Raw genomic sequence first — 221,107 nt, forward strand, 5'->3', positions numbered from 1 at the left:
CGCCCGGTTACATTCCGAACCCGGAAGCTAAGCCTTTCAGCGCCGATGGTACTGCAGGGGGGACCCTGTGGGAGAGTAGGACACCGCCGAACAATTTTTAGCCTCAACCCCTGGACTCTGTCCGGGGGTTGAGGCATTTTTGCGTTCTGGGGGCGGAGGGGACCCTGTGCGCCCCGGTCGTCGTGGCTGAGGGTAAGGTCGGGGGGCAATGTCGGCACCGTTCCAGCAGGAGGCCCCCGGGTGGAGGTCCAGGAGACCCGTGTTCAGACCGACCGGGTCCTCACCATCCCCAACATTCTCAGCATGGCGCGTCTCCTCGGCGTGCCGCTGTTTCTGTGGTTGATTCTCCGCCCCGAGTTCGGTGGGCCCAACAGCGATGTGTGGGCGCTTGTCGTCCTGGCGCTCAGTGGCGTCAGTGACTACCTCGACGGCAAACTCGCCCGGCGCTGGAACCAGATCAGCAGCCTCGGCCGGCTGCTCGATCCCGCTGCCGACCGGTTGTACATCCTGTCCACTCTCGTGGGGCTCACCTGGCGGGAGATCCTGCCCCTGTGGCTGACCGCCGCTCTCCTCGCCCGCGAGGCGATGCTGCTCGTGATGGTGGGAATCCTCCGCCGGCACGGCTACCCGCCGCCCCAGGTGAACTTCCTCGGGAAAGCGGCGACCTTCAACTTGATGTACGCGTTCCCGCTCCTGCTCCTCAGTGACGGAGATGGTTGGCTGTCGTCACTCGCTGAAGTTTTCGGGTGGGCCTTCGCCGGATGGGGTACAAGTCTGTATTGGTGGGCAGGGATCCTCTACGTGGTCCAGGTCCGCCGACTCGTGAAGGCGGATACCGAGGCCGATTGAGCCCTTCTGTCCCGTGCCGAGCAACGTCGCCGGCAACAACGAGGACGTCTGAGGGCCCCTGTACAGACAGGTGAAGTCGGCCGGACCGTCGTCTCTTCAAGGAGGACGCTTCCGACATGAAGGCCGTCGTGATGGCCGGTGGCGAAGGAACCCGCCTTCGCCCTATGACCTCGAGCATGCCCAAGCCTCTTCTGCCGGTGGTGAACCGGCCGATCATGGAGCACGTCCTACGACTGCTCAAGAGGCACGGTCTCAACGAGACCGTGGTCACCGTGCAGTTTCTCGCCTCCCTCGTCCGGAACTACTTCGGCGACGGAGAAGAGCTCGGCATGGAGCTCACGTATGCCAACGAGGAAAAGCCACTCGGTACAGCGGGAAGTGTGAAGAACGCCGAGGAAGCGTTGAAGGACGACGCTTTCCTCGTCATCTCGGGTGACGCTCTCACCGATTTCGATCTCACCGATCTCATCGCCTTCCACAAGGAGAAGGGCGCTCTTGTCACGGTCTGTCTGACCCGGGTGCCGAATCCGCTGGAATTCGGGATCACGATCGTCGACGAAGAGGGCAAGGTCGAGCGCTTCCTGGAGAAACCCACCTGGGGACAGGTCTTCTCGGACACCGTGAACACCGGGATCTACGTGATGGAGCCCGAGGTCTTCGACTACGTCGATCCGGACGTCCCGGTGGACTGGTCGGGTGACGTCTTCCCTCAGCTCATGAAGGAGGGCAAGCCGATCTACGGCTATGTCGCCGAGGGCTACTGGGAGGACGTGGGCACCCACGAGAGCTATGTGAAGGCGCAGGCGGACGTCCTGGAAGGCAAGGTCCAGGTCGACATCGACGGCTTCGAGATCTCGCCGGGAGTGTGGGTCGCGGAAGGCGCCGAGGTGCATCCCGACGCCGTGCTCCGCGGACCGCTCTACATCGGTGACTACGCCAAGGTCGAGGCCGGCGCCGAGATCCGTGAACACACGGTCGTCGGCTCGAACGTGGTCGTGAAAAGCGGTGCGTTCCTGCACAAGGCCGTCGTCCACGACAACGTCTACATCGGGCCGCAGAGCAATCTGCGGGGCTGTGTGATCGGGAAGAACACCGACATCATGCGGGCCGCCCGGATCGAGGACGGAGCCGTCATCGGGGACGAGTGCCTCGTCGGTGAAGAATCGATCGTGCAGGGGAACGTGCGCGTCTACCCCTTCAAGACGATCGAGGCCGGCGCCTTCGTCAACACCTCCGTCATCTGGGAGTCCCGAGGACAGGCCCACCTCTTCGGGGCGCGAGGCGTCTCCGGCATCCTGAACGTCGAGATCACCCCCGAACTGGCCGTCCGGCTGGCGGGGGCGTACGCGACGACCCTGAAGAAGGGGTCGACCGTCACCACCGCGCGCGATCACTCCCGAGGCGCCCGGGCGCTGAAGCGAGCGGTGATCTCCGCGCTCCAGGCCAGCGCCATCGACGTGCGTGACCTGGAGAACGTGCCCCTGCCGGTGGCGCGGCAGCAGACCGCGCGGGGCAGCGCCGGCGGGATCATGATCAGGACATCGCCCGGCGTGCCGGACTCCGTGGACATCATGTTCTTCGACGAACGCGGGGCGGACCTCTCACAGGCGCAGCAGCGGAAGCTCGACCGGGTGTTCGCGCGCCAGGAGTACCGGCGTGCCTTCCCGGGAGAGATCGGCGACCTCTCCTTCCCGGCGAGCGTCTTCGACTCGTACACCGGCTCGCTGCTGCGGAACGTGGACACCACGGGCATCGCGGAAGCCGGGCTCAAGGTCGTCGTGGACGCCTCCAACGGCAGTGCCGGGCTCGTTCTGCCCAGTCTGCTCGGGCGGCTCCAGGTCGACTCGCTGACGATCAACCCCGGCCTCGACGAGTCCCGGCCCACCGAGTCGGCCGAGAGCCGGAGAGCCGGGCTCGTGCGGCTCGGGGAGATCGTGGCCTCGGCGCGGGCCGCGTTCGGGGTGCGGTTCGACCCCGTCGGCGAGCGGCTCTCGCTCGTGGACGAGCGGGGGCGGATCATCGAGGACGACCGGGCGCTCCTGGTGATGCTCGACCTGGTGGCCGCCGAGCGCCGGTCCGGGCGGGTCGCGCTGCCGGTGACCACCACGCGGATCGCCGAGCAGGTCGCCGCGTACCACGGCACCCAGGTCGAGTGGACGACCACCTCGCCCGACGACCTCACGCGGGTCGGGCGTGAGGAGTCGACGATCTTCGGTGGCGACGGGCGCGGCGGGTTCATCGTGCCCGAGTTCAGCAGCGTCTTCGACGGGGCCGCCGCCTTCGTGCGGTTGATCGGCCTCGTCGCGCGGACGCAGCTCACGCTGAGCCAGATCGACGCCCGGATCCCGCGGGCGCACGTCCTGAAGAGGGACCTCGCGACCCCGTGGGCCGTGAAGGGTCTCGTCATGCGCCGGGTGGTCGAGGCAGCCGGCAACCGCTCCGTGGACACCACCGACGGAGTCCGGGTGGTCGAGGCCGACGGCCGGTGGGTGATGGTGCTGCCGGACCCCGCCGAGGCCGTCACCCATCTGTGGGCGGAGGGCCCCGACGACGCCTCCGCGCAGGCCCTGCTCGACGAGTGGGCCGAGGTGGTCGACAGCGCAGGTCGCTGACGGTCGGGCAGGTGGGAGCCGGGAGGTGTCCGAGGGGCGCCTCCCGGCCCGACGGTGGGGCCATTCGGCGGTAGGCCGTGCGACGTGCGACGATGTGCGGCATGTCGCAGCAGCCCCCTGTTCGGAGCACAGGATCACCGCCGCCGCGTCCGGACGCGTCCATGTCGCTGCTGAACAACGTGATCGACCACGCGCTCGACGACGGCTACGCCGAGGCGACGGCCCGGCGCGCGGCCGAGGGCGGCGGGATGCCCCGTACCGCGCGGGCCAGACTGGGGGTCGCCGCGGGGCTCCTGCTCGCTGCCGCCGTCGTGACCGTGGGCGCGGCCGAGGCGCGGATCTCCGCGCCGGTCGTCGCCAAGGAGCGGCAGGACCTGATCGACCGGATCGAGAAGGAGACGTCGACCGCCGACCAGCTGGAGGCGGACGTCGAACGGATCGGCGGCGAGGTCGGGGAGCGACAGCGGCAGGCTCTGCAGCAGCACGGCGGCGGCCAGGCCGAGCTCGTGGCGCTCATCTCGGGGGCGACGCCCGTGCACGGCCCCGGCGTGAAGCTCGTCGTCGACGACGCCAAGGGCACCGACACCGGTGGCGGCGGACCGAGGGAGAGCGCCGGCTTCTCCGACACGGGCCGGGTCCGCGACCGGGACATGCAGCGGGTCGTCAACGGGCTGTGGGAGTCGGGTGCCGAGGCCGTCGCGATCAACGGGCAGCGGCTGACCTCGCTGTCCGCGATCCGGGCCGCCGGTGACGCCATACTGGTCGACAACAAGCCGCTGGTGCCGCCCTACACCGTCCTCGCGATCGGGGACGGACAGCGGCTGAGCACCGCGTTCCAGGACAGCGCCGACGGGCAGTACCTGCACGCGCTGGTGGAGAACTTCGGGATCAGGAGCAGGATCTCGGCCGAGGGCGATGTGCGCCTGCCGGCCGCGCCGAGCCTGACCGTACGTACCGCAGAGCCGAGGGGGGCCGGGGTGGCGACGCCTTCCGGTCGGGCCACGGCCGACACAGGGAAGGGCACATCGTGATCGCCGTACTGGGCCTGATCGTCGGAGTGGTGGTCGGACTGTTGGTCCGCCCCGAGGTTCCGGCGGTGGTCGAGCCCTATCTTCCGATCGCCGTGGTCGCCGCCCTCGACGCGGTCTTCGGCGGCCTGCGGGCCATGCTCGACGGGATCTTCGTCGACAAGGTCTTCGTGGTCTCGTTCCTCTCCAACGTGGTCGTGGCCGCGCTGATCGTCTTCCTCGGGGACAAGCTGGGCGTGGGCGCGCAGCTGTCGACCGGTGTGGTCGTCGTGCTCGGCATCCGTATCTTCTCCAACGCGGCCGCCATCCGGCGTCACGTGTTCCGGGCGTGAGGCCGATGAGCGAGAACCCCCAGAACGGCGAGAACCCGCAGAACGGCGAGAACCCCGAGAGCCCGGAGCGGCCCGGGGCGGCGAAGCCGGAGGCCGCGCGGCCCGAGGCCGGGAACGCCGCTGTGCCGCGTGAGGACGTCCGCGTGCCGGCCGCGCCCGGGGTGCCCCCCGCGTCCGAGCCGCCGGTCATGGTCCCGCCTCCGGCCGTCGACGAGCCGAGTGGGCGGCGGAGGCTCGCTTCCGCCCTGTGGCCGCCGCGGGTGACGCGGGCCCAGCTCGTCGTCGCGCTCCTGCTGTTCGTCCTCGGTCTCGGCCTGGCCATCCAGGTGTCCTCGACCAGCGAGAACAGCGCGTTGCGCGGAGCCCGCCAGGAGGACCTCGTACGGATCCTCGACGAACTCGACGACCGCACCCAGCGCCTCGAGGACGAGAAGGCCCGGTTGGAGAAGCAGCGCTCCGAGCTGGAGTCCAGCTCGGACCAGGCCGAGGAGGCGCGCAAGCAGACGCAGGAGAAGGAGCGGCAGCTGGGCATCCTGGCCGGCACCGTCGCCGCCGAGGGGCCGGGCATCACCCTCACCGTGGGGGACCCCACGGGGGCGGTCGAGTCGGACATGCTGCTCGACGCCATCCAGGAGCTGCGCGCTGCGGGTGCCGAGGCGATCCAGGTCAACGGGGTGCGGGTGGTGGCGGACAGTTATTTCACCGGTAGTGGTGATGACATGCGGGTCGATGGAACGAAGGTGGCCGCTCCGTACGTCTTCAAGGTCATCGGCAAGCCGGAGGATCTCGAGCCCGCGCTCAACATCCCCGGCGGTGTCGTGCAGACCCTGGAGAAGGAGCAGGCCACAGCCACGGTGGAGCGGTCGGCGAAGATCGTCGTCGACGCCTTGCGACCCGCGAAGCGGCCTGACTACGCTCAGTCGTCCTCCCAGTGAGAGGGGGACGAGGGGGGTCCCGCGACTAGGGCAAGACGTTGCGGGGGGTCGGCGCACCACAACGGTGGTGCGTGGTGGAAACTGTCCGGAGGATACGGACGTTGTGAAGGTGTCCGGGTCGGCAGGTGTGAAGGATCTCGGTTCGTCCTGCCCCACGGGCGGGTCTGTTTCGGTCAAGGGGAATCGCCCGTGAAGTTGTTTGCGAAGTTGTTCGGCAAGAGCGCACGCGAGGACGGCGGCAACGCCAGGCATGCCGCGCCGCGCCACGCCCAGAGCGAGGAGCAGGCCGGCGAGCGCCCGCTCTTCCGCGACGAGGTCGACGGTCGGGGCGGTGACATTCCGGGCACACAGGGCGCGTCTTCTGTTGACCCCGCCGGGGCCGCCCGCATAGGTTTCGGAGAACCATCAACCTCAGGTACGGGTGGAGGGTTTGCGCCCGATCCGTACGCGACACAGACCTCCGCGGGTCAGCCGCGGCAGGAGGATGCGTCCATGCCGGTGTGTACGAGGTGCGGTCACCGCAACGCGGCCGACAGCCGCTTCTGCTCCCACTGCGGTACGCCGCTGCGGGGCGGGGTCGCCGCCGAGCGCCCGTCGGAGACGACGTCGACGATCTCCATCTCGGGGCTCGAGGCGTACGACGCGGAGGTCACCGGCCAGACCCAGCTGCCGTCGCTGTCTCCCGAGGCGCTCGCCGCCGTGGAGGCGCTGCCTTCCGGTTCCGCGCTCCTCGTGGTGCGCCGCGGGCCGAACTCGGGCAGCCGGTTCCTGCTCGACGGCGAGCTGACGACGGCCGGCCGTCACCCGCAGAGCGACATCTTCCTGGACGACTTCACCGTCTCCCGGCGCCATGTCGAGTTCCGGCGGGCGCAGGACGGCAGCTTCACCGTCTCCGACGTCGGCAGCCTCAACGGCACGTACGTCAACCGTGAGCCGATCGACTCGGTCGTTCTGTCGAACGGCGACGAGGTGCAGATCGGCAAGTACCGGCTGGTCTTCTACTCGAGCCAGCGAGGCGTGTGACGCCTCGGGGAAATCCCTTCAGGGAAGGTCCATGCTGCGAACACCGACGGGCGGTGCCGGATCCGGCACCGCCACCGCGGGCGACCGGCTGGTGAGCATCGGCACGGTGCTGAACCAGCTGCGCGACGAATTTCCCGAAGTGACGATCTCCAAGATCCGGTTCCTGGAGGCCGAGGGGCTGGTCGAGCCCCGGCGGACGGCCTCCGGATACCGGAAGTTCAGCGCGCAGGACGTGGAGCGGCTCGCCCGCATCCTGCGGATGCAGCGGGACCACTACCTTCCGCTGAAGGTCATCCGTGAGCATCTCGACGCGCTCGCGAGGGGCGAGCAGATCAAGCTCCCGGCGCCCGGCCGCCGGGGGGACGTGCTCGAAGGGTCCTGGGAGCAGGAAGAGGCGGAGCCGACCGTCGCGCGGCTCGGACGGGCCGAGCTGATCGCCGCCGCCGAGGTGACCGAGGCCGAGCTCGTCGAGTGGGAGTCGTACGGTCTGATCGCCGAGACGGAGGGCGGGGGCTACGACGCCGAGACCGTCACCGTCGCCCGGCTTGTCGCGGATCTGGGGCGATTCGGTCTGGAACCCCGCCATCTGAGGGCCGTCAAGGCGGCCGCCGACCGGGAGGCCGGGCTGATCGAGCAGGTGGTCGCGCCGCTGCGCCGGCACCGTAACCCGCAGACCAGAGCCCATGCGGAGGCCACCGCGAAGGAGCTTGCCGCGCAGTCGGTGCGGCTGCACGCGGCCCTCGTCCAGACCGCGCTGGGGATCCGGCTGCAGTGACCCCGGGAAGGCTCCCGGCAGGGGCCCGGAGCGGTGCCCGGGAGGGGCCCGGAGCGGTGCCCGGGAGGGGCCCCGACTATCCAAACCGGTCGGGCACGTCCTAGGGTTGCTGTGTGAACGAGCTCGACGTTGTGGGTGTCCGGGTGGAAATGCCCTCCAACCAGCCGATCGTGCTCCTGCGTGAAGTGGGAGGCGATCGGTACCTTCCCATCTGGATCGGACCGGGGGAGGCGACCGCGATCGCCTTCGCCCAGCAGGGGATGGCTCCGCCGCGGCCGCTGACGCACGACCTGTTCAAGGACGTGCTGGAGGCCGTGGGGCAGGAGCTCACCGAGGTCCGGATCACGGATCTGCGTGACGGGGTCTTCTACGCCGAGCTGGTCTTCGCCAGCGGCGTCGAGGTGAGCGCGCGGCCGTCGGACGCGATAGCGCTGGCCCTGAGGACCGGGACGCCGATCTTCGGCAGCGACGGTGTGCTGGACGACGCCGGCATCGCGATTCCGGACGAGCAGGAGGACGAGGTGGAGAAGTTCCGCGAGTTCCTCGACCAGATCTCACCGGAGGACTTCGGTACCAACAGTCAGTGAGACGGAGCGGTGCGGCCGGAGGCCGTTCGCGGGGCGTCGTCAGGGCATTCGAGTAGCCCTTCCCCGGAGAGGGGCACGCGAAACCACTCTCAGGGTGATTATCACTCGGCGTGCCGAGTGTGGCGATCGTTGACGCACCCCGAGTGACTGCCTACCTTCGTGTGGGCAGGTCAAGGACGGAGGGTCGGCGTGATGAGCAGCGCGGACGGTACGGCAGGGAGCTCACTCGGACACGCGTCCGGGGCGAGCGTTCCGTATCCGCTTCACGGCAGTGTGGGCGACTTCGGGACGGACACGGACGCCGACGCGGTGATCGGCTACCGCGGACCGACGGCCTGTGCGGCCGCAGGGATCACCTATCGGCAGTTGGACTACTGGGCACGCACCGGACTCGTGGAGCCGAGTGTGCGGCCCGCGTACGGGTCGGGGACCCAGCGGCTGTACAGCTTCCGCGACGTCGTCGTGCTGAAGATCGTGAAGCGGTTCCTCGACACCGGGGTGGCCCTCCAGAACATCCGGGCCGCGGTGCAGCATCTGCGCGCGCGGGGCTTCCGGGACCTGGAGCGGATGACGCTCATGAGCGACGGGGCCACGGTGTACGAGTGCTCCTCGCCCGACGAGGTCGTCGACCTCCTCCAGGGCGGGCAGGGCGTCTTCGGTATCGCCGTCGGCGTGGTGTGGCGCGATGTCGAAGCCGCGCTCTCGCAGCTCCACGGCGAGCGGGTCGACACCGGCGAGACGCTGGTCGGGCACAACCCGGGCGACGAGCTTGCGCGCCGGCGGCGCGACAGGGCGGTCTGAAGGCCCGCGGTCGCAGGTCCCTCGCCCGTCAGGCGGGTCCCGGGAGGGGTTCGCCGGGGCTCGTGGGCGTTCCGCGGGGGCGTTGTCAGTGGCGTAGGGCAGCATCGGACGTGTGAGAGCCGCGCCCACGATCCTGCATCTCGACATGGATGCCTTCTTCGCCGCCGCCGAGCAGGCGTCGAAGCCCAGCCTGCGCGGAAAGCCCGTGGTCGTCGGCGGTCTGGGGCCGCGGGGCGTGGTCGCCACCGCCTCCTACGAGGCCCGTCGCTTCGGGGTGCACTCGGCCATGCCGATGGGCCAGGCGCGGCGGCTCGCGCCGAACGCCGCGTATCTCGTCCCCCGCTTCGCCTTCTACCGCTCGATCAGCGAGCAGGTCATGGAGCTGCTGGGCCGGCTCTCCCCGCTCGTGGAGCCCCTCAGCCTCGACGAGGCCTTCGTGGACCTCGAAGCCGGTGGTGTGGCCGACGACGGAGCGAGCGCGCGGGCCGCCGGGGAACGGCTGCGCGTCGACATCCTCGCGACGACGGGGCTCACCGGGTCCGTCGGACTCGCCGGGTCCAAGATGATCGCGAAGATCGCCTCCGAGGAGGCCAAGCCGGACGGGCTCGTCCTCATCGAGCCCGGGACCGAGCGGGAACTGCTCGGTCCCCGATCGGTGCGGATCCTGCCGGGGGTGGGGCCGGCCACCGGGGAGCACCTGCGGCGCGCCGGGATGACGACCGTCTCCGACCTCGTGGAGGCGGGCGAGGACGAGCTCGTACGGCTCCTGGGGCGGGCGCACGGGGCCTCGCTGTACCGGATGGCCCAGGGGCACGACGACCGGCCCGTGGTGGCCGAGCGGGACGCCAAGTCCGTGTCCGTCGAGGACACCTTCGACGTGGACCTGCACGACCGGGTACGGATCCGGACCGAGGTCGAGCGGCTCGCGGAGCGGTGCGTGGGTCGGCTGAGGGCCTCCGGGCACTCGGGGCGGACGATCGTCCTGAAGGTCCGGCGCTATGACTTCTCGACGCTCACCCGGTCCGAGACGCTGCGGGGGCCGACGGACGATCCCGGCGTCGTCCGGGAGGCCGCGGGGCGGCTCCTGGAGGCGGTGGACACGACGGGGGGCGTCCGACTGCTGGGGGTGGGGGTGAGCGGCCTCGCGGACTACACGCAGGAGGACCTGTTCGCGCAGGCGGTGGCCGGCGCCGCCCCCGCCGATGCCGGGGCGGAGTCGGGGGCCGGTGCCGCGGCCGAGGCGGAGGAGGCCGTCGAGCCCGAGGAGGGGGCGCCCGTGGAGCGGCACTGGGCGCCCGGGCACGACGTACGGCACGAGGTCTACGGTGCCGGGTGGGTCCAGGGCAGCGGGGTGGGGCGGGTCACGGTGCGGTTCGAGGAACCGTGGTCCGGGCCGGGGCGGGTACGGACGTTCTCCGTGGACGACCCGGAGCTGGTGCCGTCGGAGCCCCTGCCGCTGGTGCGGCGGGACACGGCGGCATGACCCGCGCCGCCGCGCGGTGCGGGTCCCCGGCCGCGGGCCGTCCGCCTCGGGGCTCTCAGCTGCCGTCCTGGCCTGCCAGGCGGCCGAAGTCCGTGTCCGGGGCGTCCGGGGGCGGGGGCGGCAGGGCGAGGCTGTAGTGGCGGTAGAGCTGGAGCTCCTGTTCGGGCGAGAGATGGCGGCCCACGCCGAAGTCGGGGGCGTCCTTGATGAGGGCCCGCTCGTACGGGACGTGGAGGCCGTCGTCGAGCAGGGCGCTCGGCTCCAGGGGGACGAAGGCGTCCCGGCTGAACAGGCCGGTGCGGACCGCCGCCCACTCGGGAATGCCGGTCGCGTCGTCCAGGTACACCTCGTCCACGGTTCCGATCTTGTGCCCGCTCCGGTCGAACGCCTTGCGGCCGATCAGGCTGCGCGGATCGATATCGGTCTGCACGGTCCCTCCAACTGGTCGCAACTGCTCTACCCCTACGAAAGTGCACATCTGGGATGTCGGCCACTTGAGCGATGGGAGCCGCAACCTCGCTGGTAGGCTGGTCGTGGCTGTCGACCCTGTGCGGGAGAGTCCCCCGGAGAAACCTTCCGGTGGGCGCCGAAGGAGCAAATCCTCCCCGGAATCTCTCAGGCCCCTGTACCGCGCGGACGAGGTCACTCTGGAAAGCAGAGCGGATGTCCGACGGCATTTCGCTCTCACCGACGGTGAAAGCCGGCGTGCCGCGAGGCGTGCCGGTGAAACTCTCAGGTTGAGATGACAGAGGGGGAGGCCGTCCGGGCACCCGCGCCGTGGTGCCCCTCGCAGGTCGTGACGACCAGGAGGCCTCCGTACATGACCGTCAACCGCACTTCGCTCTCCGAGCTCGAACAGGGCATCCCGTTCGAGCAGCGGCACATCGGGCCCGACGCCGAGGCCCGCGCCAAGATGCTCGCCCAGGTCGGTTACGGCTCGCTCGACGAGCTCACGGCCGCCGCGGTACCGGACGTGATCAAGAACGCCGAGGCCCTGGGCCTGCCGGCCGCGCGCACCGAGGCCGAGGTCCTCGCCGAACTGCGCACGCTCGCCGAGCGCAACCAGGTCCTCGCCCCGATGATCGGCCTCGGTTACTACGGGACCTTCACCCCGCCGGTCATCCTCCGCAACGTGATGGAGAACCCGGCCTGGTACACCGCCTACACGCCGTACCAGCCGGAGATCTCCCAGGGCCGCCTCGAGGCCCTGCTCAACTTCCAGACCATGGTCGCGGACCTGACCGGTCTGCCCACCTCCGGCGCCTCCCTCCTCGACGAGGGCACCGCCGCCGCCGAGGCCATGGCGCTGTCCCGCCGGGTCGGCAAGGTCAAGAACGGCGTCTTCCTCATCGACGCCGACGCCCTGCCGCAGACCATCGCCGTCATCGAGACCCGCGCCGAGCCGACCGGTGTCGAGGTCGTCGTCGCCGACCTGAGCGAGGGCATCCCCGCCGAGATCGCCGAGCGCGGCGTCTTCGGCGTGCTCCTCCAGTACCCGGGCGCCTCCGGCGCCGTCCGCGACATCAAGCCGCTGATCGACGCCGCGCACGAGCTCGGCGCGATCGTCACCGTCGCCGCCGACCTGCTCGCGCTCACCCTGCTCACCTCGCCGGGCGAACTGGGCGCCGACATCGCCGTCGGTACGACGCAGCGGTTCGGCGTGCCCATGGGCTTCGGTGGCCCGCACGCCGGCTACATGGCCGTTCAGGACAAGCACGCCCGCTCCCTTCCCGGCCGTCTCGTGGGTGTCTCCGTCGACGCGGACGGCAACCGCGCCTACCGCCTGGCCCTGCAGACCCGCGAGCAGCACATCCGCCGCGAGAAGGCCACCAGCAACATCTGTACGGCCCAGGTCCTGCTCGCCGTCATGGCCGGCATGTACGCCGTCTACCACGGTCCCGACGGTCTCAAGCAAATCGCCGAGCGCGCCCACCGCTACGCCGCCATCCTCGCCGCGGGTCTCACCGCCGGCGGCGTCGAGGTCGTGCACGGCTCGTACTTCGACACCCTCGCCGTCCGCGTGCCCGGCAAGGCCGACGAGGTCGTCGCCGCCGCCCGTGAGGCCGGGGTGAACCTCTACCGCGCCGACGCCGACCTGGTGTACGTCTCCTGCGACGAGACCACCGGCCGCGCGCAGCTCGCCGCCGTCTGGGCCGCCTTCGGGGTCACCGCCGACGTCGAGGCCCTGGACGCCACCACCGAGGACACCCTCCCGGCCGGTCTGCTGCGCTCCGACGCGTACCTGACCCACCCGGTCTTCCACGCGCACCGCTCCGAGACCTCGATGCTGCGCTACCTGCGCAAGCTCGCGGACCGCGACTACGCGCTCGACCGCGGCATGATCCCGCTCGGCTCCTGCACCATGAAGCTGAACGCGACCACCGAGATGGAGCCGGTGACCTGGCCGGAGTTCGGCCAGATGCACCCCTTCGCCCCGGTCGAGCAGGCGCAGGGCTACGTCACGCTCATCACCGAGCTGGAGGAGCGCCTCGCCGAGGTCACCGGCTACGACAAGGTGTCGATCCAGCCCAACGCCGGATCGCAGGGTGAGCTCGCGGGTCTCCTCGCCGTCCGCGCCTACCACCGTGCCAACGGGGACGAGCAGCGCACCGTGTGCCTCATCCCGTCGTCCGCGCACGGCACCAACGCCGCCTCCGCCGTGATGGCCGGCATGAAGGTCGTCGTCGTCAAGACCGCCGACGACGGCGAGATCGACGTCGAGGACCTGCGCGCCAAGATCGCCCAGTACCGCGACGAGCTGTCCGTGCTGATGATCACCTACCCGTCCACGCACGGCGTGTTCGAGGAGCACGTCGCCGACATCTGCGCCGAGGTCCACGAGGCCGGCGGTCAGGTGTACGTCGACGGCGCCAACCTCAACGCCCTGGTCGGTCTGGCCAAGCCGGGCCACTTCGGCGGCGACGTCTCGCACCTCAACCTGCACAAGACCTTCTGCATCCCGCACGGCGGCGGTGGCCCCGGTGTCGGCCCGGTCGGCGTCCGCGCCCACCTCGCCCCGTACCTGCCGAACCACCCGCTCCAGCCCACCGCGGGCCCGGAGACCGGTGTCGGCCCGATCTCGGCCGCCCCCTGGGGCTCCGCCGGCATCCTGCCGATCTCCTGGTCGTACGTGCGTCTCATGGGCGGCGAGGGACTCAAGCGCGCCACCCAGGTCGCCGTCCTCGCGGCGAACTACATCGCCAAGCGCCTGGAGCCGCACTTCCCGGTCCTCTACACCGGTCCGAACGGGCTGGTCGCGCACGAGTGCATCGTGGACATCCGCCCGCTGGCCAAGGCCACCGGCGTCAGCGTCGACGACATCGCCAAGCGCCTCATCGACTACGGCTTCCACGCGCCGACGATGTCCTTCCCGGTGGCCGGCACGCTGATGATCGAGCCGACCGAGTCCGAGGACCTGACCGAGCTCGACCGCTTCTGCGACACGATGATCGCGATCCGCGGCGAGATCGAGAAGGTCGCCTCGGGCGAGTGGCCCGCCGACGACAACCCGCTGCGCAACGCCCCGCACACCGCGGCCGCGCTGGGCGGCGAGTGGAAGCACGCGTACACCCGTGACGAGGCGGTCTTCCCGGCCGGTGTCTCGGCCGCCGACAAGTACTGGCCGCCGGTGCGCCGCATCGACGGGGCCTTCGGCGACCGGAACCTCGTCTGCTCCTGCCCGCCGCTGGACGAGTACGACAACTGAGCACGAGCCGAGGGCCGGTGCGGAGGTCTCCTCCGCGCCGGCCCTCGGTGTCTTCCCGTACGGCGTCCGCCGCGCCCTCTCAGGCGGCGGTCGTCACCCGCCCCGTCGTCAGCGGCCGGTGCGGGGCGATGATCTGGCCGTCCGGCAGCAGTTCACCGGTGTCCTCGAAGAGCAGGACGCCGTTGCACAGCAGGCTCCAGCCCTGTTCCGGGTGGTGTGCCATCAGTCGGGCCGCCTCCCGGTCGGCGGAGTCGGCGGTCGGACAGGCAGGCTGGTGCTGGCACATGGGTGGGTTCTTTCGCTGCGTCGTGGTGGATGTCCTGCGGCTCTGCGCGCTCATGGCCGCCCCCGTCGGTCGGTTCGGTTCCGGTCCCAGTCTTGCCCCATGGACGGTCTTCCGCAGGTATTTCGCGTCAGCTCGTCCTTTCCTGGGAAGACGCATCACCCGCAGGGGCGGTTCAAGGCAACTGCACCGTCTCTTCGGGTGGTTCGGGGTAGCCCCAGCGGGCTAGTCCGTACGGGCGGGGCGTTCGGACGGCGCGTTCGGGCGCGCGGCGCGGACACGAGTGCGCCCCGTGACCCGGCCGGGCCACGGGGCGGGGACGCGCACGTGGTGGATCAGGCGGGCGCCGGCGACCCCAGGAGGGGCGGCGGCGTGAGACGCGTACTGAGGACGGGCAGGAGGTCGGCGACCTGGTACGGGCGGTGGGCCGCGATCCCCGGGGGTGCGGGGGCCAGCGGCACCATGAGATCACCGGCGGCCGGGGCGGCGGTGGTGTCGTCCGTCTCGGGGCCGGCGTCCAGCCAGAGGGTCAGCATGTAGAGCTCCGGTACGGACAGCAGCCGCGGCCGGAACGCCTCGGGCAGGGCCTCGGCCTGGAGCAGCGCCTGTTCCGTGGCGGAGACGTACGGCCCCTCGAAGAAGTGCGAGAAGGCCCAGCCGTCCGGGGTGAGCATGGTGTCCGCGGCGGCGATCGCCCGGTCCCCGTTCCGGATCAGGAAGCGCCAGCCGGCCAGCCGGGTGCGGGGAGCGAGCCCCGGTGCCCCGGTGACGTCGAGGACGTGCACGGGCAGAGGGCGTTCAGGGCTCAGCGGCCCCTGTGCGGCCCGCAGCGCGGGAGTTCGCGGCTCGCGGACGGCGGTCGGCGAGCCGAGGGCCGCGAGAACACTGCGGAGGGCCGGCGCAGGGGCCGGAGAGGGTCGGAGCATGGTGGGTCGCCTCTCGCTCAGGAGACACGGTGACGCGTGGGCAGGTACGACGGCGCTGTCGGCGACGGGGCCAGAGAGGGGGCCATGCGGCCATGGCCGGGCGCCAACACTCTGCCTCGTCCGCGGAGTTTATACGACACGTGTTCACACAGTGTTTCCGCTAGACCACGCGGATATTCCTGACAAGGCGTCATCAGGACGCAGTTTCGTGGAGTTGAAGCGGAATCAGGAGGACGATACCGCTCCCACCTGCGTCATCCCCGTGAAGGGGGACGGCTGAATTCTGATCCCGGCTCCCGCGACAATACGACTTTGGTATATGTCGCCTGTTCCTTGCCTTCGGGATGTGCCGGTGGAGCGCTCCGTCCAGCCTATCCTCCGACAGACCGGTTCCGCAGGCTTGTCGATCAGCGGGGTGGGCATCATCGTCCGTGACGCGCGGCCGTCATGGCGGCCGCCCACTCGGGGAGGGACGCTTCGATGGGGGAGAAGGTCGTGGCCGACGGGTTCGGCCCGTCCGACCGGCAGCAGTACCGGAGAAAGCTCCAGCAGTGTCTCGCGGGGCTCGCGCGACTCCTCGCGGAGAAGAGGTTCGACCGGCCGCGCAATCTCATGGGCGTGGAGATCGAACTCAATCTCGCGGGCGCCGACGGGCTGCCCAGGATGCTGAACGGCCCGGTTCTCGAAAAGATCGCCAGCACCGATTTCCAGACGGAACTCGGAATGTTCAACCTCGAGGTGAACATCGCGCCCCACCAGCTCGACGGGCGCGTATTCGACCGGCTCGCGGAAGAGATCGGAACCGGCATCGGATATGCCGACCGCAAGGCGGCGGAACTCGACGCGGGCGTCGTCATGATCGGCATACTTCCCACGCTCACCCAGAGCGACCTGGTCCCCGAGAACCTCTCGGACAACGACCGTTACACGCTTCTCAACGACCAGATCCTCGCCGCCCGGGGCGAGGACTTCACCCTCGACATCCACGGCGTCGAACGTCTGCTCTGCACCTCGGAGTCGATCGTGCCCGAGGCGGCCTGCACCTCGGTGCAGCTGCACCTCCAGGTGACACCGGCCCGGTTCGCCGCCGTGTGGAACGCCGCGCAGGCCGTGTCCGGCGTCCAGATCGCGCTCGGCGCCAACGCGCCCTTCGTCTTCGGTCGCGAGCTGTGGCGCGAGTCCCGGCCGCCGCTCTTCCAGCAGGCAACCGACACCCGGCCGCCCGAGCTGCAGTCCCAGGGGGTACGGCCGCGCACCTGGTTCGGGGAGCGGTGGGTGGACTCGGTGTACGACCTCTTCGAGGAGAACGTCCGCTACTTCCCCGCCCTGCTGCCACTCTGCGACGAGGAGGACCCGCTGCTCGTCCTCGACCGGGGCGGGGTCCCGCGCCTCCAGGAACTGGTCCTGCACAACGGCACCGTCTACCGCTGGAACAGGCCGGTGTACGGCTGGGTCGACGGCATCCCGCACCTGCGCGTCGAGAACCGGGTGCTGCCCGCGGGTCCGACCGTCACCGACGTGATCGCGAACGCCGCCTTCTACTACGGGCTCGTCCGCTCCCTCGCCGACGATCCCCGGCCGGTGTGGAAGCGGATGACCTTCCAGGACGCGGAGGCCAACTTCGACACCGCCTGCCGCCATGGCATCGAGGCGGAGCTGCGCTGGCCCCGCTCGGGACGCGCGGGCGGCGTCGCGACCCTCCCGGCCGTACGGCTCGTCCTCGACGAACTGCTGCCGCTCGCCGCGGCGGGGCTCGACGCCTGGCACATCGAGCCGGCGGACCGGGACCTCTACCTCGGCGTCATCGAGCAGCGCTGTCTGCGGCGGGTGAACGGCGCCTCCTGGCAGGCCGACACGTACCACCGGGCCCTGGAGTCGGGACTGGACCGGGAGGCCGCCCTCGCGGCGACCACCCGGCGCTACCGGACGCTCATGCTCGCGGGCGAACCGGTGCACACCTGGCCCGTGGGGATCGACTGACTGCGCCTCCCCCGGGCACCCCGCGCGGCATGGGTGATCATGTCAGGGTGGTCCCGGACGGGCCGGGACCACCGGAACGGCGTGGGCCCGCGATGGGGAAGTGGAGACAGGTGTGGTGTCGGAGCAACGACTGAGGGACGCTTCCCTGCCCCCCGACGGCCTGCCGCGCGGCGTCCTGCGCTCCGAGACGCTCATCGTCCTCGCGCTCTCGCTCGGGGCGAGCGGGGTGTCGGCGCTCATCAGCTTCATCGGCTCCCTGACCAGGCCGGGGGCGCTGAAGGAGCAGGCGGCGACACTCAACGGCTCCTACGCGCCCGGACGGCCCTGGCTCGACCTGTCCTGGCAGCTCTTCGGCATCGCCACGGCGCTCGTGCCGGTCGTCCTCGTCGCGCATCTGCTGCTGCGGGAGGGCGCGGGGCTGCGGGTGATCGGCTTCGACCGGACGCGGCCGTGGTCGGATCTCGGGCGCGGGGTGCTGGTCGCGGCGGGGATCGGAAGCGCAGGACTCGCCTTCTATCTGGCGGCGCGTGCCTCCGGGTTCAACCTGACGGTGGTGCCCGAGTCGCTGCCCGACGTGTGGTGGAAGTACCCCGTCCTCATCCTCTCGGCGGTGCAGAACTCCGTCCTGGAGGAGGTCATCGTCGTCGGCTACCTGCTGCGCCGGCTGGACCAGTTGGGCTGGTCGCCGATGGCCGCCCTGGTGGCGAGTTCGGTGCTGCGCGGCTCGTACCACCTCTACCAGGGGGTCGGCGGCTTCATCGGCAACATGGTGATGGGCGCGGTATTCGTGCTGCTGTACCGCCGCTGGGGGCGGGTCGGGCCGCTGGTCGTGGCGCACGCGCTGCTCGACATCGTGGCCTTCGTCGGGTACGGGCTGCTCGCCGGGAAGGTGGGCTGGCTGCCCACCGTGTGACGGGCACGGGGAGCAGGGGGATGCGCGGCAAGAGCCGTACACCCCCCTGCTCTTGAGCGTCAGGCCCGCAGTTCGCCTTCGATGACCGTGACGGCGTGGCCGTTCAGGAGGGTGCGGTCGCCGTTCAGGCGGGTGCGGACGAGGCCCGTGCGGGCGCCGCCCTGGAAGCCGGTGAGCTCCTCGCGGCCGAACCTGGCCGACCAGTAGGGGGCGAGGGCGGTGTGGGCGCTGCCCGTCACCGGGTCCTCGTCGATGCCGACGGCGGGGAAGAAGCCGCGCGAGACGAAGTCGTAACCGCTGTCGGGGCGTTCGGCGGCGGCGGTGGCGATGACTCCCCGCGAGGAGAGGCTCTTCAGCGCGGGGAAGTCCGGTGTGAGGGAGCGGACGGTGCTCTCGTCGCGCAGCTCGACGACGAGGTCGCCGATGTGGTCGGCGGTGTCGTGGACGGCGACGATCTCGGCGCCGAGCGCCTTCTCCAGGCCCTCGGGGGCGGGGACCGGGGTGAGGGAGGAGGTCGGGAAGTCCATCGTGATCGTGCCGTCGGCCTCGGCGGTGGTGATGAGGAGCCCGCAGCGGGCGGCGAAGCGGACGGTGCCGCTCGCGGTGCCGGTGGTGTGCAGGACGTGCGCCGTGGCCAGGGTGGCGTGGCCGCACATGTCGACCTCGGTGGTGGGGGTGAACCAGCGCAGGGCCCAGTCCGCCTCGCCGCCGGCGGGCAGCGGGTGGGCGAAGGCCGTCTCGGAGAGGTTGACCTCGGAGGCGACCCGCTGGAGCCAGGCGTCCTCGGGGAAGGAGTCGAGGAGCAGGACTCCGGCAGGGTTGCCGGAGAAGGGCTGGTCGGTGAAGGCGTCGACGATTCGGATGCGCATCCGCCGACCGTACCGGGGGCGGAAATCCGCGGACCAAGGCCAATCGCGGAGAACTGGACCGGTCGCGGGGTGCGCCGTTCGGGAGCGTCGTACGTGGATGACCGGGCCGGGGCTTCGGTGACGTCCGGGTGCGGGGGACTGGTGGGCGCCGGGGTCCGGGATCACTCGGGTGGCGCGAGCCGCACGGGCCCGCCGTCGCGGGGACGGCGGGGGCGCGACCGGGGACGGCGGTCCGGCCGGGGTCACAGGGGTGTCAGGACCATGAGGATCTCGTCGCGGTCGTCGCCGGGGGCCAGGCGCAGGCCCTCGGGCCAGCGGCCGATCTCCCGCCAGCCCAGCCTGCCGTAGAAGTCCTCGAGGCCGGTGCCGCCGCGTGCCGCGAGCCGCAGCTGCTCCAGGCCCATGTCGTCCCGGGCGATCGCGCGGGCGCTCCGCACCAGGCCCGCGCCGATGCCCCGCCCGCGTACCCCGAGACGGGTCTGGACGTGGTGCAGGGTCCCCCAGTGCGCGATCAGCGGGTGGGTGTCGCGGCGGAGGCACAGCCAGCCCGCGAGGGCGCCGCCGACCGTGGCGACGAGGAGACGGCTGCTCGCCGGGTCGAGTCCCGTGACGATGCGGTCGACGGCGGCGGCGACCTCGGCCGGGTCGACCGGCGGGAAGGGGAAACCGGCCGCCCCACCCGCGTCGCTCACCTCCGTCCAGCAGTCGGCGAGGGCCTGCGCGAGCCCGTCGGGTATCGACTCGGGGGCGGTGAACTGGGTGAAGAGCGGGGTGTTGTCGCTGGTCATGGCTGGAGTGTGCCAAACGGTCGTGGTGGCGGTTCGTTCCGGGCGGGTTCCAGGGAGAGTTGGGCACCCAGGTCCTCGAAGCCCAGGGCGGCGGCGACCCGCCGGGAGGCCGGGGGACGGGCGCGCCACTGCGGAAGGAGACCGGCGGCGAGGGCGTCGGCGACCGCCGCCGAGGCCGTCGACCGCGCGAGACCGCGGCCTCGTGCCTCCGGGGCCGTCAGCACGCTGATGTGCGCGGTCCGTCGCGGCCACGTCCGATACCCGGCGGCGGCCACCACACGGCCCTCCTCGCGTACCACGAACGCGGGTGAGGTGATCTCGTCCAGGGAGGCCTCCGCGGTGTCGTCCTCACCGGCGGCCTTCTCCAGGGCGCGCAGGGCGGGATGCCCGCCGGGCAGGCGTTCCACCGTCGACGAACCGGTGTCCGGCCGGAAGCCCTCCGGGGAGACGTACGCCAGCGCCGCCGGGCCGAGTACCCCGCCCACCGGCAGTACGGCGCGGAGGGCGGCCGCGTCCACCAGGGCCTCCACCGGCAGATCCGCGAGGGCGGCGCGCACGGTCGCGGCGGTCCACCGGTCCGGCACGGTCACGAGCGCCGATCCTCCGAGAGCGACCACCCCGACCCAGCCGGCCGGGCACAGCCCCGACTCCGGGGACACGATCACGTTCACGCCGCCCGTGGGCGGGAACGACCGCGGTGACCGGGCCAGTTCTTCCCAGAGTCCCCGGGCCGCGAGCAGGAGCGGATGCGTAGACACGGCGTCGATCCTGCCATCCGGAGCCGGCTCACCCACGCGCGCGGAGGTACGCCTCCAGCTCGGCGGCCCCCGCCAGCATCGCGCGCCCGCGGGCCGTCAGCCGGCCGTGCCAGTCGGTCAGCGTCGCTTCCAGCGGCTCCAGTCCACCGGCCGTGCGGACGTGGGCGATCAGCGGGGCGATCCGCTCAAGCGGGTAGCCGCCGCGCCGGAGTTGGTGGGCCAGGCGGGCGTCCCGTACGGCGGACTCGTCGTAGACGCGGTACCCGGTCCGGGGGTCGCGGGTCGGGCGTACGAGACCGGCGTGCTCCCACTTGCGCAGGGTCGCGGGGCGGATGCCGAGCTGCCCGGCCAGGGGGCCGATGAACGTGCCGCCGGGCTGGGGCGCCATGGCGGTCTCCCGGTGCGGGTCCAGGTCGCGGAGGGCGCTCTCCACGGCTCGAAGGGTCCGCCGGTCTTCGAGGAGCTGGGCGTGGCTCTCGTCGATCAGCTGGAACGCCTCGCCGGCCGCGCCCTCGTTCACGGCCCGCATGATCGCCGTCGCCGTCGGGTGGCCGTGGCCGGGCAGCAGGGCCAGGAAGGCGCGCAAGGCCCCGGCGTGCAGCGGGGTGTACGTGCGGTAGCCGTGGGCCGTGCGGCCGGCGGCGGGGAGGATGCCGGCCTCCTCGTAGTTCCTGACCGCCTGCGTGGACAGCCCGTGCGCGCGAGCCAGATCGACCGGCCTCAGCCACCCACCGGTTTGAAGGTTTTTCCCCATGAGTTCGACGATACAGCGGGGTGCTCGCTGAAAAGTCTCCACCGAAAGTTCAACGATAGCGTGGAAGGCATGGCGACTGACATCAAGGACACCGCTCATGCCGTCGACGCTGCCTCCCTCCTGGGACTGCTCCCGGCCCGGCCCCGGCTGCTCGCCCTGGGCGAGCCCACCCACGGCGAGGACGCCCTCCTCGACCTGCGCAACGAGCTCTTCCGGCAGCTCGTCGAGCAGGGGGGCTACCGGACGATCGCTATCGAGACCGACTGCCTGAGGGGCCTGGCCGTGGACGACCACGTCACCTCGGGCACGGGCACCCTCGACGAGGTCATGGAGCAGGGCTTCAGCCACGGCTGGGGTGCCTCCGCGGCCAACCGCGAGCTCGTCCGCTGGATGCGCGGGTACAACGAGGGTCGCCCCGCGTCCGAGCGGCTCCGGTTCGCCGGATTCGACGGCCCGCTGGAGATCACCGGCGCCGAGAGCCCCCGGCAGGCCCTCACCGCGCTCCATCGATACCTCGCGGAACGGGTGGACACGGACCTGCTGCCCTGCGCCGCGGGCACGCTCGACGAGCTGCTCGGCGCCGACGAGCGGTGGACCGAGCCCGCCGCGATGAGGGACCCGGCCCGGTCCGTGGGGCGGTCGTCCGAGGCCGGGCGGCTGCGGCTGCTCGCCGACGAGCTGGTGGCGCTGCTCGACGAGCAGTGGCCGCACCTGATGGGGGTGAGCTCGCCGGACGAGGGGGACCGCGCCCGCCTGTACGGGCGCACCGCGCTCGGCCTGCTGCGCTACCACCACTGGATGGCCGACACCTCGCCGGCCCGCATGGCGCGGCTCGTGGGCGTGCGGGACCAGATGATGTCCCGGAACCTCCTCGCGCTCGCCGACCGGGGCCCGGTGTTCGTCTACTCCCACAACGGCCATCTCCAGCGCGAGAAGAGCTCGATGCGGATGGGCGGGCGACCGCTGGAGTGGTGGAGCGCCGGCGCGCTGGTCGCGGCCGAGCTGGGGGAGGAGTACGCCTTCGTGGCCATGGCCCTGGGCACGATCCGCCACCAGGGCGTGGGCGCGCCGCCGCCGGACACCGTCGAGGGTCTCCTCTACGCCCTCCCGGAGGACCGTTGTCTCGTCGACGCCCGGCGGCTGTCCGCCGCTCTCGGCGACATGCGGCCCGCGCCGCGCGTGTCCCCCTGGTTCGGCTACGCGCCGCTCGACCCGGTGCATCTCGCGGACTGTGACGGCCTCGTGTTCGTCAGGGACGTCTCCCCGTGCGTTCCGTGACCGACCGGTCGGGTCTTGCTCGGTGAACAGTTCCGATATATCGTTGACGCATCGCGACAGTCCGACGATGAATCCCGATGGAAGGAGCCTTGCGATGCGTTCACATGGACACGAGCACGGAAACGGCCACGGTCGTGGAGGCTGCGGCCCCGGGCCTCGAGGGGACTTCGAGGGACGGCGTGCCGCCTTCGGGCCGTTCGGTCCCGGCTTCGGCGGGGGGCCGTTCGGTGGCGGCCCCTTCGGCGGGCGCGGTCGTGGTGGTGGCCGGGGACGGGCGCGGCGCGGGGACGTGCGCGCCTCGATCCTGGCGCTCCTGAAGGACCGCCCGATGCACGGTTACGAGATGATCCGGGAGATCGGCGAGCGCAGTGACGGGGCCTGGAAGCCCAGTCCGGGCTCGGTCTACCCGACCCTCCAGTTGCTGGAGGACGAGGGCCTGATCATCAGCGCGAGCGAGGGCGGCAAGAAGCTGTTCACGCTCACCGACACCGGACGCGCCGAGGCCGAAGAGGGCCCGGACGCGCCGTGGGAGGAGGCCGGGCGCGGGGTCGACTGGGAAGCCGTGAACGAGATCCGGCAGGCCGGCTTCGGCCTGATGGAGGCGTTCGGACAGGTCTGGAAGACCGGTAGTGCCGAGCAGCGGCAGAAGGCCGTCGCCGTCATCAACGAGGCCCGCAAGAAGCTGTACCTGATCCTGGCCGACGAGCACTGATGCCGACAGGAAGGGCCCCGCGACCGTGGTCGCGGGGCCCTTCCTGTCGTACCGGTGCGCGCGGCTCAGGTCACCAGGACCGAGAGCCTGCGCAGGGACTCGGTCAGCGCCGTCGTCGCCGAGTCCTTGAGCCTGCCCGCCATCAGGGAGACCGCCGCGCCGGTGAACGTGCCGTCGATCCGTACCGTCGTGGCGTCCCCCTCCGCCGCCAGCGAGTAGCGCGTGGCGACGACGACCCCCATCGGCCCCTTGCCCCTGATGGCGAACGCCCGCCCGGACTCCAGCTCCTCCACCGTCCACAGGACCTCGGCGGGGAAGCCCATCAGCTTCATGTTCTCCGTGAAGGTGGCGCCCGTCTCCAGGGCGGCCGGGCCGCCGTCCGGGAAGCTGGTGTGGGTGGCGTTCCACTCGCCGTACGAGGAGAAGTCCGTGAGCCGTGCCCAGACCTGCCCGGCGGGCGCCTCGATCCTTGCCTCCGCGCTGACTTCGGCCATGAGACCACCCCTTCACGCGTCAACTGGGTTCCGGTGTCGCGGAACGTAGCGGGGTGGCCGTGAACATTCAATACTGATGAACCGTCAGCTCCGCTGTCGTCGGGCCCGCGCCGTCGCCGATCCACCAGATCTCGGACGCGTCGAAGCTGTCGGAGGCGCGGGGCGCCCCGTCCTCCTCGTGGCAGTGGAAGGCCGCCCAGAACAGATCGGCCGGCAGTGCTTCCCTGGGTGCGTACACCCGGTACACGTACTGCCGCCCGTCGCGCGCGAGCAGAGCCACCATCCAGAACACAACCGGAGGACGTGCGGAGAAGGGTCCACGGTTGCAAGGGGGGCGCGAAGCAAGGTGGCGCGCGCCCCTTGGGGGCGGCGCGCGCGATCTCATCCGTAAGGAGGAGGAATCGCGCGCCCGTGCCCAACTCCGGTGGGATGCGGACATGCTTCTCCCCGGTGATGTTCCGGCCGCCCCGGCCTGGTGAGGTGGGAAGGTGCACCATCCCGTCCGGCGCCCCCAGCCGCTCCCGTCATCCGTCGCCCCGCGCGCGGAGCTCGCGCCCTTCCTGACACCCCCGCTCGCGGCGGTCGTGTCGGGCGCGCGCCGCAGAGCGCTCAGGGACGGTGACCGTCAGATCGACACCGCCCATCTCCTGCACTCGCTCGTCGAGTCCGACCCCGAGGTCGGGTCCGCCTTCGAGGGTGGCCACCAGCTCGCCCGCGTCCTCGGCTACCTCGTCCAGCGGTCCATCGGCTACGGCCTGCGCTGGCAGCGCGCGGAGGAGGGGTCGGCGGCCCGGCGCCTGCTGCCCGCCGCGCGCGGGTCCGAGTCCCCGGGCGCCCGTACCTCCCCCTGGTCGCCCGCCGCGGCCGCCGCCCTGGAAGGCGCCTTCCGGCGGGCCGCCGAGCGGGGCGAGCCGCAGGCCCGCGGTGTCGACCTGCTCGCCGCCGTCGCCGCCGATCCCGAGAGCCGGGCCGTGGAGGTGCTGCGCCGCGCGGGTGTGGATCCGGCCACCCTGACCGCCCGGATCGACGGCCTCCTCGCCGCCCGTGGCGAGGAGCCGTCTCAACAGGTGTAACGGGGGTTACGCCCCTGACGGCGTCCTGCCATGATGGCCCGATGCACGCGTCTCAGGGGAGAAGCGCCGGCCTGGGACTCGCCCTGGCCTCGGCCTTCGCATTCGGTGGTTCAGGAGTGGCGGCCAAGCCGCTCATCGAGGCGGGACTCGACCCGCTGCACGTCGTGTGGCTCCGGGTCGCCGGCGCCGCGCTCGTCATGCTGCCGGTGGCCTGGCGCCACCGGGACCTGCCGCGCCGCAAGCCCGCCCTCCTCGTGGGCTTCGGCCTGCTCGCCGTCGCCGGGGTCCAGGCCTTCTACTTCGCCTCGATCTCCCGCATCCCCGTCGGCGTCGCCCTGCTCATCGAGTACCTCGCCCCCGCCCTCGTCCTCGGCTGGGTCCGCTTCGTCCAGCGGCGGCCCGTCACCCGCGCCGCCGCCCTCGGCGTCGTCCTCGCCGCCGGCGGCCTCGCGTGTGTCGTACAGATCTGGTCCGGCCTGAGCTTCGACCTCGTCGGCCTGCTCCTCGCCCTCGCCGCCGCCTGCTGCCAGGTCGGCTACTTCGTCCTCTCCGACCAGGGCGCCGACGAGGCCGAGCAGACCGAGCGGGCCGATCCGGTGGGCGTCATCGCGTACGGGCTGCTCATCGGCGCGCTCGTCCTGACCGCAGTCGCCCGGCCCTGGGGCATGGACTGGGGCGTCCTCGGCGGGCGTGCCGACATGGACGGGACCAGCGTGCCCGCGTGGCTGCTGCTCGGCTGGATCGTGCTGATCGCCACCGTCCTCGCGTACGTCACCGGGGTCATCTCGGTGCGCCGGCTCTCCCCCCAGGTGGCGGGTGTCGTGGCCTGTCTGGAGGCGGTCGTCGCGACCGTCCTGGCCTGGATCCTGCTCGGCGAGCACCTGGACGCCCCCCAGATCCTCGGCGGTGCGGTGGTCCTGGTCGGGGCATTCATCGCGCAGTCCTCGACGCCGAAGGCGGCTCTGCCGGTTCCGGTCGCCGGTTCCGGCCCCGATTCCGGGGCGGCGGGCGACGGGCGGGACGCGGAGTTGTCGGCCGGCCGGACCGCCCCCTAGGGTGCCGATCATGCAGAAGACCGTGCTTCCGCCTCCCGCCGCCTAGCGCGCGCGGAGACTTTCCTCGACGGAGACCGGGCTCGGCTGGCGACTCCTCGCCGCCGAGCGGTTCGTCGCTGCCCGCGCGCAGCCCGACGACCACCCTCCCCTCCCGTCTTCCACGGAGAACCCACGTGTCGAACTCCTCGGGATCCGCCCTGTCCACCGGGCGGAGCCTCCTCTATCTGATCGTCGCCGGCATCGCCTGGGGCACGGCCGGCGCAGCCGCCTCGCTGATCTTCCGCGTCAGCGACATGGGCCCGCTGGCCCTCTCCTTCTGGCGCTGCGCCGGCGGCCTCGCCCTGCTCCTGGGAGCGCTGGCGCTGCGGCCACGGCGCGCCGCCGCCCGTACCGGGAAGGAATCGCGCGGCCGGCGGGCCGCCCGCATTCTGGGCACAGGGATCGGGCTCACCGTCTTCCAGAGCGCGTACTTCGCCGCCGTCGAGGCCACCGGGCTCGCGGTCGGCACCGTCGTCACCCTGGGCGCGGGACCCGTCCTCATCGCGATCGGCGCCCGGCTCACCATGGGGGAGCGCCTCGGCCGGGGCGGGGTCGCCGCCGTCGTCGGGGCGCTCGCAGGGCTCTTGGTCCTCGTGCTGGGCGGCGGGGCCGCTGAGGTACGGCCGCTCGGCGTCGTCCTCGCGGTGATCTCGGCGGCCGGCTACGCGGCGATCACCCTGCTCACCCGGTGGCTCGGCCGTGACGGCGGTGGTGTGGACGCCCTGGCGACGACCACCTGGGCCTTCGCGATCGGCGTGGTCTGGCTGCTGCCCGCGGCATTCGCGGAAGGGTTCGTCCCGCACACCGACGCGCCGGTGAGCGTGCTCCTGCTCCTCCTGTACGTGGCGGCGGTGCCGACCGCGCTCGCCTACGCGCTGTACTTCGCCGGGGCGGCCGTCGTCCGGGCCGCCACCGTGTCCGTGATCATGCTCCTGGAGCCGGTGAGCGCGGCCCTGATCGCGGTCTCGCTGCTCGGCGAGCGGCTCACCGCCGCGATCGTGCTCGGCACCCTGCTGCTGCTCGCGGCCGTGACGGGCCTGGCCCTGGCGGAGGCGCGGAGCGCGGCGGAGGCGCGCCGGCGGGAGCCCGTGGTGGTGTGAGGGGGGCGGGGGCGGGAGCAGTCGCGGCCCCCACCCGTGTCATCGGTGTGCGCGGCGGCGCAGCTGGTGGGTCCGGGCCTTCAGGTCGCCGGGCCCGGCCCGTTCGGCGAGCCGCTCCGAGACGCGGGCCTGGACCTCCGGCGGCTTGTTGCCCGCGTACTTGAACTTCGCCCGCACGTCGGTCACCTCCAGGCTCAGCCCCCGGAGCCCCGACAGCATGCGGCCGAACGGCGCCGAGCCGGGGGCCACGGGCGCGGTGCCGCCCTCCGGCTGGAAGTGGGCGACCTGATGGTTGAGGAGCGCGGCCTTCTCCTCCGGATCGTCGACCACGCGCGCGGTGCAGCGCAGCTGGACGGCCGCGTAGTACGACGTCGGGGTGCCGTGCTCGGACGGGGTGTCCTCGGGGGCCGTCCAGTGTCCCGGTACGTAGACGTAGTCGTCGACCACGCTCAGGAGCACCACCGGGCTCGACTCCAGGGCGCGCCAGAGCGGGTTGGGCCGGGCCAGATGGGTCAGGGCGCGGCCGTAGGGGCCGGGCTCGGCGTCGTACCGGAAGTGCGTCGGCTGCACCCACGGCGGCTCGCCGGGCAGGCCGTTGACGGCGAGCTGGCCGAAGTCGTGCCGGGAGAGCCAGTCGCGCCACTCGCCCTCGTCGTGGGCGGCGTCCCAGGGGTGGATCAGCATCGTCGTTCCGCCTCTCCCGGCTCAGAGTGCGGCGAGGTAGCCGGGCAGGGCGACGGACGGGTCGAGGTCGTCCGCCGGGACCGGCGCGCCGTACCCGCCCTGTACGGGGATCACCCCGGACCAGTACGGGAGGCCGAGGTCCTCGGGGTCGTCGTTGGGGCCGCCGGTGCGGACCTTCGCCGAGACCTCGTCCAGGTCGAGCCGGATCACGGCGGTGGCGGCGAGCTCCTTGGCGTTCCCGGGGCGCGAGTCGGCGGAACGGCCGGGCACGACCTGGTCGACGAGGGCGTCGAGGGCGGTCCGCAGCTCCTCGGGGTCGGTCACCTGGTGGGCGGTGCCGTGGACGACGACCGAGCGGTAGTTGAGCGAGTGGTGGAAGGCCGAGCGGGCGAGCACGAGGCCGTCGACGTGGGTCACGGTCAGGCAGACGGGCAGGCCGGGGGCCGCCACGCCGTCGCCGGCCGCCCGCAGCGGCCGCGAGCCGGTGGAGCCGTGGACGTAGAGGCGCTCGCCGACCCGGCCGAAGAGCGTGGGGAGGACGACCGGCGCGCCGTCGCGGACGAAGCCGAGGTGGCAGACGTAGGCCTCGTCGAGTATCGCGTGCACCAGGTCCTTGTCGTACGAGGCGCGGTCGCGGGAGCGCGTGGGGACGGTGCGCTCGGTCGCCGCGTACGTCTCCGGGGAGGTCCTCATGGCCATCTCCATTGCACTAGTGCATAATGATGTTTGTGCTAGGAGAATATCGGATCGAAGGTCGCCGTGCATCGGACATCGCCGCCAGCGTCGAGCGGGGGGTGGGCGCGGGCGCGCTGACGCCCGGCCAACTACTCCCGCCCATGCGGGAATTGGCGAGCGCCCTCGGCGTGAACCCGAACACCGTCGCCGCCGCCTACCGCACCCTGCGCGAGCGCGGGGTCATCGAGACGGACGGGCGGCGCGGCAGCCGGGTGCGGCCTCGTCCCGCCACGACCGCGCGCGGCTCGATCCGGGTGGAGGTGCCCGCCGGGGCCAGGGACGTGAGCAACGGGAACCCCGACCCCGCCCTGCTGCCGGCCCTCGGCGAGGCCTTCGCGGAGGTCGCCCGGCGGTACGCCGAACAGCCCGGCATGTACGGAGAGGCCCCCGTCGACGAGGAGTTCGGGCGCCTCGCGCGCGCCGCCTTCGACGCGGACGGCGTGCCCGCCGGGCCCGTCGGCGTCGCCTCCGGCTCCCTCGACGCCGTCGAGCGGGTGCTCGCCGCCCGCCTCAGGCCGGGCGACGCCGTCGCCGTCGAGGACCCGGGCTGGGGCAGCCTCCTCGATCTCGTGCCCGCGCTCGGACTGCGCCCGGTGCCGGTCGCCGTCGACGACGAGGGGCCCGTGCCGGAGGAGGTCGAGCGCGCGATCCGGCAGGACGGTGCGCGGGCGGTGATCGTCACCGACCGGGCGCAGAACCCGACCGGCGCGTGTGTGACCGAGGGCCGGGCGCGGGAGCTGCGGCGGGTTCTCGCCGACCACCCGGATGTGCTCCTGGTGGAGGACGACCACGGGCACGGCATCGTCGCGCAGCCCCTGCACCCGCTGGCCGGCGTCACCGACCACTGGGTCCTGGTGCGTTCGGTCGCCAAGGCCTACGGGCCCGATCTGCGGGTCGCCGCCTTCACCGGGGACGCCGAGACCGTCGACCGAGTGCTCGGGCGGCAGCGGCTCGGCCCCGGTTGGGTCAGCAGGCTGCTCCAGCGGACCGTCGCCCACCTCTGGGCCACGCAGGCGGTGGATCCGGCCTTCGTCGCGCACGCGTACGGGAAGCGGCGTGACGGCCTCGTGCGTGCGCTGGCCCGGCGGGGCGTCGAAGCGCACGGGCGCGGGGGGATGAACGTCTGGGTACCGGTGGCCGACGAGACCGGCGCGGTGGCCCGCCTCCTCTCCGCGGGCTGGGCGGTCGCGCCGGGCGCCCGCTTCCGGATGTCCGCGGGACCGGCCGTCCGGCTCACCGTCTCCGGCCTCGCCGCCACGGACGTCGAGGCCCTGGCCGACGCCGTCGCGGCGGCGTCGGGTCCCGCCCAGGCCCGGAGTTACGGCTAGGGGGGAGGTCCGGGAGGCCCAGCTCGTCGACCTCCACGGGCTTCGGCCCGTCTGTCGGGGCCGCGGCGGCCGCGGCGTGGGCCTCGCGCCCCGCCGTCGTCGCGACCCCTCAGGCTCGGGTCCCCGCACAGGCCCTGGCCGGTGCGGGAGCCGGCTGCGGGGCCTTCACCGGGGGCTTCGTACGGCGGGAGGCGCGGGTCTGGGTGAGGGCCGCGCCCGCCAGGACCACGAGCGCGCCCACCGGGGTGTTCCAGGTGAGCCGCTCGTCGAGCAGGGTGACGCCCGCCGCCGTGGCGATCACCGGGATGAAGTACGTGACCATCGAGGCCGTCGTCGGACCCACCTCCGCGACGACCCCGTACTGGAGCAGCATCGCGTACCCCGTGCCGAGCGCGCCGAGGGCGATCACGGAGAGGAGCGGAAGGAGCTCCACCGACTTCGGGACCGAGGTGAACAGGGGAGTGACCACGGCCAGTTGCAGCGTCGCCAGCCCCAGCTGGGAGCCGGCGAGCGAGAGGTGGGAGGCGCCGGTGCCGGCCAGGGTCCTGCGGACGTAGATCCAGCCGACCGCGTAGCTGAACGAGGCGAGCAGGGCCAGGGCGGTGCCCGTCACGTCGAGGCCGGAGAAGCCCTGCCAGGCGCCGAGCACGGTGAGCACGCCGATGAAGCCGATGCCCAGCCCGGCCGCGCGGACCCGCGTCGGGCGGTCCTCGGAGAGCGCCACGAGCGAGAGCAGCATGCCCCACAGCGGCGTCGTCGCGTTGCAGATGCCCGCCAGGGTGGAGGGGATCGTCAGCTCCGCGTACGCGAAGAGCGAGAACGGCAGCGCGTTGAGGAGGAAGGCCGCCACCGTCAGGTGGCCCCAGACCCGGGCACCGCGCGGCAACCGGTCGCGCTTGAGTACGAGCGTGACGGCGAGCACCGCCGTACCGAACAGGAGCCGCCCGAAGGTGACCTGGAACGGCGCGAAGCCCTCCGTGCCGACCTTGATGAACAGGAAGCTGAAACCCCAGATGAGGGCCAGGGCACCGAAGCGGACGCGCCAGTCGAGAAGGCGGGGAGCGGGGGCGGGGGACGAGGTCATGCACTCAGGGTGACGGGCCCGATGTCTTAGAACAAGCGAGAATTCCTCGACCCCTCCCCTTAGTATCGCTTACATGTTGAACCTGGAGCGCCTCCGCACCCTCGACGCCGTCGCCCGGCACGGTTCCGTGAGCGGCGCGGCCGACGGTCTGCACGTCACCACCTCGGCCGTCTCCCAGCAGCTGGCCAAGCTGGAGCGCGAGGTCGGGCAGCAGCTGCTCGCCAAGCACGGCCGGGGCGTGCGGCTCACCGACGCCGGACTGCTGCTCGCCGAGCACGCCGCCCAGATCCTGTCCCAGGTCCAGATGGCGCAGGCCGACATCGAGGCCCAGCGGGGGCAGGTGGTCGGCGAGGTGCGAGTCGCCGGCTTCCCGACCGCGGCCCGGGGACTCTTCCCGGCCGCGCTCGCCGCGCTGCGCGAGGGGCACCCCGACCTCCGGGTCCGCACGACGGAGCTGGAACCCGAACAGGGTGTGCGCGCCGTGCAGCGCGGGGACGCCGACCTCGCCCTCGTCCTGGACTGGAGCAACAAGCGGGCGCCGGTGCCCGGCGGCCTCGAGCGCGCCCATCTCCTCGACGACTGCGCCGACGTGGCCCTGCCCGCCGGGCACCCGCTGGCAGGGCGGGACGAGGCGGACCTGGTGGACTTCGCCGACGAGGAGTGGGTGTCCTGGCCCGAGGGCGAGTTCTGTCACGACTGGCTGATGTTCACGCTGCGCTCGCAGGGCATCGAGCCGCGCATCGGGCACCTCGCGGGGGAGCATCACACCCAGCTGGCCCTGGTCGCGGCCGGACTCGGAGTGTGCGTCACACCCCGGCTCGGCCGCCCGGTGCCGGACGGTGTCGTCTTCGTTCCCGTACGGCAGAAGGTCCGGCGTCACATCTACGCCACCTGGCGCGCCGACGCGGGCCGCCGCCCGTCGGTGCGGGCGGTCGTCGCCGCACTCCGGGAGGCGGCGGAGCCACTGAGGAGCTGATGTCCCGTCAAGATGTCGTCATCTTGCGGAAATCCCAGGAGGTGACGGCGTCCGGGGTCAGCCGGATCCAGGCGTGCCGGCCGTCGTGCGGCATCGTGTTAAGGCCGAAGTTCTTCGCGCAGAAGAGCTGTTCGGGCACGTCGAGTTCGAGGCAGGGCTCGCCGGCGCGCGGCGCCTCGCCGACGAAGACTGCGGTGCCCGACAGCTCCACGCCGCGCAGCTCCCCGTACTCCTCGCCGTCGTCCACCACGACCGCGATCCTCGGATCGGCGCGCAGCTCGGCCCAGCGCCGGCTGCGGGTGAGGGAGTACAGCCACAGCGAGGAGCCGTCCCAGACGAACCAGAGCGCACTCACGTGCGGGCGGCCGTCGGCGGAGACGGTCGCGACCCGGCAGGTGCGCTGTTCGGCGAGGAAGGAGTCGAGCTCGGTCGGGGTCATCATAATCCGGCGTCCCCGGCGCTGTGCGACGGTCATCGTCCGCACCCTTCTGGATTTCTGATGAGACGTCAGAAAGCATGGAGGGTCAGCCGCCGCGCGTGCAAGGGGAGACCATGGGCCAGAGTCCGAGAGAACGGCTCGGGGAGCGGATCCGCCCGGACCGCGGAGTCGTCCTGCTCACCGTCGAATGCCAGCGGGGGGTCGTCGGTCCCGACAGCGCCCTGCCCGAACTGGCCGCCGCCGCCCGAGCGTCGGGCGCCCTGAGGAACGTCGCCCGGCTCGTCGCCGCCGCCCACGCGGCCGACGTCCAGGTGATCCACGCCGTCGCCGAACGGCGCCCCGACGGGAGGGGCGCCAACTCCAACGCCCCACTGTTCACGGCGGCGGCCCGGCTGCCCGTCCAGCAGCACAGCGGCAGCCGGGCCGTCCGGATCGCCGAACCGATCGAGGCCGCCGAGGAGGACCTGGTGGTGCGGCGCCTCCACGGCCTCTCGCCGCTCGCGGGCACCGACGTCGACGCGCTGCTCCGCAACCTCGGCTGCCGCACGCTGATCGTCACGGGTGTCTCCGCCAACGTGGCCGTGCCCAACGCGGTCTTCGACGCCGTGAACCTCGGCTACACGGTCGTGGTCCCCGGCGACGCCATCGCGGGGGTGCCGGCCGACTACACCCCCGCGGTGATCCGTCACACCCTCGCGCTCGTGGCCACGATCACCACGACCGACGAGGTGCTGGCCTGCTGGGAGGCCCCCGGAAAGGACGGGGCGATCACCCGAGGCTGATCTCCTCGCCCACCACCTGGATCGGCTCGGGCGGCAGCGGAGAGGGCGCCGGGCCGGACTTCACGCTGCCGTCCGAGATGTCGAAGTGGCTCTGGTGGCACGGGCAGACGATGACGCCGTCCTTGACGCTGCTCACGGCGCAGCCCGCGTGGGTGCACTTCGAAAAGAAGGCCCTGAAGTGGTCGCCGTGAAGTGATGGTTCATCCCGGTATGCACGGCGCACTGCCACGCGGGACGAGCGCCCGTGGGCACTCTGCGCGCCCTACCGGTGCCCGTGGGTGACGGAAATGATGAGCGCACCGCACAGGAACCAGGTGATCCGCAGTCCCTCGTCCTTCGGCAGGGCGGACTCGCGGCGGAAGGAGTTCACGGTGTTGCTTCTCATCTCCCCGGACGGTGTCGAGGAAGCCCTCGACTGTGCGAAGGCGGCGGAGCACCTCGACATCGTCGACGTCAAGAAGCCCGACGAGGGCTCTCTCGGCGCCAACTTCCCCTGGGTCATCCGGGAGATCCGTGACGCGGTGCCGGCGGACAAGCCCGTGTCCGCCACCGTGGGCGACGTCCCGTACAAGCCCGGCACGGTGGCGCAGGCCGCGCTCGGCGCGGTCGTCTCCGGCGCCACGTACATCAAAGTGGGACTCTACGGATGCACGACTCCCGAGCAGGGCGTCGAGATCATGAGGGCGGTCGTCCGGGCGGTGAAGGACCACCGTCCCGACGCGCTCGTCGTCGCCTCGGGCTACGCCGATGCCCACCGCGTCGGCTGCGTCAATCCGCTCGCCCTGCCCGACATCGCCGTCCGCGCCGGCGCCGACGCGGCCATGCTGGACACCGCGATCAAGGACGGGACGCGACTCTTCGACCACGTGCCTCCGGAAGCCTGCGCCGAGTTCGTCCGCCGCGCCCACGCCTCCGGTCTGCTCGCCGCCCTCGCGGGCAGTGTCAAGCAGGCCGACGTCGGCCTGCTGACCCGCATCGGCACGGACATCGTGGGCGTACGGGGAGCGGTCTGCGCGGGTGGTGACCGCAATGCCGGAAGGATCCAGCCGCACCTGATCGCCGCCTTCCGGGCGGAGATGGACCGCCAGGCCCGGGAGTGCGCCGTCGGCACCCCGGCCGTGAACTGACGACCGGGATGCCGACACCGGAAGCCGGCCACGCCCCCGGGCGTCGTGCCGCACGCTTCGCCGTCGTCGACCCGGCCACCGGGGAGACCTTCGACGAGGCCCCCGACCAGCAGCCGGGCGAGTTGGACGACGTGGTCGCACGCGCCGAGCGAGCCTGGCACGGCTGGCGCGCCGACCCCGCCGCTCGCACAGCCGCGTTGCGGGCGGCGGCCGACGCCGTGGAGAGGGCCGGCGACGCCCTGGCCCGGTTGCTCACCCGGGAGCAGGGCAAGCCCCTGGCCGAGTCGTACGCGGAGGTCACCCGGACGGCGGCCCGCCTGCGCTACTTCGCCGACCTGGCCCCCGCCACCCGCCGGATCGACGACGGTCGGCCCGTGCGCAGCGAGGTCCGCTGGCGCCCCCTCGGCCCCGTCGCCGCGATCGTGCCGTGGAACTTTCCCCTTCAGCTCGCGGCGGCGAAGTTCGCGCCCGCGCTGGCGGCGGGCAACACCGTGGTCCTCAAGCCGTCACCGTTCACTCCGCTCGCCACCCGGCTGCTCGGCGCCGTCCTCGCCACCGTCCTGCCCGAGGACGTGCTGACGGTCGTCACCGGCCGCGAACCCCTCGGTGCCCGCCTCGCGTCCTACCCGGGCATCCGCCACGTCACCTTCACCGGTTCGGTGCCCACCGGGCGCGCCGTCGCCGGAGCGGCGGCGGCCTCGCTCGCCCGGGTGACCCTGGAGCTGGGCGGCAACGACGCCGCCGTCCTGCTGGACGACGTCGACGTGGACCGGATCGCGGACCGGCTGTTCTGGGCCGCGTTCCGCAACTGCGGACAGGTCTGCATGGCGGTCAAACGCGTCTACGTCCCCGCCCGGCTCCACCCCGAGGTCGTCGAAGCGCTCGCCGAGCGCGCCAAGGCCGTCGCGGTCGGATCCGGACTCGACCCGGACACCCGCATCGGTCCCGTCAACAACGCTCCCCAACTGGTCCGGGTCGAGCGGATCACGCGGCAGGCACTGGCGAACGGCGCCCGGGCCGCGGCCGGCGGCCACCGACTCGACGGAGCGGGCTACTTCTTCGCTCCCACGATCCTCACCGACGTCCCGCCCGACAGCCCGGTGGTGACCGATGAGCAGTTCGGACCGGTCCTGCCGGTCCTGCCGTACCGGAGCCTCGACGAAGCCGTCGACGCGGTCAACGGCACCCGTTTCGGACTGGGCGGATCCGTCTGGGGCACCGACCTCGACCGGGCCGAGGCGGTGGCCGAGCGGCTCGAATGCGGCACGGCCTGGATCAACCACCACGCCGAACTCTCCCTCGCCCAGCCCTTCGCGGGCGTCAAGGACAGCGGCGTCGGTGTCGCGGGAGGACCATGGGGCCTCTACGGCAACCTCCGGCCGTTCGTCGTCCACCGCCCGCAGGAGGCGTGACCGTGAGGTTTCAGGCGGCCGTACTGCGGGGGTACGACGACCCGTTCACGGTCGAGGAAGTGGCGCTGAGCGCGGAGCCCGGTCCCGGCGAGATCCTGGTCGAGATCGCGGGAGCCGGCATGTGCCGTACCGACCTCGCGGTACGGCGATCGGGCGGCCGCAGTCCGCTGCCGGCGGTCCTCGGCCACGAGGGTGCCGGGGTCGTGGTGGCGGCGGGTGCCGGCCCCGGAACCGCGCTCGGCGTCGGCGACCACGTCGTGTTGAGCTTCGACTCCTGCGGACGTTGCCGGAACTGCCTCGGCGCCGCGCCCGCCTACTGCGACTCCTTCGCCTCCCTCAACCTCTTCGGAGGACGCGAGGAGGAACCGTCGCGGTTCACCGACGCGGCCGGAAAGGCGCTGGCTCCCCGCTGGTTCGGCCAGTCCTCGTTCGCGGAGTACGCGCTCGTCCCGGCCCGCAACGCCGTCCGGGTCGACCCAGCACTGCCGCTCGAACTGCTCGGACCCCTCGGCTGCGGCTTCCTCACCGGCGCCGGAGCCGTGCTGAACACCTTCGGCGCAGGCCCCGGCGACACCCTCGCGGTCCTCGGAGCCGGAGCTGTGGGCCTGGCCGCGGTGATGGCGGCCACCGCCGCCGGCGCACTGACCGTGGCCGTCGACCGTCATCCCCGACGACTGGCCCTGGCTGAACGGTTCGGCGCGATTCCCCTGCACGCCGGAACGGCCGGACTGCCCGAACGGATCCGCCGGCTGACTGACGGCGGGGCACAGTACGCCCTGGACACCACGGCCTCGGCCCCGCTCATCAACGACGCGCTCCAGTCACTGCGCCCCACCGGCAGCCTCGGCCTGGTGGCACGCCTCCACACCCCGCTGGCGCTCGAACCGGGCACGCTCGACCGAGGCCGCAGCATCCGCCACATCTGCGAAGGGGACGCCGTACCAGGATTGCTGATCCCCCGGCTGACCGGGCTGTGGCAGGCCGGACGCTTCCCCTTCGACCAGCTGATCCGTAGCTACCCGCTGGCCGACATCAATGAGGCCGAAAGCGACTGCGAGGCGGGCCGCGTGGTCAAACCCGTCCTGCTCCTGGAGAGAACGAGCCGATGAGCGAGGCACACGTCACCGCCGACTCACCGCATGCGACCAGCAGACAGCTCACGCACCCCACTCCTGCCGATGGAGGAATCATGGCCGGCACGGCGCCGCAGCAGACAGACGTGGAAGGCGTGGACGGAGGCGTGGGCCTGACCGCTCTCCTGGTCGCCGCGGCACGGGCGATCGAGACCCACCGCCACGACAGCCTGGCCCAGGACGCCTACGCGGAGCACTTCGTGCGCGCCGCTCCGGCATGCACGGACTGGCCGGTCCGCATCGAGCAGGTCCCGGAGGGGGACGACGACCCGTTGTGGGGGAGGTTCGCCCGGTACTTCGGCCTGCGGACCAGGGTCCTCGACGACTTCCTCCTCCGGTCGGTCCACACGGACGCCCGCCAAGTGGTCCTGCTGGGCGCGGGGCTGGACACGCGCGCCTTCCGGCTGGACTGGCCGTCCGACGTGGAGGTCTTCGAGGTCGACAGGGCGGGCGTGCTGGCCTTCAAGCAGCAGGTGTTGACGGACGTGTCGGCTGCCCCGAGGGTGAAGCGCGTCCTCGTACCGGTCGACCTGTGCGCGGACTGGGTCAGCGCGCTGACCACCGCCGGCTTCGACCCGACCGTGCCGAGCGTCTGGCTGGCCGAGGGACTCCTCTTCTACCTGCCGGGCTCCGCCGAGACGTACCTCATCGACACGGTGGACAGGCTGACGACGGGAGGCAGCGCTCTCGCCTTCGAGGCCAAACTGGAGAAGGACCTGCTCGCGTACCGCGACAGCCCGATCTACACGGCGACGAGAGAACGGATCGGCATCGACCTGCTCGACCTCTTCGACCCGGGCCCACGGCCCGACTCCATGGGGGACCTGACGGCCAAGGGCTGGTCCACCTCGATGCACACGCCCTTCGACTTCACCCGTCGGCACGGACGCGGCCCCCTCCCCGAGCCGAACGACGCGCTGGAGGGGAACCGGTGGGTGTTCGCGCGCAAACCCCGGCCATGACGTCCGCGGCGCTCACGCTGTCCGCGCGCGGGTCGAGGGCGGGCCCTGTCACGGGCCCTGCCCCGCTCCGTAGGATGCGTCCCCCGAGAGGCGGCAGCACGGTTGTCGTGCCGTATCAGCGCCGCCCGCGCCGGGACAGGCCCCCGACGAGCCGTATCAGACGGCCCTGGCGGCCACCAGCTGGTCACCCGGGATCCCGGCCATGTCCGGCGCGTAGTACTCCTCGATGCCGGCGGCCCACGTGGCCACGGTGATGCGGTCCTCGGCGTCCGGGCCGAAGGCGTCGAAGAGTGCGTGGATGTTCGCTTCCTCGAAGCCGATCGCCGTCATCAGCGACACGAAGAGCGGGCGCTCGATCAGGCCGTCCCCGTCGGGGTCGCCGAGTGCGGCGAGCGCCTCGGCGAACTCGGTGATCGTGGGACCGAAGCGCTCGGGGTCGAGCACGAACGGCCGGAACTCGTCCAGGGTGATCACGCCGTCGCCGTTGGCGTCGAGTTCAGTGGCCAGCGTCTTCCACCAGCGGCGGAACGCGGCCCGGATGGCGGCCTTGGCACCGTCGTCCGACGCGGCCGCCGCCTCCAGAACACGGTCCGTCATCAGGTCGAAGTCGTCGGAGTCGATGACTCCGTTGCCGTTGGCGTCGAAGAGGGAGAAGACCAGCTCGACGCGCTTGGCGGCCTCAGTTCGCATGTCCGTCACCTGTTCTCTGCGGCCCGTCGATCCCGGGCCTGGCTCAATGAGTGCCCCTACGTAACCGTGAGGGGAGAGAGGTGTGACGGTGAGGCGGTCTCCTTCACCGGAAGGAGTGAGTCGCTGACAGTCAGCGCCTGTTGCGGACGTGGCTGAAGACGGGGATGTCGTTCGGCGCGTTCGGGATTCGGCCCGGTCGAGCGGCCGCGCCGCCGCGGGAGCGGTCAGTTGTTCACCCTCCCCAGCTTCTCCCCAGGGTTCCGGGACGCCGTCACCCGAGGCTGATCTCCTCGCCCACCACCTGGATCGGCTCGGGCGGCAGCGGAGAGGGCGCCGGGCCGGACTTCACGCTGCCGTCCGAGATGTCGAAGTGGCTCTGGTGGCACGGGCAGACGATGACGCCGTCCTTGACGCTGCTCACGGCGCAGCCCACGTGGGTGCACTTCGAGGAGAAGGCCTTGAACTCGCCGGCCTTCGGCTGGGTGATGACCAGGCCCTTGTCGGCGAGGATCTTCCCGCCGCCCACCGGGATGTCCCCGGTCTTCGCGAGGGCGGTGCCCTCGGGAGCCGCGTTCTTGCCGTCCGCGCCGCCCCCGCAGGCGGCGAGCGCCGCCGCCAGGCCCGCGCTGCCCGCCGCCGCGACCACCGTCCGGCGCGCCACTCCGCTCATGTCTGCCCCTCTTCCCTCGCTCTGCCCGGTGCCCCGGTGCGCCGGCACGGCGCCGGCACGGCGCCGGCACCTGACGGTACAGCCGTTGGCAAGAGTGCGGCGCCGCCGTCGTCGACCAGCCCGTCGTACGGTCCGACGGCTCCACCGGCACCGAGCGTGTGCTCCGCACGGGCTGCGTGGACGGGGTCAGCAACGGCCTCTGCCTGAGGCGGAAGCAGCAGATCGCGGGAGCCACGTGCACCCTGCTGCTCACCCTCGGCGACGACGACCCGGCTCCTGCTCACCCCCGAGCACTCGCTCTCTGTACGGCCGGGTACGGTCGCCTGCCCCGCCCCGGCGGCTCCCACGGGGACGGCCGGCACGCCCTGACCGCGGCCGACCGGTGTTCCGACCGCCCTGTCACTCCGGAGCGTTCCGGATGCCATCCCCCGGGCCCCCGCCGCTACGTTGTCGACGGCGTCCGCCAGACCGACCAGTACGGAGCCCGGGGGAGCACCGATGCCGACGACCGTCACCACCGGCCGATCCGTCGTCGCCGATCGGCCCGGCGCCGGTGTGCTGGGGCAGCGGGAGCGCAGGGTGCTCTCCGCGGTCGGCTGCGGCCTGCGGGACGACGAGATCGCCGCCGTCCTCGCCATCCCCGAGGACGCCGTCGCCTCCGACCTCGCGCGGATCCTCGTGAAGCTCGGGCTCCGCGACCGGGCCGCCGCCATCGTCCACGCCTTCGACACCGGCCTCGCCGTCCCCGGACACGGCCCCCGCACACAGAGGGCGGGCCCGGGGCCGCGGATCTCCACCGGCCGGGCGGCCGGACCGAGGGTGCGGCTCTCCCTGCTCGGCCCCCTGACGGCGCGACAGGACGGCAGGCCCCTGGACCTCGGGCACCTCCGCCAGCAGTCCGTCCTGGCGGCGCTCGCGCTGCGCCCAGGCCGGACGGTCAGCCGGCGGGAACTGCTCGACGGCGTCTGGGGGACGGACACCCCGGTCGCCAACGTCGTGCCGGTGTACGTCTACCGGCTGCGCAAGACCCTGTGCGCCGGAGACGGCGCCGACCCGGTCATCGAGCGGGACCCGCGCGGCTACCGGCTGCTCCCCGGCGCGGTCGACGTGGACGTGACCCGCCTGGAGGACCTGGTCACCGACATCGCGGCGGCGGACCGGGCGGGCGACCCGGCCGAAGCGGTCCGCCTGTGCGCCCAGGCACTTGAACTGTTCCACGGGGAGCCGCTGGCCGGACTGCCCGGCCCCCTCGCCGAACTGGAACGCCTGCGGCTCACCGAGCGCAGGATCGCCCTCGTCCAGCGGAAGGCGGCAGGGCAGCTGTGGCTCGGCCGGCACACCGAGGCGACGGCGGAACTGTCCGCCCTGTCGGCGGCACACCCCCTGAACGAGCCGGTGGCCGCGACGCTGATGCGCGCGCTGTACCGGAGCGGCCGACAGGCCGACGCGCTGGACGTGTACGACCGCGTCCGCCGCCGCCTGGCCGAGGACCTCGGCGTCACGCCGAGCCCGATGCTGCGGCGTACCCACCGGATGATCCTGCGCGGAGACGAAGCAGGCCTCGGCCTCACCGCCGGACCGTAATCCCTTTCCTTCTCCCCTCGTGACAGAAAGGCCCACGATGGCAAGAGAGTTCTTACGCCGTGTGCTCACCCGGCTGGTCGTCCTCGCCGGCGTCGGGGCGCTGGCCGTCGGGCTGACCGCCCCGGTCGCCACCGCCAGGCCCGTGCCGGAGCCGACGCCGGGCAAGGACCGGCACGGCGTCTCCCGGTACTTCGGCGGCCCCGAGGGGTTCGCCATTCCGACCGTGCCCTGTGACCCGGCCGGCCCGTCGGCCACCGACGGCCTCATGGCCGACCAGCTCAACCCGCAGCTGAACGCGAAGATGGCCGGCTATCTCGACGCGTACAAGATGTCCTGCGCGCGGCGGGTGACGCAGGCGGTCAAGGACCGGGGGCTCAATCCGAGGGCCGCGGCGATCGCCATCGCCACGATCATCGTCGAGAGCAGCATGAACAACTACGCCCAGGCCGTCGACTACACCAGCCTCGGGCTGTTCCAGCAGCAGGACTGGTGGGGCAGCCGGGAGGAGCGTCTCGACCCGGTGTACGCCACCAACGCCTTCCTCGACGAGATGGAACGGCAGTACCCGGGCGGCTCCTGGAACGACGAGGCGATCGGCGAGGTGTGCTGGCACGTCCAGCGGCCGCGCGAGGACCTGCGCTACCTGTACGGGGTCGAGGCGGGTGACGCGACGCTCATCGCCAACGCCCTCTGGTCCGGCATGACCTCCGGCCCCCAGCACCCGTACGGCTCCGGCCGGGTGGTGTCCGGGCGGTCCGCCGACGGTCGTCTCGAGGCCTTCGCCGCCGGCGCCGACGGCGTCTGGCACGCCTGGCAGACCGCGGCCAACGGCGGCTGGTCGCAGTGGCGGTTCGAGGGCGGTCCGCGCAAGGCGCAGCTGGCGGTGGCCTCCAACGCGGACGGCCGGCTCGAGCTGTTCGCGCTCTCGGACAGCACGTTCGACCACATGTGGCAGACAGGCCCGAGCGCCGGGTGGTCGGGCTGGGCGAACTTCGGCACCGGCGGCCACCGGCTGGCGGCGGGCAGCAACGCCGACGGCCGTATCGAGGTGTTCGCCTCCAACGCGAACGGCGTGTTCCACCGCTGGCAGACGGCGCCCAGCGGCGGCTGGGCGAACTGGGCGGGTTCCGGCGGCGGTCCGGCCAACGCGCGGCTCGCCATGGAGACCGCGCCGGACGGGCGCCTGGAGGTCTTCGCCCTGTCGGACTCGACCTTCGGGCACCTGTACCAGACCGCCGTCAGCGGTGGCTGGTCCTCCTGGGAGGAGTTCGGCGGCGGCGGGCACGACGTCGCCGCCAGCCACAACCAGGACGGCCGCATTGAGGTGTTCGCCTCCAACGCCGGCGGTGTGTTCCACCGCTGGCAGACGAGCCCCTCCTCCTGGTCGGCGTGGACGGGCACCGGCGGGATCTCCAACGCCGAGCTCTCTGCCTCGCGTTCGGTCGACGGCCGGGTCGAGGTCTTCGCGATCAACTCCGCCACCGCGAGCCACGCCTGGCAGACCGGCCCGAACGCCGCGTACTCCGCGTGGGAGACCTTCGGAGGCGGGGGCACCGAGATCGGGGCGGCCAACAACGCCGACGGCCGTATCGAGGTGTTCGGCACCAGCCACGCCGGCGTCCACCACCGATGGCAGACCGGCTTCACCACCTGGGCGGAATGGGGCTGGCTGAACGACTCCGGCCCCGCCGTCGACTAGTTCGCATCCACACAGGACCGAGGCCGGCCTCCGGGGGAGGCCGACCTCGGTCCTTGCAGGTCAGGAGGCGAAGGCCCTTTCCAGGCGGGGGATCAGGTCACGGAGGTCCTGCTCCCAGCAGCCGGGGCTGTGGCCGCCGTCGCACTGGGAACCCCAGCCCGAACCGTCCCCGTAGTCGACGTAGTAGTACGGCAGGCCCCGGGCGTCCATGCGGGCCTTGACGTTCTTGGACGCGCCCGCGACCCAGAACTCCATGTTCGCCGGCGAACCGCCCCCGTCGCCCGTGTAGATGGAGACCCCCGTCCCGGCGAACCTGTCCACGTGCTGCGACGGGTCGACCTCGTTCCACCGCCAGTCGACGTTGAACACCGGGTAGGGCGAGCCGAACAGGGCGTCACTGTCCACCCCGGGCTTGTACGCGGACTCGTTCGGGTCGCAGTAGCCGGACGACGAGGCACACATCGCGCCCATCGCGTCGGTGACGGAGGCGACGACCGCCAGCCGCAGGTCCATGGAGTTGGCCGACAGGTCGATGTCTCCCGACAGGGACGCGGTCTGGCTGAAGAGGTCGGGCCGGGCCTGGGCGTAGTGGAAGGCACCGAAGCCGCCCATGGAGATGCCGGCTACCGCCCGGGACTTCCTGGTGGCGATCGTCCGCAGGTTGGCGTCGATGAACGGGATCACCTGCTTGAGGTGGAAGTTCTCCCAGTTCTGGGCGCCGAGCACGGTGTTCTGGTTGAGCCAGTTGGCGTACCAGCTCCGGGCGCCGCCGTCCGGGATGACGGTGATCATCTCGTTCGACATGGACAGCGCCGGATAGGTCTGCCGGATCGGGTCGTCGGGGGAGCCGTGCAGGAAGTACAGCACCGGGTAGCGCCGGTTCGGGACGTCGTAGTACCCGCTCGGCAGGATGATCTTGATGTGCTGTTCGCCCGACACCTGCGGTGTGGTGACCGTGAGGTAGAAGTCGTGGGCCGTGCCCGTCGCCGGACCCGACTGCGTCAGGCCGAACCCGTCCGTCATCTTCGGCGGCTCGGTGCCGTCGGCGGCCTGCGCGGAGCCCGCCGGGGCGAGGACGGCGGCGGCGGCGACCAGCCACGCGACCACCGTCCTCCACCAGTTCGGTGTTCTCTTCACAGTGCTTCCCTTCGTGTCAGTCGAGGACCTTGATCCGCAGGGCCGGAGAGGCCGCGATCTGTTCGTCGGTGAACCGCTCGGTCACCCAGCCGCCCGCCGAGAACAACCGGGTCTGATCTGCGTAGTGCGGCGAACTCGGGTCGGCCGACTGGGAGTAGGTCATGACGGAGTACGACTCCGGCGGCCCGTCGGCGGTGAACCGCACCTGCTGGACGAAGCTGGACCCGAAGACGACGTCCATCTTTCCGTCGACCTGGCCCGGGGTGATCACGTTCAGCACGCCCAGTTCGCCGAGCGAGCCGTGGACCGGGATCTGCTCGCCGCCCCGGGTGATCTTCTGGACGTCCGACAGCGGCGCGTTCAGCGGGACGCCGGCCTTGCGCAGGACGAGTACGGCGCGGCCGAGGGCGTCGCGTACGGCGGAGCTCCCGGAGTCCAGCGAGTTGGGCGTGTGGACCGGGTCCTTGGGGTCGAAGGGCACCTTCCACGGCAGCTTCTCGAGCTTCTGGCCGCCCGCCAGGGAGGCCCAGAAGTTCGCGAACAGCCAGGAGCCGCGGCTGTCCGCCGTGAAGTCGTGGCTCTTCCAGGCCGCGAGGACGGGGCACGCCTCGCTGACGTTGACCAGGTTGCCGTCGACCAGGATCAGCCCGAAGGCGACGCTCTGGCACGTCGTCACGGTGGCGTTGAGGGCGAGGTCGGCCGCCCTGCTGTTGTCGGCGAACAACAGCCGCCCCATGGTCTGCGGGGTGAAGCCCCGGCCCGGCAGGCCGTCGGTGCCGTCGATCCGGTTCCGCGCGGTCAGGATCAGCTCCTGGGTGCGCAGCGAGCGGGGCGCCGCCATGTCGCCCATGACCCGGGGGAAGGACAGCGGCTGCTCGGGGTTGGCCAGCCAGGGGCTGTCGTTGGCGTTGCCCACGAAGTCGGTACGGATCAGGCGTGGCTGCTGGTGCGGGTCGAGCAGCCCCGGTGCGGCCGCGTCGGGGTCGTCGGGCCAGTCGCAGGCGCTGCGCTTGCCGTCCAGGATGGAGACGGGCGGCACGTTCGGCTGGGGGAGCCCCTGGTTGAACAGCAGCTTCCCGGTCTCGGTGAGGCAGGCCCGCGCGTGTTCGTCGGTGATGTTCGGGACGGCCTGGATGTCCGCGTACAGGGCGTTGCCCTTGCGGTCGGAGGCGACCGTGTTGAAGAAGGGGACGCCCTGCGTGGTCTCCAGTACGTTCACCACGTCGTGGACGTCCTTGGCCCGGTCCAGGCCGAACCAGGTGTTCAGCGCCCGCAGGTTGTTCATGTTCGGGTCGCGCACGACGTGCGCGCTGACCGCCCAGGGCAGCGGGATGCCCACGATCGAGGTGGTGACCGGGCCGTAGCGGGTGGACCACAGCGTCCGGGAGACCTTTCCCAGGGAGCCGTCCGCGTACCGGACGTCGACCTCGACCCGTTGCGAGGTCATCTGCTCCCAGGCGCCGTCGACCAGGTACATGGTCGGGTTCAGCGGGTCCACCTGCACGTCGAAGAGGCCGAACGGAGCCACGGTGGCCACGGTGTGGCTCCAGGCGACGTCGTCGTTGTGCCCGATGTTCACGGCGGGCAGTCCGAGCAGGCTCGCCCCGGAGACGTTGACCTTGCCCGGGATGGTCAGCTGGCTCTGCCACATGCGGTTCTTGCCCTGCCAGGGGAAGTGCGGATTGGCGAGCAGCATGCTCGTGCCCCCGGAGACGCCCTGCGAGCCGACGGCCAGCGCGTTGCTGCCCATGTTCTGCCGGCGGGTCCTGGCCAGGGCGTCGCTGATCCTCTTCGCGGTCTCCCGTGCTCGCGCGGGTGAGGAGGCGGGCGCCTTCGTGGTGACCGAGGCCCCCGGGGGCACGGCGTTCACCTGGCCGTCGAGCAGCGGGTCGGCGCTGCCCATGATGATCTCGGCGTGGGCGTGCCGGTAGACGTCCAGCTCCGTGATCGGCCGCACCCAGGCCGCGCCGCGACAAGCCGGGTCGGAGAGGTCGGCCACGCCGGTCTCCGCCAGGTACCGGTTGTAACCCTGGACGTAGCCGCGGACGGCCTCCCTGACCTCCGGCTCGGGACCGTCGGGCGCGGGCTGGTTCAGCAGCCGCTCCACCACCGCGTTGTCCTTGAGCCGCTGGAAGTACAGGTCGCTGTTGAGGTTGGTGGTGGTGTTCTGGTTCTGGCCGGGACTCGTCCGCCCGTCGGGCCCCAGGTAGCGGGACCTCCGGGCATCGACCATCAGGTACGTGTCGGCCAGCGTGCAGATGTTGTCCTTGGCCGCCGCGTACCCGTATCCCGTCCCCAGCCCCTCCCAGTCCGAGGCGATGATGTGCGGGATGCCGTACTCGGTGTACCGGATCGTCGGCTTGTCCGGCCCCTGCGCGGCGGCGGATGACGTGGTGGCCGGGGATCCGGTGACCGCCGTCGTCATCGTCACCGCCACCGCGGCCATGACCGCCACCGGCAGCCTCGCTCTGAAGTTCCTCCGTGCCATGGAACCGTCCTTCCCTGGGGTGAGGCCTACGTCCGAACGCGGCCACGCTAGGGAGATGCGATGAAATATCGATGACGCGGCCTGCGCGGTCGAGGTGACGGCCGGATCAGCGCACGGCCGGGGGACGGGGACAACCCGGCAGCCCCGGCCGGTCCTTGGTGCGTACGGCGGGGAGCCAGGCCTCGGGGTACGCGGAGCCGCGCGGCAGCCGGACGCGGAACCAGAGGGTGGACCGCAGGTCCTCCTCGTCGATGACGGGCTGCCCGTCGGGCAGCCGGCAGTCGGCGGTGAGCACGTCGCCGTGCCACACCCGGGTCGGCACGACGTTGCCCGCGGCGTAGGGCCGAAGGGGGTCGATCGCCAGGCCCAGACTGCACTGCCGGTCCCGGTCGGCCCGGCCCTGGCAGCCCCGCTCCGCGTTGAAGACCTTGACCGCTCCCGCCTTCGTGTCGGGGACGGCCGTGTCCTCCCGTACCGCGTCCGACCCCAGGGTCGCGCCGACGGTCCCGCACAGGACAGTGGCGAGGACGGCGGCCCGAACCCGGGCTCGCGGCCGCCGTGGCCGGGCGGCGTGCGGTTCCGTGGCGTGCGGGCCCGTCCCGGGCGCTCTCTCCTCGGCGGCGATGCGGGCGAGCAGGCTCTCGGCCGTGTGCGGGGCGCGCGCCGCGTGTGTCGGGGCCAGGCAGTCGGCGGCGAGCGCGCGCCAGAAGGGCGGCACCGCGTGATCCATGCGCAGCGGCGCACGCCCCTCGCCGTACTCCTGCACGGCGGCGCCCCGCGCGACGGGCGTGGCGCCGGGGAACGGTGAGGCGCCGGAGGCGAACACCTCGTGGATGACGACGCCCAGCGCCCAGATGTCGGCACTCGGCCGGACCTGCACGCCGAGCTCCCCCAGGGGCGCCCGCCAGCGCTCGGGCGGCAGGTAGTCCAGGGTGCCCATGGGCGGCACGTACCCGTGCGTGCCGGTCAGCTCCGTGGCGAGGCCGAAGTCCGAGAGCTTCACCGAACCGTCCCTGCCCAGCAGGACGTTCTCCGGCTTGAGGTCGGCGTGCACCCAGCCCGAGCGGTGGAGATGGGCCAGGCCCTCGCAGATCCCCGCGATGAGCCTGCCGCGTTCGGCACCGGCCACCCCCGCGTCGAGGAGCTCGCGCAGACTGCCGGCGGCCCGCTCCATGACCAGCACGATTGCGCCGTCCACGGCCGGCAGGTCCGGCGCGGCGAGGACGAAGGACTCACGGAGGCCGATCAGCCGGGGATGCCCGGCCCTGCGCCCGAGTTCGACCTCGCGGCGGGCGGATTCCACGATCCTGCGTGCCTGCCGCGGCGCGAGCCCGGCCGTCGGCATGACCTTGAGCGCGACCTCGGTGGGCTCCGGCGCCCGGCCGGCGCGGTCCTCTCGATCCTCCGCGGGCCGCGCCGCGTACACCGTGGACCAGCCCCCGGCCCCGATCAGCTCGGTGACCACCCAGTCGCCCACCCGGTGGCCGGGCGGGAGCAGATCCGTACGGTCGTGTTCCGTGGTGTCGTACGGGCCGTGCTGCGCTGTCATCGCGGCCTCTGTCGCTCCCGCCCGCCGCCCGCCAGGGACGGCAGCAGCGCGAGATGCTCCTCCCGGACCAGTCCGAACCGCAGCGCGAGCCCGACGATCTCCTCCCGCTTGCCGTTGCGGCGGTCGCCCTTGCCCGCCTCCGGGGCGTCGAGGACACCGATGCGCAGCTTCTCCTCCGCGAGGTAGTCGATGTGCGAACTGATCGCCCGCGCCGTCAGCGTGCCGCCCGTGACGTGCCCCCTGAGCCGCTCGACGATCTGGGGCGTGGTGGGGACGGCCACCCGGGACTGGTCGCGCAGCCGGGGTTCGCAGAGCGCGACGAGCACGAGGAAGTACGTCGCCGACTCGTCCAGGGAGTACGCGGTGACCGTGCGGCTGCCCCAGGGGACGCCCATCGCGTCCGGGTCCAGATAGACGTGGTCGGGTGCGAACACCTGGAAGGAGACCGTGCGGTCGCCGCGGGTGGGCAGCACCACGCGGGAGAACTCGAAGGGGACGGGCGCCCCCACGCGTCGCGGCGAGACCCTCAGGTACTCGCCCGCTCCCTCCGGGTTCTCCACGAGATAGCTGTGGGTGGTGCTGTGGTTCGTCAGCTGCCAGTGGTCGTCGGTCGCGCGGATCTCCCCGGCGAGCCGGGAGATCGCCGCGTCGGCGAGTCGCAGCTCGACCGGGGTCGTCGCGGATCCCCGTCCGAAGCGGGCGACCTGGCCGGGGCCGAGCCGCAGCGTGACCGCGTCACCGCGCGGCTCGCCGCCCTCGGCGCCACCGCTGCCCGGCGGCAGATGGACGACTACGCCGCTCACCGCTCCCCCTCTTCGTCCCGTCGCGGTTGTCGGACGAGCGGAACGATACTCACGGGCCGGGGGAGTTCACCGCCGTGCTTCGGCCACTTCGTACGGGGCCGGACGAAGTGGCCCGCCGGGGCGCCCACGCCACCGCCGGGACCGCCCAGGGGCGCTCGCCGGGACGTCCCGGGCCGGCCGCCCCGCGCTGTGACCGGGACCACCTCCGTGCCGTGGAGCCGTGCCGATTTGATGCCGTTTCCGGTCCTCTGCGGCGCCCGTCGGCGGGAGACCGCGCGAGGAGGCCGGGGGAGCGCCCGGCCGGGCCCGCGGCAGCGGTGGGCTCGTCCGCCCGGTCTCCCGCCTCACGCAAGGTGGGAAAGGTCACCGCGTCCGGAGGGGAGTAAGGGCCGATCCGGGAGGTTCGTGCGGTGGCCGAACCTCCGGTTCCCTCCCCGGGTATGGCGCGATCCGTACGGAGCGCTGCCCGACCCGTACTCAGAGTGCGGGACTGCCCGACACGAGGGGCGCGACCGTGCGGTCGCCGAACGCCGTCCACGGTCGCCACCCGCCGCCCGGCCGGTCCTGGACGCGGGCCCGTGCCCGGCCGTCGGTCGTGACGGCGAGCACGTGCAGCCGTCCGGTCCGGTGGCATCGCGCGCGACCGCGGGCGTGACCGCGAGGCGGACGCCGGGCTCGCCGAACTCTCCACCGGCAGCCCGTCCGCCGCCCGGGGCCGTCTGCGGGCAGGACCGCGCGGCCGGCCGAGCCGTACGGGCTCTGCCGGCCGCGCGGCGGGTGGCGGCGGCGGTCGGAGGGGAAGGGGAGGGTCAGTCGAGGGCGGGCCCCGCGCTGCCGTTGACCCAGACCCACGGGGACCAGGTCGCGAAGCCGGTCTGCCAGATGTGGTAGGTGCCGGCGTGGCCGGCGCCGAAGACCTCGATCCGGCCGTCGGCGTTGGAGGCCGCGGTGACCTCGGTGCCGCCGCCGCCGAAGGTCTCCCAAGCGCCGTACGGCGCGTTCACCCCGGTCTGCCAGGTGTGCGCGGCCGTGTCGCCGTTCATGGCGAAGACCTCGACGCGGCCGTCGGCCGTACGCTCGCTGCTCAGCTGGGAGTCGGCGGGTCCGCCGGTCCCTTCCCAGCCCGACCAAGTGCCGTTCGCCGTCTGGTACTTGTGGAAGACGCCGGCCGGGCCGGAGGCGAAGACCTCGATCCGGCCGTCGGCGTTGTGGTCGACGGTGAGGTCACGGCCGCCGCCGCCGAAGTCGTCCCAGGCCGACCAGCCGCCGTTCGGGGCCGTCTGGTACTGGTGCTGGAAGGTGCTGCCGCTGAGGGCGAAGACCTCCAGGCGGCCGTCCGCCGACTTCTCCATCTCGATACGGCTGCCCGCGGGCCCGCCGCCGGTCTGTTCCCACCCGGACCAGCCGCCGTTCGGCGTCAGCTGGTACCTGTGGAACACGCCGACCGGGCCGGAGGCGAACACCTCGATGCGGCCGTCGGCGTTCACGCCGGCCGCGATGTCACGGCCGCCGCCGCCGAAGTCCTCCCAGTCGGACCAGCCGCCCGACGGGGCGAGCTGGTAGCGGTGCCGGAAGGTGTTCCCGTCGATGGCGAACATCTCCAGCCGGCCGTCCGCGTTCGGAGCGATCGCCAGCTCGGCGTTCACCGGTCCGCCGAGCCGTTCCCACTCCGACCAGTCGCGGTTCGCCTCCCGCTGCCAGGCGTGGTGCACCCCGTCGGCGCCCGCGGCGAACACCTCCAGGCGCCCGTCCGCCGAACGCGCCGACACCACCCGGCCCGACTCCGCCGGGTACACCAGGGGCTTGGGGCGCGGACCGCTGCCGGGGACGCAGGGCAGGATCACGCCGCCCTCCGCGAGGTAGACCTCGGGGTCGATGCCGTACGAGAGGGACGGATCCCAGATCCTCAGGTGGAGGTGGGGCCCGGTCGAGTTGCCCTCGGCTCCCATCAGGGCGATCCGCTGGCCCGCCACGACGTGGTCGCCCACCGAGACGTCCCGCTGGTACATGTGCCCGTACTCGGAGGTCCTGCCGTCCGGGTGCCGGACGCGGATCCACTGGCCGTAGTCACTGGCGTAACCGGAGATGGTCACCTCGCCGTCGCCCACGGCGTAGATCGGCGTCCCGACCTGGTTGGCGATGTCGACACCGTTGTGGTGTTCGTGGAAGGGCTGGCTCACCATGCCGGCGGCCGGGCAGGCCGTGGCGGAGCCCGTGGTCCCGGCCGTGGCCGGGGTCGTGGCGACCAGCACCGGCAGCAGGGCGGCCGTCGCCGCGAGGAAGCCGTTCAGCGCGCGTCGGGAAAGTCCGGTCGGCATCCGCTCACGCCTTGCGGAGCCGGTCGATGACGCCGTCGATGTCGCGCTGCATCATGTCGTGGCGGATGAAGTGCCCGCCGGGCAGCTCGTACCACTCGTGGGGGATGCCCGCGTTCCCGAGGAGGGAGCGGAACTCCCGCTGTCCCGCGAGCACCTGGGTCTCGTTGACGGTGTCGAACCAGTTGACGGGGTCGGGGCTGGTGCCGGCGACCAGGAAGACCCGCTTGTCGCGGTAGCTCTCGATCCGCTGCACCGGGTTGTCCGCGCTGACCCGGGCCTCGTCCCAGAACGGCGCCCCGTAGATCGTGCCGCCGTTCAGGTCGAGCGCCGCGGAGCTCGCGTTGGCCCAGTGGCCCACGAGACCGTTGTCCCGGCGGAGGCTGGCCGGGCCGGAGTGGGCGCTCACCGAAGCGAAGTGGCCGTAGTACTTGGCCGCGTACTTCAACGCGCCGAAGCCGCCCATGGAGAAACCGGACACGGCACGGCCGTCGTACTCGGCGAACGTACGGAAGTTCGCGTCGATCCACGGGATCAGCTGCGCGATGTGGAACTGCTCCCAGTTCCGCGGGCCGACGTTGGAGCTCACGGGGTTGGAGTACCAGCCGGCGTGTCCGCCGTCGGGCATCACGACGATGATGGGCCTGCCCGCGGTCCAGGCACGGACGCCCTCGCGGTCGAAGGTGATGAAGTCCTGGTCCGTACCGCCGCCGTGGAAGAGGTAGAGCACGGGGTACGTGCGACCGCTCCAGTGGTAGTCGTCGGGCAGGAGCACGTTGACGCCGGGGTTCCAGCCGATGGCGCTCGTCGAGAACCGGTAGTACCACATGCGCGCGTCGGCCTCGTTGCGGTCCACGATGCGCAGCCCGAAGCCGTCTCCGACGGCGGAGGCCGGCGCCGCAGAGGCCAGGACGCCTCCGCCGCCGAGGGCGATCGCGGCCGAGAGACCTCCGGCGGTCCTGAGGATGTTCCGGCGGGTGGGGTTCTGCGCGCTCAACGTGACCTCCGGGTCGAAGCAGGACGACGGACGGGAACGTAGCAACGGTGGCGCGCCGGGGGACCCCGGAAGATTGCGGACTGACAGTCGGCGGCGCATGGGTTAGAGCGTGGCTTCCGTGTGGGCCGGCCGGATCAGGGCGCGGACGGCGACGGACGGCGACGCCGTGAGGCGCGGCACAAAATGGTTTGAGCTTGAGCGGCGGCACCGACAGGATCGGGGCACACCGATGAGTTCTTCCCGGCGCCGCGGTCCGTCAGTGCGACCCGCCCCCGGGCGGAGGACACTCACATGACGGAAGGCGCCATGCTCGCACCCCACCCAACGCCCGCGCTCTCGCCCGCCCGCGTCACCGCCGTGCTGCGGATTCTCGTGCTGTCCACGTTCGTCGTCCTCCTCAACGAGACGATCATGGTCAACGCGATCCCGCGGCTCATGCGCGAGTTCAAGGTCACCGCGGCGGCCGCGGGCTGGCTGTCCACGGCCTTCATGCTCACCATGGCCGTCGTCATCCCCGTGACGGGGTGGTTCCTCCAGCGCGTGACGACTCGCACCGCCTTCACCCTGGCCATGGCCCTGTTCCTCGGCGGCACGGCGCTGGCCGCGGCCGCGCCCGCCTTCCCCGTCCTGCTGGCCGCCCGTGTCGTCCAGGCCGCCGGCACCGCCGTCATGATGCCGCTCCTCATGACGACGCTGATGACCCTGGTGCCCCCGCACGACCGCGGCCGGGTCATGGGCAACATCACCCTCGTCATCTCCGTCGCGCCCGCCCTCGGCCCCGCGGCCTCGGGTGTGCTGCTGCAGCTGGGGTCATGGCGCCTGCTGTTCCTGGCCGTGCTGCCCATCGCCGGAGCCATGGCCATATTCGGCCGCCGTAACCTGGTCAACATTGGCGAGCCGCAGGCCGGTCCGATCGACTGGGTGTCCGTCCCGCTGGCGGCAGCGGGCTTCGGTGCCCTGGTCTACGGCCTGAGCGGGCTCGGTGCCGGGGAAGCGGCCGAGCCCGCTCTGCCCCCGGTGGCCACCACCCTCGTCGGCGCCGTGCTGGTCGGCCTGTTCGTATGGCGGCAGCTGGCACTGCAGCGCTCGTCCACGCCGCTCCTCGACCTGCGGGCCCTGACGTTCCGTCACTTCTCGGTGGCGCTCGGTCTGATGTGCCTGTCCTTCATGGCACTCATGGGCGCGTTCATCCTGCTGCCGATCTATCTGCAGGAGGTGTGCGGCCTGACCTCACTGCAGACCGGGCTGCTCCTCATCCCCGGCGGTCTGACCATGGGCCTGCTCGGACCCCAGGTCGGCAAGCTCTACGACCGCCTCGGCGCACCCCGCCTGGTCGTACCCGGAGCCGCGCTCACGGCGCTGTGCCTCGCGTTGTTCGCCCTCACGGGCGAACACACCTCGCCGTGGCTGGTGCTCGCCCTTCACGTGGCCCTGAGCGCGGGCATGGCGTTCGTCTTCACCCCCGTCTTCACCTCCGGCCTGTCCGTCCTGCCGCCGCACCTCTATCCGCACGGCTCCGCCATCCTGGGCTCGCTCCAGCAGGTCTCGGCAGCCGCCGGCACCGCCCTGGTCATCGCTGTGATGTCGGGACGCGCCGCCACGGCGGCAGCCGAGGGCGCCGACGCCACCGGCGCCCTCGCCACGGGCATCCGGTGGGGGTTCGGCATCGGTGCCGCGCTCGGCTTCCTGGCCGTGCTGGTCGCGCTGCTGGTCCGCACCCCGCCCGCTCCGCAGCAGCCCGGGGCGTCGGAGGCCCAGGACGAAGACGGCACCTCGACCGACAAGGCCGCCTCCGCACCCAACTGACACGCCGGCCAACCGCTCCGGCGCTCGCCGTGACGAGGAGGGCGGGCCCGGGCCCGCCCTCCTCGTCACGACGTGGCGGGGACGGGGGCGTCCGCCTCGTCGGGGTCCTGTTCCGGCCTCTCGTCGCTGAGCTGCTCCCGCAGGTAGTTCCACATCACCCCGATGAGCGCGGCCAACGGAACGGCCAGCAGACTCCCCACGATGCCGGCCAGGTTGCCACCCAGCGTCACGGCCAGCAGGACGACGGCCGCGTGCAGTCCGAGCCCGCGACTCTGGATCATGGGCTGGAACACGTTCCCCTCCAACTGCTGCACCACGACGATGATCACCAGGACGATCAGCGCGTCGGTGAGGCCGTTCGACACGAGCGCGATGAGAACCGCGACCAAGCCGGCGAACAGGGCGCCCACGATCGGCACGAACGCGGAGACGAAGGTCAGCACGGCGAGGGGGAGGACCAACGGAACCCCGAGAATCCACAGACCCAGGCCGATGAAGACGGCGTCGATGAGTCCGACCAGGGCCTGGCTGCGTACGAACGCTCCCAGGGTGTCCCAGCTCCGCTCCGCCACGACCGGGACGTCGACGGCGAGTCGGCCGGGGAGCTGGCGGGCGAGCCACGGCACGAACCGGGGGCCGTCCTTCAGGAAGAAGAACATCAGGAACAGGGCGAGGAAAGCGGTGACCACGCCGTTGAACACCGTGCCCACGCCGGTCGCGACCGCGGTGACCATGCCGCCGATGCTGTCCTGGACGCGCCCCATCGCCGTGTCGAAAGCGCCGGAGATCTCGTCGTCGCCGATGTTCAGCGGCGGCCCGGCCGCCCACTCGCGCAGTCGCTGAACTCCCTCGACCACGCCCTTGGAGAGCTCCCCGGACTGGGATGCGACCGGCACGGCGATGAGCGCGACGACGCCGGCGACGACCAGTACGAACGCGACGGTGACGACCCCGGCCGCCAACGCGGGTGGCCAGCCGCGTCGCCGCAGGAACCGGGTCAGCGGCCAGGTCAGGGTCGTGAGGAACAGGCCGACGACGAGCGGCCAGACGACCGACCACATGCGGCCCACGATCCAGAGGGCCACCCCGGCCATCAGCAGGACCAGCAACGACTCGGCGGACACGCGAGCCGCTGTGCGCAGAGCGGCGGCGGTCTTGGTGGAACTCAACGTGGCAGACATGGGCCCCACCCTATGGACCCCCGGTCCGGCACTCCGGGGGCGGTGTCGGCGTCGGCGCCCGCCCCATGCCGACGGCTCCCGTCCCGTGGAAACGGGGAGCGGGAGCCGTTCGGGCTGGAGGACGCCGGTGCGCTCAGCGGTTTACGCGTGGCGGTGGGAGCGTCGGTTGCCGGTGATGAGGCGGTACAGGGCGAGCAGGATGACGGAGCCGACGATCGCGGCGATCCAGGTGGAGATCTCGAAGAACCCGTCGACGGAGTCGACGCCGAAGATGACCTTGCCGAGCCAGCCGCCGAGCAGGCCGCCGGCGATGCCGATGAGCATGGTGACGATGATGCCGCCCGGGTCCTTGCCCGGCATCAGTGCCTTGGCGATGGCGCCGGCGATCAGACCGATCAGGATCCACGCGATGATGCCCATGGTGCTCTCCGCTTCGTCGTGTAAAGGCTGTGTTAGCTCAGCGTCTGCACCGATCTCGCCCGAACAAACGTCCCCGGCCCAAAAAATCGCGGGGCCTCCGGGGCGGCGGCGAGACCGCGCCCGCTCCCCGGTCTTCGGCGCGGAAGGGAAGCGGGCGGGCTGAAGCGGGATGGGCCGCGGTCGGCGGCCGGCTTCCGCTACCTCGCGCGATGGGTGGCGGCCAGATGTGACGACCTCGCGTCCGTCTTCTGGGCGCGGTGTGCTTCGTCCTTTACGAGCAGGGAGAGCAGGGAGGCCACGGGCAGGCCCGCTTCCGCCGGGTGGCGAAGCACTCGGTCCGGCTCGATGCGGTACGTGTTGGTGCGTCCGTCGCGGGTGTGGGAGAGGTAGCCGTCCTGTTCGAGGTCGGAGATGATCCGCTGGACGGCCCGTTCCGTCAGTCGGCAGTGGGCGGCGATGTCGCGGATCCGGACGTTCGGGTCATCGGCGATGGCTGCCAGTACGCGTGCGTGGTTGGTGATGAACGTCCAGCCGCTGTGTGGTTCGGGCACTCCAATCATGTACAGCATTCTAAGGACCGTCGTTGCCGGACACCCAATGCATGACATAGTTTTCGTGTAACAGATGGCATGATTCTCCGCGGAAGCCATGAGGAAGGGGCCAGCGATGTCTCTGGACGAGACCGTGACGGCGCGGCGCGAGACCGGCGCCGACGGCAGCGGGGAGGGGATGGTCGGGTGGGCCGGCGTACAGATCGCGGATCTGCCCACGGTTGACCGGTACGAGGCGTACGGCACCTGTGTCGTCATCGCGCGCGGCTCCTACGACATGCAGACGATCGCCCCCCTTGCCGCCGTCCTGGGCGCCGCGGCCCAGGAGCACCGGAAGGTGGTCCTGGACGTCTCCGGCGTCACCTTCGCGGACTCCGCCTTCCTGAACCTGCTGATCCTCACCCACCGGGCGACTGACCTGCGCCTGGCGACGCCGACCCGACCGGTACGGCGGATTCTGGAGATCACCGGTGTCGACGGCGTCCTGAAGGTGCGGGAGACGGTGGAGGACGCCGCCGCGGGGTGACCGCCGTGCCGGTTCGTCCTCTCACGCAGAACGTGAAGTTCCCGGGTGGGGTGTGAGGGAATCGCGACCATTCGGGACAGAGTGTGGAGTCTGAGAGGGTGGGGGCATGGACATCGAGCGCAGGAACAACATCACCGTCACGGGCAATCCCCGTGGGCGGACGGTTGTGCTGGCCCACGGCTTCGGGTGCGACCAGAACATGTGGCGCCTCACGGTGCCCGCCCTGGCCGATGACTACCGGGTGGTGCTGTTCGACTACGTGGGCGCGGGAGGCGCGGATCCCGCCGCCTTCTCCGAGAGCCGTTATGCCTCGCTGGACGGCTACGCCCAGGACGTGGTGGAGGTGTGTGAAGCGCTCGACCTGCGTGACGCCGTGTTCGTGGGTCACTCGGTCAGCGCGATGACCGGCGTGCTGGCGGCCGACGCGGCGCCGGAGCGTATCGGCGCCCTGGTGATGGTCGCGCCCTCGCCGCGGTACGTCGACGACGAGGGGTACCGGGGCGGGTTCAGCGCCGAGGACATCGATGAGCTGCTCGCGTCCCTGGAGTCGAACTATCTCGGCTGGTCGTCGGCGATGGCACCGGTGATCATGGGCAATCCGGAGCGACCCGAACTGGGCGAGGAGCTGACCGACAGCTTCTGTGCCACCGACCCCGACATGGCCCGCGTCTTCGCCCGGACCACCTTCCTGTCGGATTCACGCGACGACCTGAAGAAGGTGAGGGTGCCGACGCTGATTCTGGAGTGCACCCAGGACGTCATCGCCCCGCGCGAGGTCGGCCCCTACGTCCACCGGGCGATCCCCGGCTCGACACTGGTCACCCTCGACGCCACCGGGCACTGCCCCCACCTGTCCGCGCCCGAAGCCACGAATGAAGCGATCACCGACTTCCTGGCGGGTCTGCGGTGATGTGCCGCACCGGGCAGCAGCCCGAGCGGCACGGCGCCGACCACGGGGACGCCTCGACCGCGGCCTTCGCCGCGCTCCTCGAGGACAGTGCCGAGGAGCTGTACGAGAGTGCGCCGTGCGGGTATCTGTCCACGCTGATGGACGGCACCATCGCGAAGATCAACGCGACCCTGCTGGGCTGGCTCGGCCTGGAGCGGGAGGCGGTGGTGGGCCGGATGCGGTTCTCCGACCTGCTCACCGTGGGCGGCAAGCTGTACCACGAGACGCACTTCGCACCGCTGCTGCGGATGCGGGGAGAGATCGGCGGCATCGCCCTGGAGCTGAAGGGGGCGGACGGCCGGCGGATGCCGGTGCTGGTCTCCTCCGTCATCAAACACGGCGACAGCGGCGACGCCCTGCTGATCCGTACCACCGCCTTCGACGCCCGGGACCGCCGCGCCTACGAGGAAGAGCTTCTGCGAGCCCGCAAAGCCGCCGAACAGGCACGCGAGCAGGCGGAGGCCGACCGGGCCCGTCTGCAGGACGCCCTCGCCGTACTCCAGCGGTCACTGCTGCCCGACACCCTGCCGACGATCCCCGGGATGGACACCGCCGCGCACTACCGCACCGCCTCCCCGGACCGGCTGGGCGGAGACTTCTACGACGTCTTCCCCCTCGACGGCAAGCGCTGGGCCTTCTTCCTGGGCGATGTGTGCGGCAAGGGCCCCGAGGCGGCCGCGGTCACCTCGCTGACCCGTTACACCCTGCGCGCCGCCGCCCTGCACGATCCCGATCCCGTGGCCGCTCTGACCACCCTCAACACGGTGATCCACGAGCGCTACACCGCCGGAGACCCCCGCTACTGCACTGTCATCTTCGGCGTCGTCGAACCCGACCCCGAGACCGGACAGGTCGCCGTCCGCCTCGCCTCGGGTGGTCACCCGCCGGCGCTGGTCCTGCGCGCCGACGGCCGGGCCGACTTCCTGCCCACCCCCGGCGGTCTCCTCGTCGGCGTCCTGCCCACCGCACCTTTCGCCGCCGCCTCCACGGTCCTGGCCCCCGGCGACACCCTCCTCCTCTACACCGACGGCCTCACCGAAGCCCGCACCGGTGACGACCGCACCGCGCTCTTCGGCGACGAGGCACTGCGCGCCTTCACCGAGGACCACGCCGGAGAGCCGTCCAGTGCCGTCGTCAAGGCGCTCACCGATCTTCTGGACAGCTTCGGAGACGGCCTGGACGACGACACCGCCCTGCTGGCGCTCGGTGCGGCCGTCCGTCCGGCATCCGGCCCGGCAGCGAACAGCTCCATGCCATGAGCCCGCTGAGAATCACCACCCGGAACGCCGCGACGGGCCCCGTCCTGGAGATCTTCGGCGAACTCGACTACAAGAGCGCTGCTCACCTGCGGGACCTGCTCGCCACGATCACCCTCCGGCCGGGTCAGCGCCTCGTCCTGGACCTGGCCGGCATGGAGTTCTGCGACTCCAGCGGCCTCACCGCCCTGATCGCCGCCCGCAACCAGGCCGAGGCCGCCCGAGCCGACATGGCACTCGCCGCGGTTCCCGACCGCACCCTGCGCGTTCTGCGTCTCGTCGGCCTCGACCAGGTCTTCTCCCTCCACCCCGACAGCGAAGCCGCCACCCGGCCCTGAGCCGCTCGGGACTGGGCCTGGCGGCGGGCTGCGGCTCTGGTCGGCCGCAGTGGGCTGCCTGCCCGGTGCCGAGGTTCATGACCATGGCTGCCCGGGCGCTCGGCCCGCAAGCGGCACGGTGTCTCGCCAGCTTCGCCCCTTCTCGCGGGGGCTCGGGCACTGCTCACCCGCGATCACCCTCGGTTACTATGTTCCCTTCATGCCGGAGGCTGGCAGCAGGGGGCGCGCCACCGTCGGCGGTCTACTGGGGAGCGGGGAGACCGGCCTGCCGGTCGCAACTCCCCGCATCTCCCCAGTGACGCTGACCCGGCGATTCCCGCCTCTCCACCCCGCAGCAGTCGTCCGTGGGTTACAAGGTCGAAGAGATGGGTGGCCTGGGAAAGTGTTGGAAGAGGTCGTAGCGACCCGCTATGTCACGCCCCTGCGTGAAGGCGGCTCGCTCCCCGGGATCGTCGAGGCCGACGATCTCGGCACGTACGTCATGAAATTCACCGGCGCGGGCCAGGGGCGCAAGACCCTGGTCGCCGAGGTCATCTGCGGACAGCTCGCCCGCAAGCTGGGGCTGCGGGTGCCGGAGCTCGTCACCATCCAGCTCGACCCGGTCATCGGGCTCTCCGAGCCTGACCGGGAGGTGCAGGAGCTGCTCAAGACGAGCGGCGGCCTGAACCTGGGCATGGACTTCCTGCCCGGCTCGCTGGGCTTCGACCCGCTCGCGTACGAGGTCGACCCCCGGGAGGCCGGGCGGGTGGTCTGGTTCGACGCGGTGATCAACAACGTCGACCGGTCCTGGCGCAACCCGAACATGCTCGTCTGGCACGGCGACCTGTGGCTCATCGACCACGGCGCCACCATGATCTGGCACCACAACTGGCCGGGCGCCCAGGCCTCCGCCGCGAAGCCGTACGACGCCTCCGACCACGCGCTCGCCCCCTTCGCCCCGGACATCGCCGCCGCGGCCGCCGAGCTCGCGCCGCTCGTCACCCGCGAGCTCCTGGAGGAGGTCGCCGCAGACGTCCCCGACGAGTGGCTCGTCGACGAGCCCGGCTTCGACGACGCGGACGACGTGCGCGCCGCGTACGTCGCGGCGCTGCTGCCACGGGCCGCCACCATCCACGAGCGGATCACGCTCGGCCCGCGCACCGACAGCCGGCCGCAGCAGCCGCCCGGCTGGCTCGCCGAGCGCCTCGCGCCCCGGACCCACTCCACCGAGAAGGACGGCACGCCGTGACCGACCGCGATGTCTTCGAGTACGCGCTGCTGCGCGTGGTGCCCCGGGTGGAGCGCGGCGAGTGCTTCAACGCCGGAGTGGTCGTCTACTGCCGCGCCCGGTCGTTCGTGGCAGCCCGTACGCATCTGGACGAGGTCAAGCTGACGGCGCTCGACCCGGCGGCGGACGTGACCGGCGTACGGGCCGCGCTGCGCGCCGTCGAGGGGGTCTGCCTCGGCGGCGACGCGGCGGGCCAGGCGGCCCGCGACGACGCGGGGCGGCGCTTCCGCTGGCTGATCGCGCCGCGCTCCACGGTCGTGCAGCCGGGGCCCGTCCACACGGGTCTGACCGCCGACCCCGAGGCCGAGGTGGAACGGCTGCTCGACCTTCTCGTCCGGTAGGGGCACAGGGAGTGACCTGGTGCACCCGGTGGGCCGTTGACACCGGGTGCCAGGGCTTCTAGCGTCTCGTCCTGCGGTCGATACTAAGCGGTCGCTCATGTGTGGGACGCAAGAGCGGCGACCGGTCCGGCCGCGACCAGGGACGATCCAAGGGCGAGGAGAACCAAGCATGTCCACCACCGAGCAGCGCGTAGCCGTCGTCACGGGTGCCGCACGGGGTATCGGCGCGGCCACCGCGCTCCGCCTGGCGGCCGAGGGCCGCGCCGTCGCCGTACTCGACCTCGACGAGGCGGCCTGCAAGGACACCGTCGAGAAGATCACCGCCGCGGGCGGCACCGCTCTCGCCGTCGGATGCGACGTCTCGGACAGCGCGCAGGTGGAGGCCGCCGTCGCGCGGATCGCCGCCGAACTGGGCGCGCCGACGATCCTCGTGAACAACGCGGGCGTGCTCCGCGACAACCTGCTCTTCAAGATGTCCGAGTCCGACTGGGACCTCGTCATGAACGTCCACCTCAAGGGCGCCTTCCTGATGGCCAAGGCCGTCCAGAAGCACATGGTGGACGCCGGCTTCGGCCGGATCGTCTCCCTCTCCTCCTCCTCGGCGCTCGGCAACCGCGGCCAGGCCAACTACTCGGCGGTCAAGGCCGGTCTGCAGGGCTTCACCAAGACCCTCGCCAAGGAGCTCGGCAAGTTCGGCGTCACCGCCAACGCCGTCGCTCCGGGCTTCATCGTCACCGAGATGACCGCGCAGACCGCCGAGCGCGTCGGCATGGGCTTCGAGGAGTTCCAGGCCGCCGCCGCCTCGATGATCCCGGTGCAGCGGGTCGGCCGCCCCGAGGACGTCGCCAACGCGATCGCGTTCTTCACGGGCGACGACGCCGGCTTCGTCTCCGGCCAGGTCATGTACGTGGCCGGCGGCCCGCTCAACTGACGACCGGCAGCGAGAGGAAGAGGCAGGCATGAGCGCACAGGAACGGCCGGAGCTGTCCGGCAAGGTCGCCCTCGTCACCGGAGCCAGCCGGGGCATCGGCTACGGCATCGCCGAGGCCCTGGTCGCCCGTGGCGACCGGGTCGTCATCACCGGGCGCGGCGAGGAGGCCCTCAAGGAGGCCGTCGAGCGGCTCGGGGCCGACCGCGCCCTCGGCGTCCCCGGCAAGGCGCACGACGAGGCCCACCAGGCCGCCGCCGTCGAAGCGGCGATGGACGGCTTCGGCCGGCTGGACTTCCTGGTCAACAACGCCGGTACGAACCCCGTCTTCGGACCCATCGCGGACCTGGACCTCGGGGTGGCCCGCAAGGTCTTCGAGACGAACGTGATCTCCGCGCTCGGCTTCGCCCAGCGGAGCTGGCACGCCTGGCAGAAGGAGCACGGCGGGGCGATCGTGAACATCGCCTCGGTCGCCGGCGTCTCCGCCTCGCCTTTCATCGGGGCGTACGGAATGAGCAAGGCCGCGATGATCAATCTCACCCTTCAGCTGGCGCACGAATACGCGCCGGTCGTGCGGGTCAACGCGATCGCCCCGGCCGTCGTGAAGACGAAATTCGCTCAGGCGCTCTACGAGGGCCGCGAGGCGGAGGCGGCCGCCGCGTACCCGCTCGGCCGACTCGGCGAGCCGGCGGACATCGGCGGCGCGGCCGCCTTCCTCACCTCCGCGCAGTCGGAGTGGATCACCGGTCAGACGCTCGTCGTCGACGGCGGTATCTTCCTGAACGCCGGAGTCGGGTGACCGATAACCGGACACTTCCCGGATTTCCTGTCCGGATTGGGCCCGGTTATGCCTTGAATGCCTCAAGTGCCCCGTCAGGCTCGACGATTGACCTGGCGGGGTGCTGCGGTATCGTCGGCCGACCCATGGCTGAACGAGGAGCGTGCACGTGTTCAACCGGACCAGTCTGCAGGCCGCTGCAGCCCTTGTGTCCATATCCCTGGTAACCGGATGCGGTGTCTTCTCGGACAGCGAATCCGCCGGGGATCAGAGGATCGTCGTCGGTACGACGAGTTCTCCCACCACGCTTGATCCGGCGGCCGCCTGGGACAATTCCTGGGAGCTGTTCCGGAATGTCTTCCAGACCCTGGTGAGTTTCCCGACGGGCAGCACCACCCCGCAGTCGGACGCGGCCGACTGCAAGTTCACGGACACCTCCAGCCGGGTCTTCGAGTGCAAGCTCGTGGAGGGCCTCACGTTCTCCAACGGGCACAAGCTGGACGCCGAGGCCGTGCGGTACTCGATCGAGCGCATCCGCACGATCAACCACAAGGGCGGCCCGAACGGGATGCTCGGCTCGCTCGACAAGATCGAGACCACCGGCGACCGCACGATCGTCTTCCGGCTCAACAAGGCGGACGCCACCTTCCCGTTCGTCCTCGCCACCCCGGCGATGTCGCTCGTGGACCCGGCCGAGTACCCGGCCGACCGGCTCCGCAAGGACGGCAAGATCATGGGCTCGGGCCCGTACGTCCTCGACTCGTACACCGAGCGCAAGTCGGCGGAGCTGACGAAGAACCCCACCTACAAGGGCTTCGCCGACCGCAAGAACGGCGGCGTCACGATCCGGTACTTCGACGACTCCGAAGCCATGGTCGCCGCCCTCCGGAAGAACGAGATCGACGCCACCTACCGCGGCCTCACCGCCGCGGAGGTCGTCTCGCTCCAGGAGGACAAGCCGGAGAACAAGGGCCTCCAGATCGTCGAGTCCACCGGCGCCGACATCCGCTACCTGGTCTTCAACGCCCAGGACGAGTCCGTCGCCAAGCTCCCCGTCCGCAAGGCCATCGCCCAGCTCGTCGACCGCGACGAGCTGGTGAGCAAGGTCTACCAGGGCACGGCCGAGCCGCTGTACTCGATGGTGCCCAAGGGCATCGCCGCCCACACCACCAAGTTCTTCGACCGCTTCGGCTCGCCCAGCAAGGAGAAGGCGGAGAGGATCCTCCGCAAGGCGGGCATCACCGAGACCGTCGAGCTGGACTTCTGGTACACCACCGACCGGTACGGCTCCTCGACGGCCGCCGAGTTCGCCGAGCTCAAGCGGCAGCTGGAGGAGTCCGGCCTCTTCAAGGTCACCCTGCACGGCAAGCCCTGGAAGGAGTTCCAGGCGGGTTACCAGAAGGGCGAGTACCCGGCCTTCGGCCGTGGCTGGTTCCCCGACTTCCCGGACCCGGACAACTTCGTCGCGCCCTTCGTGGGCAAGGAGAACGTCCTCGGCACGCCGTACGAGAGCCCCCGGATCACCAACGAGCTGCTGCCGAAGTCCCGCCGCCAGAGCGACCGCGGGACCGTCGCGGACGAGTTCGTGGAGGCCCAGGAGATCCTGGTCCAGGACGTCCGGCTGCTCCCCCTGTGGCAGGGCAAGCTGTACATCGCGGCAGGCGAGAACATCGGCGGCGGCGAGCGCGCCCTCGACCCGCAGACGGTCATGCAGATGTGGGAGCTGAGCCGCCGGGCCAGCTGGTAGCGGACCTGTGGGGGCCACTGTCAGTGGCCCCCGGTAGGTTCTCGGACGGAGCAACAGGAACGTCCACCGGAGGTTGTTGACCGTGACCGACACCAGCATGCTGCCCGAGTCCTGGCGGGGTGTCCTCGGCGAAGAGCTGCAGAAGCCCTACTTCGCCCAGCTCGCCGAGTTCGTCGAGGAGGAGCGCGCCAGGGGACCGGTCTTCCCGCCGAAGGACGAGGTGTTCGCCGCCCTCGACGCCACCCCCTACGACAAGGTGAAGGTCCTGATCCTCGGCCAGGACCCGTACCACGGCGAGGGGCAGGGGCACGGCCTCTGCTTCTCCGTCCGCCCCGGCGTGAAGACCCCGCCCTCCCTGCGGAACATCTACAAGGAGATGCACGAGGAGCTCGGCCACCCGATCCCGGACAACGGCTATCTGATGCCGTGGGCCGAGCAGGGCGTCCTCCTGCTCAACGCCGTGCTGACGGTCCGCTCCGGCGAGGCGAACTCGCACAAGAACAAGGGCTGGGAGAAGTTCACGGACGCGGTGATCACCGCCGTCGCCTCCCGCCCCGATCCCGCCGTCTTCGTCCTGTGGGGCAACTACGCGCAGAAGAAGCTGCCGCTCATCGACGAGGAGCGGCACGTCGTGGTGAAGGGCGCGCACCCCTCGCCGCTGTCGGCGAAGAAGTTCTTCGGGTCGCGGCCCTTCACCCAGATCGACGCGGCCGTCGCCGCCCAGGGGCACGAGCCGATCGACTGGCGCATTCCCGACCTCGGCTGAGCCTCGACGCGATCCGGGCCGGCTGCGGCTAGCGTCGTCACTCCCAGTGGGTGAGCGGGTGGAGGTCGCGGTGGCCGAGCAGCAGCAGGTGTCGGACGACGGGGTCATGACCAGGATCGGGCAGGCCATGATGCTGCTCCACGGCGGCGACCGCGAGGAGGCCCGCAACCGCTTCGGCCTGCTGTGGCAGCAGATCGGCCCGGACGGCGACCCCCTGCACCGCTGCACCCTCGCGCACTACATGGCGGACGCCCAGGACGATCCCGACACCGAGCTGGCCTGGGACCTGCGGGCGCTGAGCGCGGCCGAGGGCCTCGCCGAGGAGCGGCTCGCCGCGCACGATTCGGCGGCCGCCCTCCGGGCGCTGTACCCCTCGCTCCATCTGAACCTGGCAGCGGACTACGTGAAGCTCCGGCGGCCCGATGCCGCGCGGGTCCATCTGGACCGGGCACGCGCGGCATCGGACCACCTCGACGACGACGGCTACGGGAACGGGGTCCGGGCCGCGATCGAGCGCCTGGAGCTACGGCTCGGGGACGCGTGACCGGCCCACGCCCTGCGGAGGAGACTCACCGGCCGAAGCCGCCGCGGCAGATCCTGGCCGGATCGCTGCCGGGCGCCCAGCCCCCGTACCGCTCACCCAGGTCGCAGACATCCGCCCGCGACACGGGAGGGTCCGCCGACAGCCCCCTCAGCTCCGGCGGCCGGGGTAAGGCGGGCCGGGTCGCCGGCCGCGGACGCTCACGCTGCCGGGGTACGGGATCGGGGTGTGGGGCCCCGGGACGCGGGGGCGTCACCGCCGGCCGGTGCTGCCCGGCCGGACGCGTCGCGCGGGGCGCGGCGGACGGCGGGGGAGCGGGGAGCGCCGCTTCGAGGGCCTCCAGGGCCGGGCCCTCCACGATCTGAGGTGCCACGTCCTGGGCGGGGCGTACGGTGCCGGCCGCGGGCGCGGGGGCGACGGTGGGCGCCGTCGGCGGGGCGTCCACCGAGACGCAGCCCGTCAGGGCGGCGACCGCCGCTCCGACCAGGATCTTCGCTGTTGTTCGGGTTCCATGCACCCGCGCCACTCTGCTGGTCCCCACGCGATCTTCGCGCCCCTACCGGCGGGGAATGCCCCGCACGGGTGGCTGTGCGGGGCGCGGTCTTGACCGGTCCGGGCAGGGCGGACCGCCCTGCCCGGTGCGGGGTCAGTCGCCCGTCGCGCCGGCGATCCGCTCGCGGATGAGGTCCGCGTGGCCGTTGTGGCGGGCGTACTCCTCGATCATGTGGAGGTAGATCCACCGCAGGTTGAAGGGGAGGCCGGTGCGGTGCTCGCCCAGGCCCAGGTCGTCGAGGTCACGGCCGGCGGCCAGGGTGCGCGCGTGGGCGATCTCGGCCTGCCAGGTGGCGTAGGCCTCCTCGTAGGTGTCCTCGTCCGTGACGTGGATGTCCCGGTCGTGGTCCTCCTCCGTCGAGTAGATCCACTCCGCCTTCTCGCCGGCCAGGACACGACGGAACCAGCCGCGTTCGACCTCGGCCATGTGACGGACCAGACCCAGCAGGTTGAGGTCCGAGGGCGGGGCGGAAGGGGTGCGCAGCTGGGCGTCGTCGAGCCCCTCGCACTTCATCGCGAGGGTCGCGCGGTGGAAGTCGAGCCACTGCTCCAGCGCCTCGCGCTCACCGGTGGTGGTGCCCGGGTCGACGCGCGGGATGGTTTCGGTGCGTTCGGTGGTCATGGGCCGCATCGTCTCCCATGATCGCGGGCGGCGCCAGCGCTTTCGCGACCGGCCCGCGCGCCGGCGTCAGGGGCGGTCTCCGAGCATGCCGCGCAGCAACTCGTCGAAGCCGGTGCGCAGTTCCGCCCGGCTCGGCACGGCCGCGTGGAAGGAGCCCGCCGCGCAGGAGAACATCAGCCCCTCGCTCCAGGCGATCAGCGAGAGCGCGTGCCGCTCGGGCTCAGGCGAGCCGGCCGCCGCCATCATCTCGATCAGCGGGGTGTGGAAGACCGCGCCCGCCGCGTCGAAGAAGCTCCGGAGCTCCGGACGCCGGGTGGCCTCCAGGGCCAGCTCGTAGCGGGAGACCAGCAGGGAGCGGTGGTCGGTGAGATAGCGGTGCAGGGCGAGGGCGAGCGCTTCGACGAGGGCGTCGCCACCGCTCTCCGGGCCCGGCATCTCGTGCGGGGTGAGGACCTCGGCCTCGCGCTGGACCTGACGGCGCACGGCCGTCTCCAGGAGGGCCTGGCGGGTGCGGGCGTGATTGGACGTGGAGCCCTGCGGCAGCCCCGCCCGCTCGTCCACGGCGCGGTGGGTCAGGCCCCGCATCCCCCGCTCGGCGAGGAGGGCGAGAGCGGCGTCGCCGATCCGCTCGGCGCGGGAGACGGGGAGCTCCGGGGCCGGGGTCCCGGCGGTGGCTGAGGTCATGGGGACAACCTACTACCGGCACGACTACAGCTGTAGTACGGTCAGGATGTCGGGTCACTACACCTGTAGTTGCCCGTCGATCCGCCGTCCCGAGCCGAGGAGCAGCCATGGAACAGCACCGTGCCGTCGTCATCGGAGCCGGCATCGGCGGTCTCACGGCCGCCGTCGCCCTGAGCCGGCGCGGCTGGCAGGTGACCGTCCTCGAACGCGCCGCGGACCTCGCCCCTGTCGGCGCCGGCATCGGCCTCGCCCCCAACGCACAGCGCGCCCTCGACGTCATCGGCCTCGGCGACCGGGTCCGCGCGCTCTCCGCCTGGCAGGGCGACGGCGGCATCCGCACCCCCGGCGGCCGCTGGCTCGCCCGCACCGACGCCACGGCCGCCGCCGACCGGTTCGGCGGCCCCCTCGTCCTCCTCCACCGCGCCGCCCTCGTCGACCTCCTCACCTCGGCACTCCCCGAGGGCACGGTCCGCACCGGCGTGACGGCCACGGTCACCGACCCCGGCGACGACCACCGCCCGGCCCGCGTGACCGTCTACGAGGCGGGGACCGCGGCCGGAACCGACGCCGGTGACGACCGGCGCCCGGCCGACGTGTCCGGTCCGGCGGGCGGGACCACCTCCGTGACCGAACCCGGCGACGACCACGGCCCGCTCCGCCTGACCGGTCCGGACGCCGGGGCCGCGGCCGGGGACGTGCTCGAGGCCGAGCTCGTTCTCGGTGCCGACGGCATCCGCTCGGGCACCCGAGGGGCGCTCTTCCCCGAGCACCCCGGCCCCCGGTACTCCCGCAGCACCAGCTGGCGTCTCGTCGTCCCCGCACCCGCCCGGCCCTTCGCCCCGCACGAGACCTGGGGTGCCGGCCGGCTGTGGGGGAGCCAGCCCCTCAAGGACGGCCGGGTCTACGCGTACGCCATGGCCGTCGCCCCCGCAGGAGCCCACGCGCCCGACGACGAGCGGGCCGAACTGCTCCGGCTCTTCGGCGACTGGCACCACCCCGTCCCCGAACTCCTCGCCGGCGTCGCCCCCGACCGGATCCTGCGGCACGACGTCCACCACCTGCCCGACCCGCTGCCCGCCTTCCACCGGGGCAGGGTCGCCCTCCTCGGCGACGCCGCGCACGCGATGATGCCGAGCCTCGGTCAGGGCGGGAACCAGGCCGTCGAGGACGCCGTCGTCCTCGCCCACCACGCCCGCACGGCCCTCGGTTTCCTGCCGAGCCGCGCGCTGGCCGCGTACACCGCCGACCGGCTGCCCCGCACCACCGGCCTCGTCCGCACGGCCGCCCGCACCGGCGCGATCACCATGCTCTCCGCCCGCCCCGCGGTCGCCCTGCGCGACGCGGCCGTCCGTGCCGTCTCCCGCTTCGGCCCCGGCCTCGTCCTGCGCGGCTTCGACGGCATCTGCGACTGGCACCCGCCCGTCGACCCCGCCCTTCCCGCCGAGCACGTGATCCGGCCCGCGTAAGCTGACCGGCGCGAACGGCCCTCACGGCCAGGGCCGGCGGACGACGACTAGGGAGACCCCGTGAAGGTTGGCTGCATCGGACTCGGAGACATCGCGCAGAAGGCCTACCTTCCCGTCCTCGGCACCCTCCCCGGCGTCGACCTCCACCTCCAGACCCGCACCCCGGCGACCCTGAAGCGGGTGGCCGACACCCTGCACCTGCCCGCCGACCGGCGCCACCGCGACCTCGACTCGCTGCTCTCCGCCGGGCTCGACGCGGCCTTCGTCCACGCGTCGACCGCCGCACACGCCGAGATCGCCGGCCGGCTCCTCGAGGCCGGCGTCCCCACGTACGTCGACAAGCCCCTCGCCTACGAGTACGCCGAATCCGAGCGGATCGTGGAGCTCGCCGAGAAGCGCTCCGTCAGCCTCGCCGTCGGCTTCAACCGGCGCCTCGCGCCCGGTTACGCCCAGTGCCTCGACCACCCGCGCGAGCTGATCCTGCTGCAGAAGAACCGGATCGGCCTGCCCGAGGACCCCCGCACCCTCGTCCTCGACGACTTCATCCACGTCGTCGACACCCTGCGCTTCCTGGTGCCCGGCGAGGTCGAGCACATCGACGTGCGGGCCCGGATCCGCGAAGGGCTCATGCACCACGTCGTCCTCCAGCTCTCCGGAGACGGCTTCACCGCCATCGGCATGATGAACCGGATGAACGGCTCCACCGAGGAGATCCTGGAGGTGTCGGGCCAGGACACCAAGCGCCAGGTCCTCAACCTCGCCGAGGTCGTCGACCACAAGGGCCAGCCGACCGTGCGCCGCCGCGGCGACTGGGTGCCTGTGGCCCGGCAGCGCGGCATCGAGCAGGCGGTCCACGCCTTCCTCGACTCGGTACGGGAGGGGCGGGTGCTCAGCGCCCGGGACGCGCTGCTCACCCACGAGCTGTGCGAGCGCGTCGTCCGCGAGGCGCTCGCCCAGGCGTCCTGACCGCACGTCAGGTCCGGCGCCAGCGTTCGTCGACGACGACCGAGGCGAGCCGCCAGCCGTCGGCGGTGCGGCGCGCCCCGAAGGCGTAGCGCCCGCCGCAGAGGAAGTCCTCGCCGGAGGCGAACCGCATCGGGTTGACGTAGTCGGCACCGATGTCCGCCCGGTCCCCGGTCTCCGGGTAGCCGCCCGGCTCCCGGAACCGCACGCGCCGGTTCACGATGAGGTGCTGGCGTACGGGAAAGAGGTGCATGGTCGCGGCGAGCCACTCCGCGACCTCCGGCGCAGCCCCCTCCATCCCGCCCGAGCCGCGGTAGTCGGCCCTGCCGTCCGGGGTGAAGAGATCGCGGTAGGCGCTCCAGTCGCCCTCGTCCACGGCCGCCGCGTACCCGGTGATCAGGTCGTCGAGGGCGATTCGGTCCATCACGGTCGCGAGGTCCACGCGCTGCGTCATCGGCTCAGTGTCGGTCAGCGGAAGCCCGGGGCCAAGGGCCGTGCGGCCCCGGCGTGAGTAGGGGGGCGGACCGGCCGCCGGGCCCGAGGGGCCCGCGGGCCCGTCCGGGGTGCCGGTCATACTGGCCGCCATGCGCGTGAACATCGATCCCGAACTGACCGACCGCACCTCCTTCTACCGGCTGCTGACCGCCACCGTCGTCCCCCGCCCCATCGCCTGGGTCTCCACGACCTCGGCCGACGGAACGGACAACCTCGCCCCGCACTCCTTCTTCACGATCTCCTCGGTCGCACCGCCCGTCGTGCAGTTCACCTCGGTCGGGCGCAAGGACTCGCTGCGGAACGTCGAGGAGACGGGGCAGTTCGTGGTGAACCTCGCCCCCGAGGGGCTCTTCGAGCGGATCAACGCCACGGCGACGGACTTCCCGCGCGGGGTGAGCGAGTTCGACGCGTGCGGCGTCGAGCGGGAGCCGAGCCTGCGGGTCAAGGCACCGCGCGTCGCCCAGTCGCCGGTGGCGCTGGAGTGCGAGCTGCACAGCACGCTGCGGATCGGTGACTCGACGGTCGTCTTCGGCCGGGTCGTGCACGCGGCGGTCGACGAGTCGGTGATGGTCGACGGCCACCCCGAGATGACCCTGATGCGCCCGCTGACCCGGCTCGGGAAGAACGAGTGGGGCACCCTGGGCGGCATCGAGGAGATCGCCAGGGTGCCCTACGCGGGCTGAGGCCTCAGCCCGCGGACTCGCCGGCGTGCGGGCTCAGCACGCCGGCCGAGACCAGCACGATGAGCAGGATGCCGAGCAGGATGCGGTAGATCACGAACGGCATGAACGACTTCGTGGTGATGAACTTCATGAACCACGCGATCACCGCGTAGCCGACGGCGAAGGCGATGACCGTGGCGAAGAGCGTCGGGCCCCACGAGATGTGGCCGCTCTCGCCCGCGTCCTTGAGCTCGAACACACCGGAGGCGAGCACAGCCGGGACGGCGAGGAGGAACGAGTAACGGGCCGCCGCCTCCCGCGTGTAGCCCATGAACAGACCGCCGGAGATCGTCGCGCCGGAGCGGGAGACGCCGGGGACGAGCGCCATCGCCTGGCAGACGCCGTAGATCAGGCCGTCCCTCACCCCGAGGTCCTTGAGGGTCTTGCGCTCGCGCGTCGCGCGGTGCCGGCCGCCGATCTCGTCCCGGGCCGCCAGCCGGTCGGCGACGCCGAGGACGACGCCCATCACGATGAGGGTGGTCGCCGTGATCCGCAGATCGCGGAAGGGGCCCTCGATCTGGTCCTTGAGCGTGACGCCGAGGACGCCGATCGGGATCGAGCCGACGATCACCAGCCAGCCCATCTGGGCGTCGTGGTCGGAGCGCATCGCCTTGTTCGTGAGGGAGCGGAACCAGGCCGAGACGATCCGCGCGATGTCCTCGCGGAAGTAGATCAGGACCGCCGTCTCCGTGCCGATCTGGGTGATCGCGGTGAACGCCGCTCCCGGGTCGTGCCAGCCGGCGAAGGCGGCGGTGAGCCGGAGATGCGCGCTGGAGGAGATGGGAAGGAACTCCGTCAGCCCCTGGACGAGTCCGAGGATGAACGATTCGAACCAACTCATGGGGCTAGGGCCGTCCCGTTATGTACGTGTGCGGTCAGAAGGTCGTGCGCAGCGTACAGGTCCAAGATGACGGGCCCATGGCGAGGCCCGATGCTGCTCCGGGGCCCTATGGGAGCGCCGGCTCAGGCTTCCGCTCGGGCTCCCGGGCCGCGGCCGGAGCGGCGGCCCGCAGCGTGTGCCGCTTGCGCCAGGCCACCACCGCGGCGCCGAGGCCCGACAGGACGATGAACCCCGCCGAGAGGAGGAACGCGGGCGAGCCCGGCGAACCTGCCTGGGCGCCCGCCACCACGTAGGCGGCCGTGTTCGGCAGGGAGCCGAGCGCCGTCGCCAGGAGGAACGGCACGTATCCCATACGGGAGACGGCGGCGCAGTAGTTGGCCGCCGCGAACGGCACCCCCGGGAACAGCCGGACCGCCAGCATCGAGCGGAACCCGTGCCGGCTCAGCTGCCCGTCCGCCGCCGTCAGCCAGCGGCCCCGCACCAGTGGCCGCAGCGCGTCCCGCCCCAGGAACCGGCCGAGGGTGAACGCGATCCCCGCACCGAGCACCGTCCCCGCGATCGCCCCCGTCAGACCGGCCGCGGAACCGAAGAGCGCGCCCGCCGCCAGGTTCAGCACCGGACGCGGGACGAACGCCGCGGCGCACACCCCGTACGCGAGGCCGAAGAGCAGCACCGCCCCGGCGCCGCTCGTGTGCGGCGGCCAGCCCGAGGCGAGCATCCGCTGCGGCTCGTAGAGCACCACCAGGGTGGCCGCCGTGAGCAGCAGCAGGGCGAGCAGCGAGAGCCGGGAGCGGGGGGCCAGCAGGGCCCGGGAGCAGCGGACGGCGAGGGAGCCCGGCGGCCCGGGCACGGGAGCGAGCATTCGGGGAGAGTAACGGACGCCTCTGTAGGAGCGCCGTAATGTGCGTCATGTCCGTCCGGGCGCGCGCCCGGAGCGCGCCGTCACCGAGGGGGCCTCATGACCGACACCGCGCCACCCGCCAGCGCCCTCGCCGACACCGTCCTGGAGCGGCTCACCACGGTCTACCCCGCCGCGGGGAACCCCTTCAGGGCCCAGGAGATGGTCGCGTACATGAAGGGAGCGGCCCCCTTCCTCGGCATCCGCACACCCGAGCGCCGCGCCCTGTCCCGTACGGTCCTCACCGGCACCCCGCGCCCCGACGAGACCGACTGCGCCGCGATCGCCCTGCGCTGCTTCGCGCTCCCCGAGCGCGAGTACCACTATTTCGCCGTCGACTACCTGCGCCGGCACGTGCGGCGCTGCTCCTCCGGCTTCCTGCCCGTCGCGCGCCGGCTCGTCACCACCGACTCCTGGTGGGACACCGTCGATCACCTCGCCGCCCACGTCGTCGGCGGACTGGTGGCGGCCGACCCCGCCCTCGCCGGCGTGATGGACGCGTGGATCGACGACGACGACCTGTGGGTCGCCCGCACCGCCCTCCTCCACCAGCTCCGCTTCAAGGACGCCACCGACGCCGACAGGCTCTTCGCCTACTGCCTGCGCCGCTCGGCCCACCCCGACTTCTTCATCCGCAAGGCCATCGGCTGGAGCCTGCGCGAGTACGGGAAGACGGCCCCCGCCGAGGTCCGGGCCTTCGTCGCCGCCCACGGCTCCCGCCTCTCCCCCCTCTCCGTCCGCGAGGCACTGAAGAACCTCTGACCCCACCCCCGGCCGGGGCAACTGCTGGGCCAGACTCGGCACATGACACAGACGGAAGAGCGGGCGGGGCGGCGGACGGCACTGGTCCTGGGGGCCGGCGGGCTCGTCGGGGCGGGCTGGGAGGCCGGGGTGCTGCGGGGGCTCCGCGACGCCGGAGTCGATCTGACCACGGCCGACCTCATCGTCGGCACCTCCGCCGGCGCGGTCGTCGGCGCGCGGCTCGCCGCCGGACGGGGCGGGCTCGACGCCCTGTACGAGCAGCAGCTCGACGGGAAGGCCACCGAGGCCGCCGTACGGCTGGGGCTCCCGACGATCCTCCGGTACGCCGTCGCCGTCCTTCGGTCCCGCACACCCGAGGAGTACGGGCGCAGGCTCGGCCGGCTCGCCCTCGCGGCCCCCGCCGTGCCCGGGACGGAGCGCCGCGCGGCAGTCGCACGGAGGCTCGGCCCGGTCACCGAGTGGCCCGTTCGGCCCCTGCTGATCACCGCGGTCGACGCAGAGACAGGCGAACTCACGGCCTACGACGAGGACAGCGGGGTCGCGCTGACCGACGCCGTCACCGCGAGCTGCGCCATCCCCGGTGTCTGGCCCCCGGCGAGCATCGGCGGTCGCCGCTGGATCGACGGCGGCATCCACTCCACGGCCAACGCCCACCTCGCCGCCGGTCACGACCGGATCGTCGTCATCGCCCCCAGCGCCCGGGGCAGCAAGGCCCTGCTCTCCCCGGCGCGGCAGGGCGCCGACCTTGCCGCCGCCAGGGCGCGCGTCGAGGTGATCACCCCCGACGCCGCCTCCCGCAAGGCCATCGGCCGCAACGCGCTCGACCCGGCGCACCGGGCCGCCGCGGCCCGTGCCGGGCGCGCCCAGGCGGCGACCCACGCCGACGCCGTCGCCGACGTCTGGACGGGCTGACGCTCCGGCAGGGCGTCAGCGGGCGGGTGCGGGGCCTCGTGGGCGTCGTGCGACCGCCGGCCGGGCCCGCCACCCGGGACGCGGCGATGGGGCACGGCGGCGGTGGCGGCACAATGAGGGCGTGAACGAGCACATCCCCGTCATCCGCCAGGTCGACCAGGGCACCGCGCGCCTCATGCCCGATGTGGACCGGGAGCGGGCCTGGCTCCTCACCGTCGACGGCGCGCCCCAGTCGTACGTCGACCTCGACGATCCGGCCTACCTGGAGTTCGAATACGCGCGGCGCCTCGCCCATGTCGTCGACGGCGCCGCCGAGCCCGGCGCGCCCCTCGACGTCCTGCACCTGGGCGGCGGGGCGCTCTCGCTGCCCCGGTACGTCGCCGTCACCCGGCCCGGTTCGCGCCAGGACGTCGTCGAGGCCGACCTGGGGCTGCTCGCCCTGGTCGAGGAGCACCTGCCGCTGCCCGAGGGCTCGGGGACCACCGTGCACGGGGCGGACGCCCGTGCCTGGCTGGAGGCGGCACCGGACGCCTCGGCCGATCTGATCGTGGGCGATGTCTTCGGCGGCTCGCGCGTGCCCGCCCACCTCACCTCCGTCGAGTACGCGCGCGAGGTCCGGCGCGTCCTGCGGCCCGGCGGGCTCTACGCCGCCAACCTGGCCGACGGAGCGCCCTTCCCCTTCCTCCGCTCCCAGCTCGCCACCTTCGCCGCCGTCTTCCCCGAGCTGGCGCTCGTCGCGGAGCCCGCTGTGCTGCGCGGCCGCCGCTTCGGGAACGCGGTCCTGGTCGCCTCCGGCCGCGCGATCGGCATCGCCCACCTCGCCCGGCGTACGGCGGCGGACGCCTTCCCCGCGCGCGTGGAGCACGGGGAGGCGCTCGACCGGTTCACCGGCGGCGCGGAACCGGTCCTGGACGCCGGGGCCGTACCGTCACCCGTTCCCCCGGAGGGCGCCTTCGGCATCGGCTGAGGAGCCTGGGGCGTGGGAGCCCGCGACCTCCTTGCCGAGCGGGCGCCGCGTCAGGTTCCGCACGTCCGGCACGAGAAGGACGAGCGCGGTGACCAGCACCATCAGGGCCGCCGCGCCCCACAGCGCCTCGCTCCGGCCGAACGCGCTCTCCGCCGGGCCCGCGAGGGCCGTGGACAGCGGCAGCAGCGCCGTCGAGCCGAACCAGTCGTACGCCGAGACCCGGGACAGCTTCTCCTCCGGGATCTCCTGGTGCATGGTCGTCATCCACGAGACGCCGAAGACCTCGATGGCCACCCCGCTGACGAACATCGCCGCCGTCAGACCCGCCGCGTCCAGCGGCACGGCGAGCGCGGCCGACGGCAGCGCGATCGGGAAGACGCACAGGGTCCCGACGAAGAGCATCCGGCGCGGTTTCCACCGGGTCATCAGGACGGCGCCCGCGACCGTACCCGCCCCGTACGCGGCGAGCGCGATGCCCCAGGGCCGCGAGCCGCCCAGCTCGTCCCGGGCGACCAGCGGCCCGTACACCGACTCGACCGCGCCGATCAGTCCCACCACCACCGAGAACTGGGCGACGATCGACCACAGCCAGGGCCGGCCGACGAACTCCCGCCAGCCCTCCCGCAGATCCGCGAAGAGCCCGCCGCCGGGAGCGCGCGCCGGGATGCCGCTCACGTCGAGGAAGGCCCGCAGTCCGCCCGCGACGGCGAAGGCGAGCGCGTCGATCGCGAGGACCCAGCCCGGTCCGACGAAGGCGACGAGCGCCCCGCCGAGCGCGGCACCGCCGATGGCCGCGCCGTGCATCGCCATGCGGAAGACGGCGAAGGCGCGGCTCGCCTGCTCCCCGCTGACGCTGGACATGAGCATGCCCTCGGCCGCCGGGTTGAAGAAGGCCTGGCCGGTGCCGCAGAGCGCGGTGAGCACCATCATCTGCCAGATGCGGGCCTCGCCGGAGAGCACGAGCACGGCGAAGGCGGCCTGTGAGACGCAGTTGAGGGCGTTGGCCGCGACCATCACCCGGTGCCGCGGCACCCGGTCGGCGACCGCGCCGCCGATGAGCAGGAAGAGGACGAGCGGCAGGAACCTCGCCATGGCCACGAGGCCGACGTCCCCGGCGTCGCCGTCGGCCTCGAAGACCGCCCAGGTCGTGGCGATCAGCGCGCCGTGCGTGCCGAGGTTCGTCACGATCGTGGCGGCGGTGAGGAGGAGGTAGTTGCGGCCGGCCCACTCGGGGCGGCGGGTGCGGCGCGGGGCTGTGCGGGGGGAGGCGGCGGGTGAGGTCACCCCGGGACTATCCCTGGCTCCTCCCCGTACTGCCAACCCGATATCCGGACGGCCCGTCAGGTCGCCCGGCCCCACCGGGACCGGCGCGCGGAAGGTTCCGGGGCCCGAGGCCGGCCACCGGGACCGGCGCGCGGCCGGGCCCGGTGGTCCGAGGAGAGAGCGGTCAGGCGGAGGGGGCGAGCCGGACCGTGGAGAGGATCTGCCGGATCGTCGCGTCGGGCAGCTCGTCCTTGACGCCGTCGGCCCCGTAGAGCACCCAGGTCGAGAAGTCGCCGGCGCCGTTCTTGAAGGTGAAGGCGTAGGACTTGCCGTCCGTCTCGCACTTGTTGCGCTTCTTGACGCCCGGCGCCGTGGCGGTCGCCAGGCTGCCCTTGAGACCGGACTTCGTCGTGTACGGGACGGGCTTGGTGATCTTGATCGTGCTCTGCGGCATGTGCTGCGCGTAGCCACCCCACACCCAGGTACCGGCCTCGCCGCGGGCGGCGGACCCGGTGTCCTTGGCGCCCTGGCCGCCCTTGGTGCCGGCGGTGGCCAGGCTCCAGGTCTCCTCGGTGCCGTTCTTGTCGGTGTCGTACGCGCACCACTTGCTCTTGAGGCTCGTGGGACTGGACATCGTGACCAGCGGCAGGCCGCCGCCCTTCTTCTCGTCCTCGAAGGCGGTGATGGAGCCCGGCTTGTACACCTCCCACTCGGGCGGTACGTCGAAGAGGGTGCCGTACTTCGGGTTGTAGACGACCTTCCAGCCGGGGATCGTCGGCTGCTGCGCCGCGCCGTCGCGCGGGTTGGCGATCCCGGACGACTGGCTCGGCGCGGGCGCCGGGTCGGAGGAGGGGTCCGCGGAGGCGGTGGACGTCACGGACGGCTTGGGGTCCTCGGCGACGTTTTTCTTGTCGTCGTCCTCGCCGAGCACCAGGAACCCGGTGACCCCGGCGGCGACGACCACGGCGGTGGCGGCGACGATCGCCACGAGCGTCGTCTTCTTCTTCCCGCCGTCGGGCCCGCCGGGCTGTCCGGGGCCGGGCACCGCGTACTGCTGCGGCACCGTCGGCTGCTGGTACGGGGCCGGGTACCCCGGCTGCTGCCCGTACCCCTGCTGCGGGTAACCGGGCTGCGCGGGCGGCTGCTGCGGATAGCCCGGCTGCGCGGGCGGCTGCTGCGGGTAACCGGGCTGTGTCGGCGGCTGCTGCGGGTACCCGGGCTGGGCAGGCGGCTGCTGATACGGGTTCGGCTGCTGGTACCCCGACTGCTGGTAGGGGTTCTGACTCTGGTCCTGCGGGTTCTGCTCGCCCCCGGGCGGCTGCTGTCCTGGCCACATGGCCAGTAACCATAGAGGTGCGGGCGCCGGTCGACCACGCCCGCCCCCGCCGCGGGGGTGGGGGAGGGGATGGCCAAGGCTGCTACTCATGGGTAACATCGGCGTCCATGAGCGCAGACCAGATGTCCGTCGGCGAGATGCTCGCCGCCACGGTCCCCATGGCCGGAACCCTCAACCTGGAGTTCCTGGAGACCACCGCCGAGCGCGCCGTCGTGCGCCTCCCGGACCAGCCCGCCTACCACAACCACGTCGGCGGCCCCCACGCCGGAGCGATGTTCACCCTGGCCGAGTCCGCCAGCGGCGCCATCGTGCTCGCCGCCTTCGGCGACCAGCTGGGCCGCGCCGTCCCGCTCGCCGTCAGCGCCGAGATCGGCTACAAGAAGCTGGCCATGGGCGTCGTCACCGCCACCGCCACCCTCGGTCGCCCCGCCGCCGAGGTCGTCGCGGAACTCGACGCCGGACAGCGCCCGGAGTTCCCGGTGCGGATCGACATCACCCGCGAGGACGGCGCCGTGACCGGCGAGATGACCGTCGTGTGGACCCTGCGCCCGAACGCCTGATCTCCGGTCGTCGCGTGCGACGCCCCCGCAACCTTCCAGGGTGCGGGGGCGTCCGTATGGGGGGCGGCGCTCGTCGAGGGCCGCGTCCCCCTCGTCCGGGTAGGCTTCCACGGCGTGCCCGTCGAGGTCCGTCCGGGCAATCGACCAGCTGAGCAGCCGACACGGGAGGAACCGCGTTGCACGTCCAGGAGTGGCTGGAGACGATCCCCGCGGTCGCGGTCTACGGCCTCGTGGGAGTGGTGATCGGCCTTGAGAGCCTGGGCATCCCGCTTCCCGGCGAGATCGTGCTTGTGAGTTCGGCGCTGCTCGCCTCGCAGCACGGCGACATCAATCCGTACGTCCTCGGCGCCTGCGCCACCGCCGGCGCGATCATCGGCGACTCGATCGGTTACGCCATCGGCCGCAAGGGCGGACGGCCGCTCCTCGCCTGGCTGGGCGGGAAGTTCCCCAAGCACTTCAGTGAGGCCAACATCGGGCTCGCCGAGAGCTCCTTCCAGAAGTGGGGCATGTGGGCGGTCTTCTTCGGCCGCTTCATCGCCCTCCTCCGCATCTTCGCGGGGCCGCTCGCCGGTGTGCTGCACATGCCGTACTGGAAGTTCCTCATCGCCAACGTCCTCGGCGGCATCCTGTGGGCCGGCGGCACCACGGCCGTCATCTACTCGGTCGGCATCGTCGCCGAGGCCTGGCTCAAGCGCTTCTCCTGGCTGGGCCTCGTCCTCGCCGTACTGATCGGCATCGCCTCGATGCTGGTCGTCAGGAACCGCGCCAGGAAGGCGGCGGCGCAGCGGGCCGAGGCCGCCGAGCCGGAGCCGGTCCCGGCGGACTGAACACGCAGCGCACGCGCACGCGGCGGAGGGCGGCACCCGGCCACGGGCGCCGCCCTCCTCGCGTACCGGCGCCACGGGCGGTACGGCGGTGTGCGGCCCCGCGGATCGATCGCCGTGCGGATCAGTCCTCGAAGGCCTCGGCGTGCCCCTTGGCGAGCAGCAGGTACATCTCGGCATTCAGCTGGATCCCCGCCTTCTCCTCGTCGGTCAGCGGGCGGCGCACCTTGGCGGGGACGCCGGCGACCAGCGAGCCCGGCGGGATCTCCATCCCCTGCGGGACGAGCGCCTGGGCGGCGACGAGCGAGCCCGCGCCGATCCGGGCGCCGTTGAGGACCGTCGCGCCCATGCCGACGAGCACGTCGTCCTCGATCACACAGCCGTGCACGGTCGCGTTGTGGCCGACGGTCACCCGGTCCCCGATCGAGACGGGGAAGCCGGGGTCGACATGGACCGTGCAGTTGTCCTGGATGTTGGAATCGGCGCCGACGGCGATCGGACCGCAGTCCGCCCGCAGCACCGCGTGGTACCAGATGCTGGCGCGGGGGCCGAGCGTGACCTCGCCGAGCACCACGGAGGTCGGGGCGGTGAAGGCGGTCGGGTCGATCCGCGGCTCCTTGCCGCCCACTCCCTTGATCAACGCCTCTGTCATGGTTCGCTCCTGATCGTCGGATCCTGGGATCTCAGCCGTCGTGTCACGCCCGGGGGTGCCCCGGGGCGCAGCCTATGCCGTGCTCATGACCGACATCACAGCGCACCTCACTGATCAGGTACGACGTCGCCGACTACGGTGGCCGGGTGCCCAGGAACAGAAACACGTTCTCATCCCTCGCCGCCTGGCGGCGCCGGGTCCTCGCCCGTGCCGTGCAGGGCGGCTGGCGCTGGGTGCAGCAGGCCGGCTCCGTCACCGCCGAACACCCCGGAAAGCTGCGGTTCCGCCGTCTCGGCGCGGGCACCCGGCTCGCCTTCCCGCAGGGCACGGTCTTCGGCGAGCCGTGGATCGAGATCGGCGAGTGCTGCATCATCGCCGAGCAGGTCACGCTGACGGCGGGCATGCTGCCGGACCTCGACCTCGGGACGGACACGGTCCTGACCCTGGGGGACGGGGTCGTCCTCGGGCGGGGCAGCCACGTCATCGCCGACGCGAAGGTGACGATCGGCTCGGACACGTACTGCGGTCCGTACGTCTACATCACCTCGACCAATCACAGTTACGACGACCCCGACGAGCCCGTCGGCCGCCAGTGGCCCCGCTCGGCACCCGTCTCCATCGGCCCCGGCTGCTGGCTCGGCACGGGTGCGGTGATCCTGCCCGGCGCGCGTCTCGGCCGGAACGTCGTCGTCGCGGCGGGCGCGGTGGTACGCGGGGAGGTCCCCGACCACTCGGTCGTGGCGGGCGCTCCCGCGAAGGTCGTGCGCGGCTGGACCCCGGAGGCGGGCTGGCAGCCCCCGCTCCGTACCCCCGCGCCGACCCCGATCCCGGAACACGTCACCCCGGAACAGCTGGCGGTGCTGGCGGTCTGGGAGGCGCAGCGCACGGGCAGCTCCGAGTCCGTACCCTCGTGACCCGCCCGGGACCTGGCTCCTGAACCGTCAGCCCGTCAGCCCGTCAGCCCGTCGCAAGCAGCACCGTGCCCACCAGGGCGAGGCCCGCGCCCGCCGCCTGAACGGCGCGGAGGCGTTCCTTGAGGACGCCGCGGGCCGCGAGGGCCGTGACGACCGGGTACAGACTGGCGAGGACGGCGGCGACGGTGACCGGGCCCTGCTGGGCGGCGATCGCGTAGGTGCCGTTGGCGGCGACGTCCGCGAGGCCCACGAAGGCGAGGGCCGGGAGCGCGGCGCGGACGACCCGGGGACCGCCCTCGGGGAGGGCGCGCCCGCCGCGTCTCACGGAGACGTACAGGGCACCGCCGCCGACCAGGACGTTGGTGACGCGCTGGACGAACAGCGCGAGGAACAGGCCGGTGACGGTCGTGGACGCCTCGGCGATGAGCGCCATCACCGAACCGAAGCCGAAGGCCGCGACCAGGGTCAGCAGGACCGCCTGGCGCTGGACCGGCGCCCCGCGCAGCTCCGGTCCGCCGGCGAGCACCACGCCCAGGATCGCCACCGCGATCCCGGCGAACTGGAGCAGCCCCGGCCGGTCGCCGACGAGGAGGCCCACGGAGACCGGGACGACGACGCCGAGGGAGCCGAGCGGGGAGACCACGCCCATGGGGCCGAGCGCGAGCGCCTTGTAGAAGGCGAGCATGGCGGCGGGACCGACGACGCCCGCCCCGACGGCGTACCAGAGCTGGGGTCCCGCCTCGGTCCAGGCGCCGGTCGCGAGGACGATCGTGCCGAGGACGACGACCGCGAGGGCCTGGGAGACCACGACGACGGTGAGGGCCGGGATCCGGCGGGTCAGGAGCCCGCCCCCGAAGTCGGCGAGGCCCCACAGAAGGCTCGTGGCCAGGGCGAACAGGGCGGTCATCGATCCTCGCAGGGGGCGTGCGGCAGTACAGTGCAGTGAACCATCGGGTGCACCCCACCGTAGTTCAGTGTGTTGAACTCTGTCATCCAGAATATTGGACGGAATGTGTCGGACCTCGACCAGCTCACGCAGTCGCTCGCCCGGAACCTGAAGCGCTGGCGCAAGGAGCGGGGACTCACCCTGGACGCGCTCGCCACACGGGCGGGTGTCAGCCGAGGCATGATCATCCAGATCGAACAGGCCCGGACCAACCCCAGCGTCGGCACCACCGTGAAGCTGGCCGACGCCCTCGGCGTCTCCCTCACGACCCTCCTCGACCACGAGCAGGGCCCCCAGGTCCGGCTCGTCCCGCCCGACCAGACCGTCCGCATGTGGTCCACCTCCACGGGCAGCCACACCACCCTCCTCGTCGGCACCGAGGCCCGCGGCCCCCTGGAGCTCTGGTCCTGGACCCTCATGCCGGGCGACGGCAGCGCCTCCGACCCGCACCCGGAGGGCACGGTCGAGCTGCTCCACGTCACCGCCGGGACGCTCACCCTGGTCGTGGACGGCGAGGACCACCCGATCCCCGCCGGCACCTCCGCCGTCTTCGAGGCCGACGTCGCGCACGCCTACCGCAACGACGGCGACGAGCCGGCCGAGATGACGATGGCCGTCTCCATCCCGCCCGTCCGCTGAGACAAACGCCCCCGCGGCGAAAGGCGGTCGTCCGCGGGAGGGCGTGCGCGCTCCCCTCAGCCCAGGCGCGGGATCTCTATCGCGGGGCAGCGGTCCATGACCATGTCGAGGCCCGCCGCCCGGGTGCGGGCGAAGGCCTCGTCGTCGATGACGCCCAGCTGGAACCAGACGGCCTTGGCGCCGATCGCGACGGCCTCGTCGGCGACGGCGCCCGCCAGATCGCTGTTCACGAAGACGTCGACGACGTCGACCGGGAACGGAATGTCGGCCAGCGAGGCGTACCCCGGCTCGCCGTGGACCGTCTCCGCCTTCGGGTGCACCGGAACGATCCGCTTGCCGAAGCGCTGGAGGACGGCCGCCACCCCGTACGCGGCACGGGCCTGGTTCGAGGAGAGGCCGACCACCGCCCAGGTGTCGCCCGCGGACGTCAGAATCCGCCGCACCGTCTCCGCCGTGGAGGAGGCGGTGGAGGCCGTGGTCGTGCTGTCTGCGCTCATCGCTTCTGCTGCCCTTCGTCGTCTCGGACCGTCCACCAGAGGAACGGCCCGCGCGGACCCGGGATTCCCCTCCGGGCGATCACCCGACCCCCAGATGTCCCCTAAGGGGCCCGGCCCTCCCGCCCACCGCCGCGGAGCGCCGGCCCGGCGGAACGTACGCTGGTCGGATGCAGGAGCAGTACCGCACCCTGGCCCGTGAGGGCGTGCACGAGACCGAGATCAACCGCTCGCGCTTCCTCTGCGCGCTCGCGCCCGTCGCCGACGAGCGGGAGGCGCAGGAGTTCGTCGCGCGGGTCCGCAGGGAGCACCCGGCCGCCAGCCACCACTGCTTCGCGTACGTCCTCGGCGCCGATGCCTCCGTGCAGAAGGCGAGCGACGACGGCGAGCCCGGCGGCACGGCCGGGGTCCCCATGCTCCAGATGCTGCTGCGCCGCGAGATGCGGTACGTCGTCGCCGTCGTCACCCGCTACTACGGCGGCGTGAAGCTCGGCGCGGGCGGCCTGATCCGCGCGTACGGCGGGGTGGTCGGCGAGGCGCTCGACGCGCTCGGCACCGTCACCCGGCAGCGATTCCGGCTCGCCACCGTCACCGTCGACCACCAGCGGGCGGGCAGGCTGGAGAACGACCTGCGTGCCACCGGCCGTGCCGTCCGCGACGTGCGGTACGCCGACGCCGTCACGATCGAGATCGGCCTCCCGGACACGGACGTCCCCGCCTTCCGCGGCTGGCTCGCCGACGCCACCGCGGGGACGGCCTCCTTCGAACTCGGCGGCGAGGCGTACGGGGACGCGTGAGACGTCACACGTGACGCGCCTCACATGACGAGCCGTCAGTGACGCCCCGGGCGGCCGGGTCCGAGCGGGCGGGCCCCGGCACCCGCCCGCGCCGCCCGCCTCCGCGACCGGCCCCACCCACGCCCCGCCCGGGATAGCGTGGTGGCCGCACACGAACGGGAACCGGCGGCGAGGAGCGGCGCACATGTGGGGTGGGACGGCATCGTGAGGCTCCTGCACACCTCGGACTGGCATCTCGGCCGGTCCTTCCACCGCGTCGGCCTGCTCGACGCCCAGGCCGCCTTCCTCGACCACCTCGTGGCGACCGTCCACGCCCACGAGGTGGACGCCGTCCTCGTCGCCGGGGACGTCTACGACCGGGCCGTACCCCCGCTGCCCGCCGTCGAGCTCTTCGACACCGCGCTGCACCGCCTCGCCGAGGCCGGCGTGCCCACCGTCATGATCTCGGGCAACCACGACTCCGCCCGACGGCTCGGCGTCGGCGCCGGACTCATCGAACGGGCCGGCATCCACCTCCGTACCGACCCGGACGGCATCGGCACCCCCGTCGTCCTCTCCGACACGCACGGCGAGGTCGCCCTCTACGGCCTGCCGTACCTCGAGCCCGCCCTCGTCCGCGAGCGGCTCGGCGCCGAGAAGACCGGCCACGAGGCCGTCCTCGCCGCCGCCATGGACCGGGTCCGCGCCGACCTCGCCCGCCGGCCCGCCGGCACCCGCTCCGTCGTCCTCGCCCACGCCTTCGTCGCCGGCGGCGCGCCCAGCGACAGCGAGCGGGACATCACGGTCGGCGGCGTCGCCGCCGTCCCCGCCGGGGTCTTCGACGGCGTCGACTACGTCGCCCTCGGCCACCTCCACGGCAGCCAGACCCTCACCCCGCGCGTCCGCTACTCCGGCTCCCCCCTCGCCTACTCCTTCTCCGAGGCCGGCCACCGCAAGACCATGTGGCTGATCGACCTGGGCGAGGACGGGTCGATCACCGGCGACGTACGGATCGACTGCCCCGTCCCGCGACCCCTCGCCCGCATCCGGGGGCGGCTCGACGACCTCCTCGCCGACCCCGCGCACGCCCCGCACGAGCAGTCCTGGGTCGAGGCCACCCTCACCGACCCCGTGCGCCCCCCCGAGCCCATGGCCCGGCTCACCGAACGCTTCCCCCACACCCTCAACCTGGTCTTCGACCCCGAGCGGACCGGGGACGACCCCGGCGCCTCCTACGCCCAGCGGCTGCGGGACCGCAGCGACCAGCAGATCGCGGAGGACTTCGTGGCCCACGTGCGCGGCGGTGCCCTCGACGGTGCCGAACGGGCGGTCCTGTACGGCGCCTTCGACGATGTCCGCGTCGACACGGCCGAGCGCGAGGTGGGCCGGTGAGGCTGCACCGGCTGGAGATCACCGCGTTCGGCCCCTTCGGCACCACGCAGAAGATCGACTTCGACGCCCTGTCCTCCGCCGGACTCTTCCTCCTCCACGGGCCGACCGGCGCCGGCAAGACCTCCGTCCTCGACGCCGTCTGCTTCGCCCTGTACGGGGGCGTCCCCGGCGTCCGCCAGAACCCCGGGACGTCCCTGCGCAGCGACCACGCCCCCGTCGGCACGTACACCGAGGTGCTCCTCGAACTGACCGTGGGCGACCGGCGCCTGGAGATCACCCGCCGCCCGGCCCAGCAGCGGCCCAAGAAGCGCGGCGGCGGGTTCACCACCGAGAAGGCCCAGACCTGGCTCCGCGAGTACGACTCCGCCACCGGCGAGTGGGCCGGCCTCAGCCGCTCCCACCAGGAGGCCGGAGAGGAGATCACCCAGCTCGTCGGCATGAGCCGCGAGCAGTTCTGCCAGGTCGTCCTCCTCCCGCAGGGCGACTTCGCCCGCTTCCTGCGCGCCGACGCCGAGGTCCGGGGCAGGCTCCTCGGCCGCCTCTTCGACACCCGCCGCTTCGCCGCCGTCGAGGAACGCCTCGCCGAACTGCGCCGCGCCGGCAAGGAGCGGGTCGAGGAGGGGGACGCGCGGCTGCTCGCCCTCGCCCACCGCATGGCCCAGGCCGCCGGCGGCCTCGACAGCGCCCGCACCCCGGTCGAGGGCCGGCCGGGCGACCCCGGGCTCGCCGAGTCCGTCCTCACCTGGGCCGCCGTCGCCCGTACGGAGGCCCGGGAGGCGCTCGACATCGCGGGCGTGCGCCTCGCCGCCGCCGAGGACGCGCAGGCCGCCGCCCGCACCGCCCTCGACGCCGAGAACGACCTCGCCGCCCGCCAGGCCCGGCACGCCGACGCCCTCCGTCGCCGTGAGCGGCTCACCGAACAGACCCCGGAGCGCGACCGCCTCCAGGGCCGCCTCGACCGCGGCCTCAAGGCCGACCGGGTGGCCCCCGCGCTCGGACTGCGCGAGGACGCCGAGCGCGAGCACGCCGCCGCGCACGCCGCCCTGGAACGCGCCCGCGCCCAGCTGCCCCCCGACCTCGCCGACGCCGGCGCCGCACACCTCTCCGCCCTCGAACACCGGCTGCGCGAGGAACTCGGCGGACTCGACGCGGCCCGCCGCGCCGAGCGCCGCGCGGCCGCCGTCGCCGAGGAACGCGCCGTACTCGCCCGGGAGGCGCGTGCCGACGAGGACGCCCTCCAGGACGCGGCCGACTGGCTCGACGGCTGGGAACCGCGCCGCGCCGCCCTCGCCGAGCGCGTCGAGGCCGCCCGCGACGCGGCCGCCCGCGCCGAACGGCTCGCCGGCCGCCTGGAGCCCGCCCGCCGCCGGCTCGCCGCGGCCCGCCGCCGTGACGCCCTCGCCGACGACACCCGCGCCGCCGAGACGCGCCTCGCCGAGGCACGCGAGCGGCGCAACGCCGCCCACGAGCACTGGCTCGACGTCAAGTCCCGCCGCCTGGACGGCATCGCCGCCGAACTCGCGGCCACCCTCACGCCGGGCGACCCCTGCCAGGTCTGCGGCTCCGCCACCCACCCGGCCCCCGCCCGCACCACCGCCGGCCACGTCGACCGCGCCACGGAGGACGCGGCCTACGTGGCCTACACCCGCGCCGAGGAGACCCGCACGGCCGCCGAACGCGAACTGGCCGTGACCCGCGAGTCCTGGTCCGCGGCGCGTACGGAGGCCCTGACGGGCATCGAGTCCGGCGAGGCGGAGCCCAGGGTTACTGAACTCTCCGACGCGGTCGAGGAGTTGAGCCGCCTTCACGCCGAGGCGCACGCCCTCGCCGGACAGACCCACAACGCGCGCGAGGCCCTCGCGAGCGCCGAGCGGGAGTACGAGGAGCGGATGGGCGCGCGGCGTGAGGCCGAGCGGCGGGTCGCCGCGCGGACCTCGCGGCGAGAGGCGCTGGAACGGGAGCAGTCCGCGCTCGACGAGGAACTCGCCCGGGGACGCGGCGCGTTCGCCAGCGTGGCCGAACACGCCACCCGCCTGGAGCGGCGGATCGCCCTCCTGGTCGACGCCGCCGGAACCGTACGCACCGCCGAACTCGCCGCCCAGCGCCTCAAGGAGGCCGACGACCGGCTCGCCGACGCCGCGTACCGGGCCGGCTTCGCCACCCCGGCCGAGGCCGCCGGCGCCCTGCTCGGCGAGCGCGAGCGCCGTGACCTCCAGCAGCGCGTGGACGTCTGGCAGGCGGAGGCCGCGGCCGTCGCGGACCGGCTCTCCGAGCCCGGCACGGCCGAGGCCGCCGCCCTGCCCCCCGCCGACCCGGCCGCCGCTGCGGCCGCGCACACGGCGGCGGAACGCGCGCTCCGCGAGGCCGGCTCCGCCCTGGCCGCCGCCCGCGAGCGGGCCACCGGCCTCGCCGCACTCTCCCGGCAGGCCGACGCCGAGGTCCGCCGCCTGGGACCGCTGCGCGAGGAGCACGACCGGGTGGCACGGCTCGCCGGCCTCACCGCCGGCACCTCCGCCGAGAACGAGCGCCGGATGCGCCTGGAGTCGTACGTGCTCGCCGCCCGGCTCGAACAGGTCGCGGCGGCCGCGTCCGCCCGCCTCCAGCGCATGTCCTCGGGCCGCTACACCCTCGTCCACTCCGACGCGCGCTCCGGCGGCAAGCGGTCCGGACTCGGCCTGCACGTCGTCGACGCCTGGACCGGCAACGAGCGGGACACGGCCACGCTCTCCGGCGGCGAGACCTTCTTCGCCTCCCTCGCGCTCGCCCTCGGCCTCGCCGACGTCGTCACCGACGAGGCCGGCGGGGTCCGGCTCGACACCCTCTTCATCGACGAGGGCTTCGGGAGCCTCGACGAGCAGACGCTCGACGAGGTCCTCGACGTCCTCGACTCGCTGCGCGAGCGGGACCGCAGCGTCGGCATCGTCAGCCACGTCGGCGACCTGCGCCGCCGGATCCCGGCCCAGCTGGAGGTCGTCAAGGCGCGGCAGGGCTCGGCGGTGCGGCTGCGCACCGGAGGGGACGCGCTCAGCGGCTGAGGGAACGCCGGGGCAGCGGCGAGGAGTAGACGACGCTCGTGGTCACCGCGCCGAGGGTGGCGATCTTCCCCGTGATCGACTCCAGGTGCTTCATGGAGCGGGCGGCGACCTTGAGGACGAAGCAGTCGTCGCCGGTCACGTGGTGGGCTTCGAGGACCTCGGGCGTGGTCTCGAGCAGGTCGTGGAACGGCTTGTAGTTGCCGTGCGGGTAGCGCAGCCGTACGAAGGCGAGGATGGGCAGGCCGAGCCGGTCCTGGTCGACGACCGCCGTGTACCCGGTGATCACCCCGGCGTCCTCGAGGCGCCGCACCCGCTCGGTCACCGCCGACGGCGACATGGAGACGGCGCGGGCGAGTTCGGCGAAACTGGCGCGGCCATCGGACTGCAGGGCCTGGAGGATGCGCCAGTCGGTGGCGTCCGGGGTGTAGTCACTGCTCATCAGGAGAGACTGCACGGGAATCCCCGGTCGATCAAGCGATCGACCGGGGATTCCCGGCGGGGGAGACGCTCAGAGGCGGGAGATCTCGTCCACCAGGTCGTCCAGGCCCAGCGGGCCCTGGGAGAGGGCCGCCATGTGCCAGGCCTTCGCGTCGAACGCCTCGCCGTGCGCGGCCCGCGCGTTGGCCCGGCCGAGCAGCCACGCGCGCTCGCCCAGCTTGTAGCCGATCGCCTGGCCGGGCATCGACAGGTAGCGGGTCATCTCGCTCTCCACGAAGGACGGCGGGCGGCTGCTGTGCAGCTGGAAGAACTCCTGGGCGAGCTCCGGCGTCCACCGCTCGCCCGGATGGAAGGGCGAGTCCGCGGGGATCTCCAGACCGAGGTGCATGCCGATGTCCACGATCACCCGGCACGCGCGCATCATCTGGCCGTCGAGGTAGCCGAGGCGCCGCTCCGCGTCGGGCAGGAAGCCCAGTTCGTCCATGAGGCGCTCCGCGTACAGCGCCCAGCCCTCCACGTTGGCGCTGACCTTGCCGATGGTCGCCTGGTAGCGGGAGAGCCGGTCGGCGACGTGCACCCACTGCGCGATCTGCAGATGATGGCCGGGCACGCCCTCGTGGTACCACGTCGACACCAGGTCGTACACCGGGAAGCGGGTCGTGCCGTCCACCGGCAGCCAGGTGCGGCCGGGGCGCGTGAAGTCCTCGGACGGGCCGGTGTAGTACGGGGCGGCGGCGCCGCCCGGCGGAGCGATGCGTGACTCCACCCGCCGTACGCGCCCCGCGAGTTCGAAATGGGTGCCGTCGAGCGCCTCGATGGCCTCGTCCATGAGCTGCTGGAGCCAGATCCGCACCTCCTCGACGCCCTCGATGTGGGTGCCGTGCTCGTCGAGGTGGGCGAGTGCCTCCCAGGGGCCCGCGCCCGGCAGGATCCGCTCGGCCTCGGTCCGCATCTCGCCCAGGAGCCGGTGGTACTCGGTCCAGCCGTAGGCGTACGCCTGGTCGAGGTCCAGGTCGGTGCCGTTGAAGAAGCGGGTCCAGCGCTGGTAGCGCTCGCGGCCCACCGTGTCCGGCGCGTCGGCGACGGCCGGCGCGTACACGTCCCGCATCCAGTCCCGCAGCGTCTCGACGGCCGCGGTGGCGCCCTTCGCGGCAGCGGCCAGCTCGGCCCTCAGCTCCGTCGGGAGCGTGGCGGGGCCGGCGGCGGCGAACTCCTCGAACCAGCCGGGCTTCCCGCTCTCCCCGCCCGCCCACTCGGTGAGCTGCTCGATGAAGGTGGCGGTGGGGCGCGGCCCGCCGAAGAGCTTGCGCTCCAGGCCCAGTGCGAGCGCGGACCGGTAGCCGTCGAGCGCGCCCGGGACCGCGCGCAGCCGGGATGCGACCGCCGCCCAGTCCTCCTCGGTCTCCGTCGGCATCACGGTGAACACGATGCGGACGCTGTGCGCGGGCGAGCGCATGTTGCTGACCGTACGGAGGTTCTCCTCGGCCTCGTGCATGGCGAGCTCCGCCGTCAGCCGCTCCCGCAGCAGCCGGGCGCACCGGCGCTCGGCGTCGCTGTCCGCGCCCGGCGCCCGCTCGGCCTCGTCGAGCCTGGCGAGGGTGCGGCGGGCGAGGTCGGCCACCGCCCGCTGCCCGGCGGGTGAGAAGTCCGGCAGCCGTCCGGCGCTCTCCTTGACTCCCAGGTACGTACCGGTGATCGGGTCGAGGGCGATGAGTGCGTCGACGTGGTCGTCGGCGACCTGGCGGGGCAGCTGGCTGCTGGAAGTGTCTGGCATGGGGGCCATCCTGGCGTCTCCGGCGGGCCCGCGTCACCCTCGTCCGGCCTCAGTCGGCTGACAAGGAAGGGCCGGGGGAGGGCGGCAGAAGAGGCCCGCACTCCCATTCCTGGAAGATCAGCCGGGTCTCGACGCGGGCCACCTCGCGGCGCGAGGTGAACTCGTCGAGGACGAGACGCTGCAGGTCGGCGGGGTCCGCCACCGCCACGTGCACCAGGTAGTCGTCGGGGCCCGTGAGGTGGAACAGCGCCCGCGACTCGGGAAGGGCCCGGATCCGGTCGACGAACGGACCGATCAGTTCACGCCGGTGGGGGCGGACCTGGACGAGAAGCAGCGCTTCCAGCCCCCGCCCGAGTTTGGCCGGATCCACTCGTAGCTGGTGTCCGAGGATCACGCCTGTGCGGCGCAGCCGCGCCACCCGGTCGAGGCAGGTGGAGGGTGCGACGCCGACCTCGGCGGCGAGTTCGCGGTAGGTGCTCCGGGCGTCGTTCTGCAGGAGGCGAAGAATGTGCAGATCGACCGCGTCCAGTACGACAGAATCGGCCATTCGGCGAACGTAGCACGGCGATTTCCCGCTACTTCCCGGTATCCGTTCACAGTGCGGCCATGGACGTCATGGACCACGGCCCCTCGGCCACCCCGAGGGCCCTCGCCACCGAAGCCGTGCACGCCGGCCGCGAAGACCTCGCCGGACTCGGGCTGCACGCCCCGCCGCTCGACCTGTCCACCACCTACCCCTCGTACGACGCCCGGGCCGAGGCCGCCCGGATCGACGAGTTCGCCACCACCGGCGCCCGGCTCGACGGGCCGCCCGTCTACGCGCGGCTCGACAACCCGACCGTGGCCCGGTTCGAGGAGGCCCTCGCCCGCCTGGAGGGCGCCGAGGCCGCCGTCGCCTTCGCCAGTGGCATGGCCGCCCTGACCGCCGTGCTCCTCGCCCGGGCGAGCCAGGGCCTGCGGCATGTCGTCGCGGTCCGCCCGCTGTACGGCTGCAGCGACCACCTCCTCGACGGCGGGCTGCTCGGCACCGAGGTGACCTGGACCGACCCGGCGGGCATCGCCGACGCCATCCGGCCCGACACCGGCCTCGTCATGGTCGAGTCGCCCGCCAACCCGACCCTCGCCGAGGCGGACATCCGGGCCATCGCCCACTCCTGCGGTTCCGTCCCGCTGCTCGTCGACAACACCTTCGCCACGCCGGTGCTCCAGCGCCCCGTCGAGCAGGGCGCGCGCATCGTGCTGCACAGCGCGACCAAGTACCTGGGCGGTCACGGCGACGTCATGGGCGGGGTCGTCGCCTGCGACGAGGAGTTCGCCCGTACGCTCCGGCAGGTCCGCTTCGCCACCGGCGGGGTGCTCCACCCGCTCGCCGGCTACCTGCTGCTGCGCGGTCTCTCCACCCTCCCGGTACGGGTCAGGGCGGCGTCCTCGACGGCCGCGGAACTGGTCCGGCGACTCGCCACCGACCCCCGGATCGCCCGCGTCCACTACCCGCGGATCGGCGGCGCGATGATCGCCTTCGAGGTGTACGGCGATCCGCACGACGTGATCGCCGGGGTACGGCTCATCACCCCGGCGGTCAGCCTCGGCAGCGTCGACACCCTCATCCAGCACCCGGCCTCCATCAGCCACCGGATCGTGGCTGAGGGAGACCGGCGCTCCGCGGGCGTCAGCGACCGGCTGCTCCGGATGTCGGTCGGTCTGGAGGACGTCGAGGACCTCTGGCGCGATCTCACCCAGGCGCTCAGCGCTCCGCCCGCCGGGCCCCTTCGTGCGGCTGCTCCTGCCGCGCCCGGGCGTCCGGTCGCGGTGCCGAGGCCAGCCGGGCTGTGATCACCAGGGTGCCTTCCTCGATCTGGTAGTCCAGAGGGAGGTTCAGCGCCCGCATCGCGGCCACCATCCCGGTGTTGGAGGACTGCGTCACGGCGTACACGCTGTCGCAGCCGGTCTCCTCGGCCATCGCCACGAGGCGGCCGAGGAGCTCGGAGCCGATGCCGCGCCGCTGCCAGTCGTCCTCGACGAGGAGGGCGACCTCCGTCTCGTCGCCGTCCCACAGCAGGTGGCCGAGGGCGACGAGACGGCCGGAGGTCGTCTGCACGGCGAGGGTCCGGCCGAAGCGGGGGCTGAGCAGGTGGTCGAGGTAGCGGTCGGCGTCGCCGACCGGCCCGTGGTAGCGCAGGCCCAGGGTGCGGGCCGAGCAGCGGTCGTGCATGGCGCGCGCGGCGGCCAGGTCGCGCTGGTCGGCGCGGCGGACGGTGATCTCGTTGCCCTCGGGCAGGGTCAGCACGTCCTGGCTGCGCGGGACGCGGGGGCCGAGCCGGGCGTCGAGCTCGACCAGGGCGCGGGCGCGGGCGAACTCGGTGGGGGTGAAGGGCAGATGGGGCCGCTCGATGATGAGCGTGCCGCCGCGCGGGTCGCGCAGCCGCATCACCGTCTCCTCCAGGACGCCCTCGACCGGGGCCTGTTCGCCGGTGGGGCGGCCGGTGAGCGAGACGGCGGGCACGGAATGGAGGGTGCAGCGGCCGAGGAGCTGGCGCAGCGCCAGGGGGAGTTCGGCCGCGTCGAGCGCGGTACGGGTGGCGAGGCCGAGGACCCGCGTGGGGGTGTCGACCAGGTCATGGGCGTCGGCCCGCTCGGTCCAGGTGTCGCGGCCGCCGGCCGCCGCCGTCTCGCGGGCGAGGGCCTGGGCGGAGAGCTCGGCGGGAGCGCGCAGCAGGAATTCGTCGACCGTGCCGTCGGCGAGCGGATGGGTCTGGAGGGTGAGGATGTCCACGCCCAGGCGGGCGAGGGCCGTGCACAGCGCGGCGAGACTGCCCGGCGTGTCCGCGACCGTGGTCCGCATCCGCCAGAGCGTCGTCTCGGCGGGCGGAGCGGACTCCTCCTCGGCCTCGCTCCGCGCGGGTGCGGTCTCGGGCGCCGGCTCCTTGGTGGGGCGCCCGCCGGTGTCACCGGCGGGCGGGGCATGGCCGGCATGACTGTGCCTCCGCGCCCACCAGGTGTGGAACGCGGCGGTGGCGACCAGCGCGATCGCGGAGAAGACCAGCAGGTGGGGACCGTCGGGGCCCTTGACGACGGTCTTGGCGATCGTGTCGGCCACCACCACGGCGGTGAACAGGGCGGCGAGCTCGATCAGGTCGTGCCGCCAGTGGTGCGGGCGGCGGGCACTCTTCGAAGACGTCACATCGGTCATGGCTTCACTGTGACCCAGCGGTGTTGCGCGATCACGAACGCTTTGTGACTGACGGGTTAAGTGCCGATCTGGAGGCTTAAAGGCCGATTCGGACCGGTTTTGTCAAAGACCGATCGGTCCTCTGGCGCACTGAGCTCAGAAGGCGTCCGGCCTGCACCACGGCGCTACTGCCCGACCATGCCAGGCTGGAGCACCCTGCTGAACAGTACCGTCCCGCCCTCGGCCCGCAGCCGTACCGTCAGCTCCCCGCTGTGGCCGTCGATGTCGACCTCACCGAAGTACTGCGGGCTCTCCATCGGCGACAGGTTGGCCCGCTCCGGTGCCCGCACGAAGACCCGCTCCGGACCGAACGTGGCGTCGAGCGCGCTCGCCGGGAAACCGCCCGCCGCCAGCGGACCGGACACGAACTCCCAGAAGGGCGCGAAGTCCTGGAAGGCCGCCCGCTCCGGCGCGTAGTGCTGCGCCGAGGTGTGGTGGACGTCCGCCGTCAGCCACACCGTGCCGGTGATCCGCCGGTGCTTCACGAACCGCAGCAGTTCCGCGATCTGGAGTTCCCGGCCCAGCGGCGCCCCCGGGTCGCCCTGCGCGATCGCCTCGAAGTTCGCCGCGCCGTCCGGGACGACCAGACCGATCGGCATGTCCGCCGCGAGCACCTTCCACACGGCCCTGGACGCGGCGAGCTCCCGCTTGAGCCACGCCAGCTGCCCGGCGCCGAGGATGCCGGTGGAGTCGTCGGTCTGCCGGCCGGGCGAGTTGGCGTTCCGGTACGAGCGCATGTCGAGCACGAACACGTCGAGCAGCGGCCCGTACCGCACCACCCGGTGCATCCGCCCCTCGCGCCCGTCACCGCGCGCGTGCAGCGAGGAGACGGGGAAGTACTCGCCGAACGCCCGGGAGGCGCGGGCCGCGAGGACGTCCACGTCCTTCTCCGTGTAGCGGGGATCGTCCAGGATCTGCCCCGGGTACCAGTTGTTCCGCACCTCGTGGTCGTCCCACTGCACCACCGACGGCACCTGCGCGTTGAAGGCCCGCACGTTGTGGTCGAGGAGGTTGTACCGGAAGTTCCCCCGGTACTCGTCGAGGGTCTCGGCGACCTTGGCCTTCTCCGGCGTCGTGACGTTCCGCCAGATCCGCCCGTCCGGCAGGGTCACGCTGGGCTGGATCACCCCGTCGGCGTAGATCGTGTCACCGCTGCACAGGAAGAAGTCCGGGTCGAGCCGCCGCATCTCCTCGTACGCGCGGAAGCCCCCGATGTCGGGGTTGATGCCCCAGCCCTGCCCCGCGATGTCGCCGGACCACAGGAAGCGGACCCCGTCGCGCCGCCGGTCCGGAGCCGTGCGGAAGGTGCCGAGGACGGGCTCGCCCGCCCGGCGCGGATCGTCCGGGTCGACGAGAGTGACCCGGTAGTGGATCTGCTCGCCCGCCGGCAGACCGCGCAGGGCGGTCGTACCGGTGAAGTCCGTGCCCGCGCCGATCAGCGGCCCGAAGTGGCGGCGCGCGTGCCGGAACGACTCGGTCGCCGAGGTCTCCACGACCATCCGCGCCGGCCGGTCCGCACGCACCCACACCAGACCGGAGGAGGCCGTGACGTCACCCGCCTGCACACCCCACTCGGCCCGGGGGCGGCCCGAGAGCGCGAACGCCGGGGCGGCGAGGCCGGTGCCGCCGAGGGTGAGCGCCGCCGACGCGGCCAGCGAGCCGCGCAGGACGGTGCGCCGGGCGGGGGAGGGGGCGGGGGACGGGGAAGGACCGAGCGCGGGAAGGGACATGAAAGGGCCTCCGGGGGTCTTCGTTGGTCGTTTCCGGTCGTTTCCGGTCGCGGGCGGGGCGGGACGGTGGCCGCCCATGCCGACGGCCGGAAGCGCCGACCCATGCCTAACGGCCGGGGGCGGCGCCCACACGAACCCCGCGTGAACAGATCACCCTTCGACCGACCGCGCGGCCCGGGTCACTCCCGGCCGAACGCCTCCGCCACGAGCCGGATCCCCGTCGTCACCGCCGTGGCGGGCAGGTGCGCGTACCCGATGACGAGCCGTACGTCCCCGTCCCCGGGCCGGGCGGTGCCGTACTCCTCCAGCGCCCGCACCGCCACCCCGGCCTCCGCCGCCCGCGCCAGGAACCGCTCCGGAGGCCCGAACCGCGCCGGTACCCGCGCGATGACGTGCAGTCCGGCCGCGATCCCGCTCACCCGGGTGCCCGGCAGGTGCTCCGCGAGCGCGGCGAGCAGCGCGTCCCGCCGCTCCCGGTAGGCGCGCTGACAGCGGCGCAGCTGCCGGTCGTACCCGCCCCCGGTCACGAACTCCGCGAGGACCGCCTGGTCGAGTACGGGATTGCCGAGGTCCATCGTCCGCTTGCGTTCGACGACCTCGTCGAGCAGGGCCTCCGGGACGAGCATCCAGCCGAGCCGCAGTCCCGGGGCGAGCGACTTGCTGACCGATCCGGCGTAGACGACCCGCTCGGGGTCGAGTCCCTGGAGCGCGCCGACGGGGGCGCGGTCGTAGCGGAAGTCGCCGTCGTAGTCGTCCTCCAGGACGTATCCGTCCACCGCGCGCGCCCAGTCGAGGAGCGCGGCCCGGCGCTCCGCCGACCAGCTGATGCCGGACGGGAACTGGTGCGAGGGCGTCACGACCACCGCCCGTATCCCCGAGTCGGCGAGCGGCCCCGGCCGGAGCCCCTCCTCGTCCAGCGGCAGCCAGACGGTCTCCATGCCGGTCGCGGCGAACAGCCGCCCGTGCTCCGGGCTGCCGGGGTCCTCGATCCCGACCTGGCGCAGGCCCCGCGCGCGCAGGACGAAACCGAGGAGCGTCGACGCCTGCGCCACGCCCGAACAGACCACGAGCCGCTCCGGATCGGCCACCACACCCCGCCGCCGCGCCAGCATCGCGGCCAGCGCCTCGCGCAGTCCCGGGAGCCCGCGCGGATCGGGATAGCCGAGCGACGGGTGGGGGAGCCGCGCGAGCACGGACCTCTGCGCCGCCGCCCACGCGCTCCTCGGGAACAGCGACAGGTCCGGGGTCCCCGGCCGGAAGTCCACCCGCACCCCGGGCGACCCGGCGGCCAGGTCACGGGCCCCGCGCACGGCCGCCCGGGCCGCCCCGCCCACCCAGGTCCCCGCCCCCCGGTCGCTGCGCAGGTACCCCTCGGCCGTCAGCTGTTCGTACGCCTCGGTGACGAGCCCCCGCGAGACGCCGAGGTCGGCCGCGAGCGCGCGGGTCGACGGCAGTCGCGTCCCGGCCGCGAGCCGGCCCGAGCGCACCGCCTCCCGCAGCGCCTCCTGCAGCGCCCGCCCCCGCCGCCGCGCCGGAGCACCGGCGGCCGGCAACAGCAGCTCCCAGGCCGCCTGCCCCTCGCTCCTCATGTCACGTGACCCCTCTCGCCGCCCCGCCCGGGGTTTCCCGGCCCGTCCCGACCGAGCCCCGTGGCCCATGATCCTGGCCCCGTCGGGGGCGCACGTCACTCAGTTCCGCACCTCCAGGGAAAGGTGCGCCGACAGCGCGCGCAGGAAGTCGGGCGCGTCGAACATCTCACCGGCCGAGGCGACGCCGGTCGTCCGGGTCCGGCCGGTGAGGATCCGGTCGACGGCCTCCACCGCGAGCGGCGCGGTGACGGCGTAGATGTCCTGGCCTGCGGCGACGGCCCGGCGCTCCGCGCCCCCGGAGCGCACCACGACGTCCACGAGGAAGGTCTGCGCGGACCGGCCGCGCTCGTCGACCGCCGCCGGTGCCGACGGGTCGGGCGCCGACAGGTCCTGTGCGGCGTCGACAGCCATGTACGTGCGTACCTCGGGGACCTTCAGATGGCTGGGGACGGTCACCACGTCGGCCATCGTGAACTCGCCGATGACGGGCCGGGTGCCCATGGGCGCGGGGAAGGGCCACTCCAGGACGGAGAACGCGTCGTCGTGGTACTCCAGCCGTCCGCCGCTGTAGCGGACGTGCCGGCCGTCGCGCCGCTCCCGGGAGACCTTGCCCGCCGCGAGGGTTCCCGCCGTGGGGTGCCAGCTGCTCAGCCCGTACGCGACGTGCACCTCGTCGGCCGCCGTCCAGTCGCCCATCGCCGTGGTGGCGAGCAGGTCGCCGAGCCCGCCGTAGAAGGCCATCGCGGGGACGACCACCGTCCCCGCGGCGCGGGCCCGGTCGGCGAAGCGGGCGAAGGTGTCGGCGCTGGCCTCGATCTCGGCCGCCACGTCCACGTACGGGATCCCGGCGCGCAGGGCGGCCTCGATCACCGGCCCGCCGGTGACGGCGAAGGGCCCGGCGCAGTTGACGACGGCCGCCGCGCCGGCCAGCGCGCGGTCGAGGGAGGCCGGGTCGTCGACCGACGCCGGTCGGACGTCGAGCCCCTCGTGGGACGCGGCGAGCGTCCGCAGCTTGCCGGCGTCGCGGCCGGAGAGCACCGGGACGAACCCCCGCTCGAGCAGCTCCGCCACCACGAAGCGCCCCGTGTGACCGTAGGCGCCGAACACCACGACCGTCTGACCGGATTCCATGACGTCTCCCGCTGTCTCAGTAATCGAAAGTTCAACTAACCCCATCCTGACGATGGATGGCTGCGGCCGCGAGTGTCCGGAACGACATGGCACGTACAATTCCGGACATGGGTACGCTCGCGCTGGCCGTCACCGAGGGAATGCTGCACTTCGAACTCTCCCTCGCGTACGAGGTGTTCGGTTCGCGCCCGGACGCCGTCACCGTCCCCTGGTACGACATGACCGTCTGCGGACCCGGCCCCGTGCCGGTCGAGCGGTTCCGCCTGGAGCCCGACCACGGGCTCGACCGGCTTCCGTACGCGGACACGGTGATCGTCCCCGGCTGGGCCGACGTCGACGTGGAACCGCCGGCCGACCTGGTGGACGCGGTGCGCGCGGCCCACGACGCCGGCGCGCGCGTGGCCTCGCTGTGCACGGGCGCGTTCGTCCTGGCCGCCGCCGGCCTGCTCGACGGCCGGCGGGCCACGACGCACTGGGCGCACACCGAGGCCCTGGCCCGGCGCCATCCGCGGGTGGAGGTCGATCCGGACGTGCTGTACGTGGACGACGGCCGGGTGCTCACCTCCGCCGGCAAGGCCGCCGCGATGGACCTCTGCCTGCACCTCGTCCGCCTCGACCACGGCTCGGCGATCGCCAACACCGTCGCCCGCCGCCTGGTCGTGCCCCCGCACCGGGACGGCGGCCAGGCGCAGTTCGTCACCGCCCCCGTGCCCACCCGGGAGGACCACCCGCTCACCGACCTGCTGCCGTGGGCCGTCGAACGTCTCGGTGAGCCGCTGACCGTGGAGGATCTGGCCCGCCAGGCGCGCATGAGCTCGCGCCACCTGGGCCGCCACTTCCGGGCGGCGACCGGCACCACCCCGCTGCAATGGCTGCTCACCCAGCGGATCCGCCGCGCCCAGGAGCTCCTGGAGGCAGGCGACGACAGCATCGACGCCATCGCGGAGGCGACCGGCATGGGCACCGCCACGACGCTCCGCCGGCACTTCAACCGCACCGTCGGCGTGCCCCCGGACACATACCGCCGCACCTTCCGCTCCCGGACCGGCGGAGAGCCGGGCCACCGGGAAGTGGTCCCCGATGGCGCGACGGAAGTGGACCTCAACGGGGGCCGCGCGGGCTCCTAGCGTCGGAGGCATGAACGCGAACGCCCTGCGCGGGGTCCTCCTCGTGACCCTCGCCTACGCCCTCGTCGGCGCCTCCTTCACCGCCAACAGTCTGCTCGGCGCCTACCCGTACGCGGGTGGGCAGGCGCTCCGCTACGGAGCCGCCTGCCTGCTCCTCCTTCCACTGCTCGGCCGTGGCGGCCTCACCCCGCTGCGGCTCCTGACCACCCGTCACTGGCTGCGGCTGGCCGCCCTCGCGGCCGTCGGCATGGTCGGCTTCAACCTCGCGATCCTCGCCGCCGAACGGACCGCCGAGCCCGCCGTCCCCGGAGTCCTGGTCGGCTGCGCCCCGGTCGTCGTCGCCGTCCTGGTCCCGCTGACCGAGGGCCGCAGGCCCGCCCCCGCCGTGCTGTACGGGGCGCTGCTCGTCGCCGCCGGCGCCTTCACCGTGCAGGGCTGGGGGCGTACGGACCTGGCGGGGATCGGCTGGTCGGCGGCTGCGCTCGGGGGCGAGGTGGGCTTCACGGTCCTCGCCGTGCCGGTGCTGCGCCTGCTCGGGCCGAAGCTCCTGACGGCCACCGTGTGCGGAATCGGCGCGGCCGAGGCGGCGCTCATCGGCCTGGTCGTGGACGGCGCCGGGTTCGTACGGGTGCCCACGGCGGTGGAGACGGGGGCGCTGGTCTGGCAGGCGGCTCTGGCCACGGTCGTGGGTTTCGTCCTCTTCTACATGGGCGTCCAGCGGGTCGGTATGGAGAGGGCCACTCTCTATACCGGGGCCATCCCGATCGCCGCGGCTCTGAGCGCGGCCCTGGTCGGAGGTGCCGTGTTCGGCCTCCCGCAGGCGGCCGGCAGCCTCCTCGTGGGCGCCGGCGCCGCCCTGGGCACCGGCCTGTTCGCACGGCCGGCCCGGCCGGCCCCGCCCGTGCGAGCACCCCGGACCGGCTCAGCGGCTGCCGTCCAGGATGACGCGCGCGACCAGAGCCGGGTCGTCGTTCATCGGCACATGGCCGCAGCCGGGCAGCCGGATCAGGCGCGCGGCGGGCAGGGTCTGCTTGGCGCGGACGCCCTGGCGGCGCAGCAGCAGCCGGTCGCGGCTGCCCCAGGCGATGGTGACGGGCACCGAGGGGATGTCGTCGCGGAAGAGGGCGGTCCGGCCCGCGGCCAGGGTCTGGTGGAAGCCGGTGGCCGCGCGCAGCGCGAGCGTCTCGGCGACGACGGCCTCGGGTGACCGGCGGCCCGGCCGCGCGTAGATGGTGCTGGTCAGCGCGGTGCGCCCGGCGGCCGTGCGGGAGAGGCGCTCGATCACGGGCCGGGGCAACGACAGAGCGGCGCCCCGCATGGCCTGCAGCGTGCCGAACGCGTACCGCCGCTCGCCCTCCGACCAGAAGCCGGCGGGGGAGAGGGCGGTGACCGAGCGGACCAGCTTCTCCCGGCCGAGTTCCAGGGCGAGCAGCCCGCCCAGGGAGTTCCCCGCCACGTGCGGCCGGTCGAAGCCGACCGCCTCGCAGAAGGCGTCGAGCACGTGGACGACGGTGGGGATGCCGTAGGGGACGCCGTCCGGCAGCCCCTCGGAGGCCCCGAAACCGGGCAGGTCGGCGGCGATCACGTCCCGCTCGGCGGCGAGGATGTCCAGGACGGGTTCCCAGGCCTGCCAATGGTGCCCGATGCCGTGGAGCAGCAGCAGGGGCTCGCCCGCGCCCCGCCGCTCGTACGTCAGGGACGTCGTGCGGGGGCCCGCCGGGGTCTCGATCGTGAACGCGATCCGTGCGGGCATGCGAGCTCCTCGCTTCCTCGTGAACCCCGGCAGGGGCAGAACCCCGGCAAGGGTCAGGACACCGGCGGACGTCACCTTTTAGACGTCCCGTCAGTAAGAATTACCGCTCAGTAGCCGGGAGTTCAAGACGGAAGCCGGAAACTGGACAGGGCCGGTGGCGTGGGCTGGGATGGAGGGGTGCCCACCGACACCGACACCCTCACCGAACTCTTCGAGGAGCACCGTCCGATGCTCCTCGGCGTCGCCTACCGGATGCTCGGCCGCACCGCCGACGCCGAGGACGTCGTCCAGGAGGCCTGGCTGCGCTGGACCGCCGCGGACCGGGAGGCCGTCCGCGAGCCGCGCGCCTTCCTCGTACGGATCACCGCGCGGCTCGCCATCGACCGGCTCCGCCAGGCGCAGACGCGACGCGAGTCCTATGTCGGGCCCTGGCTCCCCGAGCCCCTCGTCACCGACTTCGGACCCGCGGCCCCCGACAGCGCCGAGCGGGCGCTGCTCGCCGACTCCGTCTCGCTCGCGGTCCTCGTCGTGCTCGAATCCCTCTCCCCGCTGGAGCGGGCCGTCTTCGTGCTGCGCGAGGCCTTCGGCTTCCCGTACGGGGAGATCGCCACCGCCCTCGACCGCTCCGAGGCGGCCGTACGCCAGCTCGCCGGGCGGGCCCGGCGCCACGTCGACGAGCGCAGGCCGCGCTACGACGTCGACCCGGCCGAGCGGCGGGACCTCACCGAGCGCTTCCTCTCCGCCGCCGCCGGCGGCGATCTCGGGCAACTCCTCGCGCTCCTCGCCCCGGACGTGCGGCTCGTCGGCGACAGCGGCGGCAAGTCCAAGGCGCCGCTGCGGATCATCGAGAGCGCCGACAAGGTCGGCCGCTTCCTCGCCGCCGTCGCCCGGGACTCGTGGGCCGGGTACGAGGTGCGCTTCCTGGAGCTCAACGGCGCTCCGGCCGTCCTCGTCCTCGCCGACGGGCAGCCCGAGACGGTCTTCCAGATCGAGGTGCGCGACGGTCTGGTCCAGTGCGTCCACATCATCCGCAACCCCGACAAGCTCCAGGGCCTCGCCGACCTCGCCGACGCCTGACCGCGATCGCACCCCTCCGCCGGAACCCGCCCCGCCTTCCCTCCCAGGAGGCGGGGCGTTTTGCTGCGCGGGTCTCACCAGGGCGCGAACGTCCTGTGAACGATCTAGGTCAGAGGGTCACATTCGGGAGCGTCCGACGGAGGATTGGTCTTGACCAAGGGGGTGGCTCGCCTTATCGTCGCAGAGTTAGTGCAGGAACCTTTAATAAACAAGGGCGCGGAAAAACCGCCGCGGGACACGGCGAATTGCGGAGGATCAGGGTGGGGACCACGCAGCTGGCATCGGTACCGGAGCCGAAGTACCAGCACCTCAAGACAGTGATCGGCGAAGCGCTCGACACGGACTTCGCCGTCGGGGAGATCCTTCCCAACGAGCGCGAGCTCGCGGCACGCTTCGGCGTCGCCCGTGCCACACTCCGCCAGGCCCTGGAGCAGCTGGAGCTGGAAGGGCGCCTGCAGCGCCGCCGCGGCGTCGGCACCACCGTCGCCCCGCCGCGTGTCGGCGTCGACGTCTCCACCAGCCAGCAGGCCTGGCCGGGTGTCGGGGACGACGCCTGGCAGCCCCAGGACTCCACGGCCGGCGTGGCCCCGGCCGCCGTCGCCCGCGTCCTGGAGACCGGCACCGACGAGCAGGTGCACATCGTCCGCCGTCTGCGGATCAGCCAGGGCCAGCCGGTCGCGGCCGAGCTGCTCTACGTGCCGGCCGCTTCCGTCCCGGACCTCACGGCCATCGACGCGCCCGCCGGCCCCGCCCGCGCCCGCGCCGTACTCCGGGAGCTCCAGCACCTCGCCCTCGACGGCCAGGACCGCGCCGTGGAACTCGGCTCCGCCCGCGCCGACGACGCCAAGGAGCTCGACCGGCTGCCGGGCGCGCCGGTCCTCGTCGTGACGACCCGTTACCTCTCCGGCGGTCGTACCGCCGCCGTCTCCGTGGCCACCTACCGCGCCGACACCTGCCGCCTCACCTTCGGCGACTCGGTCGACCTGGTCATGGCCTCGTAGAGCCCCGTACCCCGCACAGCAGGAGGCGGCCCGTCGCGACTCCTAGCGGCGGGCCGTGACCGTGGCCTCGACGGCGAAGAGCTGTTCCTCGACGTGGTCCAGGGCGAGCCGCAGGGCGCCCGTGCCCACCGCGGCCTCGCCGAGCAGGGACAGCACCACCCGGGGCGGGCGCAGGCAGAACCGCGCCAGTTCCTCGCGGAGCGGCTGGAGCACCCCGTCGAGTCCGGCCGCCCAGCCGCCGACGACCACCAGCTCGGGATCGATGGCGAGGACCAGGGCCGCCACGTCGTGCACGAGCCGCTGGATGAAGCGCTCCACCGCCGCCTGCGCGCCTGCCTCGCCCTTGCGGGCCAGCGCGAAGACCTCGGCGACCGCCTGCTCGTCCAGCGGGTGCAGCGGCTCGTCCGTGGTCGACAGGAGATGTTCGGGCGTGACGCCCCGCCCGAGCAGGTGCAGGGCGCCGATCTCCCCGGCCGCCCCGCCGAAGCCGCGGTGGAGCCGGCCGCCGATCAGCGAACCGGCGCCGGGGCTCAGACCGGCGAGGACGAAGACGATGTCGTCGGAATCGGTCGCGGCGCCCTTCCAGTGCTCGGCGACGGCCGCCGCGTTGGCGTCGTTCTCCACGATCACCGGGCAGCGGAAGGAGCGGCGCAGCCGCTCGCCGAGCGCGAGGCCCGTCCAGCCGGGCAGCGCCGTGCCCAGGCGCACGGTGCCGTCGGCCTCCACGATGCCGGGCGTGCCGACGCCGACGGCCCGCAGATTCGACCGGGCCACCCCGGCCCTGCGCAGCACGTCGGCCACGACCGTACGCACCCGGTCCAGGCGCTCGTCCTCGGGCGCCGTCTCCGACACCTCGCGGGACCCGGCGCCGATGATCCGCCCGTCCAGACCGGAGAGCAGGGCGGCCACGCGGTGCGGGCCGATCTCGATGCCGAGCAGATGACCGGCCTCCGCGCGGAAGCGGAACCTCCGTGCCGGACGTCCCTGCCGCCGTGCCTCGCCCTCCTCGGGCGCCGCCTCGACGACGAGACCGGCCTCCATGAGGCCCTCGACGACCCCCTCGACCGTGGGCCGTGACAGGCCCGTGATCCGGGTCAGATCCGTGAGCGTGGGCGCGTCGGCGCCCCGCAGCGCATGGAGTACCACCGCGGAGTTGATCCGCCGCAGCAGAGACGGATCCCCGCCGGTCAGCCGCCCCACAGTGTGTCCTCCCCGCTCGTGCACCTCTCCGGCGGATGGTACTCAATGGGTCCGGCCGCGGCGAGCGCCGCCCCCACGCGGACCTGGGCCGATCGCTCCCGGCCGCCTGACGGAACGCCAACTGTCGGTGCCGGCCGCTTTACTGGTCCCATGACCACGGCACGGCACCTGGCGACCATCGACTTACTCCGCACCCGGGCCTTCCCGGCGCGACCGGAGCGGACCGGACCCGTCGACAGCGGTCCGGGCTTCCATGTCGGGGAGCTCGCGACGAGCGAGGACTTCTGGGAGGACGACGGCAGCCGCGCCCCGCTCGTCGAGGAGCAGTACGAGGCGGAGCGCGACGGGCTCGCCGCCCTGCTCACCACCCGCTGGGGCCCGCCCGAGGAGGTGAGCCTCTGGTCCCTCCTGGAGCGGAGCATGGACGGCGAGGAGATACCCGAGCCGTGGTCCACCCTCAGCTGTCACACCACGGACCTGAGACTGTGGCGGGCCGACGGCCGCTGGGTGGGCCTCGGTGTCTCCCAGTGGGACAAGGAGCTGCCGTACCAGCTCCTCGCCGTGATCACCGAGGTCGACCCGCCGGACACGCCCTAAGCGTGCTGGGCGGCTTCCCGCAGCCGGGCGAACTCCTCGGCCATCGTCGCCGCCGTCCAGTGGGCGTTGAGACCGCTCGGGTTGGGCAGCGCCCAGATCCGGGTGGATCCGATCGTGCGGTCCTGCGGCCCGATCACGGCCTTCGGCTCCCCGAAGGCCGTGCGGTACGCCGTGACGCCGACGACCGCGAGCCAGCGCGGTGCGAGCCGCTCCACCTTCGCCGCGAGGAGCCGCCCGCCCTCGCGGTACTCCTCGCGGCTCAGCTCATCGGCCCGCGCGGTCGCCCGCGCCACCACGTTCGTGATCCCGAGCCCGTACGCCAGGAGCTCCTCCTGCTCGTCCGGCCGCAGCCGCCTCGGGGTGAAGCCGGACAGGTGCAGCACCGGCCAGAAGCGGTTGCCGGGGCGGGCGAAGTGGTGACCCGTCGCCGCCGACATCAGACCCGGATTGATCCCGCAGAAGAGGACGGAAAGGCCGCCCGCCACCACGTCGGGAACGACGCGGTCGCGAGCGGCCTCCAGCTCCCGCTGGGTGAACCGGGGAGTCCGGGTCAGAGGATCGCCCCGGGGGTGTAGGCGGCGGCCTCCGGGTGCTGCTTGAGGATCTCCTCGATGCGGGAGACCACCGACGCGACCTGGTCGGCGGCGGCGCCCGTGAAGGACAGCTTGTCCGCCATCAGCTCGTCGAGCTGCGCCCGGTCCAGCGGGATCCGCTCGTCGGCGGCCAGCTTGTCGAGGAGCTCGTTGCGCTCGGCGCCCTGCTCGCGCATGGCGAGGGCGGAGGCGACGGCGTTCTCCTTGATGGCCTCGTGGGCGACCTCGCGGCCCACCCCGGCGCGCACGGCCCCCATGAGGACCTTCGTGGTCGCGAGGAAGGGCAGGTAGCGGTCGAGCTCGCGGGCGACGACGGCCGGGAAGGCGCCGAACTCGTCGAGCACGGTGAGGAAGGTCTCCAGGAGGCCGTCCAGGGCGAAGAAGGCGTCGGGCAGTGCGACCCGGCGGACCACGGAGCAGGACACGTCGCCCTCGTTCCACTGGTCGCCCGCCAGCTCGCCGGTCATCGAGGCGTAGCCGCGCAGGATGACCATGAGGCCGTTGACGCGCTCGCAGGAGCGGGTGTTCATCTTGTGCGGCATCGCCGAGGAGCCGACCTGGCCGGGCTTGAAGCCCTCGGTGACCAGCTCGTGGCCGGCCATCAGGCGGATCGTCTTGGCGATCGACGACGGCGCAGCGGCCAGCTGCACGAGGGAGGTGACCACGTCGTAGTCGAGCGAGCGCGGGTAGACCTGGCCGACCGAGGTGAAGGCGTGCGCGAAGCCGAGGTGGCCGGCGATCCGGCGCTCCAGGTCCGCCAGCTTGCCGGCGTCGCCGCCGAGCAGGTCCAGCATGTCCTGCGCGGTGCCCACCGGGCCCTTGATGCCGCGCAGCGGGTAACGGCCGAGCAGCTCCTCCAGGCGGCCGTAGGCCACGAGCAGCTCGTCCGCCGCCGTCGCGAAACGCTTGCCGAGGGTGGTCGCCTGGGCGGCGACGTTGTGCGAGCGGCCGGCCATGACCAGCTCCGCGTACTCGGCGGAGAGCTTGCCGAGACGGGCGAGGACGGCGACCGTGCGGTCCCGCATCAGCTCCAGGGAGAGCCGGATCTGCAGCTGCTCGACGTTCTCGGTGAGATCGCGCGAGGTCATGCCCTTGTGGACGTGCTCGTGGCCGGCGAGGGCGTTGAACTCCTCGATGCGGGCCTTCACGTCGTGCCGGGTGACCTTCTCGCGCTCGGCGATGGAGCCGAGGTCGACCTGGTCGAGAACGCGCTCGTAGTCGGCGAGGGCGGCCTCCGGAACCTCGATCCCGAGGTCCTTCTGCGCACGCAGCACGGCGAGCCACAGCTGACGCTCCAGCTTCACCTTCTGCTCGGGGGACCAGAGGACGGCGAGCTCCGCGGAGGCGTAGCGGCCGGCCAGAACGTTGGGGATGCGGGGCTTCGCAGTCACAGCAGTCACGTGGACAGAGTTTACTGGTGGTTTCTGCAGGCCAGCGCCACGGTCCGGTGTGGAGCTTGCTACGAGACGCAGCTCACGCGCGCGCGGGGGGTGCCGGCGCTACGGGCCGGCCGGGGGCTCGTACGGCAACAGCTCGGGGCGCTTGGGCGCGCGGCCGTCCCCCGAGGAACGGCCGGTCAGACGCCGTCCGATCCAGGGGCCCAGGTGCTCCCTGGCGAAGCGCGCGTCCGCGACCCGGCGGCTCGCCCAGCCGGGCGGTGCGGTCGGCGGCAGCGGCGTGCGCCAGTCCTCCTCGGGCGCCAGGCCGAGCGCCTGCCACACGGCCTCGGCGACCCGCCGGTGCCCGTCGGCGGTCAGATGGAGCCGGTCCACGTCCCAGAGCCGGGGGTCGCCGAGCGACGGCGCCCCGTACAGGTCGACGACCAGGGCGCCGTGGGTGGCGGCGAGGGTGTCGATGTGGGCGAAGAGCTCCTCCATGCGGGGACGGAAGCGCTCCATGACCGGGCCGTTGCGGCCGGGGCTGCGCATGAGGACGAGCTGCCCGCAGGAGGGTGTGAGGCGTTCCACTGCCTCGGTGAGCAGGTCCCGCACCCGCACCATGTCGACCTTGGGGCGCAGGGTGTCGTTGAGCCCGCCGACCAGGGTCACCACATCGGCCTTCATGCCTGCGGCCAGGTCGACTTGCTCGTCGACGATCTGGCGGATGAGCTTGCCGCGCACCGCGAGGTTGGCGTAGCGGAAGCCGGGGGAGCGGGCGGCGAGACGGCCCGCGAGGACGTCGGCCCAGCCCCGGTAGGAGCCGTCGGGCTTCAGGTCCGACATACCCTCGGTGAAGCTGTCCCCGACGGCGACGAGACTGTTGTACGTGGCATTGATCTCCATGGCGGAGCGATCATACCGTGCGGTATGCGCGGGGTGCCGTGGAGAACCCGGGAGGGGAAACCCGATGAGCGACGCGCTCCTGAGCACGCTGGCCGAAGCCCTGGCCGAGCTGGTGACGGCCGTCGAGACCTCCGACGACGAGGCTCTCGATCCGGACACGGCCGTGAAGTGGCTGGAGAACACCGGGCACACCCTGGGCGGACTCGGCGCCGCCGACCGTCGCGCCCTCGACCGGCTGTTCCGCGAGGCCGCGCTGCGGCAGCCGGCTGGCCCGTGGCGCGAGGAGCTCCTCAAGGTCTCCGAGGGCTTCGGCCTCGGCGAGGACACCCACGCCGCGGCGTGCGACGCGGCCCTGGAGGCCGCCCTGCGCTTCGCCGCGACCGTCCGCGACGCCGACCCCACGACCTCCGTCCCCACCTGCCCCGGCTGGACCCTCGCGGACCTCACCCGGCACCTCGGCACGATGCACCGCTGGGCCGAACACCTCGTACGGACCCGGGCCACCGCCCGGGTGCTCGCCCGCGACGTCCCCCTCGACCCGCCGGCCGACCCCGCCGCGTACCCCGACTGGCTCGCCGCGGGCGCCGAGCGGTTCGCCGCGACCGCGCGCGACACCGACCCGGACGCCCCGGTCTGGTCGCCCGGCGCCGACCCGCACGTCCGCCACTACCCGCGCCATGTGCTCGTCGAGACCGTGGTCCACCTCGCCGACGCCGAACTCGCCGTCGCCGGGACGGCGGGGCCCGTCGACCCCGGCACGGCGGCGGACGCCGTCGACCACTTCCTCGGGAACGCCCCGTACATCCCCTGGATCGCCGAACCGCTCGCCCACCTCGGCCGCGACGGCGCCGTCCTCCGCCTCACCGCCCGCGACACCGGCGCCGTCTGGAGCCTCACCCTCGGCGGGGGCGGTTTCACCTGGAGCCGCGCGAGCGACGCGAGCCGGGCGAGCGCGCCGACCGCCGGCGTCGTCGCCGACGCCGGGGAGCTGCTGCTCCTGCTGCACCGCCGGTACGGGGCCGACGACCCGCGCTTCACCGTCACCGGCGACCGGGACCTGCTCGACGACTGGCTCGCCGCCACCGCGCTCTGACGCGCCGAGGGCCCCCGGGATCGCTCCCGGGGGCCCTCGGTTCACGCGGTGGTCACGGCGCCGCGGGGCGTCCGACCAGCTCGCGCAGTACGTCCTCCATCGTGACGAGGCCGGCCGGCTTGCCGTCCTCGTCGAGTACGGCCGCCAGGTGCGTACGGCTGCGGCGCATCGCCGTGAGGACGTCGTCCAGCGGCGTCGCCGCCCGGACCCGGGCGATCGGCCGCACCGCCGTCACCGGGAAGGGCAGATCGCGCGGGGCGGCGTCCAGGGCGTCCTTGACGTGCAGATAGCCCAGGATGCGGCGCTCGGAGTCGACCACCGGGAAGCGGGAGAACCCGGTCCGCGCCGCCAGCGCCTCCAGCTCCTCAGGAGTGGTGCCGACCTGTGCGTACACCACCTTCTCCGCCGGCATCACGACGTCCCGCACGGGGCGCCGGCCCAGCTCCAGGGCGTCGTGCAGCCGCTCGGCGGCCCGGTCGTCCAGGAGCCCCGCGTCGCCCGCGTCGGTGACCATCCGGGCCAGCTCGTCGTCCGAGAACGTCGCCGACACCTCGTCCTTGGCGTCCACGCGCAACAGCTTGAGCAGGACGTTCGCGAAGGCGTTGATCGCGAAGATCACCGGCCGCAGCGCCCGCGCGAGCGTCACCAGGGGCGGCCCGAGGAGCAGCGCGGTGCGCGTCGGCTCGGCGAGCGCGATGTTCTTCGGGACCATCTCGCCGAGCAGCATGTGCAGGTACGTCGCGACCGACAGCGCGATCACGAACGAGATCGGGTGCACGAGGCCGTGCGGGACACCGACCGCGTCGAAGACCGGTTCGAGCAGGTGCGCGATGGCCGGCTCGGCGACGATGCCGAGGACCAGGGTGCAGAGCGTGATGCCGAGCTGCGCCGCCGCGAGCATCGCGGAGACGTGCTCCAGGCCCCAGATGACGCTGCGCGCCCGCCGGTCCCCGGAGTCGGCCAGGGGTTCGATCTGACTGCGGCGGACCGAGATCAGGGCGAACTCGGCGCCGACGAAGAAGGCGTTGACGACCAGGGTCAGCAGGCCGACCAGCAACTGGATCGCGGTCATCGGCCGGCCTCCCCGGACTCGTGGGTGTCGTGCGAGGCGGCGTCCGCGGGGGCGTGCAGCAGCACGCGCGCGGCGCGCCGGCCCGCCGCGTCGACGACGTCGAGCCGCCAGCCGGCCAGCTCCACGGTGTCGCCGGCGGCGGGGATGCGTCCGAGTTCCGTCGCGAGGACGCCCGCGAGCGTCTCGTACGGGCCGTCCGGCACCCGCAGGCCGATCGTGGCCAGCTGGTCCGTGCGGGCGGCGCCGTCGGCGGACCACAGCTCCCGGCCGTCCGCGTCCTCGCCCGCCCGTACCAGGTCCGGCGTCTCGTGCGGGTCGTGCTCGTCCCGTACCTCGCCGACGACCTCCTCGACGATGTCCTCCAGGGTGACGACCCCGGCCGTGCCGCCGTACTCGTCGATGACGACCGCCATCGTCTGCCTGCCCGACAGGCGGTCGAGCAGGCGGTCCACGGTGAGCGTCTCGGGGACGAGCAGCGGCTCGCGCAGCATCTCGCCGATGCGGCGGCGGGGCCGCTCCTCGGCCGGTATGGCGAGCACGTCCTTGATGTGGGCGATGCCGACGACGGCGTCGAGGCTGCCCCGGTAGACGGGGAAGCGGGACAGGCCGGTCGCGCGCGTGGCGTTGGCGACGTCCTCGGCGGTGGCCTGCACCTCCAGGGCGGTGACCTGGACGCGGGGCGTCATCACGTTCTCCGCGGTCAGCTCGGCCAGGTTGAGGGTACGGACGAACAGCTCGGCCGTGTCCGCCTCGAGCGCGCCCTCCTTCGCGGAGTGCCGGGCGAGCGCCACCAGCTCCTGCGGGGAGCGCGCGGAGGCCAGCTCCTCGGTCGGCTCCATGCCGAGGCGGCGCAGGATCCGGTTGGCCGTGTTGTTGAGATGGCTGATCAGCGGCTTGAAGGCGGCCGTGAACACGCGCTGCGGGGTGGCCACCACCTTCGCGACGGCGAGCGGCGAGGAGATCGCCCAGTTCTTGGGGACCAGCTCGCCGACGACCATCAGGACGACGGTCGACAGGGCGGTGCCGATGACGAGGGCGACCGAGGAGGCCACCGACGGGGAGAGCCCGAGGGCCTCGACGGGGCCGCGGATCAGCGCGGCGATGGAGGGCTCGGAGAGCATGCCCACGACCAGGTTGGTCACGGTGATGCCGAGCTGGGCGCCGGAGAGCTGGAAGGTGAGCGAGCGGACGGCCTTGAGCGCGCCCGCCGCCCCCCGCTCGCCGCGCTTGACGGCGGCTTCGAGCTCGCCGCGCTCGACGGTGGTCAGCGAGAACTCGGCCGCGACGAACGCGCCGCACGCGAGCGCGAGCAGGAGCGCCACCACGAGCAGAAGCACTTCGGTCATCGGTTCACCTCCGTCCCATGATCAGCCGGTGGAAGAGGGATCGCTCGATGTCGAGGGTCGGAACCAGTGCTACTGGGGGGCTCGCCCATGGGCGGACGCTCACACCTTTCGGTCGTCGGGAGGAGACACCATGGTAAAGGATCGGCAAAGCGGAGTGATGGTGTTCTCGGGTGCCGCATGCCCTGGTCACGCCGGGCTCACACGGTGAAGGGCTTCACCCAGCGGCGCCACTGCTCCTGCCGCTCGTACCCCGCGGCCCCCCACGCGGCGTGTGCCGTCTCGTTCTCCACCAGGACCATCGCGTCCGCACGGCGTCCGCCGAGCGCGGCGAAACGGTCCTCCGCGGCGCGCAGGAGCGCGGTCGAGATGCCCTGCCTGCGGTGCGAGGGCAGCACCGCGAGCCGGTAGAGCGAGGCCCGCCAGCCGTCCCAGCCGGCGATCACGGACCCCACGATCCTGCCGTCGGGCAGCGTGGCCAGGATCAGCGCCTCGGGGTCGCGCTCCAGAAGCCGGGTCACCCCGCGCACGTCGTCCGAGATGGACGTGCCCTCGGCGGACTCCCGCCAGAAGGCCAGGACCGCTTCCGCCTCGTCGGTCGCGGCGGCACGAATCTTCACATCGATCATGACCCGATCCCATCACGCGGCGCGGCCGCACTGCCAGGGTTCACCGCCGGGCCGTGCCCAGGACGCAGGGTGAGGAGGGCAGTCGGGGGCCCTGCTCCGGGACGTCGAAGGAGCGGTACGCGACGAGGCCGAAGCCCGCCGCCTCGATGGCCGCCAGCGGGGTGCGGGACGTGTGGCAGCCGCCGAAGAGCAGGGGCCAGACCGTGCGGTCGAGGCCCCGCTGCACCCGCGCGAGCCCCGGCGTGTCCGCCGCCCCGTGCTCGAAGAACCGCAGCTCCCCGCCCGGACGCAGGACCCGGCGCACCTCGGCGAGGGCCGCCGGCACGTCCCGTACGGTGCACAGCACCAGCGAGGCCACCGCCGCGTCGAAGGCGCCGTCCGGCCCCGGCAGCGCCTCGGCCGTGCCGGACAGCACGGTCACCGGGACGGCGGCCCGGCGCGCGGCGTCCTCGGCGAGCCGGCGCAGATGGAGCTCGGGTTCGACGGCGACGACCTCGGTGACCCCGGCGGGGTAGTGCGCGAAGTTCAGGCCGTTCCCCGCCCCGATCTCGACGACCCGGCCCGAGAGCCCGGCGAGCAGCTCCGTCCGCAGGGCGCCGAGCCCGCCGCGCGTGTCGGCCGACACGCTGAGCCGGGCGTAGAAACGGGCGAACAGCGGATGGTGGACGCGAGGAGCACGGGGGTCGGGGAGCGCCATGGGAGCCGCCTCAGCCCGTCACGAAGCAGAACTCGTTGCCCTCCGGGTCCCGCATGACCTGGAAGGATCCCTGCTCGTCGGTGACGAGCCCGCCGACCGTGACCGCCCCCAGCGGCAGCGCCTCCTCGGCCGCCCGCGCCGGATCCGGCACCTCCAGGTCGAGATGGACCCGGTTCTTCGCGCCCTTGCCCTCCGGCACCCGCTGGAAGGCGATCCGTACGAACTCCGGCGGGTCCACGTACGACCAGTCGGCGCTCCGGTCGACGGGTTCACCGCCGAGGAGCCCGGCCCAGAAGCGGACGAGGGCCGCCGGAGCGGCGCAGTCGAAGACGATCTCCTGAACGTGTGCGCGCATACCGTCAGCGTACGGAGACCGGCGCCGCCTGCGCCTCCGCGAACGCCTTCGCGTCCCACGTGCCGCCGAGCTCCGGCCCCAGCCAGCCGCCCGCCGCCGCCCTGAACTCCGCCGGGTCGAGCGCCCCCGAGCCCTCCGGTACGGCTCCGAGCAGCGGAGCACCCGTCGACTCCGGCAGGTCCGCGAGGTTGCAGCGCGCCGCGAGGTCAGGCGTGGCCGGCCAGCTGCCGACGACCACGCCGAGCTGCTCGATCCCGCGCGCCCGCAGCGCCTCGGCCGTCAGGGTCGCCGAGTTGAGCGTCCCCAGACCGGCCGGGGCCACCACCAGGACCGGCGCGCCGAGCAGCGCGGCGGCGTCGGCGAGCGTGCCGCCCTCCTCGTCGAAGCGGACGAGGAGCCCGCCCGCCCCCTCCACGAGCACCAGGTCGTGGTCGGCGGCCAGTTTCCGGGCGGCCTCGGCGACCTCCCGGGGGCCGACGGGGGCGAGTCCTGCCCGGCGGGCGGCCGTCCCGGGGGCCAGCGGTTCGGGGAAGCGGCCGAGTTCGGCGGAGGCGGCGGCGCCGGAGAGGCGTACGACCTCGTCGGCGTCGCCCCGCTCGTCGGGCCCGACGCCCGTCTGAGCGGGCTTCAGGACGGCGACGGAGCGGCCGGCGGCCGTGGCGACGGCGGCGACGGCGGCCGTGACGATCGTCTTGCCGATCTCGGTGCCGGTGCCGCTGATGACGATGACGCTCATGAAGATGTCCTCTCTAGCTTCTGGGGGAGGGGCCGGTCGGCGGGGGACGGCTCCCACAGGGCGCCGTCCCCCGGCTCAGCCCGCCGCCGCTGCCGCGCGCACCGCCGCGCAGACGCGGGCCACGTCCTCGTCGCCGGTCACGTACGGCGGCATCGTGTAGATCAGGTCGCGGAACGGGCGCAGCCACACGCCCTCCCGGACCGCCGCGCGCGTGGCGGCCGCCACGTCGACCTCGTGGTCGAGCTGGACGACGCCGATCGCGCCGAGCACCCGCACCTCGCGGACGCCCGGCAGTCCGGCCGCCGGGGCGAGCCCGTCCCGCAGGCCCGCTTCGATCCGCTTGACCTCGACCTGCCAGTCCTGCGAGAGCAGCAGGTCGATGGAGGCGAGGGCGACCGCAGAGGCGAGGGGGTTCCCCATGAACGTCGGTCCGTGCGCCAGGACCGGGACCTCACCGCGCGAGATCCCGTCGGCGACACGGCTCGTGCAGAGCGTCGCCGCCATCGACAGATACCCGCCGGTCAGCGCCTTGCCCACGCACATCACATCGGGGGAGACCCCGGCCTGGTCGGCGGCGAAGAGCGTGCCCGTCCGCCCGAACCCGGTCGCGATCTCGTCGAACACGAGCAGCACGTCGTGCGCGTCGCAGGCCTCGCGCAGCACCCGCAGATACGCCGGGTCGTGGAAGCGCATGCCCCCCGCACCCTGCACGACCGGTTCCACGACCACCGCGGCCAGCTCGTGCGCGTGCTCGGCGATCCGGGCCCGCAGCCGCTCCGCGTACGACTCCTCGTACGAGGCCGGCGGCGCGTCCGCGAACACCTGCCGCTGGAGCACCCCCGTCCACAGCTCGTGCATCCCGCCCTGCGGGTCGCAGACGGACATCGGCTGCCAGGTGTCGCCGTGGTAGCCGCCGCGCCAGGTGAAGAGCCGCTGCTTCTCGGGCCGGCCGAGGGAGCGCCAGTACTGCAGGCACATCTTGGCCGCCACCTCGACGGAGACGGAGCCCGAGTCGCTGAGGAAGACGTGCCGCAGCGGCTCCGGGGTGATCTCCACGAGCCGGGCGGCGAGCCGGACGGCCGGCTCATGGGTGAGCCCGCCGAACATGACGTGGCTCATCTTCTCCAGCTGGCCGCGCACCGCCTCGTTGAGCACGGGGTGGTTGTAGCCGTGGACGGCCGACCACCACGAGGACATCCCGTCGACCAACTCCGCCTGGCCCTCGACGGGTTCGGCGAGCCGCAGCCGCACGCCGGACGCGGACGCGACGACCAGCGGCTCCGCGCGGCCCGGCATGGGGCCGTACGGATGCCAGACGTGCGCCCGGTCCAGGGCGAGGAGTTCGTCGTTACGCATTCGGCGCCAGGTCCGTGCCGGCGCCCCGGCGGCGGACGGCCACCAGGTCGGTGCGGGCTTCGTCGGCGGTGCGCACGGGAGCCGCGGAGGGCGCCGCGTGACCGCCGCACGGACCGCAGCCGCCGGCCTCCTCCCCGTGCGAGCCACAGCCTGCCGAGGCCTCCGCGCCACAGCCCGCCGAGGCCTCCGCGCCACAGCCGCCCGCCGCACCGGCCGCCGCGAGGGCGTCCGCGCGGTGCTTCGGGAGCGTGGTCGTGCCCGCGCCCTCCACCTCGAAGCCCGCGTCCGCGATCATGTCCAGGTCGGCCTGGCCGGCCTGGCCCTCGCTGGTCAGGTAGTCGCCGAGGAAGATCGAGTTCGCGATGTTCAGCGCCAGCGGCTGCATCGACCGCAGGTGGACCTCACGCCCGCCGGCGATCCGCACCTCGACGTCGGGGCAGACGAACCGGACCATCGCGAGGATCCGCAGGCAGCGCTGCGGCGTGAGGTTCCACTCCTTGGCGAGCGGGGTGCCCTCGAAGGGGATGAGGAAGTTGACCGGCACCGAGTCGGAGTCGAGCTCCCGCAGCGCGTAGACGACGTCGACCAGGTCCTCGTCGCTCTCGCCCATGCCCGCGATCAGACCCGAGCAGGCCGACAGACCGGCCGCGTGCGCCTTCTGCACGGTGTCCACGCGGTCCGCGTAGGTGTGGGTCTTGGTGATCTCCCCGTACGTCGCCTCGGACGTGTTGAGGTTGTGGTTGTACGCGTCGGCGCCGGCCTCCCGCAGCCGCTCCGCCTGGCCGTCCGAGAGCAGACCGAGGCAGGCGCACACCTCGACGCCCTCGTTCTGCTCCTTGATCGCCTCGATCGTCTTCCCGACGCGCTCCACGTCCCGGTCCGTCGGGCCGCGGCCGCTGGCCACCAGACAGACCCGCTTGGCGCCGCCCGCGACACCGGCCGCCGCGGCCTGCGAGGCCTCGTCCGGCTTCAGCCACGTGTACTTGAGGATCTCGGCCTTGGAGCCGAGCCGCTGCGAGCAGTAGGAGCAGTCCTCGGGACAGAGACCGGACTTCAGGTTGACCAGGTAGTTGAGCTTCACCCGGCGCCCGAACCACTGACGGCGCACCTTGCCGGCCGCCGCCACCACGTCGAGCAGTTCGTCGTCGGTCGTCGCCAGGACGGCGAGCGCTTCTTCACGGGTCGGCAGCTCGCGCCGCAGCCCCTTCTCCACCAGCGTGTTCAGGAGGTCCATAACCGCAGATCCTTGCCTACCGCCCACCTCCGGGCCAAGGAGGATCCGAACAAACGCCGCCGATCGAGGTGTGTGGATGACCACATCCCGACCTCGGCATCCTCCGGTTAGGGTCTGTGCGCTGCCTACAAAAGGATCGCCGCATGCCACGGGACGAGGACGCACGCGCCGCGGGCGCCGACGACGCACGGCCCGGGGGCCCGCGCCGCACCGCCTTCGACTGGACCGACGCCGAGGCGCGCCGCCGGGCCGAGGCCGGTCTCGTCCGTACGCTGCGGCCCCGGGCGGCCGAGTCGGACCTCCTCGACCTGGCGGGCAACGACTATCTCGGCCTCACCCGCCGGCCCGAGGTCACCGAGGCGGCGGCCGAGGCGGCCAGGCGCTGGGGCGCCGGCTCCACCGGCTCGCGGCTCGTCACCGGGACCACCCGGCTGCACACCCGCCTGGAGCGCGAACTCGCCGGGTTCTGCGGTTTCGAGGCGGCCCTCGTCTTCTCCTCCGGCTACACCGCCAACCTCGCCGCGCTCACCGCGCTCGGCGGCCGGGACTCCCTGATCGTCTCCGACGCCTCCAACCACGCCTCCATCGTGGACGGCTGCCGCCTCGCCCGCGCCGAGGCCGCCGTCGTCCCGCACACCGACCCCGAGGCCGTCGCCAAGACTCTGGACGCGCACCCGGGGCGCCGGGCCCTGGTGGTGAGCGACTCCGTCTTCTCCGTCGACGGCGACAAGGCCCCGCTCCCCGCGCTCGCCGGGGCCTGCCGCGCGCACGGCGCCGGTCTCGTCGTCGACGACGCCCACGGCTTCGGCGTCCTCGGCGACGGCGGCCGGGGCGCCGTGCACGAGGCCGGGCTCGCGGGCGACGAGGACGTCGTCGCCACCCTGACCCTCTCCAAGTCCCTCGGCAGCCAGGGCGGCGCCGTCCTCGGACCGGCCCGGGTCATCGAACACCTGGTGAACGCGGCCCGCACCTTCATCTTCGACACCGGGCTCGCCCCGGCCGCCGCGGGCGGTGCGCTCGCGAGCCTGCGTCTGATCGCGGCCGAACCGGGCCTCGCGGAGCGGGCCCGTACCGTCGCCACCACCCTGCACCGGCTGCTCACGGAGGCCGGGCTCACCTCGGCCCGGCCCGACGCTGCCGTCGTCTCGGTCCACGCGCCCTCCCCGGAGGCGGCGCTGCGCTGGGCGGCGGACTGCCGCGAACAGGGCCTGGCGGTGGGCTGCTTCCGGCCGCCGTCCGTCCCCGACGGCATCTCGCGGCTGCGCCTCACGGCCCGGGCCGATCTGACGGACGCGGAGATCGGGCGTGCGGTGGAGACGATCCTGCGGACCGCACCGCCGGCCTGACGAACCCGTCGGGAGGTCCAAGGGCGTTCTACGGCAGCAGAGTTCACCGCTTCGGGCGACAGATGGGGACATATCTTGGTGGAACGCCTGCCGGGGCGGCACGATCGGTGGGACTCTGACGCGTAGCGCGATCCGGGGCCCGGGCCCCGGCGGGAAAGGGACAGCGTCGCCATGGCAGACCACCAGGAAGCATCCGTCACGCTGCCGAGCGATCCCGCGTCGGTCCCGACGGCCCGGCGGTACGTCGCGGAGGTCCTCGACGGGTGGGGACTCGACGGAGCCGACGACCTGGCGGACGCGGTCCGCCTGATGGTCTCGGAGCTGGCCACCAACGCCGTGCTGCACACCTTCGGCCAGTCGCCCACCTTCACGGTCGACGTCCGGCTGGAGCGCGAGGAGCGTCTCCACATCGGCGTCACCGACAGCCACCCGCGCTGGCCCCGCCGTCTCCCGGCGGCGGTCCAGCAGGACAACGGGCGGGGGATGGTCATCATCCGCTCGCTGGCGGCGGAGGCGGGCGGCCGCCTCTCGGTCACTCCGACCGAGGAGGGCGGCAAGACGGTCTGGATCACCCTGCCGTGGACCCCGGCGGCCGCCTCGTACGCGTAGGGGCCCGTCGGCCGTCTCGTACGTCCAGGAGCCCGGCGCAGGGGTGTGGCGGCGCCACCGCACCCCTGCGCCCCGGCTGCCCGGTCGTCAGCGGACGCGGCCGTAGTAGACCTTCGACGTCCAGATCCTGTCGAGCTTCACCCAGGAGCCCGTCTTGGGCGAGTGCCAGATCTTGCCGCTGCCGGCGTAGATGCCCACGTGGTAGACGCTTCCGCCGGAGTGGAAGAAGACCAGGTCCCCCTTCTGCCTTCCGGCCGCCGAGATGTGCCGGGTCTTGTTGTACTGCTGCTGCGCGGTGCGGGGCAGCGACTTGCCCGCCTTCTTGTACGCGTAGAGCGTCAGACCGGAGCAGTCGAACCGGGAGGGTCCCGCGCTCCCGTGCCGGTACGGGGCTCCCTTCTTGGACGCGGCGACGCTCAGTGCCTTGTTCGCGTAGGTGGTCGCTGCCTGGGCCTCGGGTGCCGCACCCGGTGCGAGCATCGTGCCGCCGACGGCGGCGAGGGTGAGAGCCGAGACGGCTCCGGCCCGGGACAGCAGGGACGGGACGTGCATCTGCGCAGTCATGCGCAACCCTTCGTCAGCCGCCTGAGAAGGATGACCTGTCGGGTTCGGGCAGGCGAAGATGCCCGGCCGCGGCTGCGGCTTCACCCCAAGGGACGGCCCCGCTGCGAGAAACAGCGCGTACGTCCCGTACTGCTCGGGTCCTCCACTCCTGCCGATCCACTCCTGTCGACCAGACATCCGGGACAGCGGCAGGACTCGGCGTCCGCCCGGACCGCCCCGCCTCGGATGGCGGGGGCTTGTCGTCGACAGGGATCTTGACCCACGCCGGGGGCGAAATCCGAGTGGAAACGGCTATATGTGAGGCTCCTCACGACTGATCCGTTCGGGTGGACAAGCCGCTTACGCGATCTTCGGAGGTTTGTCTCACGAGCCCCACACCAGGGGTGGAACACCCCATTCCGCCAGATGTGTACACCTGTTGCGCAACTCGCCCCGCACATAAGTCGACTCGTCGACTACGCCGAACGGGGGAGCGATTCTGCGTTCGATGTCGGCCGTACGGACCTCGACACGACACGACGGAATGTCAACTCTCCGGTGTTCGAGGGAGAGTGACGCGGCCGGTGCGGCGCTCGCCGTCCAACACCCGTAGGGCGCGCGCCAGAGTCTCCGCGTGCACCTCGCTCTCGCCCCGTACATGCATGAGCGTCAGAGCCTCGCGCAGTGCCTTCGCGCGTCCCACCAGCGCCTGTGCGGCGCGCAGTGCTCCATACGTATGCGAGCCCCTGGATGGATTGATCCTCCCTACGAGATCGACGACTTCGAGGTAGGCGTCGACCAACTCGCTCTCGGCGCGCGTCAGTGCGGGCAGCGGCGGCAGTTCGGGCACCACGGCCGGCTCACCGCGCCGCGCCGGTGTCGCGCCGGCTCGAGATCACGTGGTCGACCAGGCCGTACGCGACGGCCGCCGGGGCGTCAAGGACGGTGAGGCGGTCGAGGTCGGCGTCGATCCGCTCTGGACTCCGCCCGGTGTACTCGGTGAGCATCCGGGCCACCAGGGCGCGCTGACGGAGCAGCTCGCGCGCGTGGATGTCGAGGTCGCTCGGCTGTCCCTGCAGGGGCTCGTCCATGGCCGGCTGCCGGAGGGTGATCCGGGCGCCGGGGAGGACATGCCGCTTGCCGGGGGTGCCTGCGGCGAGGAGGACGGCGGCGCTGGACGCGGCCTGGCCGAGGCAGGTGGTCTCCACGTCGCAGGAGAGCGTCCGCATCGTGTCGTGGATCGCGGTCATGGCGCTGATCGAGCCGCCGGGGGAGTTGATGTAGAGCGCGATGTCCTGGCCGGGGGCGGCGTAGTCGAGGTGCAGGAACTGGGCGATGACGTCGTTCGCCGAGGTCTCGTCGAGGGGTGTGCCGAGGAAGACGATGCGGGCTTCGAGGAGCTTCGAGTACGGGTCGAGGGTTCGGGTTCCGAAGCTGGTCCGCTCCGTGAACTCGGGCAGGACATGGCGGGCGTCCATGGCTGAGCACCTCCAGCTGTCTGTAAAAAATGTACAGGACGTACAGGCCGTAAGATGGGGAGCATGACCTACGAGATCCCGGTGACGCAAGCGCGGGCTGAGCTCGCCGACCTCATCAACCGCGTCGTGTACGGCGGCGAGCGCGTCGTCGTCACCCGCCACGGGAAGCCCCTGGTCGCCCTGGTCTCCGCGGCTGACCTGGAAGAACTCGAGGCCGCCGAGAAGCCCGCCGACGAGCAGGTGGTCAGCTCGCTCTCCGGCCTCCACCCGGTCGACTCAGCTCCCGGCGAACAGCGCCGCTTCGGCATCGCCGCCCACCACCGCGAGCCCGGCGCCTCCTGACGGCCGCCCGCGCCGCACCCACGGAAGGGGCATGCGTGGCCGGATGCAGACGCCCGGGCCCCGGGGGGCGCCCGGCCGGGTCGATGATCATGAGAACGCAAAGCCGGAGTTAACGAGCCGGAAAAACTTCCGCCCTAACGTGCAATGTCTTGCCGCGCACCGCGTCTCCGCAGTTCAACAGTGTGTTGACGGTCGGTAGGGTCCGCAGCTGTCCGGGTCCCGTCCCGGTCGACGACTGTGAGGTGGAAGAGTGCAGCTCAGCCCGCACGAGCAGGAACGCCTGCTCATCCATGTGGCGGCCGACGTGGCCGAGAAGCGCCGGGCCCGCGGCGTGCGGCTCAACCACCCCGAGGCCGTCGCGCTCATCACGTCCCACATCCTGGAAGGCGCCCGGGACGGCCGGACGGTCGCCGAGCTGATGGCCTCCGGACGCAAGGTGCTCACCCGTGACGAGGTCATGGAGGGCATCCCGGAGATGATCCACGACGTGCAGGTCGAGGCCACCTTCCCGGACGGCACCAAGCTCGTCACCGTCCACGACCCCATCGTCTAGCGGGCGGCCGCGATGATCCCCGGAGAGATCCTGTACGCGGACGAGCCCGTCGTCCTCAACGAGGGGCGCCCCGTCACCCGCCTCACCGTGCTCAACGCCGCCGACCGGCCCGTCCAGGTCGGCTCCCACTACCACTTCGCCGAGGTCAACCCCGGCCTGGACTTCGACCGCGCCGCCGCGCGCGGCCGGCGGCTCCACATCGCCGCCGGGACCGCCGTCCGCTTCGAGCCCGGCATCCCCGTCGAGGTCGAACTGGTCCCGATCGCCGGCCGCCGCATCGTGCCCGGCCTTCGTGGCGAGACCGCCGGGCCCCTCGACACCGACGCGACCGCGGGCCCTCTCGACATCACCGAAGCCGCCGGCCCTCTCGACGCCACGGGGACCGCCGGCCCTCTCGACGCCACCGACCATGACAAGGACGGCGACCGTGCCTGACCTCCACCGCGCCGTCTATGCCGACCTGTTCGGCCCCACCACCGGCGACCGCGTCCGCCTCGCCGACACCGACCTCCTCGTCGAGATCGAGGAAGACCGCTGCGGCGGCCCCGGCCGGGCCGGCGAGGAAGCCGTCTTCGGCGGCGGCAAGGTCGTCCGGGAGTCCATGGGGCAGGCCCGCACCACCCGCGCCGAGGGCGCGCCCGACACCGTCATCACCGGCGCCGTGGTCATCGACCACTGGGGCGTCGTCAAGGCGGACATCGGCATCCGGGACGGCCGGATCACCGCCCTCGGCAAGGCCGGCAACCCCGACACCATGGACGGCGTCCACCCCGACCTCGTCATCGGCCCCGAGACCGAGATCATCGTCGGCAACGGCCGGATCGTCACGGCCGGCGCCGTCGACACCCACGTCCACTTCATCTCGCCGACCGTCGTCGAGCAGGCCCTCGCCACCGGCGTCACGACCCTCGTCGGTGGCGGCACCGGACCGGCCGAGGGCACCAAGGCGACCACGATCACACCGGGCCCCTGGCACATGGCCCGGATGTTCGAGGCCCTGGACACCTTCCCCGTCAACATCGGTCTGCTCGGCAAGGGCAACACGATGTCCCGCGAGGCGATGCACTCCCAGCTGCGCGGCGGCGCCCTCGGCTTCAAGATCCACGAGGACTGGGGCGCCACCCCCGCCGTCATCGACGCCTGTCTGAGCGTCTGCGAGGAGACCGGCGCCCAGCTCGCCATCCACACCGACACCCTGAACGAGGCGGGCTTCGTCGGCGACACCCTCGCCGCCATCGCCGGACGCACGATCCACGCGTACCACACCGAGGGAGCCGGCGGCGGGCACGCCCCCGACATCATCACGGTCGTCTCCGAGCCGCACGTCCTGCCCAGCTCGACCAACCCGACCCGGCCGCACACCGTCAACACCATCGAGGAACACCTCGACATGCTGATGGTCTGCCACCACCTCAACCCGGCCGTCCCCGAGGACCTCGCCTTCGCCGAGTCCCGCATCCGGCCCTCCACCATCGCCGCCGAGGACGTCCTGCACGACCTGGGCGCCATCTCGATCATCTCCTCCGACTCCCAGGCCATGGGCCGGATCGGCGAGGTGATCATGCGGACCTGGCAGACCGCCCACGTCATGAAGAAGCGCCGCGGCGCCCTGCCCGGGGACGGGCGCGCCGACAACCACCGGGCCCGCCGCTACGTCGCCAAGTACACGATCAACCCGGCCGTCGCCCAGGGCATGGACCACCTCATCGGCTCGGTCGAACCCGGGAAGCTCGCCGACCTGGTCCTCTGGGAGCCCGCCTTCTTCGGCGTGAAGCCGCTCGTCGTCGTCAAGGGCGGCCAGATCGCCTACGCGCAGATGGGCGACGCCAACGCCTCCATCCCCACCCCCCAACCGGTCCTGCCCCGCCCGATGTTCGGCGCGCTCGGCCGGGCCGCCGCGGCCGGTTCGGTCAACTTCGTCGCACAGGCGGCGATCGAGGACGACCTGCCCCGGAGGCTCGCCCTGCACAAGGAGTTCACCGCCATCGGCTCCACCCGGCGGGTGACCAAGGCCGACATGCGCGAGAACGACGCCCTGCCCCGGGTCGAGGTCGACGCCGACACGTTCTCCGTGACCATCGACGGCGAGGCGGTCGAACCGGCGCCCGCCGCCGAACTGCCCATGGCCCAGCGTTACTTCCTCTTCTGATGTCGCGCTCCGCTCTGCTCGTCCTCGCCGACGGGCGCTTCCCCGCCGGCGGGCACGCCCACTCCGGCGGCGCCGAAGCCGCCGTCAAGGCCGGCCGCATCACGGACGCCGCCGACCTGGAGTCCTTCTGCCGCGGCCGCCTGCACACGACCGGCCTCACCTCGGCGGCGCTCGCCGCCGCGGCCGCGCACGGGCTCGACCCGCACGAGCTCGACGCCGCGGCCGACGCCCGCACGCCCTCGGCGGCCCTGCGCGCCGCCGCCCGCCGACTCGGCCGCCAGCTGATGCGGGCCGCCCGCGCCACCTGGCCGAGCGCCGAACTCGACGCGCTGGCCGCCGCATTCCCGCGCGGCGCCCACCAGCCCGTCGTCCTCGGCACCGCCGCGCGGGCCGCCGGACTCGGCCCCGAGGACGCGGCGCACTGCGTCGCGTACGAGACGGTCGGCGGCCCGGCGACCGCGGCCGTCCGCCTCCTCAGCCTCGACCCCTACCAGGCCACCGCCGTCCTGGCCCGTCTCGCACCCGAGATGGACCAGGTCGCCGCCCGCGCCACCGCGGCCGCCCGGCAGGGCGTCGACGCCCTGCCCGCCGCCTCCGCGCCGCTGCTCGACCTCACCGCCGAACAGCACGCGGCCTGGCCCGTCCGCCTCTTCGCCTCCTGAGCACCCTGGAGTCCACCCATGCACCTCGGCCACGACCACACCCACCACGGCGCCGTCTCCGCCGACGCCCACCGCCCCGACGGCACCCGTCGCGCCCTGCGCATCGGACTCGGCGGACCGGTCGGCTCCGGAAAGACCGCCACCGTCGCCGCCCTCTGCCGGGAGCTGCGCGACACCCTCTCCCTCGCCGTCGTCACCAACGACATCTACACCCGCGAGGACGCCGAGTTCCTGCTCCGCAACGCCGTCCTGCCGCCCGAGCGCATCCAGGCCGTGGAGACCGGCGCCTGCCCGCACACCGCCATCCGCGACGACATCTCCGCCAACCTCGAGGCCGTCGAGGACCTGGAGGACACGGCGGGACCGCTCGACCTCATCCTCGTCGAGTCCGGCGGCGACAACCTCACCGCCACCTTCTCCAAGGGGCTCGTCGACGCCCAGATCTTCGTCATCGACGTGGCCGGCGGCGACGACATCCCCCGCAAGGGCGGTCCCGGCGTCACCACCGCCGACCTCCTCGTCATCAACAAGACCGACCTCGCCCCCCACGTCGGCTCCGACCTGGAGCGGATGGCCCGCGACGCGAAGGAGCAGCGCGGCGAACTGCCCGTCGCCCTCACCTCGCTGCGCGGCGAGAACGGCGTCGCGCCCGTCGCCGACTGGGTCCGGGCACAGCTCGCGGCGTGGACCGCGTGAGCCTGCGCGCCACCGCCCGGATCACCGCGGACGCCGACGGCGGACTGCCGCTCCTGGTGAGCGACGGCCCGCTCGCCCTGCGCCGCACCCGGGCCGCCGGACCGTACAGCAGGGTCACCGTCGTCGGGGCGATGAGCGCCCCGCTCGGCGGCGACCGGCTCGCGATCGAGACCGAGGTACGGGACGGGGCCCGGCTGCTTGTCGACTCGGCCGCCGCCACCCTGGCGCTGCCCGGCCGGAGCGCCGATCCCGCCACGTACGACGTCCGGATCGCCGTCGGCGACGAGGGGACGCTCCGCTGGCTGCCCGAGCAGCTCGTCTCGGTCGGGGGCTCGCGGCTGCGGATGCGCACCACCGTCGACCTCGCGCCCACGGCCCGGCTCGTCCTCCGCGAGGAACAGGTCCTCGGCCGGCACGGCGAACCGCCCGGCACCCTCACCACCCGCCTGACGGTCCGCCACGCCGGCCGACCCCTGTTCGACCAGGAGCTGGCCTTCGGCCCCGGCGCGCCCGGCGGCTGGGACGGCGGCGCGGTCCTCGGCGGGCACCGGGCCATCGGCCAACTCCTCGTCGTCGACCCGGCATACGCGGACAAACCGGTGGAAGCGCGGCTTTACGGGGAGAACGTGGCGATCAGTCCGCTCGCCGGCCCCGCCGCCCTCGCCACCGCGGTCGCCCCGGACGCCCTGGCACTGCGCCGGTTCCTGGACGCGGCCCTCGCCGAACTCGCCCCGTTCTGAACGGCTCCAGGGGTTCACCGCTCAGCGGTACACCAGTCACCGGTTATTGGTTCGGCAAAGAAACACCTGTACGCCCTTACATCGTGAGCCCCAGGGACGAAAGGATCCCCCGGACAGACAGACTCCTTCTGGGGGAGGACCATTGAGACGCACAGCAGTGCTCGGTTCGGCCGGCACTCTGATAGCGGGCACGCTCATGGCGACCGCACTCGCGGCGCCGACGGCCGGTGCCGTCACCGGGCACGACCGGGACGACGAGGCGCGCGGCGCGGCCGTCGCCGCCGCCCGGGCCGCCAAGGCCGGCATCGACTGGCAGGACTGCCCGGCCGACTGGGGCTTCGCCAAGCCCATCCAGTGCGGCTGGGTCACCGTCCCGGTCGACTACGCCAAGCCCGACGGCAAGAAGATCAAGATCGCCGTGGACCGCGCCAAGTCCACCGGCACCGCCGGCGAGCGCCAGGGCGCACTGCTCTACAACCCGGGCGGCCCCGGCGGCTCCGGCCTGCGCTTCCCGCGCCGGGTCACCACCAACAGCCCGCTCTGGGTGAACACCGCGAAGGCGTACGACTTCGTGGGCTTCGACCCGCGCGGCGTCGGCCACTCGGCGCCCATCTCCTGCGTCGACCCGACCGAGTTCGTCAAGGGCCCGAAGGCGGACCCGGTGCCGGACAGCGAGGCGGACAAGCTCGCCCAGCGCAAGCTGGCCGCCGAGTACGCCAAGGGCTGCGCCGAGAAGAGCGGCGACATGCTGCCCTACATGACGACGCGCAACACCGCCCGTGACCTCGACGTCATCCGGGCCGCGCTCGGCGAGAAGAAGCTCAACTTCATCGGTGTCTCGTACGGCACCTACCTGGGCGCCGTCTACGGCACGCTGTACCCCGACCACGTGCGCCGCATGATCGTCGACAGCGTGGTCAACCCGGCGAAGAGCAACATCTGGTACCAGGCCAACCTGGAGCAGGACATCGCCTTCGAGGGTCGCCTCGAGGACTGGATGAACTGGGTCGCCCAGAACGACGCCACCTACCACCTCGGCGACACCCTGGCGGAGGTCCAGCAGCAGTGGGTGACCCTGCGCGCCGCCGCCAAGAAGGAGCCTCTGGGCGGCAAGGTCGGACCGGCCGAACTCATCGGCTTCTTCCAGAGCGCCCCGTACTACGACTCCTCGTGGGCCCCGGTCGCGGAGGCCTGGAGCGCGTACGCCGCGGGTGACCCGCAGCCGCTCATCGACGGGGCCGCCGCGGACCTCACCGACACCGCCGGCAACATCGCGTCGGAGAACGGCAACGCCGTCTACACCGCCGTCGAGTGCGCCGACGCGCCCTGGCCGACGAACTGGAACAAGTGGGACCGGGACAACTCCCGTCTCCACGAGCAGTACCCGTTCATGACCTGGGCGAACGCCTGGATGAACCTGCCGTGCGCCACCTGGTCCGCGCCGCGGCAGAAGCCGACCCAGGTCAAGACCGGCAAGGGCCTGCCGCCGGTGCTCATCGTCCAGTCCGAGCGGGACGCGGCCACGCCGTACGCCGGCGCGGTCGAGCTGCACAAGCGCTTCAAGGGCTCGCGTCTCATCACCGAGAAGAACGCGGGTTCGCACGGCGTCACCGGTCTGGTGAACCCGTGCATCAACCCGAAGGTCGAGACGTACCTGCTCACCGGCAAGGTGGACAGCCACGACGTGACGTGCGAGCCGCACGCCACGCCTCAGCCGTAACACCAGCACGGTAGGGGGGGCGGTCGCCACATGGCGGCCGCCCCTCCCGTGCGTCGGCGCGCGTGTCAACGCGAGGCGAGCCAGGCGTCCTCCGCCGCGTAGTCGAAGAAGTCCACCCCGTACTTCGCGAGACCGGGGAAGGCCTCCCGCCACTCCCGGCCCTTCAGCTGTCCGGTGAGCCACTCGACCGTCTCCGGCAGCGACTCCGCGTACGACACCACCGGCCGGTATCCCAACTCCCGCGCGGCCGCCGTCATGTCGTAGACGATGGGATGCGGCGCCGTCCACGGAGTGAGCCCCACGAGGTCCTCCGGCGGCGCTCCCTCGATCAGGACCGTCTCGCTCTCCACACCCAGGACGGCGTCGATCGCCGCCCCGATCTCCGCCACCGTCGGCGCCTCCGGGTCCGCGCCGTTCAGCACCCGGCTGCCCGGGTTCGACGCCGCGAGCCGGACGAGCTCCGCGAGGTTGTCCACGTGCGCCGGGTGGAACCGTGACCTTCCGCCGTACGAGAGCAGGCGCACCGGCCGCCCGTCGAGGGCCCGCTTCACGAACCACAGCTCCCGTGGCCCCGGGCAGTACGGCCCGTGGATCGCGCCCGCCCGCAGCAGCGTCGTCGGCAGCGCGTCGCCCGCCGCGAGCAACTCCCTCTCCAGGGCGATCTTCCGCGTGCCGTACGTGCTGTCGCCGGGCGCGACCGTCGGCCAGTCCTCCGCCACCGACACCGGGAAGGCGGGGAAGCCGTCCGGCCGGTCCTGGGTGTCGAAGCTGCGGCCCCGCTCGTCCTCGTAGACCGCGCCGCTCGACACCACCACCGCCGAACCGATCCGGCCGGCCAGGCCCGTCAGCTGCCGTCCGTGCCCGGCGTCGTACGCGACGATGTCCACGAGCACGTCGCAGCCGTCGCCGAGCCCGGCCGCGAGCGCCCCCTCCTCGTTCCGGTCGAGCCGCACCGAGCGGACCTCGTCCGGCCACCTCTCGTCCCTGGCACCGCCCCGCGAGGCGGCCGTCACCTCCCAGCCGTCCGCGACGAGCGCCCGCACGGCCGCCCGCCCCACTTGTCCCGTCCCGCCCAGCACGAACGCGTTTCCCTTGGTCATGAAGGGGACGCTACGGGTGCCCCGGGCGGCGGCCCAGGGGATTGCGCCGTGCGCGGATCCGCCCTCAGCGTTCCCCGCGGGGGAACTTTTCCGAGGGAGCGTCAGCCCCCGGCTCCGCCGCCTTCACCACCGCCGCGTACTCGTCCACGTACTCCTGACCCGACAGGCGCAGGATCTCGTACATGATCTCGTCCGTCACGGCGCGGACCACCGCCTTCTCACCGGCCGCCCCGGCGAACCGGGAGAAGTCCATCGGCGCCCCGAACCGGATGGTGACCCGGCGGATCCTCGGCACGACCTTCCCCGGCGGCTGGATCTCGAAGGTCCCCACCATCGCGCAGGGCACCACCGGGACCCCCGCGGTCAGGGCCATCACCGCGACACCCACCTTGCCCTTGTACAGCCGGCCGTCGGGCGATCGCGTCCCCTCCGGGTAGATCCCGAGCAGCTCCCCGCGCCCGAGCACCCCGAGACCCTCCCGGATCGCGGCCTTCCCGGCCTCCTTCCCCGACCGGTCCACCGGGATCTGCCCGGCGGCCCGGAAGAAGGCGGCCGTGAGCCGGCCCTTGAGGCCCGGTCCCGTGAAGTACTCCTGCTTCGCGAGGAAGGTGATGCGCCGGTCCAGGACGGCCGGCATCAGGAAGTGGTCGGAGAAGGAGAGGTGATTGCCCGCGACGATCGCGGCCCCCTCCTCGGGGACGTGTTCGAGCCCCTCGATCCGTGGCCGGAACAGCAGCCTGAGGAGCGGTCCGAGCAGGACGTACTTCATCAGCTGGTAGAACACCCGCGACCCCCGTTCGTCGTCCGTCACGCCCGTTGTATCCCCCCACGGGCCCGTGGTCCACTGGTGGGGGAGCGTCATATGTCGGGCGAGCGCGGGATCAGGCGCCCCGGCCGCGTCCTCACCGCGCTGCTCTGCGCGCTGACGGCGGCCGGGCTGTACGGCTGCTCCGACCCGGGCCCGCCGCATACCGGCCGCACGCAGACCACCGCGCCCGCCACCCCGACCGACGGTCTCTCACCCTTCACGGGTCTTCCCGCGCGCCCCGCTCCCGTCCTGGCCGTGAAGCTCGACAACGTGCCCGCGGCCCGCCCCCACACCGGACTCGGCGCCGCCGACCTCGTCTACGTCGAACAGGTCGAGGGCGGAGTGACCAGACTCCTGGCCGTCTACTCCTCCAGCCTCCCCGACCTCACCGGCCCCGTCCGCAGCGCCCGCGAATCCGACATCGCCCTGCTCGGCGACTTCGGCCGCCCGGCCCTCGCCTACTCCGGCGCCCAGTCCGCCCTGAACCCGCTCCTCAGGGCCGCGCCCCTCGACCTCGTCACGGAGAGCACCGCACCCCACGCCTTCCGGCGCTCACCGGACCGGCCCGCCCCGCACAACCTCTACCTGCGCCCCGGCCGAGCCCTCGCCGCCGCCCCCGGGGCCGAGGACGCCCGCGACATCGGCTTCCGCTTCGGGCCCGCGCCGCCCGGCGGCACCCCGACCGCCACCTCGACGGTCCGCTACCCGGCGGCCCGCTACACCTTCACCTGGTCCGCCGCCGACCGCGCCTGGCACGTGGCCATGGACGGCCGCGAGGCCCGCGCCACCGACACGGGCCCGCTCACCCCGTCCACGGTCGTGGTCCAGCGCGTCACGGTCCGCCCCTCCCGCTTCCACGACCGGTTCGGCTCGGTCTCCCCGTACAGCGAGACCGTCGGCAGCGGCACCGCGCTCGTCCTGCGCGACGGACGCGCCCACGAGGCCCGCTGGTCCCGCCCCTCGGTCACCTCCGGCACCACCTTCACCACCCCGGCCGGAGCGCCCCTGCCCTTCGCGCCGGGCCAGATCTGGATCGTCCTGGCCCCGCGCGGATAGCCCCCGCGGCAGCGGTCAGGACGTGGAGCCCGGCGGGCGGGAGCGCGGAGCGGGTGGTACGGAGCTGTCCGCCGCCGCCATCCCGATCGTCGCCACGACCAGCACCACCACGCCGAACCAGAGCCAGCCGCTGCTGCCGAGCGCCACCGTGTAGGCCGTCGTCAGCACCAGTGCCGTGCAGGTCAGCACCGTCATCGTCTTCGTGGGACCGGACATCAGCCCGTCCTCCTCCCGACCGAGGCCGCGGAAGCCGTCCAGCCCATCGTGACCCCCCGAGAGGGGCGCGCGCTACTCCCCGGACGCTCCGGCGTGCGCGGGGACACGAAGCCGGGTCCGGCGCCGGGTCGGGCACCGGACCCGGGAGGGGCCGTGGATCCAACATCCCGGATCCAACATCCCGGATCCAACATCCCGGATCCAAGATCCAAGATCCAACATCCCGGATCCAAGATCCGACATCCTGGATCCTGGATCCTGGATCCAAGCGTCAGCGGCTGCGCGCCCGCAGCGAGGCCAGATACGCGTTGTACTCCGCCAGCTCCTTGTCGCCGTCCCGGTCGGCGGCCCGGTCCTTGCGGACGGCGTGCCGCTGCTCGGAGTGGTACCACTGGTAGACCAGTGCGATGAGGACCAGCACGGACGGGATCTCGCTGAACGCCCAGGCGATGCCGCCCGCCGCGTTCTGATCGGCGAGGGCGTCGATCCCGAGCGAGGCCGGCGGGTTCTTGTACGCCTCCACCAGCGGCTCCGTCGCCATCATCATCGCGATGCCGAAGAACGCGTGGAACGGCATGCCCGCGAACAGCTCCAGCATCCGCATCACGTACCCCGGCCGGTGCGGGCCCGGGTCCACGCCCATGATCGGCCAGAAGAAGACCAGGCCCACCAGCAGGAAGTGCACCATCATCCCGATGTGCCCGGTCTTCGACCCCATGAGGAAGTCGAAGAGCGGCGAGAAGTACAGCGCGTACAGGCTCGCGATGAAGAGCGAGATCGTGAACGCCGGGTGCGTGATCACCCGCAGGTACCGGCTGTGCAGCAGCTTCAGGAGCAGCTCGCGCGGTCCCGTCGAGCCCCGGCCCGCCACCGGCAGCGCCCGCAGCGCGAGGGTCACCGGCGCGCCGAGCAGCAGCAGGATCGGCGACAGCATGGAGATCACCATGTGCTGCACCATGTGCACGCTGAACATGACCATGCCGTAGTCGTTGAGCTTGGTGCACATGACGAGGGCGACGCTCAGCACGCCGACCGTGAAGAGCACCGTCCGGCTCACCGGCCACGTGTCACCGCGCCGCCGCAGCCGCGCCACGCCCCAGCCGTACAGACCGAGCCCCGCCAGGCATCCGATCAGGAAGAACAGGTCGGGAGAGAACTCCAGGCCCCGTCCCAGCGTGAACGGCGGCAGATCCGTGGTCATGCCGTGCCCGCTGTGATCCATCCGTACACTCCTGGAGCCCGATTCGCGCTTGTTGTCCGCACCAGACTAGAACCGCCCCCGGCCGCGACGGCGACCGGGGGCGGATGTCACGTACGGTCAGCCGTCAGAGCACGCACTCCGCCTCGGCGTACCGGTCGGCCGGGACCGTCTTGAGGGTCTCCACGGCCTGGGCCAGCGGGACCATCGTGATCTCCGTGCCGCGCAGCGCGGTCAGCATGCCGAACTCGCCGCGGTGCGCCGCCTCGACGGCGTGCCAGCCGAAGCGGGTCGCGAGGACGCGGTCGTACGCGGTGGGGGTCCCGCCGCGCTGGACGTGGCCGAGGATGACCGGGCGGGCCTCCTTGCCCAGGCGCCGCTCCAGCTCGGCGGAGAGCTGGTTGGCGATGCCGGTGAACCGCTCGTGGCCGTAGATGTCGGTCCCGGCGGTCTTGAAGTCCATCGAGCCCTCGCGCGGCTTCGCGCCCTCGGCGACGACCACGATCGCGAACCGCTTGCCGGCCTCGAAGCGCTCGCCGACCCGCCGGGTCAGCTCGTCGATGTCGAAGGGGCGCTCGGGGACGACCACGGCGTGCGCGCCGGCGGCCATGCCGGAGTGCAGCGCTATCCATCCGGTGTGACGGCCCATGACCTCGACGACGAGGACCCGCTGGTGCGACTCGGCGGTGGTCTTCAGCCGGTCGAGGGCCTCGGTGGCGACGGTCACGGCCGTGTCGAAGCCGAAGGTGACGTCGGTGGAGGCGATGTCGTTGTCGATCGTCTTCGGGACGCCGACGATCGGGAGACCCGCCTCGGAGAGCAGGTTCGCCGCCTTGAGGGTGCCCTCGCCGCCGATCGGGATGATGGCGTCGAGACCGAGGTCGGCGACATGGCCCTTGGCGCGCTCGACGCCGCCGACCAGGTGCGCGGGCTGCACCCGCGAGGAGCCGAGGATGGTGCCGCCCCGGGCCAGGATTCCGCCCACCGCGTCGAGATCGAGCTTGCGGTAGTCGCACTCCAGGAGACCCTTCCACCCGTCGTGGAAGCCGATGACCTCGTCGCCGTGGTCGACGACGGCGCGGTGCACGACGGACCGGATGACAGCGTTCAGACCGGGGCAGTCTCCGCCGGAGGTGAGCACGCCAATGCGCATAGCCCAAATACCTTTGCAACGTGGGCCGACTCCCGGACCACGTCGTCCGGCTGGATCCCCGCCACCCTATCGCCGCAGGGTGGCGGGGCCGAACCGGATGTCCGAACAGTGGACAACGTACGTTCGTACGAGAGCCCGGCGGCGGCGCGCCGGCTGGCTCAGGCGGGCTGCGTCGCCGCCGCGATGCGCTCGGCGCGCAGCGCCTCGTACCAGCGGTCGTCGGTCGGCGGCAGCGCGTTCACGTCGAGGGCCAGCTTCAGGAGCAGGTCCGCGATCTGCGGGTTCCGCGCCATGACGGGGCCGTGCATGTACGTACCGAAGACGGTGTCGTTGTACGCGCCCTCGGTGCCGTCGCCGGTCCCGTTGCCGTTCCCGAAGACGGTCCGGGCGAACGGCCGGGCCGTGGGGCCGAGATGGGTGATGCCCTGGTGGTTCTCGAAACCGGTCAGCTGGGGGAGGCCCAGGCGCGGGTCGATGTCCGCGAGGACGTCGCCGACGCAGCGGGCGCCCTCGCCGCGGGTCGAGATCACGTCGATGAGCCCGAGGCCGGCCTCGCGCTCGCCGAGGTCGTTGATGAACTCGTGGCCCAGGATCTGGTATCCGGCGCAGACCGAGAAGATGATCGCGCCGTTGGAGGCGGCCCGGCTGAGGCCGCCGTCCCGCCGCAGCCGCTCGGCCGCGAGCCGCTGCGGGCGGTCCTCGCCGCCGCCGATCAGGTAGATGTCACCCGAGGTGGGGACCGGCTGGTCGCTGCGGACGTCGACGCGCTCGACGTGGAGGCGGCGCTGTTCGGCGCGGCGCTGGACGACGAGGACGTTGCCCTGGTCGCCGTAGGTGCTGAGCAGGTCCGGGTAGACCCAGACCAGGCGCAGGCTGCTGTCACTCATGCTGCAAGTCCTTTACGGGTCAGTTGCCGACGCGGCGGCGGACGTCCTGGAAGGCGGTGTAGTTGGCGATCAGCTCGATCTGCCCGGGCGGGGCCATCGCGACGGCCTCGTCCAGCGTCTCGCAGACGCGGAACTCCACGCCCGCGACCTCGAGGCGGACCGCCAGGTCCAGCTTCCGGTCGCCGATCACCATGATCGGGTGGCCGGCGAGCCGGCCGTAGTCCACGTCCCACAGCCAGGAGGTGTCCGTGCCGTCGGCGCCCCGCGCGTTGACCGAGAGGATCACCGGGGCGGGCGGCCCGTCGATGAGGGAAAACGTTTCGAGCCAGCCGGCCGGGTTCTTCGCGAGGAGCAGACGCAGGTCGCGGTTCTGGAAGGAGACCACGTCATAGCGCCCGGCGACGGCCTGCACCTGGTACATGCGCTCCAGGGCCACCTGCGGCGGCACGCCGAAGACCGCGGCGACGGCGGCCGAGGTGGTGGCGTTCGCCTTGTTGGCGCGGCCCGGCAGCTGGAGGCGGATCGGCCAGGCCGAACCGTGCGGGTCGAGCACGTGGTCGCCGCTGAGCGCCCAGCTCGGCGCGGGGCGGCGGAAGCCGCACTCGCCGCAGAACCAGTCGTCGCCCGGACGCTGCATCACACCGCCGCAGGCGGGGCAGGACCAGGCGTCGTCCTTCCATTCCTGGCCGGCGGCGACCCACACCACGTTGGGGGAGGAGGAGGCGGCCCACACGATGAGCGGGTCGTCCGCGTTGGCGATGACCACGGCCTTGGTGCCGTTGAGACCCTCGCGCCACTTCTCGGCGAGCATCCGGGTCTCGGCCGCGCGGTCGAGCTGGTCGCGGGAGAGGTTGAGCAACGCGATCGCCTTGGGCGTGGTGTCCCTGGCGACGCCGGCGAGGTACTTCTCGTCGACCTCGATGACACCGAACTTGGAGTCCGAGCCGCCGGCCAGCGCCGAGGTGATGCCGGCGGGCATGTTGGCGCCCAGGGCGTTCGAGACGACGGGGCCGGCGGCGCGCAGGGCCTCCGCGATCAGCCGGGTCGTCGTCGTCTTGCCGTTCGTCGCCGACACCAGGACGACGTCCAGATGCTGCGCGAGCCGACCGAGCAGGTCCGGGTCGAGCTTCAGCGCCACCCGGCCGCCGATCACCGATCCGCTGCCGCGCCCCGCCGCACGCGACACCGCGGCCGCGGCCTTGCCCGCCGTCACGGCCAGCTTGGCGCGCGGCGACAGCGGCTCTGGATTACCGGGGTGTCCTGACATCGTTCTTGTTCCTCCTTGCGTCGGTCCGGGCTCAGCCTATCGAGATCCGGCCAGCAGCCCGAACAGCCCCACCGCCGAGCGGGCGCACGAAACAGGGAGGTCACAGTGACCGTACCCTTACGGCCATGCGAAACCGCCCCATCCCCGGCAGTTCCGGCCTCGTCCGAGCGATGACGCTCCTCGGCGAGCCCGTGCTGCACGCCCCCTGCGCGCCCGTCACCGACTTCGGCCCCGAACTGGCCCGGCTCGTCGAGGACATGTTCGCCACGATGTACGCGGCGCACGGCGTGGGCCTGGCGGCGAACCAGGTCGGCGTGGGCCTGCGGGTCTTCGTGTACGACTGCCCCGACGACGAGGAGAACCGCCACCTGGGCCATGTGGTGAACCCGCGTCTGGTGGAGGCGGACGGTGACGTGGTCCGGGGCCCCGAGGGCTGCCTCTCCCTGCCGGGTCTGGAGGCGCCGACGCCCCGCTTCGACCGCGCGGTGGTGGAGGGGGTACGGGTGGACGGCACTCCGGTACGCATCGAGGGCACCGGCTTCTTCGCGCGCTGCCTCCAGCACGAGGCGGACCACCTGGAGGGCGGGGTCTACGCGGACCACGTCACGGGGTGGCGCAAGTCACGCCTGCTGCGCGCGATCCGCAAGGAGCCGTGGGGGAGCGGTGCGTCCCTCCTGGAGGCCTGAGGTTCGCTGGAACCTAGAAACCCGGCCCGCCGGGCAGGTCGTCGGCCGCGGCCAGGCGGCCCCACAGCAGGTCGGCCAGACTCTTGACCAGGTCCGCGCGGGAGCAGGGGCGCTCGCCGAGCCACCAGTCGCCGGCCGCGTGCATCATGCCGACGATGCCGTGGCCCCAGATCCGGGCCTGGGCCTCGGCGGCCGGACCCAGGTCGACGCGCTCGGCGATGACCTGGCCGAGCTCCTCGCCCATGCGGCGGAGCAGCGGGGCCGAGTGGCGGCCGACGTCGAAGCCCTGCTCGGTCTGGTGCGACTCCTCCGCCGGGTGCATGAGGAAGCGGTAGACCTGGGGCATCGCCTCGATGGACGCCAGGTAGGTGTCGAGGGTGGCCTCGACGCGGCTGCGCCGGTCGGCGGGCGCGTCGAGCGAGGCGCGGAGCGAGGCGAGGAGCGCGTCCGTGTGCCGGGTGGCGAGGGCGCGGTAGAGACCGCCCTTGTCGCCGAAGTGGCGGTAGAGGATGGGCTTCGTGATGCCGGCCTCGGCCGCGATCGCGTTCATGGACGCCTTGGGACCGTCCCGGAGCACCACGCGGTCCGCCGCCTCCAGCAGCTCGCGGCGCCGCTGCTCGGCGGACGTCTGCTGGTCGGTGGCCCGGTGTGCGATGTCCATGTGCGTATCTCCCCGCCCGTGCGATTCGTGAGGCTGTCGCAACGTAACACCCGCCCGGGATCCGGTGTCGGCCGGGCCGAACCGCTTCACCGCAGGTTGACAGCCTCTACCGACCGGTAACAGACTGCTGTTACCGCAAGTAACGTGATGCTGGAGGGAACATGGGCGAGTTCACGCTCGAACTCAACGAGGACCAGAAGCAGGTCCGCGACTGGCTCCACGGCTTCGCCGCCGATGTGATGCGCCCCGCGGCCGCCGAGTGGGACGAGCGTGAGGAGACTCCCTGGCCGATCATCCAGGAAGCGGCCAAGCTCGGCATCTACTCCCTCGATTTCTACGCCCAGCAGTTCTTCGACCCGACCGGTCTCGGCATTCCGATGGTGATGGAGGAGCTGTTCTGGGGGGACGCCGGCATCGCCCTCTCCATCGTCGGCACCGGCCTCGCCGCCGTCGGCGTCCTCGCCAACGGCACCGAGGAGCAGATCGGCACCTGGGTCCCGCAGATGTACGGCGACGCGACCGACGTCAAGGTCGCCGCCTTCTGCTCCTCCGAGCCCGACGCCGGCTCGGACGTCGCCTCCATGCGCACCCGCGCCGTGTACGACGAGGCCAAGGACGAGTGGGTGCTCAACGGCACCAAGACCTGGGCGACCAACGGCGGCATCGCCAACGTCCACGTCGTCGTCGCCGTCGTCGACGCCGAACTCGGCTCCAAGGGCCACGCCTCCTTCATCGTGCCGCCGAACACCCCCGGCCTCTCGCAGGGCCAGAAGTTCCAGAAGCACGGCATCCGCGCCTCCCACACCGCCGAGGTCGTCCTGGAGGACGTCCGTGTCCCCGGCTCCTGCCTGCTCGGCGGCAAGGACAAGCTGGACGAGCGGCTCGCCCGCGCCCGGGAGAAGGCCAGGGCGGGCGGCGAGCGTGTGAAGAACGCGGCCATGGCCACCTTCGAGGCCTCCCGCCCGGCGGTCGGCGCCATGGCCGTCGGCACCGCCCGCGCCGCGTACGAGGTAGCCCTCGACTACGCCAGGACCCGCGTCCAGTTCGGCCGCCCGATCATCGAGAACCAGGGCGTCGCCTTCCAGCTCGCCGACATGGCCACCCAGATCGACGCCGCCCGTCTCCTTGTCTGGCGCGCCTCCTGGATGGCGACCGCAGGCAAGCCCTTCACCGCTGCCGAGGGCTCCATGTCCAAGCTGTACGCGAGCGAGGTCGCGAAGAAGGTCACCGCCCAGGCCATCCAGATCCTCGGGGGCAACGGCTACACCCGTGAGTACCCGGTGGAGCGCATGCACCGCGACGCCGCCATCTACACGATCTTCGAGGGCACGAGCGAGATCCAGCGCATGGTCATCAGCCGGGCCATCGCGAAGTAGCCGACCGCGGAGCGACGGGCCGTGAGGCGCGGGGTGGCGGTGACACTCGCCACGCACCTCGCGGCGGCCGTGTCCTTCGCCACAGCTTCGTGGCGGCCGTGACACTCGCCACGCGACGTGTGGCGGGGCGTGCCCTTCGCCACAGTCTCGTGGCAGCCGTGACACTCGCCACGATCTCGTGGCGGCCGTGGCTCAGGCGGCGAGTTCCTGCCCCGTCTGGACCGCCTCGGTCCAGGCGGCCACGAGCACCTGGTAGATCCGCTGCTCGTCCGCCGTCAGCGGGCGTCGCTCCTCTCCGGCGCGTACCCACAGGGTGCGGATCGCGTCGTTCAGAGCGGTGGGGCCGGGGGTTCCTCTGTGCGGATGGGTCTCGGACATGAGGTCCACCCTAGGCGCTGGATCCGACAGACCCGGCCTCTGACGGACGTGGGGTCCGCCACGCCGCTCCGACGGCGGTCACACGACGCAGAACTCGTTGCCCTCCGGGTCCTGGAGCACCACCGCGTAATAGTCCATGCCGTTCGGCTCGTCCATCGCGTACAGGACGGTCGCGCCGAGCGCCGTCAGCCGGGCCACCTCGCCGTCCACCCGCTCGCGGCGGACGGCGAGGGGCGCCTCACGGCCGCCGCCGACCTTGAGGTCGAGATGGACACGGTTCTTGACGGTCTTGGGCTCCGGGACGCGCTGGAACCAGATCCGGGGGCCCACGCCCTTCGGATCGACGATGGACTCCGGGAGCTCCCCGGCGTCCTCGCCGAGCTCGTCCTCCGGCACCCCGATCGCCTCCCAGTACGCCCGCCAGGTGGCGTGGCCGGCCGGTGGCGGGTCGGGCACGTAGCGCAGGGCGTCCAGCCAGAACGGCACCAGGCGCTGGGGGTCGGCGCAGTCGATGGTCAGTTGCAGCGTCAGCTCGGGTCGCTCCATGGCACGAGCCTCCCAGACACCACTGACAGTGGCTCTTTCGAGCCAACCGGCCAGATCCGGTCCGCTGTTCGGCCATCCCTACCGGTGAGTCACCGCCTGCGGGAGAATCAGCCCGCACGTGACGATCGAGGGGGAACCGTTCATGGCCATCACCACAGGTACCGAAGCGCCCGAACTCGCGGGACTTCCGCTGCTCGGCTCCATGTTCGACCTCAAGAGCGACTCGCTGGGCACCTTCCTGCGCGCTCAGCGCGAGCACGGCGACGTCGTGAAGATCACCGCCGGGCCGCCCGGGATCCGCGCCACCGTCTACGGCGTCTTCTCCGCCGAGGGCGCCCAGCAGGTCCTCGCCGGGGAGTCGGCCAACTTCCGCAAGGACAACGCCTTCTACCGGGAGATCCGCGAGTCCTTCGGCAACGGCCTGCTCACCAGCCAGGACGAGGACTACCTGCGCCAGCGCCGGCTCGTCCAGCCCCTCTTCACCAAGCGCCGCGTCGACGGCTACGCCTCGGCCGTCGCCGCCGAGGTCACCACCCTCACCGGCGAGTGGCAGGACGGCGGCGCCCGGACCGTCGACGTCCACCAGGAGATGACCCGCCTCGCCCTGCGCGCGGTCGCCCGCATCCTCTTCGGCACCGATGTCGACACGGCCGTCGAGATCGTGGAGCGCAGCTTCCCCGAACTCGGCGCGTACGTGCTGCGCCGCGGCTACTCCCCGCTGAAGGTCCCGCGCGACTGGCCCACCCCCGGCAACCGCAAGGCCGCAGCCGTCCACCAGGCGCTGTACGAGGTGTGCGACCGGATCATCGCCGAGCGGCGCGGCTCCGGCCGGGGCTCCACCGGGGGCGACGACCTCCTCACCCTGCTCGTCGAGGCCGAGAGCGCCGAGGACGGCAGCTTCGACGCCACCGAGCTGCGGGAGCAGGTCCTCGTCTTCCTGCTCGCCGGGCACGAGACCACCGCCACCTCCCTCGGCTTCGCCCTCCACCTCCTCGGCCGCCACCCCGAGGTGCTGAAGCGGGCCCACGAGGAGGTGGACCGGGTCCTCGGCGGCCGTACGCCCGGCGCCGCCGACCTCGACGCGCTGCCGTACGTCACCCAGGTCCTCAAGGAGGCCATGCGCCTCTTCCCCGCGGCCCCCGTCATCGGGCGGCGCGCCGTCGCCGCCACCGAGGTGGGCGGCGTGACCATCCCGGCGGGCGCGGACGTCATCGTCGCCCCCTGGGTGACCCACCGGCATCCCGCCTACTGGGAGGACGCGGAGCGCTTCGACCCGGACCGCTTCACGCCCGAGGCGGAGGCGGCCCGGCCCCGGTACGCCTGGTTCCCCTTCGGCGGCGGCCCCCGCGCCTGCATCGGCCAGCACTTCTCGATGCTGGAGTCGGTGATCGCGCTCGCGATGATCCTCCAGAAGTACGGCTTCGAAGCCGTCGACACCGAGGTCCCCGTCGGCTCCGCGATCACCCTCCAGGTGGCGGGCCCGGCCCGCTGCCGCCTGCTGCCGCGCTGACGAGGAGCGGGGTGGCCCGGCCGGGCCACCCCGCGTCTCCTACGGCCGGGTCGCGACGACGATCGTCGCCCACCACTCATCGGAGGTGACGACCCGCGGGCTCAGGCCGGCCGCGGACATCACCGCGAGGGCCGACTCCGCCTGCCGCTCGCTCGTCTCCACCAGCACATGGCCGCCCGGCGCCAGCCACTCCGGGGCCTCGCCGGCGACCAGCCGCAGCACGTCGAGTCCGTCCGCGCCGCCGTCGAGCGTGACGAGCGGCTCGTGGTCGCGGGCCTCGGGCGGCAGCAGCCCGATCTCCTCGGTCGGTACGTACGGCACGTTGGCGACGAGCACCCCGACCCGGCCCCGCAGTTCCCGCGGCAGCGGCGCGAAGAGGTCCCCCTCGTACACCCGGCCGCCGCGCGGCTCGACGTTCCGCCGGGCGCAGCGCACCGCCGCCGGCTCGATGTCCGAGGCGTGCACCTCCGCCCCCTCGACCTCGGCGAGGAGCACGGCGGCCGCCGCGCCGGAGCCGCAGCACAGGTCGACACAGACGGCGCCCGGCCGGGCCAGCTCCACCGCCTGGCCGACGAGGAACTCCGTACGCCGCCGGGGCACGAAGACCCCGCCGTCGACCTCGATCCGCAGCCCGGCGAACCCGGCCCAGCCCACGACGTGCTCCAGCGGCAGGCCCGAGGCCCGCCGCTCGACCATCACGTCCAGCTCGGCGGGCCCGGCGGCGGTCGCGAGCAGCATCTCCGCCTCCTCCTCGGCGAAGACGCACCCGGCGGCCCTCAGCCGTTCGACCACTCCCGGGTCAGACAAGCTGCGCCTCGATCGCGGCCACGACCTCGGGGGCGTCCGGCTCGGTGCGCGGACGGAAGCGGGTGACGCGGCCGTCGCGGCCGATGAGGAACTTCTCGAAGTTCCACTGCACGTCACCCGCCTCGCCCTCGGCGTCGGCGACCTTCACCAGCTCCGCGTAGAGAGGGTGGCGGCCGTCGCCGTTGACGTCCGTCTTCTCCAGGAGCGGGAAGGACACCCCGTACGTCGCCGAACAGAAGGTCGCGATCTCCTCCGCGCTGCCCGGCTCCTGCCCCGCGAACTGGTTGCAGGGCACCCCGAGCACGGTGAATCCCCGCTCCCCGTACTCCTTCTGCAACCGCTCCAGACCCGCGTACTGCGGGGTGAGCCCGCACTTGGAGGCCACGTTCACCACCAGGACGGCCCGGTCGCGGTAGTCGGCCAGGGAGACCGGCTCGCCGGTCAGGCTCTTCAGCGGAATGTCGTACAGGCTCATGGACTGCTCCTCGTCGGAATAGGGTTTGATCTCAGCATGGGAGACGAACCACTGGCAATCGCGATCGATTCCACGGCGGAGGCAGGACCGCGCCGGGTGCTCTGCCGCCTCTGCGGCCGCCCCCTGACCGGCGCCGGCTCCCGCCGCACGGGCCTGGGCCCCACCTGCGACGCCAAACTGCACCCCTCGCCCCCGGCCATCCGCACCCGCCGCCACGAGGTCACCCAGGACACCCTCCCGGGCATGGACGACGAGTCGTAGGCCCCGAGCCGGGCGACGCTACCAGGCGGCAAATCGATCGCCCACGGGAATTCGGGTCGGCCACAGTGGGCCGCGATGAGACCGAAACCCGAGCCAGCGGAGTCCTGAACCATGTCCACCCTGCGTGTCACCGCCGAAGTCCTCACCGTCCATCCCCATCCGAACGCCGACGCCCTGGAGCTCGCCCAGGTCGGTCTCTATCGGGCCGTCGTCGCCAAGGGGGCCTACAAGACGGGCGACGCCGCCGTCTACGTCCCCGAGCAGGCCGTGCTGCCGCTCGCGCTCGTCGAGGAGCTGGGGCTGACCGGCCGGCTCGCCGGAGGGAACTCGGACCGGGTCAAGGCCGTGCGCCTGCGCGGGGAGCTGTCCCAGGGGATCGTGTGCCGGCCCGCCGCGCTCGCCGGTGTGGACCTGGCGCGCGCGGCGGCCGAGGGGGCCGACTTCGCGGAGACGCTCGGGATCGTCAAGTGGGTGCCGCCGATACCGCCGACGATGAACGGGGACGTGGAGGCCGCGCCCGACCTGCTGCCCTGGGTCGACATCGAGAACCTCCAGCGCTACCCGGACGTGTTCGAGCCCGGCGAGTCCGTCGTCCTGACGGAGAAGCTCCACGGCACGGCCTGCCTGCTGACGTACCACGCCGGGGAGGGGCGCGTGCAGGTGTCGTCCAAGGGCTTCGGCGCGAAGGGGCTCGCCCTCCGGGAGGACCCGCGCAACCTGTACTGGCGCGCCGTCCACGGACATGGGCTCGCCGCCGTCGCCGAGCGGCTCGCCGAGCGCCTCGGCGCCCGCCGGGTGGGACTCTTCGGCGAGGTGTACGGCTCCGGGGTGCAGGACCTCGCCTACGGTGCCGACGCCCGCTCCGAGACCGTCGGCTACGCCCTCTTCGACGTGTCCGCCGAGATCGACGGCCAGGTCCGCTGGCTCGACCCGGAGGAGGTCCTGGAGGACGGTGAAGCTCCGCTCGTACCGCGGCTGTACTCCGGGCCGTACGACCTCGACACCGTCCTCGCGCACGCCAGCGGCCGGGAGAGCGTCTCCGGCCGGCAGACGCACCTGCGGGAGGGCGTCGTCATCCGGCCCGCGACCGAGCGGTACAGCCCCGTCACCGGCGGTCGGGCCATCGCCAAGGCGGTCAGCCCGGCCTACCTCACCCGCAAGGGCGGCACCGAGTACGAGTGACCCAGGAGGTCAGAGCTTCCTGAACAGGCCCTCCTGGACCACCGACACCAGCAGCCTGCCCTCGCGGTCGTAGATCCGGCCCCGCGCGAGTCCCCGGCCGCCCGTGGCGATCGGCGACTCCTGGTCGTACAGGAACCACTCGTCCGCCCGGAACGGCCGGTGGAACCACATCGCGTGGTCCAGGGACGCCATGTCGAAACCCCGCGGGCCCCACAGCGGCTCGACCGGGATCCGCACCGCGTCCAGGAGCGTCATGTCCGAGGCGTAGGTCAGGGCGCAGGTGTGGACCAGCGGGTCGTCGCCCAGCGGCCCCACGGCACGCATCCACACCGCGGACCGCGGGTCCGCGCCCTTGACCTCCTCCGTGGTCCAGCGCAGCCGGTCCACGTACCGGATGTCGAAGGGCTGCCGGCGGGCCATCCGCTCCAGCGCCTCCGGCAGCGCCCCGAGGTGGTCGCGGATCTCGTCCGCGAGCCTCGGCAGGCTCTCCGGGTCCGTCATGTGCCGCGGCGGCAACTGGTGCTCGAACCCGGCCTCCTCCGGCTTGTGGAAGGAAGCCGTCAGATTGAAGATCGTCCGCCCCTGCTGCACCGCCGTGACCCGGCGGGTCGTGAACGAGCGCCCGTCCCGGACCCGCTCCACCTCGTACACGATCGGCACCCCCGGCCGGCCCGGGCGCAGGAAGTACGCGTGCAGCGAGTGCACCGGCCGGTCGCCCTCCGTGGTGCGGCCGGCCGCCACCAGGGCCTGCCCGGCGACCTGACCGCCGAAGACCCGTTGCAGCGACTCCTGCGGGCTGCGCCCGCGGAAGATGTTGACCTCGATCTGCTCCAGGTCGAGCAGATCCACGAGCCTCTCGGCGGGACTGGTCACCACTGAACTCCTCTACAGCTGTCCGACGGACGTCACACGCACCACCGCGCGGCCCTCCTCGTCGGAGGCCGCGAGGTCCACCTCCGCGCTGATGCCCCAGTCATGGTCGCCGTTCGGGTCGGCGAAGGTCTGCCGGACGCGCCACAGGCCGTGCGCCGCGTCCTCCTCGATCGCGAGCAGCTTCGGACCGCGCGCGTCCGGACCCGTGCCCAGGTCGTCGTACTCGTCCCAGTACGCGTCCATCGCCTCGCCCCACGCGTCGGCGTCCCAGCCGGACTCGGCGTCGAGCTCGCCCAGCGCGTCCACGTTGTCGAGCGCGGCCAGCTCCACCCGCCGGAACATGGCGTTGCGCACCAGGACCCGGAAGGCGCGGGCGTTCGCCGTGACCGGCTTGACCAGGTCGGCCTTCTCCTGGGCCTCCTCGGCCGTCTGGACCTCCGGGTTCGCCAGCTGCTCCCACTCGTCGAGCAGCGAGGAGTCCACCTGGCGCACCATCTCGCCCAGCCAGGCGATCAGGTCCTCCAGGTCCTCGGTCTTCAGGTCGTCCGGGATCGTGTGGTCCAGCGCCTTGTACGCGCTCGCCAGGTACCGCAGGACGATGCCCTCGGTCCGCGCCAGCTCGTACCAGGAGGTGAACTCGGTGAACGTCAGGGCCCGTTCGTACATGTCACGGATGATCGACTTCGGCGACACCGGGTGGTCGCCGACCCAGGGGTGCGACTTCCGGTACACGTCGTACGCGTGCCAGAGCAGCTCCTCGAGCGGCTTCGGGTACGAGATGTCCTGGAGCCGCTCCATCCGCTCCTCGTACTCGACGCCGTCCGCCTTCATCTGCCCGACGGCCTCCCCGCGCGCCTTGTTCTGCATGGCGGCGAGGATCTGGCGCGGGTCGTCGAGCGTCGACTCGACGACGGACACCATGTCCAGGGCGTACGAGGGGGACTCGGGGTCCAGCAGGTCGAAGGCGGCGAGCGCGAACGTCGACAGCGGCTGATTGAGCGCGAAGTCCTGCTGGAGGTCGACCGTCAGCCGGATCGTGCGGCCCTCGGCGTCCGGGGTGTCCAGCTGCTCCACCACGCCGCCGTCGAGCAGCGAGCGGTAGATCGCGATGGCCCGGCGGATGTGCCGCAGCTGCGCCTTGCGGGGCTCGTGGTTGTCCTCCAGGAGCTTGCGCATCGCCTCGAAGGCGTTGCCCGGGCGGGCGATCACCGAGAGCAGCATGATGTTGGTGACCTTGAAGCGGGAGGTCAGCGGCTCCGGATCGGCGGCGATCAGCTTCTCGAAGGTCGTGTCGCTCCAGGCGACGAAGCCCTCGGGGGCCTTCTTGCGGACCACCTTGCGGCGCTTCTTCGGGTCGTCGCCGGCCTTCGCGAGCGCCTTCTCGTTCTCGATGACGTGCTCGGGGGCCTGCGCCACCACGAGGCCGGCCGTGTCGAAGCCGGCCCGGCCCGCCCGGCCCGCGATCTGGTGGAACTCACGGGCGCGCAGGGTGCGCACCCGGTTGCCGTCGTACTTGGTGAGGGCGGTGAAGAGCACCGTGCGGATCGGCACGTTCACGCCGACACCGAGGGTGTCGGTCCCGCAGATCACCTTCAGGAGACCGGCCTGGGCCAGCTTCTCCACGAGCCGCCGGTACTTCGGCAGCATGCCCGCGTGGTGCACGCCGATGCCGTGGCGGACATACCGCGAGAGGTTCTGGCCGAACTTGGTGGTGAAGCGGAAGTTGCCGATCAGCTCGGCGATCTTGTCCTTCTCCTCGCGCGTGCACATGTTGATGCTCATCAGCGACTGCGCGCGCTCGACGGCCTGCGCCTGCGTGAAGTGCACGATGTAGACGGGCGCCTGCTTGGTCTCCAGGAGCTCGGTCAGGGTGTCCGTGATGGGGGTCAGCCGGTACTCGTACGACAGCGGCACCGGCCGGGTCGCCGAGCGGACCACCGAGGTCGGCCGCCCGGTCCGCCGGGTCAGGTCCTTCTCGAACATCGACACGTCGCCGAGCGTCGCCGACATGAGGACGAACTGCGCCTGGGGGAGTTCGAGCAGCGGGATCTGCCAGGCCCAGCCCCGGTCCTGCTCGGCGTAGAAGTGGAACTCGTCCATGACGACCTGGCCGATGTCGGCGTACTTGCCGTCACGCAGCGCGATCGAGGCGAGGACCTCCGCAGTGCAGCAGATCACCGGGGCGTCCGCGTTCACGGAGGCGTCTCCGGTCAGCATGCCGACGTTCTCGGTGCCGAAGAGCTTGCACAGGTCGAAGAACTTCTCCGACACCAGCGCCTTGATCGGCGCGGTGTAGAAGGTCACCTGGTCGTTGGCGAGAGCGGTGAAGTGGGCCGCCGCCGCGACCAGAGACTTTCCGGAGCCGGTGGGCGTGGACAAGATCACGTTGGCCCCGGAGACGACCTCGATCAGCGCCTCTTCCTGAGCCGGGTAGAGCGTGATGCCCCGGTCCTCGGCCCAGGAGGAGAAGGCCTCGAAGAGGGCGTCGGGGTCGGCGGTCGGCGGCAGCTGATCGATAAGGGTCACGCCCCCATCTTGCCCGCATTCCGCTCGGATGAGGGAACCGGCCATCAGCAGTCATGATCACGGGCGATAGGCTCGTCCGTCGACCGGTCGTCAACTGAGCGCCGGCAGGGGAGAAACGGGGCGGGCCAACGATGATGGGACCGGCGCACTCGCTGTCCGGAGCTGCGGCCTGGCTGGGGGTGGGAGCGGCCGCGGCCGCCTTCGACCGGCCCATGCCCTGGCCGGTTCTCGTCGTCGGCGCGCTCATCTGCGCGGGCGCCGCCCTCGCGCCGGACCTCGACCACAAGTCGGCGACCATCTCGCGCGCCTTCGGGCCGATCTCCCGGGGCCTCTGCGAGATCGTCGACAAGCTGTCGTACGCCGTCTACAAGGCGACCCGCTCCCCCGCCGACCCCCGCAGGTCCGGCGGCCACCGGACGCTCACCCACACCTGGCTCTGGGCGGTCCTGACCGGCGCCGGGGCCTCCTTCGCGGCGGTCACCGGCGGCCGCTGGGCCGTGCTCGCGATCCTCTTCGTGCACCTGGTCCTCGCCGTGGAAGGACTGCTGTGGCGGGCCGCCCGGATGTCCAGCGACGTCCTGGTCTGGCTGCTCGGCGCCACCAGCGCGTGGATCCTCGCCGGCGTCCTGGACCAGCCCGGGAACGGGTCGGACTGGTTCTTCACCGAGCCCGGCCAGGAGTACCTGTGGCTGGGCCTGCCCATCGTCCTCGGCGCCCTCGTGCACGACATCGGCGACGCGCTGACCGTCTCCGGCTGCCCGATCCTCTGGCCCATCCCCGTCGGCCGCAAGCGCTGGTACCCGGTCGGCCCGCCCAAGGGCCTGCGCTTCCGGGCCGGCAGCTGGGTCGAGCTCAAGGTCCTCATGCCCGCCTTCATGCTCCTCGGCGGCGTCGGCGGAGCCTCGGCACTCGGCTTCATCTAGGCCTAGGACGGGTTCCGGTGGGACCGATCAGCCGTGCCAGGACCGCCACAGCGCCGCGTACGCGCCGTCCGCCGCGACCAGCTCGTCGTGGCTGCCGAGCTCGGTGATCCGGCCCGCCTCGACGACCGCGATCAGGTCGGCGTCGTGCGCCGTGTGCAGCCGGTGCGCGATGGCCACGACCGTACGGCCGTCCAGGACCCGGCCCAGCGAGCGCTCCAGGTGCCGGGCCGCGCGCGGGTCGAGCAGTGAGGTCGCCTCGTCGAGGACCAGGGTGTGCGGGTCCGCGAGGACGAGGCGGGCCAGGGCGATCTGCTGGGCCTGTGCGGGGGTCGGCGAACGGCCGCCCGAGCCGACCTCGGTGTCCAGGCCCTCGTCGAGGCCACGGGCCCACTCCTCCGCGTCCACCGCGGCGAGCGCGGCCCACAGCTCGGGGTCGGTGGCCCCGGTCCTGGCCAGGAGCAGGTTGTCGCGGAGGGAACCCACGAACACGTGGTGCTCCTGGTTGACCAGCGCCACGTGCTCGCGGACCCGCTCGGCGGGCATGCGCGCCAGCTCGGCCGAGCCCAGGGTGACCGAGCCCGTCCTCGGGGCGTAGATCCCCGCGAGCAGCCGGCCCAGGGTGGACTTGCCCGCGCCGGACGGGCCGACCAGGGCGAGCCGGGTGCCGGGTGCCACCCTCAGGGACACCTCGTGCAGCACGTCCACGCCCTCGCGGTAACCGAACCGGACCTCGTCCGCCCGCAACGCCCGGCCCTCGGGCCGCACCTCCCGGTCGCCCGCCTCCGGCTCGATGTCCCGGACGCCGACCAGCCGGGCCAGCGACACCTGCGCCACCTGGAGTTCGTCGTACCAGCGGAGCACGATCCCGATCGGGTCCACCAGCATCTGCGACAGGAGCGCCCCGGTCGTCAGCTGCCCCACGTCGATCCAGCCCCGGAGCGCGAACACCCCGCCCAGCAGCAGGACCGCGCACAGCACCGTCGTATGGGTGAGGTTGATGACGGGGAAGAGCACCGAGCGCAGGAACAGTGTGTACCGCTCCCATGCCACCCACTCCGAGATCCGCCGGTCCGAGAGCGCGATCCGGCGCGCGCCCAGGCGGTGCGCCTCGACCGTGCGGCCCGCGTCGACCGTCTCGGCGAGCGCGCCGGCCACCGCCGCGTACCCCGCGGACTCCGAGCGGTACGCGGACGGCGCGCGCTTGAAGTACCACCGGGTGCCGACGACGAGCAGCGGGGCGGCGAGCAGCGCGGCGAGCGCGAGCGGCGGCGCGGTGACCGCCAGGCCGCCGAGCAGCAGCCCCGCCCAGACGACGCCGATGGCCAGCTGGGGCACGGCCTCGCGCATCGCGTTGGCGAGCCGGTCGACGTCCGTGGTGATCCGGGAGAGCAGGTCGCCCGTCCCGGCCCGCTCCAGCACGCCCGGCGGCAGGCCCACCGCGCGGACGAGGAAGTCCTCGCGCAGGTCCGCGAGCATCTCCTCGCCGAGCATCGCGCCGCGCAGCCGGACGAGCCGCACGAAGACGGTCTGGACGAGCAGCGAGACGGCGAACAGCGCGACCGTACGCTCCAGATGGAGGTCGCGGGCCCCCTCCGCGAGGCCGTCCACCACCGAACCGAGCAGGTAGGGGCCGGCCATCGAGGCGATCACGGCGACCGCGTTCACCCCGATGAGCAGCGCGAACGCCCGGCGGTGGCGGCTCAGCAGCTCGCGGACGTAGGAGCGGACGGTGGAGGTCCCGGCGACGGGCAGCGTCGTCGCCGTCGTCGGGGCGGCCGGGTCGTACTCCGGCGGCGCCAGGCCGATCATGCCGATTCCCCTTCCAGTGCTTCGAGTTCGCCGACGAGGCCGGCGGCCGTGGTGAGCTCCTCGTCGGTCTCCCGGGTGACGACCGCGCGGTAGCGGGGCTCCCCGGTGAGCAGCTCGCGGTGGGTGCCGACGGCGACCGCCTGGCCCTCGTGGACCAGGACGACCCGGTCGGCCCGGTCCAGGAGGAGCGGGGAGGAGGCGAGGACCACGGTGGTCCTGTTCTCCCGCAGCTCCCGGATCCCGGTGGCGACGGCGGCCTCGGTGTGCGCGTCGACCGCGGACGTCGGCTCGTCGAGGACGAGGACGTCCGGGTCGGCGACCAGGGACCGGGCGAGCGCGAGCCGCTGGCGCTGGCCGCCGGAGAGCGAACGGCCCCGTTCGGTGATGCGGGTGCGCATCGGATCGCCGCCGGTGCCGACCGAGGCCTGCGCGAGCGCGTCGAGGACGTCGTCGCACCGGGCGGCGGCGAGCGCCTCCTCCGCGCGGACGGCGCCCGAGGCGGGCACGTCGAGCAGCTCGCGGAGGGTGCCCGAGAGCAGGACCGGGTCCTTGTCCTGGACGAGGACGAGGGTACGAGCGGTCTCCAGCGGCAGTTCGTCGAGCGGCACTCCGCCGAGGAGCACCGAGGTGTGGCCGGCGTCCGGTTCGGCCGGGTGGCCGCCGAGCCGGTCCGCGAGCCGCCCGGCCACGTCGGGATCGCCGCAGACCACGGCCGTGAACAGCCCGGCGGGAGCCCGCAGCCCGGTCAGCGGGTCGTACAGATCGCCGCCGGGCTCGATCTCCCGGGCCTCGGCGACCGTGGTCGTCGTGCGGGCCAGGGCGAGGACCCGGGCGGCCCGCTTCGCGGACGGCCGTGAGAAGGAGTACGCCATCGCGATCTCCTCGAAGTTCCGCAGAGCGTGATGGGTGAGGGCCACGGCGCTGTAGACCGTGACCAGCTCGCCGACCTCGATCCGCCCGTCGAGCGCCAGCCGCGTGCCGTACGCCACCACGGCGATCAGCAGCAGACCCGGCAGCGCGACCTGGATCGCGGCGATCAGCGCCCACATCCGCGCGCTGTGCACGGCGGCCCCGCGGACCTCCTGGGAGGCGGCGCGGTAGCGGCCGAGGAACAGCTCCTCGCCGCCGATGCCGCGCAGCACCCGGAGGCCGGCGACCGTGTCGGAGGCGAGCTCGGTGGCCTTTCCCGCCTTCTCGCGCTGGACGTCGGCCCGCCGGGTCGCGCGGGGGAGGAGCGGCAGTACGGCGAGGGCGAGGACCGGGACGCCGACGGCCACCACGACGCCGAGCGCCGGCTGGTAGACGACGAGGCCCACGCAGATGATCACCAGGGTGACGGCGGCCGCGGCGAACCGGGACAGCGCCTCGACGAACCAGCCGATCTTCTCGACGTCGCCGGTGGAGACGGCGACGACCTCGCCCGCGGCGACCCGCCGGGTCAGGACCGAACCCAGCTCGGCGGTCTTGCGGGAGAGGAGCTGCTGCACGCGGGCGGCCGCGGTGATCCAGTTGGTGACGGCGGTGCGGTGGAGCATCACGTCACCGGCCGCGATCGCGGCCCCGAGGGCCACGAGCAGCACCCCGGCGAGCGCGAGCCGTCCGCCGTCGCGGTCCACGACCGCCTGGACGGCGAGGCCGACGGCCAGCGGCAGACCGGCGATGCCCAGGTGGTGCAGCAGCCCCCAGAGCAGGGACTTCACCTGACCGCCGAGCTGTTGGCGACCGAGCCACAGGAGGAACCGGGTGCCCGAGCGGACATCGGGCACCCCCGGGTCGGCGTAGGGAAGGTCTCGAATCTGCATGGCGTCCCAGGATCTCCGGGTCTGTCTGGGGGATCGCGCGCCGGAGGTGTGCGACGGCGGTGTGGAAACCGTGCAAGCCTCGCTTTCCCCGCCAGGAAGCGGCAATCGATTTTCCGCAAGGGGGGAACAGATCGCGCCATGTCCGCTCATCGTCCTCTGGACCGCGCCCGAGGACCGCGCTTCACTTCCGCCCCATGAGATCACTCAAGATCACGAGCGTGATCGGCGGTCTGGTGCTCGCCGCCGGAGCGCTGTTCACCGCCCACCCGGCCGCCGCCGACGGTCCGAACGGCCCGACGCCCTCCGCCGAGTTCACCAGCGACTGGCACGATCCGATCACCGCAGCCCCGCCCGTCGACACCCCCGGCACCCGTAGCTGCGAGGTCACCCTCGCCACCGCCCGGTTCCGCGACTTCACGCCCTACCAAGGGAGTTACTCCCCGCCGAAGCAGTGCGGCACCCGCTGGAACAAGGTCGTCCTGCGCCTGGAAGGAAAGGTGAAGGGCCGTCAGTACGACCGGCTCGGCCACCTCTCCGTCGGCGGCGTCGAGATCTTCCGCACCTCCACGCCCCAGCCCTCGCCCGACGGCATCGCCTGGTCGGTCGAGAAGGACGTCACCCGCTACCGCGACACCCTCAGCCGGCCGCAGCCCGTCGAGATGCTCATCGGCAATGTCGTGAACGAGACGTACACCGGTGTCATCGACGTCCGGGTCACCCTCACCTTCCACACCGCCGAGGGCCGGGTGAAGCCCGCCGCCGGCACCCCCGACCGGGTCGTCCCCCTCACCGGCGCCACCCTCACCACCCCGCGCAACACCGAACGCGTCCTCGCCGAGGTGTACGCCACCGGCTCGGGCGGCGGCTGCGAGGAGTACTGGTACCTCTCCGTCCCGGACACCGCCCCCTACTCCTGCCGGGCGACCGACGGGCCCCACCGCGAGGTACGCGTCTCCGTCGACGGCCGGCTCGCGGGCATCGCCGCGCCCTTCCCCACCGTCTGGACGGGTGGCTGGTCCAACCCGTTCCTCTGGTACGTCACCCCCGGGCCGCGCGCCTTCGACGTCCAGCCGATCGTCTACGACCTGACGCCGTTCGCCGCCCTCCTCAACGACGGGAACGCCCACCGCGTGGAGGTCACCGTCGCCGGGGTGCCCGCCGGGCTCGCCGGCTGGTCCACCCCGGCCAACGTGCTGCTGTGGCAGGACGGGGGAAGCCGGGTCGTCACCGGCGGCCTCGACCGCCACGAGGAGGGCGCCTCGCGCAACTCCTCGGTGTACACGGCGGGTTCGCCGCAGCGGGTCGACACGGAGGCGAGCCACCGGCTCACCGTCGCCGGCCACCTGAACACCTCGCACGGCCGGGTCGACACCACCGTCAGCCGTACGGTCACCAGCGCGTCCGTCCACCGCTGGGGCCAGGACGAGAACCCGGACGCGCTCACCGCGCGCTGGACCGACCGGGAGACCGTGACCAGCGGCCGGACCGTCACCCGCGCCGACCGCTCGTACACCATGGACGGCGAGACGACGATCGGTGCCGGTGACCGGCTGCGCACCGTCCTCACGCTCGGGGACCGCGCCGACACGGTCGTCCTCCGAGACGGGCGGCGGCTGTCCTGGTCGCGTCTCGACGACACGTACGCCGGGGACGCCACGTACACCACCGGTGTCCCGCGCGACCAGCGGCACGCGGTCGGCACCACGAACGAGCGTTACCGGCTGTACGGCTCCGCCGGCTGCTACGACCGGAGCCTGATGGCCGTCCAGGGCACGGTCACCCAGGACCTGCGGCGCTGCTGAACCGGCCGGGCCCGGCCCGCTCGGAAGAGCCGGGCCGGGCACCGTGCCCGAGAGATCAGGCGGGCTTCACCGAGTCCACGCCCGAGCGGGCCGTGCGCCATTCGCCGCGCGTGAAGTCGGGGATCTCCTGCGGAGCCCCGTTCGCCTTGATCGAGGCGTGGCTCAGCGGCACCGGAGCCGTCCAGGTGGCGGCGTCGTACACGTCGAAGTCCGGCGGAAGACCGCGCTGGAGGCACTGCATCAGGCGGTAGACCATGATGTAGTCCATGCCGCCGTGGCCGCCCGGCGGGTTGGCGTGCTCCTTCCACAGCCAGTGGTCGAACTCGGCCGCGTACGCGGAGAAGTCCCCCCACTGGTCGTCCTTGTGGTCCGGCTCCAGGTAGATCCGGGCCGGGTAGTCCTCGAAGACGCCCCGCGTCCCGCCCAGGCTGTTGATCCTGCTGTACGGGTGCGGGGTGGAGACGTCGTGCTCCAGGCGGATCAGCCGGCCCTTGGCCGTCTTGACCATGCTGATCGTCCGGTCGCTCTCGACGTACGTCTCCTTCCAGCTCGGGTCGCCCGGCGGCATGTGCGCCGCGCGGTACTCGGCGAGCCCGAGCGCCGGAGTGCCGAAACTGCTGATGCTGACCACCCGGTCGCCGCGGTTGACGTCCATGTAGTTGGCGACCGGTCCGAAACCGTGGTTCGGGTAGAGGTCCCCGCGCAGGCGCGTGTGCCACAGCCGGCGCCAGGGCCCCTCGTAGTACGTCGGCGAGAACATCAGGCCGCGCAGGTCGTGGTTGTACGCCCCCGCGCCGTGCAGCAGCTCCCCGAACCTGCCGGCGTGCGCCATGCGCAGCACCCGCATCTCGTTCCGCCCGTAGCAGCAGTTCTCCAGCTGCATGCAGTGGCGGCGGGTCTGCTCCGACAGGTCGACCAGCTCCCACAGCTCGGCGAGCTCCATCGCGACCGGACACTCCACGCCGACGTGCTTGCCGTTCAGCATCACCGACCTGGCGATCGCGAAGTGGGTCTCCCAGGGGGTCGCCACGTACACGAAGTCGAGGTCGGTGCGGGTACCGAGGTTCTCGTAGTCGTCCTCGCCGTGGGTGTACAGGGCGGGAGCCGGCTGTCCGGCGGCGACGACGGCCGCCGCGGCCCGTTCGGCCTTCTCGCGCACCGGGTCGCAGAGGGCGACCACCCGGACCCAGGGGAGGGAGAGGAAGTTGCCGATCATGCTCGCGCCGCGGTTGCCCAGGCCGACGATGCCGATCCGGACCGTGGAACGGCCTTCGAAGGGGACTCCGGCCATGGTGGCGCCCCGGCGCTTGGGCACGGCCGCGGCCGCCGCCTCCGGCGCGGCGGCGGAAGCGGATCCGGTGGCGGCCCGCGCGGTCTGCCCGGCGCCCGCGGCGGCGATGCCGAGCCCTGCTCCGGCCGCTCCCGCGGTTGTCCGGAGGACCTTGCGGCGGCTGGGGGTGCGCGGTGTCTGCTCGTTCATGGAACCTCCCGGAGCGGTGTGCACGGTTGTTTCATGGAGCCCGCACAGGACCCTGGCCCCGGTGGCCGATGGTGCGCAAGGGCGCCGATAGGACTCTTGCGACGGGTGGTTGGACTTTACTGTTCCGCTTTCCCCGTCGAGCGGCACCGCCCGCCGGTGATCACTCGAACATATGAAGGACCCCTCACCGCACGGGGTGAGGGGTCCTTTCCGCCCGGGAACGCGGCGGCTGACACGCTGTCAGGGTCGCGTGGCACGCTCCAGGGCGAGGAGCACCGATCCATAGCTCCGGCCCGTCGCCCGGTCCATCCCGATCTCGCACATCCGGTTGGCCGAGAGGTGCGCGTCGAACGGCCGGGCCGTCACCTCGGCCGCCTCACGGGCCGTCGCCGAGGCCGTCAGCTCGGGGTGCAGCATGCCCCGGTCGCCGGCGAAGGCGCAGCAGCCCGCGTCGGCGGGGACGACGACCTCCTCCGCGCAGGCCCCGGCGAGCACCGTGAGCTTCTCCTCGTCGCCCAGGTGCCGCATCGAACAGGTCGGGTGGACCACGGCCGAGGCGACGCGGCGCCGCACCTCCAACCGGGGGAGCAGCTCGTCCGCCGCCCACACCGGAGAGTCCACCACCGTCAGTTCCGCGTGCAGGGCCCGGTTCTCCTCCGTCAGGTACGGCACGACCTCGTGCGCGATCCCGAGGGCGCACGAGGAGGCGTCCACCACCAGTGGCAGCTTCCCGCCCGCCGTCCACCCCCAGGCGGCCTCGACGATCCGGTTCGCCATCACCTCGTTGCCCCGCTCGTACCCCTTGGAGTGCCAGATCGTCGCGCAGCACGTTCCGGCCACGTCGTCCGGGATCCACACCGGGCGCCCGGCCCGCGCGGACACCGTGACCACGGCCTCCGGGAGCGAGGGCCCGTGCCCACCGTCCGGACCGCCGAAGATCCGGTTCACACAGGCCGGGTAGTAGACGGCGACCGCCGCCGGACGGTGGGTGCGCGGAAGCCACCGCGCCGCCGCACCGGGGAGCTCCGGCAGCCACTCCGGTACGAGCTCGGGGCGGACGGCTTTGCGGGCGAGGCCCGTCAGCGGTTCCAGGACCCGGCCGCCGATCCGGTCGGCGGCGGCGACCGCGAGCCGCGCGGAGGTCTCCACGGCGCGGAAGTTCTTCGCGGTCAGCGCGGCGATCCGCTCCTCCCGCGTCGAGTGCCGCTCGTGCCGGAACTCCCTCATGAGCGCCCCCGTGTCGATCCCGACCGGGCAGGCCAGCTTGCAGGTGGAGTCGCCGGCGCAGGTGTCGACGGCGTCGTAGCCGTACGACTCCAGGAGCCGGGCCTCGACGGGCGAGCCGTCGGGCTGGCGCATCATCTCCCGGCGCAGCACGATCCGCTGGCGCGGAGTGGTCGTCAGGTCATGGCTGGGGCAGGTCGGTTCACAGAAGCCGCACTCGATGCAGGGGTCGGCGATCCGCTCCACGGACGGGATCGTCTTCAGGCCCCGCAGATGGGCCTGCGGGTCGCGGTCCAGGACGATCCGGGGGGCGAGCACGCCGGCAGGGTCGACGGCCTCCTTGACCCGCCACATCAGATCGGTCGCCCGCGTCCCCCACTCAAGCTCCAGGAAGGGGGCGATGTTCCGGCCGGTGGCGTGCTCCGCCTTCAGCGAGCCGTCGAAGCGCTCCACGGTGAGCTTGCAGAACTCGTCCATGAAGGCCGCGTACCGCTCGAGGTCCGAGGGGTCGGCCGCGTCGAAGGCGAGCAGGAAGTGGAGGTTCCCGTGAGCCGCGTGGCCCGCCACGGCCGCGTCGAAGCCGTGCCGGGCCTGGAGGTCGAGCAGCGCCTCGCAGGCCTCCGCGAGCCGGGCCGGCGGCACCGCGAAGTCCTCGGTGATCAGGGTCGTACCGGAGGGGCGGGAGGCGCCGACCGCCGCCACGAAGGCCTTGCGGGCCCTCCAGTAGCCGGAGATCCGCCGGGGGTCGCGGGTGAAGGCGTTCTCCACGGAGGCCACCGGGGCGACCAGGTCCAGGCCGGCGAGCACCGCCGCCGCCGCCCGCTCGTACGCATCGAGGGCCGGTGTGTCCGGGGCCCGGAACTCGACCAGGAGCGCCGCCGCCTCCCTCGGCAGCTCCGCCCAGTCGGCGGGCACGCCCGCCACGCTCACCGAGGCCCGCAGTGTGTTGCCGTCCATCAGCTCGACGGCGAGCGCCCCGGCCCCGTCGAACAGCGGCACGGCCGCGGCGGCGGCCGGCAGCGAGGGGAAGAAGAGCAGGGCCGTGGACACCTCGCGGTCCAGTGGCAGGGTGTCGAAGACGACCTCGGAGAGGAAACCGAGGGTGCCCTCGGAGCCGACCATCAGACCGCGCAGGATCCGCACCGGGGTGTCGCCGTCGAGGAAGGCGTCGAGCCGGTAGCCGTTGGTGTTCTTGATGGCGTGCTTGGCGCGGATCCGGGCGGTCAGCTCGGCGTCCGCCTCGATCTCCGCCTTCAGGCCCATCAGCTCCGCGCACAGCCTCGGCTCGGCGCGCGCGAGCTCCTCGTCGGCGTCCGGGGCGGCCGTGTCGACCACGGTCCCGCTCGGCAGCACCACGGTGAGGGAGGAGACGGTCCGGTAGGAGTTACGGGTCGTGCCGGCCGTCATGCCCGAGGCGTTGTTGGCGACCACCCCGCCGACCGTGCAGGCGATCGCGCTGGCCGGATCGGGCCCCAGGACCCGGCCGTGCGGAGCGAGCGCGGCGTTGGCCCGCACCACGGTGGTGCCGGGCCGGATCCGCGCGCGGGCTCCCCCGTCCAGGACCTCGACGCCCACCCAGTGGCGGCGCACGTCGACGAGGATGTCCTCGCCCTGCGCCTGTCCGTTGAGACTGGTCCCCGCGGCCCGGAAGACGACCTCGCGGCCCTTGCCGTGGGCGTACGACAGGACGGCGGAGATGTCGTCGATGTCCTCGGCGACCACGACGACCTGCGGGACGAAGCGGTACGGGCTCGCGTCCGAGGCGTACCGCACCAGGTCGGAGATCTTCGACAAAACCTTCCCGGGCCCGAGGAGCTCGGTGAGCTCCTCGCGCAGCCGGCGCGGAGTGCCCCGGGCCCGGAGCTCCGGCACGCGGTCCGGGGCGGGGGTCCGCTTCGCACCGGAACGGAGGGCCCGCGGGTTCGGCTCGAACAACGGCATGTCACGGCTCCCCTTCGGCGCGTCCCCGCGCCCGGGGGGTCAGCAGCCGCGCTCCGGGCCGCGGTCGACCAGGGCGGACAGCAGACCTTCGAGCACCTCGCGCTGTTCGACGGTCAATGGAGCAAGGATGTCCTCCGCGGCGGCCCTGCGCGCGCTGCGCAGCTCGCGCAGCGTGGCGCGGCCCGCGTCGGTGAGCTCGATCCGCACCACCCGGCGGTTGCTCGGATCGGGCACCCGGCGCACCCGGTCGCCCGCCTCCAGGCCGTCGACGAGACTGGTCACGGCCCTCGGGACGACCTCCAGGCGGGCCGCCAGGTCGGCCATCCGGGGCGGCTCGCCGAAGTGCGCGACCGTCCGCAGGAGCCGGGACTGCGCCGGTGTGATGCCGACCGGCTCCAGATGGTGCTTCTGGATGCGGTGCAGGCGACGGGTGAGCCGCAGCAGCTGCTCGGCGAGGAGCCCGTCGCTGTCGGTCCCGCGCGGACGGTCGGGGGTGTTCATGCGGGAACAATATCAGGACCATGTTCATTGTGAGTATAGGTAACAGTGAGCTATGCTCCGATGGATCGTCCACTCTCGAAGGAGCTCATGCGCCCCCACGACCAGTCCGACTGGACGCCTCCGCCCCGCGACTCCACGCAGCCCAAGGAGCCTGCTCAGGTGCGGCGGATCCTGCGGCTCTTCCACCCGTACCGCGCGCGCCTCGCTCTCGTCGGCCTCCTGGTCGGCGCCGCCTCGCTCGTCTCGGTCGCCTCGCCGTTCCTCCTGCGGGAGGTCCTGGACACCGCGATCCCCCAGGGCCGCACCGGGCTGCTCAGCCTGCTCGCCCTCGGCATGATCGCCACCGCCGTCCTCACCAGCGTCTTCGGCGTGCTCCAGACCCTCATCTCGACCACCGTCGGCCAGCGCGTCATGCACGACCTGCGCACCGGGGTCTACGAGCAGCTCCAGCGGATGCCCCTCGCCTTCTTCACGCGCACGCGTACGGGCGAGGTCCAGTCCCGCATCGCCAACGACATCGGCGGCATGCAGGCCACCGTGACCTCCACGGCGACCTCCCTCGTCTCCAACGTCACCGCCGTCGTCGCGACCATCGTCGCCATGCTCGCGCTCGACTGGCGCCTCACCCTCGTCTCGCTGCTCCTGCTGCCGGTCTTCGTCTGGATCAGCCGGCGCGTCGGCCGCGAGCGCAAGAAGATCACCACCCAGCGCCAGAAGCAGATGGCCGCCATGGCCGCGACCGTCACCGAGTCCCTCTCGGTCAGCGGCATCCTGCTCGGCCGCACCATGGGCCGTGCCGACTCGCTGACCAAGTCCTTCGCCGAGGAGTCCGAGCGCCTCGTCGACCTCGAAGTGCGCTCCTCCATGGCCGGACGGTGGCGCATGTCCACCATCGGCATCGTCATGGCCGCCATGCCCGCCCTGATCTACTGGGCCGCCGGCATCGCCCTCGGCTCGGGCGGCGCGGAGATCTCGCTGGGCACGCTCGTCGCCTTCGTCTCGCTCCAGCAGGGCCTCTTCCGGCCCGCCGTCAGCCTGCTCTCCACCGGGGTGCAGGTGCAGACGTCCCTCGCGCTCTTCCAGCGCATCTTCGAGTACCTCGACCTGCCCGTCGACATCACCGAACCCGACGAGCCGGTCCGGCTGACGGAGATCCGCGGCGAGGTCTCCTTCGAGAAGGTCGAGTTCCACTACGACCCCGAAGGGCAGGCCCGCCCGACCCTGGACGGGATCGACCTGACGGTCCCCGCCGGCGGCAGCCTGGCCGTCGTCGGCCCCACAGGCTCCGGCAAGTCCACCCTCAGCTACCTCGTGCCCCGGCTGTACGACGTGACGGGGGGCCGCGTCACCCTCGACGGGGTCGACGTGCGTGACCTGGACTTCGACACCCTCGCCCGCGCGGTCGGCGTCGTCTCCCAGGAGACGTACCTCTTCCACGCCTCCGTCGCCGACAACCTCCGCTTCGCCAAGCCGGACGCCACCGACGAGGAGATCGAGGCCGCCGCGCGCGCCGCCCAGATCCACGAGCACATCGCCTCGCTCCCCGAGGGGTACGACACCCTCGTCGGCGAGCGCGGCTACCGGTTCTCCGGCGGTGAGAAGCAGCGCCTCGCCATCGCCCGCACCATCCTGCGCGACCCGCCCGTCCTGATCCTCGACGAGGCCACCAGCGCCCTCGACACCCGGACCGAGCACGCCGTGCAGCAGGCCATCGACGCCCTCTCGGCAGGCCGCACCACCCTCACCATCGCCCACCGGCTCTCCACCGTCCGCGACGCCGACCAGATCGTCGTCCTGGAGGCGGGCCGGATCACGGAGAGCGGGACGCACGAGGAGCTGCTCGCCCGCGACGGGCGGTACGCGGCGCTGGTCCGCCGCGACGCCCGCACCGAACAGGCGAACGCGGGAGCGGTTGTTCCCCAGAACGTGTGATCGTGCCGGGATTCGTTGCCCCACTCCCTTACGGCATCGGATGATTACGGAGTGCGAGCGACGGGCTGCAGACCGCGACCGCACACGTCCCACTGATGTACCTGTACGAGGAGAAGCACCACCATGAACGTCATCACCAACCTGCTCGCCGGCGTCCTCCACTTCCTGGGATGGCTCGTCTGACGATCGCAGTGCCCGGCGCCGTCGGCCCCCCGTCCCAGGGGTCCGGCGGCGCCGCCTCGTGCGCGGTTCCCCGGATTCCCGCGCGGACCGGGTTAGCGTGCGGGCATGACGTACCGGTCGCCGTCCCCGTACGCACCCCCGCGCCGCCCTCTCCGTCCGCGCCGCCCCTCCTTGCCCCGGCCTCCCCGCCGCGGCCGACTCACCCGGCGCGGCCGTCTCGCGCTGCTCCTCGGAGCCGTCCTCGTCGTGGCCGTCGGCGTCGCCGTCCCCCTGCTGCTCATCCGCGACGAACCGGCCGTCGAACAGCCCCGCAGCCTGCTCGTCCCGGAGGGCCGACGGGCCGGACAGATCTACACGGCCGTCGACCGGGCCCTCCACCTGCCCGACGGGACCGCGCGGAAGACCGCGACCACCCCCGGCGTCCTCCCGCTGCCCGCCGAGGCCGGCGGCAACCCCGAGGGCTACCTCTTCCCCGCGACGTACCCGGTGCTCTCCTCCACCACCCCGGAAGAGCTCCTGCGCTTCATGGTGGACACCGCCCGCAAGCGCTACGGCACGGGTCGGATCGCCGAGGGAGCGCGGGCGCACGGACTCAGCGTGTACGAGACGGTGATCGCGGCCAGCATCGTGCAGGCCGAGGCCGACAACCCGGAGGACATGGCGAAGGTGGCCCGCGTCGTCCACAACCGGCTCGCGGGGGGCATGGCGCTCCAGATGGACTCGACCCTCAACTACGCGCTCGGCCGCAGCACGGTCGACACGAGCGTCGAGGACACCAGGTCCGAGAGTCCGTACAACACCTACGCGCGCAAGGGCCTGCCTCCGACGCCCATCGGCAACCCGGGGGACCAGGCCGTGGACGCGGTGATCCGCCCGGCGGACGGCGACTGGCTCTACTTCGTCACCGTGGCCCCCGGGGACACCCGCTTCACCGCCGACTACGCCGCCCACCAGGCGAACGTGGCCGAGTTCAACGCGAACAGGAGCGCCGGAAAGCCCTGACCATGCAGGTCACGCGCTCGGCGCGGTGACCCGCTCGCGGCGCAGGAGGCGGCGGATGTCGGAGACGGCGGCGCGTCCGGCCCGGTTGGCGCCGATCGTCGAGGCCGACGGGCCGTAACCGACGAGGTGGACGCGTTCGTCCCGTACCGCGCGGGTGCCTTCCACCCGGATGCCGCCTCCCGGCTCCCGCAGCCGCAGCGGCGCCAGATGGTCGATCGCCGGCCGGAAGCCGGTCGCCCACAGGATGACGTCCACGTCGACGGTCCGGCCGTCGTCCCAGGCAACCCCGGTCGGGGTGATCCGGTCGAACATGGGAAGGCGGTCCAGGATCCCGCGCGCGCGTGCCGCACGGATCGCGTCGTTGAGGGGGAGACCGGTGACCGAGACGACGCTCTGCGGCGGCAGCCCGCGCCGTACCCGGTCCTCGACCAGGGCGACCGCCGCGCGACCCTCCGCCTCGCCGAAGGGACCCTCGCGGTAGACGGGCTCGCGCCGGGTCACCCAGAACGTCTCCGCGGCGACGTCCGCGATCTCCATGAGGTGCTGGGTGCCGGAGGCCCCGCCGCCCACGACGAGCACCCGCCGGCCGGCGAACTCCTCGGGACCCGGGTATCCGGCGGTGTGCAGCTGGCGGCCCCGGAAGGTCTCCTGGCCGGGGTAGCGCGGCCAGAACGGACGGTCCCAGGTGCCGGTGGCGTTGATCAGGGTCCGCGTCGCGTACACCCCCTCCGAGGTCTCCACCCGGAGCCGGCCGTCCTCGCCGTCCCGGACGGCCGTGACGTCGACGGGCCGGTGGACCCGCAGGTCGAAGGTCCGCTCGTACGCGTCGAAGTACGCGCCGATCACCTCCGAGGAGGGCCGGGCGGGATCCGCTCCGGTCAGCTCCATGCCGGGCAGCGCGTGCATCCCGTGGACCTTGCCGTACGTGAGGGACGGCCAGCGGAACTGCCAGGCGCCACCCGGCTCGGGGGCGTGGTCCAGCACGACGAAGTCCCGGTCCGGCTCCAGACCGGTGCGCCGCAGGTGGAAGGCGGCCGAGAGCCCCGCCTGTCCGGCGCCGATGACGACGACGTCCACCGACCTGACCTCTTCGAGCCCGAAATCGTTCACGCTTCCACCAACCGGGCTGGGGGCGAGGTTTCTTCCCGGCTTCGGGGCCCGCCCCTCTCCCGCAGGACCGGGCTCCCGGCCGCCTCTCTCCCCTGAGCCCGGGGGCGGCGCGGCGGACTTCGTGCCGCCGACCTCCTACCGCCCCCGGCACCAGCGGCGTCTCCGTGAGGGGTCACCGCCCGCCCGGCACCAGCAGCGGCGCGCCGCCCGGGGCCGAGGCCGGGCGGCCGTTCGCCGCCGGGACGCCGAGCAGCGGGGAGACCGGGGCCGACGGCAGCAGCCCGCGCGCCGCGAGCTCGGGCGTCACGCCCTCGCCGAACCAGTACGCCTCCTCCAGATGCGGGTACCCGGACAGGACGAAGTGCTCCACCCCCAGGGCGTGGTACTCCTCGATCCGGTCCGCCACATCGGCGTGGCTGCCGACCAGAGCGGTCCCCGCCCCGCCCCGTACCAGACCGACGCCCGCCCACAGGTTGGGCGAGATCTCCAGCCGGTCGCGGTCGAGCGAGCCCCCGCCGTGCAGCGCCAGCATCCGCTGCTGGCCGACCGACTCGCTCCGGCCGAGCAGCTCCTGCGCCGCGGCCACGGTCTCCGCGTCGAGATCGGAGAGCAACCGGTCGGCCGTCGCCCAGGCCTCGCGCGCCGAGTCCCGCGAGATCGTGTGCAGCCGGATCCCGAACCGGACCGTCCGGCCGCGCTCCTCCGCGAGCCGCCGGATCCAGTCGATCTTCTCCTTCACCTGCCACGGAGGCTCACCCCACGTCAGGTACACATCCGCGTGCTCCGCCGCGACCGGACCGGCCGCCGCGGAGGAGCCCCCGAAGAAGATCTCCGGCAGCGGGTCCGGTGGAAGGGCGGTCAGCCCGCCGTCGATCCGGAAGTGCTCCCCGTCGAAGTCGAACGGCCGCCCGCCCCACACGCCCCGCACCACCGAGAGGAACTCCGCCGTGCGCGCGTACCGCCGGTCGTGGTCGAGATGGTCGCCGAAGCGGCGCTGCTCGGCCGAGTCGCCGCCGGTCACCACGTTGAGCAGCAGCCGGCCCCGGGTGATCCGCTGGTACGTGGCCGCCATCTGGGCCGCGAGCACCGGCGAGATCACTCCCGGCCGGAACGCCACCAGGAACTTCAGGCGCTCGGTGTGCTGGGCCAGCGCGACCGTCGTCAGCCAGGCGTCCTCGCACCACGTGCCGGTCGGGGTCAGCACGGCCTCGAAGCCCAGCTGCTCGGCCGCCTTGGCGATCTGGACCAGATAGTCGATGTCGGGGGCGCGGACCCCGGACACGGTCCGGTCCCGGGTGATCCCGCCGTCCGTGTACGCGTGCCGGTCGACGAGGGTCCGGCCGTCGCCGCCGGTCGGCAGGAACCAGTGCAGATGGACGGTCATCAGGAGGCCTTTCCGTAGCTGCGCGCCGGGGTGGTGGACGGCGGCAGGTCCTTGTCGAAGCGGGTGTCGACGTAGTCGGCGAAGCGGAACGTGCGGGGGATCAGCCCGAGCGCGGCGAAGGTGTCGGCGATCTCCTGCTCGGAGGCGATCGCCGCGTCGTCGAGGGCCACGGGGATACGGGTCCCGTTGGAGCGCTTCACGGCGGCGAGGGCCACCTCGTAGGGCAGCCCGGTCTCCTTCGCCCAGACCTTCGCCCACTCCTCGGGATGGTCGAACACCCAGCCCTGGGCGCGGCGCAGCCGCTCGACGAAGTCGCCGATCGCCTTCGCCTTCTCCTTGTCGGCCAGCGCCGACGGCGCGGCGACCTGGAAGCCGAGGCCGTTGACGAGGCCGCGGCCGTCGGTCAGCACCCGGCCCTTGCCGCCCAGCAGGACCTGGGAGGTGTACGGGTCCCAGACCGCCCAGGCGTCGACCTTGCCGCTGGTGAACGCGGCCAGGGCGTCGGCCGGCTGCAACAGGCTGACCCGCACGTCGTCCAGGCCGAGCCCGGCCCTCCGGAGCGAGGTGATCAGCTGGAAGTGGGCGGAGCTGCCCTGGGCGACCGCGACCCTCTTCCCCTTCAGGTCCCGCGCGGTGCGCAGTGGCGAGTCCTTCGGGACGAGGATCGCCTCGCCCGCGGAGTCGCCGTGCGTCGCGGCGACCACGGTGATCTTCGAGTCGGCGCCGGCCGCGAAGACGGGCGGGGTGTTGCCGACGGAGCCGAAGTCGACGGCTCTGGCGTTCACCGCTTCGAGGAGCGGTGGACCGGAAGTGAACGTCGACCACTTCACCCGGTACGGGAGGTCGTCGAGCTCACCGGCGGCGCGCAGCAGCGCCTCGGCGCCGCCCTTCTGGTCGCCGACGTTCAGGACGAGGGAGCCCTTGCCGTCGGAGTTCGAGGCGTCGCCGGCGGCGGAGGCGCCGGAGCAGGCGGAGGCGAGCAGGGCGAGCGGCACGAGCAGCGCCGCGGCGGACAGGCGGAAGGACTTCACGGTTGTCTCCTCGGGGGGACGGGGGTGCATCGGTTCAGGCCGTGGCGGGTGCGGCGAACTCGCCGTCCGCAACGCCGAGTTCGGCGAGCAGCCGGGTACGGAGGGCGGCGAGCGCGGGATCGCCGGGGGAGCGGGGCCGGTCGAGGCCGACGGCGGTGTCATACGCGATCACGCCGTCCCGCATCACCAGCGCGCGGTCCGCGAGCAGCAGTGCCTCGTCGACGTCGTGCGTGACGAGCAGAACCGTGCAGCCGCGCCGCTGCCACAGCTCGGCCACGAGCCGCTGGGCCTTGATCCGCGTCAGCGCGTCCAGCGCGCCGAACGGCTCGTCGAGCAGCAGCAGATCCGGGTCCCGTACCAACGCCCTTGCGAGGGAGGCGCGTTGGGCCTCGCCGCCCGACAGGGTCTTCGGCCAGGCGCCCGAGCGGTGGTCGAGCCCCACCTCCGCGAGTGCCTTCTCCGCCACCGCCCGGCCCGGCTTCCCCGGCAGCCCGAGCAGCACGTTCCGCCAGACCTTCTTCCAGGGCATGAGGCGTGGCGCCTGGAAGGCGACCGCGCGGCGGCGCGGCACGAGGACCGTGCCGGAGATCTCCCGGTCGAGCCCCGCGAGGATCCGCAGAAGGGTCGACTTGCCGCAGCCGCTGTGCCCGAGCAGCGCGGTGAACTGCCCGGTGCGCAGCGTCAGATCGAGGCCGTCGACGACGGGACGCCCGTCGAAGGAGCGGGTGAGACCCTGGACGGTCACTGCCCCGTGAAGGTCGGTCGCCATTGCAGCAGCAGCCTTTCGAGAGTACGGACGAGGGCGTCGGCGAGCAGGCCGAGGAAGGCGTAGACGACCAAGCAGACGACGATCACGTCCGTGCGGAAGAACTCCCGCGCCTGGTTCATGAGGAAGCCGATCCCGGCGTCGGCGTTGATCGACTCGCCGAAGACGAGGGCGAGCCAGGCCGTGGCCAGGGAGTAGCGCAGTCCGGTCATCGCCCCGGGCAGCGCACCCGGCAGGACGACGTGCCGGACCAGGCCCCACCGCCCGAGCCCCAGCGCCTCGCCCGCCTCGACGAGTTGGGCGTCGACGCCCCGGATGCCGGCGTACACGTTGAGATAGAGGTGGAAGGCGACGCCGAGGGCGATCAGCGCCACCTTGGGCGCCTCCCCGATGCCCAGCCAGATGATGAACAGCGGGATGAGCCCGACCCACGGCACCGTCCGCAGCATCTGCACGGGAGCGTCGACGAGATCCTCTCCGAGCCGCGAGAGCCCGGACACCAGGGCGAGCGCGAGCCCCGCCACCCCGCCGAGCAGCAGCCCCGCCGCCACCCGCCGCAGCGAGACCCCCATCGCGGTCGGCAGCGTCCCGTCCCGGACCAGCTCGCCGGCGGCCCGGGCGATGGTCCCCGGTGAGGCCAGCACGTCCGCCGGCAGTACCCCCGCCGTACTGGACGCCTGCCAGAGGGCGAGCAGGAGGACCGGGCCGACGGCCCGGCGCAGCCAGCGCGGAACGGACGGGCCGCGACCGGGCCTTCCTGTCGGAGTCAGGGGTTCGACGTCCGGCAAAGGCGATATGTCGGGCAGGGATGAGGGTGGGGCATGGTCGACCGTCATGACGGACTCCGGGGGAGGGGGAGACGGGGGTACGCGTCATCGCCCGTGGGCGCGGAAGGGACACGCGCGCACGGCGATCAGGGCGTCAGAGAGGTGTGGTGCGGGTGAAAGGGCGTCAGCGGCCGCGGCGACACGCGGCGGAGGCCACCCGCAGCAGGTCGATGTGACCGCGCGTGGTGAGCAGGGCTGTACGCAACATGGCGCGAACGTAGCGGCCGACGCACGCCGGGTCAACGGCGTCTCGTCCCCTGGACGCACGCTCGGCCTCGCCGCCTCGCCGCCTCGCCGCCTCGCCGCCTCGCCGCCTCGCCGCCTCGCCGCCACGGCGCTCCGGCTCTCCCGGCGGGGCGCGCCGGACCCGGCGGCCTAAGCTGCCGTACGGCACAGGTCCCGACCCAGGAGCGCCCCTCATGAACGACCGCGACCGGCAGCACCCCTACCCCGACGCGTTCCGGGCGGACGAGGCGCCCGCGCCGCATCCGCTGCTCGCCCCGGTGGCCGGGCTGCTCGGGACCTGGTCCGGCCGGGGGCGGGGCGGTTATCCGTCCCTCGCCGAGGAGTTCACGTACGAGCAGGAGGTCACCTTCAGCCACGACGGGCGCCCCTTCCTGCACTACGAGGCGCGGGCCTGGCTGGTCGACGAGACCGGCACCCCGCTGCGGCCCTCCGCCCGGGAGAGCGGCTGGTGGCGGCTCCAGCCGGACGGCCGGGTCGAGGCGCTGATCACCCAGCCCACCGGCATCGCCGAGATCGCCGTCGGTCACGCGGACGGCAATACCGTGGACCTCACCACCCACGAGGTCGCCCTCACCCCCACCGCCAAGCAGGTCGACGCCACCCGCCGCCGCTACACCCTCACCGGCGAGGACACCCTCGACTTCTCGCACGACCTCGCCGCCGTCGGCCGTCCGCTCCAGCACCACCTCGCGGTACGGCTCCACCGCGAGCACCGGAGCTGAACGGAACTCGCGGGGCCTGCACAATACGGGGGTGAGCGATGACGACCCGTACCTGTGGCTGGAAGAGATCTCCGGCGAGGCCGCCCTCGCGTGGGTGGCCGAGCGGAACGCCGAGACGGCGGACGTGCTGGCCGCCGACGCCGGGTTCGCCCCGCTGAAGGCACGCCTGCGCGAGGTGCTCGACGCCTCGGACCGCATCCCGTACACCGTGCGGCGCGGCGCGTACCTCTACAACTTCTGGCGCGACGCCCGGCACGTGCGCGGAGTGTGGCGGCGCACCACCCTGGAGCAGTACCGCAAGGACGAACCCGAGTGGGAGGTGCTCCTCGACGTCGACGCGCTGGCCGCCGCGGAGGACGAGAAGTGGGTGTGGGACGGGGCGCAGGTGCGCCGTCCCGCGTACGACCGGGCCCTGGTGCGCCTTTCACGGGACGGCGGGGACGCCGTCGTCGTCCGTGAATTCGACCTCGCCACGCGGGAGTTCGTCGCGGACGGCTTCACGGTTCCGGAGGCAAAGACCCAGATCGACTGGATCGACGCCGACACCGTCTTCGTCGGCACGGACACCGGGCCGGGCTCACTGACCGCGTCCGGCTACCCGCGCACGGTCCGCAGATGGCGGCGCGGCACGCCGATCGAGGAGTCCGAGCTGGTCTACGAGGCCGAGGACGGCGACGTGTCGGCCTGGGGATACCACGACGACACCCCCGGCTTCGAGCGGGACCTCGTCGGCCGATCGCTGGACTTCTTCCGCAGCGAGACGTACCTCCTGGAGCCCGACGGCACGACCGTACGCCTCGACGTCCCCGACGACGCCCTGGTCGAGGCCCATCGCCGCCACCTGCTCGTCACCCTGAAGTCCGACTGGCTCGGGCAGCCCACCGGCTCCCTCCTCGCCTTCGACCTCGACGCCTTCCTCGCGGGCGACCGCACCCACGAGGTGCTGTTCACCCCCGACGAGCGGACGGCCCTCGCCGGGTACTCCTGGACCCGGCACCATCTGATCCTGGAGACGATGCGGGACGTCAGCGCCCACATCGAGGTCCTCACCCCGGGCCCCGGCGGCGCCGCCTGGACGCGCACCCCGCTCGTCGGCGTCCCGGCGCTGTCCGCCGTCGGCGTCGTGGACACCGACCCGGACGTCTCCGACGAGTACTTCCTCGACGTGTCCGGCTTCCTCCAGCCCTCCAGCCTTCACCGCGGGCACATCGGCGGCGACACGGAGGTCCTCAAGCAGGCCCCGGACCGTTTCGGCACCGCCGGGCTCACCGTCGAGCAGTACTTCGCGACCTCACCGGACGGCACCCGCGTGCCGTACTTCGTCATCGGCCCCGACCACGCCACCACCGGTCCCGGCCCCACGCTGCTCTACGGCTACGGCGGCTTCGAGGTCTCCCTGACCCCCCACTACGGCGCCGTCACCGGCCGCGCGTGGCTGGAGGGCGGCGGCACGTACGTCATCGCGAACATCCGCGGCGGCGGCGAGTACGGCCCCGACTGGCACCAGGCGGCGCTCGGCGCCCAACGGCCGCGGGCCTTCGAGGACTTCGCGGCCGTCGCCGAGGACCTCGTCGCCCGGGGCATCACCACCCCGGACCGGCTCGGTGCGGAGGGCGGCAGCAACGGCGGCCTGCTCATGGGCGCGATGCTCACCCGCTGTCCCGAGCTGTTCGGCGCGATCGTCGCGCAGGTCCCGCTGCTCGACATGACCCGCTTCCACAAGCTCCTCGCGGGCGCGTCCTGGATCGCCGAGTACGGCGACCCCGACGACGAGACCGACCTCGCCCACCTGCGCGAGCTCTCCCCGTACCACCGCCTCACGGCCGACCGGACCTACCCGCCGGTGCTCCTCATGACGTCCACCCGCGACGACCGCGTCCACCCCGGCCACGCGCGCAAGACGGCGGCGCGGCTGCGGGAACTCGGACATCCCGTCCTGTTCCACGAGAACACCGGCGGCGGCCACGCGGGCGCAGGGGACAACGAACAGGCCGCCCACAACAGCGCCCTCGTCTACACCTTCCTCCGGCGGCACCTGACCTGAGGGCCTCGGGGGTGTCTCGTCGATCATGCCGGGCTCGCGGCTCCCTGATCCGGCCCGATCGACAAGACACCCCCTAGAGCCACCCCTGGCGCTGCGCCTGCAGCGCCATCTGGAAGCGGCTCGTGGCGCCGAGCCGGGCCATGAGGACCTGGATCCGGCGGAACAGCGTGCGGCGGCTGACACCGATCTCCCGGGCGATGACGTCGTCGCTCGCGCCGCCCGCGAGCAGCCACAGCAGCCGGCGGTCGGCGGGCAGGAGCCCGGCGGGCAGGACACCCGCCGGGCGGCCCGTGCGGCCGTGGAACGGCAGGGCGGTCTGCCAGGTCTGCTCGAACAGCGCGACGAGCGCGGAGAGGAGCCCGCAGGGCTGCACGACCAGCATCGTGTTGTGCACGTCGGCCTCCCTGATCGACAGCGACACGAGCGCGTACGCCTCGTCGATGATCAGGAGCTTGACCGGCACCGACGGCAGCACCCTGGCCTGCTCTCCGGCCTCGACGCACGGCTCGATGACCGTCCGCATCTTGTCCGGGTGCTCCAGCGAGGCCTGGGAGTAGATGACGCGCTGCGTCACCCCCCGGGCCAGTGTCGCCAGCGCGTCCTCGGTGGCGCCCGCGATGGGGGTGTACGGAGGGGAGTCGAACTGCCGGATCTGCTCGCGGGCGCTGGCCCAGGCCTGCCGGCTCCGCAGGCCGATGGCGTCGCCGGTGACGACCTCCACGAGATCGTCGTTGTACGCGGCGAGCCGCTGCCGCCGGAACGACTCGAAGGCGCCCCCGATCGTGATCCGCGACTCGTCGAGCTCGGCCGCCCGGTGCCGCCCCAGGATCTCCAGGCCCGCGGCGGGAGGCACCGGGGCCACCAGGTCCGGGCCCTGCGCGGCCGGACTCGCGAGGCCCGCGTCGACCAGCTCTCCGTACGCCGCCGACAGCTCCGCACCGTCGAGACCGGCCGCGGAACCGATGTCGCTCAGTGGCGCGGGACCGAGGTCCAGGAGCCGGATGTAGACCCGGCGGGCCTCGTCGCCGATCCCGAGGAGCCGGAGCGCCTCACTGAGCTTCTCGTTCGTCATGGACCGCATTATCGACCCGCTCCGGCCGCTATCACCGGCCGGGTGTGGCCGATCCGTGCCACTGGCTGATCCGGGCACCCGGCGGCCCCGCGGGGGAGTAGCGTCCGGATGCCGCCGACGACCGGCGGCCGAGAACGTACCCGGAAGAAGGTGCAGGACGTGGCGAAGGGTCGCAAGAACGGCCTCTATGGAGGCGTCTCCGAGGAGCTTTCCGCTCTGATGAGGACGGGGTGGGCGGACACCGAGCGGCAGGACCTCGAACCGGCCGAGCAGGCCCCGTACGCGGCCCGCCGCCGCGACGCGCTCTCCGCGCTCTTCCCCGGCGAGCGCCTGATCGTCCCTTCGGGCAACCTCAAGTACCGCTCCAACGACGACACCTACCCGTTCCGCCCGTACTCCGGCTATGTCCACATGACCGGCGACCAGGCCCGTGACGGCGCGCTCGTCCTCGAACCCCGCGCCGACGGCGGCCACGACGCCTACTGCTACCAGCTGCCCCGCGACAGCCGGGACGACGACGAGTTCTGGATCGGCTACACGGCCGAGCTGTGGATGGGCCGCCGCCGCTCCCTCGCCGAGGCCGAGACCGTCCTCGGACTGCCCTGCCGCGACGTCCGCACCCTCACCGAGGACCTGGCGGCCGGCTCCGGCCTGCCGACCCGGATCGTCCGGGGCATCGACCCGGCCCTCGAAGCGGCCGTCACCACCGACGAGGAGCGCGACGCCGAACTGGAGGGCGCGCTCAGCGACCTCCGCCTCGTCAAGGACGAATGGGAGCTCGGCGAGATGCGCAAGGCGGTGGACTCCACCGTGCGCGGCTTCACCGACTGCGTCGCCGAACTCTCCCGCGCGATCGCCTCGTCCGAGCGGTGGATCGAGGGCACCTTCTTCCGCCGGGCCCGCCTTGAGGGCAACCACGTCGGCTACGGCTCCATCTGCGCCGCCGGCGACCACGCCACGATCATGCACTGGACGGGCAACGACGGCCCGGTGCGCCCCGGCGAACTGCTCCTCCTCGACGCCGGCGTGGAGACGCACTCCCTGTACACCGCCGACGTCACCCGCACCCTCCCCATCAGCGGCACGTTCACCCCGGTCCAGCGCCAGGTGTACGACGCGGTGTACGAGGCCCAGGAGGCGGGCATGGCCGCGGTGAAGCCGGGCGCTCCGTACCGCGACTTCCACGAGGCGTCCCAGCGCCACCTGACGGCGCGCCTCGTCGAGTGGGGCTTCATCGAGGGCCCCGTCGACCGCGCGTACGAGCTCGGCCTCCAGCGCCGCTTCACCATGGCCGGCACCGGTCACATGCTCGGCCTGGACGTTCACGACTGCGCGCAGGCCCGCACGGAGGAGTACGTCGACGGCGTCCTCGCACCGGGCATGGTGCTCACGGTCGAGCCCGGCCTGTACTTCCAGCCGGACGACCTGACCGTGCCCGAGGAATGGCGCGGCATCGGCGTCCGGATCGAGGACGACCTGGTCGTCACCGAGGAGGGCCACGAGAACCTGTCGGCCGGTCTCCCGCGCTCCTCGGCCGAGGTCGAGGCCTGGATGGCCCGCTACGCGGGCTGAGCACCCGCACCGCCGCACGAGGTGCCGACCGCACGCGGGTGTGCGGTCGGCCCCTCGTCGTTCCGGGAACCACGGGCCGCCATCGCGTGCTCGACGTCCGGAAGGATCCGGTCGAGGTCCGCCTCGACCGTGAGACGGCGCGGGCCTCGGGGCTCCCCGTGGCCGCTCGCGCCCCGCCACGGCCTGGCGGCACGCGCGCGCAGGGGCTACCGCTCCGCACACAGATCCGGGTCACGCGTGCGCGAACGAGAGAAGGGCGGCCGGATGTTCACCGATTCAGGTGATAGCGGTCGAGGCGAAACGTCCCTCCCCGCAGCGGTGCGGCCACGCTCGACGTGACACATGGAGCCACCCTGTGGAGCGTCCGATGCAGCTGATCCCCCGTCATGACCCGTACCTCGACGTCCGCTCGACCGGCGGCCACACGGTCGCCGCCCTCCGTGGCGAGCTCGACCTCGTCCTGGTGCGGCACCTGCGGCCCGAGCTCGACGCCCTCACCCGGGAGGCCGAGGCCCTGACCGTCGACATCCGGCGCCTCACCTTCTGCGACGCCACCGGACTCGGGCTCCTCGCCCACTGCGCAGGCCGCGTGAGCCGGCGCGGTGCGCCCTGGCGGCTCTTCTGCGACCAGCCGTGGATCCTGCGGCTCATCCGGATGACCGCGCTGACCGAGGTCCTCCGCCCGGAGCCCGGCCCACCGGACTCCGGGGACCAGCCCGCTCCGACCGCCCCCGAGGTCCGTTCCCGTCCGGGCCCGGGGTGACGGGCACACGAACGGGGCGAGGCCACTCCGTACGAGGTGGGGGTGGGGGCCGCCCGGACGGGGGCCCCGTTCTGGTCCATGCCGCACGCGCAGGTGTACCCCCAGTGCGAGCGGCTCCTGGAGGCGGGGCTCACCCGAGCCCTTCGGCGGGGCGAGGGCGGAGCGTCTCAGGGGCGACCGATCTTCAGGGGCGGCCGGGCTTCCACTCGTGGGCGTGGAGACCGAGCACCACCTCGTCGAGGAACTCGCCCAGCACCCGGGCCGACGAGCGCAGCACGCCCTCACGGACGAAGCCGTTGCGCTTGCCCGGCTGTCCGGAGCCGGCGCCTGCCGCAGGGCCTCTCCTCGGCCCCGGCAGGCCCGCCGCCACCCTCCGTACACCGTGCGCCGCCCGCACATCCGCAGAACCGCGGAATCCGGCGGGCGAGGGCCCCGGGCGGTGCCGAACGGCCGCACTGCGCAGCGCCCGCCGTCGGCTCCTCGGCTAGGGTGATTCGGTAGGGATTGCGCCCCCTGGGGCCGGGCCGATGCGTAGGGCGATGCGTTGGAGACTCATCAGTCGTCGAGCAGGGTTCCGCAGCCGCCGCGGGCGGCCGTCGGGGACGCGGGCGTGCTCCGCGAGCTGCTGCCGATCGCCCTCTGGCGGGAGGACGCCGAGGGCCACATCGTCGAATGGTCGCTCGCCGCGCAGGACCTCCTCGGTCACCGGCCCGAACACGTCCTCGGGAGGCTCGCGACCCCGCTGCTCGTCCCCGACGCGAACCGGGAACTCGCCGACCGGCTCACCGACCGCGTGCAGGCGGGCGAGACCATGGTCGGCACGCTGCCCGTCCGCCACCGCGACGGCCACACGGTCGCCATGGAGATGTGGATCGTCCCGGCCGCCGACCCGGAGGGGCGTCCGGGGGCGATGCTCATCGCGGTGGAGACCTCCGAGGTCCTGCGGATGCGGGAGAACCTGGCGGCGATGGAGAGCCTCTTCACCCAGTCACCCATCGGGCTCGCCCTGCTCGGCCCCGATCTCCGCTTCCTCCGCGTCAACGACGCGCTCGCCGCCATGAACGGCGTGCCGGCCGCACGGCACGTGGGCCGCCGGCTCACCGAGGTCGTGCCCGGCGTCAACGCCGCCTCGCTCGAATCCCTGATGCGGCAGGTCCTCGAGAGCGGTACGGCCGTGGTGGACGCCCGCAGGGTCGGCCGTACGCCCGCAGACCCCGACCGGGACCACATCTGGTCCTGCTCGTACGCCCCGCTCGTCGACCGCGCCGAGCGGCGACCGCTCGGGATCATCGCCTCCCTCGTCGACATCACGGAGAGCCAGGAGGCGCACATCGAGGTCGAGCGCGCCCGTCACCGTTTCGCCCTGCTCGCCGAGGCGGGCGCCCGGATCGGCACCACCCTGGACCTGAAGCAGACGGCCGAGGAGGCCGTCCGCTTCCTCGTGCCCCAGCTCGCCGACTCGGCCGACGTACAGATGCTGGAGTCCGTACTCGAACCCGACGATCCGGCCGCCTCCACCCGGGGCGTGCTGCGGCGGCTCGCGGCACAGTTCCCCGACCCGACCGCCCCCACGGCCCTGCTCGCCCCGGGCCAGACCTTCCAGCTCCCCCTCGACTCCGTGTACGAGCAGGTGGTCGTCCACGGACGGCCCACGAACCTCTACACGTCCGACATCCCGAAGCTCTTCACCGACCCCCGCACCGAAGCGCTCCGCACCTACTTCGCCACCCGCATCGGCTCGGCCCGGCTCGTCCCGCTGGTGGCCCGGGGGCAGGTGCTCGGGGCGGTCACGGTGACCCGGCTGCGGACCCGCGAGCCCTTCGACGCGCAGGACTGCGTCCTCATCGACGAGGTCGTCGCCCGCGCCGCCCTCAACATCGACAACGCCCGCCTCTACACCACGCAGCGCGAGGCCGCCCTCACCCTCCAGCGCAGCCTCACCAACAACGCCCTCCCCGACGTCACCGGCCTCGAACTCACCGGCCGCTACCTTCCCGCGAGTTCCCACGACGTCGGCGGCGACTGGTTCGACGTCATCGCGCTGCCCGGCGGCAGGACGGGACTCGTCATCGGCGACGTCATGGGCCACGGCATCCACGCGGCGGCCGTCATGGGCCAACTCCGCACCGCCGTACGTACCCTGGCCCGCCACGACATCGCTCCGGACCGCATGCTCAGCTCCCTGGACGCCGTCGTGGCCGACCTCGGCGAGGACGAGATGGCGACCTGCGTCTACGCGGTCCACGACCCGGCCACCGGCGGCTGGGTCATCGCCCGCGCGGGGCATCCGCCGCCGGCCGTCGCCCACCCCGACGGCACCATCACCTTCCTCGACGGACCGCCCGGGACGCCGCTGGGCACCGGAGCCCATGACTTCGGCACGGAGGAGGTCGCCTTGCCCGGGGGCGGGCTCCTCGTCCTCTACACGGACGGCCTCATCGAGGCCCGCCACCGGGACCTGGACCAGGGCATGAGGCAGCTCGCCGAGGCGCTGCGACCCCTCGACCGGCCGCTGGACACGCTGTGCGACGAGGTCCTCGGGCGGCTTCTCGCCGGATCGGCCCAGGACGACGTGGCGATGCTCCTCGCCCGCACGACCCGCTGAGTTCCTCTACCGGCGGTGCCTGTACAGGTCGCGGAGGATGGCGATCTCCGCGCCGTGGTGCAGGAGCTCCTGGTTCACCCACCAGACGATCTCCAGGAACGGTTCGTCCACGTCACCGCCGTGCGGGTACGTGCAGAGGCCCACCGTGTCGAGCGCCTTGTCGTCGACGGAGAGCAGAGCCCCGCGCCAGGCGGCCGCGGCCGCGTCGAACGTGGGAAGGGCGGTGGCGACGTCCCCGCAGGCGCGGAAGTCGTCGCGGGTGAGGCTGCGGCTGCCGTTCGTGTGGTCGGCGCGGAGAGCGAGCAGCTCGGAGAGGTGGCTCAGCCGCCAGGCGATCGTCGTGAAGGGCGGCGGCGCGGGGTGCGGCGGAGGAGTCGTGTCCCGTCCCCACTCGCCGGCGCCCACCAGGAGGGTCGCGCCCGGCCCCGGTCCGTCGGTGTGGCGGCGTACGGACCAGCAGGCGGGTACCGGCTCCCACAGGTACTCGGCGTCGGTCATCGGACCGACCTCGACGTCCGTCCCGTTGCCGCTGTCCACCACCGGTCCCGCCATCCGGTCCATGAGCCGTCCCCGCGCGAAGTCGAACTGGGCGAGAAGGGGGACGAGCCGCTCGGGCAGGGGCATGGGACGCTCCGGATCACACGGGGACAGGGCGGTCGTACCCTGCCACAGGAGCCTGCCCGGCGCGCGTGAATAACCCTGCGGGTCCTGGCTGTTGGCGACCGCTACGGGCGGCCGCGACCCGCGGGGCGGTGTGAACCCGTGGAGCGGCTGAGGTCCGGTCGGCAGGTTCAGGTCCGGTCGGCTCGGGGCCGGTGGAACCCGGCCGGGCGTCATGGGTCGGTCGACTCGTGGCCGGTCGAACCCGGTCGGTCGGCTCAGGCCCGGTCGGCTCAGGCCCGGTCGATCCAGGCCCGGTCGATCCAGGCCCGGTCGATCCAGGCCCGGTCGATCCAGGCCCGGTCGTCTCAGGTCCGGTCGATGTGGACGCTGGTCGACTTCACGCGGGCGGTGGCCCGCATGCCGACCTCCAGGCCCAGCTCCTCCACCGCCTCGCGGGTGAGCAGCGAGACGAGCCGGTGCGGACCCGCCTGGATCTCGACCTGGGCGGCGACGTCACCGAGCTTGACGGCGGTCACGATGCCGGGGAAGGCGTTGCGGGCGGAGGTGTACGGTTCGTCGTCGTCCCCGTGGGCGGCCTGCCCGACCTCGATGGAGAAGGCGGCCAGGTCCCGGCCGTCGATGAGGCGCCGGCCGTTCTCGTCGCGATGGGTGGTGACCCGGCCGGCGTCGGCCCAGCGACGCGCCGTGTCGGGGCTGACGCCGAGCAGACGGGCCGCCTGACCGATGGTGTAGGACTGCATGCCGCCACGTTAGGCCGCAGAGGCTCTCACCTGCAAGCAAACCATCCTCATGCCCTGGCATGTGCGAACTCCCCAAGGGTAAGTCCTGGGGCGGTGGGCTCAGGCCGTCCCCGAACGTCGCCCGACCGCCTCGACCAGCGGCAGCAACCGGTGCGCCACCCGCTCGCGCAGGGCGATCTCGGTCCGGGTGCGGACCACGCCGGGCAGCTGGATGAGCCGCTGGATGACGTCCTCCAGATGTCCGGCGTCCCGGGCCACCACCCGGGTGAGGAGATCCCCGCCGCCGGTGATGGAGAAGGCCTCCACGATCTCCGGCACGCCCGCGAGCGCGTCGCCCACCTCGTTCAGATGCCCCTGGGTCACCTCGACGTGCACGAAGGCGAGCACCGGGTGCCCGAGGGCGGCGGGGGAGAGGACCGGACCCGTCGCGGTGATCACCCCGTCCCGCTCCAGGCGGTCGATCCTCGCCTGCACGGTGCCCCGCGCCACCCCCAGGATCCGCGCGTACTCGCGCACGCTGGTCCTCGGCCGCTCGATCAGCAGCCGCAGGATCCGTGTGTCGAGTTCGTCCACCGCCATGCTTCGTCGGCCTCCTTCGCCCCCGTTCGTCCGATTCCCGACTGTACCCATGCCCCGGCCCGCGGCCGGTCGCGAGGAGTTCAGGCGTGGGCGTCCTCCATGGTGACTCGTCGCACCGTACGCAGCGTCGACCGGAGACGGTCCGGATCGGTCGAGCCCAGAGCGAGGCGGAGCGCCTGGGGCGTGTGGGTCGAGGTGGTGAACGGCTCCGCCGTGGATACCGAGATGTGCTGACGCGCAAGGGTGGCGGTCAGGCGATCGGCGCGTGCGTCATCGGGCAGCGGCAGCCATGTGAAGTAGGACGCGGGGTGGCCGATCAGGGGGAGGCCTGCCAGCTCGTGGCGGGCGAGTGCTTGGCGCGCCTTGGCGTCGTCCCGCTTCTGCGCTTCCAAGTGGTCCACCGTGCCGTCGTCGAGCCAGCGGCAGGCGATCGCGGTGGTGAGGGCCGGGGTGTTCCAGGTGGTCGCCCGGATCGCGCGTTCGAGCGGGGGCACCGTGGCCGGCGGGGCGATGACGAAGCCGACCCGGAGGCCGGTGGCGATGCTCTTGGAGAGCCCGGAGACGTAGACGGTGATGTCCGGCGCCGTGGCGGCCAGCGGCGGTGGAGCGTCCTCGACCAGGTAGGCGTAGGAGGCGTCCTCGATGATGAGCGGCCCGTACTGCCGGGCGATCTCGATCAGGCGGGTGCGGTCGGGTGCCGGCATGACCCAGCCCAGCGGGTTGTGCAAGGTGGGCATGGTGTAGATCGCGCGCACGGGGCGGGTCGCGCACAGTTTCTCCAGGGCGTCGAGATCCGGCCCGTCGGTGGTGGTGGGTACGGGCTCCAGGGCGAGGTGAAAGGCGTGCGCGAGCACCTTGAAACCCGGATAGGTGAGCGCGTCGACCGCGACGACGTCGCCGGCGTCGAGCGTGGCCATGAGGGTGATGGCCAGGCCGTGCTGGGCGCCGTTGGCGATGAGGATCCGGTCCGCGTCCGTGGTGATTCCCCGACGCCTCAGGTGCCGTGCGATCGACGCTCTGTCCTGGGGGCGCCCTTGGTGGGGTTGGTAGCGCAGCAGTGAGTCGAGATCACCGGAGGAGGCCACCTCGCGCAGGGCCTGCCGGAGGAGGTCGGCCTGGCCCGGCAGCGACGGATAGTTGAAGTTGAGGTCGACCGCGTCCGGGGCGACGACCTGCTGATCGATGCCATGGCCGGCGGGTACCGCGATGTCACGCACGAACGTGCCGCGGCCCTGTTCCCGGCTCACCAGACCCATCGCCTCCAGCTCGGCGTACACGCGGGTCGCGGTCACCACGGCGATGCCCTCGCGGGCGGCGAGCCCGCGGTGGGTCGGCAGGCGCGTACCCGCGGCGAGTCGACCCGACCGGATGTCCGAAGCGAGCACGTCGACCAGGTGCTTGTACCGCGAGGCTGCCATGCGCCGAATTGTATCCATGACAATTCTTTGACCGTCCTGGTCCGCGGTTCCTACTGTCAAGATCCACCCAGTCGGAAGGAACGCCGCCGTGCACATCGCCATCCTCACCTTCGAGGGCTACAACGAGCTCGACTCCCTGATCGCGCTCGGTGTGCTCAACCGCGTCAAGACCAACGACTGGCGCGTCACCATCGCCACCCCGAGCCCCAAGGTGACGTCGATGAACGGCGTCGTCATCGAGCAGATGTCCACCCTCGAGGAGGCGTGCGCCGCTGACGCCGTCATCGTCGGCAGCGGCATCGCCACCCGCGAGGTCGTCGAAGACCCGGCGATCATGAAGATCCTGCGTGGCCTGGACCCCTCGCGCCAGCTCATCGCGGCGCAGTGCTCCGGCGCGCTCGTGCTGGCCAAGCTCGGCCTGCTCGACGGCATCCCCGCCTGCACCGACCTGATCACCAAGCCCTGGGTCGTCGCCGCCGGCGTCGATGTGCTCAACCAGCCCTTCTACGCCAAGGGCAACATCGCCACCGCCGGCGGTTGCCTCGCCTCGCAGTACCTCGCCGCCTGGGTCATCGCCCGCCTTCAGGGCGACGCAGCCGCCGAAGACGCGTTGCACTACGTCGCCCCGGTCGGCGAGAAGGAGGAGTACATCGAGCGCGCCCGCCGCAACATCACCCCCTACCTGCCCGCCCCCGCCCCGTCACTCGTCTGACCGACCAGCCCGTCGTGAGCGGCGGCCCCCGGGCCGCCCACGAGAACCAGGCGGACCCGGGCCACGCGGAAACGCAAGGCTCGGCGCCGACGCCCAGCTCAGCCGACGCACGTGGGCCAATGGCTTCGTCCGGTCACTCGGTCCACCGTGCCGGTGGGCCAATGGCCCACCGTTCCGCCGGCGAGTTGAGCCGCTGTGTCCCCTTCGGTCTATCCTTGTAGCCATCACATACCTTCGGCGCCGCGCAGCGCCGTCCGGCTACGAGGCCGGACCGGCCCGCGGTGCCTTCGTCGTGTCCGAGCCCCCACCACCCCCGGGGAGCCCCGTACGCGGCGAGGAACAGATCAAGGGGGGCGGTCGGCCGCCGTGCACAAGTACTTCATGGCCCCGGATCCGGGGCTCGTCCGGCTCAGGATCTCGCTCCGTGCCGTCCTCGGCGTCGCGCTCGCGGTCGCCCTGGCCGAGCTGTTCGGCCTGTCCCTCGTCGCTTCCATCACCGCCGGTCTCGCCGCGCTGCTCGCCCTCTTCACGGTCGGCGACCCCACCGTGCGCCGTCAGGCGGTCACCACCGCTCTGCTGCCGACGGTCGGCTTCCCCGTGCTCGCCCTCGCGGCCCTCCTGCACGGCGTGCCGCTTCTGCGCGACGCGGTCTGGCTGGTCGTGGTCTTCGCGGGTGTGTACGCGCGCCGCTGGGGACCGCGCGGGCACGCGCTCGGCATCTTCGCGTTCATGCAGTTCTTCGTGACCCAGTTCCTGCACGCCCTCCCCGCCCAGCTCCCCGAGCTGTACGCGGCCACCGGCATCGCCCTGGGCGCGGCCGGCGCCGTGCGCTTCCTGGTGTGGCCCATCGAGCGCCGTGTCCCCCCGCCCGCGGCGCCCGCCGCCCTGCCCGGGACGGGGCTCGCCCGGACCACCACACGCCAGGCCGTCCAGGTCGCCGTCGCCTCGGGGGCGGCCCTCGTCATCGGACAGTTCCTCTCGGAGGAGCGCTGGTACTGGGCCGTCGGCACCGTCTGGTGGATCTTCGTCAACACGGCCTCGCGGGGCGAGACGCTCGTACGGGGCTTCCGCCGGGTCCTCGGCACCGTCACCGGAATCGCCGCCGGGTTCCTCGTCGCCGTCCCGCTGGGCGGTGCGCCCGTCATCACCGCCGTGCTCGTCGCCGTGTGTGTGTTCGGGATCTTCTACGCCGCCCCCGTGTCCTACAGCTGGATGATCCTCGCGGTCACCGTGATGGCCAGTCTGCTGTACGGGCTGCTGGGGGTGCTGGACGGTGCGCTGCTGCTCCTGCGCGTGGCCGAGACCGGGGTCGGGGCCGTGTGTGCCGGACTCGCCGTGACGCTGGTCCTTCCCGTCCGCACGCACACGACGAACGAGGCGTGGATCCAGCGAGCGCTCCTCTGCGTCCGGTCCGCCACCTCGGCGTCCGTTCGGCGCCTCGCCGGCGAGGAGGCGGCCGACCCGACGCCGCACGCCGCCGAGCTGGAGGCGCTTCTCGGACGCGTGCGGCTCTCGCTGGCTCCGCTGGTGCATCCGTTGAACCCGTTCAGGGGGAGGAAGCAGCGAGCGCGCCGCGTCCTCGGCCTGCTCGACGAAGCGGCCAGGGAGGTGCGGGGACTGGTGGCCGTGGCCGCCGACCCGGATGCCGGTCACGACGCCCGCCTGGCCGCGGCCTGCTGGCGCGTGGAGGCCGCCGTGGAGGCCCTCACCTCCCGCGAAGGGGCCGCGGTGGAACCGGAGGGTCACCCCCGGACCGAGGGTGACGCCCACGCGGGCGCGTCGGCTCTCGCCCACGCCCAGGGGCTCGCCCGCGTGCTCACGGAGCTGAATGCTCCGCTGCGGACCCCGCCCGGCGCGTGGATGCTCCGTTCCTGAGAGGGACCGTACGGGCGGGTCGGTTCCGGTGAGCCGTTCCGTGTCCCGGCCGCGCCTGTGACGGATCCAGCCCACTTCCCCCCTTTGGTCTAGACCGCCTGCTACCGTCGCCCGACGAGACGACGGCCGGTCGACCGCGACCGGCGGACAGGGGAGGGCGCCGTGGGCGGCACAGGGACGGTTCAGGGCCGGAGCGGGGTACGGGCGTACATCGGCTCCTTCACCTCCGCGGGCGGCCGCGGTCTCCTCGTCGCCGACGTGGACGAGGCGACCGGCGCGCTGACCGTCACCGGCGGCAGCGACGCCGTCGCCGACCCGTCCTTCCTCGCCCTCGTCGGCCCCGTGCTCCACGTCGTGTCCGAGACCGAGGCGGGCGCCGTCGCCGCCTTCGACGTCACCGGCCCCGTACCCCGGCCCCTCGGCGCCCCCGTGCCCGTCGACGGCGCCGGCCCCACCCACCTGGCGCTCGCCGCCGGACACCTCCTCACGGCCAACTACACCTCCGGCAGCGTCACCGCCCTGCCCCTGGCCGAGGACGGCACCGCCCGCCCCGCCGCCGCCGTCCTGCGGCACGAGGGCAGCGGCCCCGTGGCCGACCGCCAGAGCGGCCCGCACGCCCACCAGGTGCTCCCCGACCCGAGCGGCGGGTGGGTCCTCAGCGTCGACCTCGGCACCGACTCCGTACGGACCTGCGCGCTCGACCCCGCGACCGGGCGGCTCACCCTCCACCGCGAGACCGCGCTGCGCCCCGGCACCGGCCCGCGCCACCTCGCCTTCCATCCGGCCGGCACGTACGCCTACGTCCTCAACGAGCTGGAGCCCACCCTCACCGTCTGCCGGTGGGACGCGGAGGTAGGCAGCCTCGAACCGCTCGGCGAGACGCCCGTCGTCCCCGAGGGCACCCCCGGCCGCCACTACCCCTCCGAGGTGGTCGTCGCCCGCGACGGACGCTTCCTCTGGGCCGCCGTGCGCGGCGACGACACCCTCGCCGTGCTCGCCCTGGGGGCGGACGGCGCCGAGGCCGGTCTCGTCGCCACCGTGCCCTGCGGCGGCAGCTGGCCCCGCGACCTGACCCTCGACCCCTCGGGGCGGCGTCTCTACGTGGCGAACGAGCGCTCCGGCGACGTCACCTGGTTCGCCCTCGACCCGGAGACCGGGATCCCGTCGCGCACCGGCGCGATCGAGGCCCCCGCGGCCTCCTGCGTCGTCCTCGGCTGAGCCGCCGCGCCCAAGCCGGACACGACGAAGGGCCCGCACCGGATGATCCGGAGCGGGCCCTTCCGTACGACGCGGGGTCGCGGGCCTCAGAGCGCGGGCGCGCCCTGCGGCTGCTGCGGCGGAATGCCCAGCGCGGCCGTGTACTGCGAGAGCACCAGCTTGCCGATGGCCGGGTAGGCGCCCAGCGGTTCGGCGGCGGCGCACCCGGCCTCCTTCGACGCCTCGTCGAGGAGACCGTCGGCCAGCTCGGGGCCGATCAGGTACGGGGCGAGGGCCAGCTGCTCCGCGCCGGCCGCACGCAGCTGCTCGGCCACGGCGGCGATGGAACCCTCCTGGTCGAGGGCGGCGGCCATCACCGGGACGGCGAGGCGCGCGGCGAGCAGCATGCCGGTGATCCCGGCGGCCTGCACGGCCTCCTCGCCACCGACCGTGGCCAGGATGATGCCGTCGGCGGCCGTCGCGACCGTGAACAGCCGGGCCCGGTCGGCGCGGGCCAGACCGGCCTCGGAGAGGCGGACGTGCAGGGCCTCGGCGAGCAGCGGGTGCGGGCCGAGGACGTCGGTCAGCTCGGCGGTGTTGCCGCCGTCCATCAGGGCCTGGCGCACCTGGCGCATCTGGGCGCTGTCGGGGCCCGCGAGCAGCGGGACGACGACCGCGGCCGGGCCCGTCGGGGCGGTGGCCTCGCGGCCGGCGGCGAGGGCCAGCTCGTACCGCTCGGTGCGCAGCGTGGCGGCCGCCGCGAGGACGGTCGCGAGCGAGGGGTGCTCGCTGTCGTCACCCTCCAGGAAACCGATCGCGGCCTCGAGGCCGGGCAGCTCGGAGCGGGCGATGCTCACGACCTCTTCGGCCAGCGAGCGTATGGCGGCGGACGGCGCGCCGGGCACGGCGAGAACCAGTGCGGGAGCGCCCTCGGGCGCCGCCGCGGGTTCGGGGCGACGGTGCCGCCCGGACTGGCGGGGTCGAGGCATTCGTACAGGCAGGCCGGAAGCAGGCCCAGTGGGGGAGCTCATGGCGCCGCATGCTACTGGTTTCGCCCGCCGCGCCGTTGGCTGAGGTGCGGTCACGCGCCTTCTGCCCCTCTATGTCCGCTCTCGGCCGCGGCTTCCGTTCCGCGTCGTGTTCCTCGATGCTCGGACAGACGTTCCACTTCCGCTCGCTCTCCACACCGTACGGGCCCGCTCCCGCTCCGGCGCACCACCTCCCACCTGGGCGGAAGGCGCCGCTCAAGCCGCGTCGACGCCGAACAGCCGGAGCAGGGAGGGGTCTTCCGGCAGGCGCAGGGTGCCGGCGGCGAGCCCGGTGGCGAGGGCGACCGCCCCGGCGAGCGGATCTCCCGCCGACTCCACCGTCCGGGCCCGCGGCAGGAGTTCACCGAGGGCGGCCCGCAGCGGTACGAGCAGGGGCTCGCCCATCCTGAAGAGCCCGCCGGTGAGGGCCACGGAGGCACCCGGCTCCGCGGGGCACACGGCTGCGGCGGCCTCGGCGATGTGCGCGCCGGCCCGCGCGAGGATGCCGGCCGCCACGGGATCCGCCGCGGCGCAGAGCCCCACCTCGGGGGCGAAGGAGGCGAGCACCGCGGGCCGGTCCGTACGCGGGTAGAGCACGCCCGGCAGTCCCGCCGCCGGCCCGAAGAGCTTCTCGGCCCGGGTCAGGAGCGCCGTCGACCCGCCGCGCCGGCCGTCGTACGCGCGCATCGCCGCCTCCAGGCCGGCCCGGCCGATCCAGGCGCCGCTGCCGCAGTCGCCGAGGAGGTGCCCCCAGCCGTCGGCCCGCCGCCAGGACGTCAGATCGGTCCCGAGCGCGACGAGACCCGTACCGCCCGCGACGACGACGCCCGGCCGCTGCCCGAGCGCCCCGGCGTACGCGGTGACCGCGTCGGCCGCGAGCGCGAGACGGCGCACGCCCCACGCCGCCTCGAAGGCGCCCGGCAGTTCGGCCCGCAGCTCGTCCCCGAGGGTCGCCATCCCGGCGGCACCCACGGCCGCGGCGGCGATAGGCCGCCCGCCGGCGCGCTCCCGCAGGGCGGCGACGGCGGGCAGCACCTGTTCCAGGAAGTGAACGGCGGAGATCCCGTCCGGTCCCGTCCGGACCGGCTGCCGGGAGGAGACGGTCTCCAGGACGGTGCCGCTCGCCTCGGCGAGCGCGATACGGAGCCCCGAACCGCCGGAGTCGACGCCGACGACGAGGCCTGCTGCGGGTTCGTTCACGGAGACCACGGCACAACGTCCTCACGGAGCGGTCGGAAGGGTGATCGGCAGTGTAGGACCAGTCCGGCGGATCAGGGCCGGGTCCGCGACGCCCGGCACTGCCCCAGGAGGCGGGGCGCTGTCGGTGTAGGCCGGTAGAGTGACGGACCGTGACAGCGCGACCCTTGAACGAACTGGTGGAGCCCGGCTGGGCGGAGGCCCTGAGCCCCGTCGCGGGACGTGTCGCCGCGATGGGCGACTTCCTGCGGGCGGAGATCGCCGCCGGCCGGACGTACCTGCCCTCCGGGCCGAACGTGCTGCGGGCCTTCCAGCAGCCCTTCGACGAGGTGCGGGTCCTGATCGTGGGTCAGGACCCCTATCCCACGCCGGGGATGGCGATGGGCCTCAGCTTCTCGGTCGCCCCCGAGGTCCGTTCGCTCCCCGGCAGCCTGGAGAACATCTTCCGGGAACTGCACACCGACCTCGGTCTGCCCCGGCCGTCGAACGGCGATCTGACCCCGTGGACCCGCCAGGGTGTCCTGCTCCTCAACCGGGCGCTGACCACGGCCCCGCGCAAGCCGGCCGCCCACCGGGGCAAGGGCTGGGAAGAGGTCACCGAGCAGGCGATCCGCGCGCTGGCCGCCCGGGGCAAGCCCCTGGTGTCGATCCTCTGGGGCCGTGACGCCCGCAACGCCCGCCCGCTCCTCGGCGACCTGCCCGCGATCGAGTCCGCGCACCCCTCCCCGATGTCGGCGGACCGGGGCTTCTTCGGATCCCGCCCGTTCAGCCGGGCGAACGAGATGCTCCTCGGCATGGGCGCCCAGCCGGTGGACTGGCGCCTGCCCTGACCACTCCGACCGGTGACGACCCGCCACCTCCGGGCCCTCGCCGGAAGGGTCCGGTCAGCCCGCCCTCGGCGGAGGGCCGACCGCGCTTCCTCCGGTGAGGCCCCCGGGCGTCAGATCACCGCCGCCCGCACGCACAGGACGTCCGGCAGGTGCTCCGCCAGGAGCTGCCAGCTGTCCCCGTCGTCGGCGCTCGCGTACACCTCGCCGTTCCGGTTGCCGAAGTAGACGCCCGCCGGGTCCGCGTCGTCCGTGCACAGCGCGTCCCGCAGCACCGTGCCGTAGTGGTCCCCCTCGGGCAGTCCCCGGCTCAGCGGCTCCCAGGTCTCGCCCGCGTCCGCCGTGCGGTAGACGCGGCAGCGGCGGCCCGCCGGCACCCGGTCGGAGTCGGCGGTGATCGGGAAGACGTAGGCGGTGTCGGGCCGGTGCGGGTGCGCGGCGACCGCGAAGCCGAAGTCGGAGGGGAGCCCCGAGCCGATGTCGGTCCAGTTCGCGCCGGCGTCGTCGCTGCGGAAGACCCCCCAGTGGTTCTGGAGGTAGAGCCGGTCCTTGTCGCCCGCGTCCTGGGCGATCTTGTGGACGCACTGCCCGAACTCGGGGTTCGGATCGGGCAGGAAGACGGCGGACACGCCGTGGTTGGAGGGGGCCCACGCGGCCCCGCCGTCCCGCGAGCGGAACACGCCCGCGGTCGACACCGCGACCGTCAGCGCGTCCGGGTCGCGCGGGTCGGTGACCACGGTGTGCACGGCCTCGCCGCCTCCGCCGGGCACCCACTGGGAGCGCGTCGGATGCTCCCAGAGCGGGCGGACGAGCTCGAAGGACTCGCCGCCGTCCGCAGACCGGAAGAGCGCGGCCGGCTCGGTCCCCGCGTACACGACGTCGGGGGAGTGCCCCGGCGCCGGGTGCAGCTGCCAGACGCGCTCCAGGGAGGCACCCGTGTCCTCGGGGAACTTCACGGCGGGACGCGCGGGTTCGGTCCAGGTCCTGCCGAGGTCGTCGGAGTGGAAGACGGAGGGGCCCCAGTGGGCGCTGTCCCCGCCCGCGAGCAGACGCGGGGTCGGTCGCCGGGTGTCGATGGCGACCGAGTACACCGCCTGCGCCGGGAAGCCGGGATCGTCGAACTCCCATCGTCCGTCGTGCCGCCGGCCGATGAAGAGGCCCTTGCGGGTGCCTACGGTGAGGAGTACGTCGGGCATGACTGCCACCTCCAGGACGCCGTTGTCACTGATACGGGCCAGTCTGCACCCGGCCACTGACAACGGCCCCCGAGGACACTCCCGGCCCGGCCGCCGTGTGCTCAGATCGCCCAGGCGTACTGCGGCGGGGCGGGGGTCCGCGCGCCGAGGTCGCGGGCGGCGCGGCGCGGCCAGGAGGCGTCGCGCAGGAGCTCGCGGCCGAGGAGGACCGCGTCGGCCTCGCCGCTGGCGAGGATCTTCTCGGCCTGTCCGCTCTCGGTGATCAGGCCGACGGCCGCGACGGGCAGCCCGGTCTCCGCCTTGACGCGGGCGGCGAAGGGCACCTGGTAGCCGGGTCCCACCGGAATCTCGGCCGGCCCGCCGTTGCCGCCGCTGGAGACGTCGAGGAGGTCGACGCCGTGCTCGCGCAGGAGGGCGGCGAAGCGCACGGTCTCGTCGACCGTCCACCCCTGCTCCTCCAGCCAGTCGGTGGCGGAGATCCGGAAGAAGAGGGGCAGCTCCTCGGGCCAGACTGCCCGGACGGCGTCGACGACTTCCAGGGCGAGGCGGGTCCGGTTCTCGAACGAGCCGCCGTACGCGTCCGTCCGGTGGTTGCTGTGCGGGGAGAGGAACTCGCCGATCAGGTACCCGTGGGCGCCGTGCACCTCGAGAACCTCGAAACCGGCCGCCAGGGCGCGCCGGGCGGCGTCGGCGAACCGGCCGGTGATCTCCTGGATCCGCTCCACGGTCAGTTCGGTCGGCACCGGGTAGCCCTCGGCGAACTCGACAGGGCTGGGGGCGACGGGCTGCCAGCCCTCGTCCGGTCCGACGGGGCCGCGTCCCAGCCAGGGGCGGTTGGTGGCGGCCTTGCGTCCGGCGTGCCCGATCTGGATGCCGGGGACGGTGCCGTGCTCCTTGAGGAAGCCGGAGATCCGCCGGAGTCCTTCGATCTGGGTGTCGTTCCAGAGGCCGAGGTCCGCCGGGCTGATGCGGCCCTCGGGGGCGACGGCCGTCGCCTCGACGAGGATCAGTCCGGCGCCGCCGGTGGCACGGGCCGCGTAGTGGGCGAAGTGCCAGTCGCCGGCGACCCCCGCGTTCGGTCCGGTCGTCTCCGCCGAGTACTGGCACATGGGCGCCATCCAGACCCGGTTGGGCACGGTCAGGGACCGCAGGGTGTACGGCTCGAACAGGGCGACGCTCATGACGGACTCCATTTCGGGATGCCTCGAAGGTCCTCGTACGATACTCATCGTAGTACGGCGACTGTCAAACTACGAGGACTCTCGTACAATGGACCGCATCCCGGATGAAGTGGAGCCGCCGCCATGACGACCACCACCAGCCCGCGCGTCCTCGAACACCCCACGCGCGACCAGATCCGCCTCGAAGAGGTGCTGCACGCCCTCGCGGACGCCGTGCGTCTGCGGATCGTGCGGGACATGGCGCGCGAGGACACCGAGCTCAGCTGCTCGTACTTCGACCTCCCGGTGACCAAGTCCACGACCACGCACCACTTCCGGGTGCTCCGCGAGAGCGGCGTGATCCAGCAGATGTACCGGGGCACGGCCAAGCTCAACGCCCTGCGCAGGGACGACCTCGACGCCCTCTTCCCCGGCCTGCTCGACTCCGTCCTGGCCGCCGCAGGCGCCCAGGCCGGGCGCGAGGGGGAGGCGGTCTGACGAGCGGGCCCCGCTCCGGCGGCCCGCCTCGGGGAAGCTCCGCCCCGTCGGGCCGGCGCCGTCCGCGCGGCCGCCTACAGCGAGCGCATCCGGTTGATCTCCGAGGTCTGCTGGGCGATCACGTCGTTCGCCATCTCCTCCACGATCCCGTTGTTCCCCTCGCTCAGCACCTCGGCGGCCATCGTCACGGCCCCTTCGTGGTGCGTGATCATGAGCTTCAGGAAGAGTTCGTCGAAGGCCTCGCCCTTGGCGTTCCGCAGCTCCTTCAGCTGGTCCTCGGTCGCCATGCCCGGCATCGAGTGATGGTCGTGGGCTCCCTGCTCGCGCGGACCACCGTTGTTTTCCAGCCAACCTTCCATCGCGTCGATCTCCGGCCGCTGCGCCGCGGCGATGCGTTCGGCGACCTTCTTCACCTGGGGCGAGGAGGCCCGCCCGGGGGCCAGCTCCGTCATCGTCAGGGCCTGCCGGTGGTGCACGATCATCATCTGCGCGTACCGGAAGTCCGCGCTGTTCGGGCTCTCGTCGGGGAGCAGCCGGGCGGCCTCCTCGGGGGATATCCGCCGGGCCGGTTCGCCGGGCTTCCCCGGGGCCACCACCGCTGGACCGGTCGAGGCCGCGGCCCGCGGGGCGTCCTCGTCCGGTCCCGACTCGCAGGCGCCCAGGGCGAGTACGGCGACGGCGGACAGGGCCAGGACGGCGACGGCACGCTGACGGCGGATCAACAACGCGACCTCCAGATGTTCTTGCGGGGACGGTGACCGTTCCTAGCACTTTTCTCGGGCGGACCGATCAAAAACATTCATGACGTCTGTGTTGCCATCTGTTGAGATGTGCACGGCAAGGAAGATACTGCCGGGGTCCAACACCCGTTCACAACCGAACGGATACCAGGGAGGACGGAGTGACTTCGTTGCGTACCCCGCGTACCACGTCCGACACGCGCGACCCGCGTGCCCGGTTCAGACGCCTGGGCGTGGCATCCGCCGCCGCCGGGCTGCTGGCCACACTGCTCGCGGCCGGCTCCGCCGCCGCCACCCCCGACCCCGGGGACTCGGCCCCCGCGCAGGGCGCCGTCTCCTCGCGGCAGGCGGCCGAGGCGCGCTCCGCCATCCAGAGCGGCGAGATACCCGGCGTGGACGAGATCGTCCACAGCCAGAACATCGAGCACCTCGCGAACGTCCCCAAGGACGCCCTCAAGAGCCTCAACACGGACCTCGCCTTCCAGGGCAAGTACGCCTTCGCCGGCAACTACGACGGCTTCCGGATCTACGACATCAGCGACCCGAAGGACCCGAAGACCGTCGCGCAGGTCTTCTGCCCGGGCTCCCAGAACGACATCTCCGTCTCCGGGAACCTCCTCTTCCTCTCCACCGACTCCTCCCGCAGCGACAACTCGTGCGCCAGCACGACGCAGCCCGCCTCGGTCAAGGAATCCTGGGAGGGCATGAAGATCTTCGACATCAGCGACATCGCCAACCCGAAGTACGTCGCCGCCGTCGAGACCGCCTGCGGTTCCCACACCCACACGATCCTGCCCAAGGGCAAGAACGTGTACGTCTACGTCTCCTCCTACTCGCCCAACGCGGCCTTCCCGGACTGCCAGCCCCCGCACGACGGAATCTCCGTCATCAAGGTGCCCCGCAAGGCGCCCGAGAAGGCGGCGGTCGTCAACTTCCCCGTCCTCTTCCCGGGCGAGGGCCCGGACGGCGGTGGCAACCCGGGCGGTCCCACCAACCCGGGCGTCTCCAAGACCACCGGATGCCACGACATCACCGTGCTGCCGGAGAAGGACCTCGCGGCCGGCGCCTGCATGGGTGACGGCATCCTCTTCGACATCGAGGACCCCGAGCACCCGCGGGTGATCGACCAGGTCCAGGACAACGTCAACTTCGCGTTCTGGCACTCCGCGACCTTCAACCAGAAGGCGAACAAGGTCGTCTTCACGGACGAGCTCGGCGGTGGCGGCGCTGCCACCTGCAACGCCGAGGTCGGCCCGAACCGGGGTGCCGACGGCATCTACGACATCGTCGGCAAGGGAGACAAGCGCAAGCTCGTCTTCCGCAGCTACTTCAAGATCCCGCGCCACCAGGCCGACACCGAGAACTGCGTCGCCCACAACGGCTCGCTGATCCCGGTCAAGGGCAAGGACCTCATGGTGCAGGCCTGGTACCAGGGCGGCGTCTCCGTCTGGGACTTCACCGACTCCTCCGCCCCGAAGGAGATCGCCTACTTCGAGCGCGGCCCGCTCTCCGCCACCACGATCACGACCGGCGGCTCCTGGTCCGCGTACTACTACAACGGCCACATCTACTCGAACGACATCGCGAAGGGCTTCGACGTCCTGAAGCTCAGCGACCGCCGTACGGACCCGGCGAAGCGGATCCGGATGGACGAGCTCAACGTCCAGACCCAGCCGGACTACTTCGACTTCGACGACTGACCGGGGGCGTGAGGGCCGGCTGACGGCCCGATCGCCGTCGTGCCGCCGGGCGGACCTCCGTCCGGCGGCACGCCCGCCTCCCAGTCGAGCCCGTACCGCTGGAACAGCTCCGACCGCAGGCGCCCCAGCGGCATGGGGGCTCCCGGCAGCAGCACCGCCACCACCGCGCCCATCAGCAGGGCGCGCAGCAGCGGGTAGTCGGTGTCCACGTCCGCGGAGCCGTACCGCGTGACCGTGTCCCGCAGCAGGAAGGCCAGGCGCTGCTGCTCCTGGCACTGCACGAACCCCTCCGCCTGCAGGATGCCCGCCATATGGGTCCGCATCAGCGTGGGCCGCGTCACCGCGAGCCCCAGAATCGCGTCGATCGCCCGGGCCAGCCGCTCGCGGCCGTCCTCCGTGCGCGGCTCCCGCTCGAGCGCCTCCTCCAGGGTGAGGTGCATCAGCCGGTGCACCGCCGCCTGGAGCAGCTGCCGCTTGCCGGGGAAGTAGTACGAGATCAGCCCCCGCGCCGTACCGGCTCGCTCCGCGATGTCGCCCAGCGTGGTCGCCTCGTAACCCTGGGCGTCGATCAGCTCCACCGTGGCCTGGAGAATCCGCTCGCGCGACCGTCGCCGAAGCTCTTCATTGACCGATGGGCTACGCGGGGACATGCTGGACTCCTGCGTTGACTGGCTGCCGGCCAATATACTCGGCGCATCCCGTCGGCATGCCCCTGTGGCATACCGCCGGGGAGGCCGTCTGTTCTGGGCGACACGGGGGATCGTCCAGAACAGGCGGCTTCATCGTGTTTCTCCCATTCTGCTCCCGTCGCTGCCGCCCTGGGACGCGGTCCGCGCCGCCGCTCGCCGCTCGCTCCACCGGTACGTGAGGACCGCCGCGGCCGCACAGCACCAGCCGAGCAGCCAGCCCCCGACGACGTCCGAGGGCCAGTGCACGCCCAGATAGACCCGCGTCCAGCCGACCCCGAGCACCGAGACCACGGCGGCGGTCGCCAGGACGCCCCAGCCGCGCCACTCGTCGCGCCAGTGCAGCGCGAGGACCCAGAGCAGCAGCCCGCAGGTGACCGTCGCCGTCATCGCGTGCCCCGACGGGAACGCGGCGTACCGCGCCGAGTCGACGGGATCGGCCCACTGCGGCCGGTCCCGGGCCACCAGCGCCTTGAGGGCCTGCTGCAGTCCGGCGGCCAGCAGGCTCGTGCCGGCCACCCACAGAGCCGCCCGTCGCTCCCGCCGCCGCCACAGCAGCACCGCGGTGGCGGCGGCCAGGACGCGCATCGTCCACGGGTCCCACACCCAGTCGCTCAGGACACGGTTGACGTGGGTGAGGCCGGGGTGGGCGTGGGCACTGCGGTGGAGCGCCTCGGCGACCGACCGGTCGAAGGAGAGCAGTGGCGACCACCCCACGGCGACGAGCACGAGCAGAGCGAGGGCCAGGACTCCGGAGACGAGGGCGGAGGAGCGCATGCGCCGATCCTGCCCGACGATCCACCCCGCACCGCCCTCCACCCGCCCGCCGCGCGTCGCCGCGCGAGCCCCGTCCGCATCTCCGGCTCCGTCCCTCGTGAGAGCCCCGTCTGCCGTCCGGGTCACGTCCGCCGCGCGGGCCCCGCCCGTCCTCAGGGCTCCGTCCCCCGTGCGAGCCCCCGCCGCCGTGCGCGTCGCCGCCCACCGCTATCCCAGCGCGCTGAGCGCCGGGGCGAAGGCCACGAGGACGGGGACCACCGGCACCAGGGACGCGGCCGCCGTCAGCCGGAGCCGGCGCCCGGCGGTGAGACGGGGCGCCGCGGTGAGCAACCGGTTCACGCGCTGCGGCAGACCGGTGTCGGGAGCCTGGCCGGGGCCGAACACCCCCCGGTCCTCGTTCAGTTCGACCAGCGCGAGCGCGATGGTGAGTCGGCCGAAGCGGCGCGAGGCCACGTCGTCGGCGGCCAGCTCCACCAGGCGGTGCATCTCCTCACGGAAGGCCGTGAAGACCGGGATCCCCGGGAATCCGGCGGCCAGCGCCGCAGAGGAGTGCAGCAGCCAGTCGTGCCGGGCCCGCACGTGACCCTGCTCGTGTGCCAGGACCGCGTCCAGCTGACGTCCCTTCAAGCGGCGCAGCGCCGCCGTCGTGATGACCAGCTGGGGCGTGGCCCCCGACATCCACCAGGCGTCCGCCCGCCCCCCCTCCAGGACGACCAGCCGCTCGCTGTCCGGCCGCTCCCCGGGGAGCAGGGGCGCGCGGACGAGCAGATCACAGCGGCGCTGCCTGCGCCGGGCGCGGGCCTGGCCGATCTCCCGGCCCAGCATCGCCCCCGACCAGAGCCCGCCGGCCGCCAGGACCACCGCGAGCACCGCGGACCAGGGCCCGGACGTGCCGAGTTCGTACGCGTCGATCACGGCGCGCGGCGCGCCCGCGAAGACCTGCCCCCGGACGGCCTGCCAGGCCGCCGACGCGCTGAAGGTCATGGAGAGGGCGAAGCTCAGCAGTACGGCCGCGACCGCGCACTGCCACACCCACAGGGCCACCACGGGTTCTCGCTCGACCCAGTCCGCCCGGGACAGCAGCCGGGGGGCCGCGAGGGCGGTCAGGACGCCGAGCAGGAACAGCGCGAGGGAGACCCACATGGGCGTCAGCCTATGAGCGCGGTACTGGCCGGGGGTATGGGCTCGGAGGGCAAGTGACATACACCACGGTTCGGTTGGCCGGAAGACGTTGCCGCCGGGCCGGATCGCACGAGGTCTCCTCGGGTCTCCGGCGCCGCCGTCCTCACAGGGTCACCAGCATCGCGAGCATCGCGAGCGCCATCGAGAGCCGGCAGGCGAGCGCGAGCTCCGGCCGGGTCGCCCAGGCCGGGCCCGGCCCGCCCGTGGCCGCGGCCACGGGGACGAGGCGGGATCCCGAGCGGAGCACGTACGCCACGTAGTAGAGGAGGAGGCCGCCCGTGAGCACGGGTATGCCCCCAGTTGCCGCCGTGTGCCCCGTGTGCGCCCCCGCCGCGCCGGACGCCGCCATCGCCACCGTCATGTAGACCATGGCGAGCGAGCCCACCAGATGGTGCAGATGGTGTCCGCCGCGCCGGAGCGCCGGGAGGCCGTGCAGGGCCGCCCCGCCGAACACCGCCGCGTAGACCGTCCAGACCCACTCCGGCGGGCTCAGGACCGCGGCGGGCAGCGCCATGGCGGCCATCCCGAAACCCATCACCGCCTCGCCGCCCGCGGCCCGCCGCTCCTCACCGGCGCAGGCGCGCATCCGCAGCAGGCAGTACGCGCCCGTCGCCGCGCAGAGCGCGACCAGCAACCACCCGGACAGACCCGCTCCGTGCACGGCACACCTCCCCCTCGACACCGTCCCCTCCGGAGAGGAATGCCCGCCTCCCGGGCGCCACACCCGGGCGCACAGGCGCGCACAGGTGTACGAGGGGCGTGAAAGGAGCGCGCGTTAGGCTCGGGACGATCGCGCACGCCGATCGTCAGCGCCCGAGGGGAGCCCGATACATGGACATCGCCACGTCCCAGGAGACCGGCCGGATCAGTTACCGCGAAGCGGTCCTCGACGACGTCCCCGCCCTCGTCCCGCTCGTCGAGTCGGCGTACCGGGGCGACGCCAGCCGGGGCGGCTGGACCACGGAGGCGGACATCCTCCAGGGGCAGCGCACCGACCCCGAGGGCGTGGCCGCCGTGATCACCACCGCCGGCAGCCGGCTCCTGGTCGTCGAGCGCGACGGTGATCTCGTCGCCTGCTGCCAGCTGGAGCACCGGGGCGAGGCCGCCTACTTCGGCATGTTCGCGGTCCGCCCCGAACTGCAGGGGGCGGGTCTGGGCAAGCAGATCCTCGCGGAGGCCGAGCGCCGGGTGCGCGAGCTGTGGGGCGTGCGCGAGATGCACATGACGGTGATCTCGGTGCGCGAGGAGCTGATCGCCTGGTACGAGCGGCGCGGGTACCGGCGTACGGGCCGGACGACCCCGTTCCCGTACGGCGACGAGCGCTTCGGCCTGCCCCAGCGCGACGACCTGGAGTTCGAGCTGCTGATCAAGCCCCTGGGCTGACGCGTACGGTGCCCGCACGGCGGAAGGGTGGCTTCAACCCTGACGGACAGGAAAAACTTCTGCCGTCAGGGGGGTCGCACAGGATAATCTCTCTTGTCTCCCCTTGTGGGAACGAAGCGCCGATGGTTACGGTGTCTTGACGCAAGGTTCTCCTGTGGAGGAAGAGGCATGACGGAAATTCTTGTGCAGGACGTGATCGGTGGGGGGATATCCACCGACGACCGCGTGATCGACCACCCGGCCTGGGCCGAGCTCAAGAATGCCGTGGAGGAGATCCGTCCCTGGCAGAGCGCGGACGGCTCCATCGACTTCGAGGCCGAGGGCGCCCCCGCCCGCGCGCTCGTCGAGCTGACCGTGGACCGCCTGGTCGCGGCCGTCGAGCAGCTCTCCCCGCTCGTCCCGCACGACGGCGCCTACCACCGCGCCCTCGTCGCGGACCTGCGCAAGTGGGTCGAGAACGGCTTCACCGTGCCGGACTTCCTGGACTCCCTGATGGAGTTCCACCCGGCCGCCGGCCGCGCCGACGGGCTCCAGCACCTCGTGCTCTTCCCGATGTACACGCAGAACGGCAACCCGGACCGCAACTTCGAGGCCGTCGTGCTGCGCATGGTCTGGCCGGAGTGGCTCTCCGAGCTGGAGCGCACCCGCTACGACAACCCCGGCTTCTGCGGCATCACCTTCGAGGACTTCACCGCCGGGTACGACACCAACTCGGCCGTTCTCTTCCCCGAGACCGTCGCCGTCCGCGAGGTCCCGGAGCGCTTCACCTGGGGCGGCATCTTCTGCGACCGCGAGGCCGCGCGCTTCCGCAAGGTCACCGAGGCCGCGGTCGACACCCTCGGCGTGAAGCTCCCCGCCGACATCGACGCCATGCTCGGCGACCAGGAGCGCTGCCAGCAGGCCTTCGCGCTCTGGGACCTGGTCCACGACCGCGCCCACAGCCGCGGCGACCTGCCCTTCGACCCCTTCATGATCAAGCAGCGCCAGCCCTTCTGGATGTACGGCCTCGAGGAGCTCCGCTGCGACCTCACCGCCTTCCGGGAGGCCGTGAAGCTGGAGGCCGAGGGCAACGGGCACGGCCGTGACGTGCAGTACACCGTGCTCTTCGACCGGATGTTCCGCTTCCCGCTCACCGGCGACCGCAACCGCAACTACGACGGTCTCGGCGGCCAGCTCCTCTTCGCGTACCTTCACAAGAACGACGTGGTGCGCTGGACGGACAACATCCTCACGATCGACTGGGACCGGGCCCCCGAGGTCACCAACCGCCTCTGCGCCGAGATCGAGACCCTCTACCGCGAGGGCATCGACCGCCCGAAGCTGGTCCACTGGTTCAAGGCGTACGAGTTCGTCTCGGCCTACCTCGCCCCGCACCCGGGCTCGAAGTGGGCCAAGGGTCCCGACGCCCTCGACCTCTCCCTGCCGCCGCGCAAGCTCGTCGACGACGTGCTTCCGGACGAGTTTCCGCTCAGCATGTTCTTTGAGGCCCTCGCCAAGAAGCTGAAGGGCGTGATCGCCGACACCAAGGGGATCACCGCCGCCGACGTCCCGAGCACCGAGCGGGCCGCCGCGTGAGCGACCTCATCGAAAACACCGAGGAGGCGTCGCCCATGATCTCCAACGGAAACGGCGGACCGCTGGACGGCGCCGTCATCGCGGTCGCCGGCGCGGCCGGCCCCGCGGGCCGTGCGACGCTGCTGCGTCTCGCCGAGGCGGGCGCGACCGTCGTCGCCTCCGACGCCGACCCGGCCCGCCTCGCCGAGGCCGTCGACGCCGCCCGCTACGGCCACGGCGGAGCCAAGGTCGTCGGCGACACGGTCGACCTCCTCGACCTGGACGCCACGCGCGACTGGGCGGCGAAGACCGAGAAGGAGTTCGGCCGCGTCGACGGCCTGGTCCACCTCGTCGGCGGCTGGCGCGGCGCCCCTTCCTTCACCGAGGCCGACCCCGCGGACTGGGACTTCCTGGAGAAGCTCCTCATCCGCACGGTCCAGCACACCTCGCTCGCCTTCCACGACGGGCTGCTGCGCGCCGGCGGCCGCGGCCGCTACGCCCTGGTCAGCCAGTCCGGCGCGCACAAGCCGGTCGCCAACAACGCCGCGTACAACGCCGGTAAGGCGGCCGCCGAGGCCTGGACCCTCGCCATGGCCGACTCGTTCCGCAAGCTGGGGGGCGACGAAGGTCCCCAGGCGGCGGCTGCCATCCTGGTGATCAAGGCATTGGTGCACGACGCCATGCGCGCCGAACGCCCCAACGCGAAGTTCGCGGGCTTCACCGACGTCAAGGACCTGGCCGAGGAGATCGCCGGGCTCTGGGACAAGCCCGCCCAGGAAGTGAATGGACAGCGTCTGTGGCTGACCCCCAAGCCGTGACCGCGGCACTCGGCCCCAGGACCGACGCACGTCGTCACCACGACCCGTCGGTCCGGGGCTTCGCCAGCGACAACTACGCCGGCGCCCACCCCGAGGTCCTCGCGGCCCTCGCCCTCGCCAACGAAGGCCACCAGGTCGCCTACGGCGAGGACCAGTACACCGAGCACCTCCAGCGGATCATGCACAGCCACTTCGGCCCCACCGCCGAAGCCTTCCCGGTCTTCAACGGGACCGGGGCGAACGTGACCGCGCTCCAGGCGCTGACCGACCGCTGGGGCGCCGTCATCTGCGCCGAGACCGCCCACATCAACGTGGACGAGGGCGGCGCGCCAGAGCGGATGGGCGGCCTCAAGCTGCTCACCGTCCCGACCCCGGACGGCAAGCTCACCCCCGAGCTGATCGACCGGCAGGCCTGGGGCTGGGAGGACGAGCACCGGGCCATGCCCCAGGTCGTCTCGATCACCCAGAACACGGAGCTCGGCACCCTCTACACGGTGGAGGAGATCCGCGCGATCGTCGAGCACGCCCACGCCAAGGGCATGAAGGTCCACCTCGACGGGGCGCGGATAGCCAACGCCGCCGCCTCGCTGAACGTGCCGATGCGCGCCTTCACGAACGCGGTCGGCGTGGACGTCATCTCGTACGGCGGGACGAAGAACGGCATGCTCTTCGGCGAGGCCGTCGTCGTCCTCAACCCCGACGCGGTCAGCCACATGAAGCACCTGCGCAAGCTGTCCATGCAGCTCGCCTCGAAGATGCGCTTCGTGTCGGTGCAGCTGGAAGCCCTCCTCGCGAAGGACCTGTGGCTGCGCAACGCCCGCCACTCCAACGCGATGGCCCAGCGCCTCGCCGCCGGGGTGCGCGAGCTCGACGGGGTGGAGATCCTCTACCCGGTGCAGGCCAACGCGGTCTTCGCCCGCCTCCCGCAGGAGGTGTCGCGACGACTGCAGGAACGCTTCCGCTTCTACTTCTGGGACGAGGCCGCCGGCGATGTCCGCTGGATGTGCGCCTTCGACACCACGGAGGACGACGTGGACGCCTTCCTCCAGGCCCTGAAGGAAGAGCTGGCCCGCTAGCAGCGAATGCATAAAGATACGGCCGGACGGAAAGTCATTGACTCCGTCCGGCCGTCTTCATAGGGTCATCCCGCATGGAACTCATCCAGCTCGACCCCGACCTCGACGCCTACCTAGCCGCGAGCGAGGCCGTCGACCATGACCATCCGCTCGTCAAAGACCTGGCCCAGCGCCTCGCCGACGATCACCCCGACGCATACTCATACGCCGAAGCGGCCTGCGCGTTCGTCCGCGACACCATCCCGCACTCCATGGACTCCGGCGATCTCCGCGTCACCTGGCGCGCCTCCGACGTCCTGGAGCAGCGCACCGGCATCTGCTACGCCAAGTCCATCGCGTACGCAGCGCTCCTGCGGGCCCGCTCCATCCCCGCGGCCCTCTGCTACCAGCGCCTCACCGAGGACGACGGTACGCACCCGGTGATCCACGGCCTCGTCGCCGTCCTGCTGCCCGGCGAGCGAGTCTGGGCCCGCCAGGACGTGCGGGGCAACAAGCCGGGCGTCGACGCCCGGTTCTCGCTGGGGGACGAGCGGCTTGCCTGGACCGTACGGCCGGAACTCGGCGAGGTGGACCACCCCGAGCTGTACGCGGAGCCCCACCCGGTCGTCCTGGGCGCCCTGAAGGCCGCCCCCGACCGCCCGTCCCTCGACCGGACGCTGCCGACGGAACTCCGACCCGGGCGGCGGCGGGGAGAAACGGTTCCGCCCGCGCCGGCTTCCGTCAGTCGGCTGCCGTGAACCGGCTTCGTCAGCCGGCTTCCTTGACCTGGGCCGGCGTCGGAGCCGTACCGCCGAGGTGCGCGGGCACCCACCAGGTGTCGCTCGCGTCCTTGGGGCGGACCGGGTAGGCGCGCTGCGCGGCCTCCAGGAGCTCCTGGACGCGCTCGCGCAGCCGCCGCGTGATCGCGCCCGCGTACTGGTCGGCGGGGGCCTCGACCGGCTCGCCGACGCGGATGGTCACGGGGGTGTGGCTCCGCTTGAAGTTCCGCGGCCGCCCCTTCGTCCACAGCCGCTGGGTGCCCCACAGCGCCATCGGGATCAGCGGGACGCCCGCCTCCTGCGCCAGCCGCGCCGCACCCGTCTTGAAGCTCTTGAGCGTGAAGGACTCGGAGATGGTCGCCTCGGGGAAGACGCCGATGATCTCGCCGGCCCGCAGCGACTCCAGGGCGTGCTTGAAGGCGTGCTCGCCCTGGGAGCGGTCCACCGGGATGTGCTTCATGCCGCGCATGAGCGGGCCGGAGACCTTGTGCCGGAAGACCGAGTCCTTCGCCATGAAACGCACCAGGCGCTTCTGGGGCAGGGCGGCGAGACCCGTGAAGATGAAGTCCAGATAGCTGATGTGGTTGCTCACGAGCACCGCGCCGCCGGTCCGGGGGATATGCTCCGAACCCTGCGTGTCGATCTTCAGGTCCAGCGCCTTGAACATGGTCCGAGCGGCGCCGATGACCGGCCGATAGACGAGTTCTGCCATCGGTGAGGAACCTTTTCTTCAGGTGCCCGGAGCGGTTTCTCCCGGCGAAGTTACGCGGCCGTAGGTTTTCGGCTTTGAGAGATCGTGCCCCATGAAGGGCCACGTAACCAGTCCAGACGGCTCCGTACAGGGAGATTCTCGTCACTCGCGGTGGCCTTGGCGGGAATCGATCGGCGCCACCCGGCGCTGTACCCGGGGGAAACCCGGAGCTTGAAGGGGAGAGGGATGACCGAGGTCCTGGGGCCGGAGGCGCTGGGCGCCGCGCTGGGGGAGAGGGCCACCCTCGTCCAGTTCTCGACCGCCTTCTGCCAGCCCTGCCGGGCCACGCGCCGCACCCTCGCCGAGGTCGCCGCGATGGTGCCCGGCGTGGGGCACGTCGAGGTCGACGCCGAGGAGCGGCTCGACCTCGTACGAGAGCTGGGCATCACCCGTACCCCCACCGTCCTCGTCCTCGACGCCGCCGGGCGCATCGTCCGCAGGGCCGCGGGACAGCCCCGCAAGGCGGACGTCATCGCCGCCCTGGGCCGGGCCGTCTGACGGACGGTCCGCGGCGGACCCGGCCCGCATGACGCGCACCCGCCGCGGGCCGTCCGGCGGGGCCCGCGGCCGCCCGTCTGACGCCGTGACACTTCTCCCACATCCCGGTACGCACTTGACTGCACCGTCCACCGATCGTCACCCTGACGGAGTGCCCATAGAACTCCTTCTCTACGGCCGGGCCCACGTGGACCTGGCCCGCAACGCGAGTGCGCGCTGTCCGGGTGTCTGACCAGCCCAGGACCCCTCTCATGACGCCCTCGCAGAAGGACAACTCCATGACGGTTACGCCGGACCTCCAGCTCAGCACCGTTCCCACGATCGGCGCACCCCGGCAGGCCTCTCCCGATCTGCTCCGTTCCGTCTTCCGCCGGCACGCGGCCGGGGTCGCGGTCATCACCGCCCACGGTGAGCGGCCCGTCGGCTTCACCGCCACCTCGCTCAACTCCGTCGCCGCCGAACCACCGCTGGTCTCCTTCGGGGTGGGCACGACCTCGTCCAGCTGGCCCGTGGTCTCCGAGGCCGAGTTCATCGGCGTGCACATACTCGGCGAGCACCAGCAGGAGCTCGCGTCCACCTTCGCCCGCAGCGGCGCCGACCGCTTCGGTCCGGGGACCCGCTGGAGCGTCGGCCCCGAGGGAGTGCCCGTGCTCGACGGCGTCCTCGCCTGGCTGGTCTGCCGCGTGGTGGCCCGGGTGCCCGCCGGGGACCACCGGATCGTCATCGCGCAGGCCGTCGCCGGCGACCCGGACGGTGTGGGCCGGCCGCTCCTCTACCACCACGGACGCTTCAACGCGCTGCGCGACTGAGAGTTCCCGTGCGCGCCGCTCTCCGCGCATGGGCCAGATCACACGCCTGAGCGCTTGCTCACTGGTAACAGACTGGGTGTACTGACGAGTAATATTCCGGTCGGGGCGTCCGGCGCCCCGACCGGAAACCCGCCCTTCAGGCGCCTATGCTGCGAGCAACAAGGCAGCCCAGTTATGACGATGCAGTAGGAGAGCCGGCGTGAGCTTGAGGATCGTTGTCTGTGTGAAGTACGTGCCCGACGCCACCGGCGACCGGCACTTCGCCGATGACCTGACCGTCGACCGCGACGACGTCGACGGCCTGCTGTCGGAGCTCGACGAGTACGCGGTCGAGCAGGCCCTGCAGATCGCCGAAGAGGCCGACGACGCCGAGGTCACCGTGCTCACGGTCGGCCCCGAGGACGCCAAGGACGCGCTGCGCAAGGCGCTCTCCATGGGCGCCGACAAGGCCGTCCACGTCGAGGACGACGACCTGCACGGCACCGACGTCATGGGTACCTCGCTGGTGCTCGCCAAGGCGATTGAGAAGGTCGGCTACGACGTCGTCATCGCCGGTATGGCCTCCACGGACGGCACCATGGGTGTCCTCCCGGCCATCCTCGCCGAGCGCCTGGGCGTCCCGCAGGTCACCCTGCTCTCCGAGGTCAAGATCGAGGGCGGCACCGTCACCGGCCGCCGTGACGGCGACGCCGCCTCCGAGCAGCTGGAGGCCTCGCTTCCGGCCGTCGTCTCCGTGACGGACCAGTCGGGCGAGGCCCGCTACCCGTCCTTCAAGGGCATCATGGCCGCCAAGAAGAAGCCGGTGGAGTCCCTGGACCTCTCCGACCTCGACATCGAGGCCGAGGAGGTCGGCCTCGAGGGCGCCTGGACCGCCGTGGACTCCGCCGCCGAGCGTCCGGCGCGCACCGCGGGCACGATCGTCAAGGACGAGGGCGAGGGCGGCAAGCAGCTGGCCGAGTTCCTCGCGAGCCAGAAGTTCATCTAGCCGCTGGGCTCGCGTGAGCCGCTGAAGTCCGCCCCCGTTTCTTCCGCAGGAGATTGAAGTCCCATGGCTGAGATTCTCGTCTACGTCGACCACGTCGACGGAGCCGTCCGCAAGCCCACCCTGGAGCTGCTGACCCTCGCCCGCCGCCTCGGCGACCCGGTCGCCGTCGCCCTCGGCAACGGCGCCGCCGACACCGCGGCCGCGCTCGCCGAGCACGGTGCCGTGAAGGTCCTCACCGCCGACGCCCCCGAGTTCGCCGACTACCTCGTCGTCCCCAAGGTCGACGCCCTCCAGGCCGCGTACGATGCCGTGTCCCCGGCCGCCGTGCTCGTCCCCTCCTCCGCCGAGGCCAAGGAGATCGCGGCCCGCCTCGCGGTCCGCATCGGCTCCGGCGTCATCACCGACGCCGTGGACCTGGAGGCGGGTGACGAGGGCCCGGTCGCGACGCAGTCCGCGTTCGCCGCCTCCTTCACGACCAAGTCCCGCGTCTCCAAGGGCACCCCGGTCATCACGGTCAAGCCGAACTCGGCCCCCGTGGAGGCCGCCCCGGCCGCCGGCGCCGTCGAGGCGCTCACCGTCTCCTTCTCGGACAAGGCCCGCGGCACCAAGGTCACCTCCCGCACCCCGCGCGAGTCGACCGGCCGCCCCGAGCTGACCGAGGCCGCGATCGTGGTCTCCGGCGGCCGCGGCGTCAACGGCGCCGAGAACTTCGCGATCATCGAGGCGCTCGCCGACTCGCTCGGTGCCGCCGTCGGCGCCTCGCGCGCCGCCGTCGACGCCGGCTGGTACCCGCACTCCAACCAGGTCGGCCAGACCGGCAAGTCGGTCTCGCCGCAGCTGTACATCGCCTCCGGCATCTCCGGCGCGATCCAGCACCGCGCGGGCATGCAGACCTCGAAGACCATCGTCGCCATCAACAAGGACGCCGAGGCTCCGATCTTCGACCTCGTCGACTACGGCGTCGTGGGCGACCTCTTCGACGTCGTCCCGCAGCTCACCGAAGAGGTGAAGTCCCGCAAGGGCTGACCTGCGGTTCTGTCCGGCCCGGGGGCCGCACGGCGATCACTCGCCGTGCGGCCCCCGGCCGTTTCGGACAACCATTGACGCAGGTCCCGACCGCCTACTAACTTCGCCATACGGATTGTTGATTCCGTGCAGCGGAAAACAGGAGGATGCAGGATGGGTCAGCAGGAGAAGGTGTCGACGAGCCTCGCCGGCGCGATCAGCGAGGGCATCAGCGCCTCCCTCGCAGCGGTGGACGCCGAGCTCGACCGGCGCTACCCGGGAGACCCCGGCACCCGCCAGCCCGTCCACACCGTCTACGTCCCGGGCAACGTCTTCGACGCCGGAACCATCCGCTCCTGGGGCGACCAGGCCCTCGCCGCCCTCGACGAGCACGCCCCCGACGCCGCCTCCTTCGCCGCCGTCCTCGGCCTCTCCGACGACCTCGCCGAGGACGTCTACGGCCGGGTACGGGCCAAGCTGGAGCGCGAGCCCATCGAGGACCTCCGGGTCGACTTCGAGGACGGGTACGCAGGCCAGGACGAGGACCAGGACGCCGCCCGGGCGGCCCGGCTGATCTCGGAGGCGTACCGGAACGGCACGGCCGCCCCGTACATGGGCATCCGGATGAAGTGCATGGAGGCCGCCGTACGCGAGCGGGGCATCCGCACCACCGACGTCTTCCTCACCGGCCTCCTGGAGAACGGCGGCCTCCCCGACGGGCTCGTCCTCACCCTCCCCAAGGTCACCTACCCCGAGCAGGTCTCCGCCTTCGTCCGTCTCCTGGAGGCCTTCGAGAAGGCCCACGGCCTCGACGCGGGCCGGCTGGGCTTCGAGATCCAGATCGAGACCAGCCAGGCCATCCTCGCCACCGACGGCACGGCCGCCGTCGCCCGCATGATCGGCGCCGCCGAGGGCCGCGCCACCGGACTGCACTACGGCACCTTCGACTACAGCGCCTGTCTCGGCGTCTCCGCCGCCTACCAGGCCAGCGACCACCCGGCCGCCGACCACGCCAAGGCGATCATGCAGGTCGCCGCCGCCGGCACCGGCGTGCGCGTCTCCGACGGCTCCACCAACGTCCTGCCCGTCGGCTCCACCGAGCACGTCCACGAGGCCTGGCGCCTGCACTACGGCCTCACCCGCCGCGCCCTCGCCCGCGCCTACTACCAGGGCTGGGACATGCACCCCGGTCACATCCCCACGCGCTACGCCGCCGTCTTCGCCTTCTACCGCGAGGGCTTCGAGACCGCCGCCAAGCGCCTCTCCGCCTACGCCAACCACGCCGGCGGCGACGTCATGGACGAGCCCGCCACCGCCAAGGCCCTCAGCTCCTACCTGCTGCGCGGCATCGACTGCGGCGCCCTCGACACCGCCGAGGTCGACGCCCTCACCGGCATGACCCGCGCCGCCCTCGACAGCTTCGCCGCCCCGCGCCGCGGCGACCTCACGGCCACCACGGAGCGCTGACGGGACACGCTCCCGGCACCGCCCCGTACCCCTGTCGATTTTCACCTCGCCGACAGGGGCACGGGGCCAGGGCGTACGTGCACGGACACGGGGCCACGCGTCCGTACCCGGGCGCGGCTCTCAGGCGGCCGGCGGCGCGATCTCGCCCGACCCGCGGGCGAGCAGCGTCGTGCCGAGCACCAGCCGCTCCGGCGCCCCCTGGGCCCCGTCGAGGCGCCGGAAGAGCCGCTCCGCGGCCGTCCGGCCGAGCGCCGCGGCGTCCTGGGAGACGACCGTGACGCCGAGCAGATCGGCGAGCTCGATGTCGTCGAAGCCGACCAGGGCGACCGGCCGCCCGTGCCGGGCGAGGGCCCGGACCACGGTCACCGTGACCCGGTTGTTCCCCGAGAACAGGGCCGTCACGGGCTCCGGGCCCGCCAGCAACTCCCGTACCGCCGCGCTCACGCGCTCCGGGTCGGTGGAGCCGAGCGACACCCAGGCGTCCCGGACCGGCAGGCCCGCGTCCTCCATCGCCGCGCGGTAGCCACGCAGCCGCTCGGCCGCGGTGTGGATGCGGGGACGGTCGCCGATGAAGCCGATCCGGCGGTGGCCGTGCGCGATCAGATGGGCCACGCCGGCGCGCGCCCCGCCGAAGCTGTCGGAGAGGACGGCGTCGGCGTCGATCCGCCCGGCGGGCCGGTCGACGAAGACCGTGGCGACCCCCGCCCTCATCTCCGGCTCCAGGTACCGGTGGTCGTCACCGGCGGGGATGACGATCAGACCGTCGACCCGGCGCGCGCAGAGCGCCAGCGCCAACTCCTGCTCCCGGGCCGGGTCCTCGGCGCTCGAGCCGTTGATCAGCAGGGCGCCGTGCGCCCGCGCGACCTCCTCGACCGCCCGGCTGAGCGGCCCGTAGAAGGGGTCGGCGAGGTCCTCCAGGACCAGCCCGACGGTCGCGGTCCTGCCCTTGCGCAGGACCCGCGCGCTGTCGTTGCGGCGGAATCCGAGGGCCTCGATGGCCTCCCGGACGCGGCTCTCGGTGTCCGGGGTGACGCCGGGCTCGCCGTTGACGACCCGGGACACCGTCTTGAGGCCCACGCCGGCGCGGGCGGCGACGTCCTTCATCGTGGGCCGAGTGCCGTAGCGGGGTTCGGAGCGGCGGGCGATGTCGGCCACGTTGTGAGGGTCCTCCGGAGCGTGTCGGGTCGATCTCGGTTCGAGCATAGGCCCTGGATAACGTTGTCATCCCAGGGAGACTGTGAAGGCCCCGTACGAACCGACTTCCCGCTCCCTCTCGTTCCTCTCGCCGACCGGAGAATCAGCCGCCATGCAGCACGACCCCGCCACCGGCCTCGTCGCCGCCCTCGACTTCGGAGGCACCAAGATCGCCGGCGCCCTGGTCGACGGCGCGGGCCGCATCCGCGTCCGGTCCCAGCGGCCCACGCCCGCGCGCGAGGACGGCGAGACGGTCATGGCGGCGGTCGAGGAGGTCCTCACCGACCTCGCGGCCTCCCCGCTGTGGGAGTCCGCCGAGGCCGTCGGCATCGGCAGCGCGGGCCCGGTCGACGCCTCCCGGGGCACCGTCAGCCCGGTGAACGTGCCCGGCTGGCGCGACTACCCGCTCGTCGACCGGGTCCGCCGGGCCACGGGCGGCCGGCCCGTCACCCTCGTCGGCGACGGCGTCGCCGTGACGGCCGCCGAACACTGGCTCGGAGCCGCCCGCGGCCACGCCAACGCCCTGTGTCTCGTGGTCTCCACGGGCGTCGGCGGCGGCCTCGTCCTCGACGGCCGGCTCCACCCGGGGCCCACCGGCAACGCCGGTCACATCGGGCACGTCCCCGTGGACCTCGACGGCGAGCCCTGCGCCTGCGGCGGGCGCGGCTGCGTCGAGCGCATCGCGGGCGGCCCGCACCTCGCCCGCCGTGCCCTGGAGAACGGCTGGCGGCCGGGGCCCGACGGCGACGTCTCCGCCGCGGCGGTGGCCACCGCCGCACACGCCGGGGACCCGATCGCCCTCGCCTCGTTCGAGCGGGCGGCCCAGGCCCTCGCGGCGGGCATCGCCGCCACCGCCGCTCTCGTCGAGATCGACATCGCCGTCGTCGGCGGCGGGGTGGCCGGCGCCGGCGAGGTCCTCTTCGCCCCGCTCCGGCGCGCCCTCGGCACCTACGCCACACTGTCCTTCGTCCGGCACCTGACGGTCGTCCCCGCCGCCACGGGCACGGACGCCGGCCTCCTGGGCGCGGCGGCGGCCGCGCGCGCGGGGGAGGGGAACACAGGGCCCGAGGACGCCGGGTCGGGTTCCTGACCCCGGCCGACACCGGGGTCTGACGCCGGGTCGGGTTCCTGACCCCGGCTGACACCGGGATCTGACGCCGCGTCGGGTTCCTGACCCCGGCCGACACCGGGGTCTGACGCCGGGTCGGGTTCCCGACACCCGCCGGCGCCCCTCACTCCCGTATCCGCTCCGGCGTCCGCTGCTCGACGACCACCAGGAACGCGTCGGATTCCAGATCCATCACGACCTGGGCCGGCACACCCTCTTCGCGCCGCGCCCCGGCGAACTCCTCCGCCGGCCAGCTGCCCCGCGGGCCGCCGGCAGGGAACCGTTCGAGAACCATACGACTCATCTCAGCACCCCCTCGTGCTTGCCGTTCTCAACGACGAATGTCCGGAAGTGTCACGCACATGCCGAGACATGCGTTCGTGGTTTCCGTGGCAGGGTGTTGCGGGCAAGCCACTGGGGGCTATCGAAGAGGGGGAAACGTGATCGTCTGGATCAACGGTACGTTCGGCGCGGGGAAGTCCAGCACCGCGCGCGAGCTGGTCGATCTGATCCCGAACAGCACCCTGTACGACCCCGAGGTCACTGGCGGGGGACTACGCCGGCTGCTCCCGGCCAAGCGGCTCGCCGAGGTCGAGGACTACCAGGACCTGCCGATCTGGCGCCGCCTGGTCGTCGACACGGCAGCGGCCCTGCTGGCCGAGGTCGGCGGCGTCCTCGTCGTCCCGATGACCCTGCTGCGCCAGGAGTACCGGGACGAGATATTCGGCGGGCTCGCCGCCCGCCGCATCGAGGTGCGCCATGTGCTGCTCGCCCCGGGGGAAACGATCCTGCGGCAGCGGATCGACGGCCGGGCGGAGTACGGCGACCCCGAGGTCGACGCGCGCGTCCGGGACTGGTGCCACCAGCACCTCCCGCCGTACCGCGCGGCCCTCGACTGGCTCGCCGCCGACGCGTACACGCTCGACACCTCGGCCCTCACCGCGGCCGAGGCCGCCCAGGCCGTCGCCGACGCGGTCCGGGCCGGGCGGATCGAGCCCTGCGGCATCGTCCAGACGCCCGAGCCGACCGGCGAGACCCTCGCCGCCGGCGTCCTGCTCTTCGACGAGCAGGACCGCTTCCTCCTCGTCGACCCCACCTACAAGCCGGGTTGGGAGTTCCCCGGCGGAGTCGTCGAGCCCGGCGAACCCCCGGCCCGGGCCGGCATGCGCGAGGTGGCCGAGGAGATCGGCCTCGAACTCGACGCCGTCCCCCGTCTGCTGCTCGTCGACTGGGAACGCCCGAAGCCTCCCGGCTACGGCGGGCTGCGCCTCCTCTTCGACGGCGGGACGCTCAGTGCCGCCGACACCGGGCGTCTCCACCTCCCCGGCGCCGAACTCCGCGGCTGGCGGTTCGTCACCGAGGAGGAGGCGGCGGAACTGCTGCCGCCCGTACGCTACCGGCGCCTCCGCTGGGCCCTGCGCGCCCGGGAACGCGGAACGGTCCTCAACCTGGAGGCGGGAGTACCGGTGGGCTGACCCCGGGGCCTATGCCTGGGCCTCCGCCGCGGCCGCCGTCAGCCGGGCCGCCGTGTCCGTGGTCACCGGTGCTCCGTGCCCGCAGCACAGCACCGACGGAGCCAGCTTCGCCAGGCGCCGCATGGAGTCCAGGGCCAGGGCACGGTCGACGTGGAACACGCCGAACATCACGTCCGGCACCGAGGCCACCGTGTCCCCGGCGAACAGCACGCCGTGACGGGGGAGATGGACGGCGATCGAGCCGGGGGTGTGGCCGGGCACGTGGACCACCACGGCGCCGCCGCCGAAGTCCAGGACCTCGCCGTCCTCGACCTCCCGGTCGACCCGGGTCGGCGGTGCCTCCGGCGAGGTGATTCCGTGCTCGAAGAGCGGCCGTTCCCAGTCCAGGAGGTCCGGCTCCGGGACCGGGGCCTCGCCCCTGATCACCGGCGCGTCCAGCCGGTGCGCGAGGATCTCGGCGCCGTACCGGTCCGCGAGCTCCTGGGCCGAGCCCACGTGGTCCCGGTGGCAGTGGGTCAGCACGATCCGGCGCAGCCGTTCCGGATCCAGGCCGGCCGACCGTATCGCCGCGGCCGTCGCGTCCGCCGTGCCGGCCCAGCCGGCGTCGATCAGGGTCACTTCCTCCTCGTCCTGCCACAGGTACGCCTGGCCGATGGAGTAGTCGAGGACGTGCAGCCGCGGGGTGATCTCGGAGAGTTCGATGGATGTCATACGGCGAACCTACGCATCCGCGCAGGTCCGCCGTACGCTTCTACGCTCTCGGCGAGCTTCGCCGAGCGCTGAACCCGATCCGGTGTCAGTCCTGCTTAGAACGGGCGTAGTTGACGAGGAAGTGCGCCTCGGCGACCGAGAGCCGCTCCAGCTCCTCCGGGGAGACGGACTCGTTCGGCGCGTGGATCTGCGCCTCCGGCTCGCTCAGACCGATCAGCAGGATCTCCGACTCCGGGTAGAGCGAGGCCAGCGTGTTGCACAGCGGGATCGAGCCGCCCATGCCCGCCGTCTGCATCTCCTCACCGGGGTACGCGATCCGCATCGCCTCGGCCATCGACGTGTACGCCGGGCTGGAGGTGTCCGCCTGGAACGGCTGGCCCTGACCGACCTGCTCCAGGGACACCCGGGCGCCCCACGGCGTGTGGTTCTCGATGTGCGCGAAGAGCAGCTTCGTCACCTCGGCCGCGTCCTCGCCCGGGGGCACCCGCAGGCTGAGCTGCGCGCGGGCCGACTTCGGGACGGAGGGGGTCGCGCCGGCCACCGGGTGGCAGTCGATGCCGATGACCGTGACCGCCGGGCGGGCCCAGATCCGGTCGGCGACCGTGCCGGCGCCCGGCAGGGACACGCCCGCGAGCACCTTGGCGTCCCGGCGGAAGTCCTCCTCCGGGTACTGGAGGCCCTCCCACACCTGGTCACCGGGGAGGCCGTCGATGACGGTGGAGCCGTCCGGGCCCCGCAGCGAGTCCAGTACGCGGATCAGCGCGGCCAGCGCGTCGGGCGCGGCGCCGCCGAACTGACCGGAGTGCAGGTTCCCCTCCAGGGTGTCGATCTGCACCCGGATCATCGTCATGCCGCGCAGGGTCGCGGTCACCGTCGGCAGGCCCACGCGGAAGTTGCCCGCGTCGCCGATCACGATGGCGTCGGCCGTGAGGAGCTCGGGGTGCTCCTCCGCGTACCGCTCAAGGCCGCCGGTGCCCTGCTCCTCCGAGCCCTCGACGATCACCTTGACCGTCACCGGCACGCCGCCGTTCGCCTTGAGCGCGCGCAGCGCGAGCAGGTGCATGATGAAGCCGCCCTTGCAGTCGGCGGCGCCGCGCCCGTACCAGCGGCCGTCCCGCTCGGTCAGCTCGAACGGCGGGGAGAGCCAGACGGACTCGTCCAGCTTCGGCTGCACGTCGTAGTGGGCGTACAGGAGGACGGTCGGCGCGCCCGCCGGGCCGGGCAGAACACCGTACACGGACTGCGAGCCGTCCGGGGTGTCGAGCAGTGCCACGTCCTGGAAGGCCTCCGCGCGCAGGGCGTCCGCGACCCAGTTCGCCGCCGCCTCGCACTCGCTCCTGGGTGCCACGGCCTCGTCCGCCACCGACTCGAAGGCCACCAGTTCCGTCAGCTCGGCCTTGGCCCGGGGCATCAGGGACCGGACGGTCTCGGCGATCGGATTCGGGGTCATGGGCACGCTCCTGGTGGGTGCGACGTTGAGACGTGAGGAGGCGTCCGTCGTATGTCGTGGTACGGCGAACGCACCGTCGATCCTACGGCCGGGTCTCTGGGGGCCGCGCCGTAGGATGCGTCAGGAGCAGACCACCGGTCGGATCAGGAGCAGAAGCACACGTGAGCAGCGAGCACGCAGAGAACGCCGGTCCGGAGCACACCGAGCCCGAAGGCGCGGCTCCTGAGGCCGCCGGGAGCGCGGACGCGGTGCCGGCGGACCTCCCGGAGGGCGCGGATCCGGCGGACCTGCCGGGCGGCGCGGATCCGGCGGGCCTCCCGGACGCCGCGGTGCCGGCCGATCTTCCGGAGGGCGTGGTGCCGGACGAGGCGGCGGTCCGGCCGGAGGTCGACCCGGGGGACGTCTGGGACGTCGTGGTCGTGGGTGCCGGGCCCGCCGGAGCCTCGGCGGCCTACGCGGCGGCGGTCGCCGGCCGTCGGGTGCTGCTCCTGGAGAAGTCCGAGCTGCCCCGGTACAAGACCTGCGGCGGCGGCATCATCGGCCCCTCCCGTGACTCGCTCCCGCCGGGCTTCGAGCTGCCCCTCCAGGACCGGGTCCACGCCGTCACCTTCTCCATGGACGGCCGCTTCGCCCGTACCCGCCGCTCGCGCCGGATGCTCTTCGGGCTCATCAACCGTCCGGAGTTCGACGCGCAGCTCGTCGAGCACGCGCAGAAGGCCGGCGCCGAACTGCGGACCGGGGCCACGGTGACCCGCGTGGAGCAGCACGGCCAGGCCGTGCCGGACCGCCGGACCGTCGCCGTCGTCCTCGCCGACGGCGAGACCGTCCTCGCGCGCGCGGTCGTCGGCGCCGACGGCAGTGCCAGCCGGATAGGCGCCCATGTGGGGGTGAAGCTCGGCCAGGTCGACCTGGGCCTCGAGGCGGAGATTCCCGTGCCGCCGTCCGTGGCGGAGGACTGGAAGGGGCGCGTCCTCATCGACTGGGGCCCGATGCCCGGCAGTTACGGCTGGGTGTTCCCCAAGGGCGACACCCTGACCGTCGGCGTCATCTCGGCGCGCGGCGAGGGCGCCGCCACCAAGCGGTACATGGAGGACTTCGTCGCCCGGCTCGGCCTCGCCGGCTTCGAGCCCTCGATCTCCTCCGGTCATCTGACGCGCTGCCGCACCGACGACTCGCCGCTCTCCCGCGGGCGGGTCCTTGTCTGCGGTGACGCGGCCGGTCTCCTGGAGCCGTGGACCCGCGAGGGCATCTCGTACGCGCTCCGCTCGGGGCGGCTCGCGGGCGAGTGGGCCGTGCGGGTCGCCGAGGCGAACGACGCGGTCGACGCGCGGCGCCAGGCCCTGAACTACGCCTTCGCCATCAAGGCGGGGCTCGGGGTGGAGATGGCGGTCGGGCGGCGGATGCTCGCCGTCTTCGAGCGGCGGCCGGCGCTGCTGCACGCGACGATCACGGGTCTGCGGCCCGCGTGGAACGCCTTCGCCGACATCACCCGCGGCTCGGCCACGCTCGGTGGCATGGTCCGGTCGAACGGCATGGCCCGCCGGGCCCTGGAACTCCTCGACAAGCGCATGGACACCACGTCCGGAGTCGGCCCCGCGGGGCGGGGCGTCACCCGGCGCGACGGCGCGGCGTCCGAGCCGGAGAGCGCCTCGGAAGAGGTCTGATCGTTCCTCGCGGGCTCCGCCGTCCCGGCCGCGTCAGGCCGCCGGGGTGGCGGAGCCCGTCGTCGTGATGCGGAAGACGGGGTGCTTCGGGGCGATGGCCCGCAGCTCCTCGGCGGAGGAGTCGGGGCCGACGCCGCCGAAGAAGACGCCGACCTCGGCCTTCCATCGCTTGAGGTAGGCGCGGAGCAGGGCGGGCTTGTCGTCGTCCCCCACCTCGACCGCCGTGAACTCCTGCACGTGCCTGCCCAGGTGCAGTTGACCGCCGCCGGCCGCCCGCATGTTGTGCGTCCACTGGACGTGGCCACGGGGGGCGACGAGGTACTGGGCGCCGTCCACCGTCAGGAGGTTGACGGGGGTGCGGCGCCATTCGCCGCTCTTGCGGCCGCGGACGGCCAGTACGCGGGAGCCCCAGACGCTGATGCCGCGGCGGGTCATCCAGGCGACGGCGCGGTTGAAGACGTTCACCGTGAACCAGCCGGGCTTCATGACGTGGACGGAGCCGGCGGGCCGGCCGGACGCGGGCTGAGCGGACATGAGGGCCTCCTGCGAAGTCCTGTGGCTGAACCGGGCTGACATGAACTGAACGGACTGACATGACCTGGACGGACTGACACGGACCGAACGGGGAACCGCCGGAAACTGTGAGCGCTGCTCTCGATTGAGATCAGTGTGCACCGATCGACGCTCTCAATCAAGAGCGGTGATCTCGTTTCGTTCCCCTGTTCCGAAAGTGGCACACTGCTCTCCATGACGACCGTTCGAGGAGCCCGAGCCCGCGCCCGTATCGAGATCACCGCCGCCATCAAGGACGAGGCCCGCGCCCAGCTCGCCGCCGAAGGCGCCGCCAAGCTGTCCCTGCGCGCCGTCGCCCGCGAGCTGGGCATGGTGTCCTCCGCGCTCTACCGCTACTTCCCCAGCCGCGACGAGCTGCTCACCGCCCTCATCGTCGACGCGTACGACGCCGTCGGCGCCGCCGCCGAACGGGCCGCCACCGAGGCCGGGGCCGACCGCCCCCTCGACCGCTGGACCGCCGTCTGCCGGGCGGTCCGCGCCTGGGCCCTCGCCCACCCCCACGAGTACGCCCTCATCTACGGCTCCCCGGTCCCCGGCTACTCCGCCCCCCAGGACACGATCGTCCCCGCCTCCCGCGTCGGCCTCGTCCTCATCGACATCGCCCGCCAGGCCCACACCGGCGAGGGCGTCGCCCTCCCGCCGCTGCCGGACGCTCTGCGCCCCGAGGCCGTGCGCCTCGGCGCCGAGATCGCCCCGGACCTCCCGCCGGCCCTCTCCGTCGCGCTGGTCGCCGCCTGGTCGCAGCTCTTCGGCCTCGTCTCCTTCGAGGTCTTCGGGCAGTTCCACCGCGTCGTCGAGGACCGCGACACCTTCTTCGCCACGGCGGTCCGCCGCCTGGGCCAGGACGTGGGACTCCTCCCGCGCGGCTGACCCCGCGCGGACCGCCCCCGAGTGGTGACCCGCCCCCTCCTACTCCACCGGGAGTACGCGCGACCACCCCGCCGGGCTGACGTGCGCGCGGCGTGGCCGCGGCTAGCGTGGCCGTCATGGACGAGGAACGGCTGCGCGGGCCCTGGGGACGGTGGGACCGGGACGGGGGCCTGCCCTGGCGCTCGACGGTGCTGATCGCCGTCCTCGTCATGGCGGCGTCCGGGTTCGCCGCACGGAACCAGCCGGACCGGGAGGCGCTCGACGTCCTCGGGCGGGGCCTGCTCCTGCTCGGCGCGGCCCCGTTGCTGTTCCGTCACCGCAGGCCCGTGCCGGTGGTGTTCGCCGTCGTGGCCGTCACCCTCGGCTACCTCGCGGCCGGCTTCCCGTACGGCCCGGTCTTCGTCCTGGTCGCCGTCGCCTGCTTCGCCGCCGTCGTCCACGGCCACCGGCGCGCCGCCTGGTGGGCCGTCGGCCTGCTCTGGGCGGCCCATCTGCTGATGGCCCACGCGTTCTACCGCTGGCTCCCCCCGGCCGGTGACGGGCCGGCGCCCTGGGGGCAGGAGCTGCCGGCCGCCGCGTTCGCCGTGGCCGTGCTCGCCGCCTCCGAGGCCGCCCGTGTGCGGCGCGAGCAGGGCGCCCAGCAGCGGGCGGAACGGGCCGCCGCCGAGCGCCGCCGCGCCGACGAGGAACGGCTCCGCATCGCCCGCGAGCTCCACGACGTGCTCGCCCACTCGATCTCCGTGATCAACGTGCAGGCGGGTGTCGGCCTCGCTCTCCTGGACTCCGACCCGGAGCAGGCCCGGACCGCGCTGACCACCATCAAGACGGCCAGCAAGGAAGCGCTCGGCGAGGTCCGGCAGGTCCTCGCCACCCTCCGTACCCCCGGCGACGCCCCCCGCGCCCCCGCCCCGGGCCTCGACCGGCTCCCCGAGCTCGTCGAGCAGGCCGCCACCGCGGGCCTCACCGTCGTCGTCGCGACCAGCGGCACCCCGGCCGCCCTGCCGCCCGGTGCCGACCTCGCCGCCTTCCGGATCGTGCAGGAGGCGCTCACCAACGTGGTGCGCCATTCCGGGTCCCGTACCGCCCGGGTACGGATCGGACACGGCTCCGGACGCCTGGAGCTGACCGTCGACGACGACGGCCCCGCCACCGGCACCGAGGCCGGCGGCAGTGGCAACGGCCTTGCCGGAATGCGGGAGCGGGCCGCCGCCCTCGGTGGCACCATCGAGGCGGGCGCCCGCCCGGACGGTGGCTTCCGCGTCCACGCCGTGCTCCCGCTCCGCCCGGAGGCGACCCCGTGACGACCGCGATCCGTGTCCTGCTCGCCGACGACCAGTCGCTGGTACGGGCGGGGTTCCGCGCCCTGCTCGACGCCCAGCCGGACATCGAGGTGGCCGGCGAGGCCGCCGACGGCGACGAGGCGGTGGAGCGGGTCCGCGCCCTGCGCCCCGATGTCGTGCTCATGGACATCCGGATGCCCCGCCTCGACGGTCTGGAGGCGACCCGGCGCATCACCGAGGACCCGGACCTCGGCGGTGTCCGGGTCGTCATGCTGACCACCTTCGAGCTCGACGAGTACGTCTTCGAGGCGATCCGCGCGGGTGCCTCCGGCTTTCTGGTCAAGGACACCGAGCCGGAGGAGCTGCTGCGGGCCGTGCGCGCCGTCGTGCACGGGGACGCGCTGCTCTCCCCGGGCGTCACCCGCCGCCTCATCGAGGAGTTCGCGGCCCGTTCCAAGGCGCCTGCGGCGACGGCGGCGCTCGGCGCCCTGACCGAGCGGGAGCGGGAGGTGATGGCCCTGGTGGGGATCGGCCTGTCGAACGAGGAGATCGCCCGCCGTCTGGTCGTGAGCCCGCTCACCGCCAAGACCCATGTGAGCCGCGCCATGGTGAAGTTGGGCGCCCGGGACCGCGCCCAACTCGTCGTCCTCGCCTATGAGTCGGGCCTGGTCAGGCCCGGCTGGCTGGGCTGACAGCCTGCCGGGCGCGGGTCCGTCCGCCGGGAGGGACGGACCGGAGGACCGCCGGTCGGGTCAGCGGTTCCACACCACGACGTCGAAGATGCCGCGGGTGTCGGAGGACTGTCCCGCCAGCTCCTTGACGGTCAGTCGGGCGACCCGACCGTCGTTGGTCAGGGCGCAGACGACCAGGCCGGTCTTGAGCTTCATGTCCGTCGTGGTCGCCAGGGTTTCGACGACGCCGGCGCAGTCCTGGTACGAGGGCACCTTGCCGGAGGCCTCCCAGACCAGCGCCTTGGCGCCGTGCTCGGGGCGGAGCATGTGGCTGCCCAACGGGTAGACGGAGAAGTCGTTCTCCGAGTTGATCTCGGACTCCACGGGGGGTGAGGAGTCCAGGTCCTTGAACTCCGTGTACGTGATCGCCAGCGCGCCCTGCCACTGGATCGTGTCCGCCGGCGTGGGAGCCGCCGTCGGGGACGTCGGCGACGCGGGGGAGTCCGCGGGTGCGGAGGACGGCGGGGACTGCGAGGAGTCCGACGGCGCGCCCTCCTCGCCACGGGTCTCCTCGCCGGCCGCGGCGGCCGTGGTCGGCGAGGTCTGTGCCGGAGGCGCCGCCGCCTGGTTGCTGTTGCCGGTTCCCACCACGTACGTACCGACGACGCCGATCACGGCCGCCACCAGGGTGGCGGCCGCGCCGATCCACGCGCCCCGGTGCGAGGCCCTGGTCGCCGGTGCTCCCGGGTGCGGTCCGCCGGGGCCCGCCGGGCCGGCCGGCGGGTACGCCGGAGCGCTCGGCCAAGGCCCCCGGGGCTCTTCGTTGCTGCTCATCCTGCCTGTCCCCCTGTGGAGTTGATCTACGGAGGGGCAGATTACTGCGTGCTTCTGAGGGTGAGTCAGGCGGGGTTTGTCACCGCGGGGCGCGAGGCATCGGCCGTGCGACGGCATGGCGCGCGTGGCGCCGGGGATCGGCCGCGCGGAGGTCAGGACCAGGTGATCGCCGAGGTCTCCCGCCACAGCCGCGCCAGCTCTTCGTCGCCGGTCACCGTGACGGCGTCGGACGACAGCCGGTTCCACAGGGTCAGGTACAACCGGTCGGCGGGGCCGCTCAGTTCGGTGTCGACCGGAGCGTCCGTGTCCCCCAGGCCCCGCTCCGTCCGGGGGGACTCCTCCGGAGTCAGGCGCACGGTCCAGACGTCGCCGGTGTCCGTCGCCCGTACCCGCAGGGTCCGCGGCCCGGTCGTCCGCACCCGGCTGCGGTCGCGGGCGTGGAAGGCGCCGAACAGCTCGTCGACGCCGTCGACGGCCACCACCGGATCCACCGGACCCGGTCCGGCCGGGAGCGCCGACTCGGCGTCCGCGCGGTGGACGGTCGTCTCGTGCGCCTGCCGCCGCGCCCAGAAGGTCAGCGGCGAGGGCGCCGGGAGGAAGGTCCAGCACTCCAGCGACTCCGGCGCCGCGCGCAGGGCGGCGACGAGACGCGCGTGCCCCTCGCGGAAGTACGCGAGCAAGTCCTCGCCGTCGAGCGTCGTCTCGCCCTCGCCCGGGTGGTACGTGGTGTGCGCCTCGGCCACCATGGTCGTGGCCCAGCGGTGCACCATGGCCGTGTGCCGGAGGAGGTCGCGGATCCGCCAGCCGGGGCAGGTCGGCACCTCCGCGTCGAGCCCGGCCTCGGCGGCCGCGTCCGCGAGGCTGCGGCCGGCCGCCTCCAGCGCCTCGATGTACTCCGTGATCTTCAGGGTGTTCCCCGTATGTGCGTCCATGGGCCGGATTCTGGCATGCCCCGCGGAGCGCCCGGGGCCGTGGCGTGGGCGCTCAACTCTCCCGGGCCGCTCTCGCGTTGCGTGCCCCGTAGCCCATGGCCGCGGCGCCGGCCGCGAGCACCGCGACCGTCGTGAGGGCCACCGGCAGGGAGAACCAGTCGGCGAGGAAGCCGATCGCGGGCGGGCCGAGCAGCATGCCTCCGTAGCCGAGGGTGGACGCCGTCGCCACCCCGCCGGGGCCGGCGACCGCGCCCGCGCGGGCCACGGCGACGGGGAAGATGTTGGCGAGACCCAGGCCGGTGATCGCGAAGCCGAGGAGGGTGGCCCAGACGCTCGGCGCGAGCGCTCCGAGCAGCATCCCGGCGGCGGCGGTCGCGCCGCCGGTGACCAGGGTGCGGGTCTGGCCGAGACGTTCGAGCAGTGCGGTGCCGGAGAGCCGGCCCGCGGTCATGGCCAGCGCGAAGACGGAGTACCCGGCGGCCGCGACCCCCGGGTGCGCGTGCAGGTCCTGCGCGAGGTGGAGGGCGCCCCAGTCGGCCAGCGCCCCTTCGCCGTACGCCGTGCAGAGCGCGATCACCCCGAAGGCGAGGACCGTACGGCGTGACCCGGCGGTCCGCGCGCCGGAGGCTCCGGGGGCGGACGGCGCCGCGAGGGCCTCGGGGCGCACGGGGGAGGGGTGGCGCAGGAGTACGGGACCGGCCCCGGCCGTCAGGACAAGGCCGAGGACCGTGAGGCCGAGGAGATGGACGGTGGGGGACAGGCTTCCGGCGAGCAGCCCGCCGAGACCCGCGCCGAGCATGCCGCCGAGGCTGAACGCCGCGTGGAAACTCGGCATCACCGGCCTCCGGAGCGCGGTCACGAGGTCCACGGCGGCGCTGTTCATGGCCACGTTGATCCCGCCGTACGCGGCGCCGAAGACGAGCAGCACCAGGCCGAGCGCGAGCGGGGACCGGGTGAGCGAGGGGAGGGCGACCGAGAGCGAGAGCAGGACGGCGGTGGCGACGGTGACGGCGTGGGAGCCGTACCGGCGGCAGAGCCGGCCCGTCAGCGTCATCGTGATCACGGCACCCGCCGAGACGCCGAGCAGGGCGAGGCCCAGGTCGCCGGCCGAGGCGCCGGTCTGCTGCTTGACGGCGGGGATCCGGACCACCCAGCCGGCGAAGAGGAAGCCGTCGAGGGCGAAGAAGAGGGTCAGGGCGGAGCGGAGGCGGGACAGGGAGCGGGTGGCGGTGTCTCCGCCGGAGCCCCCCGGTACGGCCGTCCGTACTTTGTTTAGTAGCGGCACAAACTCAGGATAGGGGCCGACGCTCGGGGGAGGCAACCGGGCGGGGGCGGTGTCCCCGCCGATCATGGGAGACTCACCCCCATGAACGGCAAGGCGACGACGGCCCGGACACGGCTGGACAGGGGGCGTAACGCGCTCGGCCCCGCGCTGGAACTGGTGCACACGGGAAGGGCCCCGACCCGGGCCGTCCTCACGGCCGAACTCGGCGTCACCCGCGCCACCGCGGGCGCCGTCGCCGCCGAGCTGGAGGCACTCGGCCTCATCCGCGTCGACTCCAGGCCCGGTGCCGCCGCGGGCTCCCAGGGGCGCCCCTCGCACCGGCTGGCCGTCGACGAGAAGGGTCCCGTCGTCCTCGCCGCCCAGGTCCACGCCGACGGCTTCCGGGCCGCCCTCGTCGGGCTCGGCGGCACCATCGTCGCCACCGCACCCGGCTGCGTCACCGTCTCCGCCGACCCCGCGCAGGTCCTCGGCGCCGTCGTCGAGGCGGGGGCGGAGCTGCTCCGGGAGAGCGGCCGCCGGTGCGTCGGAGCCGGCCTCGCCGCCCCCTCCGCCGTGGCCGAGCCCGAGGGTACGGCGCTCAATCCGCTCCACCTCGCCTGGCCCGCCGGGGCGCCCGTCCGGGAGATCTTCGCCGAGCGGGTGCGGGCCGCCGGGATCGAGGGCCCCGCCTTCACCGGCAACGACGTGAACCTCGCCGCCCTCGCCGAGCACCGCCACGGCGCGGGGCGCGGCGCCCGGGACCTGCTCTGCGTCGCCACCGGTCACCGGGGCGTCGGCGGCGCGCTCGTCCTCGACGGGCGCCTGCACACCGGGAGTTCGGGCCTCGCTCTGGAGGTCGGCCATCTGACGGTCAACCCCGAGGGCCGCCCGTGCCACTGCGGCAGCCGCGGCTGCCTCGACGTCGAGACCGACCCGCTCGCGTTCCTCACGGCCGCGGGCCGGGATCCCGGCCCCGAGGTCTCCCTGCTCCAGCAGTCCCGTGACCTGCTGCGCACGAGCCCCGGCGACCCGGGTGTCCGGGTCGCGGTGGGCGAGCTGATCGACCGGCTCGGTCTCGGTCTGGCCGGCCTGGTCAACATCCTCAACCCGGACCGGATCATCCTCGGCGGGCTCCACCGCGAGCTCCTCGACGCCGACCCCGAGCGGCTCCGCGCGGTCGTCGCCGACCGCAGCCTCTGGGGCCGCAGCGGCGGTGTGCCGATCCTCCCCTGCACCCTGGACCACAACAGCCTCGTCGGCGCGGCCGAACTGGCCTGGCAGCCGGTGCTCGACGACCCCCTCGCCGCCCTGGGGCGCGAGGCGGCCTGAGATCCGGGGCCGGAGGTCCGTGGGCCGAAGAAGCTGCCGACCCGGTCTGCCCCCCGTGCCGACCCGGTCCGCCCCGGTGCCGGCGCGCACCGCCGTCACCACCCTGTCGGCGCTCAGCGGCGGCCGCGTCGTGCTCGGCGTGGGCGCAGGCGGGCTGTGGGACCGGATCGCCCGACATGGGCGCGCCGCGGCTCTCCCGGGGCGAGGCGGTCGAGGCCTTCGAGGAAGCCGTCGTCCAGATCAAGAAACTGCCCGGCGGCGGACCGCCGGTCACCCACCAGGGCCGCGACTGCCAGGTGCGCGAGCCGGAGACGACGCCCGTCGCCGCCCCGCCCGTATGGACCGGCTCGAACGGCCGGAAGTCCCTGGTCGCGACGGGCCGGGTCGCCGACGGCTGGATCCCGGCCATGCCGCGGACCGGCTCAGCGAGCGGTACCGGCCTCACGGCCGGTCATCGACGGGGCGGCGGCTTCCGTCGGCCGTGATCCGGGCCCGATCCGCACGGTCTTCCACCTCCCCGGGCGCGTCACCGAGCGGCCGCCGGCCGGGGAGACCGTCCCCGCCGTGCGCGAGGCGCCGACGAAGGAGCGAGGCTGACCCCGCTGACCGGCTGAGCGTCGGCCGGCCGCTGCCGGGAAGGCTCACCCCTGGGGGTCGGGACGCCCCTCCGTCAGGGCGGCCAGCCGGTCCAGGGCCATGCGCGTGCCGGCCTCGTTGTCGGCGGCCGGAACGCCGTCCGGCACCCCGTCGTGGACGACCCGCACCTCGGTGCCGTCCCCGATCGCCGTCAGCGTCGTCGTGAGGATCATCGTGCCGTGCAGCGACGGGTCCGGCGTCTCGAACTCGATGCTCTCGACCACCCGTTCATAGGGGACCAGCTCCAGGAACGTGCCGTGGTAGGTGTCCGTGCGGGCCCCCGACTTCCCCGCTCCGCCGGCCGACTCGTACCGCAGCGACACCCGGAACTCGCCCCCCTCGCGCGCCTCGAAGGCGTGCACCTGGCAGGTCATCCCGTACGGAACTCGCCAGCGGGCGACGGCGTCCGGGTCGAGGAGCGACCGGTAGACGACCGAGGCGGGGGCGGCGATGTGTCGGGACGCGCGCGTGGTGTACACGCGTCCCAGGCTAGCGTGCGGCCGCGCGGACGCCGTCGGAAAACCGCTGTGCGGCGGTGGCAGGACGACGTACTGTTCCGCCTCATGATCACTTCCGAATCCGCAGTCGATCTCCCTCCGCGCCTCGGCAGCCTCACCTTCCACGGCCCCCTCTCCGAGGCCCGCGCCACCCGCATGATCGAGCGCATCGCCGCCACGGCCCCCGCCGACGTGCTCGACATCGGCTGCGGCTGGGGCGAGTTGCTCCTCCGCGTCCTGGAGGCGGCTCCGGCGGCCAAGGGGGTCGGGATCGACATCAACGCCGAGGACCTGGCCCGCGGCCGGGTGCTCGCCGAACAGCGCGGGCTCGCCGACCGCGTGACCCTCGTCGAGGAGTCGGCGCGCGGCACCGGCCGGGGCCCCGTCGACGCGATTCTCTGCCTGGGATCCAGCCATGCCCTCGGCGACCCCGAGCTGCCGCACGACGCCGCCGCCGCCCTGTGCGAACTGCGCCGGCTGGTCAGGCCGGGCGGACGGGTCGTGCTCGGCGAGGGCTTCTGGGAGCGCACCCCCACCGAGACCGAACTCGCCGGGATGTGGCCCGGCGCGAGCGCAGGCGACCACTTCTCCCTCGGCGACCTCGTCGACCTCGCCATCGAGGCCGGCTTCCGGCCCGCGTGGATCGAGACGGCGAGCGCGGAGGAGTGGGAGGAGTTCGAGTCCGGATACCGGTACGACACCGAGGTCTGGCTCGCCGCCCACCCTGACCACCCGCTCGCCGCCGAGACGCGCGAGCGCGTCGACCGTCAGCGCTCCAGCTGGCTGAACGGCTACCGGCGCGTCCTCGGCATCGCCTACCTCACGCTCGTCGCAGTGGCCTGATACGAAGGGTCCGCCCCCAGTTCACCACCGCCGGCCGGTGCCCAGCGCCGTCCGGCCCGGGGCCGACAGGTGCGCCACCCGGAAGCGCTCGCCCTCGT

At 72.8% G+C, this 221,107-nt stretch carries 216 protein-coding genes, 1 rRNA gene, 3 pseudogenes and 1 riboswitch (1 of these 221 cut by a window edge); of the genes and pseudogenes, 110 read left to right on the forward strand and 110 right to left on the reverse strand.

Going from position 1 to position 221,107, the window contains the following annotated elements; translation table 11 throughout:
* The 11 genes from rrf to ACZ51I_RS11005 all read left to right on the forward strand — a co-directional run.
* A 5S ribosomal RNA gene (gene rrf, locus ACZ51I_RS10955) occupies nt 1–92 on the forward strand; the annotation flags it as partial.
* A 148-nt stretch (nt 93–240) separates the two neighbouring features.
* Nucleotides 241–849: a CDP-alcohol phosphatidyltransferase family protein gene (locus ACZ51I_RS10960; protein ID WP_468873869.1), complete on the forward strand. Its 609-nt coding sequence runs from the start codon at nt 241–243 to the stop codon at nt 847–849.
* Nucleotides 850–965: 116 nt separating this feature from the next.
* Nucleotides 966–3,461 (forward strand): sugar phosphate nucleotidyltransferase, encoded by a 2,496-nt coding sequence (locus tag ACZ51I_RS10965; RefSeq protein ID WP_468873871.1) that lies wholly within the window; start codon nt 966–968, stop codon nt 3,459–3,461.
* Nucleotides 3,462–3,562: 101 nt separating this feature from the next.
* Complete coding sequence (locus ACZ51I_RS10970; protein WP_468873873.1) at nt 3,563–4,492, forward strand: DUF881 domain-containing protein; 930 nt, start codon at nt 3,563–3,565, stop codon at nt 4,490–4,492.
* Nucleotides 4,489–4,821: a small basic family protein gene (locus ACZ51I_RS10975; RefSeq protein WP_015032176.1), complete on the forward strand. Its 333-nt coding sequence runs from the start codon at nt 4,489–4,491 to the stop codon at nt 4,819–4,821. Before ACZ51I_RS10970 ends, ACZ51I_RS10975 begins: the two co-directional genes overlap by 4 nt.
* Before the next feature lie 5 nt (nt 4,822–4,826).
* Nucleotides 4,827–5,756, forward strand: a complete 930-nt coding sequence (locus tag ACZ51I_RS10980) for a DUF881 domain-containing protein (protein WP_468873875.1) — start codon at nt 4,827–4,829, stop codon at nt 5,754–5,756.
* 81 nt (nt 5,757–5,837) lie between these two features.
* A complete protein-coding gene (locus ACZ51I_RS10985) occupies nt 5,838–6,779 on the forward strand; it encodes an FHA domain-containing protein (protein ID WP_468875594.1) in 942 nt (313 codons plus the stop codon).
* Nucleotides 6,780–6,810: 31 nt separating this feature from the next.
* Nucleotides 6,811–7,554 (forward strand): transcriptional regulator FtsR, encoded by a 744-nt coding sequence (gene ftsR, locus ACZ51I_RS10990; protein ID WP_468873877.1) that lies wholly within the window; start codon nt 6,811–6,813, stop codon nt 7,552–7,554.
* A gap of 113 nt (nt 7,555–7,667) precedes the next feature.
* Entirely contained in the window at nt 7,668–8,141 is a 474-nt protein-coding gene (locus ACZ51I_RS10995) for a bifunctional nuclease family protein (protein ID WP_017238433.1), read from the forward strand.
* A gap of 192 nt (nt 8,142–8,333) precedes the next feature.
* Nucleotides 8,334–8,942, forward strand: a complete 609-nt coding sequence (locus ACZ51I_RS11000) for a MerR family transcriptional regulator (RefSeq protein WP_468873879.1) — start codon at nt 8,334–8,336, stop codon at nt 8,940–8,942.
* 112 nt (nt 8,943–9,054) lie between these two features.
* Nucleotides 9,055–10,425 (forward strand): DNA polymerase IV, encoded by a 1,371-nt coding sequence (locus ACZ51I_RS11005; protein WP_468873882.1) that lies wholly within the window; start codon nt 9,055–9,057, stop codon nt 10,423–10,425.
* A 55-nt stretch (nt 10,426–10,480) separates the two neighbouring features.
* On the opposite strand, the gene ACZ51I_RS11010 is transcribed toward ACZ51I_RS11005, so the two are convergent.
* Nucleotides 10,481–10,855, reverse strand: coding sequence for a PRC-barrel domain-containing protein (locus tag ACZ51I_RS11010; RefSeq protein WP_468873884.1), 375 nt, complete (start codon nt 10,853–10,855; stop codon nt 10,481–10,483).
* A gap of 111 nt (nt 10,856–10,966) precedes the next feature.
* A riboswitch (glycine riboswitch) is annotated at nt 10,967–11,066 on the forward strand.
* Between the two features lie 179 nt (nt 11,067–11,245).
* Between ACZ51I_RS11010 and gcvP the strand changes: the two genes are divergently transcribed.
* Complete coding sequence (gene gcvP, locus ACZ51I_RS11015) at nt 11,246–14,131, forward strand: aminomethyl-transferring glycine dehydrogenase (protein WP_468873887.1); 2,886 nt, start codon at nt 11,246–11,248, stop codon at nt 14,129–14,131.
* Between the two features lie 79 nt (nt 14,132–14,210).
* On the opposite strand, the gene ACZ51I_RS11020 is transcribed toward gcvP, so the two are convergent.
* Together ACZ51I_RS11020 and ACZ51I_RS11025 are read right to left on the reverse strand one after the other, a co-directional pair.
* Nucleotides 14,211–14,417, reverse strand: a complete 207-nt coding sequence (locus ACZ51I_RS11020; RefSeq protein WP_345286555.1) for a DUF5999 family protein — start codon at nt 14,415–14,417, stop codon at nt 14,211–14,213.
* A 332-nt stretch (nt 14,418–14,749) separates the two neighbouring features.
* Nucleotides 14,750–15,340 carry a hypothetical protein gene (locus tag ACZ51I_RS11025; protein ID WP_468873890.1) on the reverse strand — a complete coding sequence of 197 codons (591 nt, stop codon included), beginning with the start codon at nt 15,338–15,340 and terminating at the stop codon, nt 14,750–14,752.
* 480 nt (nt 15,341–15,820) lie between these two features.
* On the opposite strand from ACZ51I_RS11025, the gene ACZ51I_RS11030 reads away from it, so the two are divergent.
* Together ACZ51I_RS11030 and ACZ51I_RS11035 are read left to right on the forward strand one after the other, a co-directional pair.
* The gene (locus ACZ51I_RS11030; RefSeq protein ID WP_468873893.1) at nt 15,821–17,320 is read left to right on the forward strand and encodes a glutamate-cysteine ligase family protein; all 1,500 of its coding nucleotides are present in this window, start codon (nt 15,821–15,823) and stop codon (nt 17,318–17,320) included.
* Between the two features lie 130 nt (nt 17,321–17,450).
* Entirely contained in the window at nt 17,451–18,233 is a 783-nt protein-coding gene (locus ACZ51I_RS11035; protein WP_468875596.1) for a CPBP family intramembrane glutamic endopeptidase, read from the forward strand.
* Between the two features lie 59 nt (nt 18,234–18,292).
* Here the strand turns inward: ACZ51I_RS11035 and ACZ51I_RS11040 are convergent, their stop codons facing one another.
* From ACZ51I_RS11040 to ACZ51I_RS11055, 4 genes are all read right to left on the reverse strand, one after another.
* Nucleotides 18,293–19,102: a PhzF family phenazine biosynthesis protein gene (locus ACZ51I_RS11040; RefSeq protein WP_468873895.1), complete on the reverse strand. Its 810-nt coding sequence runs from the start codon at nt 19,100–19,102 to the stop codon at nt 18,293–18,295.
* A 242-nt stretch (nt 19,103–19,344) separates the two neighbouring features.
* Entirely contained in the window at nt 19,345–19,890 is a 546-nt protein-coding gene (locus ACZ51I_RS11045) for a GNAT family N-acetyltransferase (RefSeq protein WP_468873897.1), read from the reverse strand.
* Nucleotides 19,887–20,648 carry a GNAT family N-acetyltransferase gene (locus tag ACZ51I_RS11050; RefSeq protein WP_468873899.1) on the reverse strand — a complete coding sequence of 254 codons (762 nt, stop codon included), beginning with the start codon at nt 20,646–20,648 and terminating at the stop codon, nt 19,887–19,889. The genes ACZ51I_RS11045 and ACZ51I_RS11050 overlap by 4 nt, the downstream gene beginning before the upstream one ends.
* A 28-nt stretch (nt 20,649–20,676) precedes the next feature.
* Nucleotides 20,677–21,402 carry a TioE family transcriptional regulator gene (locus ACZ51I_RS11055; RefSeq protein WP_468873902.1) on the reverse strand — a complete coding sequence of 242 codons (726 nt, stop codon included), beginning with the start codon at nt 21,400–21,402 and terminating at the stop codon, nt 20,677–20,679.
* A gap of 69 nt (nt 21,403–21,471) precedes the next feature.
* Between ACZ51I_RS11055 and ACZ51I_RS11060 the strand changes: the two genes are divergently transcribed.
* Together ACZ51I_RS11060 and ACZ51I_RS11065 are read left to right on the forward strand one after the other, a co-directional pair.
* Nucleotides 21,472–22,680, forward strand: a complete 1,209-nt coding sequence (locus ACZ51I_RS11060; protein WP_468873904.1) for an erythromycin esterase family protein — start codon at nt 21,472–21,474, stop codon at nt 22,678–22,680.
* 94 nt (nt 22,681–22,774) lie between these two features.
* Nucleotides 22,775–23,392, forward strand: coding sequence for a PadR family transcriptional regulator (locus tag ACZ51I_RS11065; protein WP_468873907.1), 618 nt, complete (start codon nt 22,775–22,777; stop codon nt 23,390–23,392).
* A gap of 65 nt (nt 23,393–23,457) precedes the next feature.
* Here ACZ51I_RS11065 and ACZ51I_RS11070 read toward each other — a convergent pair whose 3' ends face one another.
* Together ACZ51I_RS11070 and ACZ51I_RS11075 are read right to left on the reverse strand one after the other, a co-directional pair.
* Complete coding sequence (locus ACZ51I_RS11070; protein ID WP_468873909.1) at nt 23,458–23,886, reverse strand: type II toxin-antitoxin system Rv0910 family toxin; 429 nt, start codon at nt 23,884–23,886, stop codon at nt 23,458–23,460.
* 67 nt (nt 23,887–23,953) lie between these two features.
* Nucleotides 23,954–24,178 (reverse strand): hypothetical protein, encoded by a 225-nt coding sequence (locus ACZ51I_RS11075; protein ID WP_468873912.1) that lies wholly within the window; start codon nt 24,176–24,178, stop codon nt 23,954–23,956.
* Between the two features lie 196 nt (nt 24,179–24,374).
* Here ACZ51I_RS11075 and ACZ51I_RS11080 point away from each other — a divergent pair, with 196 nt between their 5' ends.
* The 3 genes from ACZ51I_RS11080 (at nt 24,375) to ACZ51I_RS11090 (ending at nt 27,153) form a co-directional block, all read left to right on the forward strand.
* Nucleotides 24,375–24,959: a Clp protease N-terminal domain-containing protein gene (locus tag ACZ51I_RS11080; RefSeq protein ID WP_468873914.1), complete on the forward strand. Its 585-nt coding sequence runs from the start codon at nt 24,375–24,377 to the stop codon at nt 24,957–24,959.
* Nucleotides 24,960–25,000: 41 nt separating this feature from the next.
* Entirely contained in the window at nt 25,001–26,014 is a 1,014-nt protein-coding gene (locus ACZ51I_RS11085; RefSeq protein WP_468873916.1) for an EamA family transporter, read from the forward strand.
* A 173-nt stretch (nt 26,015–26,187) separates the two neighbouring features.
* Nucleotides 26,188–27,153: a DMT family transporter gene (locus ACZ51I_RS11090; protein ID WP_468873918.1), complete on the forward strand. Its 966-nt coding sequence runs from the start codon at nt 26,188–26,190 to the stop codon at nt 27,151–27,153.
* 39 nt (nt 27,154–27,192) lie between these two features.
* Here the strand turns inward: ACZ51I_RS11090 and ACZ51I_RS11095 are convergent, their stop codons facing one another.
* Together ACZ51I_RS11095 and ACZ51I_RS11100 are read right to left on the reverse strand one after the other, a co-directional pair.
* Nucleotides 27,193–27,837 (reverse strand): FMN-binding negative transcriptional regulator, encoded by a 645-nt coding sequence (locus ACZ51I_RS11095; RefSeq protein WP_468873920.1) that lies wholly within the window; start codon nt 27,835–27,837, stop codon nt 27,193–27,195.
* Nucleotides 27,838–27,858: 21 nt separating this feature from the next.
* On the reverse strand, nt 27,859–28,530 hold the full coding sequence (locus ACZ51I_RS11100; protein ID WP_468873922.1) for a pyridoxamine 5'-phosphate oxidase family protein: 672 nt from the start codon (nt 28,528–28,530) through the stop codon (nt 27,859–27,861).
* Nucleotides 28,531–28,565: 35 nt separating this feature from the next.
* Between ACZ51I_RS11100 and ACZ51I_RS11105 the strand changes: the two genes are divergently transcribed.
* Nucleotides 28,566–29,900 carry an aminotransferase class I/II-fold pyridoxal phosphate-dependent enzyme gene (locus ACZ51I_RS11105; RefSeq protein WP_468873924.1) on the forward strand — a complete coding sequence of 445 codons (1,335 nt, stop codon included), beginning with the start codon at nt 28,566–28,568 and terminating at the stop codon, nt 29,898–29,900.
* 109 nt (nt 29,901–30,009) lie between these two features.
* Here the strand turns inward: ACZ51I_RS11105 and ACZ51I_RS11110 are convergent, their stop codons facing one another.
* Entirely contained in the window at nt 30,010–30,984 is a 975-nt protein-coding gene (locus ACZ51I_RS11110) for a DMT family transporter (protein ID WP_468873926.1), read from the reverse strand.
* A 73-nt stretch (nt 30,985–31,057) separates the two neighbouring features.
* Here ACZ51I_RS11110 and ACZ51I_RS11115 point away from each other — a divergent pair, with 73 nt between their 5' ends.
* Entirely contained in the window at nt 31,058–31,960 is a 903-nt protein-coding gene (locus ACZ51I_RS11115) for a LysR substrate-binding domain-containing protein (RefSeq protein ID WP_468873928.1), read from the forward strand.
* 7 nt (nt 31,961–31,967) lie between these two features.
* Here the strand turns inward: ACZ51I_RS11115 and ACZ51I_RS11120 are convergent, their stop codons facing one another.
* Complete coding sequence (locus ACZ51I_RS11120) at nt 31,968–32,435, reverse strand: pyridoxamine 5'-phosphate oxidase family protein (RefSeq protein ID WP_468873930.1); 468 nt, start codon at nt 32,433–32,435, stop codon at nt 31,968–31,970.
* A 77-nt stretch (nt 32,436–32,512) separates the two neighbouring features.
* Between ACZ51I_RS11120 and ACZ51I_RS11125 the strand changes: the two genes are divergently transcribed.
* Nucleotides 32,513–33,181, forward strand: coding sequence for an isochorismatase family protein (locus ACZ51I_RS11125; protein ID WP_468873932.1), 669 nt, complete (start codon nt 32,513–32,515; stop codon nt 33,179–33,181).
* Here the strand turns inward: ACZ51I_RS11125 and ACZ51I_RS11130 are convergent.
* Nucleotides 33,168–33,410: a Rieske (2Fe-2S) protein gene (locus tag ACZ51I_RS11130; protein ID WP_468873934.1), complete on the reverse strand. Its 243-nt coding sequence runs from the start codon at nt 33,408–33,410 to the stop codon at nt 33,168–33,170. The genes ACZ51I_RS11125 and ACZ51I_RS11130 overlap by 14 nt on opposite strands.
* 33 nt (nt 33,411–33,443) lie before the next feature.
* On the reverse strand, nt 33,444–33,566 hold the full coding sequence (locus ACZ51I_RS11135) for a hypothetical protein (protein ID WP_468873936.1): 123 nt from the start codon (nt 33,564–33,566) through the stop codon (nt 33,444–33,446).
* Here ACZ51I_RS11135 and ACZ51I_RS11140 point away from each other — a divergent pair.
* From ACZ51I_RS11140 to ACZ51I_RS11155, 4 genes are all read left to right on the forward strand, one after another.
* Nucleotides 33,553–34,308: a (5-formylfuran-3-yl)methyl phosphate synthase gene (locus ACZ51I_RS11140; RefSeq protein ID WP_468873939.1), complete on the forward strand. Its 756-nt coding sequence runs from the start codon at nt 33,553–33,555 to the stop codon at nt 34,306–34,308. The genes ACZ51I_RS11135 and ACZ51I_RS11140 overlap by 14 nt on opposite strands.
* Nucleotides 34,309–34,316: 8 nt before the next feature.
* Complete coding sequence (locus ACZ51I_RS11145; protein WP_468873942.1) at nt 34,317–35,720, forward strand: aldehyde dehydrogenase family protein; 1,404 nt, start codon at nt 34,317–34,319, stop codon at nt 35,718–35,720.
* Between the two features lie 2 nt (nt 35,721–35,722).
* Nucleotides 35,723–36,829 (forward strand): NAD(P)-dependent alcohol dehydrogenase, encoded by a 1,107-nt coding sequence (locus tag ACZ51I_RS11150; RefSeq protein WP_468875598.1) that lies wholly within the window; start codon nt 35,723–35,725, stop codon nt 36,827–36,829.
* Nucleotides 36,830–36,909: 80 nt separating this feature from the next.
* Nucleotides 36,910–37,815, forward strand: coding sequence for a class I SAM-dependent methyltransferase (locus ACZ51I_RS11155; RefSeq protein ID WP_468873944.1), 906 nt, complete (start codon nt 36,910–36,912; stop codon nt 37,813–37,815).
* A 156-nt stretch (nt 37,816–37,971) separates the two neighbouring features.
* Here ACZ51I_RS11155 and ACZ51I_RS11160 read toward each other — a convergent pair whose 3' ends face one another.
* A complete protein-coding gene (locus ACZ51I_RS11160) occupies nt 37,972–38,505 on the reverse strand; it encodes an EF-hand domain-containing protein (protein WP_468873945.1) in 534 nt (177 codons plus the stop codon).
* A 271-nt stretch (nt 38,506–38,776) separates the two neighbouring features.
* Nucleotides 38,777–39,175: a Rieske (2Fe-2S) protein gene (locus ACZ51I_RS11165; protein ID WP_468873947.1), complete on the reverse strand. Its 399-nt coding sequence runs from the start codon at nt 39,173–39,175 to the stop codon at nt 38,777–38,779.
* A 498-nt stretch (nt 39,176–39,673) separates the two neighbouring features.
* On the opposite strand from ACZ51I_RS11165, the gene ACZ51I_RS11170 reads away from it, so the two are divergent.
* Together ACZ51I_RS11170 and ACZ51I_RS11175 are read left to right on the forward strand one after the other, a co-directional pair.
* Nucleotides 39,674–40,759 (forward strand): AfsR/SARP family transcriptional regulator, encoded by a 1,086-nt coding sequence (locus tag ACZ51I_RS11170; protein ID WP_468873949.1) that lies wholly within the window; start codon nt 39,674–39,676, stop codon nt 40,757–40,759.
* A gap of 37 nt (nt 40,760–40,796) precedes the next feature.
* Nucleotides 40,797–42,458, forward strand: a complete 1,662-nt coding sequence (locus ACZ51I_RS11175; RefSeq protein WP_468873952.1) for a PLL family lectin — start codon at nt 40,797–40,799, stop codon at nt 42,456–42,458.
* Between the two features lie 60 nt (nt 42,459–42,518).
* On the opposite strand, the gene ACZ51I_RS11180 is transcribed toward ACZ51I_RS11175, so the two are convergent.
* The 6 genes from ACZ51I_RS11180 to ACZ51I_RS11205 form a co-directional block, all read right to left on the reverse strand.
* Nucleotides 42,519–43,595, reverse strand: coding sequence for an alpha/beta hydrolase (locus ACZ51I_RS11180; protein WP_468873954.1), 1,077 nt, complete (start codon nt 43,593–43,595; stop codon nt 42,519–42,521).
* A 16-nt stretch (nt 43,596–43,611) separates the two neighbouring features.
* Entirely contained in the window at nt 43,612–46,083 is a 2,472-nt protein-coding gene (locus ACZ51I_RS11185) for a penicillin acylase family protein (protein ID WP_468873956.1), read from the reverse strand.
* A gap of 106 nt (nt 46,084–46,189) precedes the next feature.
* Nucleotides 46,190–47,632: a serine/threonine-protein kinase gene (locus tag ACZ51I_RS11190; protein WP_468873958.1), complete on the reverse strand. Its 1,443-nt coding sequence runs from the start codon at nt 47,630–47,632 to the stop codon at nt 46,190–46,192.
* A complete protein-coding gene (locus tag ACZ51I_RS11195) occupies nt 47,629–48,435 on the reverse strand; it encodes a serine/threonine protein kinase (protein WP_468873960.1) in 807 nt (268 codons plus the stop codon). Before ACZ51I_RS11195 ends, ACZ51I_RS11190 begins: the two co-directional genes overlap by 4 nt.
* An 809-nt stretch (nt 48,436–49,244) precedes the next feature.
* Complete coding sequence (locus ACZ51I_RS11200) at nt 49,245–50,753, reverse strand: DUF8189 domain-containing protein (protein ID WP_468873962.1); 1,509 nt, start codon at nt 50,751–50,753, stop codon at nt 49,245–49,247.
* A gap of 4 nt (nt 50,754–50,757) precedes the next feature.
* Nucleotides 50,758–51,747 carry an alpha/beta hydrolase gene (locus tag ACZ51I_RS11205; RefSeq protein WP_468873964.1) on the reverse strand — a complete coding sequence of 330 codons (990 nt, stop codon included), beginning with the start codon at nt 51,745–51,747 and terminating at the stop codon, nt 50,758–50,760.
* Nucleotides 51,748–52,038: 291 nt separating this feature from the next.
* On the opposite strand from ACZ51I_RS11205, the gene ACZ51I_RS11210 reads away from it, so the two are divergent.
* A complete protein-coding gene (locus ACZ51I_RS11210; RefSeq protein WP_468873966.1) occupies nt 52,039–53,553 on the forward strand; it encodes a DHA2 family efflux MFS transporter permease subunit in 1,515 nt (504 codons plus the stop codon).
* Nucleotides 53,554–53,618: 65 nt separating this feature from the next.
* Here the strand turns inward: ACZ51I_RS11210 and ACZ51I_RS11215 are convergent, their stop codons facing one another.
* From ACZ51I_RS11215 to ACZ51I_RS11225, 3 genes are all read right to left on the reverse strand, one after another.
* A complete protein-coding gene (locus ACZ51I_RS11215) occupies nt 53,619–54,734 on the reverse strand; it encodes an AI-2E family transporter (protein WP_468873969.1) in 1,116 nt (371 codons plus the stop codon).
* 141 nt (nt 54,735–54,875) lie between these two features.
* A complete protein-coding gene (locus ACZ51I_RS11220) occupies nt 54,876–55,154 on the reverse strand; it encodes a GlsB/YeaQ/YmgE family stress response membrane protein (RefSeq protein ID WP_468873971.1) in 279 nt (92 codons plus the stop codon).
* A 197-nt stretch (nt 55,155–55,351) separates the two neighbouring features.
* Nucleotides 55,352–55,714, reverse strand: coding sequence for a helix-turn-helix transcriptional regulator (locus ACZ51I_RS11225; protein WP_468873973.1), 363 nt, complete (start codon nt 55,712–55,714; stop codon nt 55,352–55,354).
* A 106-nt stretch (nt 55,715–55,820) separates the two neighbouring features.
* Between ACZ51I_RS11225 and ACZ51I_RS11230 the strand changes: the two genes are divergently transcribed.
* From ACZ51I_RS11230 to ACZ51I_RS11280, 11 genes are all read left to right on the forward strand, one after another.
* Nucleotides 55,821–56,231 carry an STAS domain-containing protein gene (locus tag ACZ51I_RS11230; protein WP_468873976.1) on the forward strand — a complete coding sequence of 137 codons (411 nt, stop codon included), beginning with the start codon at nt 55,821–55,823 and terminating at the stop codon, nt 56,229–56,231.
* A gap of 106 nt (nt 56,232–56,337) precedes the next feature.
* Nucleotides 56,338–57,141, forward strand: coding sequence for an alpha/beta fold hydrolase (locus ACZ51I_RS11235; RefSeq protein WP_468873978.1), 804 nt, complete (start codon nt 56,338–56,340; stop codon nt 57,139–57,141).
* Nucleotides 57,141–58,439: a PP2C family protein-serine/threonine phosphatase gene (locus ACZ51I_RS11240; RefSeq protein WP_468873981.1), complete on the forward strand. Its 1,299-nt coding sequence runs from the start codon at nt 57,141–57,143 to the stop codon at nt 58,437–58,439. Before ACZ51I_RS11235 ends, ACZ51I_RS11240 begins: the two co-directional genes overlap by 1 nt.
* Nucleotides 58,436–58,774 (forward strand): STAS domain-containing protein, encoded by a 339-nt coding sequence (locus ACZ51I_RS11245; RefSeq protein WP_468873983.1) that lies wholly within the window; start codon nt 58,436–58,438, stop codon nt 58,772–58,774. Before ACZ51I_RS11240 ends, ACZ51I_RS11245 begins: the two co-directional genes overlap by 4 nt.
* A 382-nt stretch (nt 58,775–59,156) precedes the next feature.
* Entirely contained in the window at nt 59,157–60,002 is an 846-nt protein-coding gene (locus ACZ51I_RS11250) for a HipA family kinase (protein ID WP_468873985.1), read from the forward strand.
* The gene (locus ACZ51I_RS11255; protein ID WP_468873988.1) at nt 59,999–60,382 is read left to right on the forward strand and encodes a DUF3037 domain-containing protein; all 384 of its coding nucleotides are present in this window, start codon (nt 59,999–60,001) and stop codon (nt 60,380–60,382) included. The genes ACZ51I_RS11250 and ACZ51I_RS11255 overlap by 4 nt, the downstream gene beginning before the upstream one ends.
* 169 nt (nt 60,383–60,551) lie before the next feature.
* Complete coding sequence (fabG, locus tag ACZ51I_RS11260) at nt 60,552–61,313, forward strand: 3-oxoacyl-ACP reductase FabG (protein WP_329852231.1); 762 nt, start codon at nt 60,552–60,554, stop codon at nt 61,311–61,313.
* 28 nt (nt 61,314–61,341) lie between these two features.
* Nucleotides 61,342–62,109 (forward strand): SDR family oxidoreductase, encoded by a 768-nt coding sequence (locus tag ACZ51I_RS11265; protein WP_468873990.1) that lies wholly within the window; start codon nt 61,342–61,344, stop codon nt 62,107–62,109.
* A gap of 148 nt (nt 62,110–62,257) precedes the next feature.
* Complete coding sequence (locus ACZ51I_RS11270) at nt 62,258–63,835, forward strand: ABC transporter substrate-binding protein (protein ID WP_468873992.1); 1,578 nt, start codon at nt 62,258–62,260, stop codon at nt 63,833–63,835.
* Between the two features lie 82 nt (nt 63,836–63,917).
* Nucleotides 63,918–64,601: a uracil-DNA glycosylase gene (gene ung, locus ACZ51I_RS11275; protein WP_351181298.1), complete on the forward strand. Its 684-nt coding sequence runs from the start codon at nt 63,918–63,920 to the stop codon at nt 64,599–64,601.
* 70 nt (nt 64,602–64,671) lie between these two features.
* Complete coding sequence (locus tag ACZ51I_RS11280) at nt 64,672–65,145, forward strand: hypothetical protein (protein WP_468873994.1); 474 nt, start codon at nt 64,672–64,674, stop codon at nt 65,143–65,145.
* Between the two features lie 25 nt (nt 65,146–65,170).
* Here ACZ51I_RS11280 and ACZ51I_RS11285 read toward each other — a convergent pair whose 3' ends face one another.
* From ACZ51I_RS11285 to ACZ51I_RS11295, 3 genes are all read right to left on the reverse strand, one after another.
* Nucleotides 65,171–65,659 carry a hypothetical protein gene (locus tag ACZ51I_RS11285; RefSeq protein WP_468873997.1) on the reverse strand — a complete coding sequence of 163 codons (489 nt, stop codon included), beginning with the start codon at nt 65,657–65,659 and terminating at the stop codon, nt 65,171–65,173.
* A 129-nt stretch (nt 65,660–65,788) separates the two neighbouring features.
* Complete coding sequence (locus ACZ51I_RS11290; RefSeq protein WP_468874000.1) at nt 65,789–66,316, reverse strand: DinB family protein; 528 nt, start codon at nt 66,314–66,316, stop codon at nt 65,789–65,791.
* A 66-nt stretch (nt 66,317–66,382) separates the two neighbouring features.
* Nucleotides 66,383–67,000: a TetR/AcrR family transcriptional regulator gene (locus ACZ51I_RS11295; protein WP_468874003.1), complete on the reverse strand. Its 618-nt coding sequence runs from the start codon at nt 66,998–67,000 to the stop codon at nt 66,383–66,385.
* Between the two features lie 107 nt (nt 67,001–67,107).
* Here ACZ51I_RS11295 and ACZ51I_RS11300 point away from each other — a divergent pair, with 107 nt between their 5' ends.
* Nucleotides 67,108–68,466: an FAD-dependent monooxygenase gene (locus ACZ51I_RS11300; RefSeq protein ID WP_468874006.1), complete on the forward strand. Its 1,359-nt coding sequence runs from the start codon at nt 67,108–67,110 to the stop codon at nt 68,464–68,466.
* 60 nt (nt 68,467–68,526) lie between these two features.
* On the forward strand, nt 68,527–69,432 hold the full coding sequence (locus tag ACZ51I_RS11305; RefSeq protein ID WP_468874008.1) for a Gfo/Idh/MocA family protein: 906 nt from the start codon (nt 68,527–68,529) through the stop codon (nt 69,430–69,432).
* A 7-nt stretch (nt 69,433–69,439) separates the two neighbouring features.
* Here the strand turns inward: ACZ51I_RS11305 and ACZ51I_RS11310 are convergent, their stop codons facing one another.
* Entirely contained in the window at nt 69,440–69,883 is a 444-nt protein-coding gene (locus ACZ51I_RS11310) for a nuclear transport factor 2 family protein (RefSeq protein WP_468874012.1), read from the reverse strand.
* A 130-nt stretch (nt 69,884–70,013) separates the two neighbouring features.
* Between ACZ51I_RS11310 and ACZ51I_RS11315 the strand changes: the two genes are divergently transcribed.
* Nucleotides 70,014–70,607: a flavin reductase family protein gene (locus ACZ51I_RS11315; RefSeq protein WP_468874013.1), complete on the forward strand. Its 594-nt coding sequence runs from the start codon at nt 70,014–70,016 to the stop codon at nt 70,605–70,607.
* A 4-nt stretch (nt 70,608–70,611) separates the two neighbouring features.
* Here ACZ51I_RS11315 and ACZ51I_RS11320 read toward each other — a convergent pair whose 3' ends face one another.
* Together ACZ51I_RS11320 and ACZ51I_RS11325 are read right to left on the reverse strand one after the other, a co-directional pair.
* Nucleotides 70,612–71,487, reverse strand: a complete 876-nt coding sequence (locus ACZ51I_RS11320; RefSeq protein WP_468874015.1) for an undecaprenyl-diphosphate phosphatase — start codon at nt 71,485–71,487, stop codon at nt 70,612–70,614.
* Nucleotides 71,488–71,593: 106 nt separating this feature from the next.
* Nucleotides 71,594–72,349: a TVP38/TMEM64 family protein gene (locus tag ACZ51I_RS11325; RefSeq protein WP_468874017.1), complete on the reverse strand. Its 756-nt coding sequence runs from the start codon at nt 72,347–72,349 to the stop codon at nt 71,594–71,596.
* 96 nt (nt 72,350–72,445) lie between these two features.
* Here ACZ51I_RS11325 and ACZ51I_RS11330 point away from each other — a divergent pair, with 96 nt between their 5' ends.
* From ACZ51I_RS11330 to ACZ51I_RS11340, 3 genes are all read left to right on the forward strand, one after another.
* Nucleotides 72,446–73,147: a DNA alkylation repair protein gene (locus tag ACZ51I_RS11330; RefSeq protein ID WP_468874020.1), complete on the forward strand. Its 702-nt coding sequence runs from the start codon at nt 72,446–72,448 to the stop codon at nt 73,145–73,147.
* Between the two features lie 42 nt (nt 73,148–73,189).
* On the forward strand, nt 73,190–74,059 hold the full coding sequence (locus ACZ51I_RS11335; protein WP_468874023.1) for a patatin-like phospholipase family protein: 870 nt from the start codon (nt 73,190–73,192) through the stop codon (nt 74,057–74,059).
* 121 nt (nt 74,060–74,180) lie between these two features.
* Nucleotides 74,181–75,026, forward strand: a complete 846-nt coding sequence (locus ACZ51I_RS11340; RefSeq protein ID WP_468874025.1) for a spermidine synthase — start codon at nt 74,181–74,183, stop codon at nt 75,024–75,026.
* Here the strand turns inward: ACZ51I_RS11340 and ACZ51I_RS11345 are convergent.
* Both ACZ51I_RS11345 and ACZ51I_RS11350 read right to left on the reverse strand, forming a co-directional pair.
* Nucleotides 74,988–76,310 carry an MFS transporter gene (locus ACZ51I_RS11345; protein WP_468874027.1) on the reverse strand — a complete coding sequence of 441 codons (1,323 nt, stop codon included), beginning with the start codon at nt 76,308–76,310 and terminating at the stop codon, nt 74,988–74,990. The two genes, ACZ51I_RS11340 and ACZ51I_RS11345, sit on opposite strands and share 39 nt — an antisense overlap.
* A 163-nt stretch (nt 76,311–76,473) precedes the next feature.
* Nucleotides 76,474–77,625, reverse strand: a complete 1,152-nt coding sequence (locus ACZ51I_RS11350) for a DUF8017 domain-containing protein (RefSeq protein WP_468874029.1) — start codon at nt 77,623–77,625, stop codon at nt 76,474–76,476.
* Nucleotides 77,626–77,747: 122 nt separating this feature from the next.
* On the opposite strand from ACZ51I_RS11350, the gene ACZ51I_RS11355 reads away from it, so the two are divergent.
* Together ACZ51I_RS11355 and ACZ51I_RS11360 are read left to right on the forward strand one after the other, a co-directional pair.
* The gene (locus tag ACZ51I_RS11355) at nt 77,748–78,185 is read left to right on the forward strand and encodes a DUF4442 domain-containing protein (RefSeq protein WP_468875600.1); all 438 of its coding nucleotides are present in this window, start codon (nt 77,748–77,750) and stop codon (nt 78,183–78,185) included.
* Between the two features lie 176 nt (nt 78,186–78,361).
* The gene (locus tag ACZ51I_RS11360; protein ID WP_468874031.1) at nt 78,362–79,012 is read left to right on the forward strand and encodes a DedA family protein; all 651 of its coding nucleotides are present in this window, start codon (nt 78,362–78,364) and stop codon (nt 79,010–79,012) included.
* Nucleotides 79,013–79,133: 121 nt separating this feature from the next.
* On the opposite strand, the gene ACZ51I_RS11365 is transcribed toward ACZ51I_RS11360, so the two are convergent.
* Nucleotides 79,134–79,661, reverse strand: a complete 528-nt coding sequence (locus ACZ51I_RS11365) for a gamma carbonic anhydrase family protein (protein ID WP_468874033.1) — start codon at nt 79,659–79,661, stop codon at nt 79,134–79,136.
* A 146-nt stretch (nt 79,662–79,807) separates the two neighbouring features.
* On the opposite strand from ACZ51I_RS11365, the gene ACZ51I_RS11370 reads away from it, so the two are divergent.
* Nucleotides 79,808–80,575, forward strand: a complete 768-nt coding sequence (locus tag ACZ51I_RS11370) for an acyltransferase (protein WP_468874036.1) — start codon at nt 79,808–79,810, stop codon at nt 80,573–80,575.
* Nucleotides 80,576–80,618: 43 nt separating this feature from the next.
* Here ACZ51I_RS11370 and ACZ51I_RS11375 read toward each other — a convergent pair whose 3' ends face one another.
* Nucleotides 80,619–81,482: an EamA family transporter gene (locus tag ACZ51I_RS11375; protein ID WP_468874038.1), complete on the reverse strand. Its 864-nt coding sequence runs from the start codon at nt 81,480–81,482 to the stop codon at nt 80,619–80,621.
* A 105-nt stretch (nt 81,483–81,587) separates the two neighbouring features.
* On the opposite strand from ACZ51I_RS11375, the gene ACZ51I_RS11380 reads away from it, so the two are divergent.
* Nucleotides 81,588–82,160: a helix-turn-helix domain-containing protein gene (locus ACZ51I_RS11380; protein WP_468874040.1), complete on the forward strand. Its 573-nt coding sequence runs from the start codon at nt 81,588–81,590 to the stop codon at nt 82,158–82,160.
* Between the two features lie 56 nt (nt 82,161–82,216).
* On the opposite strand, the gene ACZ51I_RS11385 is transcribed toward ACZ51I_RS11380, so the two are convergent.
* Complete coding sequence (locus ACZ51I_RS11385; RefSeq protein ID WP_468874043.1) at nt 82,217–82,657, reverse strand: CoA-binding protein; 441 nt, start codon at nt 82,655–82,657, stop codon at nt 82,217–82,219.
* A gap of 167 nt (nt 82,658–82,824) precedes the next feature.
* Here ACZ51I_RS11385 and ACZ51I_RS11390 point away from each other — a divergent pair, with 167 nt between their 5' ends.
* From ACZ51I_RS11390 to ACZ51I_RS11400, 3 genes are all read left to right on the forward strand, one after another.
* On the forward strand, nt 82,825–83,451 hold the full coding sequence (locus ACZ51I_RS11390) for a YigZ family protein (protein WP_468874045.1): 627 nt from the start codon (nt 82,825–82,827) through the stop codon (nt 83,449–83,451).
* 204 nt (nt 83,452–83,655) lie between these two features.
* Nucleotides 83,656–84,822 carry an exonuclease SbcCD subunit D gene (locus ACZ51I_RS11395; protein WP_468874047.1) on the forward strand — a complete coding sequence of 389 codons (1,167 nt, stop codon included), beginning with the start codon at nt 83,656–83,658 and terminating at the stop codon, nt 84,820–84,822.
* Complete coding sequence (locus tag ACZ51I_RS11400; RefSeq protein ID WP_468874049.1) at nt 84,819–87,857, forward strand: AAA family ATPase; 3,039 nt, start codon at nt 84,819–84,821, stop codon at nt 87,855–87,857. The genes ACZ51I_RS11395 and ACZ51I_RS11400 overlap by 4 nt, the downstream gene beginning before the upstream one ends.
* Here the strand turns inward: ACZ51I_RS11400 and ACZ51I_RS11405 are convergent.
* The 3 genes from ACZ51I_RS11405 to ACZ51I_RS11415 form a co-directional block, all read right to left on the reverse strand.
* The gene (locus ACZ51I_RS11405; RefSeq protein ID WP_468874051.1) at nt 87,847–88,296 is read right to left on the reverse strand and encodes an Lrp/AsnC family transcriptional regulator; all 450 of its coding nucleotides are present in this window, start codon (nt 88,294–88,296) and stop codon (nt 87,847–87,849) included. The genes ACZ51I_RS11400 and ACZ51I_RS11405 overlap by 11 nt on opposite strands.
* 69 nt (nt 88,297–88,365) lie before the next feature.
* Complete coding sequence (locus tag ACZ51I_RS11410) at nt 88,366–90,069, reverse strand: DUF885 domain-containing protein (protein ID WP_468874053.1); 1,704 nt, start codon at nt 90,067–90,069, stop codon at nt 88,366–88,368.
* A 49-nt stretch (nt 90,070–90,118) separates the two neighbouring features.
* The gene (locus tag ACZ51I_RS11415) at nt 90,119–90,616 is read right to left on the reverse strand and encodes an Lrp/AsnC family transcriptional regulator (protein WP_468874055.1); all 498 of its coding nucleotides are present in this window, start codon (nt 90,614–90,616) and stop codon (nt 90,119–90,121) included.
* Between the two features lie 59 nt (nt 90,617–90,675).
* On the opposite strand from ACZ51I_RS11415, the gene ACZ51I_RS11420 reads away from it, so the two are divergent.
* Nucleotides 90,676–91,902: a trans-sulfuration enzyme family protein gene (locus ACZ51I_RS11420; protein WP_468874057.1), complete on the forward strand. Its 1,227-nt coding sequence runs from the start codon at nt 90,676–90,678 to the stop codon at nt 91,900–91,902.
* Here the strand turns inward: ACZ51I_RS11420 and ACZ51I_RS11425 are convergent.
* The 4 genes from ACZ51I_RS11425 to ACZ51I_RS11440 all read right to left on the reverse strand — a co-directional run bounded on the left by ACZ51I_RS11425 (nt 91,814) and on the right by ACZ51I_RS11440 (nt 97,748).
* Complete coding sequence (locus ACZ51I_RS11425) at nt 91,814–93,259, reverse strand: GNAT family N-acetyltransferase (protein ID WP_468874059.1); 1,446 nt, start codon at nt 93,257–93,259, stop codon at nt 91,814–91,816. The genes ACZ51I_RS11420 and ACZ51I_RS11425 overlap by 89 nt on opposite strands.
* Nucleotides 93,260–93,423: 164 nt before the next feature.
* On the reverse strand, nt 93,424–95,028 hold the full coding sequence (locus tag ACZ51I_RS11430) for an alkaline phosphatase D family protein (RefSeq protein ID WP_468874061.1): 1,605 nt from the start codon (nt 95,026–95,028) through the stop codon (nt 93,424–93,426).
* Between the two features lie 179 nt (nt 95,029–95,207).
* On the reverse strand, nt 95,208–96,617 hold the full coding sequence (pdxR, locus tag ACZ51I_RS11435; RefSeq protein WP_468874063.1) for a MocR-like pyridoxine biosynthesis transcription factor PdxR: 1,410 nt from the start codon (nt 96,615–96,617) through the stop codon (nt 95,208–95,210).
* A 99-nt stretch (nt 96,618–96,716) separates the two neighbouring features.
* Nucleotides 96,717–97,748, reverse strand: coding sequence for a saccharopine dehydrogenase family protein (locus ACZ51I_RS11440; protein ID WP_468874065.1), 1,032 nt, complete (start codon nt 97,746–97,748; stop codon nt 96,717–96,719).
* A gap of 107 nt (nt 97,749–97,855) precedes the next feature.
* Between ACZ51I_RS11440 and ACZ51I_RS11445 the strand changes: the two genes are divergently transcribed.
* Nucleotides 97,856–98,875, forward strand: a complete 1,020-nt coding sequence (locus ACZ51I_RS11445; protein WP_468874067.1) for a helix-turn-helix domain-containing protein — start codon at nt 97,856–97,858, stop codon at nt 98,873–98,875.
* Between the two features lie 10 nt (nt 98,876–98,885).
* A pseudogene (locus ACZ51I_RS11450) lies at nt 98,886–99,290 on the forward strand (EamA family transporter); the annotation flags it as partial.
* 507 nt (nt 99,291–99,797) lie between these two features.
* Here ACZ51I_RS11450 and ACZ51I_RS11455 read toward each other — a convergent pair.
* Nucleotides 99,798–100,628 carry an alpha/beta fold hydrolase gene (locus tag ACZ51I_RS11455; protein ID WP_468874070.1) on the reverse strand — a complete coding sequence of 277 codons (831 nt, stop codon included), beginning with the start codon at nt 100,626–100,628 and terminating at the stop codon, nt 99,798–99,800.
* 177 nt (nt 100,629–100,805) lie between these two features.
* Here ACZ51I_RS11455 and ACZ51I_RS11460 point away from each other — a divergent pair, with 177 nt between their 5' ends.
* Together ACZ51I_RS11460 and ACZ51I_RS11465 are read left to right on the forward strand one after the other, a co-directional pair.
* Nucleotides 100,806–101,705 (forward strand): RNA polymerase sigma-70 factor, encoded by a 900-nt coding sequence (locus ACZ51I_RS11460; RefSeq protein WP_468874072.1) that lies wholly within the window; start codon nt 100,806–100,808, stop codon nt 101,703–101,705.
* Nucleotides 101,706–101,965: 260 nt separating this feature from the next.
* Nucleotides 101,966–102,706 (forward strand): GntR family transcriptional regulator, encoded by a 741-nt coding sequence (locus tag ACZ51I_RS11465; RefSeq protein WP_468874074.1) that lies wholly within the window; start codon nt 101,966–101,968, stop codon nt 102,704–102,706.
* Nucleotides 102,707–102,748: 42 nt separating this feature from the next.
* On the opposite strand, the gene ACZ51I_RS11470 is transcribed toward ACZ51I_RS11465, so the two are convergent.
* Nucleotides 102,749–103,906: an ROK family transcriptional regulator gene (locus ACZ51I_RS11470; RefSeq protein ID WP_468874076.1), complete on the reverse strand. Its 1,158-nt coding sequence runs from the start codon at nt 103,904–103,906 to the stop codon at nt 102,749–102,751.
* A gap of 150 nt (nt 103,907–104,056) precedes the next feature.
* Between ACZ51I_RS11470 and ACZ51I_RS11475 the strand changes: the two genes are divergently transcribed.
* Nucleotides 104,057–104,503, forward strand: a complete 447-nt coding sequence (locus tag ACZ51I_RS11475; protein WP_468874079.1) for a hypothetical protein — start codon at nt 104,057–104,059, stop codon at nt 104,501–104,503.
* Here the strand turns inward: ACZ51I_RS11475 and mug are convergent.
* The 3 genes from mug to ACZ51I_RS11490 form a co-directional block, all read right to left on the reverse strand.
* Nucleotides 104,500–104,991, reverse strand: a complete 492-nt coding sequence (mug, locus tag ACZ51I_RS11480; protein WP_468874081.1) for a G/U mismatch-specific DNA glycosylase — start codon at nt 104,989–104,991, stop codon at nt 104,500–104,502. The two genes, ACZ51I_RS11475 and mug, sit on opposite strands and share 4 nt — an antisense overlap.
* Nucleotides 104,992–105,053: 62 nt before the next feature.
* Nucleotides 105,054–106,496 carry an adenylosuccinate lyase gene (purB, locus tag ACZ51I_RS11485; protein WP_468874083.1) on the reverse strand — a complete coding sequence of 481 codons (1,443 nt, stop codon included), beginning with the start codon at nt 106,494–106,496 and terminating at the stop codon, nt 105,054–105,056.
* A 99-nt stretch (nt 106,497–106,595) separates the two neighbouring features.
* On the reverse strand, nt 106,596–107,378 hold the full coding sequence (locus ACZ51I_RS11490) for an SGNH/GDSL hydrolase family protein (RefSeq protein ID WP_468874086.1): 783 nt from the start codon (nt 107,376–107,378) through the stop codon (nt 106,596–106,598).
* A 64-nt stretch (nt 107,379–107,442) separates the two neighbouring features.
* Here ACZ51I_RS11490 and ACZ51I_RS11495 point away from each other — a divergent pair, with 64 nt between their 5' ends.
* The gene (locus ACZ51I_RS11495) at nt 107,443–108,471 is read left to right on the forward strand and encodes a maleylpyruvate isomerase N-terminal domain-containing protein (protein ID WP_468874088.1); all 1,029 of its coding nucleotides are present in this window, start codon (nt 107,443–107,445) and stop codon (nt 108,469–108,471) included.
* 52 nt (nt 108,472–108,523) lie between these two features.
* Here the strand turns inward: ACZ51I_RS11495 and ACZ51I_RS11500 are convergent, their stop codons facing one another.
* From ACZ51I_RS11500 to bioB, 8 genes are all read right to left on the reverse strand, one after another.
* Nucleotides 108,524–109,543 carry a hemolysin family protein gene (locus tag ACZ51I_RS11500; protein ID WP_468874091.1) on the reverse strand — a complete coding sequence of 340 codons (1,020 nt, stop codon included), beginning with the start codon at nt 109,541–109,543 and terminating at the stop codon, nt 108,524–108,526.
* Nucleotides 109,540–110,889, reverse strand: a complete 1,350-nt coding sequence (locus tag ACZ51I_RS11505; protein WP_468874093.1) for a hemolysin family protein — start codon at nt 110,887–110,889, stop codon at nt 109,540–109,542. The genes ACZ51I_RS11500 and ACZ51I_RS11505 overlap by 4 nt, the downstream gene beginning before the upstream one ends.
* A gap of 197 nt (nt 110,890–111,086) precedes the next feature.
* Entirely contained in the window at nt 111,087–111,515 is a 429-nt protein-coding gene (locus ACZ51I_RS11510; RefSeq protein WP_468874095.1) for a GNAT family N-acetyltransferase, read from the reverse strand.
* A gap of 40 nt (nt 111,516–111,555) precedes the next feature.
* On the reverse strand, nt 111,556–112,212 hold the full coding sequence (locus tag ACZ51I_RS11515) for a class I SAM-dependent methyltransferase (protein WP_468874097.1): 657 nt from the start codon (nt 112,210–112,212) through the stop codon (nt 111,556–111,558).
* Between the two features lie 10 nt (nt 112,213–112,222).
* Nucleotides 112,223–112,567 carry a VOC family protein gene (locus ACZ51I_RS11520; protein WP_468874100.1) on the reverse strand — a complete coding sequence of 115 codons (345 nt, stop codon included), beginning with the start codon at nt 112,565–112,567 and terminating at the stop codon, nt 112,223–112,225.
* A 4-nt stretch (nt 112,568–112,571) separates the two neighbouring features.
* Nucleotides 112,572–113,303 carry a dethiobiotin synthase gene (gene bioD / locus ACZ51I_RS11525; RefSeq protein WP_468874102.1) on the reverse strand — a complete coding sequence of 244 codons (732 nt, stop codon included), beginning with the start codon at nt 113,301–113,303 and terminating at the stop codon, nt 112,572–112,574.
* Between the two features lie 75 nt (nt 113,304–113,378).
* Nucleotides 113,379–114,659 (reverse strand): adenosylmethionine--8-amino-7-oxononanoate transaminase, encoded by a 1,281-nt coding sequence (locus ACZ51I_RS11530; protein WP_468874105.1) that lies wholly within the window; start codon nt 114,657–114,659, stop codon nt 113,379–113,381.
* On the reverse strand, nt 114,652–115,893 hold the full coding sequence (gene bioB / locus ACZ51I_RS11535; RefSeq protein ID WP_468874107.1) for a biotin synthase BioB: 1,242 nt from the start codon (nt 115,891–115,893) through the stop codon (nt 114,652–114,654). Before bioB ends, ACZ51I_RS11530 begins: the two co-directional genes overlap by 8 nt.
* Nucleotides 115,894–116,036: 143 nt before the next feature.
* Here bioB and ACZ51I_RS11540 point away from each other — a divergent pair, with 143 nt between their 5' ends.
* Nucleotides 116,037–117,239: an 8-amino-7-oxononanoate synthase gene (locus tag ACZ51I_RS11540; protein ID WP_468874109.1), complete on the forward strand. Its 1,203-nt coding sequence runs from the start codon at nt 116,037–116,039 to the stop codon at nt 117,237–117,239.
* 171 nt (nt 117,240–117,410) lie between these two features.
* Complete coding sequence (locus ACZ51I_RS11545; RefSeq protein WP_468874112.1) at nt 117,411–117,848, forward strand: ATP-binding protein; 438 nt, start codon at nt 117,411–117,413, stop codon at nt 117,846–117,848.
* A gap of 87 nt (nt 117,849–117,935) precedes the next feature.
* Here ACZ51I_RS11545 and ACZ51I_RS11550 read toward each other — a convergent pair whose 3' ends face one another.
* The 3 genes from ACZ51I_RS11550 to ACZ51I_RS11560 all read right to left on the reverse strand — a co-directional run bounded on the left by ACZ51I_RS11550 (nt 117,936) and on the right by ACZ51I_RS11560 (nt 119,869).
* A complete protein-coding gene (locus ACZ51I_RS11550; RefSeq protein ID WP_468874115.1) occupies nt 117,936–118,412 on the reverse strand; it encodes a C40 family peptidase in 477 nt (158 codons plus the stop codon).
* A 526-nt stretch (nt 118,413–118,938) separates the two neighbouring features.
* On the reverse strand, nt 118,939–119,244 hold the full coding sequence (locus ACZ51I_RS11555; protein ID WP_468874117.1) for a hypothetical protein: 306 nt from the start codon (nt 119,242–119,244) through the stop codon (nt 118,939–118,941).
* A gap of 7 nt (nt 119,245–119,251) precedes the next feature.
* On the reverse strand, nt 119,252–119,869 hold the full coding sequence (locus tag ACZ51I_RS11560; RefSeq protein ID WP_468874119.1) for an ATP-dependent Clp protease proteolytic subunit: 618 nt from the start codon (nt 119,867–119,869) through the stop codon (nt 119,252–119,254).
* Nucleotides 119,870–119,932: 63 nt separating this feature from the next.
* Here ACZ51I_RS11560 and ACZ51I_RS11565 point away from each other — a divergent pair, with 63 nt between their 5' ends.
* The 8 genes and pseudogenes from ACZ51I_RS11565 to ACZ51I_RS11600 all read left to right on the forward strand — a co-directional run bounded on the left by ACZ51I_RS11565 (nt 119,933) and on the right by ACZ51I_RS11600 (nt 126,731).
* Nucleotides 119,933–120,211, forward strand: coding sequence for a type II toxin-antitoxin system Phd/YefM family antitoxin (locus ACZ51I_RS11565; RefSeq protein ID WP_225800649.1), 279 nt, complete (start codon nt 119,933–119,935; stop codon nt 120,209–120,211).
* A 250-nt stretch (nt 120,212–120,461) separates the two neighbouring features.
* Nucleotides 120,462–120,764 (forward strand): urease subunit gamma, encoded by a 303-nt coding sequence (locus ACZ51I_RS11570; protein ID WP_468874121.1) that lies wholly within the window; start codon nt 120,462–120,464, stop codon nt 120,762–120,764.
* A 12-nt stretch (nt 120,765–120,776) separates the two neighbouring features.
* Nucleotides 120,777–121,082 (forward strand): annotated as a pseudogene (locus ACZ51I_RS11575) (urease subunit beta); the annotation flags it as partial.
* A gap of 109 nt (nt 121,083–121,191) precedes the next feature.
* On the forward strand, nt 121,192–122,913 hold the full coding sequence (locus ACZ51I_RS11580; protein WP_468874124.1) for an urease subunit alpha: 1,722 nt from the start codon (nt 121,192–121,194) through the stop codon (nt 122,911–122,913).
* A complete protein-coding gene (locus tag ACZ51I_RS11585) occupies nt 122,913–123,575 on the forward strand; it encodes an urease accessory protein UreF (RefSeq protein ID WP_468874126.1) in 663 nt (220 codons plus the stop codon). Before ACZ51I_RS11580 ends, ACZ51I_RS11585 begins: the two co-directional genes overlap by 1 nt.
* 18 nt (nt 123,576–123,593) lie before the next feature.
* Entirely contained in the window at nt 123,594–124,271 is a 678-nt protein-coding gene (ureG, locus tag ACZ51I_RS11590) for an urease accessory protein UreG (RefSeq protein WP_468874128.1), read from the forward strand.
* Nucleotides 124,268–125,011: an urease accessory protein UreD gene (locus ACZ51I_RS11595; protein WP_468875602.1), complete on the forward strand. Its 744-nt coding sequence runs from the start codon at nt 124,268–124,270 to the stop codon at nt 125,009–125,011. Before ureG ends, ACZ51I_RS11595 begins: the two co-directional genes overlap by 4 nt.
* 142 nt (nt 125,012–125,153) lie before the next feature.
* Nucleotides 125,154–126,731, forward strand: a complete 1,578-nt coding sequence (locus ACZ51I_RS11600) for an alpha/beta hydrolase (RefSeq protein ID WP_468874130.1) — start codon at nt 125,154–125,156, stop codon at nt 126,729–126,731.
* A gap of 65 nt (nt 126,732–126,796) precedes the next feature.
* On the opposite strand, the gene ACZ51I_RS11605 is transcribed toward ACZ51I_RS11600, so the two are convergent.
* A complete protein-coding gene (locus ACZ51I_RS11605) occupies nt 126,797–127,831 on the reverse strand; it encodes an NAD-dependent epimerase/dehydratase family protein (protein WP_468874132.1) in 1,035 nt (344 codons plus the stop codon).
* Between the two features lie 64 nt (nt 127,832–127,895).
* Nucleotides 127,896–128,615 carry a lysophospholipid acyltransferase family protein gene (locus ACZ51I_RS11610; protein ID WP_468875604.1) on the reverse strand — a complete coding sequence of 240 codons (720 nt, stop codon included), beginning with the start codon at nt 128,613–128,615 and terminating at the stop codon, nt 127,896–127,898.
* A 78-nt stretch (nt 128,616–128,693) separates the two neighbouring features.
* Between ACZ51I_RS11610 and ACZ51I_RS11615 the strand changes: the two genes are divergently transcribed.
* Nucleotides 128,694–129,695, forward strand: coding sequence for a DUF3048 domain-containing protein (locus ACZ51I_RS11615; protein WP_468874135.1), 1,002 nt, complete (start codon nt 128,694–128,696; stop codon nt 129,693–129,695).
* 15 nt (nt 129,696–129,710) lie between these two features.
* Here ACZ51I_RS11615 and ACZ51I_RS11620 read toward each other — a convergent pair whose 3' ends face one another.
* The 5 genes from ACZ51I_RS11620 to ACZ51I_RS11640 form a co-directional block, all read right to left on the reverse strand.
* Nucleotides 129,711–129,911 (reverse strand): hypothetical protein, encoded by a 201-nt coding sequence (locus ACZ51I_RS11620; protein WP_468874137.1) that lies wholly within the window; start codon nt 129,909–129,911, stop codon nt 129,711–129,713.
* A 271-nt stretch (nt 129,912–130,182) separates the two neighbouring features.
* Entirely contained in the window at nt 130,183–131,133 is a 951-nt protein-coding gene (locus ACZ51I_RS11625; RefSeq protein WP_468874139.1) for a cytochrome c oxidase assembly protein, read from the reverse strand.
* 103 nt (nt 131,134–131,236) lie between these two features.
* Nucleotides 131,237–132,262 (reverse strand): 6-phosphofructokinase, encoded by a 1,026-nt coding sequence (locus ACZ51I_RS11630; RefSeq protein WP_468874141.1) that lies wholly within the window; start codon nt 132,260–132,262, stop codon nt 131,237–131,239.
* 158 nt (nt 132,263–132,420) lie between these two features.
* Nucleotides 132,421–133,149, reverse strand: coding sequence for a type 1 glutamine amidotransferase (locus ACZ51I_RS11635; protein WP_468874144.1), 729 nt, complete (start codon nt 133,147–133,149; stop codon nt 132,421–132,423).
* Between the two features lie 19 nt (nt 133,150–133,168).
* Complete coding sequence (locus ACZ51I_RS11640) at nt 133,169–134,416, reverse strand: MurT ligase domain-containing protein (RefSeq protein ID WP_468874145.1); 1,248 nt, start codon at nt 134,414–134,416, stop codon at nt 133,169–133,171.
* Nucleotides 134,417–134,541: 125 nt separating this feature from the next.
* Between ACZ51I_RS11640 and def the strand changes: the two genes are divergently transcribed.
* Complete coding sequence (def, locus tag ACZ51I_RS11645) at nt 134,542–135,102, forward strand: peptide deformylase (RefSeq protein WP_468874147.1); 561 nt, start codon at nt 134,542–134,544, stop codon at nt 135,100–135,102.
* A gap of 13 nt (nt 135,103–135,115) precedes the next feature.
* On the opposite strand, the gene ACZ51I_RS11650 is transcribed toward def, so the two are convergent.
* A complete protein-coding gene (locus ACZ51I_RS11650) occupies nt 135,116–135,763 on the reverse strand; it encodes a TetR/AcrR family transcriptional regulator (protein WP_468874149.1) in 648 nt (215 codons plus the stop codon).
* 161 nt (nt 135,764–135,924) lie between these two features.
* On the opposite strand from ACZ51I_RS11650, the gene ACZ51I_RS11655 reads away from it, so the two are divergent.
* The gene (locus tag ACZ51I_RS11655) at nt 135,925–137,139 is read left to right on the forward strand and encodes an acyl-CoA dehydrogenase family protein (protein ID WP_468874152.1); all 1,215 of its coding nucleotides are present in this window, start codon (nt 135,925–135,927) and stop codon (nt 137,137–137,139) included.
* 192 nt (nt 137,140–137,331) lie between these two features.
* Here ACZ51I_RS11655 and ACZ51I_RS11660 read toward each other — a convergent pair whose 3' ends face one another.
* Both ACZ51I_RS11660 and ACZ51I_RS11665 read right to left on the reverse strand, forming a co-directional pair.
* Complete coding sequence (locus ACZ51I_RS11660) at nt 137,332–137,517, reverse strand: hypothetical protein (RefSeq protein WP_468874155.1); 186 nt, start codon at nt 137,515–137,517, stop codon at nt 137,332–137,334.
* 78 nt (nt 137,518–137,595) lie between these two features.
* The gene (locus ACZ51I_RS11665) at nt 137,596–138,063 is read right to left on the reverse strand and encodes a VOC family protein (protein ID WP_468874158.1); all 468 of its coding nucleotides are present in this window, start codon (nt 138,061–138,063) and stop codon (nt 137,596–137,598) included.
* A gap of 142 nt (nt 138,064–138,205) precedes the next feature.
* On the opposite strand from ACZ51I_RS11665, the gene ACZ51I_RS11670 reads away from it, so the two are divergent.
* On the forward strand, nt 138,206–139,573 hold the full coding sequence (locus ACZ51I_RS11670) for a cytochrome P450 (RefSeq protein ID WP_468874160.1): 1,368 nt from the start codon (nt 138,206–138,208) through the stop codon (nt 139,571–139,573).
* 39 nt (nt 139,574–139,612) lie between these two features.
* Here the strand turns inward: ACZ51I_RS11670 and ACZ51I_RS11675 are convergent, their stop codons facing one another.
* Together ACZ51I_RS11675 and ACZ51I_RS11680 are read right to left on the reverse strand one after the other, a co-directional pair.
* The gene (locus tag ACZ51I_RS11675; RefSeq protein ID WP_468874162.1) at nt 139,613–140,380 is read right to left on the reverse strand and encodes a putative protein N(5)-glutamine methyltransferase; all 768 of its coding nucleotides are present in this window, start codon (nt 140,378–140,380) and stop codon (nt 139,613–139,615) included.
* Complete coding sequence (locus tag ACZ51I_RS11680; protein WP_468874165.1) at nt 140,373–140,855, reverse strand: glutathione peroxidase; 483 nt, start codon at nt 140,853–140,855, stop codon at nt 140,373–140,375. Before ACZ51I_RS11680 ends, ACZ51I_RS11675 begins: the two co-directional genes overlap by 8 nt.
* Nucleotides 140,856–140,891: 36 nt before the next feature.
* Between ACZ51I_RS11680 and ACZ51I_RS11685 the strand changes: the two genes are divergently transcribed.
* Both ACZ51I_RS11685 and ACZ51I_RS11690 read left to right on the forward strand, forming a co-directional pair.
* Nucleotides 140,892–141,116, forward strand: coding sequence for a DUF6011 domain-containing protein (locus tag ACZ51I_RS11685; protein WP_468874167.1), 225 nt, complete (start codon nt 140,892–140,894; stop codon nt 141,114–141,116).
* Between the two features lie 111 nt (nt 141,117–141,227).
* The gene (locus ACZ51I_RS11690) at nt 141,228–142,298 is read left to right on the forward strand and encodes an RNA ligase (ATP) (RefSeq protein WP_468874169.1); all 1,071 of its coding nucleotides are present in this window, start codon (nt 141,228–141,230) and stop codon (nt 142,296–142,298) included.
* A gap of 9 nt (nt 142,299–142,307) precedes the next feature.
* Here ACZ51I_RS11690 and ACZ51I_RS11695 read toward each other — a convergent pair whose 3' ends face one another.
* Both ACZ51I_RS11695 and ACZ51I_RS11700 read right to left on the reverse strand, forming a co-directional pair.
* Nucleotides 142,308–143,171 (reverse strand): acyl-CoA thioesterase, encoded by an 864-nt coding sequence (locus tag ACZ51I_RS11695; protein ID WP_468874171.1) that lies wholly within the window; start codon nt 143,169–143,171, stop codon nt 142,308–142,310.
* Between the two features lie 12 nt (nt 143,172–143,183).
* Nucleotides 143,184–145,742, reverse strand: a complete 2,559-nt coding sequence (locus ACZ51I_RS11700; RefSeq protein WP_468874173.1) for a DEAD/DEAH box helicase — start codon at nt 145,740–145,742, stop codon at nt 143,184–143,186.
* 86 nt (nt 145,743–145,828) lie between these two features.
* On the opposite strand from ACZ51I_RS11700, the gene ACZ51I_RS11705 reads away from it, so the two are divergent.
* Nucleotides 145,829–146,620 (forward strand): metal-dependent hydrolase, encoded by a 792-nt coding sequence (locus ACZ51I_RS11705; RefSeq protein ID WP_468874175.1) that lies wholly within the window; start codon nt 145,829–145,831, stop codon nt 146,618–146,620.
* 27 nt (nt 146,621–146,647) lie between these two features.
* On the opposite strand, the gene ACZ51I_RS11710 is transcribed toward ACZ51I_RS11705, so the two are convergent.
* Both ACZ51I_RS11710 and ACZ51I_RS11715 read right to left on the reverse strand, forming a co-directional pair.
* Nucleotides 146,648–148,429: an ABC transporter ATP-binding protein gene (locus ACZ51I_RS11710; protein ID WP_468874177.1), complete on the reverse strand. Its 1,782-nt coding sequence runs from the start codon at nt 148,427–148,429 to the stop codon at nt 146,648–146,650.
* The gene (locus ACZ51I_RS11715) at nt 148,426–150,231 is read right to left on the reverse strand and encodes an ABC transporter transmembrane domain-containing protein (protein WP_468874179.1); all 1,806 of its coding nucleotides are present in this window, start codon (nt 150,229–150,231) and stop codon (nt 148,426–148,428) included. Before ACZ51I_RS11715 ends, ACZ51I_RS11710 begins: the two co-directional genes overlap by 4 nt.
* Nucleotides 150,232–150,425: 194 nt before the next feature.
* Between ACZ51I_RS11715 and ACZ51I_RS11720 the strand changes: the two genes are divergently transcribed.
* On the forward strand, nt 150,426–152,033 hold the full coding sequence (locus tag ACZ51I_RS11720; protein ID WP_468874181.1) for a peptide-N4-asparagine amidase: 1,608 nt from the start codon (nt 150,426–150,428) through the stop codon (nt 152,031–152,033).
* Between the two features lie 55 nt (nt 152,034–152,088).
* On the opposite strand, the gene ACZ51I_RS11725 is transcribed toward ACZ51I_RS11720, so the two are convergent.
* The 3 genes from ACZ51I_RS11725 to ACZ51I_RS11735 form a co-directional block, all read right to left on the reverse strand.
* Nucleotides 152,089–153,513, reverse strand: coding sequence for a Gfo/Idh/MocA family protein (locus ACZ51I_RS11725; RefSeq protein WP_468874183.1), 1,425 nt, complete (start codon nt 153,511–153,513; stop codon nt 152,089–152,091).
* A 240-nt stretch (nt 153,514–153,753) separates the two neighbouring features.
* Complete coding sequence (locus ACZ51I_RS11730; protein ID WP_468874185.1) at nt 153,754–156,678, reverse strand: FAD-binding and (Fe-S)-binding domain-containing protein; 2,925 nt, start codon at nt 156,676–156,678, stop codon at nt 153,754–153,756.
* Nucleotides 156,679–156,717: 39 nt separating this feature from the next.
* On the reverse strand, nt 156,718–157,179 hold the full coding sequence (locus ACZ51I_RS11735; protein ID WP_468874187.1) for a MarR family winged helix-turn-helix transcriptional regulator: 462 nt from the start codon (nt 157,177–157,179) through the stop codon (nt 156,718–156,720).
* A gap of 87 nt (nt 157,180–157,266) precedes the next feature.
* Here ACZ51I_RS11735 and ACZ51I_RS11740 point away from each other — a divergent pair, with 87 nt between their 5' ends.
* Nucleotides 157,267–159,111, forward strand: coding sequence for an ABC transporter ATP-binding protein (locus tag ACZ51I_RS11740; protein WP_468875606.1), 1,845 nt, complete (start codon nt 157,267–157,269; stop codon nt 159,109–159,111).
* A 288-nt stretch (nt 159,112–159,399) separates the two neighbouring features.
* The gene (gene mltG, locus ACZ51I_RS11745) at nt 159,400–160,296 is read left to right on the forward strand and encodes an endolytic transglycosylase MltG (protein ID WP_468874190.1); all 897 of its coding nucleotides are present in this window, start codon (nt 159,400–159,402) and stop codon (nt 160,294–160,296) included.
* A 9-nt stretch (nt 160,297–160,305) separates the two neighbouring features.
* Here mltG and ACZ51I_RS11750 read toward each other — a convergent pair whose 3' ends face one another.
* From ACZ51I_RS11750 to ACZ51I_RS11770, 5 genes are all read right to left on the reverse strand, one after another.
* Nucleotides 160,306–161,406, reverse strand: coding sequence for an NAD(P)-binding domain-containing protein (locus ACZ51I_RS11750; protein ID WP_468874193.1), 1,101 nt, complete (start codon nt 161,404–161,406; stop codon nt 160,306–160,308).
* A 172-nt stretch (nt 161,407–161,578) separates the two neighbouring features.
* Nucleotides 161,579–162,790, reverse strand: a complete 1,212-nt coding sequence (locus ACZ51I_RS11755; protein ID WP_468874195.1) for an LLM class flavin-dependent oxidoreductase — start codon at nt 162,788–162,790, stop codon at nt 161,579–161,581.
* Nucleotides 162,790–163,851 carry an ABC transporter substrate-binding protein gene (locus tag ACZ51I_RS11760; protein WP_468874198.1) on the reverse strand — a complete coding sequence of 354 codons (1,062 nt, stop codon included), beginning with the start codon at nt 163,849–163,851 and terminating at the stop codon, nt 162,790–162,792. Before ACZ51I_RS11760 ends, ACZ51I_RS11755 begins: the two co-directional genes overlap by 1 nt.
* Before the next feature lie 4 nt (nt 163,852–163,855).
* Complete coding sequence (locus ACZ51I_RS11765) at nt 163,856–164,590, reverse strand: ABC transporter ATP-binding protein (RefSeq protein WP_468874200.1); 735 nt, start codon at nt 164,588–164,590, stop codon at nt 163,856–163,858.
* Entirely contained in the window at nt 164,563–165,423 is an 861-nt protein-coding gene (locus tag ACZ51I_RS11770) for an ABC transporter permease (protein ID WP_468874203.1), read from the reverse strand. Before ACZ51I_RS11770 ends, ACZ51I_RS11765 begins: the two co-directional genes overlap by 28 nt.
* Nucleotides 165,424–165,833: 410 nt before the next feature.
* On the opposite strand from ACZ51I_RS11770, the gene ACZ51I_RS11775 reads away from it, so the two are divergent.
* Both ACZ51I_RS11775 and ACZ51I_RS11780 read left to right on the forward strand, forming a co-directional pair.
* Nucleotides 165,834–166,382, forward strand: a complete 549-nt coding sequence (locus tag ACZ51I_RS11775; protein WP_468874206.1) for a nitrobindin family protein — start codon at nt 165,834–165,836, stop codon at nt 166,380–166,382.
* A 31-nt stretch (nt 166,383–166,413) separates the two neighbouring features.
* The gene (locus ACZ51I_RS11780; RefSeq protein ID WP_468874208.1) at nt 166,414–168,426 is read left to right on the forward strand and encodes a prolyl oligopeptidase family serine peptidase; all 2,013 of its coding nucleotides are present in this window, start codon (nt 166,414–166,416) and stop codon (nt 168,424–168,426) included.
* A gap of 73 nt (nt 168,427–168,499) precedes the next feature.
* Here the strand turns inward: ACZ51I_RS11780 and ACZ51I_RS11785 are convergent, their stop codons facing one another.
* Nucleotides 168,500–169,498 carry a LuxR family transcriptional regulator gene (locus tag ACZ51I_RS11785; protein WP_468874210.1) on the reverse strand — a complete coding sequence of 333 codons (999 nt, stop codon included), beginning with the start codon at nt 169,496–169,498 and terminating at the stop codon, nt 168,500–168,502.
* A gap of 159 nt (nt 169,499–169,657) precedes the next feature.
* On the opposite strand from ACZ51I_RS11785, the gene ACZ51I_RS11790 reads away from it, so the two are divergent.
* A complete protein-coding gene (locus tag ACZ51I_RS11790; protein WP_468874212.1) occupies nt 169,658–171,070 on the forward strand; it encodes an aminopeptidase P family protein in 1,413 nt (470 codons plus the stop codon).
* Between the two features lie 367 nt (nt 171,071–171,437).
* Nucleotides 171,438–171,833 (forward strand): STAS domain-containing protein, encoded by a 396-nt coding sequence (locus tag ACZ51I_RS11795; protein ID WP_468874214.1) that lies wholly within the window; start codon nt 171,438–171,440, stop codon nt 171,831–171,833.
* Nucleotides 171,834–172,017: 184 nt separating this feature from the next.
* Here the strand turns inward: ACZ51I_RS11795 and ACZ51I_RS11800 are convergent.
* A pseudogene (locus ACZ51I_RS11800) lies at nt 172,018–172,137 on the reverse strand (GNAT family N-acetyltransferase); the annotation flags it as partial.
* A 240-nt stretch (nt 172,138–172,377) separates the two neighbouring features.
* Here ACZ51I_RS11800 and ACZ51I_RS11805 point away from each other — a divergent pair.
* Nucleotides 172,378–174,438: a SpoIIE family protein phosphatase gene (locus ACZ51I_RS11805; protein WP_468874216.1), complete on the forward strand. Its 2,061-nt coding sequence runs from the start codon at nt 172,378–172,380 to the stop codon at nt 174,436–174,438.
* Nucleotides 174,439–174,444: 6 nt separating this feature from the next.
* Here the strand turns inward: ACZ51I_RS11805 and ACZ51I_RS11810 are convergent, their stop codons facing one another.
* The 4 genes from ACZ51I_RS11810 to ACZ51I_RS11825 all read right to left on the reverse strand — a co-directional run bounded on the left by ACZ51I_RS11810 (nt 174,445) and on the right by ACZ51I_RS11825 (nt 177,799).
* A complete protein-coding gene (locus ACZ51I_RS11810; protein WP_468874219.1) occupies nt 174,445–175,062 on the reverse strand; it encodes a DinB family protein in 618 nt (205 codons plus the stop codon).
* 344 nt (nt 175,063–175,406) lie between these two features.
* Nucleotides 175,407–175,802 (reverse strand): TOBE domain-containing protein, encoded by a 396-nt coding sequence (locus tag ACZ51I_RS11815; protein WP_468874221.1) that lies wholly within the window; start codon nt 175,800–175,802, stop codon nt 175,407–175,409.
* Nucleotides 175,803–175,901: 99 nt separating this feature from the next.
* Nucleotides 175,902–176,381, reverse strand: coding sequence for an Lrp/AsnC family transcriptional regulator (locus ACZ51I_RS11820; protein ID WP_468874223.1), 480 nt, complete (start codon nt 176,379–176,381; stop codon nt 175,902–175,904).
* Nucleotides 176,382–176,461: 80 nt separating this feature from the next.
* A complete protein-coding gene (locus ACZ51I_RS11825) occupies nt 176,462–177,799 on the reverse strand; it encodes an aminotransferase-like domain-containing protein (RefSeq protein WP_468874226.1) in 1,338 nt (445 codons plus the stop codon).
* An 88-nt stretch (nt 177,800–177,887) separates the two neighbouring features.
* Here ACZ51I_RS11825 and ACZ51I_RS11830 point away from each other — a divergent pair, with 88 nt between their 5' ends.
* The 3 genes from ACZ51I_RS11830 (at nt 177,888) to ACZ51I_RS11840 (ending at nt 181,604) form a co-directional block, all read left to right on the forward strand.
* Nucleotides 177,888–178,511, forward strand: a complete 624-nt coding sequence (locus ACZ51I_RS11830) for a DJ-1/PfpI family protein (protein ID WP_468874228.1) — start codon at nt 177,888–177,890, stop codon at nt 178,509–178,511.
* 381 nt (nt 178,512–178,892) lie between these two features.
* The gene (locus ACZ51I_RS11835; RefSeq protein ID WP_468875608.1) at nt 178,893–180,386 is read left to right on the forward strand and encodes an FUSC family protein; all 1,494 of its coding nucleotides are present in this window, start codon (nt 178,893–178,895) and stop codon (nt 180,384–180,386) included.
* A gap of 162 nt (nt 180,387–180,548) precedes the next feature.
* Nucleotides 180,549–181,604: a lactonase family protein gene (locus tag ACZ51I_RS11840; RefSeq protein WP_468874230.1), complete on the forward strand. Its 1,056-nt coding sequence runs from the start codon at nt 180,549–180,551 to the stop codon at nt 181,602–181,604.
* An 86-nt stretch (nt 181,605–181,690) separates the two neighbouring features.
* Here the strand turns inward: ACZ51I_RS11840 and ACZ51I_RS11845 are convergent, their stop codons facing one another.
* Entirely contained in the window at nt 181,691–182,614 is a 924-nt protein-coding gene (locus ACZ51I_RS11845) for a sirohydrochlorin chelatase (RefSeq protein WP_468874232.1), read from the reverse strand.
* Between the two features lie 213 nt (nt 182,615–182,827).
* On the reverse strand, nt 182,828–183,820 hold the full coding sequence (locus ACZ51I_RS11850) for an N-acetylglucosamine kinase (protein ID WP_468874234.1): 993 nt from the start codon (nt 183,818–183,820) through the stop codon (nt 182,828–182,830).
* Nucleotides 183,821–183,960: 140 nt separating this feature from the next.
* Between ACZ51I_RS11850 and ACZ51I_RS11855 the strand changes: the two genes are divergently transcribed.
* Nucleotides 183,961–184,638 (forward strand): uracil-DNA glycosylase, encoded by a 678-nt coding sequence (locus ACZ51I_RS11855; protein ID WP_468874236.1) that lies wholly within the window; start codon nt 183,961–183,963, stop codon nt 184,636–184,638.
* Between the two features lie 110 nt (nt 184,639–184,748).
* Here the strand turns inward: ACZ51I_RS11855 and ACZ51I_RS11860 are convergent, their stop codons facing one another.
* Together ACZ51I_RS11860 and ACZ51I_RS11865 are read right to left on the reverse strand one after the other, a co-directional pair.
* Nucleotides 184,749–185,831: a WD40/YVTN/BNR-like repeat-containing protein gene (locus ACZ51I_RS11860; protein ID WP_468874238.1), complete on the reverse strand. Its 1,083-nt coding sequence runs from the start codon at nt 185,829–185,831 to the stop codon at nt 184,749–184,751.
* 101 nt (nt 185,832–185,932) lie between these two features.
* Nucleotides 185,933–187,012 carry an NADH:flavin oxidoreductase/NADH oxidase gene (locus ACZ51I_RS11865; RefSeq protein WP_468874241.1) on the reverse strand — a complete coding sequence of 360 codons (1,080 nt, stop codon included), beginning with the start codon at nt 187,010–187,012 and terminating at the stop codon, nt 185,933–185,935.
* 123 nt (nt 187,013–187,135) lie between these two features.
* On the opposite strand from ACZ51I_RS11865, the gene ACZ51I_RS11870 reads away from it, so the two are divergent.
* Nucleotides 187,136–187,489 carry an ArsR/SmtB family transcription factor gene (locus ACZ51I_RS11870; protein WP_468874243.1) on the forward strand — a complete coding sequence of 118 codons (354 nt, stop codon included), beginning with the start codon at nt 187,136–187,138 and terminating at the stop codon, nt 187,487–187,489.
* Nucleotides 187,490–187,563: 74 nt separating this feature from the next.
* Here ACZ51I_RS11870 and ACZ51I_RS11875 read toward each other — a convergent pair whose 3' ends face one another.
* Complete coding sequence (locus tag ACZ51I_RS11875; protein ID WP_468874245.1) at nt 187,564–188,214, reverse strand: DUF305 domain-containing protein; 651 nt, start codon at nt 188,212–188,214, stop codon at nt 187,564–187,566.
* A gap of 176 nt (nt 188,215–188,390) precedes the next feature.
* Here ACZ51I_RS11875 and ACZ51I_RS11880 point away from each other — a divergent pair, with 176 nt between their 5' ends.
* Nucleotides 188,391–189,929: an LVIVD repeat-containing protein gene (locus ACZ51I_RS11880; protein ID WP_468874248.1), complete on the forward strand. Its 1,539-nt coding sequence runs from the start codon at nt 188,391–188,393 to the stop codon at nt 189,927–189,929.
* On the opposite strand, the gene ACZ51I_RS11885 is transcribed toward ACZ51I_RS11880, so the two are convergent.
* From ACZ51I_RS11885 to ACZ51I_RS11900, 4 genes are all read right to left on the reverse strand, one after another.
* On the reverse strand, nt 189,908–190,579 hold the full coding sequence (locus ACZ51I_RS11885; RefSeq protein WP_468874250.1) for a TetR/AcrR family transcriptional regulator: 672 nt from the start codon (nt 190,577–190,579) through the stop codon (nt 189,908–189,910). The two genes, ACZ51I_RS11880 and ACZ51I_RS11885, sit on opposite strands and share 22 nt — an antisense overlap.
* A 129-nt stretch (nt 190,580–190,708) precedes the next feature.
* A complete protein-coding gene (locus ACZ51I_RS11890; protein ID WP_468874252.1) occupies nt 190,709–191,392 on the reverse strand; it encodes a phosphatase PAP2 family protein in 684 nt (227 codons plus the stop codon).
* Between the two features lie 207 nt (nt 191,393–191,599).
* Nucleotides 191,600–192,535, reverse strand: a complete 936-nt coding sequence (locus ACZ51I_RS11895) for a M56 family metallopeptidase (RefSeq protein ID WP_468874254.1) — start codon at nt 192,533–192,535, stop codon at nt 191,600–191,602.
* A 142-nt stretch (nt 192,536–192,677) separates the two neighbouring features.
* Nucleotides 192,678–193,235: a DUF5134 domain-containing protein gene (locus ACZ51I_RS11900; RefSeq protein ID WP_468874257.1), complete on the reverse strand. Its 558-nt coding sequence runs from the start codon at nt 193,233–193,235 to the stop codon at nt 192,678–192,680.
* 170 nt (nt 193,236–193,405) lie between these two features.
* Between ACZ51I_RS11900 and ACZ51I_RS11905 the strand changes: the two genes are divergently transcribed.
* The 5 genes from ACZ51I_RS11905 to ACZ51I_RS11925 all read left to right on the forward strand — a co-directional run bounded on the left by ACZ51I_RS11905 (nt 193,406) and on the right by ACZ51I_RS11925 (nt 198,142).
* Nucleotides 193,406–193,957 (forward strand): GNAT family N-acetyltransferase, encoded by a 552-nt coding sequence (locus ACZ51I_RS11905; RefSeq protein ID WP_468874259.1) that lies wholly within the window; start codon nt 193,406–193,408, stop codon nt 193,955–193,957.
* Nucleotides 193,958–194,125: 168 nt separating this feature from the next.
* The gene (locus ACZ51I_RS11910) at nt 194,126–195,532 is read left to right on the forward strand and encodes a DUF6421 family protein (RefSeq protein WP_468874261.1); all 1,407 of its coding nucleotides are present in this window, start codon (nt 194,126–194,128) and stop codon (nt 195,530–195,532) included.
* A gap of 35 nt (nt 195,533–195,567) precedes the next feature.
* Nucleotides 195,568–196,329 carry an SDR family NAD(P)-dependent oxidoreductase gene (locus ACZ51I_RS11915; protein ID WP_468874263.1) on the forward strand — a complete coding sequence of 254 codons (762 nt, stop codon included), beginning with the start codon at nt 195,568–195,570 and terminating at the stop codon, nt 196,327–196,329.
* On the forward strand, nt 196,326–197,405 hold the full coding sequence (locus ACZ51I_RS11920) for a threonine aldolase family protein (protein WP_468874265.1): 1,080 nt from the start codon (nt 196,326–196,328) through the stop codon (nt 197,403–197,405). The genes ACZ51I_RS11915 and ACZ51I_RS11920 overlap by 4 nt, the downstream gene beginning before the upstream one ends.
* A gap of 74 nt (nt 197,406–197,479) precedes the next feature.
* The gene (locus ACZ51I_RS11925; protein WP_468874267.1) at nt 197,480–198,142 is read left to right on the forward strand and encodes a transglutaminase-like domain-containing protein; all 663 of its coding nucleotides are present in this window, start codon (nt 197,480–197,482) and stop codon (nt 198,140–198,142) included.
* A gap of 10 nt (nt 198,143–198,152) precedes the next feature.
* Here ACZ51I_RS11925 and ACZ51I_RS11930 read toward each other — a convergent pair whose 3' ends face one another.
* The gene (locus ACZ51I_RS11930; RefSeq protein WP_468874270.1) at nt 198,153–198,875 is read right to left on the reverse strand and encodes a lysophospholipid acyltransferase family protein; all 723 of its coding nucleotides are present in this window, start codon (nt 198,873–198,875) and stop codon (nt 198,153–198,155) included.
* Nucleotides 198,876–199,100: 225 nt separating this feature from the next.
* On the opposite strand from ACZ51I_RS11930, the gene ACZ51I_RS11935 reads away from it, so the two are divergent.
* The 5 genes from ACZ51I_RS11935 to ACZ51I_RS11955 all read left to right on the forward strand — a co-directional run bounded on the left by ACZ51I_RS11935 (nt 199,101) and on the right by ACZ51I_RS11955 (nt 203,678).
* Nucleotides 199,101–199,412 carry a TlpA family protein disulfide reductase gene (locus tag ACZ51I_RS11935; protein ID WP_468874272.1) on the forward strand — a complete coding sequence of 104 codons (312 nt, stop codon included), beginning with the start codon at nt 199,101–199,103 and terminating at the stop codon, nt 199,410–199,412.
* 278 nt (nt 199,413–199,690) lie between these two features.
* Complete coding sequence (locus tag ACZ51I_RS11940; protein WP_468874274.1) at nt 199,691–200,221, forward strand: flavin reductase family protein; 531 nt, start codon at nt 199,691–199,693, stop codon at nt 200,219–200,221.
* A 199-nt stretch (nt 200,222–200,420) separates the two neighbouring features.
* Nucleotides 200,421–201,206, forward strand: a complete 786-nt coding sequence (locus tag ACZ51I_RS11945) for an electron transfer flavoprotein subunit beta/FixA family protein (protein ID WP_468874276.1) — start codon at nt 200,421–200,423, stop codon at nt 201,204–201,206.
* Nucleotides 201,207–201,269: 63 nt separating this feature from the next.
* Nucleotides 201,270–202,232 (forward strand): electron transfer flavoprotein subunit alpha/FixB family protein, encoded by a 963-nt coding sequence (locus tag ACZ51I_RS11950; RefSeq protein ID WP_468874278.1) that lies wholly within the window; start codon nt 201,270–201,272, stop codon nt 202,230–202,232.
* A gap of 153 nt (nt 202,233–202,385) precedes the next feature.
* Nucleotides 202,386–203,678 carry a DUF6986 family protein gene (locus ACZ51I_RS11955; protein ID WP_468874280.1) on the forward strand — a complete coding sequence of 431 codons (1,293 nt, stop codon included), beginning with the start codon at nt 202,386–202,388 and terminating at the stop codon, nt 203,676–203,678.
* A 120-nt stretch (nt 203,679–203,798) separates the two neighbouring features.
* On the opposite strand, the gene ACZ51I_RS11960 is transcribed toward ACZ51I_RS11955, so the two are convergent.
* The gene (locus ACZ51I_RS11960) at nt 203,799–204,833 is read right to left on the reverse strand and encodes a LacI family DNA-binding transcriptional regulator (RefSeq protein WP_468874282.1); all 1,035 of its coding nucleotides are present in this window, start codon (nt 204,831–204,833) and stop codon (nt 203,799–203,801) included.
* A 151-nt stretch (nt 204,834–204,984) separates the two neighbouring features.
* Here ACZ51I_RS11960 and ACZ51I_RS11965 point away from each other — a divergent pair, with 151 nt between their 5' ends.
* A complete protein-coding gene (locus tag ACZ51I_RS11965) occupies nt 204,985–205,962 on the forward strand; it encodes an ROK family protein (protein WP_468874285.1) in 978 nt (325 codons plus the stop codon).
* A gap of 142 nt (nt 205,963–206,104) precedes the next feature.
* Here ACZ51I_RS11965 and ACZ51I_RS11970 read toward each other — a convergent pair whose 3' ends face one another.
* Nucleotides 206,105–206,284: a hypothetical protein gene (locus tag ACZ51I_RS11970; RefSeq protein WP_468874288.1), complete on the reverse strand. Its 180-nt coding sequence runs from the start codon at nt 206,282–206,284 to the stop codon at nt 206,105–206,107.
* Nucleotides 206,285–206,420: 136 nt separating this feature from the next.
* Here ACZ51I_RS11970 and ACZ51I_RS11975 point away from each other — a divergent pair, with 136 nt between their 5' ends.
* Nucleotides 206,421–207,455, forward strand: coding sequence for an NUDIX hydrolase (locus tag ACZ51I_RS11975; RefSeq protein WP_468874291.1), 1,035 nt, complete (start codon nt 206,421–206,423; stop codon nt 207,453–207,455).
* A gap of 9 nt (nt 207,456–207,464) precedes the next feature.
* Here the strand turns inward: ACZ51I_RS11975 and ACZ51I_RS11980 are convergent, their stop codons facing one another.
* Both ACZ51I_RS11980 and ACZ51I_RS11985 read right to left on the reverse strand, forming a co-directional pair.
* The gene (locus ACZ51I_RS11980; RefSeq protein ID WP_468874294.1) at nt 207,465–208,166 is read right to left on the reverse strand and encodes an MBL fold metallo-hydrolase; all 702 of its coding nucleotides are present in this window, start codon (nt 208,164–208,166) and stop codon (nt 207,465–207,467) included.
* Nucleotides 208,167–208,251: 85 nt separating this feature from the next.
* Nucleotides 208,252–209,616, reverse strand: a complete 1,365-nt coding sequence (locus tag ACZ51I_RS11985; protein WP_468874295.1) for a M20/M25/M40 family metallo-hydrolase — start codon at nt 209,614–209,616, stop codon at nt 208,252–208,254.
* Nucleotides 209,617–209,972: 356 nt separating this feature from the next.
* Between ACZ51I_RS11985 and ACZ51I_RS11990 the strand changes: the two genes are divergently transcribed.
* Nucleotides 209,973–211,280 (forward strand): geranylgeranyl reductase family protein, encoded by a 1,308-nt coding sequence (locus tag ACZ51I_RS11990; RefSeq protein ID WP_468875610.1) that lies wholly within the window; start codon nt 209,973–209,975, stop codon nt 211,278–211,280.
* 33 nt (nt 211,281–211,313) lie between these two features.
* Here ACZ51I_RS11990 and ACZ51I_RS11995 read toward each other — a convergent pair whose 3' ends face one another.
* On the reverse strand, nt 211,314–211,814 hold the full coding sequence (locus tag ACZ51I_RS11995; RefSeq protein WP_468874297.1) for a nitroreductase family deazaflavin-dependent oxidoreductase: 501 nt from the start codon (nt 211,812–211,814) through the stop codon (nt 211,314–211,316).
* A gap of 213 nt (nt 211,815–212,027) precedes the next feature.
* Between ACZ51I_RS11995 and ACZ51I_RS12000 the strand changes: the two genes are divergently transcribed.
* The 3 genes from ACZ51I_RS12000 (at nt 212,028) to ACZ51I_RS12010 (ending at nt 214,695) form a co-directional block, all read left to right on the forward strand.
* A complete protein-coding gene (locus ACZ51I_RS12000) occupies nt 212,028–212,723 on the forward strand; it encodes a TetR/AcrR family transcriptional regulator (protein ID WP_468874299.1) in 696 nt (231 codons plus the stop codon).
* A gap of 116 nt (nt 212,724–212,839) precedes the next feature.
* A complete protein-coding gene (locus ACZ51I_RS12005) occupies nt 212,840–214,024 on the forward strand; it encodes a sensor histidine kinase (RefSeq protein WP_468874301.1) in 1,185 nt (394 codons plus the stop codon).
* Nucleotides 214,021–214,695: a response regulator transcription factor gene (locus ACZ51I_RS12010; protein WP_468874304.1), complete on the forward strand. Its 675-nt coding sequence runs from the start codon at nt 214,021–214,023 to the stop codon at nt 214,693–214,695. The genes ACZ51I_RS12005 and ACZ51I_RS12010 overlap by 4 nt, the downstream gene beginning before the upstream one ends.
* 60 nt (nt 214,696–214,755) lie before the next feature.
* Here ACZ51I_RS12010 and ACZ51I_RS12015 read toward each other — a convergent pair whose 3' ends face one another.
* From ACZ51I_RS12015 to ACZ51I_RS12025, 3 genes are all read right to left on the reverse strand, one after another.
* Nucleotides 214,756–215,508: a hypothetical protein gene (locus tag ACZ51I_RS12015; protein ID WP_468874306.1), complete on the reverse strand. Its 753-nt coding sequence runs from the start codon at nt 215,506–215,508 to the stop codon at nt 214,756–214,758.
* Nucleotides 215,509–215,660: 152 nt separating this feature from the next.
* Complete coding sequence (locus ACZ51I_RS12020; protein ID WP_468875612.1) at nt 215,661–216,416, reverse strand: maleylpyruvate isomerase family mycothiol-dependent enzyme; 756 nt, start codon at nt 216,414–216,416, stop codon at nt 215,661–215,663.
* A gap of 76 nt (nt 216,417–216,492) precedes the next feature.
* The gene (locus tag ACZ51I_RS12025) at nt 216,493–217,725 is read right to left on the reverse strand and encodes an MFS transporter (RefSeq protein ID WP_468874308.1); all 1,233 of its coding nucleotides are present in this window, start codon (nt 217,723–217,725) and stop codon (nt 216,493–216,495) included.
* Between the two features lie 81 nt (nt 217,726–217,806).
* Here ACZ51I_RS12025 and ACZ51I_RS12030 point away from each other — a divergent pair, with 81 nt between their 5' ends.
* Together ACZ51I_RS12030 and ACZ51I_RS12035 are read left to right on the forward strand one after the other, a co-directional pair.
* The gene (locus ACZ51I_RS12030) at nt 217,807–219,033 is read left to right on the forward strand and encodes an ROK family protein (RefSeq protein ID WP_468874310.1); all 1,227 of its coding nucleotides are present in this window, start codon (nt 217,807–217,809) and stop codon (nt 219,031–219,033) included.
* Nucleotides 219,034–219,209: 176 nt separating this feature from the next.
* Nucleotides 219,210–219,518 (forward strand): LLM class flavin-dependent oxidoreductase, encoded by a 309-nt coding sequence (locus ACZ51I_RS12035; protein WP_468874312.1) that lies wholly within the window; start codon nt 219,210–219,212, stop codon nt 219,516–219,518.
* A gap of 156 nt (nt 219,519–219,674) precedes the next feature.
* On the opposite strand, the gene ACZ51I_RS12040 is transcribed toward ACZ51I_RS12035, so the two are convergent.
* Complete coding sequence (locus ACZ51I_RS12040; protein ID WP_468874314.1) at nt 219,675–220,148, reverse strand: SRPBCC family protein; 474 nt, start codon at nt 220,146–220,148, stop codon at nt 219,675–219,677.
* A gap of 84 nt (nt 220,149–220,232) precedes the next feature.
* On the opposite strand from ACZ51I_RS12040, the gene ACZ51I_RS12045 reads away from it, so the two are divergent.
* Nucleotides 220,233–221,009, forward strand: coding sequence for an SAM-dependent methyltransferase (locus ACZ51I_RS12045; protein WP_468874317.1), 777 nt, complete (start codon nt 220,233–220,235; stop codon nt 221,007–221,009).
* Between the two features lie 21 nt (nt 221,010–221,030).
* Here the strand turns inward: ACZ51I_RS12045 and ACZ51I_RS12050 are convergent, their stop codons facing one another.
* On the reverse strand, nt 221,031–221,107 hold the end of the coding sequence (locus ACZ51I_RS12050) for a DUF4865 family protein (RefSeq protein ID WP_468874320.1). The gene runs 508 nt beyond the window's last position; 77 of the gene's 585 nt are visible here — the last part of the coding sequence; its start codon lies beyond the right edge, outside the window — the gene reads right to left on this strand; the stop codon is at nt 221,031–221,033.

The organism is Streptomyces sp. NPDC034084, assembly GCF_055575535.1.

Coding starts and splice junctions, on each gene's coding strand:
- ACZ51I_RS11310 (WP_468874012.1), bottom strand. CDS start 69,883: ATGACGCAGCGCGTGGACCTCGCGACCGTGATGGACCGAATCGCCCTC.
- ACZ51I_RS11100 (WP_468873922.1), bottom strand. CDS start 28,530: ATGAGGACCTCCCCGGAGACGTACGCGGCGACCGAGCGCACCGTCCCC.
- ACZ51I_RS11530 (WP_468874105.1), bottom strand. CDS start 114,659: ATGCGTAACGACGAACTCCTCGCCCTGGACCGGGCGCACGTCTGGCAT.
- ACZ51I_RS11065 (WP_468873907.1), top strand. CDS start 22,775: ATGCGTTCACATGGACACGAGCACGGAAACGGCCACGGTCGTGGAGGC.
- ACZ51I_RS11755 (WP_468874195.1), bottom strand. CDS start 162,790: ATGACCGTCCATCTGCACTGGTTCCTGCCGACCGGCGGCGACGGCCGG.
- ACZ51I_RS11985 (WP_468874295.1), bottom strand. CDS start 209,616: ATGACCCCGAATCCGATCGCCGAGACCGTCCGGTCCCTGATGCCCCGG.
- ACZ51I_RS11665 (WP_468874158.1), bottom strand. CDS start 138,063: ATGGAGCGACCCGAGCTGACGCTGCAACTGACCATCGACTGCGCCGAC.
- ACZ51I_RS11170 (WP_468873949.1), top strand. CDS start 39,674: ATGCCGACGACCGTCACCACCGGCCGATCCGTCGTCGCCGATCGGCCC.
- ACZ51I_RS11445 (WP_468874067.1), top strand. CDS start 97,856: ATGGGTACGCTCGCGCTGGCCGTCACCGAGGGAATGCTGCACTTCGAA.
- ACZ51I_RS11420 (WP_468874057.1), top strand. CDS start 90,676: ATGGACGTCATGGACCACGGCCCCTCGGCCACCCCGAGGGCCCTCGCC.
- ACZ51I_RS11915 (WP_468874263.1), top strand. CDS start 195,568: ATGATCTCCAACGGAAACGGCGGACCGCTGGACGGCGCCGTCATCGCG.
- ACZ51I_RS11430 (WP_468874061.1), bottom strand. CDS start 95,028: ATGTCCCTTCCCGCGCTCGGTCCTTCCCCGTCCCCCGCCCCCTCCCCC.
- ACZ51I_RS12000 (WP_468874299.1), top strand. CDS start 212,028: ATGACGACCGTTCGAGGAGCCCGAGCCCGCGCCCGTATCGAGATCACC.
- ACZ51I_RS11970 (WP_468874288.1), bottom strand. CDS start 206,284: ATGAGTCGTATGGTTCTCGAACGGTTCCCTGCCGGCGGCCCGCGGGGC.
- bioB (WP_468874107.1), bottom strand. CDS start 115,893: ATGGACCTCCTGAACACGCTGGTGGAGAAGGGGCTGCGGCGCGAGCTG.
- ACZ51I_RS11845 (WP_468874232.1), bottom strand. CDS start 182,614: ATGAGCTCCCCCACTGGGCCTGCTTCCGGCCTGCCTGTACGAATGCCT.
- ACZ51I_RS11300 (WP_468874006.1), top strand. CDS start 67,108: ATGGAACAGCACCGTGCCGTCGTCATCGGAGCCGGCATCGGCGGTCTC.
- ACZ51I_RS11245 (WP_468873983.1), top strand. CDS start 58,436: ATGAGCCCGCTGAGAATCACCACCCGGAACGCCGCGACGGGCCCCGTC.
- ACZ51I_RS11890 (WP_468874252.1), bottom strand. CDS start 191,392: ATGCGCTCCTCCGCCCTCGTCTCCGGAGTCCTGGCCCTCGCTCTGCTC.
- ACZ51I_RS11055 (WP_468873902.1), bottom strand. CDS start 21,402: ATGGGGAAAAACCTTCAAACCGGTGGGTGGCTGAGGCCGGTCGATCTG.
- ACZ51I_RS11350 (WP_468874029.1), bottom strand. CDS start 77,625: ATGTGGCCAGGACAGCAGCCGCCCGGGGGCGAGCAGAACCCGCAGGAC.
- ACZ51I_RS12005 (WP_468874301.1), top strand. CDS start 212,840: ATGGACGAGGAACGGCTGCGCGGGCCCTGGGGACGGTGGGACCGGGAC.
- ACZ51I_RS11125 (WP_468873932.1), top strand. CDS start 32,513: ATGGGCCAGAGTCCGAGAGAACGGCTCGGGGAGCGGATCCGCCCGGAC.
- ACZ51I_RS11720 (WP_468874181.1), top strand. CDS start 150,426: ATGAGATCACTCAAGATCACGAGCGTGATCGGCGGTCTGGTGCTCGCC.
- pdxR (WP_468874063.1), bottom strand. CDS start 96,617: ATGAGGAGCGAGGGGCAGGCGGCCTGGGAGCTGCTGTTGCCGGCCGCC.
- ACZ51I_RS11220 (WP_468873971.1), bottom strand. CDS start 55,154: ATGGGCATCATCGCGTGGATCCTGATCGGTCTGATCGCCGGCGCCATC.
- ACZ51I_RS11540 (WP_468874109.1), top strand. CDS start 116,037: ATGCCACGGGACGAGGACGCACGCGCCGCGGGCGCCGACGACGCACGG.
- ACZ51I_RS11795 (WP_468874214.1), top strand. CDS start 171,438: ATGCAGCTGATCCCCCGTCATGACCCGTACCTCGACGTCCGCTCGACC.
- ACZ51I_RS11145 (WP_468873942.1), top strand. CDS start 34,317: ATGCCGACACCGGAAGCCGGCCACGCCCCCGGGCGTCGTGCCGCACGC.
- ACZ51I_RS11030 (WP_468873893.1), top strand. CDS start 15,821: ATGGGGGAGAAGGTCGTGGCCGACGGGTTCGGCCCGTCCGACCGGCAG.
- ACZ51I_RS11820 (WP_468874223.1), bottom strand. CDS start 176,381: ATGGCGGTGGACGAACTCGACACACGGATCCTGCGGCTGCTGATCGAG.
- ACZ51I_RS11385 (WP_468874043.1), bottom strand. CDS start 82,657: ATGAGCGCAGACAGCACGACCACGGCCTCCACCGCCTCCTCCACGGCG.
- ACZ51I_RS11235 (WP_468873978.1), top strand. CDS start 56,338: ATGGACATCGAGCGCAGGAACAACATCACCGTCACGGGCAATCCCCGT.
- ACZ51I_RS11505 (WP_468874093.1), bottom strand. CDS start 110,889: ATGACCGAAGTGCTTCTGCTCGTGGTGGCGCTCCTGCTCGCGCTCGCG.
- ACZ51I_RS11045 (WP_468873897.1), bottom strand. CDS start 19,890: ATGACCAGCGACAACACCCCGCTCTTCACCCAGTTCACCGCCCCCGAG.
- ACZ51I_RS10980 (WP_468873875.1), top strand. CDS start 4,827: ATGAGCGAGAACCCCCAGAACGGCGAGAACCCGCAGAACGGCGAGAAC.
- ACZ51I_RS11440 (WP_468874065.1), bottom strand. CDS start 97,748: ATGGAATCCGGTCAGACGGTCGTGGTGTTCGGCGCCTACGGTCACACG.
- ACZ51I_RS11615 (WP_468874135.1), top strand. CDS start 128,694: ATGTCGGGCGAGCGCGGGATCAGGCGCCCCGGCCGCGTCCTCACCGCG.
- ACZ51I_RS11490 (WP_468874086.1), bottom strand. CDS start 107,378: ATGGAGATCAATGCCACGTACAACAGTCTCGTCGCCGTCGGGGACAGC.
- ACZ51I_RS11775 (WP_468874206.1), top strand. CDS start 165,834: ATGAACGACCGCGACCGGCAGCACCCCTACCCCGACGCGTTCCGGGCG.
- ACZ51I_RS11520 (WP_468874100.1), bottom strand. CDS start 112,567: ATGCGCGCACACGTTCAGGAGATCGTCTTCGACTGCGCCGCTCCGGCG.
- ACZ51I_RS11560 (WP_468874119.1), bottom strand. CDS start 119,869: ATGGACGCCCGCCATGTCCTGCCCGAGTTCACGGAGCGGACCAGCTTC.
- ACZ51I_RS11680 (WP_468874165.1), bottom strand. CDS start 140,855: ATGAGCCTGTACGACATTCCGCTGAAGAGCCTGACCGGCGAGCCGGTC.
- ACZ51I_RS11740 (WP_468875606.1), top strand. CDS start 157,267: ATGCGCCCCCACGACCAGTCCGACTGGACGCCTCCGCCCCGCGACTCC.
- ACZ51I_RS11110 (WP_468873926.1), bottom strand. CDS start 30,984: ATGACCTCGTCCCCCGCCCCCGCTCCCCGCCTTCTCGACTGGCGCGTC.
- ACZ51I_RS11770 (WP_468874203.1), bottom strand. CDS start 165,423: ATGACGGTCGACCATGCCCCACCCTCATCCCTGCCCGACATATCGCCT.
- ACZ51I_RS11785 (WP_468874210.1), bottom strand. CDS start 169,498: ATGACGAACGAGAAGCTCAGTGAGGCGCTCCGGCTCCTCGGGATCGGC.
- bioD (WP_468874102.1), bottom strand. CDS start 113,303: ATGAGCGTCATCGTCATCAGCGGCACCGGCACCGAGATCGGCAAGACG.
- ACZ51I_RS11725 (WP_468874183.1), bottom strand. CDS start 153,513: ATGAACGAGCAGACACCGCGCACCCCCAGCCGCCGCAAGGTCCTCCGG.
- ACZ51I_RS11925 (WP_468874267.1), top strand. CDS start 197,480: ATGGAACTCATCCAGCTCGACCCCGACCTCGACGCCTACCTAGCCGCG.
- ACZ51I_RS11760 (WP_468874198.1), bottom strand. CDS start 163,851: ATGCACCCCCGTCCCCCCGAGGAGACAACCGTGAAGTCCTTCCGCCTG.
- ACZ51I_RS11940 (WP_468874274.1), top strand. CDS start 199,691: ATGACGGTTACGCCGGACCTCCAGCTCAGCACCGTTCCCACGATCGGC.
- ACZ51I_RS11995 (WP_468874297.1), bottom strand. CDS start 211,814: ATGTCCGCTCAGCCCGCGTCCGGCCGGCCCGCCGGCTCCGTCCACGTC.
- ACZ51I_RS11860 (WP_468874238.1), bottom strand. CDS start 185,831: ATGCCCGACGTACTCCTCACCGTAGGCACCCGCAAGGGCCTCTTCATC.
- ACZ51I_RS12045 (WP_468874317.1), top strand. CDS start 220,233: ATGATCACTTCCGAATCCGCAGTCGATCTCCCTCCGCGCCTCGGCAGC.
- ACZ51I_RS11405 (WP_468874051.1), bottom strand. CDS start 88,296: ATGAGCAGTGACTACACCCCGGACGCCACCGACTGGCGCATCCTCCAG.
- ACZ51I_RS11710 (WP_468874177.1), bottom strand. CDS start 148,429: ATGATCGGCCTGGCGCCGCCGGAGTACGACCCGGCCGCCCCGACGACG.
- def (WP_468874147.1), top strand. CDS start 134,542: ATGCGAAACCGCCCCATCCCCGGCAGTTCCGGCCTCGTCCGAGCGATG.
- ureG (WP_468874128.1), top strand. CDS start 123,594: ATGCACCTCGGCCACGACCACACCCACCACGGCGCCGTCTCCGCCGAC.
- ACZ51I_RS11905 (WP_468874259.1), top strand. CDS start 193,406: ATGGACATCGCCACGTCCCAGGAGACCGGCCGGATCAGTTACCGCGAA.
- ACZ51I_RS11425 (WP_468874059.1), bottom strand. CDS start 93,259: ATGACCGATGTGACGTCTTCGAAGAGTGCCCGCCGCCCGCACCACTGG.
- ACZ51I_RS11730 (WP_468874185.1), bottom strand. CDS start 156,678: ATGCCGTTGTTCGAGCCGAACCCGCGGGCCCTCCGTTCCGGTGCGAAG.
- ACZ51I_RS11865 (WP_468874241.1), bottom strand. CDS start 187,012: ATGAGCGTCGCCCTGTTCGAGCCGTACACCCTGCGGTCCCTGACCGTG.
- ACZ51I_RS11550 (WP_468874115.1), bottom strand. CDS start 118,412: ATGACTGCGCAGATGCACGTCCCGTCCCTGCTGTCCCGGGCCGGAGCC.
- ACZ51I_RS11410 (WP_468874053.1), bottom strand. CDS start 90,069: ATGCCAGACACTTCCAGCAGCCAGCTGCCCCGCCAGGTCGCCGACGAC.
- ACZ51I_RS11070 (WP_468873909.1), bottom strand. CDS start 23,886: ATGGCCGAAGTCAGCGCGGAGGCAAGGATCGAGGCGCCCGCCGGGCAG.
- ACZ51I_RS10970 (WP_468873873.1), top strand. CDS start 3,563: ATGTCGCAGCAGCCCCCTGTTCGGAGCACAGGATCACCGCCGCCGCGT.
- ACZ51I_RS11700 (WP_468874173.1), bottom strand. CDS start 145,742: ATGGCCGGTTCCCTCATCCGAGCGGAATGCGGGCAAGATGGGGGCGTG.
- ACZ51I_RS11135 (WP_468873936.1), bottom strand. CDS start 33,566: ATGAGAAGCAACACCGTGAACTCCTTCCGCCGCGAGTCCGCCCTGCCG.
- ACZ51I_RS11825 (WP_468874226.1), bottom strand. CDS start 177,799: ATGGCAGCCTCGCGGTACAAGCACCTGGTCGACGTGCTCGCTTCGGAC.
- ACZ51I_RS11335 (WP_468874023.1), top strand. CDS start 73,190: ATGACACAGACGGAAGAGCGGGCGGGGCGGCGGACGGCACTGGTCCTG.
- ACZ51I_RS11625 (WP_468874139.1), bottom strand. CDS start 131,133: ATGGATCACAGCGGGCACGGCATGACCACGGATCTGCCGCCGTTCACG.
- ACZ51I_RS11390 (WP_468874045.1), top strand. CDS start 82,825: ATGCAGGAGCAGTACCGCACCCTGGCCCGTGAGGGCGTGCACGAGACC.
- ACZ51I_RS11415 (WP_468874055.1), bottom strand. CDS start 90,616: ATGGCCGATTCTGTCGTACTGGACGCGGTCGATCTGCACATTCTTCGC.
- ACZ51I_RS11325 (WP_468874017.1), bottom strand. CDS start 72,349: ATGCTCGCTCCCGTGCCCGGGCCGCCGGGCTCCCTCGCCGTCCGCTGC.
- ACZ51I_RS11885 (WP_468874250.1), bottom strand. CDS start 190,579: ATGTCCCCGCGTAGCCCATCGGTCAATGAAGAGCTTCGGCGACGGTCG.
- ACZ51I_RS11320 (WP_468874015.1), bottom strand. CDS start 71,487: ATGAGTTGGTTCGAATCGTTCATCCTCGGACTCGTCCAGGGGCTGACG.
- ACZ51I_RS11640 (WP_468874145.1), bottom strand. CDS start 134,416: ATGTCAGGACACCCCGGTAATCCAGAGCCGCTGTCGCCGCGCGCCAAG.
- ACZ51I_RS11365 (WP_468874033.1), bottom strand. CDS start 79,661: ATGACAGAGGCGTTGATCAAGGGAGTGGGCGGCAAGGAGCCGCGGATC.
- ACZ51I_RS11000 (WP_468873879.1), top strand. CDS start 8,334: ATGAGCAGCGCGGACGGTACGGCAGGGAGCTCACTCGGACACGCGTCC.
- ACZ51I_RS11455 (WP_468874070.1), bottom strand. CDS start 100,628: ATGCCCGCACGGATCGCGTTCACGATCGAGACCCCGGCGGGCCCCCGC.
- ACZ51I_RS11495 (WP_468874088.1), top strand. CDS start 107,443: ATGAGCGACGCGCTCCTGAGCACGCTGGCCGAAGCCCTGGCCGAGCTG.
- ACZ51I_RS11810 (WP_468874219.1), bottom strand. CDS start 175,062: ATGCCCCTGCCCGAGCGGCTCGTCCCCCTTCTCGCCCAGTTCGACTTC.
- ACZ51I_RS11965 (WP_468874285.1), top strand. CDS start 204,985: ATGCAGCACGACCCCGCCACCGGCCTCGTCGCCGCCCTCGACTTCGGA.
- ACZ51I_RS11230 (WP_468873976.1), top strand. CDS start 55,821: ATGTCTCTGGACGAGACCGTGACGGCGCGGCGCGAGACCGGCGCCGAC.
- ACZ51I_RS11295 (WP_468874003.1), bottom strand. CDS start 67,000: ATGACCTCAGCCACCGCCGGGACCCCGGCCCCGGAGCTCCCCGTCTCC.
- ACZ51I_RS11955 (WP_468874280.1), top strand. CDS start 202,386: ATGGGTCAGCAGGAGAAGGTGTCGACGAGCCTCGCCGGCGCGATCAGC.
- ACZ51I_RS11095 (WP_468873920.1), bottom strand. CDS start 27,837: ATGCTGATCCACCCCTGGGACGCCGCCCACGACGAGGGCGAGTGGCGC.
- fabG (WP_329852231.1), top strand. CDS start 60,552: ATGTCCACCACCGAGCAGCGCGTAGCCGTCGTCACGGGTGCCGCACGG.
- ACZ51I_RS11265 (WP_468873990.1), top strand. CDS start 61,342: ATGAGCGCACAGGAACGGCCGGAGCTGTCCGGCAAGGTCGCCCTCGTC.
- ACZ51I_RS12015 (WP_468874306.1), bottom strand. CDS start 215,508: ATGAGCAGCAACGAAGAGCCCCGGGGGCCTTGGCCGAGCGCTCCGGCG.
- ACZ51I_RS11240 (WP_468873981.1), top strand. CDS start 57,141: ATGTGCCGCACCGGGCAGCAGCCCGAGCGGCACGGCGCCGACCACGGG.
- ACZ51I_RS11605 (WP_468874132.1), bottom strand. CDS start 127,831: ATGACCAAGGGAAACGCGTTCGTGCTGGGCGGGACGGGACAAGTGGGG.
- ACZ51I_RS11215 (WP_468873969.1), bottom strand. CDS start 54,734: ATGTCTGCCACGTTGAGTTCCACCAAGACCGCCGCCGCTCTGCGCACA.
- ACZ51I_RS11895 (WP_468874254.1), bottom strand. CDS start 192,535: ATGTGGGTCTCCCTCGCGCTGTTCCTGCTCGGCGTCCTGACCGCCCTC.
- ACZ51I_RS11765 (WP_468874200.1), bottom strand. CDS start 164,590: ATGGCGACCGACCTTCACGGGGCAGTGACCGTCCAGGGTCTCACCCGC.
- ACZ51I_RS11870 (WP_468874243.1), top strand. CDS start 187,136: ATGACGACCACCACCAGCCCGCGCGTCCTCGAACACCCCACGCGCGAC.
- ACZ51I_RS11950 (WP_468874278.1), top strand. CDS start 201,270: ATGGCTGAGATTCTCGTCTACGTCGACCACGTCGACGGAGCCGTCCGC.
- ACZ51I_RS11510 (WP_468874095.1), bottom strand. CDS start 111,515: ATGATCGATGTGAAGATTCGTGCCGCCGCGACCGACGAGGCGGAAGCG.
- ACZ51I_RS11315 (WP_468874013.1), top strand. CDS start 70,014: ATGCGCGTGAACATCGATCCCGAACTGACCGACCGCACCTCCTTCTAC.
- ACZ51I_RS11375 (WP_468874038.1), bottom strand. CDS start 81,482: ATGACCGCCCTGTTCGCCCTGGCCACGAGCCTTCTGTGGGGCCTCGCC.
- ACZ51I_RS11040 (WP_468873895.1), bottom strand. CDS start 19,102: ATGCGCATCCGAATCGTCGACGCCTTCACCGACCAGCCCTTCTCCGGC.
- ACZ51I_RS11500 (WP_468874091.1), bottom strand. CDS start 109,543: ATGACCGCGATCCAGTTGCTGGTCGGCCTGCTGACCCTGGTCGTCAAC.
- ACZ51I_RS11200 (WP_468873962.1), bottom strand. CDS start 50,753: ATGCCGACCGGACTTTCCCGACGCGCGCTGAACGGCTTCCTCGCGGCG.
- ACZ51I_RS11115 (WP_468873928.1), top strand. CDS start 31,058: ATGTTGAACCTGGAGCGCCTCCGCACCCTCGACGCCGTCGCCCGGCAC.
- ACZ51I_RS11160 (WP_468873945.1), bottom strand. CDS start 38,505: ATGCGAACTGAGGCCGCCAAGCGCGTCGAGCTGGTCTTCTCCCTCTTC.
- ACZ51I_RS11020 (WP_345286555.1), bottom strand. CDS start 14,417: ATGTGCCAGCACCAGCCTGCCTGTCCGACCGCCGACTCCGCCGACCGG.
- ACZ51I_RS11515 (WP_468874097.1), bottom strand. CDS start 112,212: ATGGCGCTCCCCGACCCCCGTGCTCCTCGCGTCCACCATCCGCTGTTC.
- ACZ51I_RS11815 (WP_468874221.1), bottom strand. CDS start 175,802: ATGCAGTCCTACACCATCGGTCAGGCGGCCCGTCTGCTCGGCGTCAGC.
- ACZ51I_RS11670 (WP_468874160.1), top strand. CDS start 138,206: ATGGCCATCACCACAGGTACCGAAGCGCCCGAACTCGCGGGACTTCCG.
- ACZ51I_RS11910 (WP_468874261.1), top strand. CDS start 194,126: ATGACGGAAATTCTTGTGCAGGACGTGATCGGTGGGGGGATATCCACC.
- ACZ51I_RS11545 (WP_468874112.1), top strand. CDS start 117,411: ATGGCAGACCACCAGGAAGCATCCGTCACGCTGCCGAGCGATCCCGCG.
- gcvP (WP_468873887.1), top strand. CDS start 11,246: ATGACCGTCAACCGCACTTCGCTCTCCGAGCTCGAACAGGGCATCCCG.
- ACZ51I_RS11585 (WP_468874126.1), top strand. CDS start 122,913: ATGTCGCGCTCCGCTCTGCTCGTCCTCGCCGACGGGCGCTTCCCCGCC.
- ACZ51I_RS11330 (WP_468874020.1), top strand. CDS start 72,446: ATGACCGACACCGCGCCACCCGCCAGCGCCCTCGCCGACACCGTCCTG.
- ACZ51I_RS11620 (WP_468874137.1), bottom strand. CDS start 129,911: ATGTCCGGTCCCACGAAGACGATGACGGTGCTGACCTGCACGGCACTG.
- ACZ51I_RS11715 (WP_468874179.1), bottom strand. CDS start 150,231: ATGCAGATTCGAGACCTTCCCTACGCCGACCCGGGGGTGCCCGATGTC.
- ACZ51I_RS11155 (WP_468873944.1), top strand. CDS start 36,910: ATGGCCGGCACGGCGCCGCAGCAGACAGACGTGGAAGGCGTGGACGGA.
- ACZ51I_RS11355 (WP_468875600.1), top strand. CDS start 77,748: ATGTCCGTCGGCGAGATGCTCGCCGCCACGGTCCCCATGGCCGGAACC.
- ACZ51I_RS11085 (WP_468873916.1), top strand. CDS start 25,001: ATGCACGCGTCTCAGGGGAGAAGCGCCGGCCTGGGACTCGCCCTGGCC.
- ACZ51I_RS11980 (WP_468874294.1), bottom strand. CDS start 208,166: ATGACATCCATCGAACTCTCCGAGATCACCCCGCGGCTGCACGTCCTC.
- ACZ51I_RS11935 (WP_468874272.1), top strand. CDS start 199,101: ATGACCGAGGTCCTGGGGCCGGAGGCGCTGGGCGCCGCGCTGGGGGAG.
- ACZ51I_RS11835 (WP_468875608.1), top strand. CDS start 178,893: ATGGCCCCGGATCCGGGGCTCGTCCGGCTCAGGATCTCGCTCCGTGCC.
- ACZ51I_RS11705 (WP_468874175.1), top strand. CDS start 145,829: ATGATGGGACCGGCGCACTCGCTGTCCGGAGCTGCGGCCTGGCTGGGG.
- mltG (WP_468874190.1), top strand. CDS start 159,400: ATGACGTACCGGTCGCCGTCCCCGTACGCACCCCCGCGCCGCCCTCTC.
- ACZ51I_RS11735 (WP_468874187.1), bottom strand. CDS start 157,179: ATGAACACCCCCGACCGTCCGCGCGGGACCGACAGCGACGGGCTCCTC.
- ACZ51I_RS11060 (WP_468873904.1), top strand. CDS start 21,472: ATGGCGACTGACATCAAGGACACCGCTCATGCCGTCGACGCTGCCTCC.
- ACZ51I_RS11165 (WP_468873947.1), bottom strand. CDS start 39,175: ATGAGCGGAGTGGCGCGCCGGACGGTGGTCGCGGCGGCGGGCAGCGCG.
- ACZ51I_RS11650 (WP_468874149.1), bottom strand. CDS start 135,763: ATGGACATCGCACACCGGGCCACCGACCAGCAGACGTCCGCCGAGCAG.
- ACZ51I_RS11225 (WP_468873973.1), bottom strand. CDS start 55,714: ATGATTGGAGTGCCCGAACCACACAGCGGCTGGACGTTCATCACCAAC.
- ACZ51I_RS11190 (WP_468873958.1), bottom strand. CDS start 47,632: ATGACAGCGCAGCACGGCCCGTACGACACCACGGAACACGACCGTACG.
- ACZ51I_RS11655 (WP_468874152.1), top strand. CDS start 135,925: ATGGGCGAGTTCACGCTCGAACTCAACGAGGACCAGAAGCAGGTCCGC.
- ACZ51I_RS11565 (WP_225800649.1), top strand. CDS start 119,933: ATGACCTACGAGATCCCGGTGACGCAAGCGCGGGCTGAGCTCGCCGAC.
- ACZ51I_RS11175 (WP_468873952.1), top strand. CDS start 40,797: ATGGCAAGAGAGTTCTTACGCCGTGTGCTCACCCGGCTGGTCGTCCTC.
- ACZ51I_RS11290 (WP_468874000.1), bottom strand. CDS start 66,316: ATGACCACCGAACGCACCGAAACCATCCCGCGCGTCGACCCGGGCACC.
- ACZ51I_RS11685 (WP_468874167.1), top strand. CDS start 140,892: ATGGGAGACGAACCACTGGCAATCGCGATCGATTCCACGGCGGAGGCA.
- ACZ51I_RS11635 (WP_468874144.1), bottom strand. CDS start 133,149: ATGAGTGACAGCAGCCTGCGCCTGGTCTGGGTCTACCCGGACCTGCTC.
- ACZ51I_RS11690 (WP_468874169.1), top strand. CDS start 141,228: ATGTCCACCCTGCGTGTCACCGCCGAAGTCCTCACCGTCCATCCCCAT.
- ACZ51I_RS11660 (WP_468874155.1), bottom strand. CDS start 137,517: ATGTCCGAGACCCATCCGCACAGAGGAACCCCCGGCCCCACCGCTCTG.
- ftsR (WP_468873877.1), top strand. CDS start 6,811: ATGCTGCGAACACCGACGGGCGGTGCCGGATCCGGCACCGCCACCGCG.
- ACZ51I_RS11025 (WP_468873890.1), bottom strand. CDS start 15,340: ATGCTCCGACCCTCTCCGGCCCCTGCGCCGGCCCTCCGCAGTGTTCTC.
- ACZ51I_RS11120 (WP_468873930.1), bottom strand. CDS start 32,435: ATGACCGTCGCACAGCGCCGGGGACGCCGGATTATGATGACCCCGACC.
- ACZ51I_RS12030 (WP_468874310.1), top strand. CDS start 217,807: ATGAACGGCAAGGCGACGACGGCCCGGACACGGCTGGACAGGGGGCGT.
- ACZ51I_RS10965 (WP_468873871.1), top strand. CDS start 966: ATGAAGGCCGTCGTGATGGCCGGTGGCGAAGGAACCCGCCTTCGCCCT.
- ACZ51I_RS11475 (WP_468874079.1), top strand. CDS start 104,057: ATGACCACGGCACGGCACCTGGCGACCATCGACTTACTCCGCACCCGG.
- ACZ51I_RS11185 (WP_468873956.1), bottom strand. CDS start 46,083: ATGGCACGGAGGAACTTCAGAGCGAGGCTGCCGGTGGCGGTCATGGCC.
- ACZ51I_RS11210 (WP_468873966.1), top strand. CDS start 52,039: ATGACGGAAGGCGCCATGCTCGCACCCCACCCAACGCCCGCGCTCTCG.
- ACZ51I_RS12035 (WP_468874312.1), top strand. CDS start 219,210: ATGGGCGCGCCGCGGCTCTCCCGGGGCGAGGCGGTCGAGGCCTTCGAG.
- ACZ51I_RS11930 (WP_468874270.1), bottom strand. CDS start 198,875: ATGGCAGAACTCGTCTATCGGCCGGTCATCGGCGCCGCTCGGACCATG.
- ACZ51I_RS11630 (WP_468874141.1), bottom strand. CDS start 132,262: ATGCGCATTGGCGTGCTCACCTCCGGCGGAGACTGCCCCGGTCTGAAC.